Source organism: Armatimonadota bacterium, assembly GCA_018268395.1.
In the GTDB taxonomy this organism is placed as follows: domain Bacteria; phylum Armatimonadota; class Fimbriimonadia; order Fimbriimonadales; family Fimbriimonadaceae; genus JAEURO01.
In genome coordinates, this window is the sequence record JAFDWQ010000010.1 from 1 (window position 1) to 230686 (window position 230686).

General features: G+C 63.3%; 214 protein-coding genes, 1 tRNA gene, 2 rRNA genes and 1 pseudogene (1 of these 218 cut by a window edge). 111 read left to right on the forward strand and 107 right to left on the reverse strand.

All coding sequences use genetic code 11. From position 1 onward, the window contains the following. Together JST30_15445 and rrf are read left to right on the forward strand one after the other, a co-directional pair. Positions 1-933 (forward strand): 23S ribosomal RNA (locus JST30_15445); the annotation flags it as partial. Between the two features lie 101 nt (positions 934-1034). Further along, positions 1035-1151 (forward strand): 5S ribosomal RNA (gene rrf, locus JST30_15450). Between the two features lie 50 nt (positions 1152-1201). Here rrf and JST30_15455 read toward each other — a convergent pair. The 6 genes from JST30_15455 to JST30_15480 all read right to left on the reverse strand — a co-directional run bounded on the left by JST30_15455 (position 1202) and on the right by JST30_15480 (position 9508). Continuing rightward, entirely contained in the window at positions 1202-1981 is a 780-nt protein-coding gene (locus tag JST30_15455; protein ID MBS1715722.1) for a class I SAM-dependent methyltransferase, read from the reverse strand. 590 nt (positions 1982-2571) lie between these two features. Next, on the reverse strand, positions 2572-3567 hold the full coding sequence (locus JST30_15460; GenBank protein MBS1715723.1) for an ROK family protein: 996 nt from the start codon (positions 3565-3567) through the stop codon (positions 2572-2574). Beyond that, positions 3564-4736, reverse strand: a complete 1173-nt coding sequence (locus JST30_15465; protein ID MBS1715724.1) for a YcaQ family DNA glycosylase — start codon at positions 4734-4736, stop codon at positions 3564-3566. The genes JST30_15460 and JST30_15465 overlap by 4 nt, the downstream gene beginning before the upstream one ends. A 42-nt stretch (positions 4737-4778) precedes the next feature. After that, on the reverse strand, positions 4779-6068 hold the full coding sequence (locus JST30_15470) for a DUF1501 domain-containing protein (protein ID MBS1715725.1): 1290 nt from the start codon (positions 6066-6068) through the stop codon (positions 4779-4781). Positions 6069-6078: 10 nt separating this feature from the next. Then, entirely contained in the window at positions 6079-7599 is a 1521-nt protein-coding gene (locus JST30_15475) for a DUF1800 domain-containing protein (protein ID MBS1715726.1), read from the reverse strand. Positions 7600-7738: 139 nt separating this feature from the next. After that, complete coding sequence (locus JST30_15480) at positions 7739-9508, reverse strand: hypothetical protein (protein ID MBS1715727.1); 1770 nt, start codon at positions 9506-9508, stop codon at positions 7739-7741. Positions 9509-9557: 49 nt separating this feature from the next. On the opposite strand from JST30_15480, the gene JST30_15485 reads away from it, so the two are divergent. Continuing rightward, the gene (locus JST30_15485) at positions 9558-10844 is read left to right on the forward strand and encodes a ThuA domain-containing protein (protein MBS1715728.1); all 1287 of its coding nucleotides are present in this window, start codon (positions 9558-9560) and stop codon (positions 10842-10844) included. Next, complete coding sequence (locus JST30_15490; GenBank protein ID MBS1715729.1) at positions 10841-11935, forward strand: exo-alpha-sialidase; 1095 nt, start codon at positions 10841-10843, stop codon at positions 11933-11935. Before JST30_15485 ends, JST30_15490 begins: the two co-directional genes overlap by 4 nt. A 9-nt stretch (positions 11936-11944) precedes the next feature. On the opposite strand, the gene JST30_15495 is transcribed toward JST30_15490, so the two are convergent. The 3 genes from JST30_15495 to JST30_15505 all read right to left on the reverse strand — a co-directional run bounded on the left by JST30_15495 (position 11945) and on the right by JST30_15505 (position 14244). After that, positions 11945-12322, reverse strand: coding sequence for a hypothetical protein (locus JST30_15495; protein MBS1715730.1), 378 nt, complete (start codon positions 12320-12322; stop codon positions 11945-11947). Between the two features lie 84 nt (positions 12323-12406). Further along, positions 12407-13024 carry a hypothetical protein gene (locus JST30_15500; protein MBS1715731.1) on the reverse strand — a complete coding sequence of 206 codons (618 nt, stop codon included), beginning with the start codon at positions 13022-13024 and terminating at the stop codon, positions 12407-12409. Positions 13025-13083: 59 nt separating this feature from the next. Further along, complete coding sequence (locus JST30_15505) at positions 13084-14244, reverse strand: hypothetical protein (GenBank protein MBS1715732.1); 1161 nt, start codon at positions 14242-14244, stop codon at positions 13084-13086. A gap of 124 nt (positions 14245-14368) precedes the next feature. On the opposite strand from JST30_15505, the gene JST30_15510 reads away from it, so the two are divergent. Continuing rightward, a complete protein-coding gene (locus JST30_15510; protein MBS1715733.1) occupies positions 14369-15340 on the forward strand; it encodes a Gfo/Idh/MocA family oxidoreductase in 972 nt (323 codons plus the stop codon). 169 nt (positions 15341-15509) lie between these two features. Here the strand turns inward: JST30_15510 and JST30_15515 are convergent, their stop codons facing one another. Beyond that, the gene (locus JST30_15515; GenBank protein ID MBS1715734.1) at positions 15510-16766 is read right to left on the reverse strand and encodes a hypothetical protein; all 1257 of its coding nucleotides are present in this window, start codon (positions 16764-16766) and stop codon (positions 15510-15512) included. A gap of 107 nt (positions 16767-16873) precedes the next feature. Between JST30_15515 and JST30_15520 the strand changes: the two genes are divergently transcribed. Then, positions 16874-17617, forward strand: a complete 744-nt coding sequence (locus tag JST30_15520; protein ID MBS1715735.1) for a TIM barrel protein — start codon at positions 16874-16876, stop codon at positions 17615-17617. Positions 17618-17669: 52 nt separating this feature from the next. Then, positions 17670-18482 carry a hypothetical protein gene (locus JST30_15525; GenBank protein ID MBS1715736.1) on the forward strand — a complete coding sequence of 271 codons (813 nt, stop codon included), beginning with the start codon at positions 17670-17672 and terminating at the stop codon, positions 18480-18482. Here JST30_15525 and JST30_15530 read toward each other — a convergent pair. Both JST30_15530 and JST30_15535 read right to left on the reverse strand, forming a co-directional pair. Beyond that, positions 18479-19054: a protoporphyrinogen oxidase gene (locus tag JST30_15530; GenBank protein ID MBS1715737.1), complete on the reverse strand. Its 576-nt coding sequence runs from the start codon at positions 19052-19054 to the stop codon at positions 18479-18481. The two genes, JST30_15525 and JST30_15530, sit on opposite strands and share 4 nt — an antisense overlap. A gap of 67 nt (positions 19055-19121) precedes the next feature. Further along, on the reverse strand, positions 19122-19658 hold the full coding sequence (locus tag JST30_15535) for a GAF domain-containing protein (protein MBS1715738.1): 537 nt from the start codon (positions 19656-19658) through the stop codon (positions 19122-19124). Positions 19659-19978: 320 nt separating this feature from the next. Here JST30_15535 and JST30_15540 point away from each other — a divergent pair, with 320 nt between their 5' ends. The 3 genes from JST30_15540 to JST30_15550 are packed head-to-tail and all read left to right on the forward strand — an operon-like array spanning position 19979 to position 22581. Continuing rightward, positions 19979-21412, forward strand: a complete 1434-nt coding sequence (locus JST30_15540; GenBank protein MBS1715739.1) for an amidohydrolase family protein — start codon at positions 19979-19981, stop codon at positions 21410-21412. After that, a complete protein-coding gene (locus JST30_15545) occupies positions 21409-21987 on the forward strand; it encodes a GNAT family N-acetyltransferase (GenBank protein MBS1715740.1) in 579 nt (192 codons plus the stop codon). The genes JST30_15540 and JST30_15545 overlap by 4 nt, the downstream gene beginning before the upstream one ends. Positions 21988-21990: 3 nt before the next feature. Next, on the forward strand, positions 21991-22581 hold the full coding sequence (locus JST30_15550) for a GNAT family N-acetyltransferase (GenBank protein MBS1715741.1): 591 nt from the start codon (positions 21991-21993) through the stop codon (positions 22579-22581). Here JST30_15550 and JST30_15555 read toward each other — a convergent pair. Then, positions 22568-24028: a PQQ-dependent sugar dehydrogenase gene (locus JST30_15555; GenBank protein ID MBS1715742.1), complete on the reverse strand. Its 1461-nt coding sequence runs from the start codon at positions 24026-24028 to the stop codon at positions 22568-22570. The two genes, JST30_15550 and JST30_15555, sit on opposite strands and share 14 nt — an antisense overlap. Positions 24029-24100: 72 nt before the next feature. On the opposite strand from JST30_15555, the gene JST30_15560 reads away from it, so the two are divergent. Further along, complete coding sequence (locus JST30_15560; GenBank protein MBS1715743.1) at positions 24101-24328, forward strand: hypothetical protein; 228 nt, start codon at positions 24101-24103, stop codon at positions 24326-24328. Positions 24329-24370: 42 nt separating this feature from the next. Beyond that, on the forward strand, positions 24371-24874 hold the full coding sequence (locus JST30_15565; GenBank protein MBS1715744.1) for a hypothetical protein: 504 nt from the start codon (positions 24371-24373) through the stop codon (positions 24872-24874). Between the two features lie 6 nt (positions 24875-24880). Here the strand turns inward: JST30_15565 and JST30_15570 are convergent, their stop codons facing one another. Beyond that, positions 24881-25627, reverse strand: coding sequence for a carbonic anhydrase (locus tag JST30_15570; protein ID MBS1715745.1), 747 nt, complete (start codon positions 25625-25627; stop codon positions 24881-24883). Positions 25628-25765: 138 nt separating this feature from the next. Here JST30_15570 and JST30_15575 point away from each other — a divergent pair, with 138 nt between their 5' ends. Then, a complete protein-coding gene (locus tag JST30_15575) occupies positions 25766-26860 on the forward strand; it encodes a hypothetical protein (GenBank protein MBS1715746.1) in 1095 nt (364 codons plus the stop codon). A gap of 25 nt (positions 26861-26885) precedes the next feature. Then, on the forward strand, positions 26886-27311 hold the full coding sequence (locus JST30_15580; GenBank protein MBS1715747.1) for an OsmC family protein: 426 nt from the start codon (positions 26886-26888) through the stop codon (positions 27309-27311). Here the strand turns inward: JST30_15580 and JST30_15585 are convergent. Together JST30_15585 and JST30_15590 are read right to left on the reverse strand one after the other, a co-directional pair. Continuing rightward, on the reverse strand, positions 27308-27736 hold the full coding sequence (locus tag JST30_15585; GenBank protein MBS1715748.1) for a DUF2784 family protein: 429 nt from the start codon (positions 27734-27736) through the stop codon (positions 27308-27310). The genes JST30_15580 and JST30_15585 overlap by 4 nt on opposite strands. 64 nt (positions 27737-27800) lie before the next feature. Then, positions 27801-28217, reverse strand: coding sequence for a hypothetical protein (locus JST30_15590; GenBank protein MBS1715749.1), 417 nt, complete (start codon positions 28215-28217; stop codon positions 27801-27803). A gap of 163 nt (positions 28218-28380) precedes the next feature. Between JST30_15590 and JST30_15595 the strand changes: the two genes are divergently transcribed. Next, positions 28381-28734: a hypothetical protein gene (locus JST30_15595; GenBank protein ID MBS1715750.1), complete on the forward strand. Its 354-nt coding sequence runs from the start codon at positions 28381-28383 to the stop codon at positions 28732-28734. Between the two features lie 4 nt (positions 28735-28738). On the opposite strand, the gene JST30_15600 is transcribed toward JST30_15595, so the two are convergent. Together JST30_15600 and JST30_15605 are read right to left on the reverse strand one after the other, a co-directional pair. Then, positions 28739-29446: a LamG domain-containing protein gene (locus tag JST30_15600; GenBank protein ID MBS1715751.1), complete on the reverse strand. Its 708-nt coding sequence runs from the start codon at positions 29444-29446 to the stop codon at positions 28739-28741. Between the two features lie 54 nt (positions 29447-29500). Next, positions 29501-30559, reverse strand: a complete 1059-nt coding sequence (locus JST30_15605; protein ID MBS1715752.1) for a hypothetical protein — start codon at positions 30557-30559, stop codon at positions 29501-29503. Positions 30560-30887: 328 nt separating this feature from the next. On the opposite strand from JST30_15605, the gene JST30_15610 reads away from it, so the two are divergent. Next, positions 30888-32180 carry a hypothetical protein gene (locus JST30_15610; protein MBS1715753.1) on the forward strand — a complete coding sequence of 431 codons (1293 nt, stop codon included), beginning with the start codon at positions 30888-30890 and terminating at the stop codon, positions 32178-32180. Between the two features lie 66 nt (positions 32181-32246). Then, a complete protein-coding gene (locus JST30_15615; GenBank protein ID MBS1715754.1) occupies positions 32247-33851 on the forward strand; it encodes a hypothetical protein in 1605 nt (534 codons plus the stop codon). Here JST30_15615 and JST30_15620 read toward each other — a convergent pair. The 5 genes from JST30_15620 to JST30_15640 form a co-directional block, all read right to left on the reverse strand. Beyond that, positions 33848-34348, reverse strand: coding sequence for a hypothetical protein (locus JST30_15620; protein ID MBS1715755.1), 501 nt, complete (start codon positions 34346-34348; stop codon positions 33848-33850). The genes JST30_15615 and JST30_15620 overlap by 4 nt on opposite strands. Before the next feature lie 44 nt (positions 34349-34392). Continuing rightward, a complete protein-coding gene (locus JST30_15625) occupies positions 34393-34863 on the reverse strand; it encodes a hypothetical protein (protein ID MBS1715756.1) in 471 nt (156 codons plus the stop codon). Between the two features lie 59 nt (positions 34864-34922). Beyond that, a complete protein-coding gene (locus tag JST30_15630; GenBank protein ID MBS1715757.1) occupies positions 34923-35618 on the reverse strand; it encodes a type II secretion system protein in 696 nt (231 codons plus the stop codon). 61 nt (positions 35619-35679) lie between these two features. After that, entirely contained in the window at positions 35680-37974 is a 2295-nt protein-coding gene (locus JST30_15635; protein ID MBS1715758.1) for a methyl-accepting chemotaxis protein, read from the reverse strand. A gap of 82 nt (positions 37975-38056) precedes the next feature. Then, positions 38057-38641 carry a DUF1003 domain-containing protein gene (locus JST30_15640; GenBank protein MBS1715759.1) on the reverse strand — a complete coding sequence of 195 codons (585 nt, stop codon included), beginning with the start codon at positions 38639-38641 and terminating at the stop codon, positions 38057-38059. Positions 38642-38746: 105 nt separating this feature from the next. Between JST30_15640 and JST30_15645 the strand changes: the two genes are divergently transcribed. Then, positions 38747-38983, forward strand: coding sequence for an RNA-binding S4 domain-containing protein (locus JST30_15645; GenBank protein MBS1715760.1), 237 nt, complete (start codon positions 38747-38749; stop codon positions 38981-38983). A 70-nt stretch (positions 38984-39053) separates the two neighbouring features. On the opposite strand, the gene JST30_15650 is transcribed toward JST30_15645, so the two are convergent. Next, entirely contained in the window at positions 39054-41696 is a 2643-nt protein-coding gene (locus JST30_15650; protein MBS1715761.1) for a PQQ-like beta-propeller repeat protein, read from the reverse strand. Positions 41697-41790: 94 nt separating this feature from the next. On the opposite strand from JST30_15650, the gene JST30_15655 reads away from it, so the two are divergent. Next, entirely contained in the window at positions 41791-43146 is a 1356-nt protein-coding gene (locus tag JST30_15655; GenBank protein ID MBS1715762.1) for an FHA domain-containing protein, read from the forward strand. Between the two features lie 189 nt (positions 43147-43335). On the opposite strand, the gene JST30_15660 is transcribed toward JST30_15655, so the two are convergent. Next, positions 43336-46440 carry a CHAT domain-containing protein gene (locus JST30_15660; protein ID MBS1715763.1) on the reverse strand — a complete coding sequence of 1035 codons (3105 nt, stop codon included), beginning with the start codon at positions 46438-46440 and terminating at the stop codon, positions 43336-43338. Between the two features lie 34 nt (positions 46441-46474). Next, a complete protein-coding gene (locus JST30_15665) occupies positions 46475-49174 on the reverse strand; it encodes a tetratricopeptide repeat protein (GenBank protein ID MBS1715764.1) in 2700 nt (899 codons plus the stop codon). A 169-nt stretch (positions 49175-49343) separates the two neighbouring features. Between JST30_15665 and JST30_15670 the strand changes: the two genes are divergently transcribed. The 3 genes from JST30_15670 (at position 49344) to JST30_15680 (ending at position 52796) form a co-directional block, all read left to right on the forward strand. Next, entirely contained in the window at positions 49344-51296 is a 1953-nt protein-coding gene (locus JST30_15670) for a hypothetical protein (GenBank protein ID MBS1715765.1), read from the forward strand. A gap of 116 nt (positions 51297-51412) precedes the next feature. Next, positions 51413-51850: a VOC family protein gene (locus JST30_15675; GenBank protein ID MBS1715766.1), complete on the forward strand. Its 438-nt coding sequence runs from the start codon at positions 51413-51415 to the stop codon at positions 51848-51850. A 280-nt stretch (positions 51851-52130) separates the two neighbouring features. After that, positions 52131-52796 carry a hypothetical protein gene (locus JST30_15680; GenBank protein ID MBS1715767.1) on the forward strand — a complete coding sequence of 222 codons (666 nt, stop codon included), beginning with the start codon at positions 52131-52133 and terminating at the stop codon, positions 52794-52796. Here JST30_15680 and JST30_15685 read toward each other — a convergent pair. Continuing rightward, complete coding sequence (locus tag JST30_15685) at positions 52773-54089, reverse strand: PQQ-binding-like beta-propeller repeat protein (GenBank protein MBS1715768.1); 1317 nt, start codon at positions 54087-54089, stop codon at positions 52773-52775. The genes JST30_15680 and JST30_15685 overlap by 24 nt on opposite strands. A 160-nt stretch (positions 54090-54249) precedes the next feature. Here JST30_15685 and JST30_15690 point away from each other — a divergent pair, with 160 nt between their 5' ends. From JST30_15690 to JST30_15715, 6 genes are all read left to right on the forward strand, one after another. After that, positions 54250-54783 carry a hypothetical protein gene (locus JST30_15690; GenBank protein MBS1715769.1) on the forward strand — a complete coding sequence of 178 codons (534 nt, stop codon included), beginning with the start codon at positions 54250-54252 and terminating at the stop codon, positions 54781-54783. Between the two features lie 70 nt (positions 54784-54853). Beyond that, on the forward strand, positions 54854-56584 hold the full coding sequence (locus JST30_15695; protein ID MBS1715770.1) for a hypothetical protein: 1731 nt from the start codon (positions 54854-54856) through the stop codon (positions 56582-56584). 138 nt (positions 56585-56722) lie between these two features. Then, positions 56723-57901: a hypothetical protein gene (locus JST30_15700; protein ID MBS1715771.1), complete on the forward strand. Its 1179-nt coding sequence runs from the start codon at positions 56723-56725 to the stop codon at positions 57899-57901. Between the two features lie 95 nt (positions 57902-57996). Further along, positions 57997-58617, forward strand: a complete 621-nt coding sequence (locus JST30_15705) for a hypothetical protein (GenBank protein ID MBS1715772.1) — start codon at positions 57997-57999, stop codon at positions 58615-58617. Between the two features lie 22 nt (positions 58618-58639). After that, the gene (locus JST30_15710) at positions 58640-59107 is read left to right on the forward strand and encodes a hypothetical protein (protein MBS1715773.1); all 468 of its coding nucleotides are present in this window, start codon (positions 58640-58642) and stop codon (positions 59105-59107) included. A gap of 87 nt (positions 59108-59194) precedes the next feature. Next, positions 59195-60625, forward strand: a complete 1431-nt coding sequence (locus tag JST30_15715; GenBank protein ID MBS1715774.1) for a hypothetical protein — start codon at positions 59195-59197, stop codon at positions 60623-60625. A gap of 110 nt (positions 60626-60735) precedes the next feature. On the opposite strand, the gene JST30_15720 is transcribed toward JST30_15715, so the two are convergent. Further along, positions 60736-61476 carry a hypothetical protein gene (locus JST30_15720; protein ID MBS1715775.1) on the reverse strand — a complete coding sequence of 247 codons (741 nt, stop codon included), beginning with the start codon at positions 61474-61476 and terminating at the stop codon, positions 60736-60738. 299 nt (positions 61477-61775) lie between these two features. On the opposite strand from JST30_15720, the gene JST30_15725 reads away from it, so the two are divergent. After that, a complete protein-coding gene (locus tag JST30_15725) occupies positions 61776-62528 on the forward strand; it encodes a hypothetical protein (GenBank protein ID MBS1715776.1) in 753 nt (250 codons plus the stop codon). A 66-nt stretch (positions 62529-62594) separates the two neighbouring features. Here JST30_15725 and JST30_15730 read toward each other — a convergent pair whose 3' ends face one another. The 3 genes from JST30_15730 to JST30_15740 are packed head-to-tail and all read right to left on the reverse strand — an operon-like array spanning position 62595 to position 64821. Further along, on the reverse strand, positions 62595-63344 hold the full coding sequence (locus tag JST30_15730) for a GNAT family N-acetyltransferase (GenBank protein ID MBS1715777.1): 750 nt from the start codon (positions 63342-63344) through the stop codon (positions 62595-62597). Positions 63345-63403: 59 nt separating this feature from the next. Continuing rightward, on the reverse strand, positions 63404-63973 hold the full coding sequence (locus tag JST30_15735; protein ID MBS1715778.1) for a DUF1080 domain-containing protein: 570 nt from the start codon (positions 63971-63973) through the stop codon (positions 63404-63406). Between the two features lie 41 nt (positions 63974-64014). After that, a complete protein-coding gene (locus JST30_15740) occupies positions 64015-64821 on the reverse strand; it encodes a tetratricopeptide repeat protein (protein MBS1715779.1) in 807 nt (268 codons plus the stop codon). Between the two features lie 161 nt (positions 64822-64982). On the opposite strand from JST30_15740, the gene JST30_15745 reads away from it, so the two are divergent. Beyond that, the gene (locus JST30_15745) at positions 64983-66929 is read left to right on the forward strand and encodes a hypothetical protein (protein ID MBS1715780.1); all 1947 of its coding nucleotides are present in this window, start codon (positions 64983-64985) and stop codon (positions 66927-66929) included. Positions 66930-66960: 31 nt separating this feature from the next. Further along, entirely contained in the window at positions 66961-67704 is a 744-nt protein-coding gene (locus JST30_15750) for a methyltransferase domain-containing protein (GenBank protein MBS1715781.1), read from the forward strand. Here JST30_15750 and JST30_15755 read toward each other — a convergent pair. The 3 genes from JST30_15755 to JST30_15765 are packed head-to-tail and all read right to left on the reverse strand — an operon-like array spanning position 67701 to position 70157. Beyond that, positions 67701-69221 (reverse strand): hypothetical protein, encoded by a 1521-nt coding sequence (locus tag JST30_15755; protein ID MBS1715782.1) that lies wholly within the window; start codon positions 69219-69221, stop codon positions 67701-67703. The two genes, JST30_15750 and JST30_15755, sit on opposite strands and share 4 nt — an antisense overlap. A gap of 1 nt (position 69222) precedes the next feature. Then, complete coding sequence (locus JST30_15760; protein MBS1715783.1) at positions 69223-69747, reverse strand: prepilin-type N-terminal cleavage/methylation domain-containing protein; 525 nt, start codon at positions 69745-69747, stop codon at positions 69223-69225. Between the two features lie 2 nt (positions 69748-69749). Beyond that, the gene (locus JST30_15765) at positions 69750-70157 is read right to left on the reverse strand and encodes a hypothetical protein (GenBank protein MBS1715784.1); all 408 of its coding nucleotides are present in this window, start codon (positions 70155-70157) and stop codon (positions 69750-69752) included. A gap of 267 nt (positions 70158-70424) precedes the next feature. On the opposite strand from JST30_15765, the gene JST30_15770 reads away from it, so the two are divergent. The 3 genes from JST30_15770 (at position 70425) to JST30_15780 (ending at position 72046) form a co-directional block, all read left to right on the forward strand. Further along, positions 70425-71165, forward strand: coding sequence for a G-D-S-L family lipolytic protein (locus tag JST30_15770; protein MBS1715785.1), 741 nt, complete (start codon positions 70425-70427; stop codon positions 71163-71165). Positions 71166-71240: 75 nt separating this feature from the next. After that, positions 71241-71573, forward strand: a complete 333-nt coding sequence (locus JST30_15775; protein ID MBS1715786.1) for a winged helix-turn-helix transcriptional regulator — start codon at positions 71241-71243, stop codon at positions 71571-71573. After that, positions 71570-72046: an SRPBCC domain-containing protein gene (locus tag JST30_15780; GenBank protein MBS1715787.1), complete on the forward strand. Its 477-nt coding sequence runs from the start codon at positions 71570-71572 to the stop codon at positions 72044-72046. The genes JST30_15775 and JST30_15780 overlap by 4 nt, the downstream gene beginning before the upstream one ends. Positions 72047-72083: 37 nt before the next feature. Here JST30_15780 and JST30_15785 read toward each other — a convergent pair whose 3' ends face one another. Next, on the reverse strand, positions 72084-72641 hold the full coding sequence (locus tag JST30_15785) for a DinB family protein (protein ID MBS1715788.1): 558 nt from the start codon (positions 72639-72641) through the stop codon (positions 72084-72086). Positions 72642-72672: 31 nt separating this feature from the next. Continuing rightward, positions 72673-72966 carry a DUF1905 domain-containing protein gene (locus tag JST30_15790; GenBank protein MBS1715789.1) on the reverse strand — a complete coding sequence of 98 codons (294 nt, stop codon included), beginning with the start codon at positions 72964-72966 and terminating at the stop codon, positions 72673-72675. Between the two features lie 72 nt (positions 72967-73038). On the opposite strand from JST30_15790, the gene JST30_15795 reads away from it, so the two are divergent. Both JST30_15795 and JST30_15800 read left to right on the forward strand, forming a co-directional pair. Continuing rightward, on the forward strand, positions 73039-73518 hold the full coding sequence (locus tag JST30_15795; protein ID MBS1715790.1) for a DUF2721 domain-containing protein: 480 nt from the start codon (positions 73039-73041) through the stop codon (positions 73516-73518). A 59-nt stretch (positions 73519-73577) separates the two neighbouring features. Continuing rightward, positions 73578-74303 carry an META domain-containing protein gene (locus tag JST30_15800; GenBank protein ID MBS1715791.1) on the forward strand — a complete coding sequence of 242 codons (726 nt, stop codon included), beginning with the start codon at positions 73578-73580 and terminating at the stop codon, positions 74301-74303. Between the two features lie 18 nt (positions 74304-74321). Here JST30_15800 and JST30_15805 read toward each other — a convergent pair whose 3' ends face one another. Then, positions 74322-75104: a hypothetical protein gene (locus JST30_15805; protein ID MBS1715792.1), complete on the reverse strand. Its 783-nt coding sequence runs from the start codon at positions 75102-75104 to the stop codon at positions 74322-74324. Between the two features lie 121 nt (positions 75105-75225). Between JST30_15805 and JST30_15810 the strand changes: the two genes are divergently transcribed. Further along, positions 75226-75726, forward strand: coding sequence for a DinB family protein (locus JST30_15810; protein ID MBS1715793.1), 501 nt, complete (start codon positions 75226-75228; stop codon positions 75724-75726). On the opposite strand, the gene JST30_15815 is transcribed toward JST30_15810, so the two are convergent. Both JST30_15815 and JST30_15820 read right to left on the reverse strand, forming a co-directional pair. After that, positions 75723-76241: a DinB family protein gene (locus tag JST30_15815; GenBank protein ID MBS1715794.1), complete on the reverse strand. Its 519-nt coding sequence runs from the start codon at positions 76239-76241 to the stop codon at positions 75723-75725. The genes JST30_15810 and JST30_15815 overlap by 4 nt on opposite strands. A gap of 31 nt (positions 76242-76272) precedes the next feature. After that, positions 76273-76830, reverse strand: coding sequence for a type 1 glutamine amidotransferase (locus JST30_15820; GenBank protein ID MBS1715795.1), 558 nt, complete (start codon positions 76828-76830; stop codon positions 76273-76275). 372 nt (positions 76831-77202) lie between these two features. On the opposite strand from JST30_15820, the gene JST30_15825 reads away from it, so the two are divergent. Then, positions 77203-77922 carry a TetR/AcrR family transcriptional regulator gene (locus JST30_15825; GenBank protein MBS1715796.1) on the forward strand — a complete coding sequence of 240 codons (720 nt, stop codon included), beginning with the start codon at positions 77203-77205 and terminating at the stop codon, positions 77920-77922. Then, positions 77909-78439, forward strand: a complete 531-nt coding sequence (locus JST30_15830) for a DUF1772 domain-containing protein (protein ID MBS1715797.1) — start codon at positions 77909-77911, stop codon at positions 78437-78439. The genes JST30_15825 and JST30_15830 overlap by 14 nt, the downstream gene beginning before the upstream one ends. Before the next feature lie 49 nt (positions 78440-78488). On the opposite strand, the gene JST30_15835 is transcribed toward JST30_15830, so the two are convergent. From JST30_15835 to JST30_15845, 3 genes are all read right to left on the reverse strand, one after another. Continuing rightward, entirely contained in the window at positions 78489-79577 is a 1089-nt protein-coding gene (locus JST30_15835; GenBank protein MBS1715798.1) for a VCBS repeat-containing protein, read from the reverse strand. An 81-nt stretch (positions 79578-79658) separates the two neighbouring features. Next, complete coding sequence (locus JST30_15840; GenBank protein MBS1715799.1) at positions 79659-81272, reverse strand: OFA family MFS transporter; 1614 nt, start codon at positions 81270-81272, stop codon at positions 79659-79661. Between the two features lie 166 nt (positions 81273-81438). Continuing rightward, positions 81439-81990, reverse strand: a complete 552-nt coding sequence (locus tag JST30_15845; protein ID MBS1715800.1) for a GNAT family N-acetyltransferase — start codon at positions 81988-81990, stop codon at positions 81439-81441. 53 nt (positions 81991-82043) lie between these two features. Between JST30_15845 and JST30_15850 the strand changes: the two genes are divergently transcribed. Then, a complete protein-coding gene (locus JST30_15850) occupies positions 82044-83282 on the forward strand; it encodes an aminopeptidase (GenBank protein ID MBS1715801.1) in 1239 nt (412 codons plus the stop codon). A gap of 23 nt (positions 83283-83305) precedes the next feature. Beyond that, positions 83306-83968, forward strand: a complete 663-nt coding sequence (locus JST30_15855; GenBank protein MBS1715802.1) for a DNA alkylation repair protein — start codon at positions 83306-83308, stop codon at positions 83966-83968. Between the two features lie 57 nt (positions 83969-84025). Here the strand turns inward: JST30_15855 and JST30_15860 are convergent, their stop codons facing one another. Next, positions 84026-85081: a hypothetical protein gene (locus tag JST30_15860; GenBank protein ID MBS1715803.1), complete on the reverse strand. Its 1056-nt coding sequence runs from the start codon at positions 85079-85081 to the stop codon at positions 84026-84028. A 144-nt stretch (positions 85082-85225) separates the two neighbouring features. Between JST30_15860 and JST30_15865 the strand changes: the two genes are divergently transcribed. Beyond that, positions 85226-86068, forward strand: a complete 843-nt coding sequence (locus JST30_15865; GenBank protein ID MBS1715804.1) for a hypothetical protein — start codon at positions 85226-85228, stop codon at positions 86066-86068. Between the two features lie 6 nt (positions 86069-86074). On the opposite strand, the gene JST30_15870 is transcribed toward JST30_15865, so the two are convergent. The 5 genes from JST30_15870 to JST30_15890 all read right to left on the reverse strand — a co-directional run bounded on the left by JST30_15870 (position 86075) and on the right by JST30_15890 (position 88753). Next, on the reverse strand, positions 86075-86347 hold the full coding sequence (locus tag JST30_15870; protein MBS1715805.1) for a hypothetical protein: 273 nt from the start codon (positions 86345-86347) through the stop codon (positions 86075-86077). Positions 86348-86535: 188 nt separating this feature from the next. Then, positions 86536-86940 (reverse strand): DUF1801 domain-containing protein, encoded by a 405-nt coding sequence (locus JST30_15875; protein MBS1715806.1) that lies wholly within the window; start codon positions 86938-86940, stop codon positions 86536-86538. A 4-nt stretch (positions 86941-86944) separates the two neighbouring features. Further along, on the reverse strand, positions 86945-87559 hold the full coding sequence (locus JST30_15880) for a copper amine oxidase N-terminal domain-containing protein (GenBank protein MBS1715807.1): 615 nt from the start codon (positions 87557-87559) through the stop codon (positions 86945-86947). 40 nt (positions 87560-87599) lie between these two features. Beyond that, positions 87600-88472 (reverse strand): hypothetical protein, encoded by an 873-nt coding sequence (locus tag JST30_15885; GenBank protein ID MBS1715808.1) that lies wholly within the window; start codon positions 88470-88472, stop codon positions 87600-87602. Next, positions 88469-88753, reverse strand: a complete 285-nt coding sequence (locus tag JST30_15890) for a hypothetical protein (GenBank protein ID MBS1715809.1) — start codon at positions 88751-88753, stop codon at positions 88469-88471. The genes JST30_15885 and JST30_15890 overlap by 4 nt, the downstream gene beginning before the upstream one ends. On the opposite strand from JST30_15890, the gene JST30_15895 reads away from it, so the two are divergent. Further along, a complete protein-coding gene (locus JST30_15895) occupies positions 88752-89024 on the forward strand; it encodes a hypothetical protein (GenBank protein MBS1715810.1) in 273 nt (90 codons plus the stop codon). The two genes, JST30_15890 and JST30_15895, sit on opposite strands and share 2 nt — an antisense overlap. A gap of 11 nt (positions 89025-89035) precedes the next feature. On the opposite strand, the gene JST30_15900 is transcribed toward JST30_15895, so the two are convergent. The 3 genes from JST30_15900 to JST30_15910 all read right to left on the reverse strand — a co-directional run bounded on the left by JST30_15900 (position 89036) and on the right by JST30_15910 (position 92035). Then, positions 89036-91024 (reverse strand): hypothetical protein, encoded by a 1989-nt coding sequence (locus tag JST30_15900; GenBank protein MBS1715811.1) that lies wholly within the window; start codon positions 91022-91024, stop codon positions 89036-89038. Between the two features lie 165 nt (positions 91025-91189). Continuing rightward, entirely contained in the window at positions 91190-91633 is a 444-nt protein-coding gene (locus tag JST30_15905) for an SRPBCC family protein (GenBank protein MBS1715812.1), read from the reverse strand. A gap of 108 nt (positions 91634-91741) precedes the next feature. Then, positions 91742-92035 (reverse strand): antibiotic biosynthesis monooxygenase, encoded by a 294-nt coding sequence (locus JST30_15910; GenBank protein ID MBS1715813.1) that lies wholly within the window; start codon positions 92033-92035, stop codon positions 91742-91744. 79 nt (positions 92036-92114) lie between these two features. Here JST30_15910 and JST30_15915 point away from each other — a divergent pair, with 79 nt between their 5' ends. The 5 genes and pseudogenes from JST30_15915 (at position 92115) to JST30_15935 (ending at position 97264) form a co-directional block, all read left to right on the forward strand. Further along, positions 92115-92594, forward strand: coding sequence for a DUF4148 domain-containing protein (locus JST30_15915; GenBank protein MBS1715814.1), 480 nt, complete (start codon positions 92115-92117; stop codon positions 92592-92594). 45 nt (positions 92595-92639) lie between these two features. Beyond that, complete coding sequence (locus JST30_15920) at positions 92640-95159, forward strand: adenylate/guanylate cyclase domain-containing protein (protein MBS1715815.1); 2520 nt, start codon at positions 92640-92642, stop codon at positions 95157-95159. A 47-nt stretch (positions 95160-95206) separates the two neighbouring features. Next, entirely contained in the window at positions 95207-96448 is a 1242-nt protein-coding gene (locus tag JST30_15925) for a hypothetical protein (protein ID MBS1715816.1), read from the forward strand. Positions 96449-96499: 51 nt separating this feature from the next. Next, entirely contained in the window at positions 96500-97159 is a 660-nt protein-coding gene (locus JST30_15930; protein MBS1715817.1) for a Crp/Fnr family transcriptional regulator, read from the forward strand. A gap of 27 nt (positions 97160-97186) precedes the next feature. Then, positions 97187-97264 (forward strand): annotated as a pseudogene (locus tag JST30_15935) (PEP-CTERM sorting domain-containing protein). Between the two features lie 60 nt (positions 97265-97324). Here the strand turns inward: JST30_15935 and JST30_15940 are convergent. Continuing rightward, on the reverse strand, positions 97325-97822 hold the full coding sequence (locus JST30_15940; protein MBS1715818.1) for a hypothetical protein: 498 nt from the start codon (positions 97820-97822) through the stop codon (positions 97325-97327). Positions 97823-97864: 42 nt separating this feature from the next. Then, positions 97865-99007: a di-heme enzyme gene (locus tag JST30_15945; GenBank protein MBS1715819.1), complete on the reverse strand. Its 1143-nt coding sequence runs from the start codon at positions 99005-99007 to the stop codon at positions 97865-97867. 112 nt (positions 99008-99119) lie between these two features. On the opposite strand from JST30_15945, the gene JST30_15950 reads away from it, so the two are divergent. Then, positions 99120-99509, forward strand: coding sequence for a hypothetical protein (locus JST30_15950; protein ID MBS1715820.1), 390 nt, complete (start codon positions 99120-99122; stop codon positions 99507-99509). Between the two features lie 78 nt (positions 99510-99587). Here the strand turns inward: JST30_15950 and JST30_15955 are convergent, their stop codons facing one another. Then, the gene (locus tag JST30_15955; protein MBS1715821.1) at positions 99588-101030 is read right to left on the reverse strand and encodes a nitronate monooxygenase; all 1443 of its coding nucleotides are present in this window, start codon (positions 101028-101030) and stop codon (positions 99588-99590) included. Positions 101031-101235: 205 nt separating this feature from the next. On the opposite strand from JST30_15955, the gene JST30_15960 reads away from it, so the two are divergent. Continuing rightward, a complete protein-coding gene (locus JST30_15960; protein ID MBS1715822.1) occupies positions 101236-101571 on the forward strand; it encodes a hypothetical protein in 336 nt (111 codons plus the stop codon). 62 nt (positions 101572-101633) lie between these two features. Here JST30_15960 and JST30_15965 read toward each other — a convergent pair whose 3' ends face one another. Beyond that, positions 101634-102338 carry a DNA alkylation repair protein gene (locus JST30_15965; protein ID MBS1715823.1) on the reverse strand — a complete coding sequence of 235 codons (705 nt, stop codon included), beginning with the start codon at positions 102336-102338 and terminating at the stop codon, positions 101634-101636. Positions 102339-102400: 62 nt separating this feature from the next. Here JST30_15965 and JST30_15970 point away from each other — a divergent pair, with 62 nt between their 5' ends. Then, complete coding sequence (locus tag JST30_15970; GenBank protein ID MBS1715824.1) at positions 102401-102874, forward strand: DinB family protein; 474 nt, start codon at positions 102401-102403, stop codon at positions 102872-102874. 101 nt (positions 102875-102975) lie between these two features. Here JST30_15970 and JST30_15975 read toward each other — a convergent pair whose 3' ends face one another. Next, positions 102976-104112, reverse strand: a complete 1137-nt coding sequence (locus JST30_15975) for a hypothetical protein (GenBank protein MBS1715825.1) — start codon at positions 104110-104112, stop codon at positions 102976-102978. Positions 104113-104570: 458 nt separating this feature from the next. Then, positions 104571-105485, reverse strand: a complete 915-nt coding sequence (locus JST30_15980; GenBank protein MBS1715826.1) for a CHRD domain-containing protein — start codon at positions 105483-105485, stop codon at positions 104571-104573. 599 nt (positions 105486-106084) lie between these two features. On the opposite strand from JST30_15980, the gene JST30_15985 reads away from it, so the two are divergent. Further along, positions 106085-106735: a fibronectin type III domain-containing protein gene (locus tag JST30_15985; protein MBS1715827.1), complete on the forward strand. Its 651-nt coding sequence runs from the start codon at positions 106085-106087 to the stop codon at positions 106733-106735. A 247-nt stretch (positions 106736-106982) separates the two neighbouring features. Here the strand turns inward: JST30_15985 and JST30_15990 are convergent, their stop codons facing one another. Beyond that, complete coding sequence (locus JST30_15990) at positions 106983-108191, reverse strand: hypothetical protein (GenBank protein MBS1715828.1); 1209 nt, start codon at positions 108189-108191, stop codon at positions 106983-106985. Between the two features lie 470 nt (positions 108192-108661). On the opposite strand from JST30_15990, the gene JST30_15995 reads away from it, so the two are divergent. The 6 genes from JST30_15995 to JST30_16020 all read left to right on the forward strand — a co-directional run bounded on the left by JST30_15995 (position 108662) and on the right by JST30_16020 (position 114762). After that, positions 108662-109825, forward strand: coding sequence for a hypothetical protein (locus JST30_15995; protein MBS1715829.1), 1164 nt, complete (start codon positions 108662-108664; stop codon positions 109823-109825). 315 nt (positions 109826-110140) lie between these two features. Then, positions 110141-112018, forward strand: a complete 1878-nt coding sequence (locus JST30_16000; protein ID MBS1715830.1) for a hypothetical protein — start codon at positions 110141-110143, stop codon at positions 112016-112018. Between the two features lie 29 nt (positions 112019-112047). Continuing rightward, the gene (locus JST30_16005) at positions 112048-112527 is read left to right on the forward strand and encodes a hypothetical protein (GenBank protein ID MBS1715831.1); all 480 of its coding nucleotides are present in this window, start codon (positions 112048-112050) and stop codon (positions 112525-112527) included. Positions 112528-112704: 177 nt separating this feature from the next. After that, positions 112705-113757 carry a hypothetical protein gene (locus JST30_16010; GenBank protein MBS1715832.1) on the forward strand — a complete coding sequence of 351 codons (1053 nt, stop codon included), beginning with the start codon at positions 112705-112707 and terminating at the stop codon, positions 113755-113757. 72 nt (positions 113758-113829) lie between these two features. Next, positions 113830-114105: a hypothetical protein gene (locus JST30_16015; GenBank protein MBS1715833.1), complete on the forward strand. Its 276-nt coding sequence runs from the start codon at positions 113830-113832 to the stop codon at positions 114103-114105. A 12-nt stretch (positions 114106-114117) separates the two neighbouring features. Further along, entirely contained in the window at positions 114118-114762 is a 645-nt protein-coding gene (locus JST30_16020) for a fibronectin type III domain-containing protein (GenBank protein MBS1715834.1), read from the forward strand. A 219-nt stretch (positions 114763-114981) separates the two neighbouring features. On the opposite strand, the gene groL is transcribed toward JST30_16020, so the two are convergent. From groL to groES, 3 genes are all read right to left on the reverse strand, one after another. Then, positions 114982-116610, reverse strand: a complete 1629-nt coding sequence (gene groL, locus JST30_16025; GenBank protein ID MBS1715835.1) for a chaperonin GroEL — start codon at positions 116608-116610, stop codon at positions 114982-114984. A 74-nt stretch (positions 116611-116684) separates the two neighbouring features. Next, a complete protein-coding gene (locus tag JST30_16030; protein MBS1715836.1) occupies positions 116685-117074 on the reverse strand; it encodes a four helix bundle protein in 390 nt (129 codons plus the stop codon). A 56-nt stretch (positions 117075-117130) separates the two neighbouring features. Further along, entirely contained in the window at positions 117131-117421 is a 291-nt protein-coding gene (groES, locus tag JST30_16035; GenBank protein MBS1715837.1) for a co-chaperone GroES, read from the reverse strand. Positions 117422-117650: 229 nt separating this feature from the next. Here groES and JST30_16040 point away from each other — a divergent pair, with 229 nt between their 5' ends. The 3 genes from JST30_16040 to JST30_16050 all read left to right on the forward strand — a co-directional run bounded on the left by JST30_16040 (position 117651) and on the right by JST30_16050 (position 122345). Beyond that, positions 117651-119018, forward strand: a complete 1368-nt coding sequence (locus JST30_16040) for a hypothetical protein (protein MBS1715838.1) — start codon at positions 117651-117653, stop codon at positions 119016-119018. 243 nt (positions 119019-119261) lie between these two features. After that, positions 119262-120425, forward strand: coding sequence for a P-loop NTPase (locus JST30_16045; GenBank protein MBS1715839.1), 1164 nt, complete (start codon positions 119262-119264; stop codon positions 120423-120425). A gap of 258 nt (positions 120426-120683) precedes the next feature. Then, positions 120684-122345: a WD40 repeat domain-containing protein gene (locus tag JST30_16050; protein ID MBS1715840.1), complete on the forward strand. Its 1662-nt coding sequence runs from the start codon at positions 120684-120686 to the stop codon at positions 122343-122345. Here JST30_16050 and JST30_16055 read toward each other — a convergent pair. From JST30_16055 to JST30_16065, 3 genes are read right to left on the reverse strand one after another with little or no spacing between them, the layout of a single operon-like run. Next, positions 122342-122962 (reverse strand): class II aldolase/adducin family protein, encoded by a 621-nt coding sequence (locus JST30_16055; GenBank protein MBS1715841.1) that lies wholly within the window; start codon positions 122960-122962, stop codon positions 122342-122344. The genes JST30_16050 and JST30_16055 overlap by 4 nt on opposite strands. Positions 122963-122988: 26 nt before the next feature. Further along, positions 122989-124665 carry a ribulokinase gene (locus JST30_16060; protein ID MBS1715842.1) on the reverse strand — a complete coding sequence of 559 codons (1677 nt, stop codon included), beginning with the start codon at positions 124663-124665 and terminating at the stop codon, positions 122989-122991. Next, the gene (locus tag JST30_16065) at positions 124658-126076 is read right to left on the reverse strand and encodes an L-fucose/L-arabinose isomerase family protein (protein MBS1715843.1); all 1419 of its coding nucleotides are present in this window, start codon (positions 126074-126076) and stop codon (positions 124658-124660) included. Before JST30_16065 ends, JST30_16060 begins: the two co-directional genes overlap by 8 nt. Positions 126077-126126: 50 nt before the next feature. On the opposite strand from JST30_16065, the gene JST30_16070 reads away from it, so the two are divergent. Genes JST30_16070 through yjfF form a run of 4 tightly spaced genes read left to right on the forward strand, consistent with a single transcriptional unit; the run spans position 126127 to position 132012 of the window. Further along, positions 126127-128562, forward strand: a complete 2436-nt coding sequence (locus JST30_16070) for an alpha-L-arabinofuranosidase (GenBank protein ID MBS1715844.1) — start codon at positions 126127-126129, stop codon at positions 128560-128562. Continuing rightward, positions 128559-130049 (forward strand): sugar ABC transporter ATP-binding protein, encoded by a 1491-nt coding sequence (locus JST30_16075; protein MBS1715845.1) that lies wholly within the window; start codon positions 128559-128561, stop codon positions 130047-130049. Before JST30_16070 ends, JST30_16075 begins: the two co-directional genes overlap by 4 nt. Next, a complete protein-coding gene (locus JST30_16080) occupies positions 130046-131047 on the forward strand; it encodes an ABC transporter permease (protein MBS1715846.1) in 1002 nt (333 codons plus the stop codon). Before JST30_16075 ends, JST30_16080 begins: the two co-directional genes overlap by 4 nt. Positions 131048-131079: 32 nt before the next feature. Then, positions 131080-132012 (forward strand): sugar ABC transporter permease YjfF, encoded by a 933-nt coding sequence (gene yjfF, locus JST30_16085; GenBank protein ID MBS1715847.1) that lies wholly within the window; start codon positions 131080-131082, stop codon positions 132010-132012. Here yjfF and JST30_16090 read toward each other — a convergent pair. Further along, a complete protein-coding gene (locus JST30_16090; protein MBS1715848.1) occupies positions 132009-132632 on the reverse strand; it encodes an ankyrin repeat domain-containing protein in 624 nt (207 codons plus the stop codon). The two genes, yjfF and JST30_16090, sit on opposite strands and share 4 nt — an antisense overlap. A gap of 45 nt (positions 132633-132677) precedes the next feature. Between JST30_16090 and JST30_16095 the strand changes: the two genes are divergently transcribed. From JST30_16095 to JST30_16115, 5 genes are all read left to right on the forward strand, one after another. Then, a complete protein-coding gene (locus JST30_16095; protein MBS1715849.1) occupies positions 132678-133586 on the forward strand; it encodes an RluA family pseudouridine synthase in 909 nt (302 codons plus the stop codon). Continuing rightward, positions 133577-134263 carry a DNA repair protein RadC gene (radC, locus tag JST30_16100; protein ID MBS1715850.1) on the forward strand — a complete coding sequence of 229 codons (687 nt, stop codon included), beginning with the start codon at positions 133577-133579 and terminating at the stop codon, positions 134261-134263. The genes JST30_16095 and radC overlap by 10 nt, the downstream gene beginning before the upstream one ends. A gap of 36 nt (positions 134264-134299) precedes the next feature. Next, a complete protein-coding gene (locus tag JST30_16105) occupies positions 134300-134932 on the forward strand; it encodes a haloacid dehalogenase (protein ID MBS1715851.1) in 633 nt (210 codons plus the stop codon). A gap of 84 nt (positions 134933-135016) precedes the next feature. Next, positions 135017-135424, forward strand: coding sequence for a response regulator (locus tag JST30_16110; GenBank protein ID MBS1715852.1), 408 nt, complete (start codon positions 135017-135019; stop codon positions 135422-135424). A 47-nt stretch (positions 135425-135471) separates the two neighbouring features. Continuing rightward, entirely contained in the window at positions 135472-135849 is a 378-nt protein-coding gene (locus JST30_16115; GenBank protein MBS1715853.1) for a hypothetical protein, read from the forward strand. Position 135850: 1 nt separating this feature from the next. On the opposite strand, the gene JST30_16120 is transcribed toward JST30_16115, so the two are convergent. Continuing rightward, positions 135851-137113, reverse strand: coding sequence for an aminoacetone oxidase family FAD-binding enzyme (locus tag JST30_16120; GenBank protein ID MBS1715854.1), 1263 nt, complete (start codon positions 137111-137113; stop codon positions 135851-135853). 48 nt (positions 137114-137161) lie between these two features. On the opposite strand from JST30_16120, the gene JST30_16125 reads away from it, so the two are divergent. The 4 genes from JST30_16125 to JST30_16140 all read left to right on the forward strand — a co-directional run bounded on the left by JST30_16125 (position 137162) and on the right by JST30_16140 (position 141507). Then, positions 137162-137758, forward strand: coding sequence for a hypothetical protein (locus JST30_16125; protein MBS1715855.1), 597 nt, complete (start codon positions 137162-137164; stop codon positions 137756-137758). A 14-nt stretch (positions 137759-137772) separates the two neighbouring features. Beyond that, entirely contained in the window at positions 137773-138369 is a 597-nt protein-coding gene (locus tag JST30_16130) for a GNAT family N-acetyltransferase (protein ID MBS1715856.1), read from the forward strand. A 189-nt stretch (positions 138370-138558) separates the two neighbouring features. Beyond that, entirely contained in the window at positions 138559-139992 is a 1434-nt protein-coding gene (gene dnaB / locus JST30_16135; protein ID MBS1715857.1) for a replicative DNA helicase, read from the forward strand. 39 nt (positions 139993-140031) lie between these two features. Then, positions 140032-141507: a DASS family sodium-coupled anion symporter gene (locus JST30_16140; protein ID MBS1715858.1), complete on the forward strand. Its 1476-nt coding sequence runs from the start codon at positions 140032-140034 to the stop codon at positions 141505-141507. Here the strand turns inward: JST30_16140 and JST30_16145 are convergent. Then, a complete protein-coding gene (locus JST30_16145; GenBank protein MBS1715859.1) occupies positions 141504-141986 on the reverse strand; it encodes a DinB family protein in 483 nt (160 codons plus the stop codon). The genes JST30_16140 and JST30_16145 overlap by 4 nt on opposite strands. Positions 141987-142054: 68 nt before the next feature. Between JST30_16145 and JST30_16150 the strand changes: the two genes are divergently transcribed. After that, the gene (locus JST30_16150; protein ID MBS1715860.1) at positions 142055-143506 is read left to right on the forward strand and encodes a proteasome accessory factor PafA2 family protein; all 1452 of its coding nucleotides are present in this window, start codon (positions 142055-142057) and stop codon (positions 143504-143506) included. A gap of 58 nt (positions 143507-143564) precedes the next feature. On the opposite strand, the gene JST30_16155 is transcribed toward JST30_16150, so the two are convergent. The 3 genes from JST30_16155 to folB all read right to left on the reverse strand — a co-directional run bounded on the left by JST30_16155 (position 143565) and on the right by folB (position 146930). Beyond that, entirely contained in the window at positions 143565-145475 is a 1911-nt protein-coding gene (locus tag JST30_16155; protein MBS1715861.1) for a hypothetical protein, read from the reverse strand. Positions 145476-145621: 146 nt separating this feature from the next. Further along, positions 145622-146575, reverse strand: a complete 954-nt coding sequence (gene ispH / locus JST30_16160) for a 4-hydroxy-3-methylbut-2-enyl diphosphate reductase (protein MBS1715862.1) — start codon at positions 146573-146575, stop codon at positions 145622-145624. After that, entirely contained in the window at positions 146565-146930 is a 366-nt protein-coding gene (gene folB / locus JST30_16165; GenBank protein MBS1715863.1) for a dihydroneopterin aldolase, read from the reverse strand. Before folB ends, ispH begins: the two co-directional genes overlap by 11 nt. A 177-nt stretch (positions 146931-147107) precedes the next feature. On the opposite strand from folB, the gene nusA reads away from it, so the two are divergent. Beyond that, positions 147108-148199, forward strand: a complete 1092-nt coding sequence (gene nusA / locus JST30_16170; protein MBS1715864.1) for a transcription termination/antitermination protein NusA — start codon at positions 147108-147110, stop codon at positions 148197-148199. Positions 148200-148218: 19 nt separating this feature from the next. Next, positions 148219-148443 carry a YlxR family protein gene (locus tag JST30_16175; GenBank protein ID MBS1715865.1) on the forward strand — a complete coding sequence of 75 codons (225 nt, stop codon included), beginning with the start codon at positions 148219-148221 and terminating at the stop codon, positions 148441-148443. Positions 148444-148465: 22 nt separating this feature from the next. Here JST30_16175 and JST30_16180 read toward each other — a convergent pair whose 3' ends face one another. Together JST30_16180 and JST30_16185 are read right to left on the reverse strand one after the other, a co-directional pair. Further along, on the reverse strand, positions 148466-150283 hold the full coding sequence (locus JST30_16180; protein ID MBS1715866.1) for a hypothetical protein: 1818 nt from the start codon (positions 150281-150283) through the stop codon (positions 148466-148468). A gap of 66 nt (positions 150284-150349) precedes the next feature. Further along, positions 150350-150832: a hypothetical protein gene (locus JST30_16185; GenBank protein MBS1715867.1), complete on the reverse strand. Its 483-nt coding sequence runs from the start codon at positions 150830-150832 to the stop codon at positions 150350-150352. Positions 150833-151130: 298 nt separating this feature from the next. Here JST30_16185 and JST30_16190 point away from each other — a divergent pair, with 298 nt between their 5' ends. After that, complete coding sequence (locus JST30_16190; GenBank protein ID MBS1715868.1) at positions 151131-153017, forward strand: DUF4365 domain-containing protein; 1887 nt, start codon at positions 151131-151133, stop codon at positions 153015-153017. A 12-nt stretch (positions 153018-153029) separates the two neighbouring features. Here JST30_16190 and JST30_16195 read toward each other — a convergent pair whose 3' ends face one another. The 4 genes from JST30_16195 to JST30_16210 form a co-directional block, all read right to left on the reverse strand. Continuing rightward, entirely contained in the window at positions 153030-154223 is a 1194-nt protein-coding gene (locus tag JST30_16195) for a hypothetical protein (GenBank protein ID MBS1715869.1), read from the reverse strand. A 909-nt stretch (positions 154224-155132) separates the two neighbouring features. Beyond that, a complete protein-coding gene (locus JST30_16200) occupies positions 155133-156416 on the reverse strand; it encodes a tetratricopeptide repeat protein (protein MBS1715870.1) in 1284 nt (427 codons plus the stop codon). A gap of 5 nt (positions 156417-156421) precedes the next feature. Beyond that, entirely contained in the window at positions 156422-157318 is an 897-nt protein-coding gene (locus tag JST30_16205; GenBank protein MBS1715871.1) for a prepilin-type N-terminal cleavage/methylation domain-containing protein, read from the reverse strand. Positions 157319-157372: 54 nt separating this feature from the next. After that, positions 157373-158794: a DUF4331 domain-containing protein gene (locus JST30_16210; GenBank protein ID MBS1715872.1), complete on the reverse strand. Its 1422-nt coding sequence runs from the start codon at positions 158792-158794 to the stop codon at positions 157373-157375. Positions 158795-159076: 282 nt separating this feature from the next. Between JST30_16210 and JST30_16215 the strand changes: the two genes are divergently transcribed. Both JST30_16215 and JST30_16220 read left to right on the forward strand, forming a co-directional pair. Next, a complete protein-coding gene (locus tag JST30_16215) occupies positions 159077-159832 on the forward strand; it encodes a hypothetical protein (GenBank protein MBS1715873.1) in 756 nt (251 codons plus the stop codon). Between the two features lie 29 nt (positions 159833-159861). Then, the gene (locus JST30_16220) at positions 159862-160299 is read left to right on the forward strand and encodes a hypothetical protein (protein MBS1715874.1); all 438 of its coding nucleotides are present in this window, start codon (positions 159862-159864) and stop codon (positions 160297-160299) included. Here JST30_16220 and JST30_16225 read toward each other — a convergent pair whose 3' ends face one another. The 3 genes from JST30_16225 to JST30_16235 all read right to left on the reverse strand — a co-directional run bounded on the left by JST30_16225 (position 160300) and on the right by JST30_16235 (position 162709). Then, positions 160300-160686 (reverse strand): hypothetical protein, encoded by a 387-nt coding sequence (locus JST30_16225; protein ID MBS1715875.1) that lies wholly within the window; start codon positions 160684-160686, stop codon positions 160300-160302. 809 nt (positions 160687-161495) lie between these two features. Next, the gene (locus JST30_16230; protein MBS1715876.1) at positions 161496-161744 is read right to left on the reverse strand and encodes a hypothetical protein; all 249 of its coding nucleotides are present in this window, start codon (positions 161742-161744) and stop codon (positions 161496-161498) included. Continuing rightward, entirely contained in the window at positions 161744-162709 is a 966-nt protein-coding gene (locus JST30_16235) for a hypothetical protein (protein MBS1715877.1), read from the reverse strand. Before JST30_16235 ends, JST30_16230 begins: the two co-directional genes overlap by 1 nt. Before the next feature lie 524 nt (positions 162710-163233). Here JST30_16235 and JST30_16240 point away from each other — a divergent pair. Beyond that, positions 163234-163425 (forward strand): hypothetical protein, encoded by a 192-nt coding sequence (locus tag JST30_16240; GenBank protein ID MBS1715878.1) that lies wholly within the window; start codon positions 163234-163236, stop codon positions 163423-163425. Between the two features lie 71 nt (positions 163426-163496). Beyond that, positions 163497-163655, forward strand: a complete 159-nt coding sequence (locus JST30_16245; GenBank protein ID MBS1715879.1) for a hypothetical protein — start codon at positions 163497-163499, stop codon at positions 163653-163655. Between the two features lie 18 nt (positions 163656-163673). Here JST30_16245 and JST30_16250 read toward each other — a convergent pair whose 3' ends face one another. Next, the gene (locus tag JST30_16250) at positions 163674-164828 is read right to left on the reverse strand and encodes an HlyD family efflux transporter periplasmic adaptor subunit (protein ID MBS1715880.1); all 1155 of its coding nucleotides are present in this window, start codon (positions 164826-164828) and stop codon (positions 163674-163676) included. A gap of 185 nt (positions 164829-165013) precedes the next feature. On the opposite strand from JST30_16250, the gene JST30_16255 reads away from it, so the two are divergent. Further along, positions 165014-165769 carry a helix-turn-helix transcriptional regulator gene (locus tag JST30_16255; protein MBS1715881.1) on the forward strand — a complete coding sequence of 252 codons (756 nt, stop codon included), beginning with the start codon at positions 165014-165016 and terminating at the stop codon, positions 165767-165769. A gap of 9 nt (positions 165770-165778) precedes the next feature. Here JST30_16255 and JST30_16260 read toward each other — a convergent pair whose 3' ends face one another. Then, positions 165779-166495 (reverse strand): endonuclease/exonuclease/phosphatase family protein, encoded by a 717-nt coding sequence (locus tag JST30_16260; protein ID MBS1715882.1) that lies wholly within the window; start codon positions 166493-166495, stop codon positions 165779-165781. A 497-nt stretch (positions 166496-166992) separates the two neighbouring features. On the opposite strand from JST30_16260, the gene JST30_16265 reads away from it, so the two are divergent. Continuing rightward, a complete protein-coding gene (locus JST30_16265; protein ID MBS1715883.1) occupies positions 166993-168297 on the forward strand; it encodes an NHL repeat-containing protein in 1305 nt (434 codons plus the stop codon). A gap of 95 nt (positions 168298-168392) precedes the next feature. Here JST30_16265 and JST30_16270 read toward each other — a convergent pair whose 3' ends face one another. After that, entirely contained in the window at positions 168393-169547 is a 1155-nt protein-coding gene (locus tag JST30_16270; GenBank protein ID MBS1715884.1) for a PQQ-binding-like beta-propeller repeat protein, read from the reverse strand. Between the two features lie 7 nt (positions 169548-169554). Then, complete coding sequence (locus JST30_16275; protein MBS1715885.1) at positions 169555-170739, reverse strand: PQQ-like beta-propeller repeat protein; 1185 nt, start codon at positions 170737-170739, stop codon at positions 169555-169557. Positions 170740-170882: 143 nt separating this feature from the next. On the opposite strand from JST30_16275, the gene glpX reads away from it, so the two are divergent. The 8 genes from glpX to JST30_16315 all read left to right on the forward strand — a co-directional run bounded on the left by glpX (position 170883) and on the right by JST30_16315 (position 179160). Beyond that, positions 170883-171869: a class II fructose-bisphosphatase gene (gene glpX, locus JST30_16280; GenBank protein MBS1715886.1), complete on the forward strand. Its 987-nt coding sequence runs from the start codon at positions 170883-170885 to the stop codon at positions 171867-171869. Between the two features lie 66 nt (positions 171870-171935). Continuing rightward, complete coding sequence (gene rpoZ, locus JST30_16285) at positions 171936-172436, forward strand: DNA-directed RNA polymerase subunit omega (protein MBS1715887.1); 501 nt, start codon at positions 171936-171938, stop codon at positions 172434-172436. A gap of 5 nt (positions 172437-172441) precedes the next feature. Next, on the forward strand, positions 172442-173572 hold the full coding sequence (gene dnaJ / locus JST30_16290) for a molecular chaperone DnaJ (protein MBS1715888.1): 1131 nt from the start codon (positions 172442-172444) through the stop codon (positions 173570-173572). Then, positions 173569-174399, forward strand: a complete 831-nt coding sequence (locus JST30_16295; GenBank protein MBS1715889.1) for a 50S ribosomal protein L11 methyltransferase — start codon at positions 173569-173571, stop codon at positions 174397-174399. Before dnaJ ends, JST30_16295 begins: the two co-directional genes overlap by 4 nt. Further along, positions 174372-175100 carry a 16S rRNA (uracil(1498)-N(3))-methyltransferase gene (locus tag JST30_16300; protein MBS1715890.1) on the forward strand — a complete coding sequence of 243 codons (729 nt, stop codon included), beginning with the start codon at positions 174372-174374 and terminating at the stop codon, positions 175098-175100. Before JST30_16295 ends, JST30_16300 begins: the two co-directional genes overlap by 28 nt. A 94-nt stretch (positions 175101-175194) precedes the next feature. Next, on the forward strand, positions 175195-177453 hold the full coding sequence (locus tag JST30_16305) for a glycosyltransferase family 4 protein (protein ID MBS1715891.1): 2259 nt from the start codon (positions 175195-175197) through the stop codon (positions 177451-177453). Beyond that, positions 177450-178442: a glycosidase gene (locus JST30_16310; GenBank protein MBS1715892.1), complete on the forward strand. Its 993-nt coding sequence runs from the start codon at positions 177450-177452 to the stop codon at positions 178440-178442. Before JST30_16305 ends, JST30_16310 begins: the two co-directional genes overlap by 4 nt. Before the next feature lie 61 nt (positions 178443-178503). Next, positions 178504-179160 (forward strand): hypothetical protein, encoded by a 657-nt coding sequence (locus JST30_16315; protein MBS1715893.1) that lies wholly within the window; start codon positions 178504-178506, stop codon positions 179158-179160. Positions 179161-179185: 25 nt separating this feature from the next. Here JST30_16315 and JST30_16320 read toward each other — a convergent pair whose 3' ends face one another. After that, the gene (locus JST30_16320) at positions 179186-183274 is read right to left on the reverse strand and encodes an amidohydrolase family protein (GenBank protein ID MBS1715894.1); all 4089 of its coding nucleotides are present in this window, start codon (positions 183272-183274) and stop codon (positions 179186-179188) included. A 127-nt stretch (positions 183275-183401) separates the two neighbouring features. On the opposite strand from JST30_16320, the gene JST30_16325 reads away from it, so the two are divergent. Continuing rightward, positions 183402-183803, forward strand: coding sequence for a hypothetical protein (locus JST30_16325; GenBank protein MBS1715895.1), 402 nt, complete (start codon positions 183402-183404; stop codon positions 183801-183803). A gap of 39 nt (positions 183804-183842) precedes the next feature. On the opposite strand, the gene JST30_16330 is transcribed toward JST30_16325, so the two are convergent. Genes JST30_16330 through JST30_16340 form a run of 3 tightly spaced genes read right to left on the reverse strand, consistent with a single transcriptional unit; the run spans position 183843 to position 187698 of the window. Beyond that, positions 183843-185504, reverse strand: coding sequence for a hypothetical protein (locus JST30_16330; protein MBS1715896.1), 1662 nt, complete (start codon positions 185502-185504; stop codon positions 183843-183845). A gap of 45 nt (positions 185505-185549) precedes the next feature. Continuing rightward, on the reverse strand, positions 185550-186635 hold the full coding sequence (locus JST30_16335) for a DUF2961 domain-containing protein (GenBank protein ID MBS1715897.1): 1086 nt from the start codon (positions 186633-186635) through the stop codon (positions 185550-185552). 43 nt (positions 186636-186678) lie between these two features. Further along, positions 186679-187698, reverse strand: coding sequence for a hypothetical protein (locus tag JST30_16340; protein ID MBS1715898.1), 1020 nt, complete (start codon positions 187696-187698; stop codon positions 186679-186681). Between the two features lie 208 nt (positions 187699-187906). Here JST30_16340 and JST30_16345 point away from each other — a divergent pair, with 208 nt between their 5' ends. Further along, the gene (locus JST30_16345) at positions 187907-189100 is read left to right on the forward strand and encodes a PQQ-dependent sugar dehydrogenase (protein ID MBS1715899.1); all 1194 of its coding nucleotides are present in this window, start codon (positions 187907-187909) and stop codon (positions 189098-189100) included. A gap of 20 nt (positions 189101-189120) precedes the next feature. Here the strand turns inward: JST30_16345 and JST30_16350 are convergent, their stop codons facing one another. Genes JST30_16350 through JST30_16365 form a run of 4 tightly spaced genes read right to left on the reverse strand, consistent with a single transcriptional unit; the run spans position 189121 to position 192065 of the window. After that, positions 189121-189501: a VOC family protein gene (locus tag JST30_16350; GenBank protein MBS1715900.1), complete on the reverse strand. Its 381-nt coding sequence runs from the start codon at positions 189499-189501 to the stop codon at positions 189121-189123. A gap of 10 nt (positions 189502-189511) precedes the next feature. Further along, on the reverse strand, positions 189512-190480 hold the full coding sequence (gene murB / locus JST30_16355) for a UDP-N-acetylmuramate dehydrogenase (protein MBS1715901.1): 969 nt from the start codon (positions 190478-190480) through the stop codon (positions 189512-189514). Then, a complete protein-coding gene (gene tsaB / locus JST30_16360) occupies positions 190471-191046 on the reverse strand; it encodes a tRNA (adenosine(37)-N6)-threonylcarbamoyltransferase complex dimerization subunit type 1 TsaB (GenBank protein MBS1715902.1) in 576 nt (191 codons plus the stop codon). The genes murB and tsaB overlap by 10 nt, the downstream gene beginning before the upstream one ends. Beyond that, positions 191043-192065, reverse strand: coding sequence for a hypothetical protein (locus JST30_16365; protein MBS1715903.1), 1023 nt, complete (start codon positions 192063-192065; stop codon positions 191043-191045). Before JST30_16365 ends, tsaB begins: the two co-directional genes overlap by 4 nt. Positions 192066-192145: 80 nt before the next feature. Here JST30_16365 and JST30_16370 point away from each other — a divergent pair, with 80 nt between their 5' ends. Both JST30_16370 and JST30_16375 read left to right on the forward strand, forming a co-directional pair. Further along, entirely contained in the window at positions 192146-193093 is a 948-nt protein-coding gene (locus JST30_16370) for an SIS domain-containing protein (GenBank protein ID MBS1715904.1), read from the forward strand. A 61-nt stretch (positions 193094-193154) separates the two neighbouring features. Further along, positions 193155-195767 carry a hypothetical protein gene (locus JST30_16375; GenBank protein ID MBS1715905.1) on the forward strand — a complete coding sequence of 871 codons (2613 nt, stop codon included), beginning with the start codon at positions 193155-193157 and terminating at the stop codon, positions 195765-195767. Positions 195768-195919: 152 nt separating this feature from the next. Here the strand turns inward: JST30_16375 and JST30_16380 are convergent, their stop codons facing one another. The 4 genes from JST30_16380 to JST30_16395 all read right to left on the reverse strand — a co-directional run bounded on the left by JST30_16380 (position 195920) and on the right by JST30_16395 (position 198287). After that, positions 195920-196147, reverse strand: coding sequence for a hypothetical protein (locus JST30_16380; protein ID MBS1715906.1), 228 nt, complete (start codon positions 196145-196147; stop codon positions 195920-195922). A gap of 164 nt (positions 196148-196311) precedes the next feature. Continuing rightward, a complete protein-coding gene (locus JST30_16385) occupies positions 196312-196581 on the reverse strand; it encodes a 50S ribosomal protein L28 (GenBank protein MBS1715907.1) in 270 nt (89 codons plus the stop codon). 87 nt (positions 196582-196668) lie between these two features. After that, positions 196669-197811 carry a GNAT family N-acetyltransferase gene (locus JST30_16390; GenBank protein ID MBS1715908.1) on the reverse strand — a complete coding sequence of 381 codons (1143 nt, stop codon included), beginning with the start codon at positions 197809-197811 and terminating at the stop codon, positions 196669-196671. Then, positions 197808-198287: an Lrp/AsnC family transcriptional regulator gene (locus JST30_16395; GenBank protein ID MBS1715909.1), complete on the reverse strand. Its 480-nt coding sequence runs from the start codon at positions 198285-198287 to the stop codon at positions 197808-197810. Before JST30_16395 ends, JST30_16390 begins: the two co-directional genes overlap by 4 nt. Before the next feature lie 80 nt (positions 198288-198367). Here JST30_16395 and JST30_16400 point away from each other — a divergent pair, with 80 nt between their 5' ends. After that, the gene (locus JST30_16400; GenBank protein MBS1715910.1) at positions 198368-200209 is read left to right on the forward strand and encodes a M3 family oligoendopeptidase; all 1842 of its coding nucleotides are present in this window, start codon (positions 198368-198370) and stop codon (positions 200207-200209) included. Here JST30_16400 and JST30_16405 read toward each other — a convergent pair. Genes JST30_16405 through JST30_16420 form a run of 4 tightly spaced genes read right to left on the reverse strand, consistent with a single transcriptional unit; the run spans position 200206 to position 205644 of the window. After that, positions 200206-201096, reverse strand: a complete 891-nt coding sequence (locus JST30_16405) for a hypothetical protein (GenBank protein MBS1715911.1) — start codon at positions 201094-201096, stop codon at positions 200206-200208. The genes JST30_16400 and JST30_16405 overlap by 4 nt on opposite strands. Before the next feature lie 44 nt (positions 201097-201140). Continuing rightward, a complete protein-coding gene (locus JST30_16410; protein ID MBS1715912.1) occupies positions 201141-203849 on the reverse strand; it encodes a hypothetical protein in 2709 nt (902 codons plus the stop codon). 8 nt (positions 203850-203857) lie between these two features. Continuing rightward, positions 203858-204958 carry a hypothetical protein gene (locus JST30_16415; protein ID MBS1715913.1) on the reverse strand — a complete coding sequence of 367 codons (1101 nt, stop codon included), beginning with the start codon at positions 204956-204958 and terminating at the stop codon, positions 203858-203860. Further along, positions 204955-205644 carry a VanZ family protein gene (locus tag JST30_16420; protein ID MBS1715914.1) on the reverse strand — a complete coding sequence of 230 codons (690 nt, stop codon included), beginning with the start codon at positions 205642-205644 and terminating at the stop codon, positions 204955-204957. The genes JST30_16415 and JST30_16420 overlap by 4 nt, the downstream gene beginning before the upstream one ends. A 64-nt stretch (positions 205645-205708) precedes the next feature. Here JST30_16420 and JST30_16425 point away from each other — a divergent pair, with 64 nt between their 5' ends. Next, a complete protein-coding gene (locus JST30_16425; protein ID MBS1715915.1) occupies positions 205709-206665 on the forward strand; it encodes a threo-3-hydroxy-L-aspartate ammonia-lyase in 957 nt (318 codons plus the stop codon). Positions 206666-206722: 57 nt separating this feature from the next. Here JST30_16425 and JST30_16430 read toward each other — a convergent pair. Together JST30_16430 and JST30_16435 are read right to left on the reverse strand one after the other, a co-directional pair. Continuing rightward, a tRNA-Met gene (locus JST30_16430) sits at positions 206723-206799 on the reverse strand. Between the two features lie 56 nt (positions 206800-206855). Then, positions 206856-207689 carry a hypothetical protein gene (locus JST30_16435; protein MBS1715916.1) on the reverse strand — a complete coding sequence of 278 codons (834 nt, stop codon included), beginning with the start codon at positions 207687-207689 and terminating at the stop codon, positions 206856-206858. 91 nt (positions 207690-207780) lie between these two features. Between JST30_16435 and JST30_16440 the strand changes: the two genes are divergently transcribed. From JST30_16440 to JST30_16460, 5 genes are all read left to right on the forward strand, one after another. Next, entirely contained in the window at positions 207781-209385 is a 1605-nt protein-coding gene (locus tag JST30_16440) for a calcineurin-like phosphoesterase family protein (GenBank protein ID MBS1715917.1), read from the forward strand. Positions 209386-209447: 62 nt separating this feature from the next. Further along, positions 209448-210860 carry a PQQ-binding-like beta-propeller repeat protein gene (locus tag JST30_16445; GenBank protein ID MBS1715918.1) on the forward strand — a complete coding sequence of 471 codons (1413 nt, stop codon included), beginning with the start codon at positions 209448-209450 and terminating at the stop codon, positions 210858-210860. Between the two features lie 36 nt (positions 210861-210896). Continuing rightward, positions 210897-211622 carry an alpha/beta fold hydrolase gene (locus tag JST30_16450; protein MBS1715919.1) on the forward strand — a complete coding sequence of 242 codons (726 nt, stop codon included), beginning with the start codon at positions 210897-210899 and terminating at the stop codon, positions 211620-211622. A 108-nt stretch (positions 211623-211730) separates the two neighbouring features. Beyond that, positions 211731-214490 carry an EAL domain-containing protein gene (locus JST30_16455; protein MBS1715920.1) on the forward strand — a complete coding sequence of 920 codons (2760 nt, stop codon included), beginning with the start codon at positions 211731-211733 and terminating at the stop codon, positions 214488-214490. Between the two features lie 43 nt (positions 214491-214533). Next, a complete protein-coding gene (locus tag JST30_16460) occupies positions 214534-215211 on the forward strand; it encodes a phosphatase PAP2 family protein (GenBank protein ID MBS1715921.1) in 678 nt (225 codons plus the stop codon). Here JST30_16460 and JST30_16465 read toward each other — a convergent pair. Continuing rightward, a complete protein-coding gene (locus JST30_16465) occupies positions 215208-215792 on the reverse strand; it encodes a hypothetical protein (protein MBS1715922.1) in 585 nt (194 codons plus the stop codon). The genes JST30_16460 and JST30_16465 overlap by 4 nt on opposite strands. 104 nt (positions 215793-215896) lie before the next feature. Beyond that, on the reverse strand, positions 215897-217738 hold the full coding sequence (locus tag JST30_16470) for a glutamate mutase L (protein ID MBS1715923.1): 1842 nt from the start codon (positions 217736-217738) through the stop codon (positions 215897-215899). Positions 217739-217818: 80 nt separating this feature from the next. On the opposite strand from JST30_16470, the gene JST30_16475 reads away from it, so the two are divergent. After that, on the forward strand, positions 217819-218955 hold the full coding sequence (locus JST30_16475; protein ID MBS1715924.1) for an ABC transporter ATP-binding protein: 1137 nt from the start codon (positions 217819-217821) through the stop codon (positions 218953-218955). A 1-nt stretch (position 218956) separates the two neighbouring features. Here JST30_16475 and JST30_16480 read toward each other — a convergent pair whose 3' ends face one another. After that, positions 218957-220378, reverse strand: coding sequence for an aldehyde dehydrogenase family protein (locus JST30_16480; GenBank protein ID MBS1715925.1), 1422 nt, complete (start codon positions 220376-220378; stop codon positions 218957-218959). 183 nt (positions 220379-220561) lie between these two features. On the opposite strand from JST30_16480, the gene pyrF reads away from it, so the two are divergent. The 4 genes from pyrF to JST30_16500 are packed head-to-tail and all read left to right on the forward strand — an operon-like array spanning position 220562 to position 224430. After that, positions 220562-221272 (forward strand): orotidine-5'-phosphate decarboxylase, encoded by a 711-nt coding sequence (gene pyrF, locus JST30_16485; protein ID MBS1715926.1) that lies wholly within the window; start codon positions 220562-220564, stop codon positions 221270-221272. Next, positions 221269-222318 carry an A/G-specific adenine glycosylase gene (locus JST30_16490; protein MBS1715927.1) on the forward strand — a complete coding sequence of 350 codons (1050 nt, stop codon included), beginning with the start codon at positions 221269-221271 and terminating at the stop codon, positions 222316-222318. The genes pyrF and JST30_16490 overlap by 4 nt, the downstream gene beginning before the upstream one ends. After that, positions 222315-223865 (forward strand): N-acetylmuramoyl-L-alanine amidase, encoded by a 1551-nt coding sequence (locus JST30_16495; GenBank protein ID MBS1715928.1) that lies wholly within the window; start codon positions 222315-222317, stop codon positions 223863-223865. The genes JST30_16490 and JST30_16495 overlap by 4 nt, the downstream gene beginning before the upstream one ends. Next, positions 223846-224430, forward strand: coding sequence for a GerMN domain-containing protein (locus tag JST30_16500; GenBank protein MBS1715929.1), 585 nt, complete (start codon positions 223846-223848; stop codon positions 224428-224430). Before JST30_16495 ends, JST30_16500 begins: the two co-directional genes overlap by 20 nt. Here JST30_16500 and JST30_16505 read toward each other — a convergent pair. Then, the gene (locus JST30_16505) at positions 224345-224929 is read right to left on the reverse strand and encodes a phosphatase PAP2 family protein (GenBank protein MBS1715930.1); all 585 of its coding nucleotides are present in this window, start codon (positions 224927-224929) and stop codon (positions 224345-224347) included. The two genes, JST30_16500 and JST30_16505, sit on opposite strands and share 86 nt — an antisense overlap. Positions 224930-224959: 30 nt before the next feature. Here JST30_16505 and JST30_16510 point away from each other — a divergent pair, with 30 nt between their 5' ends. From JST30_16510 to glgP, 3 genes are read left to right on the forward strand one after another with little or no spacing between them, the layout of a single operon-like run. Beyond that, complete coding sequence (locus JST30_16510) at positions 224960-226720, forward strand: ADP-ribosylglycohydrolase family protein (protein MBS1715931.1); 1761 nt, start codon at positions 224960-224962, stop codon at positions 226718-226720. Then, on the forward strand, positions 226717-227013 hold the full coding sequence (locus JST30_16515) for a hypothetical protein (GenBank protein MBS1715932.1): 297 nt from the start codon (positions 226717-226719) through the stop codon (positions 227011-227013). Before JST30_16510 ends, JST30_16515 begins: the two co-directional genes overlap by 4 nt. A gap of 60 nt (positions 227014-227073) precedes the next feature. Continuing rightward, the gene (glgP, locus tag JST30_16520; protein ID MBS1715933.1) at positions 227074-229650 is read left to right on the forward strand and encodes an alpha-glucan family phosphorylase; all 2577 of its coding nucleotides are present in this window, start codon (positions 227074-227076) and stop codon (positions 229648-229650) included. Positions 229651-229710: 60 nt separating this feature from the next. Here glgP and JST30_16525 read toward each other — a convergent pair whose 3' ends face one another. Both JST30_16525 and JST30_16530 read right to left on the reverse strand, forming a co-directional pair. Next, on the reverse strand, positions 229711-229887 hold the full coding sequence (locus JST30_16525; GenBank protein MBS1715934.1) for a hypothetical protein: 177 nt from the start codon (positions 229885-229887) through the stop codon (positions 229711-229713). A 96-nt stretch (positions 229888-229983) separates the two neighbouring features. Then, positions 229984-230686, reverse strand: partial view of a ribose-phosphate pyrophosphokinase gene (locus JST30_16530; GenBank protein ID MBS1715935.1) — the 3' portion only. It continues 242 nt past the right edge of the window; 703 of the gene's 945 nt are visible here — the last part of the coding sequence; the start codon falls outside the window, past its right edge; its stop codon occupies positions 229984-229986.

The window sequence follows — 230686 nt, forward strand, 5'->3', positions numbered from 1 at the left end:
CGAAATTCCTTGTCGGCTAAATACCGACCCGCATGAAAGGCGTAACGACTTGGGAACTGTCTCAACGAGAAGCTCGGTGAAACTGTAGTGCCCGTGAAGATGCGGGCTACGCGCAATAGGACGGAAAGACCCCGTGGAGCTTTACTACACCTTCGGATTGTCGTTTGGGTGTGGATGTAGAGCGTAGGTGGGAGCTTCGGCACCAATGGAACACCACCCTTCTACATCTGGACGACTAACCTGACCCGTGATCCGGGTTGGGGACACTCCGTGGCGGGTAGTTTGACTGGGGCGGTCGCCTCCTAAAGAGTAACGGAGGCGTACAAAGTCACACTCAGCCTGGTCGGAAATCAGGCGTCGAGCATATAGGTATACAGTGTGATTGACTGTGAGACAAACAAGTCGAGCAGGTGCGAAAGCAGGTCTAAGTGACCCTCTGGTGGTGCGTGGGCACGCCAGGGTTCAACGGATAAAAGCTACCCCGGGGATAACAGGCTGATCTTGCCCGAGCGCTCACAGCGACGGCATGGTTTGGCACCTCGATGTCGGCTCGTCACATCCTGGGGCTGTACAGGGTCCCAAGGGTTCCGGAGTTCACGGATTAAAGTGGCACGCGAGCTGGGTTCAGAACGGCGTGAGCCAGTTCGGTCCCTATCCATTGCGCGCGCAGGAGGTTTGAGAAGAGTCGCCCTTAGTACGAGAGGACCGGGGTGAACAGACCTATGGTGTACCAGTTGTCCCGCCAGGGGCATACGCTGGGTAGCCAAGTCTGGAAGGGATAAGCGCTGAAAGCATCTAAGCGCCAAGCCCACTTCAAGATGAGACCTCCCACTTATAGGTAAGGCCCCATGAAGACTACATGGTGATAGGCCGCAGGTGTAAAGGCAGTAATGTCAAAGCTGAGCGGTACTAATTGGCCGAGGGCTTAAAATCAAGCTCTCACTCGGTGACCTTTAACGAGCGCTCCACGTCGACCGAAGTACGGTTGTCAAAGCGTTTTCACGCCTAGGCGAGAAACCGCATAAAGTTTCTATTCGCGTGACCATGGCGAGAGGGAAACACCCGTTCCCATCCCGAACACGGAAGTTAAGACTCTCAGCGGCGGAAGTAGTTGGAGGGCGACCTCCCGCAAGATATGCACGTCGCGCGGATAGATAAAAATTGAAGAAGCCCCTTTCGAGGGGCTTTCTTCGTTTTGAGGCTAGCAACGGACCCATCGGAACCAGTTGGGCATCTTGTAACCGCCGTCCTTCTGACGGAAGGCCGCGCACCCTTCGATGATCGCGCCGTCGAGCGCTTCTTGCCCTACCAGCCTCGACAGCATCACGACGACGCCTGCACTGTTCAACCCCCTCAGCAGGCTCGACTCGTCGGCAAACTCGAAGACGCACTCGACTTCGCCCTCGTCCTTCGGACTTGCCCCGTTGCTCTGGAGCAGGCGGAAGAGGTTGTCGCGGTCCGAGAGGGTAGGAGGCGGCTCTGGAGACCCAGGTGCAGGTTGCGGTAACAGTGGCTTGACCGCCCTCATGACGGAGCTGAGTCCGCACCGGTCTGGCTCGCACCACATTCCGACGATAAACCGACCGCCAGAACGTCTGACTCGCATCGCCTCACGGACGGCGCGCCCCTGGTCTCCGGCATATTGAAGGCTATTGGCGGCAAAGACGACGTCGAACGATCCGTTTCCGAAAGCGAGTGCTTCCAGATCCGCCTCGTGGAACTGTCCTTCAGGCACACGGTCCTGGGCGATGGCTAGGAGGTTCTGGGAAGCGTCGATACCCGTGACGGCAGCCCCTCGTGACGCAGCCAGGACGGAGGCTCCGCCCGCACCGCAACCGAGATCAAGAAACGTGTCGTCTGGCCCTACTTGTACGGCTTCTAACATCGACCGCCACAGTGGCGCCGTCGTCGACTCGCCAAAGTCGGCCCAGTCCTTCGCCTTTGCCCCCCAAAGTTCGCCTTCTACCTTCGCCGTTCCCATGTCCTTGCTTGAATGATGTAAGGCGCAGGTCGGAGTCGAAGTTCCCTGTCTTGCTCGTCGATGACGTGAGCCTTTCCTTTGTCAACGAAATCTAATGGACGGAATCCTAAACGACGAGAGAAAAGGTAAGGACATGTCGACCGGCAAACGATGGCGGTTTGCGTCGTGTTGCTCTGACCACCCGTGGCGCCCGCTCTCTCGCCGGACGGGGTCCAAGAGTACGAGCTCGGCGGTTGGAGCGGCGTCACCTCTTCTTAGGCGGCAGGAAAAGACGGTGTGGTCGTCCACTCCACGGGCCAGGATCCGGCCATCGTCAGCGTCGCAACGTCCCTGATCACAAGCTACGACGACAAACTATGTCTTCTTTGATTCCAACCATGAGTGTATCGTCCAGCATGGCTCCAAGGATGTTACGGTCGTCGCGACGGTTCGCCGAAGGGCTCGCACACTCTGTCTTTCGATGAAGACGCCTGGGCGTTCCGTGCTTCGGCCGATCGCAAGGGACGGGTCTATCTTCTCGGCATGATCGGTCGGCGAGGCGGCATCGTCGCCCGATATCCGGCACAAACCAGGCCCGTGCCCGTCCATCGTTAGTCGGACTCCCGGATGTCTCCGAGTGCCGAAGAACGGGTCGAAAGCGCTGCACCGAACACGCCGGCGCTGTCGCCCAGTTCGGGGCTTAGCAGCGGCGTCACGAAGTCGGGGCCGAAGACGTTCGAGGCAAGCCGGTCCCGCCCTAATGTTCTCAGTTGCGAGACCTGGCCCGCGCCGCCCCCGAGCACGATCGCGTCCGGATCCAAAACGTTGACGACGGTCGATAACGCCTTCCCAAAGTCTTCGCATAGCCGCTCGATGGTCTCTTGGCATTCCCGGGCTCGTGCGCTCGAGGGTTCCGAGCACTCGGCGGTCGCCGCGATATCGGCCAGCTTCATCCGTTCGCCGGTCCTTTCGAAGTGACTTCGTTCGACCGCAGGGCCGCAAAGGTATTGCTCGACGCAGCCCCGTCGACCGCAATAGCACTCGCGACCATCGGGCACAAGGGTCGAGTGCCCCCATTCACCCGTCAGTCCGTTAGGGCCACTGACCAGTGCTCCGTCGACGACGATCCCGCCTCCGACTCCCGTGCCCATGATGACGCCGAAGACAGTCCCGTAGCCCCGACCCGCTCCGAGCAGCGCCTCAGCCAGCGCGAAGCAATCGGCGTCGTTTTTGACGATGGCCGTCGCTCCGAGGGCCGTCGAAAGGTCTTCGGGTAAGCGGGAACCGTTGAGGCACGTCGTGTTGCAGTTCTTCATCGTGCCGTCGGGCCGGACGCTGCCTGGCGTGCCGACACCGATCTTTGCCGGACGGGTCAACTCCGTTTCCTGCTCCAGAAGGGCGACCATTTCAGCGGTCCGCTCCAAGATGTGGTCGTATCCCTGTTCGGCCTCGGTCGGTAGCCTGAGCCTCGCGAGAACGGTCCCAACAAGGGCCTCGCTCGGACCAATGGTTCCGAAACTCGCTGTGGAGGTATGGGGTGACTCTATGACAAGTCCCTCGATCTTCGTGCCACCGAGGTCGATGCCCCAGAGTGTCTCCGTCCTCATCGGAGCCGCGTCACCGCATCACGTACGGAAGGGTCGGTGGACTTGTCCACGCTGATCGAAGTGGCTGACGAATAGGACATGAAGCGTGTCAGCGCCGCTTCGAAGGCTGGCCAGAAGTCTGCCGTCGGATGCCCGTCCTGCCAGTGCCAGCCTTTGATCTCCAGTAGCCCGTTGCGGCACCAGAACTCGACACGCCCGGCCAAGCGGTCGCCGTGCAGTACGGGCAGGACGTAGTAGCCCCACTTTCTCTTCGGTTCGGGCACATAGATCTCCCAGACGTAGTCGAAGCCGAAGATGTGGGCGACGGCCTTTCGGTCCCACATGAACTGGTCCAAGGGGGCAATGAAGCGGACGGCGTTCTCGACAGGACCGTCCAGACAACTTACGAACTCCGGGGACGCGAAAAAGGCCATACCTTCGACATCGACAGGCACGAGATCCCCCGATGAGGCGAAGCGTTCGTACGCCGCTTTCTTGACCGGGCTGACTTTATTGAACGACCAGACCTCCTGCGGGGCCGTTGGCCGCAAGAGCCCGACCGCCTTGTGACGCTCTAAGACAAGGCCGTGAACGGACTCATCGATCGGCGCCTTGGGAGTCCGGAAGACGTCCGGAGGCACGATGCGCTCGGTCAGGTCGTAGACGTGGTGCTGCCCCTTACGCCCGGCCGTCATGACAAGTCCCGAGTGCCAGAGCGCGCGAAGGGTCTGTTTGGTCACGTTCGGGCCGAACCACGAACCCGCCCATTCATCCTTACGCTCTTGGAACTCGAACTCTTTAGGAAGCAAGGGACCGCGTTCTTCGAGCTCTGCGAGGACGGCCTCGATGGCGTGTGCGTGTTCTCGGAAGATCCGGCCGAAGTTGGGCCGGTGCCAATCGTGGAAAGCGCGCCGCAAAGGCCAACCTTGCATCGGTACGAGGCTGGCCTGCTTGTCCCACCCGTCGTAAACGAGCCTTTCTTGATAGGCCACCTTTTGCCAATCGCCGATCCTGTAGTCCGCGACCCGGCTCTGTAGGACGAGATCATGGTTGCAGCCGACAGGGGCGATAGGGTCGAACTGGACGCTGCGGAGCCTTTCGAAGGCGCCAGGCACGTCGGTCTGCCGAAAGTGGAACGCGACCATGCCCCTCGCGGCGTCCGCTTTGCTGAGCTTCAGGGTGGTCGGCACTTGAGCAAGGTACCGCAGTGCCGACCGTTTTCTAGGACGCGGTCACGCGTGGCAGACGCCAAGGAAGTTCGGCGAGAAGTCAGGGAAGACCGCCCCCAGGTTCGGGTTCTGCAACCTCTTCTCGACGACTTCGGCCAGGACGCTCCGGTAATCGGTCGTCATCTGAAGGTCATAGCCGTCCAGAAGCTGCCCCGTTCCGCAACCTGGCCAAGTCCCGAAGACCTGACCTCCGTTGACGGCGCCGCCCATGACAAGCATGCAGTTTCCGGCTCCATGGTCCGTTCCTTCCGATCCGTTCTCCAGCACGTTCCGGCCGAACTCGCTGACGAGCACAAGGGTGAAGCCGGTTTTCCCGACGGCCGTCAGGTCGGTGTAAAAAGCGGCCAACGACTTCCCAAGGGTGTCCATCAAACCCGCCATATAGCCTCCGATCGGACCTTGCTGGGCATGCGTGTCCCATCCGTCCATGTCGATATGGGCGGCTTCCAGACCCATGTCGGCACGGTACATCGCCGCTACCGACTTCAGGGCACGCCCGAAACCGTCTTCGGGATAGACCGCCCCGCCTCCCGCCTGATAGCCTTCGAAGTCGATCGCGTCCAAGGCCGCAATGGTCGCGTTCGTATCTTGGACCGCTTGACGTTGGGCGTCGTGTAAGCGGCGATAGCGGTCCTCGATCGTTCCGAGGATCTCCGAGAGGTTCGGGTACCAAGCTTGGTAGCCGAAGCTGGCCGGGTCGGCGATCGGGAGCGATTTCGGGCCGCCGTTCATGATCCGGACCATCCCGTAGTTGAACGCGATCCCTCTCAGCGGGCTCCCTGGCAGCGCCTCGCCCGTGGTGGCCAAGTGGCGTCCGATCCAGCCCGTCGTGTTCGAGGGGTGCCCGCGGTCACTGAGTTCCATCCAAGCCTGGGCGTCGAAATGCGACCGTGACCAGTTCTGCGACCCCACGGCGTGGACGATCGCCAAGTGGCCGTTCTGATAAGCAGGCAACAGCGGCGTGAGTTCTGTCGGCAGTCCAAAGAAGCCGTTCAGGTCGGTGGCGCGGCCGCTTTGCCCGCTGTCCGGACGCGGGATCGCGATGGTCGGACGGGCCAGGTAGTAGCCGGGATCTCCATAGGGGACGCAAAGGGTGCAGCCATCGGCCCCGCCTCGGAGGAACACCGAGACGAGCAGATCGCGTTGGGACGCGGATTCGGCGAAGGCGACGCGCGGCAGCCAGGCATAACCGAGGCCGGCGGCCATCGTCGCCATCGTGGCGCCGCCTAAGAAAGACCGGCGCGAGACAGACCTGTATTCCGGACAGGCGAACCGTTCTATGTCGTTCGTCATCGTGCTCTCCTCAGTACCATTGGAAACTCGGACAGGCCATCGCGACCGCGACGGCGCCTTGAAGCCTGCTGTCGGTGATGGGCCCGTTCTTCAAGTAGGCCAAGAGGGCGGACGTGTCGTCCGGCGACCCTTCGCCGCCGAAGAACGCCTTCGTGATCGCGTTCAGACACCCGTTCGGAGTGCGGTCGGCGCCGAACGTCGTGGCGACGTCGATCGTCACGCCGGGCAAGAAGTTCCCGGCGAGCCAAAGGCCCATGTTCGCCCGATGGATCTGTCCGCCGACCCAGTATTCGAAGCGGTCCGGATAACCGTCCGGGAACGACCAGTTCCAAGGGACCATTCCTGCCTCCACGAGGGCGTACACGGGGAACGTGAAGTCCGTCACCGCCGCCCGACCGGATCGGAGCATCGAGACCAGGAGATGGTACGGCCGTTTGTAACGCGGTTTTGACAAGGCAAGGTTCTGTGGCGTCAGGATCACCCGGAGGATCTCACGGATGTCGCCGCCCGTCGCCAAGTAGGCCGCTTTCGCCGCGTCGCAGACGGCTTGTGGGGCGGGTTCGCCAAGGAACCACTTGACCATCTTCTTGGTCACGAACTCGGCGGTCTTGGCGTGTCCCGCGAGGAAGTTCAGCATCTGCTCTCCCTCGAGCTGACCGTTCTCCTGGTACACCTGGCCCATGACGACCTTGGTACCGCCGGCATGGTAATACGGCCTGAACAGGAACTTGCCGCGGTTCGGATCGTTCGTTTCCCACGTCCAAGACCACCCCGAAAGCACGAGTGCGGCCTGACGGAGGTCCTCACCGTTATAGCCGCCTTGTGCGCCGACGGTGTGAAGTTCGTGCAGTTCGCGCGAATAGTTGATGTTGGGGGCGTAAGCGGTGTTCGCGTCGTTGTCCAAGAAGTTCAACATCGCGGCCGAGTGCGCGGTGGCCTTGAGCAAGTCAGGGAACGTTCCCATCGCGTTCGGGCGGATCACCTTTTGCACGAACGGCACTAAGGTCTGCGGTGCCAACTTGACGATGCTGACGTTAAAGTGGTCGGTCCAAAACTCGACCATGCGCTCGTACAGGAGCCGCTGGGAGAACGTACTCCGGTGAAGCGTCGCGAACAAGAGCTCGAGCCACAGTTGGTACGAGTCGGACACATCGTACAGCTGCGCCTCGTTCCAGTTCATTCGGGGCCAGTTCGCTGCCACCGTCGCTTCGACCGCGCTGTCGTCGATCCCTTCAGGGTTCAACTGTCGGTTCACATAAGCGTCGAACCCCATAAGCGCGGCTTTGCTCGCCTCGGTGGCTTCTATCCCGTAAGACAGGCGTCGCACGAGCCGGTTCGTCGGGCTCTTCCAGTTGCCGGCGGCTTCTGAGCCGGGCGGTATCCGGACGGCCTGGGCTTCGGCCCGCCCTGCGACGAGCGAAAGTGCGGCCGTGCCTGTCAAGGCGAAGAGTGCGCGCCGCGTCGACGCCTCGGGCACGCCGTCAAAAGCATCGGCGACTGCGGTGGCCGCACGGCCGAGCCGTTCCATCATGACTATCCTCCAAGAGCATCTCCCACCGGACAGAGCCCGTTCCAACGAACGGGACGTCCTGGTGTGAACACTTTACGGGCCCTGCGCCGAAACGAGGCGCGCGAACCTGTATGTCCCGTAAAACTACGGGCGTCGGTCCTTACGGCGCCAGTGCCGTCCAGTTGCACTTGTCGAGCATGACGCGCGGGGTCAGCGAGCCTGACGGAGGGCGAAAGTCAAAGGTCAACCGGGTCTTCATCTTGCCGCCGCTTCCGACGAACCTGGCGTAGGGCCCTGGGAACGGCCAGACCGCAGACTCTGTCTGGGCCGTAAGAGCGGTCGCGGACTTTACAGTGATCCAACGGGACTTCGTCCAGTCCCACTGCTCGACGGTCATGGCGGCCGTACCTGTGGTCGACAGCCTGCCTGCCACGTTGACCGAAACTGGGGTTCTCTCGAAGAGGGATTGGACGCCGTCGACCTCGACCTGTGTCCGGAAGGAACCTGCACCCGACCCGATCGGTGAAACGACCATGGCGGATCCGTCCCTGGATTTAAGGGCGCTCAATCCTCCTTGGTCGACCTTGCCGACGAGGACCTTGAATGCCGTCGGAGGGAGCGTTCCCGTTCCGACCAGGACGTACTTCGCCAGCCATCTCCGGTCAGGTTCGCCGGATTTCGACGCCGTGCCGGCGACGATGACCGCGTCGTCCGGGTCGACCACGACTTCAGGCGCGAGCGACTCGAAGCCGTACGTTCCCGGAGTGAACGGTTTGAGCCAGACGTGTTCTCCGTTTCCTGACACGAATTCGATCGCAGAGCTCGAGTTGGCCGAACCGTCGTTCCCGCCGTAGGCGACCGTAGCGCACTCGGCCGGACCGGGTTCGACGGAACTGACGCTCGACCGGATCTCTCGGAAGAACTCACCGAACCACGCCCAGTCCCCGTTCGGTTTGAACGAATAGACGTGCCCTGTCGACTCTTGCTTCACTCCTCCCCAATCAAGAAAGGCTCGGACGTAGATCCTCCCGTTGGGCCCTTCCGACAGCGACTGCGCGATCAGGCCGTGAGACGAGTCCCTGTAGTAATTGACGAGCCATTCGACGCGGCCAAGCCGGTCGATCTTGACGAGGTCTTGCGAGGTGTCGCCGAACTCCCACTTCATGGCCACAGCGATACCGCCGTCCTGGCAGGCCCGAGTCTGAGTGACGACGTTGGAACCGAACGACAGCGTCCAGTTCACGGCCTGCAAGTCAGGCGAGAGGGAAGCGACGAAGGACGTGCCGCTGCCGTACGTCCCGGATATGAAGGAGTCTCCTGAGGGGGACTCCTGAACGGACGTGACGGTCTGAAGGAAGGGTATGAGGCCCGACAACGAGTTGGAAGCCGATACGAGTCCGGTCGGCCCGAGGCGGTCTAAACGGTACAGACGGGGAAAGCCTGAGCGGCCCGCCCACAGGATGAGAGCCCCGGGAGTGGATCCTGACCACCGGACCGGGTCGAAGGCTGCAAGGTCCAGCGTCGCCGATTGTACGGCCCACTTCCGGTCTCCCCAACGGTCCCACCGTTCGAGCACACAGCTTTCCGAGCCGCCGGACGTCACGACCGATCGGACCGTCGGCTCTCCCTGAGCATTAGCCATCGGTCGGCCCGCCACGACGTCCGAAGCCGTAGAGTCGCCGACGGGGCGCTCCCATTCGATCTTGCCCTCAGGGCCGACCTTCGACAGCCTCGCCGTCCTGGCCGTCCCAGGCCCGGTCCGTGAGTGGACGACGAACGCGTTCCCATCCCGATGGACCAGTCCGACCGTCCGCTCTTGGATTCCTTGCTCCGGGGCGACGAAGACGTTCCAATCCGTGACCGGAGGGGCTTGGGCCGAAACAGACGAAAGAAGAACGACCGCGGCCGAAAAAGAGGCCAAGCACTTCACACCGGCAAGTATACGGCGCACAAGGGAACCTACGGGCTAGAATCGTGCCATGGTCGGGCTCTTGGCCGCGTTCCTTTCGACGTGCTCTTCCGCGGATGTCCCGAGGACGGCCCTGGCCGTCGAGCACCCTCGGGTCCTCGCGTTCTCCAAGACCGCGGCCTTCCGTCACGACTCGATCCCGGACGGCCATGCGGCGCTCCAACGGCTCGCCAAGGAGTTCGCGTTCACCGTGTCCTCGACCGAAGACGCTTCCGTGTTCACGGACGACGGGTTGGGAAAATACGACGTGGTCCTGTTCCTGAGCACCACGGGAGACGTTCTGAACGAGGCCCAACAGGCCGCTATGGAACGGTTCATCCGGAAGGGAAAAGGGTATGTCGGCATCCATGCGGCGTCCGATACGGAATACGACTGGCCGTGGTACGGCCGTCTCGTCGGCGCGTACTTTAAAACGCACGGGCCTCAGCGCGACGAACAGATGAAGATCTTCGACCGGGCCCATCCGACCACCAGTTTCCTCCCGTCGGATTGGAAGCGGTTCGACGAGTGGTACGAGTTCCGGCAGCTGCCGGCCGACGACGTCACCGTCTTGTTCGCCTGGGACGAGGGCGCGAAGACCGGCTTCCACCCGGTGTCCTGGTACCACGAGTTCGACGGGGGCCGCGCGTTCTACAACGCGATGGGCCACACCAAGGAGAGCTTTGTCGACCCCCTCTTCCCGAGGAACGTGTCGGAAGGCATCTTTTGGGCGGCCAACGCCCGTCCGCCCCAAGGTGCCGCGCCGCCCGCCTGGAAAGCCGGTTCGGGTTGGCGGACCGAAGGCGGGGCTTTGACGCAACCGTCCAAAGGCAAAGACCTTTCGACCAAGGCGGCTTACGGCGACCTATGGGTTCACGCCGAATACAAGATTCCGGCAAAAGGAAACTCCGGCGTCTATCTGCAGGGCCGATATGAAGTGCAGATCGCCGACTCGCACGGTTCGACCCAGGCGCTTGACTTCCCGGACGCCGGCGGACTTATGTACGGCGAGACGAAGGGCCACGCCTTCGCGGGGCAACCGCCGCTCAGCGAAGCCTCCAAGGCCGCCGGACAGTGGAACACGTTGGACGTCTTGTTCCGGGCGCCACGGTTCGATCCCAAGGGCCGTAAGACCATGGACGCGCGGTTCGTCGAAGTCCGGTTGAACGGCGTCGTCGTGCAGAAAGACGCCGTCGTCTCCGGTCCGAGCAAAGGCGCCGGGAACACGCGGGAATCTGCGACGGGCCCGCTCGTCCTCCAAGGATCGTACGGGCCGGTGGACTTTCGTAACGTCCTTGTCAAGCCGGTAAGACTGTGACACCCGCGTTTGCCGTGCTCGCCCTTTCGTCCGTGTTCCTCGACCTGGACGCCGACTCGGCCCGTCAGACCGTCGTCGACCGCGAACCGGGCCAATATCTCGGACATCCCACGACGGTCCTGCTCGAAGACGGGCGCACGATGATCTGCGTTTATCCGAAGGGTCACGGCAAAGGGCCGATCCAGATGAAACGGTCGAACGACGGCGGTCGGACCTGGAGCGAGCGGCTCCCGACGCCGGTCAGCTGGGCGACGAGCATGGAAACTCCGACCATCCATCGGACGCTCGACCCGAAGTCCGGAACGAAGAGACTGGTCCTTTGGTCAGGGCTCTACCCGGCCCGACTGTCGCACAGCGATGACGATGGTCGGACATGGACCGAACTGGAACCGGCCGGGGAATGGGGCGGGATCGTGGTCATGTCGTCGGTCGAACGCTTGAAAGACGGCCGATACCTCGCCCTCTTTCATGATGACGGTCGCCTCTTTGCTTCAGGCGGGAAGGCGACGGGCACTTTCACGGTGTACAAAACGTTCAGCGACGACGGAGGTCCGTCCTGGACGGCTCCTGCGGTCGTCTTGACGTCAAGACCTCTGCAGTTCTGCGAGCCGGGCCTCGTCCGATCGCCGGACGGTAAGGAGCTCGCGGTTTTGTTGAGAGAGAACAGCCGGCGGGGATACTCCCACGTCGCGTTCTCACGAGACGAAGGCGCGAACTGGAGCACGCCCCAACCTCTTGGGCCGGCGTTGACGGGCGACCGCCACACCGCACGTTACGGCCCGGACGGCAGGCTCGTGGTCAGTTTCCGGTGCATGGCGCAAGGAAGCCCGTATTGGGGCGACTGGGTAGCGTGGGTCGGCCGATACGAGGACCTACACAAGTCAGGAGGAGGACAGTTCGTCGTTCGGCTCAAACACGACACAAAGGGAGGCGACTGTGCCTATCCGGGCGTCGAAGTCCTCAAGGACGGCACGTTCGTTTGCACGACCTATGGCCATTGGGCGCTAGGCGAGCAACCTTACGTGCTTTCCGTACGGTTCAAGCTCGCCGAGTTGGACCGGATGTCGAGTTCTCGGCGCGAGCGCCGCTGAGTCGCCGCATCAAGACGTCCGGACACGGGCCAGGCGCTGCTCTTTGCCGACAGTCGACTGAACGATCGTCAAGGCGAAAGAACTCGTCCAGACCGCGGCTTCAAGGGGGAAGCCACCGACTTCGAAGGGGACGACACCCTCACCGAAGGTTCGGACTATGACCTCGATTCCGAACAAGCCGCTACCTATGGCTATGAAGGTCGCCGCCGCGATCCCGAACAGCGTCGTGGGACGGGTCTTGGTGAGCACCGAAACGGCCAAACAGGCTCCGCAAAGGACCGTAAGGCCTGCGACGCCCGTCGCCCAAGACGTCCTGACGACGTCCATGAGGACCATGGACGCGGAAGCGAACCCGAGTCCGGACCAAAGCAACCTGTCGGCTTTCATTCCTCATAGTGTACACGGCCCGACGGTCCATCCGCCATTAGGCATCGGCCGACTGCACGAGAATCAACGAAATCTTCCGTGAATCTAACTTTCGGTCGGTTCCACGTCCGCTCCCGCTTCTTCGTCCTCTGCGGCTCCGCCGACAGCCGACGATTCGGCGCGGACCGGATGGACAGAGAAGACGGGGACGTCGCCGGCCGTGACGAGGTCGAGTCCTTCCGGCAATCGAAGGTCGGACGCGTGGATGCTGTGTCCGTAAGCGACCGCCGAGACGTCCACGTCGATTTGGGCCGGAATCTGGTCAAGGCGGCCCTTCACTTTGATGGTCGGAGTGGCGTGGACTAAGACGCCGGCGCCCGACGCGACGTCACCCGCCGTCCCGACCGCGTGGACAGGGACGTCGACGACGGCCTCGTCGTCTTTCGCGACGGCAGCAAGGGTCATGCTCAGGATCAAGGGGCTGTGGGGAAGGCGGTCGACATGTTTCACGAGGACGGTCCGCGACCTGGCTTCACCGTCGACGCGCAGTTCTAAGAGACCGATTCCGGACGCCCGGCCGATGGACGTCCGAACGTCGTCAGCGGGCGCCTGTAACTTCCTGGTCGGTTTGCCCTTCTCGATCAGTCCGATGGGGACGATCCCGTCGCGGCGCAATTGGTGCGGCTTCTCGTCGCCGCGTTCGGAGACGATCAGAACGCTCATGGTTCGAATGGACGCCGGTGCAAACCGGAGGTGACGGGACCCTCCGGGCATAGCCCTTTCTATCGAGACCTGTCGAAGGCCTTCTCGACGTCGCCCAAGCCGACGCCGAAACAATGGCGGCAAACGGGATCGAGGGCGGTGGCCGGCCCGACGAAGTGATACGTCGCGTGCATGTGCGTGTACGAACCGCCGGGTTTCAGGAAAAGCGCCGGCGAGGACGATTCCAGTTCGTAGAACGGTCCGAGCGGTGCCGCGCCGGGCGTTGGTGGCCCGTCGTTGTAACTGTTCGCGACGTCACCGGCAAAGGGTTCGTCCTGATGCTCCCACATCGAGTTCACATACTCTTTGAACCCCGGGTTGTAGGTGTAGGTCACGACCGTGAGCAACGATCGGTCGGGATCGTACGAGCCCATGGCCGAGCCGGCCCGGAACTGGCGTACCCGCTTGGGCGCGACTCCGATTTTGCTCCGGTGCTTGCCGTCGGCTTTGAAATAGACGACGCGGTCAGCGGTCTTCAGGCGGTCGTCCGGTACTTTTCCAAAGTACGAGTCGTTGACGACCGGGCCGCTTCCCATCTTCTCGTAAGGCATAAGCACGGTCGTGCGGTCACCCGGCTTGAACATGCCCAGGATCCAGACCGACAAAGCGCCACCGCCGTGTGTCCATTCTTGTTCCCCGACGTTCTTGAGGACGTTGATCGTCCGAAAGGACACGCACCGGACACCTTCCAGCGAGGGCAGACCGAGGTCGAGCCGCGCCTGGTCAGCCGAAAGGATCTGGACTTTGCGGTCGACGCGGAGGTCGAACCGCGTCCCGGACGCGTTCGTCACGCTGAATCCGGCTTCGAAGCGGGCCTCTTCGTCGGTCGTCGACTTCAGGTCGTACGCCATCGTGTCGATCGGGGCCGGCGTCTGCCAGTGCTCGAGGTCGTACGGGTCTCCGGACTTGAAGAAAATGCTGAACTGGCCACCTTCCGGACCGAGCCAGAATCGGTCTTCGCCACCGTACACGTTGATGTGGGGGCCGGTCTTGCCGCTCTCGATGAGGCTGTGATTGATCCAGCCAAGCCCTTCGCCGTTCTCGGCGTCGACCGTGCTCGTCATGACCCGCGCTTGGAAACCGCCCACGACGGCCACGGCTGAAGAGCCCTCTTTGAGAAGGGCAAAACCGGGTTGCTTTTGAAGCAGGCCGACGTCTTCGGCAAAGCTCCTTTCAGCCACGCCCGACCCCGAGAGAACCGCACCGACCACTGCCCACCATAGCGCCATCCGACGTCACCGTCGGTCGGTTGTATACCCTTGGGCCGCCTTCCGACGCCGGGGGAAGGTGAGTATGCTCAGGGTCATGAGGGTCGGAATCGTCGGTTGCGGCGGAATGGGAGGCGTCCATGCGAACAAGTACGCCCAGATGCACGGGGTCGAGGTCGCCGTTTTCGACACCGACTCCGAAAAGCTGGCCGCCTTCGTCGCTTCGCGGGGCCTCCGCGCGGCCGACTCGTTCGAGGCCCTTCTTCGAGATTCCGACGCCATGGACGTCTGCCTTCCGACGCCCGTCCATGCCGACGTGGCCGTCGCGTGCCTGTCCGCGAGCAAGCCGACGCTCGTCGAAAAGCCGTTCGCGCGGACGGTCGCGGAATGCGAGCGCATGATCACGGCCGCTCGGGACAGTGGGGCCCTCCTGGTGCCGGCCCACGTCGCCCGGTTCTTTCCGGAGCACCGGACGGCCCATGAGGCTATCGCCCGCGGCGATATCGGCGTTCCGGCCTCCGTCCGCATGCGCCGTGGGGGCGGACCGCCTAAGGCGGACTGGTTCCTGGACGCCGACGCGTCAGGAGGCATCTTGCTCGATCTTGCCGTCCACGAGTTCGATTGGTTGCTGTGGACGCTCGGCCCCGCCGAAACGGTCACGTCTCGCTCCGTCCGGCTCGGAAAAACCGTCGAAGGGGCCGAATTCCGCGGAGACTACGCCCTCTCCACCGTTACTTTCAAGAACGGCTGTGTCGCCCATGTCGAATCGACCTGGATGGATCCCAGCGGGTTCAGGGTGACGATCGAAGCCTGTGGCCCCAAAGGCGTCGTCGAATTCGACTCCAGGGACAACCCGTCGCTGCGCACGCACACGGGCACGACCGTGAACGAGAACAACTACGCCCCCGAAGACGACCCTTACTTCCGGCAGTTGACGGCCTTCCTCGAAGCCGCCTCCGGCCAAGCGGCTCCGTCCGTCAAGGCCGAAGAAGGAACCGAAGCGGTGCGGCTCGCGACGGCCGCGATCCAAAGCGCAAAGACCGGCGAGCCGGTCCGCGTGAGCGGTTGAACGGCTGCCCCTTGGCCCGACAGGCTTTAGCGCTTCTTCTTGACGGGTTTCTTTGCCGCCTTCTTCACGGACTTCTTGGCCGCCGTTTTCTTCGACTTGGCGAGTGGCTTGGCCGTCTTTTTCGTCAGGACCGTCGTCTTACCGGCCGACCCGTTCGAGGCGGCCGCCTTTAGAAAGGGGGCAGTTTCGACCCTAGGCTCGCGAACAGTTCGGCGAGACCGTTCTCGTACCAACTCTTGTCCTTTCGCGGCGCGGGCTTATAGACCGGCCCTTGGTAGACCTTCATGACCGACTCGGGCAACGGGAACGACTTCGAGATCTCCCCGTACGCCTTGGCGATGTCCGCGTCGCCCAGGAAGCTCCACCAACCGATAAGGAACGTGCCCGACAACTCGTACGGGCCGTAGCCCTTGTCCGGCCCGACGTCGCTCGCGCTGCCATAGCGGTAGACGCCGTTCATGCCGTTCATGAAGTTCGTCAAACGGTATCCCGGGAATCCGCTGTCCGGCTTTCGTAGGACGACCTTGTTCATCTGTTTCGCAAGGCCTGACCGGATCTTGTCGTAGAACTTGTAGTCGTCCGAATCCGGCGGATACGCGTTCCGGAGGGAGACGACGAAGAGGGCGAACCGATGAAAGTGCGACGTGTCCATCGTGATGTCGTTCACTTTCATGGGGATCATCCCGGGGGTGATCTGAGGGTTGCCCGCGAAGACGAGGTCGGGATGGTCCGTCCACATGCCGACGTCGAACAGCCACCCGCCGTCCCGGGTAAAGGTGCCCCGGTCTTCGAAGACCCGCCGCGCCGTGGACAGGACGTCCTTGATCGTGGACTCGTGGGGCAGGGGCGTCTTCGTCGCTTTCGAGTAGGTGACGAGGTCCGCGGCTTCGGCGAAGACGAAAGCCTCTTCGTCCGTGATCGCGGCGTAATACGACTTCGCCGGGTTGAAGAGGGCGAGCTTGTGGACCACGCGCTCTCGGACGCCGTGAAAATGGGCGATGTCGAAGCCGATCGCGTCCTGGCTCTCCCAACGGTCGGCGATTTCGTCGGCCGTGTAACGGAACAGCCGCTCGTTGACCTCGGATTTCCGGCCGGACTTGGCGCTCAGGGCCAAGAACCGTGTCGCCGTGTACAGATATTGCATCCGCGACAGCGGGTTCTTGCAGAGGTCGGTCCGCGGAACGTTGACGAGTCGGGAGTAATGGGCGTCGAACTGGGATTGCCAGTCCTTTTGGTCGAGCAGGAACGCGGCATGAAGGGGCACCATGTAGAAGTGCCCGTGCAAGTACGCGAGGTCGTCGTTCCACGAGTTCCTCGTCAGGTAGAGACCGATGTTCTTCTTGAACAGGTCGTTCTCGTGCTCCGTCACTTCGGGCGGAGTTCCGAAGGGAAGGGCCAACGCTAAGGCGACCGCCGCGATCTGCATGTCCAGAGTATTGACGGACCAGGCCTCCGGGCGGAAGGGACCAGGAGCCGCTCTGGTCCTACGCGTTCCCGACGTCATGGGGCGAGGAACGGCGTCTAGGGCAGTTGATGAAGGTGGCGATCCAACTGGGACGATTGAACGCGAAGATCCGGAAAGAGGGGCCGGGAGCCCTGCAGCGGATCGCAGACGCCGGTTTCCGGTACGTCGAGACCGACGGCGTGGTCGAAGGCTCGGACGCATCCGGGCGGAAGGAACTCGATGAAGCCGGCCTCCGATCGGTCGCAGTAACGTTCAACCTTCACGACTTCCATAGTCGGTTCGACGGTGCCGTCGCGACGGCCAAAGAACAGGGTGCTGAATACGTGGTGATCGAACACCTTCGACTGGACGATTTCGGCGACGGTTGGCGGCTCATGGGAGAGCGCATCCGGCGCTGGGTCGACGCCTTCGGGGCAGAAGGGTTCAAGACCGCGTATCACAACCACCGCATGGAGTTCGCTCCGGACGAGGGTCGAACGGGGCTTGAGAGCCTTCTGGAAGGCGCCGGGCCCGATCTCTTCGTGGAGTTCGACGTGGCTTGGGCTCGGAAAGGCGGCCAGGATCCCGTGCCATGGTTCACGAAGCTCGACGGAAGGATCGCGCTCGTCCATTTGGACAGCACGTGCCTTGCCGACAACGACCTTTGCGAGGCTTTGGTCCGAGCGGGTCATGACGGCAAGATCGCCTATGCCGTCGTCGTTCCCGACCCTCGTTCGGCAGATCCGGTTCCCGAGGCCGAAGTCCAGTTCCGGAACTTGATCCGGCTCGGGGCCGACGATGGCCCGCTCTTGGCACCGCGCGGGAACTCTTGAGGGACCTCCTGCATTCCGCCAGCAGGCGCCCCGTCGGCGCTCGGAGGACACCATGCGTTACGGGACCGCTCTTGCTGCTTTGGCCTTGCTTGCCGTTTCCGTCACCGCTCGCGCCGCGACGGTGACGGTCCACATTTTCAACTTCGATTTTGGGGCGGCACCGCCCGTCCACAGCGACCCTGTCATCGAAGTCGGCGATACCGTCCAATGGGTGTGGGACTCTGGGGTCCACAGCACGACCAGCGCCGCCGGTCAGGCAGAGTCTTGGAACTCAGGCTTGAAGAACTCCGGAACGTTCGACAAGACCTTCACGGTGCCGGGCGCTTACGGTTACTACTGCAGCCTGCACGGTCTCGACCTTGGCGGCGGCATGGTCAGCGGGATGGCGGGGAAGGTCTTCGTCGCCAACACGTTCTTCCCGACGACCGCCCAACTCTTGCGCGGGTTGCTGGTCTCGGGGAGCGTGGCCGATGTCGCCGTCAGCGACGACACTTATCTCACGGTGAAACGGGGCCCGACCGCTAACGGGTCGGAAGCACCCATCCAAGTCGTGTTCACGACCACGTCGAGCGTCCTGTCGCCGCAGATTCTAGGGATCTCGCTAGAAGACGGCGTGAACACGCCGGGCCTGTCCCGAAAGACCGAGTTCTTCAACTATCAGACAGGGCTCTACGAGATCATCGACCAGAGCAGCGCGCAGACCGGGGACAAGGTCAACCTGTTCCTCGTCTCGGGTACTGCCTCCCGTTTCGTGGAGCAACAGACCGGCCAGGTCAAAGTCAAGACTTCGTACTTCGCGACGGGCCCCGTCACGACGGCGTCTTATCGGGCCAGGTTCGACCGTGTGGCCGTTCTCGGACTCTAGACCGTTGCGCCGGACGTCGTCCGGTCGTTGGTGGAGAAGGCCGAGGACCGGTCTCCGGCCGCAACGGCGCGTGCGAACGCATCGACTTGCTCCCAATCGGTCAATTCGTGGTCGCGGCCCGTGTCTTGGGGCCCGCCCGAGAGCCGGGCGATCCGTTTCATGAGCATCCGCTTGAGATAAGGGTACTTCGTGTAGTCGAGGGACCCTGCTAGAGAGGCGATGAAGTCCGGCTCCAATCGAGAGGCGCTGAGGGCCTCTTCGACGATCCGGGCGTCTTCGAGCCGGGCCACGTCCCTCTTGTCGGAAGCGCTCATGCTGACCGTGAAGAACGCGACAGTCCGTGAAGCAAGGGCCTCTTGACGCTCTTTGGCCCATTGGCAAAGCTCTGGCGAGGCTGAACCGATGTACACGGGCCCTCCGAGGACTACCGTCGTCGAATCCTCCCTGACCTCCCCGCCGAACTCGGACACTGTGACGTCGTGGCCCTCGCTCCGCAAAACTTCGGCGATCCGCTCAGCGATCTTGCGCGTTTGGCCGTGGGTGGTCGCGTAGACGACGTCGGACTTGGGCACACCCCCAGTTTGCCCTAACGTGCGAACGGGACCAGGGCACGCGACCAGGCTCAGGGCTGCCGCTTTCTTAGGCTGCCTTGTTCCGCACCGCGTCGAGCGCGGTATTGAGGCATTCCAGTTCGTCTTGTAGGATCCGGATCTGGAGGTCGGACTGGAGCATCGACGCGGCGATTTGGGACAGGAGCATCAAGGCCGACGATTCGTCCGGCGTCATCGTGTGTGAACGCCGGTCCAGGACGCACAGCGAGCCGACGTTCTGACCATCGACGCGGACGGGCGCCCCGGCATAAAACTTAAACTTCAGCTCGCTCACGAGCGGAATGTCGGCAAAACGCTCGTCGTCCGAAGCGTTCTCGACGCAAAAGACCTCGTTCTGCCGGACGGTGTGGTCGCAGAACGACTGAGAGCGGGGCGTTCCGTCGAACGGAAGCCCGATGTTGGACTTGAACCATTGGCGGTCCTCCGAAACGAGGCTCAATGCGGCCACCGGGACGCTCAAGATGTGGCAGGCGAGGGCCGTAATCGAGTCGAAGCGCCATTCCGACTGCGTGTCGAGCACGTCCAGTGCCGCAAGGACCTTGATCCGGGCTTGTTCCGTCGTCATCTTCTTGTCTCCCTGGACGGACGAACCGTCATGAATCAATAATCGGTTGTCAGTTGTTCACGCTCTATCCGTACTGACCCCTTTTGCACGCGCTTCTTCGCTCCGTTTGACCTTGAGGACCGTCGAGCCTCATTTCATAAGGCGTACCGCAGGCCACGGAAGGGGCTGCACCGAATACAAAGACGCCCTCAGCGCTTCCTGTCCCCAGGTATGTACAAAAGAATCGTTCTTTCTGTCGAAGTCCCGTCCAGGCCCTTGGGACGACGGCCGTAACTCGACCGGACGGGGCGTACCGAGAGGTCTCCGGTGTAACCTGGGCCATGACCCGACGCCGATTCCTGGGACAGGCCGCGTCCTTCGCCCCGACCTTGGCCCTTTTGGGCGCCGATTCCGGCGGTTTCGCCGCCGAGACCGCGTTGATCGGGGGCCGTGTCCTCGACCCGGAGTCAAAGACCGACAAGCGGCTGAACGTGGGGATGACAGGCGGCCGGATCGTGGCCTTGACTTCCGAGAGGTTGAACGCGAAGCGGACGGTCGACGTCAGCGGACTCGTCGTCTGCCCCGGGTTCATCGATCCGATCTCCCACGGCCAGGACATGGAGAACGACCGCGTGCAAGTCCTCGACGGAGTCACGACGAAGCTCCAACTCGAGTCAGGGGCCCCAGACGTCGACGTTTGGTACGACGGTCAAAAGGGGCGACGACTCTGCCACTACGGGACGGCCACCGGTCATGGTTGGGCAAGGACGTCCGTCCTCGGGGACGACACCGAAGCGTCCAAACGCGCGGCAGACGAGAAGGAGACCGCTCAAATCGCGGACTTCGTCGACCGCGCCCTCAAGCGCGGAGCTTTGGCCGTCGGCTTCGGACTGGAATACAGGCCGCAGTCGGGTCGCAAGGAGGTTCTGGACGTGTTCGCCGTCGCCGCCCGGCACGGTGTGGCGTGTCACTGCCACGTCCGGTACGGGACCGTTGCGGACGACCAGAGCGCCGTCGTGGGGATCCAGGAGGTTTTGGCCGATGCCGTAGCGACCGGGGCCGGACTCCACGTCGTCCACGTCCCAAGCATGGGGCTGAGCCGGACTGAGGAGGCGCTCCGTCTCATCGAGAGGGCCCAAGCCCGAGGCTTGGACGTGACGTGCGACTTCTATCCCTATACGGCCTTTGGCACGGAGATCGGATCCGAAGTGTTCGCCGAAGGGTGGCAGCAGAGGTTCGGGATCGACTATGGCGACGTCGAATGGGGCAAGACCCACGAGCGGTTGACCCGCGAGACGTTCGAAAAGTACCGGGCTGAGGGTGGGTTCGTCGCAGCCCATGCGATCCCCGAGCGGGCCGTCGTCGCGGCCCTGGTAAGCCCTGCGTCCATGATCGGCACCGACGGCGGGTTGGAGAACGGCGTCGGACATCCCCGGAGCGCGGGCACGTACGCCCGGATCCTGGGCCGCTACGTCAGACAGCAGAAGGCCGTCTCCCTGATGACAGCGGTCGAGAAGGCCACCCTGCGGCCCGCGAAACGGATGGAAAAGGTGTGTCCGGATTTCAAGCGGAAGGGCCGGGTCAAAGTCGGGTGCGACGCCGACCTCTGCGTCTTCGACCCTGAGACGGTCATCGACCAAGCGACCTTCGACGGTCCGGCACGACCGTCCGTCGGGTTCCGCCACGTTTTCGTGGGCGGCGTCCAGGTGGTCGACGAGGGGCAGTTGGTGGAGGACGTGCGGCCGGGGCGGCCGTTGCGCGGCAAAATCCGATGAACGCTCGCTCTTCGGGTCTCGATTTGAAGCCGATCGTCGACGGACCGATCGTGACCGCCCGGACCCAGATCCGGCGCCTGAGCCATGCCGACGCCCCCGACCTTTACGACGTCTTCTCCGATCCGGCGGTGATGCGCTATTGGTCGTCGCCGCCGTACGAGAGGACGGACCAGGTCACCAGGCTTATCGACGCGGTCGAGGCGGGCTACGACGACGGCTCCTTCTTTCAGTTCGGGATCGTGGACGCGTCGGAGTCCAAGGTCGTCGGGACTTGCACCCTTCATCAGATCGACAGACAGAACCGTCGGGCCGAGGTGGGTTACGTCTTAGGCCGTCGTTCTTGGGGCCGAGGCTTGATGTCCGAGGCATTGACCGCCCTCCTGACGGTCTGCTTCAGGGACGTCGGATTTCACCGTATCGAGGCCGACACCGATCCGAGGAACGCGGCGTCCGTCCGGTTACTCGAGCGGCTCGGGTTCCAAAGGGAAGGACTCCTCCGGCAACGTTGGATCGTCGCGGGCGAAGTGTCGGACACCGCGTTTTACGGCCTCTTAGCCGACGAATGGAGCCCCTGAGCCGTGGCCGACGTCATGTTCCGGTGGGAGGGGCCAGGTGCTTTCGAGGAGCACGGGCTTATCCCGATCTCTTTCATGGTCCAAGCCACGGTCGATCTGGACGTGTTGCTTCGGACGGAGGGCCGGACCGTCGTCGCCGTCCCACGTCCTTCTTACGAGAAGGACTATGACGCGGTACCGACCGAACGGCCCGCTTCCTATTCGAGAAACGGGGACACGGGCCGGTGGCTGGTGCTCGGTGCGTTCGCCGATGGGCGCCGGGTCGGGGGCGTCGTCCTGGCCCCACGGGCCAACGGGTTCGCCTTTGCCGAGGACCGGCACCGTGCGGCGGTGATCGTCGACCTGCGCGTCTCGCCAGACTTTCGAGGCATCGGGATCGGCCGACGACTGATCGAGGAGTCTTGCTCCCACGTCGCGGGTCTGGGAACGGAGACCTTGGTCGTCGAGACACAAGACACGAACGTCCCGGCCTGCAGGCTCTACTCGTCCTGCGGTTTCTCCGTCTTTACGGTCGATCGCCTCGCCTATGGCGAAGACACTGACGAGGCGCTGATCGGGTGGGAACGGAGCCTCGAGGCCGTCAGGATCCGGTAGGCACGAGCCGTACGATCCGGTCCGGTCCGTTGACGGCGATATAGACCGTCCCGTCCGGGGCTACGTTGATGTCACGGATCCGACCGATGCCGGACACGACTTCTTCTCTTTCGATCAGCTTGCCGTCCTTGACCCTCATCCGCCAAACCGTGTTCCCGGCGAGTCCGCCCGCCAAGAGGTCGCCCTTCCAACCGGGGAACGCGTCACCTTTGACGAGGGTCAGACCGCTCGCTGCGATCGAGGGCAGCCAGCGGTAGACGGGCTGGACAAAGTCCTGACCTTGGGCCGGCCATGGTGTCACGAACGGCGTGTCGTTGTAGTTGATCGAGAACGCCACCACGGGCCAACCGTAGTTGCCGCCCTTCTGGATGAGGTTGAACTCGTCGCCACCTCTCGGGCCGTGTTCGGTGTCCCATAGCCGGCCTTCTGCGTCGAAAGCGAGGCCTTGAGGGTTCCGGTGGCCGTAGCTCCACATCGGGTTGCCGTCGACCGGGTTGTCCTTCGGGACGCTCCCGTCCTCGTTGAGGCGCATGATCTTGCCATAAGGCGTCGTCTGGCTCTGCGCACCCATGTTGGTCCCGCGTTCACCGACGGAGAAGTAGACGTGCCCCTTCCCATCGAAGGCGATCTTCGCGCCGAAATGGATGCCCGCGCCGCTATACGTTTCCTGCGGTGCCTGATAGACCGTCTCTTCGGACGTCCACGACGCGTCGTCACCGGTCCACGACAGCTTGCCGCGGACGACCTTGGTCATGGCCCCCCGTCCGCTTTCGGCGGGATCGGCCAGGGCCAGGTAGACCCATCCGTTCTTCGCGTAGTCCGGATGGACGCGGACGTCGGACATCCCGCCTTGTCCTTGTTCGACCGACTTCGGGAGGTTTGCGACGGTGCCGACTTTTTGGCCGTCCTTGACGATCCAGAGGCTTCCGTTCCGGTTGGTCATCAGCATGCGACCGTCCGGGAGCCAGTCGACCGACCACGGGGTCGACATGCCCCCTTCTAGGACTTTTTCGATGCGGAACGACGCGCGGTCGGTCTTCCAGACGCCGTCTTCGGACCGTGGCCCCCAACCTGAAGCCCTCAGCCCTTTGAACTGGAGCTCCCGAAGGTGGACGACCAGTGCCCAGATCTGTCGGTCGTTCAGTGATCCGCCGTACGCTTCCATGCCCATGTCCTTGACCCCGTCCTTGATCGCGTCGAAGAACGGTTTGTCGAGGCTTTGCTCGAATTTCTCGGCCGTAAGCAATGTCTTCGTCCCGGCTCCTCCCCCTTCGCCCCGAGCGCCGTGGCATTTGGCGCACGTGTCGTTGTACAGCGCGGTGACGTTGTTCGCGTCTTGAACGCCTGTCGGTCCGGGCGCGACGCCCTTGTCTTCCGGCCGGGCAAGGCATGCGGCAGTCGCCGCGGTTCCGGCGGTCAAAAGGGCGAGCTTCGAAGCGAGCGTCATCGCACCAGAGGATACTCGCCCGGATCAGGGCCCTGTTCCGTCGCGGCTTGGGCCGGAGGTATGGTCCACGGCATGAAAGGGTTCACCCAAGAACAGCTCGAAGCCGCACGGCCGAACCGGGCTTTGACGGACTGCGTCGCGTATTGCCTGGACGCCTTGTTCGCCGACCAGACCCGCGATCCGTCGGAGTCCGTCGTCGACGGCCTGACGTTCGAGGCCCTGATCGGAACCCTGCTCTTGGCCCGTGACTATGCGGCTCCGATGGACGGCTTCTTCGACGACGGCCCCGAAGACTGTTAAGGGGTCCCGGTACCCGTGAGCGTCAGCGGCGTGTAAGTCTCCATGCTCGTTACCGCAGCACTCACGATGACGGCCATGAGCATGACCAAGGGACAGGATCCTTCGAGCGCTCCTCCCATCAAGGGCATGCCGTACCTTTCCATCCAACGCGTCGAACAGATCGACAACCTCGACAAGGGTGACGCTCTCGGCAAGAACCGCGCCGACTTCTACGCGATCGTCACCGTGAACGGAGTCCGCACCCAGACGCAGGTCTTGGCGACCGACGACGGCCGACCGGACTGGAACATTCCCTTGGACTACTCCAAGCGGGTTTCCAGGATCACGGTGCGGCTCATGGACGACGACGGAGGCTTAGAAGCCAAAGACGACCACGCCGATATCTGCCCGAAAGCGCACCGGAAAGACCTGACGTTCACGTATGACAGGGGGACCGGCCGCTTGTCCGGCGACGTACGCGGTCGCTTGAACCGTTCCGTCGTTTCCGAGGGACTGGGGGACGACGACCGCGCAAGGATCACGTTCGTCGTCCGCAAGACTCGGTGAGACGGATCAGTCGCGATGGACTTTGACGAAGGCCTTGCCGTCCTTAGGACGACTGGCCGAAACCGTTCGGACCAAGCCCGTCGAGACGTCGTACACGGCCCCGATCACGGTCAAGCGGCCCGACGCGACCAGTTCTGCCAACGGGGCGCCCGCGACCGTCTTCGAGACCGTCCGGGCCACGTTGGCTTCGACGGCGTTCTTGAAAAAGTCTCCCGGCTTCGACTTGGCCGCTGCGACGGCGGGAAGGATTTCCGCGACAAGGTCGAAAATGTGACCTTCATGCTTGGCCGAGCCGTGCGCCGCCGTCGGCTTGTGGCCGTCCTTCGTGCCGTGCCCGTGGCCGGCCTTTGGCGCCGCAGAGGCGTCCATCGCGGCTTTCACGGCGCCGCACTTCTCGTGTCCGAGGATCACGACAAGTCCGGATCCCAAATGCTCGACGGCGTATTCGACGCTTGCGAGGACGTAGGGATCGGCCACGTTGCCCGCAACCCGGACGACGAAAAGGTCGCCAAGGCCTTGGTCGAAGATGATTTCGGGCGAGAGCCTCGAATCTGCGCACGTTAGGACCACCGCATAGGGGTGTTGGCCCTTCGCGACCTCGACCATCCGGTCCCGGCCCTGGTTCGGGTGGATCGGACGGCCGTCGATGAACCGCCGGTTACCGGCTTTGAGCCTGTCGATCGGGAGGAGCGCGTCGTCCGTCGATGCGGGAAGGCCGGCGAACGCGGCAGCAAGGAGTCCGGTGATGACCATGTTGTTAAGAGGATTCTTGGGGAGCGGCGGGCCGATCCCCACGGCTTCCGGACACAATCCCGCAGTTCCACGGGCACGGCTTTCTTGATCTCGGCACTTTGGTAATCCGGCCGGCCTCGTATAGAATGGGAGACGATCATGAGGACGTCCCTCTGCTTGCTCGTCGCCTTCGCCGCTTGCCAGGCCCTTCCCAGCGGACTCGTCTGGTCGAACGTCGTCAACATGCCGGGCGACCTTCAATCGACGGGGGACGGTTGGAGCGCGACGCGGGCCGAAGACATCGGCTCGTACCGTTGCGCCGCGGACGACGTCTCGTTTTCCCGACCGACGCGGATCGATTCGTTCGTGTACTACAGCATCCAAGTCGGGACGCCGGACATTCTCGGCGGCGACCTCTATGTCTACACGGTGGACAACGGACACCCTGGAACGCTCGTCGCGGCGCGCCCCGACCTCCCGAACGCCCATGTCGACACCGGGCTCTTCAACAACGTCTTCAACGCGACCGTTTACAGCAACACCCTTGCCGTGCCTGGCCTCGAACTCCCGGCAGGGCAGTACTTTCTCGCCTTCCGTACGGTCGAGAACCGGATCAACGGTCAAAAGAACGGCGCTTTGACCACTCGCGTCGCCATCGGTGGCGCCCGGGCCCAATGGAACTTCTCCGTCTCCCGGGACGGGGACGTCGGCGAAGGTTGGATGACGATGGACGCGTTCAACCTTGTCCAAGACCAGGAATGGGCGTTCCACGTCATTGGGAGCACCGTGGTCGAACCCGTGTCCTACACCGTCAAACTCGGAAAAGCCTCGTCGGGCGACGTTTCGAGCCTTCGGTCAGCGGACGGCGACGCTTTGCGCGTGTGCAAGTTCGTCGTGCCGAACGCGCAGGCCGCCCCGGTCAACGTCGAAGTCGAGGCGACCTCCCCTTACGCGGTCCCGACGTCGCTTTCGTTCGCCGTGAGGTCCAAAATGGCTTCGGCGGGCCAGTTCGCCCAGACTTTGGACCTTTACGACTGGAACGCCGGCGCTTTTGACCCGGTCGACACCCGGACCGATGCCCTGACGACGTCCTACTCGGTCAACGAACTGGCCGCATCGGGGGCCTTGACGCGATACGTCCGAGCCGGAGACGGAGCGGTCCGGGCCCGCTACCGGGTGCGTGTGACCGGCGTGTCGTCGGTAGCCCTGTGGTGCCACGACGCCGACCGCGCCGTGTGGTACGTTGCCCCCTGAGCGGACGAAGCTCGAAGGAACAGTCATGATCAGAACAGCGACCGCCGTTTGGAACGGCTCGGCATTGGAAGGGAGCGGCACGTTCAGCGTCGGGAGCGGCGTCCTTGGCTCGATTCCGTTCTCTTTCGCCCAGCGGTTCGGAGACGAGCCGGGCACGAACCCTGAGGAGCTGATCGCCGCGGCGCACGCTTCGTGCTTCTCGATGGCCCTGAGCTTCGGGCTAGGGAACGCCGGCCATCCTCCGGAGCGTGTCTCGACGGACGCGAAGCTGACGATGGAGAAGCAACCGGACGGTTGGGCCGTGACGGCCGTCCACCTGACCGTCCGCGCCAAGGTTCCCGGTCTGTCCCCGGAGGCGTTTCAAGACGCGGCCCGCTCGGCCAAAGAAGGATGCCCGGTCTCGAAACTGCTGAAAGCCGAGATCACCATGGACGCGACGCTCGAAGCTTAAGCCTGCACAGAAGCGGCTGTACCGTCTTCAGCCGACGACAGACGGCGATGGATCCGGGCGTCCCGGACGTTGAGGACGGTGCTCGCCGTCAGGGAAAACAGGAACGCCCAAAACGCGACCGAACTCACGAGGGACGCGGGCGGGTCCCATCCTGTCAAGGTGCGGACAAGCAGGACAAGGTAGTTGTCGGCGGTCTCGTGGATGCCTAGCGCGGCGCGGACCTTCCAATGCCAGTCGGTCAGGACGCAGTAGCCCCTTCCGTACCAGATCCCCATCAGCGTCCAACTCGCTAACGTCAAGAGCAAGGTCGCAAGGTTCCATCGGCGCAACTTTCGCGGGATCCAACCGAGCACGTTGAAGACCACGAGCCCCGCATGGACGGCGAACAGCAGGACGTTGGCGACGACGAGCAGGAAATGGGTCATCTCGGGCAGCCTCCGAGGGACTTAACCGTGCTGCGGAAGACCCGGTTCCAAAGCCGACACGGGATCACGGCCAGTTCGTCCCGTCGAAGCGGAACTCGTTCCTCTTGCCGTTCTCTTGAAAGATGAAGCGCAGCGACGATTTCAGCTTAGGATAAAAGAAGCCGCCGGTCACGATCGGCTTGAACGAAAACCTGCCTTTGTCCTTGACCTCGCCGTCAAACTCGATCGTCACCGTGTTCCCGACGGCCGAGGCTAGGACTTCGTGCTTTTCGCCGTCCGACTCGAACTCGAAAAAGACCCACGGTTCGGGCGGAACGGCCGTAGCTCCGGTCTTGTGCTCGATGACGTCTCCGTTCAGTTCGCCGTTGATCGAGACCTCGTCCCATCGGTTTTCCGGTAGGGGTTTAAGCGTTTTGAAGAGTTCTTCGATCGAAAGTTTCTTCAGGTCGTTGAGGCCTTTGATGATGTCCGTGAACGGCATGGCGTGTCCTAGGGAACGGGCCTCTGACGGGCAGCCCGCTCCATCTTGACGATCTTATCAGGTCTTTCCGCCGTTTCCCGTTAAGGCCCGGCCGAGTCCTTCAAAACGGCGACGGCGCGAACCTCCCGGGCCGGACGATAATAGGGACGAGGGTCGAAAGGCCATGAACGCCGACCGACTGTCCGCCCAGAATCACGTGTTGACCCACGACGACTCCGATCCGGTTGTCAAGGGACCGCAAGGTCAGGACGTCCACGTCTGCCCAGAGTGCGGCCACCCGATCCATGCGGACGATGTCCGTTGCCCGTCGTGCAAGGCGACGCGCGAAGTCTTCAACGGACACGACGGCCTTGGCGGGCTCTTCATCATCCTCGGCCTCCTGTTAGGCGCGTGCGGCGTCGCCTGCCTGACCCAGGAACGCCTCCGGGTCTTGGGCGCGATCGCCCTCACCGTCGCCCTTGTTTCCGCGCTCTTCGGCCGAAAGCTCGTTTTGAAGTGGCGGATCTACCGCTGGTGACGCCCTAACGGCGTGCCGACCGGCGAAGGACGGGTACCGCCGTCACGTCGTCCCATGTCGCCGGACCGTTCCACAGACGGACGTCCCGGATCGATCCGTGGAACGGCTGGTTGTGGCAACCGCCCAATGGGTTCTGGACGTTCCCGATCGAAAAACCAGGCGACCATTGAGAGTCGAGGACGACGAACGGAGAGACCGGATCGCTCGATTGGGCCGCTAAGAAGCCGTCCACGTACAGCCTGGCGGTATGCGTCCCAGCGTCGAACGTGGCGAGAAGGGTCTGCCAGGTTCTCAACCGCGCCTGCGCACGGACAAGTGCGCGACCGCCGTCCGAACCGTCGACGTAGAACGTGAAGTAGCCGTCCTCTCCGACGTTGAGCGAGTAGTTGTCCAGTGCCGACCTGTCGTCGCCACGGAAGACGATCTGGCCCCTGGGGCTCGTGCCGCCTTGAGGCCAGGCCGCCGGATAAACCTTTGCGCTCAGGGAGAACGAACCCGGTAACGAGAACTGGGAACTGTCTTTGAAGAACAAGGCACCGTTCTTGCCACCGAGCTTTAATCCGTCGCGGACTCCGAACGAAGCGTCTCCGACCAGCGTGCCCTTCGTCCCCAAGAGAGCTTCGTTGGAATTCACCTCAAGGGGAAACCAAGCGACGAGCGAGGCGTGGGCCGACGTCGCCGCGCATGCGGCCAAAAGTGCGAAGCTCTTCATGTCCTGTCCGCACAGACGGGCGACGCCGTACGTGGTTTCACGCGTGGGCGGTCGTCAGCCCGAGACCTTCATGACGGCGAGGTCGACGTCGACGCACGGCTTGGCCGTCGCCGACGGACCAGAACGGAAGACCTCGATCCGGCCCTGGAGTTTGCCGTCCGCTCCGACATACGCCGACGGCAGGTCGGTCGGACGCCCGATACCGAACTGCCAGGACTCGCCGATGCGCGTCGGGCGCAAGACCTCGTCGAAGCCGCCCCATCCGAAGTTGAACATCAGAAGGCGGATACTGTACATGCCCGAGTTCGCCATCCTTGAGACCGTAAAGAACTCGATCCGTTCGGGAGCTGTCTTGGTCGTCGTGTAGTCCAGGGTCAGTCGGACGAAAGGACTCGTCATGCTCGGGACGAGATACTTGCAGAGCGTCTCGGCTTTGCCGTCCTGGACGGCGAGCCTGGACATCGAACCTCCGTCGACCTGTCCGAGCTGGACGGTCTGCTTCGTCGCGGCAAGCGTCTCCGTCGTCGCTCCACCGACTTTCGATACGGCCATCTGGTCGGCCAGGAAGATGACGCCGTAGTCTCCTCCGGTCGCCGGTGGCGCGTCGTAGTGCACGACCACGCGGTTGAACGGAGTCGAGGACGAGAACGACAATTGACCCGTCGGCCAAGTCCCCGCCCCAGGAGCCGTCGTCACGGACGTACCGACGGTCGTCGCATCGAAGTAAGCGGTGACCCTCATGGTCGCAGAACTTGAACAGGCCAGCTCTTGAGGCGAGTACAGCAGCGAGAATTCGGTCAATGGCTCTGAGAACGCGATGTACAGGTCGTCGCGGAAGACGGTGTTCGGGTAGATGCAGTTCCCTTGGAATCCGAGCGGGGTGAATCCCATCGTGTCCGCTCGCTGGACCGAATAGCCGTAGAACTGGTACGACAGGTGGGCCGTGATGCCTCCTGCGGTGACATCGATCGGGAGCGGCGTATGGGCAGGGACATCGTCGAAACCGAACGCCACGGACTGGGCCGGTACAGGGAGCGTCAAGAAGACTGCCGAAAGTAAGAAGAGCGACTTCGTCGATCGCAACGCCGACAGGGGCCGGAAACGGAGGTCCATATGTCCATGCTACGCCACGACCGGACGGAGGAACGCTGTTCACGACGATGGGCCTATGGTATAAACGGATACACAAAAGTCATACTTTACGGGTCGCAGACGGTGATCGGTCGCTTGGCGAATGGCGCACACTCTGATAAGTCATAAGAACTTATGACATCTGATATGACGACGGGCCAATGGGTCTGCAACGTGAGGGCTGTCCGTTTGGCGGGTGTAGAAAGGTCATGGAGCCGGGCCTGATGAGGCCCGGGAGTCTATGGCCCTTTCTTTCTCACTCCGTTCTCTGACATCCGTCGTCCTTCTCGCCGTACTCTCAGGACCTTCGTTGGCCACGACGTTCCGGCTCGTGCCTCTCGACCTGGGGTCGGGATGGACGATGACCGGGACCGTCGAAACCGACGGCACGGTCGGGCCGCTGAGCGCCTCGAACATCGTGTCCTGGTCGATCGACGTCACAAGCGCGACCGGTTACAGTTGGGACGCCACGAACACGTCAGACTTCTCTCAGTCCGTCCTCTCCGACGGGCAGAAGCTTTACGTTCCGACGTCACCGGACGGCTTCAGTGACGGTGGAGTCCTGGGCTTTTACGGCAGCGTCTACGACCAAGTCCGGGTCGCGGACTTCTCAGGTGCGTACGCTGCCGGCGGCGTCGCCCTCTACATCAAAGGGTCAGCCTTCGATTTCCTCGATCTGGGCCAACCGAACGGCTTCCTGTACGAGGCTGCGGACGTCGATCCCTTCGACAACGGCCTGTTCGTCCTTCGCCCCGTGACCTTCTTGGACGGGACGACCCTCAAGGGCACGGTCAGGACGGACGGATCGCTCGGGGTCACGACGTTCGTCGATTGGCACGTCCGCGTCGAACAGACGAGCACCTTTACGTTCTCGCCCTCGAACAGCACCGTCAAGATCGCGACCGGCCTTTCGACCGACGGTCGTCGCTTGGCCGTCACACCGACGGACGAATACGGGAACGGGAACGCGTTCGAAATCGGCTTTGGCACCTTCGATCCGACCCTTGCCGTCCTTGCCGACTTTACGTGGCTGCCTGAGGGACAGGCGGGCTACATTTCTCCCTTTGGCATGTTCACCGTGTCCCCGCTTCCTTTGAACACTGACGGCGACTACATCGTCGCACATGTCACCGGGACGTTCGAAACGGTCCCTTCTGCGGAGCGGATCCTCTTGGGAAAGGGCACTCTTGGGAACGTGGCGAGTTGGTCGTCTCCGGACGGTGACGCGCGCAGGGTCTGCAAGTTCTTCGTACCCTCGATGACGGCGCCTGCCGTCCGTATCGACTTGGACTTTCCGACGGACCGACCCGTTCCTGTCGCCGTCTCGCTGGACCTGACGGTGCGCGCCGTCCAAGCCGGGTCGTACGTCCTTCGTTCGAGCCTCTTCGACCAGACGCAAGGATCGTTCGTCACGATCATTCCCGATACTCACGTGACGACGTCTTACTCGACCTTGACCGGTGCTGCGGGCGGGAACCTTGCCGACTACTTCGCAATCGATGGGACCGCCTCCGTAAGGCTCGAAGTCCGTCAAACAGGCCCTGGCGCAGCGATGTTGCCGTGCTTCGAGTTCGACGCGGCCCGCCTCGTGATCACGGAGTGACAGGGGTCGGACCGGGCGGTCGCTCAACGGCCGCCCGGTCGCACCTGCGCTAAGATACAGGACAGGATGCTCCTGTTCGCTTTGGCCTTGAAAGCCGTCGGAGTCTCCACGGCTGTCGAAGACGGCAACGTGCGGCTTTACGACGGCCTCGGACGTTATCACCGGTCCGTCAAGACGGCTGTACCCTTGGCTTCGAAGTATCTCGATCAGGGGTTCGCCTTCCTGTACGGTTTCCAATATTCGGTCGCCGAAGAAGCGTTCCGAGAGGCGGCGCGGCTCGACCCGGACATGGCCATGGCTTACTGGGGCATCGCCGCGTCGAACGCGAACTACATCAACAAGTCCGGAGTGTCGGCCGACGAGAGCCGCGAAGCGCTGGACGCCCTCGCCAAAGCGACCGCCCTTCGTTCCAAGGCGACAGCGGTCGAGAACGACCTCGTCGAAGCGGCGCTGAAGCGGTTCGACGTTCGGGGCCCTTCCGACCGGACCGCGCTCGATCGGGCCTATTCGGACGCCATGCGGGCTGTCTGGCGGAAACACCCGAAGGACGCCGACGTCGGTGCCCTCTTCGCCGAATCGCTGATGAACCTTCGCCCTTGGGACCAGTGGAAGAAGGACGGCTCGCCGCAACCTGGGACACAGGAGGTCTTGTCCACGCTCCGGTCCGTGTTGAAGATCGACCCCGTCCATCCGGAGGCGTTGCACCTTTGGATCCATGCCGTAGAGGCCTCTCCAGACCCAGGGCAAGGGTCGAGCGAGGCCGACCGGCTCATGGACCTCCAGCCTGGCCTGTTGCACATGCAACACATGCCTGCCCACATCTACAACCGGACAGGGCAGTGGAAGAAGGCGGTCGAGGCGAACGTGAAGTCGGCCGCCGTGTTCAAGAGGCTCTTCAAAGGCGAAGGCAAGTCGTTGGACTACGGCCATGGCCGGCATTTGCTCGCCTATGCGGCAGCGATGCGGGGCCAGAGCGAGCTCGCGCTGCAACAGGCCACCCAGATCTTTGACGGGATGAGCCAAGAAGAGCTCGTCGCGACCCAGGGTGGGGCGGACTACTACGTCGCAATGAAGTCCATGTTCTTGGTCCGGTTCGGAAAGTGGGACGACGTTCTCGCCCTTCCTCGACCAGGTGCGTCCCAGCCCTTCGCCCTGGCCATGTGGCACGAGGCCCGAGGCGTGGCCTTTGCGGCCAAAAAGGACGTCGCGAAGGCCGAGGTCGAACTCGCCGCATTCAACGAAGCCAGGTCAACAACGAAAGGGCACGGGTACGAACTAGGGGTGGCCGGCTTCGTCCTCGCAGGAGAAATCCAGCAGGCGAAGGGATGGACCGATCAAGCCGTGACGAGCCTCCGGGCGGCCGTCAAAGCCGAGGACGACGGGGAGTACCGCGAACCGCCGACGTGGATCTTGCCGACGCGGCACACCCTGGGCGCCGTGTTGCTCGATGCCGGACGTTGGTCGGAAGCGGCGACCGTTTTCGAGGAAGACCTGCGGATCCATCCGGACAACGGGTGGGCTCTCTATGGGCTCGTCAGGGCGTACAAGGGCCTTGGAAAGGACAAAGATTCCGAGCGGGCCTTGACCGCGTTCAAAGTCGCGTGGGCCGACGCGGACATCGAGATCAGTTCGTCCTGTATGTGCTTGCCCGCCAGGAAGGGCGGCGGCTAGGAACCCGACTCCGGAGCCCGGTGGTACTTCAAGTGCCACTCCAGGGTCCACGACTTGCCGTCGCTCGATTTTTCCCAGAACCAGTCGAATCCTTCACGCTTGATGTTGGCGAACCGCATACGGGCGTGACCTTTCTTCGCGTTCGTCTGGACAAGGACGAACTCTTTGCCTTTCATCCCTCCTTCGAACAGCAGGTAGGCGCCGGAATCGTCGACCCAAGTCTGCCGCCATTTCTTGGTCGGGGCGTCGTAGCTCGACCAACTGGCACCGGTGAACCCTGCCGTCGAAAACGACTCGTGGACGACCTTGCCGCCGAATTCCTTGGTCACGGCGTTCGTGCACAATTTGGCCTGCCAAGCGCCTTTGGTCGCAGGATCGGTCGGCTGGCTCGAGTCCATCTCCCATTTGCCCGTCCAAAAGTCGAGGTCGTCCGGGCCAGAGGGCCGTTCCATCGGAACGGTGCACAAGAAGGCCAACGTAAGCGCGGTTCCCAGCATGGAAACCAAGACGGTCCGGATCCGCGTCAGGTTCGATTATCGTGTCATTCGGGATCGATCACGATGTCACCACGGACCATGGATCCGTGTCGCACGATCGTCTCGCCCGTCGCATCGACCGTGAAATGGAGGAAGAAGCGGTCAGACTCGCCGCCGTCGATCAGGTCGAGGTCGTCCATCATGACGACACAGTAACCGCCGACACGTTCGAACGTCCCGTTGCGGACGATGTTCGCCGTCGCTTTGCCGCTGAGCGCGCCCGTGAAGAAATTGGCGAAGAAGTCTTCGAACCCGTCCATCCAGACCTTGCGGAGTCCGCCGCTCGAAAAATTCACGCTGAGGCGCCCCCGACCGCCGTCTCCGCTTTCGACGGCGTTCGCCAGGACATAGGCCGAACCTCCTTCTTCCACGTCCATGGAGCCGATCGCCGTGATCTTGGCGCCGTTCTGGGCCCATGCGACCGTCGGGCAAAGGACGGGCAGGAACGCTAGCATCGTCACGGTCCGAGTCTTCATGATGGTCACCGACGCGCCCCGGAACGCGTCCGGCCGTCGAATGGTTCCCGCTTGAGAGGTTAGGACCGGATGTCTTTCTTGACCCACTTGACGTGCCCGTCGAAGAGCAGCTGGTTCCGTCCGCCGTTGTGAGCGCTCCAGCCGGAAGGCGGCGGTTCGTCGCCCTCGACGGCCCAAAGGCCATGCGCGTAAGCCCACCATCCCGCCTCGAAGAACGGCGACATCAGCCATTCTTGGCCGGCCACGTCGGTGTTCTTGGCCGTACAGACGCTCAACGGGGTCCGGCCTCTCGTGAACCGAGGCGAAGCCGGGTCCGTTTCGGCAAGGAGGTCGCTGATGTAATGGGACTTACCCTTGGCGGCGTCGACCCTGCCTTCTTCGCTCCAGACGCCGACAAAGTGGCTCTTCCAGCCAGACTCGTCCTGCTTTGTCAGCAAGCTGGACCGGAAGACGTCCGTGTTCTTACTGTACGGATGCCACAACGGCAAGAAGGGTCCGCCTGCGGCATACCGCTTCCCGCCCGGGTTGACGGGCGGCGTCGTCTGCAGCCACTCGTCCGGCACCCAGGGCATCCGGTCGTCCGAATCGTTCAGGTACAGGTCGTTCGCGAGCCCTGTCTGACGGAGGTTGCTGAGGCAGGCGGTCCTTTTGGCCGCGGCCTTCGCTTGCGCGAAGACCGGGAACAGGACGGCGGCCAGGATCGCAACGATCGCGACGACGACCAACAGTTCGATGAGCGTAAACCCCCGCCTCATGACGGAGGACTCTACCGCTAACGCGTTAAGGACGCCCCAAAGAGACGGCCCGCCGTGAGGGTCAGGCCGCCTTTCGGTGCTCTTGCCCGGATCGCGTACCGTGCCTGGGCGACTGTGGTAGCCGGAACGATGCCACGGTCCGGGTCAACTCGTCGGACATCTCCGTGAGGTTCTCCGATGTCGCCCCGATCGATTCGTTGGCCCGGACTTGGTGCGAGATTTCGCCTGCGACCACGTCTGCCGCAGCCGACACTTCGGTCGCGGTCGCGGACAGTTCTTCGGCTCCGGCGGCGGCGTGCTCGGCGGACCGGACGACCGAGTCGACCAAGGCCTGAAGGCTGTCGGCACGCTCGATCATCGAGTCGGCGGTCGTGGCCAGGGTCTGAGTCTCGGCCACGATCTGCTGTGACTGCTCGATCATGTTCTCAAGGGCCGCTCGGGCCGCCGTGCTCGTTCCCGTGCTCTTGGCGACTTCCTCGGTACTGGCCTTCATGGCTTTGAGGGACGCGGCCACGCCGAGCCGGACTTCTTCGATCAGTCCGGCGATCTCGCCGCTCGACTCGGCGGAACGCTCGGCCAGTTTGCGCACTTCTTCGGCGACGACGGCAAAGCCCCGGCCTTGTTCGCCGGCCCGAGCCGCTTCGATCGCGGCGTTCAAGGCCAAGAGGTTCGTCTGCTCCGCGATCTGGGTGATCGTGTCGACGATGCTCCCGATCTGTTCGCTCCGTTGTCCTAAGTCGGAGATCGTCGCACTGGACGCTTGGACCTGACCATCGATGCGGGCGATCCCGGCGATCACTTCGCGAAAGGCCGCTTCGCCGTTCCTGACCTGCTCGTTCGCGGCGAGGACGGTCTCGTGCTGGCGCTCGACGGCGCGTTGCATCGTGCCGATCGCGTCACGGACCTGCCCGACGTGGTCGGTCGCTTGCATCGCGGCGTGAGTCTGCGCCTCGGACAGGTTCGCGATCTCTTGGCTCGCGTCGCGAAGCTGGTTGCAGGACTCGGACAAGTCCTTGACGGCCGAGTCGATCTCCTGGACGGCGGCCGTCGAGGCCTCCACCGTCGAGACCAGTTCCTCGCCCGTGTCCTGGAGCTTCTTCGAACTCGTGCCGAGGTTTCCGACCACGGAGCGGAGGCTCACGACCATCTGGTCCATGGCTTGACCGAGTTGGTCACGCTCCGACTTCGTCGGGACGGTCACGTCAAGGTCGCCTTCTGCGATCTGTTGCGCGACGCGGGACATGACTTGGAGGCTGGCCACCATCGCCTTGAACGTCACGATGAGGTCGGCGACTTCGTCTTGGGTCGTCGCTGAAATGTCGGCGGAGTAATCGCCTTCGGTGATGTCCTTAGCAGCCCGAGAGAGATCGCCGAGGCCCTTCTGGGTCGAGACGTAGAATCCGGCGAAGGCGTATCCGGCGAGAGCAAGGAAGAACGCGCACGCGACGAAGAACACGGTCCTTTCATTGACGGACGACGCATGGCGCACTTGGGTCAATCGATAGGCCTCGGCTTCCGAAGCCTCTTGGACCGCGGCCGCCGCTTGGAAGGCCGTGTCGGCAAGTCTCTTCAGCTTTCCGTACTGCGCCTGGCTCAACCGACCTTCTTTCGCCGGTCTCTCCATCGCCGCGACGAGGGCCGAGAGGGACGATTCGAGTTCGGCCGATTTCGGTGCCAGACTTTGACCCAACGACGCGTCCGCTTTGACGGCTTGGGCCACGTCGTTGGCCACGTTCGCTCCGTCCGCCCCTAACGACGTCCAAAGCGACGTCCAGGCCGTCGTGTCGAACTCATCGGCGCTAAAGTCGTAACGCGCCTGGTGGACATGGTTCAAGACTTTCTGAGCGTTGTTGTAGGCTGCGTCGAACGTGTAGTAAGTCGGTGCGGCCGGGTCGAGGACGATCCCTGACGTGACGACGACTTTGCCGATGAGGGCGTTTGCAGCCGAAACGGCGGCATCGACCGCCTGAGGATCCTTACCGCCGGACGTCCGGACGGTGTCCCAGGACTGGACGAATGCCTTGTGCTCTTCGGAGCAGTCGAACTGACGGCCCGTCTTTTGGTACAGGTCTTCAAGCTGACGCACGTCGCCGTCGAGCTTCGCCAGAGCCGCGTCTGCGTCCAGGCCCGGGCGTTCGAGCCCAAGCAGCCCGGTCAGCGCCCGCGACGCCGGCGCGAGGTACGCCGAACCGTCGATTTCGGCCTGTGCGAACCGCACGTTCTCATTGACGACTCGAATAAAGGAGACGGTCGCCAGCGTCATCGGTACGAGGAAGAGCACGGCGATCACCGTGAACTTCGTGAAGTACCTGACCCGGCCCATCAGCCTTGCGGCAGGAGCGAACAAAGAAACCATGGCCCTCAAAGTTTCCGACCTCTTAATGATCGGTCGAGGCCACCCCGGCCCTTAGGCAGGGGACGGAGGTCCGCCATGGGGGTCAGGAGCTCTTCTGGCCGTGCCGCCGTTCGATCTGGTGGAGAAGGACGTCCGGCGAAACGGGCATGCAAAGCTGGTCGATCTCCTCGTCGTAAGCGTCTTCGATCCCCATCTGGGCCGCGATCTTGTCGACGAGCCTCAACATCCGCGTGATCTCGTATTCCGCCAAGATGTTGATCTGAAGGTCGAGGTCGTCCTGCTGCTCCGAAAGTCGAGCTGCCCGGTTTTGGGAGATCAGGACGAACGTCGAGAGGAAGATGGCTTCCAGCGAGACGACCATGGTCAAGAGCCCGAACGGGAAGGGGTCGAACGGTCTGACGCCTGGGATCCATCCAAGATTGAGGGCGATCCACACCCCGAACCACACGACATGGACGTAGAAGAACGCCATGCTGCCCGACCAGTTCGTCATCGCGTCGGCGAACTTGTCCTGAGGCGCCCGAGACATTTCCGACTTCTTTCTGAGGAGGTCGATCAAGTCGATGTTGCGCTCGATCACGTCCGCGAGCCGGTCGTTCCTCTCGCTTTTCAGCCGTTCGTGGAGCTCGTGGGCCCGCTGGGTCGTCATCTTCGTTCTCCGGCTCATGCAGGGACGTTACCGTCATCCTTGTGAGAAGGGAAGCTTTGAGCCTGGATTCTTGGCGGGCTCCTGTTCCAGTGAGGCAAGGTCCCCTTCCGATAGACTGGGCGCATGGGTAGCAGCCGCACGGTGACGATCACGACGGACCACATCACGTTGGGCCAGCTCCTCAAGCTGGCGGACGTCGTGGGCAGCGGCGGCGAGGGCAAGCTTCTTCTCGAAGAGGGCGCGGTCCTGCTGAACGGGAGCGTCGAGACACAGCGCGGCAGGAAGGTCCGGAACGGCGACCGCGTGACGCTTCCGGACGGATCCTGCATCGACGTCCGGGACGACCTTCGCCCGGTTTAGGTTGTTCGGCGCGGAGAAGCGCCGGGAGGGGCACGGCCCTTGAGCGGCCGTGCCCGTCTGGCGTACCGGCTTACGGGTTGTACTGGATCAGCGTCTGCTGCGTCATGCTGGTTGGCGTCACGATCGACCCGAGCAGGTGCATTCGGTTCGCAGCGTTGACCCCGACGGCCATTCGAGCGATACCGACTTCTGCCGCGCCGGCCGAAAGCGCCTGCCACGTCTGGGCCCCGGTCGCGGCGGCGAGTTTTTGGCCGAACAGTTGCACGTTCGTACCGTTCACGGCCAGCCCACCGACGTAAATGTTGTTGGCGCCGTCACGGGCCAAAGCGAAGGGCCTCTGTGACCCGGCCGGCGTCGTCAAGAGCCTTGTCCAAGACCGCGCACCGGTCGAATTCAAGACTTTGACCGTCCAGCCGTTGTAGGCCGTTCCGGATACGGTCGAGCCTGTCAGGACGACGTTCGTCGACGAGTCCATGATCATCGCCGTCGCACTCTGGTCGACGTTGCCCAGGTCGTGCCGGGTCGTCCAACTGACGGCACCGTTCGACGTGGCGAGCCTGGACGTGAAAAAGTCGGTCTTCGTCGCCCCGCCGAAGGACGAACCGCCGACGATGATGTACGAGTTCGGCCCGACGGCAAGGCCACAGGCGTCGTTGTAGCCAGGAACGGGCGGAGTCAACGTCGTCAACCAGAGTTTCGCGCCGGTCGTGGGATTGAACCGCTCGACGAACACACGGTCACTGTTCGTGTTCGGGCATTCGGCCAAATCGGTCGTGACGCCGGCGACGAACGGGTTCCCGGCGGTGTCGGTCGCGGCGTACAAGGCCACGTCGTACGCGCCCGGCCCGTCGACGGTCGCCGTCCACAGGACGCTTCCGTCCAGGCCCTTCACTTTGACCAGTGTCGAGGGGAACTGCAACGGAACGTAGACGTCGCCTCCCGACGTCACAGCCATGTTCCGGCCCGGACTCGAGAAGCCGAAAAGACCGGGCATGACCGTCGCCCAGGCACGAACGCCCGTCACCGAGTTGATCTTCTGCAGGACAGTCGAGTTTTTGTGCGTTCCAAGGACATAGATGTTCCCGGCACCGTCGCGGCCGATGAAGCGGCCTCCCGCCAAGATCGACGACTCTTTGTCAAGGGCCGCATTCTCGTAGACGTTCTGCCAGACCAACGCGCCTGCGGAACTGACCTTTTCGGTCACGATCCGTCCAGCCGATCCGCCGACGGTGTACACGTTCGAGCTGGCGTCGAAGACCAGGTTGGCGCCGAATTCTGGCGTCGGTACGACGGCGTTACCGGGCAGGTGGTTGAACACGACGTTCCCGGCCGCCGCCGAGCGGCACAGGGCCCCGCCCTGGACGGCCCCAAGGGCCGTCGAAGGTTCGACGCTGATCGCGACGGCCGTGTCGTTGTTGGTCGTGACGCAAAGTCCGCGAGGCACGGTGTCAGAACCGGCCGCCCCGCTGTACGTCTTTTCCCACACCGTCGCCCCCGTCGTCAGATTGAGCCGCGACACGACCGTCGCCTTAGTCGAAATCTTCTGATAGGCGCAGGTCAAAGCGCTCGTTCCCACTGCGGCCATGCTGACCGGGTTCGTCACGTTGAGGTCGTCGTCGGCCGAGTTCTTCCAGTCGAGGATCATCCGCCGGAACGAGGTGGTCCCACCGGAGTCGAGCCGGAAGAAGCAGACACCGTCTTGAAAGGTCGTGTTCACGGCTTCGCCCGAGAACGATGTCCCGTTGGCCCCGTCGATAGCCAGGTCTTTGAGGTCGCCCAGGCTCAGGTCGACCGGATCTTGGACTCGGTTCAAGAGGGCGCCGCCGCTCGTCGAACTCCGTTTCGTCATGACCCAGACGCGCCGCGGAGAGCGTTCCGCTGTGGCCGCGACGATGACGTTGTTCAGACTGTCCGTAGCGACGTGCGGCCCGCGGTACTTGTCCGACGCGTTCGCCGAGAACGTCGTCGCCCATAGGGTCGCTCCCGTGGCCCCGTTCAGCCTTGCAGCGACCAGAGAGTTCGTCGGATCAAGGATGCAATAGTTGCTCGTTCGGGCGATCCCGGCCACCGCGACGTTGTTGGCGGCGTCCACCGCCAGGTCGTAGAACGTGTCCGAAACTCCCACCGCCGTCCGCGACACGGTCTTGGTCCACAAGAGCGTGCCGTTGCCAGCGGCGAACTTGCACACGGCGATGCGCGCGTCGGCCCCCTGGACGCCTTGGCCCCCGAAAAAGACGTTCCCGCCGGCATCGGTGCCGATATCGGTCATCGCAAAGAAGTTGACCGGAACGGCCGTCTGCGTCCAAAGCGTGGCCCCGGTCATTCCGCTGAGCCGGGAGACCGTCCACATCGGCGACTGGGAGACGTCCTGTTCGCCCGTGACGACGACGACGTTGCCGATCGCGTCGCTGACGAAGTGCTGCAGGTTGGCCATGCCGCGCCCGCGACCGTAGAAGTTGGCCGTCCAGACGACCGCGCCCGTCGCCGACAGTTTGTTGACTTCCACGTAGCCGAACGGTTCGCACGGGCGAAAGCTCTTCAGCTTGGCCACGAAGACCGTTCCGAGCGGGCCACGGGCCACGAACTGGCCGTAGGTGTCGCCCGCCACGGTGAGGCCCAGATTACGGGTCCAAGCCTTGGCCGGCTGCGCGAGGGCCGAAGCGGCCAAAAGGGACGCGCCGCAAAGGACGGTAGCGGTCCGGAACGTGTGCATGGAGCCGGGAAGTATACAGCCGGACAACTTGATCCCGACGAACCGATCGGCCGTCCCAAAGCACCGCGCGGGCGTCCGGCGATACACTTTCGGCGTGCCGCGATGGAGCCTCTACCTGTCGCTCCCCGTCGCCGGGGCTGTCGCGGCGCTTTTGGCTTTCTTCGCCGCGTCGCCTTTCATACCCACGTTGGACAAACCTGGAGTACCGGCTTCTGACCCCGGCGCTTCCTACTCCACGGGCACCACATGGGACGTGGTCGTCCACGTCGTGTTCGGAGCGCTGTTGCTCGGATCGTTCGCGTTCCTCGTACGCGCGACAGAGCGCGGTGTTCGTCGGTCCGTACCGGTCGGCGTCCTGGCCGCGGTCGTGGGTGCGGTGCTCGTCCCTCTCGCGAACTCGGGATCGGACGCGATAGGGATCGCCTCGGACCGGGCCAACGGTTTTGGCGGGTTCGCGGGGGCCGTGGCGTGGTGCGCCGCCGTTCCTTCGGTCCTTGCCTATAGCCTCGCCTTCGTGCTCGGGATGACGCCACAGCGCTCGGCGAGGGCGTTCTCGGCATCCATCGTCGGCTTCTTCGCAGGCCTCATCGTCCAGTTCCTCGTCGGCCCGGCCCTGGCCGTGGCCACGGCGTTGTCGTCTCCAGGCGGGATCGGTGCCTTGACCCAAGGGCCTCCGTCGTTGCGTTCCGGGATCCCGCAATGGCAGACCATGGACGTCGTGATCGGCGTGACCCTCGGGTTGCTGTCCGCGTACTCTCAAGACCGTTTCCGGTCGGCCTGGCTCCGTCTCGTCGCGGGGCGGAACGAGTTCCGGGACTGGAACCTTGACTTCCTCGTCAACCGGATCGGCGCCCAGGAAGGGCTCGAAGTCTCGGTCCGCGGGTTGCCAGGACTGGCTCCGGTCCATGCCGAAATCGTACGTCGACAAGGAGGCTTCGTGTTCCGTGACTTGATCGGCGGCGCGACCGTGAACGGTGTTCCGGTCCAACAGGCCTGGCTCCGTGACGGCGACCAGGTCGCCGTGGGCGGCGCACTGTTCGTGTTCGGGAGTCGGGGCGGTGCCCCGCGCCGCGCGTCGGCGACGCCCCTAGCACCCGTCGGCAACGCTCCCGCCGGACCAGAGGTCGCTCCCGTCTTGAAGCCTGTCGATGCGCCGCTGCCCAGGATCGGGCATCGTCTCGCGGACGGGTTCGGACAGGTCTACGGACTTCCCCCTGGAAAGCTGACGATCGGTCGCGACGCGGCGAACGGCATCGCCCTGGCGTGGGACGCGGGCGTCTCCCGGAGCCATGGCGAGTTTCAGACCGATGACTCCGGCGTGACGTACCGTGACCTTGGCAGCAGCAACGGAAGCCGGGTCAACGGTCGGCCCGTGACCGAAGCCAGACTGTCCCCCGGCGACGTCATCGAGCTCGGTTCGACGAGCCTTCGCTACGATGCGGGAATCTAGAACCGTCATGAAATCCGAGGACGGTTAAGGAGCGACTTGCAGACGTCCGTGGGCCGTGCGAGACTGTACACGGATGCCCGCATGAAGGGGGAAAGGCGACACTGAAGGGGCATCCGCAAGGGGACAAGGGGACTGGAGAGCGGCAGGGCGCCGACGTCGGCGCCCGCCCTCTTTTTTTCCGCCCTGGCGTTACTTCCAGTCGCCGACGAGGACGAACGGGGCCCAGTAGTACGGGTGCTCGCGGCCGGTTTGCCGCCGTACGTGCAGCGTCGCGTCCCTGAGGGCCTTTCCTTTCGCCTCCTTTCCCGCGATCAATGACCGGTAGAAGGCGACCATGAGATCGGCGGTGCTCGCATCGTCCACCGCCCACTGCGAAACGACCTGGCTCGGACATCCCGCCACGAAGAGGGCCCACGTCAACCCGATCATCCCTTCGCCCGAACGGACCTCGCCCCTCGCCGTGTTGCACGCCGACATGACGACCAGTTCCGCGTTCAAAGAAAGGCCGTACAGCTCGCGCGCGGTCAGGAAGCCGTCGTCCTTCGTGCCGTCGTCGGGCTGGGCGAGGATGATGTTGCTCAACAGCGGGGACGCATCGTTGACGAACCCGTGGGTCGCGAAGTGGAGGTAGCGGTACGAGCCGGCGACGGACTTGACCTTTGACTCTTGGGCTTGCCGGCCCGTCAGGACGGTCGCGCCCGGCACGAGCTTGGCGAGCTCGTCGGCTTCGCGTTGCGTACCTGGCAACGGCTTGATCGCTCCGCCTGGCGCAGCGTTCTCTCGGGACAGGGAATCGATCGCACGCGACACGGAGTCGATCGCACGCGATGGCTGGTCGATCGGCCGCGATGGTTGGTCGATCGGCCGCGACGGTTGGTCGATCGGTCGCGATGGTTGGTCGATCGGTCGCGATGGTTGGTCGATCGGTCGCGACGGCGTGTCGATCGGTCGCACGTCCGGACGGACCGCCAGGTCATGGAAGCGTGTCGCTTGACCAAAGTCCGGGTTCGCGCACACGAGGAGCTCGGACGTCGCCTTGCCGGTCGACGCCCCGCCCTTCAAGGCCGACATCGCCGTCGTCGCCGAGTACGCGTAGTCGATCTCGAACGAGTCGATCAAGAACGCGCCTTCTTTCGGCATGAGGACGCTGAACGGCAAGTCCCACAACCGCGTGTCCGGACAGACGATCAACCGCTTCTTGCCTTCGATGTCCTTCGCCAACGGACCGATCAGCACTTGGTAGAGGTCGATCGACAGGTCTTTGAAATCGGCCTTAGGGTCGGAGCAGGCCTTGCGCAGGGCCGAGCACTTCTTCTGCAGGTCCTCGACGTCGATCGCACGCGAGTGGCCGTTGATCGTCACGACCCCGCCGACCTTGCGGACGACTAACGACACGACTCCGTAGTCGCTGACGGCGTATTCCACGAGGGCCGTGTCGTCCGGAAGGAGCGTCCCGATGATCGCGGCGTCCGCCGTCTCGACCGCGCGCTTGGTCTTCAGGGACGGCAAGCGGGAGTACAGCGAGGTCGAAAAGTCGGTGAGCTGCCGTTCGGTCTCCCGCAATTCGGCCGAGAGCGCCGCATACCGCGCCTTCGCCCCGACCTCGTTCTGGACGCCTTCTTGGAGCATCCTTGCGTTCAGCTCTTCCGCCCGCTTTTTCAAGCGGCCCTCTTGGGCCCGGTCTTCCGTCGACATCCCTGCGTCGGCGGAGAGACCTTCCGAGGCCATCAGGTCGAGCAGGCCACGGGCCTTCATCCGTTGGACGACGGCGAAGGACTCGTCCGGCTTTCCGAGCAGGGTCAAGACATTGGCGTACTGCCGGTAGACGTGGACGCGCTTGGCCAGATAGTCGCTCTTGGCGTCGGTCAGTTCGCCGAGACCCGCCCTCACGACCTCGAACCTCGACACCGCTTGGCGGTAGCACTCCTGGGCCGCTTCGAGCTTGCGGTCGAGGAAGAGCGCCTCGGCCTTGTTCCCGTAGGCGGTCGCGGCGAACGAGTCCGCGCGGAGGGCGTCGTAGGCTTTGACGGCCTCGTCGAAGCACGTCAGCGCCGCTGCGTAGTCGTTGTCCGCGATGTGGACCCCTCCCAGCGAGTTCAGGGCCGTGGCCTCGTTCAGGCGGTCGCCTTTCGCCCGGAAGATTTTCGCCGCCTCGAGCAAGTGGGCTTTGGCTTCTGCCGTCTCGCGCGCGTCGCTCTCGATGTTGCCCAACGTCCCGAGGCACGCCGCTTGCCCGAGCTCGTTCAGGAGCCGCTTCTGGATCGCGAGCGCTTCGGACACGACTTTCTTGGCCTCCGCGTCCTGACCGTCGCCGTGAAGGGCCGTCCCCAGACCAAGCAGGGCGGAAGCGTACGCCGGGCCGGCGTCCGTGCCGCGCAACAGGTCGCACGCCTTCCGGTAGTGCGTCTGGGCCGCGCCGTGTTGGCCGATCTGCCCGTAGACGGCGCCCAGGCTCATGTGTCGCCCAGGCACGTTGGCTTTGTCGTCGGCGTCCTCCGCCGTCTTCAAGGCCCCGCCGTACCAACCGATCGCGGCAGAATACTGTCCGACAGACTCGAACTCGGCCCCGAGTTTGGCCAAGGCTTCCCCCGTCAGGAACGGAAGGCCGGACGCGCGTCCTTCTTGGGCCGCTTCGACCAACGTCTTGACCGCCTCTTCATGGCGTCCCAGGTTGCCTTGCAGTTCTCCGAGCACGATGAGAGAGAACGGCGTCAACACGGGGTGCTTCGACTTGCGGTACACGGCGGCAGACTCTTGAGCCACATCGATCGACCGCTTCGGCTCCAGGTCGCCGAGAACGATCGCGAGGCTGATCCCGGTCTGGGCTCGCCCCAGAGCGTCCTCGTACCTGGCTTGGAGGTCCCGCGCCGATTCGAAGGCCTTCGTCGCGTCTTCCCGCCGCTCCAGGGTCATATTGAGCTCGGCCGCCAAGACCCATGCGGCCACTTCCTGGGCGGCGTCTCCGGTCTTCGCGAACAACGACCGTGCCGCTGTGGCTTCGGCCAAGGCTTCGACGGTCTGTCCCTTGACCTTCAGCTCCTCAGCGGTCAGGAGCCGTGCAAGGGCCTCTCCCTCTGCGTCTCCTGAAGCCTGGGCCAGCTTGGCCGCCGCCCGATAGGCGGACAGTGCTTCGTCGCGTTTGTCCTCGGAAACCAGTTGTCCCGCGGCCGTGAGTGCCGCTTGCACGTCGATCTTCGGTTTCGGCGCCTTGGGATAGCTCTGAGCCAGGGCGCTGCCCGCCGACAGGAGGACGAATGCTAGTGCGCAAGCAGAGCGGATCTTCGGTGACACCATGGAAACTGCCCTCTGACCGGACCGGTCGTGAGGGTCATTTTAGCACTGGCCCGTCAAGATTCGGGTTCGGGTCTGCGGCGACCGCCTCGTCGAGACCGTCGTCCAGCGTCCGTTCGGTGACCGAAGCCCGGGCCGCCTCGACGACCGCCTGAGGCTCCTGCTCTGCAAGTTCGAGGAACATCGACCGGACAGCCCCGGCCAGTGGGGACTGGACGTCGTCGAGCACCCTCTCCGAAAGTGCGGTCAATCGGAGCGCCAACGGCATGTCGCCCAGAACGCCGGCGACCTCGCCCATGTTGGCCAGCGTCGTCCCCATGCCTGTCGTCCGCCGCAAGGCCCTTTCGATCGCCAATGCGGCCCGGTAGTGCGTCCAGGCTCCGGCATAGTCTTCCAGTTCGTAGGCGACGACGCCGAGGTTGTTGAGCGTTTCCGCCTCGCCTAAGGCGTCGCCGGTCTGCTTGCGGACGGCGAGGGCCTTTTCAAGGTGCGCACGGGCCGTTGCCAGACCGGTCCGCGACCCTTCGTCGTCTTGTGGCCGCCCACGGCGCGCGAGGACACCGAGGTTGTTGTGGACGATGGAGGCGCCGATCCGGTCGTCGGCGGCCTCGAAACGGGCCAACGAGGCTTCGAACAGACTGCGGGCTTCATCGAACCGGCGCCGGCTCATCGCGACCTGGCCGATAAGGTTTTCGGCTTTGGCCGCACCGATGTCGTCCCCGTGGTCGATGAAAGCGGCCAAGGCCTCGGCGGCAAGGGCCTGGGCGTCGTCCGATTCACCGAAGTCTTGATGAAGCCCTGCCCGTTCGTACAGCAGCCGCGCCCTCGTGACACCGGTCCCTTCGACACCCTGGGCCGCCGCTTGAAGGCCCGCGTCCAGATTCCGGACCGCTTCGTTCAAGAAGCCTCGGTGCTGGTGAAGCAGCCCCAACGTCCAGGACAAGGGCGCGGACCTCGGGTCGCCCGGTCGGGCCAGAGCCGTTTCGAACGCCTTCGCCAAGTTGTCCTGCTCGCGCTCCAACCTGTCGAGCCACTGGGCTTGTTGGGGGCCTCGCTGCCACGCGCCCGCCTCCTCCGCGAGCCCGGCGTACCAGGCCAAGTGCCGCTCGGCTGTGGCTTCCGCCTCCCCGACCTCGGCCAGCTTCTCTTGTCCGTACCTGCGGACCGTCTCGAGAAGCCTGTAGCGGTCGCCTGCCGTCGGTTCGAACGAAACAAGGCTCTTGTCGACCAGGGACGTGGTCAGATCGAGGACCTCCCAGTCTTCGACCTGGTCGCCTTCGGCCACCGACTCGGCGGCCTCGAGCGTCCACCCTCCTGCGAACACCGACAGTCGCCGCAGCAACGCCCGTTCCGGCTCTGTCAGGAGGTCGTAGCTCCAATCGACGAGCGCGCGCAACGTCTGCTGGCGCGGCATGGCGGTGCGCGTGCCTCCGGTCAGCAGCCGGAACCGGTCGTCCAGGCGTCCCGCGATCTGGTCGGGCGTCAGCGACCGGACACGGGCCGCCGCAAGTTCGATCGCCAGGGGGATGCCGTCGAGGTGCCTGCAGATCCCGGCGAGGGCCCTCGCATTGTCCGGGCTGACGGTGAAGTCCGCCGAGACGGCCCGCGCACGGTCGACGAACAGAGCCACCGACTCGAACTTCTGGAGCGAAGCGGGGTCCACCGGGCCGCGCGCGTCGGGCAACGCCAGAGACGGGACGCGGTACGACGATTCCCCCGCGATGTTGAGCGGCTCGCGGCTCGTCGCCAACATCCGGACGCCCGGGCAAGACCGGACGAGGGCTTCGGCCAGCCGCGCGCACGCCAACAGCAGGTGCTCGCACGTGTCCAGGACGATCAAAGCCGACTTCCGCGCCAGGTATGCGGCGAGCGTCCGCTCCAACGGATGTCCGGGCTCCTCGCGCACGCCGAGAAGTCCGGCCACGCTCTCGGCCACTAGCTTCGGGTCGCTCACAGGCGCGAGGTCGACGAACCACACCCCGTCTGGAAACGTGTCGGAAATGTCCGCCGCCACTTGCAGCGCGAGCCGCGTCTTGCCGCACCCGCCGCTCCCGGTCAAGGTGACGATGCGCGACCCGTCCACCATCTTCGCGACGGTTTCGAGTTCGGACTTGCGCCCGACGAACGACGTCAACTGCAACGGCAGGTTGTTGGGCAGGACCGACGATTCGAGCGACCGCAGGGGAGGGAAGTCGGCCCGAAGCGACGGATGGACGACTTGGTAGACGTGCTCGGCCTGGACCAAGTCCTTGAGCCGGTGCACCCCGAGGTCGAGGAACCTCACTCCGGAGCCGGCACTTCCAGCGGCCCGGTCGTAGACGGGTTGGGACAGGACGGTCTGTCCGCCGTGTGCGGCCGCCAAGAGGCGCGCGACACGGTTGACCGTCGGTCCGAAAAAGTCGTCGTCGCGCGACTCCGCGGGCCCGCAATGCACGGCCATCCTCACTCGGATGGGCGTCTCGGGCGGCCAGTCTTCCGTCGCCATGGCCCGCTGGGCGGCCGTCGCCGCGAGCAACGCGTCGCCTGCGTCAGGAAAGGTCGCGCAGAACGCGTCCCCGATGGTCTTGAAGACCGATCCCTTGTGCGCTCCGATCGCCTCGCGCATCAATGCGTCGTGGCGGGCCAACGTCGTCCGCATGAGGGTGGGATGGTTCTCCCAAAGGTTCGTACTGCCCTCGATGTCGGTGAAAAGGAACGTCACCGTGCCGCTCGACGCAAGGGTAGAGGGCAGTGACATGGGTTCCCCGACGTGCCCATAAGGCACGGGCCCATGATACCGTCCGTCGGTTCCGGCCCGGTGCAGATCGTTCGGTGCGGGCCAGGGGTGCCGTGCGTCCTGGCACCGGTCGTAAGGTCGTCCGAGGACTTTGACGGTGTTGTGACGCACGGCCCCCTACACTCGGTCCATGCGGTCCCTCCTCGTCCTCGGACTCGGGCTCTTGGCCCTCGCCAGTCCGGCCCAGACCAACGTCCAAGCCGTCTGCGAGGACGGACAGACCTTCGTGACGTTCGACGAGGGGGCGAACCCGCCCCAGTACTACGAGGTCTACGCGTCGACGGCCCCGATCAGTCTGACGTCGCAGGGTGTCCGCGTCGGACTGCCCTTCCGTGACGAGTGGCGGGGCAAGCTCCTGAAGGACGGCTCGCAGGACCTGATCGGTGTCGACCTGCCTTGGCGCATCCCGGACGGAAACGGCGGCACCCGACTGCTTGGGGCGGCCGAAGGGCTCTTCGTCGACACCGTGCGGGCCACGCGGCTGCGCTACTTCTCGATCGTTCCACCCGGATCGGCGGTGATCCTGCCGTCCCAACAGACCGCCGTCCCGGTCCTCGAGGTCTACGATCCGATCGGCGGCACCGTCAAGCCTCACTTTCAGTTCAGCGTGACGGTCAACGGGTTCCAGAACGCGGTCTTTGCGACGTGGCGCATGGGTGACGACGACCCGGAGCATCACAGGCCAGACTTCCCGGTCACGGCGAACGCGGCGAAGAACGGCATGCCGTACGTGTTCATCCTCGCTCAACCCGTGGGAGGCCCTGGCCCCGGACCCTATCCGCTGTCGGTCGCGCTCCACGGCGGGCAAGGTCATTGGTGGCAGTTCCGGCCCGGTTTCTATCCGAACATCGGAAACCGCATTACGAGCGGGCTGATGCTCGGTCCGGCCGACGACGTCACGCACTTGAAGTCGGGTGTCCAGAGCCATTCGATGTCGAAGTGGTTCGGCTTCGCCGAGAACTTCGACCCTGTGGCCATCGTCTTCGGGCAGAACCCGCCGGCAGGCACGGTCGTCCGCAACTACACCCAGCGGATGATCGACTGGAACATCGCTTACTTGATGAGACCGTCAACGGGCCTGGAGATCGATCCCGAACGCGTGTCCGTCTGGGGCCATAGCGCCGGCGGTCGGGGCGCCAGTACCTATTCCCGTTACCGGGCCGGGGCTGTCTCGGCGTGTTATATGTACACCCCGGCCTATGAAGTCGCAGGGGAAGACCAGCCGAACCTCTTGTTCGGCGACAGGGCCGCGGGGCTCGATTCGAACTTGACCGTCGGCGGCGCGCCCGTCAAATTCTTCGACTGCTTCGATTGGGACCAGCGCTTGAACGACGCGGAACGCGACTTTCCCTTCACGAAAGTGTGGTCGGGCAAGATGGAGTTCGATAGCGGCATCGGTGGCAACAACCATTGGACGCCGTCCCGGATCGCCCTCTTCCATGCCGTCAACGACGCCAAACTCGGCTTTCACATCTTCTGGGACAGCCGCGACCATGCCGTCCCGGATTGGTCGACCGACGACCCCCTGACCGCTTGGAACGACATCGGCGAGTGGATCGGTCCGCTGCCCACCGATCACAGCCTCCGAGACGACATCCAGGACGAGGAGCGCTTCCGGCTCCACCAGTCCTATCCCGCGTTCTATGACTCCGACGAGGATCCTTCGACAGTGGGCCGTCAACCGGATCCGGGCAACGGAGACCCGTTCGACGGTGCACCTTGGGGCACGTGGTCGGGCTACATCGACTGGGACACGGGTTCGATCCTGGACACCGTCAAGACATGGGCGTGCACGGTCTGGCTCGTCGGCCAGTCGCCCGTCGCGGTCGACGACTACCCTGGAACGGCGCTGACCGCGTCCGTGGCCGTCCGGCGGCCGCAGAACTTCAAACCGACCCCAGGGTCACTCGTGCAATGGACGCTGAGAGACCTCGCGACCGGGAACGTCGTCCAGACGGGCGTGTCGGTCGTCGACGCGGAGGGCCTGGTCAAGGCGACGGGCCTGACCTTGACCAAAGACCCCGCCCGACGACGGATCGAAATGCGGACGCTTCCTCGACCCAAGGCGCCCAAAGTCGGCTGAGACCTGGCGCAGGACAAGACTCGGGCTCCTGGCACGCGAAGAACACCGGGAGTCCTTCCCAGCGTCGGCCCTTCGCCGCGCCAGAAGACACGGGCGGCGGTCACAATCTGGAACAGATGATCAAGAAACTGGACCACGCCAGTATCGTCGTCGAGGACCTGGACGCAGCGACCGACTTCTTCGGCGCCTTGGGGATGACGGTCGTAGGCAAAGCGGCCATCGAAGGCCCGTGGGTCGACCGGATCAACGGTTTGGAGGGCGTCCAGGTCGACATCGCGATGATGGAAGTTCCGGGCGGGGACGGGCGTCTGGAACTGACCAAGTTCCACCGTCCCGCGCTGGTCCCGCTCGAACCGGCCGTCGCCCCGCCGAACGCGCTTGGACTGCGGAGCATCATGTTCGAGGTCGACGACCTGGACCGGTGCGTCGCGACGCTTCGAGAGAAGGGCGGCGAACTTGTCGGCACGGTCGAAACCTACGAGGAATACTACAAACTCTGCTACATGCGCGGGCCCGCAGGCGTCATCGTGGCCCTTGCCGAAGCCTTGTCCTAAGGTCGCACGGTCGACATTGCAGCCGTTCGTCCGGGCCGTTGGAGCCCGACGGTCGGGTGCTTCGGCCCGTGTGCTGTGAAGCCGCAAGAGCGGACGGAAGCCGTCCGGGAGTCCGGTGCGTCTCGCGATCCCCGTCTCCACACGGCGGTAACCCGCTGCTTCCGGCCACTTCTCGGCCTCCGCGCGTCCTCCGACCGTATCTCTCGTGATACGGACAGGTCTCGGACGGGTCTCGGTCGTGATACGGAAGTGCGCCGTTTCACCCGATGATCCAGGGTGTATGGCGAAAGCGGTCCCCAGCGTCCTCGGGTCAGGTTATAGCGGTTCCAGTGGGTCGGTCACGTTCGTCAGGCGGCGGAGCGGAGGGACGCTCCTGCGCGTCCACACATCGGGATCGGATCCGGCGACCGAGAGGCAGCGGACGGTGCGCGACGCGATGGCCCGGGCCAACGCCTTGTTCCGGACGCTCGACCGCGACGAGCTGCTCGCTTGGAAGCGCTATGCGTCGAGGTTACGCGACTTTCAGTGGTCCGAAGGGCGACCTCAGACCGCCACGGGCGTCAATGCGTTCCGGGCTCTGGCCTGCAAAGCCCTGCTGGTGGATCCTCAAGCCGATCCTCCTCGGACGCCGCCTTCCGTGCCGTTCCTGGGAGACGCGGTCGCCGTAAGCGCCACGGGCGGGAGCGGCGAAGTCGTCTTCCGAGGGCAATCGGGCAACGCGGAAGGCGTGTTGACAGAGCTCTTGCTGCAAAAGCTCTCTACGGCGGCCACGGACCCTGTCCGTGAAAAGTACCGCCACAACGGTTTCATCCCGTTCCCCTCGGGCGGTGCGAGCGTGTCCGTGCCCGTGGTCAAAGGCTGGTACGCCATTGCCTATCGGTTCGTGCTTGCTTCGACAGGGCAAATGTCCGCCCTTGCAGAACTAGAGCCGGTACAGGTGGGTTAACCCCGGATCAGCCTCATCAGACTTGGCGTCGGTGGACTCTTCTACCCGCAATGCGGGCTTACGCCTGGCCTTCCGCACGAGCGGAACAAGCGCCAAAGCCAACATGGTCGCCGAAGGCTCCGGAACGGCGTACACGGTCAGTCCTTCCTTGCCGAAACCCGAGCCGTATTGGCTATAGGTGCAGAAGGTTTCGCCGCTGACGGCGAACATGTTCATTTCGCATTCGAAGCCCGCTTGGGGCTTGCTTGGCAGGGTCGCGACCAGACCCAGGGAACCCGTGTCGAACGCCTGGGCACCCTGTGGAGTCCCGACCCATACCAAGCCGTTCGAAAGGACCGGTGCCTGGTCAAAGGCCGACAGCGCCGCCGATTCCGCCTCGATCGCCCCTGTCGCACCGTCGAACCGTACGAGTCGGTTCCGGTCGACGACGAAGACGTCTCCGTCCGCGCTGATGGCGGGTGCGCCGAAATCTTGAGCCACATCGAAGTCCCATAGCTTCGAATATGAGCCTTGAGTCGTCATCTTGAACGCTGAAAGGACTCCTCGTTTCTCAAGGCTCTGGATACCTCGGATGAAGACCCTGGAGTTGACCTCGTCGAAAGCGGCCATAGTTCCACCGCCTCCGCTCACGTTGCCCTCATGGAACATATTCTTGATGCCGGTTTGCAGGTTGACGGAGTAGTAGTGTCCCACGCCTGCGAACAAGGCATAACCACCGGCCAACGTCGGGGTCGTATCGCCTCCTAACGACATGGAAGTCTGCCAGTCAGCGGACAGTGACGTACCATTGAACTTGAACTTGCGGCCACCGCTCGACGTGGCTAGGATCAGGTCGAAGTTCTGACCGCCCTTTGGCAGGGCCATGACGCTTCCGTTCATGGCGTCTAAGCCTCCGAACGTCGCGATCGTCTGGCCCGTCGCCAGCGAAGCGACCGTGAGGACCGCCGAACCTTGTGCCCCGTCCGTATAGGCGACATAGTCACCGAAGACTTCGGGAGGATCGGATAGATACGACGTCGGAACGGACCATTGGACGTTTCCAGTCGAGGCATCGAAGCACTGGATGCGCGTGCCGTCGTTCCCTCGGTACCTGGCAACGATCCGGTCTCCGACGATCCGGGCCGCGCTGACGTCGTTCCCAGTACTCCAGACCTTCGTCAGGTTCTGGGGATCGACCTGTACGCGAGAGTCGCCGGTCCTTGCATGATCGCCCCTCGCCGTCTCCCATGTGTCTTGCGCAGAGGCCATAGGAGCCGTCAAAGCCGCAATGGTAACGACGAGGAAGTCGCGCATGGGTCCAATTTTACTGGGACGCAGACCGACTGTGGCACGCATTTCGACCGGTCTTGTCCGATCCTCGGTTTCGAAGCGCTTACGCTTACAGATGACACTTTGACGAAGCCTTATTGAACATCGCCTGAACGGCAAGCCTCTCGGTGGTAGCGTGTCCGAGATGGGGCACGTCTTCCGACTGGGTTACCGCTGGGAGCTGGAGGGATCGATGGACGACGCCTTCCACTATCTGAGCCACATTGCGACGTGGCCGGACTGGTGGCCGCAGATCGTTGCGGTCGTGACCGACGACCCGGACAAACCCGATGTGGTCGTCGGGGATACGGCGACGATGCGGGCGAAGTCGTTCTTGCCCTATGGGCTCGACTGGGAGACGACGGTCGTGCGGATCGAGAGGCCCAAGTTGATCGAGGTCGAAAGCCGGGTCCGGCTCGGACGCTCGTTCGGGATGCGGGGCACGGTCGCCTTCGACCTCGCAGAGGCGGACGGAAAGGTCGTCGTGCTCAACCGGCAAGAGATGGTGCCGGACCGGCCTGTCCCTGGGTGGCTCGTCCCGTTGGCGGACAGGGTCTTCAACTTCAACCACGACTTTGCGATGAAGCGCGGGCAGCCCGGTCTGCAGCGTGTGCTCAAGGCCGCGGCCCTCGATCCTGGTCCATCGACCGACCGACTCCCAGGATCCATGACGTTGTGACGGTTTTGTGACGCGCCACATCCTAACATGACTCCAGTTCGGGGGCCGTGTCCCTGACCGAGGTGCAGTCATGACGACTTCGATCCGTAACCTTTGCCTTGCGGCCCTGGCCGCGATGGTGCCCGCTCTTGCTTCCGCCAACGCCGTCACGTTGTGGACGAACACGACGGGCGATCAGACGTACGGCGTTCCAGGGTGGCAAAACGTTCTCGGCATGCCAGGCAGCAACATCGTGTCCTGCACGACCTTGGACGACGGGGCAGGGCAATGCCGGGCCGTGGTCCGGAGTTGGGGCAAGGACGGAGGCGTCCGGTGGACGTACGAGTATCCCGATCCCGGAGCGCCGGACTTTGAAAGGTTCTACAAGGTCTGCCTCATGCCGGACGACACGATCGTCGTCGCCGGAAACAGGTCGGCGGGCAACTTCGACGAACTGATCCTCGCCCGGCTCGACCTTCACGGCAACGAGATCGACCGTGCCTCGATCGCGTTGTCCATGATGCCGGGCTTCAATGGGATCAACGATCTGGTGGTCGACGGTTCTGGAGACCTCTACCTCGTCGCCTCACAATCCTCGTCGACGAACAATCGCCTGGTCAAGGTCGACGGATCGCTGAACCTCGTTTGGGACGCTCCGGTCAACGCGGTCCACGATATCGAAGTCACCGCGACGGGCAAGGTCGCGGTCTGCGGGTACGACCTGGCAGGCGGCGGTAACTATGACGCCGAAGTCGCCCTGTTCGACTTGAACGGCGCCTTCTTGGGCAGCCACGTCCTTTACACCGACCCATTCGGGGACGCGAACGAGTTGGACTCGGACAGTGCCGGCTTCCTTTATGTCGCGGGCGGGAACGGACACCTCTACAAGTTCGGCCCGAACGGGACGCTCCTCTGGGACCGGGCATCGATGTCGAGCTATCACACGCTGGTGCGTTACGACGAACGGAGCGACACCGTGTACTTCGTGGGCTCGAACTACTTCCGTGACCTCGAACTGGTCGGCTTTGCGCCGGACGGCACGGAGAAGTGGCATACGACCCGCGGTGCGGTGATCATGGGCGACGACATCCACATCGAGCTCGATCCCTGGGGGAACGTCGTCGTGGCGGCAACGGTGGACAGTTCGGGCACGAATTCGAACATGAAGGCGTTTTGCTACTCCTCCAAGGGCGAGTTCCAGTGGGGGAACGAGACGGAAGGGACCGGACAGACCGACGAAGCGGCCAGGGCGCTGGCGATCGATCCCAAGGGACGCTTGACCATCGTCGGAGGATTGACCGACGCGAACGGCGACCGTTTCGGCCACGCGTGGCGCACGTCTCAGTTCTTCCACGATACGCCGGACAGTGCGACCGTCCGGATCGGCAGAAGGGCTTCCGGTAACGCGGCTTCCCTGACAGAGGACGACGGGAACGAATACGTGGTCTGCAAGTTCGTCGTACCCAACCAGTCGACCCGTCCGATCGTCGTCGAGTTCGACACGGACTTTCCGGTCGGGGACGGCGTCTCCGACGAGACCGACCTGCGCGTCCGGGTACGGGCCCGTGCCAACACGATCGGCCTCGCCCAGTGGATCCAGCTTTACGACTGGCAGACCGGGACGTGGACGGCGTCGGCGAACTATGGGCTCACTTTGACCGAACAGCAGTACGACGTGTCGTTCCCGCTCGCGGCCCCCTACTTCGAACCCGGTACGACCCACGTCAAGGCCAGGATCGCGGTCGGAGTGACGGGGCCGGTTTCGGTCAGCCTGTTCTGCGTCGCCATAGACCAGTTCGAGCTCCGTGCGGATTCCCAGTAAGACGGGCAGGAGAGGAAACGGGGCCCGGGCCTAACGAGCCTGAGGCCCCTGCCCGCACATGTGCCGGTTCGAACGATCAAAAGGGCCTGCACAGCTTTAAACCGAAGCATAATCTTCTCCGGAGACGGAGAGGAAGACATGAAATTCGTTCGCTTTTCGGCCGCGACAGTCGCGGCTTTGTCGATGGTCGCGCCGTGTCTTGCGGCGAAGGTCTATGTGCTGTCGAGCAGCTATACCGTGCAGGACGCCGCGATCAGCGCTTCTTTGACCTCTGCGGGCCATACCGCGGTCATCGGTCTGCCGTTCAACTTGTTCGACGGTTCGGTCTCGCTCGCGGGATACGACGCGGTGTTCTTCCAGTCGAACTACAACTGGACGGCAGGCGACATGCCTGCTGCGGGCCAACAGCAACTGTTGAGCTTCGTCAACAACGGCGGGGGACTCATCACTTCGGAATGGACGTTGTGGCTTGTCGCTAGCGGGAGGTTCCAGGACTTGAAGAACGCCTTTCCGTCCGTCGAGACGACGTCCTATAACGGCGACACGATGCACCACTTCCAGAAGGTCACGCCCGAGACCACGATCAATTCGGGAATGCCGGACGATTTCCAACTTGCCGGTGACAACGTGGCCGGCGGCGAGACGAACGTCAGCGGCGTCTATCCTGGGAGCGTCGTGTTCTACGCCACGGTCAACTATGGCAACTTTGTAGGCTTGTCGGGAAGGGACTTCGGTCAAGGCCGCGTGGCGCAGTTCTCTCAGACCGTCGGCGAGCAGTTCTTGAGCGACCCCCTCGGCTTCCGCTTGACGGGCAACGTCGTCGAATGGGTGTCTCACGGTGCCGCGAGCCAGCAGGTGAACCCGGTGTCCGTTTCGGTGAAGTTCGGCAAGATTTCCGGCGGCGGGCTCGGCGACATCTCCGACATCGACGGCAAGATGTTCCGGGTCTGCAAGTTCATCGTGCCGAACCAGAGCGTGGCTCCGATCACGGTCGAGGTCGAGGGCAACAGTCCTCTCGCGTCGCCGTCGCACATCAACTTCCGGACGTACGGCAAGATGTCGATCAGCGGACTCTTCTCCGAAACGGTCGACCTCTATGACTGGACGCAATCGGCGTTCAGCACGACCGCTGTGAACACCGTGGCCGTCAACCAGAACCTGAAGGCCGTGGGAGTCAACGCCGACGCACCTCAAGCGCGCTTCGTCAGCGGGACGGGCCGGCTGAGGGCCCGGTACCGCATCCGTCAGACGGGTCCGGCGGCAGCCATCGGATGGTGTTACGACCTGGACCAGGCCGTCTGGTTCGTCCGGCAATAAGCCGTCGAGCGACGGGCGCCGGGACGACGTCCTGGCGCCCGTCTTCGTGCCGGACGGTCGAGGGTCCCGCACGGCGCCATGGGCCAGACTGGGGCATGAGCCCTTTTTCGCTCTCCGTCCTTTTGGGTTTGGGCCTGACGGTCGCCGGACCTCCGGCTCCAGACACGGTCAAGGAGGCGCGGCGGCTCGCGACGGAGGCCGAGCGGTACGCCGCTCGGAGACCGATGGACAAACGCATGTTCAAGGAGGTCGGAACGTCCCGTTGGCTCGAGATGTCGAAGGAAGACGGGCATCTGACTCCGGACGGGATGTGGGACGAGAAGGTGTCCAACGTGGCTTACGTCTGGATCCGGGAAGGAAGGACGCTCCTTGTGTCGCTCACGGCCGGTTCGCCGTCCGGCGACTGGACGTCCACCGGGGTCTCAGTCTTTCGTCGTGACGGGACGCTGGCCCGACACGAGTCGACATACGCCGCTTTCAGCCCCGTGCCAGGGCGGGTCGTGAGGGAGACCGTCTGGTCGTCCACCGGACGGCTCTTGGCCTCGAAGACCGGGTGCACCACCTTGGAGGGCGGCAAGAAACTCCATGGGACAGACGCCACGACGTTGCTGGGGACGGTCTTGGAAACGACCGTCTGGAAACGGGTGCGCGACCTTCCGTTCGGCGGGATGCTCGGAAAGCGTCCGGCAAGCGGGGTAGAAGGGAAGGTTCGCTAGCGGTCTGGCGTCTTCCGACCATATGGCACCCGTCTGGGCCGCATGGGCCGTTAACGTGTCGACTTCGGTCTTGTGGACGACGGTCTTGTCCACGATCGGCCTCATGACCCTGGGAGCGGTCGAAGCGCGGTCTGCTTTTCAGCCCGTCAATGCGATCAGCCACATGCTGTTCGGCGACGGGCCGATCGTGTCCAAGGGGCCGGTGCCCCGGTTCTTCGTGTCCGGCTTCCTGCTGAACGTGGCCGCGCTCGCCGCTTGGGCCCTGGTCGCGGAAGGCCTGTACCGGCTCTTGGGAGACCGACCTGGGGAACCGTTCCAGGCGACGGTGGTCTCGGTCGCGGTGACGCTCTTGGCGATGGTCGTCGATTTCCACGTCGTACCGAAGCGACTGACGCCCGGGTTCGAGCGTGTCCTCAGTCGCCGTTCGCTGACGACGGTCTACGTCCTCCTCGCGTGTGGCTTCTTTCTTGCCGGACTTCAACGGGTGTGACGTAGGTCCACCGACGAGGGGGCCCTTTGAACCAATGGGCATCGTTCGTGCGGTCTTGAGCGTAGATCAGACAAGAGAACCCTTGACATGAGGATCGGGACGGTGTTCGTATGGACTGGGATCGGGGCTGCGACGGCCGCGGTCCTCGCGTTCGTACCGATGCCTGCCCGAAAGGCGTCGGCCAAGCCGACGGCCCTCCCCGTCGTCGCTACGGTCAGGGCGACCACGGTCACGGTGGACGGACGGTTGGAACTCAGCGGGGTCTTCGTCCTTCCTCAGGACGGAGCGGTAACCGTGGGAGCGGCGGGCTCGGGGACACGGATGAAGCCGATCGTCAAGGTCGGGGATAAGGTCAAGAAGGGGCAAGTCCTTGCTTCGGTGGATCTTGGGGCCCCGTTACGCCGCGTGGCTCCATCACGTGTGGACGGCGTCGCGGAATCCAAGCATGCCGAGCAGTTGTCCGACGCCCTCGGGGCCGCGCTTTCGAACTACGAGACGGCGCTGGCCGAGGCGAAGAAGCGCGTGGCGCTGGCCGAGAAGGACCGTGACGAACGGACGGCCGAAGCCAAGGCCCGGCTGGACCAGGCACTCGCCGCAGGGGCCACAGACCGTGCGAAGGACGCCCGGGCCGCTGCCGAAGCCGCCCGACAGGTCTCCTTGAAAGCGCGGGAACGGGCCGACAAGGACAACCACGCTTTTGAGGAAGGCTGGATCTCCCGGAACCAAGCGACGGCCTCGGCGAAGGTCGCCGAAGCGGCAGAGACGGTTTACCGCGAAGCACAGGAACGGGCCGACCGGCTCTCGAAGGAGCCGTCACCGGAGGAGGCGGCTGCGGCCAAGGCTGCATATGCCAAGGCGCGAAGGGAAGAAGACGTCAAAGTCGAGTCGGCCAAAGCCGAGCTCGCCGCGATCGAGAGCGCCGGCCTAGGAATGGCCGGCCCCACATCGCCGCCGATCGTCCTTCCGAGCGAGGCGGCGCTCGCGGGCAAGATCGCTTCGCGAGCCGTCTTGCGCGCGCCGGTGGACGGCACTGTCGCGCAGACCGAAGGACAGATCGTCCTGCTCAAGGAAGGGGCCGGCTGGGAGATGGTCGCGTCCGTCCCCGCCGTCGAGGCGCTGCGCCTGAGCCCGGGACAAGCGGTCTCGTACGCTTGGGGCGGCGTCGGATCCGTGGGTGCGATCGGCGCGACCGACCTTAAGGCCGGCACGACGAAGGTCCGATTGGTCTGTCCGTCGCGGCCCCCAAAGGGCGCACCCGGAAAAGCCGTCGTGACGGTCCCAGGTCGGGACCGGACGATCCTTTTGCCCGCAGAAGCCGTCCTGTACGGCCCGGCCGGGTCTGCGGTCTTCGTCGTCGAAGACGGCACGGCCCGGAGAAGGCCCGTGACGGTCAAGACCGGTGCGGACGGTCGACTCGAGGTGACGACGGGGATCGAGGCAGGGAACGAGGTCGTCGTCGAAGGCGCCTCGTTCTTAAAGGACGGGGCCAAGGTCGTCCGCTCGAACGACCGGGCCTAAACCGCGGCGCTTCGTCCGGGACAGCGTCGCCATGGCTCCTCTTGCGACTAAGGGCCGGGCGGCGTCCTGCTCCTCTCCATAACAGGAGCCGCCCGTATCGGCGCCCAGGGTCAGCGGCTGCGCCGACGAAGCGCGCCCAGAGTCAGCAAGAGCCCGAGTGCTAGGGCGGGCTCGGGAACGACGGCAAGCCCGCGGACGTCGGAGTAGCCTCCGCCACCGATCACGCTGAACCCTCCGGTGACCAGGTCGACCTTGAGCAATCGGTCGCGTCCGCCGATCAGCGTACCGTCGGACAGAAAGTCCATGCCTTGGATCTCGTCCGTCCCGGGCCACGTCCCGACGTCGGCCGCGAGGCCCGTCGAAGCGTCGACCGTCACAAGTCCGAGGTTGATGTCCCAGGCATAGAGGACGCCGTTCCAGGACGCGAGCGCCTGTACGGCGTTGTACGGCGTTCCGAGTTTCCCGATCTGGACGACCGTGCCCGATCGGGGATCGATCGTCAGAAGGATGTCGCTGTCGTCCGCCCCAATACCGTTCTTGATGCCGTAAAGGACGCCGTTCGCGGACGCGAGCCCACGGACGTCGTTCGTACCGAGGTTCGTGGCGAGCGTCCCCACTCCGGTCACGGGATCGATCGACAGGAGCCGGTCGTCTTGACCGGCTGCATAGAACGTCCCTTGGTGGTAGGCCAAGGCGTTCAAGCTGCCCAGCCCGCCTGGGCCGAACGTGGAGCCGACGCCCGTGTCCGAATCGATGGTCGTGGTCTTACCGTCGTAACCGACGGCCAGGACGGGTTCGGCTTGGGCCACCGCAGTTGCGAGGGCCAGAACGACGAGACAGACGTTCCTCACTTCGCGCCTCCTTTGTCCGGCCGGCTCTGCGGCCGGGTGCTGACTTCAGGTTACGGTCCTTTTGCGCCGTCAAATCTAGACAGAATCTTGAGGAAGCGGAACCTCGTGAAAGGTCCCGGGCACGGTACGGAAACCGAAGGATTCGGGACGGCGTAGGCGCGCTTCGTCGCAGACTCTGACAGGCGGTAATCCAGACGGAAGTGTGCGTCCCCTGACAAAATCACTGGTTCTCTTCGACGACTTGCTTAAACGGTTCAGCAACCTGCAAAATGGACGGTGCACCTATACGGGAGCGGACAATGAAGTTGACTTTTCGAACATTGAGTCTTGGAGTGGTGCTGGCACCTTTCTGCACAGCGCACGCGAACCTCTTGGTCAATGGCGACCTGGACGTGACGTACCAGCAGGAGATCGTCTCGGGGTTCTTCCTGCCGAAGCCTTACAACTGGGAAAACGTAGGGAACCGTTCGATCGGCGGGCCGTACGAAGACGAGATGTCCTCCGAACCTTGGGCCGGGCCTTCTCCGACGCCTGTGACGGCCAACGGCTTCGACGTGACGAAGAACGAGTTCAACGGTCAGGACTGGGGCGTGTTCTTCAAGCCCTTTACCGGAAGTGACAACGACGGTCTCGCGACGGGCCACTTGTACCAGGACGTCGCCGCGTCGGCGGGCCTGTCGTACACGATGACCGGTTGGGCCGGAGCCGAGGCCAACGCCCTGATGCGGGACGCGGTCTTTGCCCTGGAGTTCTTGGACGCGGGCAAGTCTGTCATCGGGTCCAACGTCTTGTCCTTGATGCCGACGCTCTACGTCGACAACGGCCTGGCTTTCGACTACAAGCAGTACTCCGTCAGCGGAGTCGCACCGGCCGGAACGGCTTGGGCAAGGGTCCGAGCCTCGATGATCGACGCCAGGTCGAATCCGCTCGGCGGGGGTCAAGCCTATGTCGTCGACGACTTCGAACTCAACGTGGTTCCCGAGCCCGTTTCGATGATCGTTCTGGCGGGCGGTATCGCCGCCCTGCTGCGGAAGAAGCGGTCGGCGCGGTAGCCGACCGGTTCCTGTCGCATGTTCCGGGCCGTCGGCGTCATGCCGGCGGCCCGGTCTCTTGAAGCGTCAGTGACCTTCGGCGCCTTCAGGAACCCGGACGTACAGCTGGACCGCCCCGTCGTCCTCGAAGCCGAGCCCGCGATAGACGCTGTAACCCGCTTCCGAGGATTGGAGCACGCCTGTCGTCAACCCGAGGTCCCTCGCGACGGCCAAGGGCCCGGCCGTGAGCACGGCTCCGAGTCCCTTGCGCCTGTGGTCGGGCATCGTCCCGACGCAGTAGATGCCGGCCAGTCCGTCGATCATGGCCAGGAGCGAGACACCGACCGTCTCGTCGCCGGACCGGATCCGGAAGAACTGGAGCGGAGCGTCCGCAGCGTCGTCCGTCCGGACGTGGACCGGGCTCATCGAACGGGCCGCCAAGGGTGCGACCGGGTAGCTCTCGGACAACGTCTTGGCCCAGTCCTCGCCGTCGTCGGCCGACGACAGCCGCTCGAAGGTGTAGGCATCCGGCAGCTTTGGGGAGGGCATTCCATCGAGAGCGACCTTCATGGCCGGGATTTCGCCACCGTGGACGAAGCCGAACGGCGCCAAGTCCGACTCGAGTCCTGGATCCAGCGGTCCAGGCACGATGATCATGGCCAGACCTTCAGCAAGCGTCCTCGACGCGGCTTCGACCGCGCCGTCCCGTGACAGGCCGATCCCAAAGTTTCCGAAGAAGTCGGCCTCACCCGACCGGAGGACGATGCCGCCACTTTCGGGTCGGTGCACGAAGGGGCACGTGTTGTCGGAGTAGACGGCCTCGAGGGCAAGTCGCATATGGTCGGCTGAAGGAGCGGGCCGGGTCACAGGTGGAACGATACCGTCTGACCGGACCGCTACCGGACGTGCTTTAAGCGGATCTTTCGGAACTCGACGGTCATATCGACCCCGCCATGAAGTTGCAGGGCGACACACCCTTCCCGACGCCCTTGAACGTCCTCGATATCGGTCACGGTCTGACCGTTCAGGACGACCGTGTAGTGCGGGCCCACGGCCTTGACGTCCATCTTTGACCACTCTCCTGGACGGAACTTCGTTTTTGCGTGGGTCTCCGGCGTCGGTTTGAAAACCCAACCCCGTCCGGCCGTTTCCCAGATGCCGGCGACGTCATCGATCGCGTCGACTTCGGCCTGGAAGCCCTTGACCAGTGGCTGTTCCAAGATCCTTTCGGCCCGGAAGTAGAAGCCGCTGTTGCCTTTCGAAATCCGGAACTCGAAGCTGGCCGTGAAGTCCTTGACCGGTTCCTTGTAGACGAGGACGCCCTGTTCATCGGCTTGCGCACAGACCCCTTTGAGGACTCCACCTGCTTCGACCGTCCACGTGCCGCCACCGACCTTCTCCCATCCGTTCAGGGTCCGGCCGTCGAAGATGGCGTCTGATGCGAGGGCTGTGAGCAGTGCGAGCATGGCCGATTGTGACGGGTTTGCGAAGTCGTTGTCGCGGCACCTTAAGACGGAGGCAAGAGCGAACGGTAGTGGTCGGCCTTGGAGCCGTCGCCTTTCGCCCGATAGAGGGCTTCCAGCTCTTCGAACACGTAGCGGTCCGGCTCGCCTGCGGCCTCACACTCGGCTTCGAGGGCGGTTTGGATCTCGAGCGCCCGGTCAAGGTCGCCTTTCTCTCGCAAGCTGCGCGCGATCATCCACTTCGCGATACGCACTCCCACCGCTTTTCCCGCTTTCTGGCGTTCTTCGAGGGACTTCTCGTATTCGGCGATCGCGTCGTCGTACCGCCCTGCCAAGTGGTACGCGTACCCCAGGTTGTTCCGTAAAGACCCTTCCCACTTCTTCGCTTCTTCCTGGTCCGATCGGGCCAGGTAGTCAAGGGCCTTCAAGTTCCAATTGATCTGATCCTCGGGGGCATCGTCGACCATCGTCATCATATGGAGCGCGTCGATGGCGATGTAGTCGAGTCTCGCAGACCGTGCCGTCTCGTACGCCGAGGTGTAGTGTTCCCGCGCAGCGTTGCGGTCGCCTTCAGTGACGGCACTGGGATCGTGGGCGGGCGAGCACAGGGTCCGGCCCGACTCCAAGTGGTACCGGGCTTCCACCTCCGGCGCCCCTGCGAGGTGGGGAAGGACACCGGCGAGCACCTCCCTGGCCCCGCTCCAGTCGCCCCGAAGCCCTTTCGTCCGTGCGATCTGCGTCAACAGGACGAACCGGTCGTGTTCGGAGGCTCCTGTCATCGCGTTCCGGAACCGGTCCTCGCTTTCGGAAGGGTCCTGAAAGTTCCAAAGGGACAAGACGTCGACGGCCATGTCGACATTGTGCGCCAACGAGGTCCCCGGCCGCCCTGTGGCCGACCGCAGGTAGAAAGACGGGACATCGGCCTTGTCGGTGGATTCGACCTCACGCCGAAAGCAGGTACGGGCCGTACAATGAAGTCGGCCTGGTCGTGTCCAGGTCAAGGAACCGTCTTGTGACCTCGTACCGGAACCGCTCGAATCGGAGAGTCAGTTGGGCCCTGCTCGCATTGACCGTTAGCCTGGCTCAGGGCCAAGGTCTGGACACGGGCCGTTTGCACCCGTGTGGCGAGTCTAAGGCCCGGGCGTTGGCCGGACTGTTCAACGGTGGCCAAAACATCGCCGCCGCTGATTTGGACACCGACCTGAAGTACGAAAAGCTCGATATCGAGCTCTTGCCGAACCAGACGAGGATCCAAGGCACCGTCACGTTCACGTTCGAGGCCAAGGTCGACGCTTTGACGACGGCCCGGCTGTACCTCGACACGAACGGCACGGCCATGGGCGCGTCCGCCGTCGGCGGGGCCGCGACCGGATTTTCCCAGAGCGCCGACGTCCTGACACTGACTCTCGACCGCGCGTACGCCGCAGGGGAGCTGTTCCAAGTCACCGTCACGTACGGAGGGACACCAAGGAACACGGGTTACGGATCGTTCTTGTGGGAGCACCACGGAAGCGGCCTGAACTACAACTGGGCGATCTCGAGCCTGTCCGAGCCGTTTTTCGCGCGCACGTGGTGGCCGTGCAAGGACGTCTTAGGGGACAAAGCCGACACGGCGGACGTGTGGATCACCGTCCCGAACGACTTGACCGCGGTTTCGAACGGCACTCTCCAAGGCGTCGACTCGCTATCGGGGAACCGTCTCCGATATCGCTGGTCCGAAAGTTATCCGATCATCACGTACCTGGTCTCGATCGCGGTCAGCAATTACGGCCAGTACTCCTTGACCTACGACCATCTCGGCCGGACGATGCCGATGTCGTACTACTTGTTCCCGGAGAACAACGGTACGAACAGCACGTCCCGCCAATATTGCGACCTGAACCGGACACAAGTCGAAAAGCTGTCCGACGTCTTTGGGCAGTACCCGTTCATCGACGAGAAGTACGGAATGGCCGAGGTCATGGGTTCGGGCGCGTTCATGGAGCACCAGACGTGTTCGAGCATGCTCGGCGTGACCTATGAGTCGATCAACGCCCACGAACTGGCGCACCAGTGGTGGGGAGACATGGTCACATGCGGCTCTTGGGCGGACATCTGGCTCAACGAGGGGTTCGCCACGTACGCTGAGGCGATCTGGGAGGAACAGCAGAACAACGGGAGCTTCACCGCGTACCGGAACGAGATGTTGGCGAACTACCCGTCCAGCGTCGACGCGAAAGTGCTCCGGACGAACCTCAACGACGTCAACCACATCTTTTCCGGGACGGTCTACTACAAAGGGGCCTGGGTGCTCCACATGCTTCGGGGCGTCATCGGCTATGAGAACCTTAAGGCGACCCTGGCCCAATATCGGGCCCACAAGCTGTGGCAGAGCGCCGTCACCGAAGACTTTGCAACGGAAGCGAGCGCCGTCTGGGGCCGTGACTTGACCTTCTTTTTCGACGAGTGGATCATGAACGGCGGAGCGCCCGATTACCAGTACAACTGGCGGGACGACACGGTCAACGGACAGCACCGCCTGCGTCTCGGCCTTTGGCAGAACCAGAGCACGAGGGGCTACGGACTGATCACGATGCCGGTCCGCTTCCGCGTCGCGACGACGAACGGGACGGTCGATTTCTCGCTCTGGAACAACGACTGGACGGACGTCTACGACCTGGCCCTGCCGGGTGCCGTCACGAGCGTCACGTTCGATCCGGAAACCTGGCTCCTGATCAATTCGAAGTCGAAAGTGACGAAAGCCGTCCCGGCGTTGCCGCTCCTGGGCGACATGAACGCCGACGGGCGCGTGAACCTGCGCGACGTCCCTCTCTTCCGTTCGGCGAAGAACGGACAAGTGACGGACCACACGGTCCTCGACCGCGGCGACTTCGACTACAACGGGACCGTGGACGCGGCCGACGAAGCCGTGTTCATGCCCTTGGCCCTGGGGAACAGCGTGACAGGCCCGAAGCGCTGAGACTCCGGTTCGGCCCGGTCACAATCGGGCCGTGAGTTTCAACGTCTACGACGACGCCGAGCGGGCGGCGTCCTATGCCAGACTGGAGTTTCCGGGAACGTATTATCTGGCGTTCCGGGACATCCCGGGAGTTATCGGCCGCAGGGCCGGAAGGACGGCCTTGGACTTTGGATGTGGGGCGGGCCGCTCGACGCGGTTCCTGAAGGGGCTCGGCCTGGACGCGGTGGGCATCGACATCTCACCCAGCATGGTCGCGGCGGCTCGAGCCGCCGACCTCGATGGCGAATATCTGACCGTTCCCGATGGAGACTATTCGGCTCTCGGCGACCGCCGGTTCGACGTCGTGTTCTCGGCGTTCGCCTTCGACAACATTCCTGACCGCGCCCATCGCGGTCACATCGTCGGTGCACTGGCCGGGCGCCTGAGCGCCGGCGGCGCGCTCGTCATCTTAGGGTCGGCGCCCGAGATCTATGTCCACGAGTGGGCGTCCTTCACGACCTCCGCCTTTCCAAGCAACCGGTCGGCAAAGTCAGGAGACGAAGTCTGGACCGTGATGAAGGACGTGACGGACGGCCGACCGGTCCGAGACGTGCTTTGGACGCACGAGGACTATGTCGGTCTCATCGAAGGTGCGGGACTCGTGGTCGAATCCGTACACCGACCGCTCGGCAGGCCGGAGGACGGCGTCGAGTGGGTGACGGAGACGACCGTCGCACCCTGGGTGATCTACGTCGCGGTCCGGCCCGACGATCCGGCTAGAACGGACGAAACCTAGCCAGGCGGACGGCGCCACGACACCCGGTCGTATCCGCCCGTCGTCGGGAAGTGGGGCGGAGGGTCGTCGGCCATACGGGCGTCGTACCAATAGTCTTTGGCATAGCCGGTCTTGATCGACTTACCACTGAACGTGCCGACCGCTCCCCGTGCCTTTTGGATGATGCCGCCCATGATCTTAAGGGTTCCGGTCGGCTTCTTTTCGTCGTAATTCTCGACCCCGAAGCTCCCGTCCTTGGTCGAGTCGCTGCCGGCCAGCATGATCGCATCGATCTCCATATCGGTCGGCGCCTTCTCCGATATGGTGATGTTGCTCGCAAAGAGTCCGAGGGAGCCGGACGAGAGGTTCGCCGGATCGCTGGGGCCAAGGGCCGGATCGTACGGCGTCCGGTGTTTGATCGGAGCCGTCACCTTGATGTCTTTTCCGGAGTTGACGTCGGTCACGATCGTATAGGCGTTGCGGAACGCGACTACGGGAGGATCCCCGGCGACGATGTTGTCGGCGACCGTTCCGGCCAAGCTGGTCACGTCGCCTTGGCAGTACAACACGCCGTTCACCGTCCCTTCGATGTAGGTCGTCTCACCGGAGCCGACCTGCCGGCCGATGCGTTTGTTCGCCAAGTCGATCGTCAACGTCGTGACGGTCTTTCCTTGAGTGAACTTGAACTGTTGGTTGCCGCTGCCGTCGACTTGAAGGGCGATGGCGGCGTCTCCTTGCACGAATATGCCGCCGTCCGTGTGCACATAAACGCCCGTCGTCGACGGGTAGGGGTCGTCGCTGCCCCAAGCGAGGGCCTTTTGTTCGAGGCTCGAGGCAGGCAGCGGGATCGTGTCGACACCGAGCTGGTAGCCCTTGGATCCTGCTGAAAAGACCTGTTTGAACTGGTCCTCGTTTTTCGGATCTTTGGGAGCGAAGTCGATTTCTTCTCCGGCGGCCGTCACCATCGCTTCAAAGATCGGGCCGTCGCCTCCCCAATTGATCTGGAACGAACTGTCGGACTTGTTGTTGCTGTGGGCCGGGCCACGGATCTTATCGCCACTGAAGAACCAGATCCGACCGTCCGAGGAGGCTGACGTCTCGCGGTCTGTGAAGTAGGCGTACTTGCCGAAAGACGATTGTCTGAGGACGATCTCGACCTCTTCGCTCTCTTTGCCGTAGAAGCCGCTCACCCTGACCCGGTACTTCTTCAGGGTCGCGCCCCCATTGTCGTCGTACGGGAACACGGTCACGACGTACGAGCCGCCGTTCAGCTTCTGGACGCCGCCGAAAGGATCGAACTCGTCCTTGATGCTCGGTGGCGACCCGAGTTTCTTGAACCACCTGACCGTACGGTCCACGCCAGACTCCGCGAGGTTGAACGCTACCGTCTGGTTCTTGATTTTGGCGGTCATGTGAACGCCCTGGACGGTCAAGGAAAGGACCGCCATGCCGATCACGACGATGAACATCATCGTGATCATCGACGTGACGAGGACGCTGCCGCGCCTCATCGTCCAACGACCTTTGCGTGTGCTCACTTTAGTTGTTCCTCAGGTAGATCGTGCGTTTGGTCATGGCCCCTTTCCGCTTCGAGTCCATCGTGTTCCGCTCGGTCGCGATCGAGACTTCGATGCTCGCCGGGCCGCTCGAAGAAAACGAAACCGAGCTGACGTCTCGGCAGACGACCCGTGGTGGTTCGAGGGACGGTTTGCGGACAAGGCACGCGCCTTTCGGGTTTTCCCGTCCGTCCAAGTCGCCCCGGTAGTAATCGACCGCCGTGTTCTCGGCGACGACGTTTCGGTCGTAGGCGCCCTTCTCGTCGACGACGGGATAGAACACGCGGATCTCTGTTTCGGACAGCACTTTGACCTCTTTCGCCTCCTGGACGTCCCTGTTCAAGTACTGCATCGCCGTGCTGACGCCGACGTCGACATAGTATTGGTTCGACGTCGTGTTGAAGCTCGCGATCGAGGTCGCCAGGATGCTGACGACGCCCATCATCAGCATCGTCATGATCACGGTGACGAACGTCGCTTCGACCAGAGTGAACCCGCGTTTCTTCATGGTCATCCTTTCGCGATCAGAGCCGTGACCGTCAGGTTGCCTTCGCTCGGTTTGGCGACGCCACCGGTCCATTTCAAGGTCACGGTCACTTGCTTGACGTCCGAGGAGTACGGGTCCACGGATATCGTCGCGGTCGTACCGACGTAGTGGTCGTCGATCTTGTCGGCCTTCTGGAACGAATAGGGCGCCGTCTTCGGCGATTCGTCGATGATCCCCGCGGCCAGCAGTTGGTCGTACGTCAGGCGTCCGTATCCGACCGACCGGAGCTGATCGATCTTGTGCTGGACGATGCTCGAGGCTTGCTGGTACTGGCCGACCATGTGGCCGGTGTTCATAGCGGTCGGAAGGTAGGCGGCGAAAACGGTGGCTGCCGTTCCTAAAGCCAAGATCGCGATCAGGACCTCGAGCATGGAAAACGCGCGTCGTGTTCGGACAATCGGTCGGATCGGCACCTTCGGAATCTCCTTTCGGGCCGGACCAGGCTCCTATTCTTACCGGGTGGGGCTCAGCCGACAGATCGGCCGCACTCCCGGGGTCCAGGGCTCTCTTTCCCGATCCCCTCTTCCGATGAACCGGTACTTCACCCTGTTCTCGACAAATTCCGGACAGAAGTGGTCGGCGCGGCCGGAGTTGACCCTTGTGGGAGATGTGGACCGGCCGTGCCAAAATCGATCGTCATGGGACCCATCACGGCGCTGCTTGCGCTGACCGTCCTGGTCTCACCGAGCCGTGTCCAGGACAGGCCTTACGACCGGGACATCGCAGAGTTCCGAAAGCTCGACGCAGCCCGTCGACCGGAAAAGGGTCAGATCCTCTTCATCGGCAGTTCGTCGTTCACGCGATGGGCCCGCCTTCAGGACGCCTTCCCGGGACGACGCGTCTTAAACCGGGCTTTCGGCGGTTCGACCCTCCTCGATGTCCGCGCTCGGTTGGAAGACGTCGTCTTTCCTTACCAACCCGGACAGATCGTGCTGTACTGCGGCGAAAACGACTTCGCCGCCGACAATGGTTTGGCTCCGGACGCGGTCGTCGGGCGCCTGATCGACCTGTTCCGGACGGTGCGCGCCCGCCTTGGTGCCGTGCCGTTCGTTTACGTCTCGATGAAGCCGAGCCCGAGCCGTTGGCACCTCGCCCCGAAGTTCCGGTCGGCGAACGACGGGATCCGCGCCTTCCTAGGCAAGCAGTCGAAGACGGTTTACGTGGACGTCTGGCCCGTGATGCTAGGGAAGGACGGCCGGCCGCGCGAGGAGTTGTTCGTCGACGACAAGCTTCACATGAACGATAAGGGGTACGCGCTCTGGACGCCGCTGCTGGACAAAGTCCTCGTACGACCGGTACGGGCGACGGACCGGTCGAAGAGGGACGGTCCCGGAGAGGTGCCCTGGTGGACGGGAGGTCGTCCCACCGCACGGAGCTAAAGCTGCCCGGTCCTATAGCCTTGACATTATATAACGAATATGTTATATAATGATGCCGCTATAATCGGACGAACGATGGTCGACCTGAACACCGCCTTTGCCGCCTTAGCCGATCCGACGAGAAGGGCGATCCTCGCCCGGCTCGTCCAGGGAGAGGCGACCGTGATGGACCTGGCCCAGCCCTTCGACATGAGTCAACCGGCCGTATCGCGGCACCTCAAAGTGCTGGAAGGGGCGGGACTGATCGCCCGCCGGGTGAAGGGCACGACCCGCCCGTGCCGGATCGTGCCTCAGGCGTTGAGCGACATCGACGGTTGGCTGCACGATCTCAGGCAAGGGCTGGAAGCCAACTACGGACGGCTCGACCGCGTCCTGTCCGACTTAAGCGCGAAGGAAAACGCACCATGAGCAAACTTGAGCTGAAACTCGAAGGCGACACCGACGTCGTCGTGACCCGACGCTTCGCGGCACCTCCGGCACTGCTGTACAGGGCCCACACCGATTGCGAACTGATCCAAAAGTGGCTGCTCGGTCCGGACGGATGGAGCATGCCGGAGTGTCGGAGCGATGCCAGGCCGGGCGGTCAAATCCGGTACGAATGGCGGAACGCCGAGGGCCACGGTTTTCACCTGACCGGAGAGTTCATCGAACTCGAGGCACCGCGCCGGATCGTACACGTGGAACGGATGTTCTTACCGGATCCGACTCCGGACAACCGTGTCGAAACCGTCTTCGAAGCCGACGGAGAAGGGACGGTCATGACGATGCGCATGTCGCTGCCGAGCGCCGAAGTCCGAGAAGCCATGTTATCGACAGGCATGGAACACGGAATGGAAGCCAGCTACGTCCGGCTCGAGGAGTCGGACTGGAGAGGCTGGTAAGACGCGTCCCAGGCCGTCCAGACCCGTCTGGGCGGCCCTAGACCCAATCGACGTCGATGCCTCGTAGCATCAGCAGTTCCGAAAGCTGCCCGACATGTCCTTGAAGGTGGCGCAAGTTCAGCAATTGGTGCGACGCCTTAGACTCCTTCGGATACCAGGAGAAGCCGCTCGAAGGGCGGTCGAGATCGAGCGCGTCGACCGTCGCGTCGACGAGACCGTCCACGAACACCAAGTAGGCGATGACGTCTGCAGGACGGCACGGTCCGGTCCCGGTCGCGAGTTCGTAAGGTTCGAGGTCCCAGGGTGCGCGCCACATCCGCTCGAACTCGGGCCGGCGGGAAACGGCCAGTTCCGACGGTGGTGGCTTGAACGCTTCTTCGTCTTGTCCGAGATAGAGGTGGGTGAAGTAGACGGTATGGAAGGCGATGCGCCAGAAAGGTCGCTCGACGCCGTTCCATTCGGACCCCGTGTCCTGTGACGGTCCGGCCGGCGGGTTCGGAGCCGTCCAGAGCTCCACGGGGCAGCGTTCGACGGCCTGCAAGAGCATCGCCAGGCCCGAGTGGTAATTCTCTTTCAACGCCCTCTTGAACACCATGTTCCGAGCATACCGAGCCAACGTTCCGGGTTCAGGAACGGGTTTCGACGACGACGGTCAGGCTGACTTCGTCGCCCTCCTGGAGGGACTCGGCCCTTCGGACTTTGTCCTTGATCGGAACCAGATAGAGACCGTCCTTGGGGAACAGGGACGTCGTCCATTCGGTCGCTCTGCATCGGACTCGAACCGGAATCACGCCCCAACCATAGGTCACCTTGGAAGACACCTCTTTGATCCCTTGCGACTCTTCGGCAGGGACGGTGACGAAGTGGAAGGGGGCGGGGCCGCGCCAGTACCAGATGCTCCCGGTCACTTCGATCGTCATGGGGCGAGTATAGCGGAGCCCAGTAGAGAAGTCCGGTGCGACGGGAGCGCGTGACCGGCCGTCCTGGGAGTCATGGGTTCCGAAGGAAGTCCGTTCGCGGCGCTGACGCTCATCGTCGCTCCTGCGATCCTTACGAACGCGTGTTCGGTCTTGATCCTGAGTACCAGTAACCGACTGGCAAGGACCGTCGACCGTGCGCGCGTCTTGGTCGGGCAGATCGAAGCGGCGGCTCCGGGGACGGTGTCACACCTTCTCGAAGCCCAGAGGTCGGCCGAATCGCGGGCGATCATGTTAGCCAAGGCGCTCCGGCTCACCTACAGCTCGCTCGGTGGCTTCGCCGGTGCGGCGTTGGCATCGGTTTTCGGAGCCGTCTCCACGACCGGGCCGGCCTGGCTCGAAACGCTGCTCCAAGGGCTGGCGCTGCTCTTGGGCTTGGCCGCCGTCAGCGGTTTGACGGCCGCGGCCGTGATCCTCGTCCAGGAGTCTCGGGCCACGGTGGCGCAGCTTCAGCGCGAGAGCGAGCAGATGGAACGGCGCCGTTCGTCGTATTGAGCGGTAAAGGGCCCGATCATGGGGCACTGACCGTCCGTGCTTCGTCTGAGTCAGTAGACATGTCGATCGTCCTGCCTTTGATCGCGACGGCCGTCTTCCTTCAATCCCCGATGGAAGGCTCGTTCTCCGGAACGGTCACGTACCGGAGCCGGATGGCCTTGCCGACCGGATCCGTCCTCGTCGTCGCCCTCGACCGGTTCGCCGGTCCGGACCATTCGAACGTGACGGAAGTCCGGATGAACTTGGGTGGAAAGCAGGTCCCTGTCGCGTTCGCGTTGCCCTACACCGGTCTCAAGACGCAAGGAACGCGGTACGGCGTGAGGGCCGAAATCCGTCATGAAGGCCGAGTCCTCTTCTCTTCGCCGTCGACGCGTTCCGTACAACCGGGTCAGAAGTCGAAAATCGGACTTGTCCTCGTCCCTGCGGCTCAGGCCGACACTCCGAAGATCGTCGACACCCATTGGGAACTCATGGCCTTGGACGGGAAGCCCATCGGGTCTCCTGAGCGTCCGCCGACCCTCGCCCTTTCCCGCGACGGGAAACTCCAAGGGTTCGGCGGCGTCAACCGCTTTGGCGGCAGCTATGTGCTTGGCGAAAGGTCGGCTCAATTCGATCCCGGACCGATGACTTTGATGGCCGGGCCGCCCGAACTGATGGATACCGAGTCCGCGTTCGTACGGATCCTGCCGTTGGCCAATCGGGCCGAAGTGTTCGAAGGCGAGCTCGTCCTCCTTCGAGGGGAAAGAGAGCTCGCCCGGTTCCGCAAGTCAAAGGGCGCAGGTTAGACCGTCGATCAGGCGTCCTCACGATTTTCGCCGACGGGCGAAAAGTAGCGTCCAGGGCGCCAGAAGGAGCCATGCCGGCGGCTCCGGAACGATGGTCTGATAGAAGTGGCCGTGGGAGGCCGTGGCCCCGCTTTCGGTTTCGTCGCCGGCGCTGACGGAGGCCGAAGCCTTGTCGTCCGCGACAGCGAACATGTACCAGACGTACTTCTGTTCCTTTGTCGGGTCCGGCTCGGTCTGAACCCGGGTGTCGATAAGGCTTTTCCTGCCTTTAGACTTACCGTCCTTGTCAAAGACCTCGAACGTTCCTTCACTGACGACGCTGGACTGTTGTTGCTTGACTTTCGCCTTTCCTTTGGCCGTTCCTAGCGGGTTCATTTCCGAGTCGGACCAAACACCTTCAATGTCCATTTCCTTCTCGTCAGCCCTGTTGAGCCAGGAAACCGTTCCGGTGGCGACGTAGTCGAGTTCACCTGCACGGATCATGGAGGTCCAAGCCCAGACCGGGCCGGCCGTGCGGACCGCCGTCGTCGACGAGCGGAACTCCAGGCCGCCTAAGGTCTGTCCCGGAAGGGTGCGGGTCGAAAAGACTCCGGCGCCCCAATCCAGGTCGCTGACGTACAGGACGGTGTCGTCGACCGTCCACGGGACGAACGCGCTGAGGAAAGCGCTGTCGATGGACTGGGCGTGCATGAACGACTCCGACGCCAAGTCCCATTCGTTGAACTGACCGCTCGCGACGACCGCCAATCCTGCGGACAGCAGGCTGAGGGAAGCGCGTTTGAGGACACGCACGTGTGCCATAGTTGTCTCCCTTGTCGGGGGCTGCAGCCCTTCCTTTCTACGCCGAAGCGCGTGCGGACCGGCTGTCTCGTCCCAAAGGCCCGTGCCCCCGTGCCCTCTAGAGCAGAGTAACATCCCGGCCGTGACGCCGACCGAAGCCCTGCTCGACTCCTGGAACCGTCAATGCCGGATCGTGGACAACATGGCCCGGATCGTGACCCCGGACCTTCTGGACGCCAAACCGTCCGAGGACGGCTGGACGGTGGCGTTCCACTTGGCCCACATCCATGGGACGCGGCGTTACTGGCACATGAACGCGGCCGGACTCGACGCGCCCGTCGGGCCGAGCCTGTACACGTTCACCGAGGGCCAAGACCCGGTTCCTTCACGCGATATCGAGGAGATCAGGGCGCGCTTGGCAGAAAGCGCCAAGCTCGTCCACGATTGGGTGGCCGAACAGGTCGGATCGGGTGCACAAAAAGTCGGCAACTATGACCACCCCGTCTACTACCTGCAGCACATGGTGTGGCACGAAGGGTGGCACGTCGCCCTTCTCATGTTGGCCTTCCGTCTGGCCGGGCAAGAGCCGGACGAAGAGTGGGAGTGCGCCAATGTTTGGGACCTCTGGCGCTTGCCCGACTAATTGAAGTTCGGCAGGTTCAAGAACGCCTGCCACGGGCCGATCTCGTCCTTCCATAACGCAGCGAACGACTTGTAAATCTGCCCAAGGTGGTAGTGGTCGTGGGCTACCCAGCAGGCCAGAACGCTTCGCACCGTGAACGGGCCGATCTCCTCGTCGTCGTACGAACGCTCCAGGTCGTCCTCCGAGAGCCCGAGTCCCCGAAGACGGTCGATGGCCATGAGCCGCCTTTCCTCGAACTCGTCCAAGGTCTGGTCGAGCGACAGCGTCCGGATCCGGGCAAGTTCCGCTACTTCGTCCATGGGAGACACCGACTGCGGGTCAAGGACGAACTTCACCCGTTCGATCCATCCTTCGCACTCGCACAGCAACAGGTGTCCGACCGCCTGCCTCGGGCTCACGACGTCGGCGGCGTGACGGCTGGCGAGCTCCTCGTCCGTGCGGCCCTGGACGATCGTCCGCAACTCGCGGGGCGTCCGGGACAGGGGGGAAGTGTAGCGCGAAACGTCGATCGGCACGCGCCGAATCTACCTCCTCGTCCCCGTCCGGTCAGCCCGTCATCGAGGCGTGACGGCCCTCGCGGATCTCTTCGATCATCTTCCGGTTGAAGGCCGGCAGATCGTCCGGCTTCCGGCTTGTGACCAGGCCTTGGTCCACGACGACCTCTTCGTCGACCCATTCCGCTCCTGCGTTGGTCAGATCGCTCTGCAATGACGGCCACGATGTCATCCGTTTTCCGTTCACGGCTCCGGCCTCGATGAGTGTCCACGGCCCGTGGCAGATCGCGGCGATCGGTTTGCCCGCTTCCGCGAAACCGTGGACGAATCCGACCGCTTCCGGCATCGTCCGGAGCTTGTCGGGGTTCATCACGCCGCCAGGAAGGACCAGAGCGTCGTAGTCTTCGCAATCGGCGTCGCCGAGAGTACGGTCCACCGATACCGATCGACCCCAGTCGGCGTGCTTCCAACCCTTGATCTCACCTGGCTCCGGTGCGACGACTTCGGTCGCGGCGCCCGCTTCCTCTAAGGCTCGCTTCGGTTCGAGCAACTCTGATTCCTCGAACCCGTGAGTGGCAAGGATGGCGACGCGTTTTCCGTTCAAGTTCATGGTTGTCCTTTCGACCGCTCTGTGGCCGGCCGTGCCCATTAGGACTCCGCCGTTACGGGCGACTGAGAACGGGCGGGCCTAAAGCGGGACGTCGTTAGAGAAAGCACTTACACAGGAAATCGATCGTTCTCGACCATGCAAGGTCGTCTTCGGCGAAGGGGCCCATGACATACGCATTCGGCCGACCGAGATCGGTCTGCCCCGTTCCTGAGTCGAAGAATGACGGCGCAGACGTCGTCCGGACGATCGCTCGACTCACGGAGCGCCCAATGGGCTCCGTACACCTGGAAGGAGTGGGAGGTCTCGAGGATGGTGCAGGACCTTGGATTCATAAGTAAGTGAACACTCACTAATATATGGTACAACGGACGAGTGGAAGGCAAGAAGAGGATCCCGGCCGATGCCCGTAAACGACAGATCGCGTCGTCGGCCCTTCTGGTGTTCGCCAAAGAGGGGTTCGATGGTGCGACGACCCGGAAACTGGCGGAAGCGGCTGGCGTGTCCGAGGCCTTGCTGTACCGCCATTTTCCGACGAAGGAGGCCCTTTACGGCGGACTAGTCTCCGTGTTCTCGGAGCGTGCCGGTGACATCCCGGCACTCTTGACCCGTTCCAAGCCGGGGACCGGACCGCTGGTCGAAACCGTGTACTCCCTGACGCGCCTGATCCTCTTAGGCGCACCGGGCCGGCCGAAGGACGACACCGTCGACCGGTTGGTCGGACAAAGCCTTCTCGGCGACGGCACCTTTGCGGCGGGCTTCCTGTCGAGTCTCTTCGAGCCTCTCGTGCCGTATCTCAGCGCGTGTCTCAGGGCGGCGTGGGCCGAAGGAGACCTTCAGGCTCTCGAAGGGCCGCCCGAGTTGCCGTGTTACTTGATGCACCACCTTGCGGGGGCCGTCGCCCTCTTCAGGCTTCCGGGCCGACCATTGTTGCCGACCGACGACCCGGAGACTCTGTTCCGGCAGACGGTCCTCTTCTCCTGCCGCGGCCTCGGATTGACGAGTGCCGCCCTCGACCGGCACCTCGACTTCGATCGGCTCGACCGCTCGTTCGTCACGACCCTGACTCCCCCGACACCCCATGAAGACTCTTGATCTCCTCCGGTTCCTGTTGCTGAACCTGTCCGTCGTCTTTTCGGCAGGACTCCTCTTCGTGAACGTTTACAATTCCGTCGTCGACGCGGCCAATTGGGGCAGCCATCTGCCGAACTCCGTTGAAGCGGCCCGTGCCTATTTCAAGGCCGCTGATCCCGGAACGTTCTTCCGGATCGCTTCGCCGCTCAGCCAAGTGATCGCTTTAGGCGCCTTGATCGCCTGTTGGAACTGCGGTCCGACGATGCGCGCCCTCTGCGGGCTCGCTCTCACCGCCGCCGTCGCGAGCGACGTGATGACGTTCGCATATTTTTATCCGCGCAACGACGTCCTGTTCCATCGACCGTTGCAGGGCAGCATGGACGCCGTGAGGTCGGCGGTCACGCAGTGGTCGGCGATGAACTGGGTCAGAAGCGCGACTGTCGCGGTCGGGGTGCTCATGGCCCTGGCTTCACTGACCACCTTCGCCCGCACGATCGGGGTCGACGTTCGTCATGTGGCCCGTCAGGCGACAGCCTGAACGCGGTCTGACGCTGACTTGGCCCCTATGTCTTCGTGGCGTCGGGGCCTCACCTTTGTTGGAACAGGAAGACCCCGTTCTTGTTCGACGTGACGATGTCGGCCTTCTTGTCGCCGTTCACGTCTTGGACCACGAACTGTGTCCCGACGCCGGAATCCCCGTCGATGAGGGTCCGCGTCCATGCTCCGTCCCGCAGTTCGTACCGCACGAGCCAAGCCGGTTCCTCCGAGCCGACGTCGACTCCGGGGGCGTGGGCCCACTTCCTCTTCCCGGTGACGAGGTTCCATCGGCCGCCGAACCGGACGAGCACGGCCGCGTGCGTGACGGACAGGGTGTCGTCGATGACGGTCTTCGTGAACGTTCCCGACGGATCCCGACGGTGCCACCAGACGCCTCGGGCATGGGCCGACGTCGTCAAAACTCCTTGTCCGTCTGGCAAGACCGTCATGTGGGCGCAGTCCGGCCCGAGGTCTGAGGGCCGAAAAGTCCAAGGACCATCGACCTTCGTGGCGGGCGGCGCGTACGTGCCTCGAATCGTCAAGACGTCGTTCTTGCCGTCGCCATCGACGTCGCCGACACCAAGGCCATGGTCGTAGCGATGGGACCCCGCCCCGTCCTGAGCGCTGATCCCGTGGACCTCCCAAGGGGAATACGGATCCTTTGCAGGAGTCGCCCAAGACAGTCGCTTATCGTCCGTTCCCATGACCAGCACCCTCTTCCCGTTCCGGAAGAGGTCGACAAAGAGCGGACTCTCGTTGCAGGCACTGGGTGCGACCGGGTGGACTTTCCATGGCCCGGGCTGTCCCTTTGGGTTTTGGCGCCAGGTCGCTCGCTCCCCCGGCATTCCGACCACGATCTGGTCCGTCCACCCGTCGCGGTCGAGGTCCTCGCACCAGGTGTGGAAACAGTCGCTGTAGCCCTTAGCCGGATCGATGGTCGCGAGGGGCCCGATTTCGTGCGGACGCCAGTCCGGGGCCTCGTACCACACGTTGCCGGCGACGACGTCCTGCTTGCCGTCGCGGTCGATGTCGGCGACGGCGACGCCTTCGGACACGAACCGCTTGTCAAGGACGCTCTTCGAGAACGTCACCTCGGGCTGTGGAAAGGACAGGGCGAGGAGGAGGAGCGCGGCCGTCATCGTTGCGGCCGAGGATACCGGTCCGTGAACGCTTAGGGCCCGGAGGCGGTCGAGACGACCTCTCCGGGCCGGGGCGGACGCTTAACCGAACAAGGCCGCTGCTTTGACGACGGTTTGCCACACGCCCCAACCCAGCGGCAGACCGATCAGCGTCCACGCAAGGGCGACCGTGACCCAGGACGAACGTGTCGGTCGCCAGCTCCGGACCTCGTTCGGTCCTTTGCGCGTGGACGCGACGCCCCGTTCCTTTGCCAATTCGTCCTCGGTCATGAAGTGCTTCGGGTCGACCGGTCGGACGAGGAGGTTCGCGAGGAAACCAAGAAGAAGGAGGCCGGCCAGGATCAGCATCGTCACGTTGTACGCAGCGTCGTTCGGGACGCCACGCCGTAATTGGAACTCGCGGATGTAGTTGACGAGGACAGGGCCTAAGATCCCCGCGGTCGACCATGCGGTCAGCAACCGGCCGTGGATGGCTCCGACGTGTTGCGTGCCGAAGAGGTCGGCCAAGTACGCCGGAATCGTGGCGAACCCGCCCCCGTACATCGTCAAGATCACGCAGAACAAGGCGACGAAGACTGCGACGTTCTTGGTGCCGGCCGCCGCCGGTGCGAGGGCGTAGAGCAACGTGCCGAGGGCGAAGAAGACGAAGTACGTCCGCTTGCGTCCCAAGGTGTCGGACAGTGACGCCCAGCCGATTCGCCCGAGGATGTTGAAAAGGCTTAGAAGTCCGGCGAAAGCAGCCCCGACGGTCGCTGTCCGCAAGGTCTCAGCTTCGCTCAAGGCGGACAGCGGCCCGTCGACGCCGATGAGTCGGCCGCCGAACACCTCCTGTAGCATCGGGGACGCCATTCCGATGACGCCGATCCCGGCGCTGACGTTGAGGCACAGGACGGCCCACAGCAGCCAGAACTGCGGCGTCCTGTGGGCTTGATCGACATGGACGTGGCCACGGGTGATCATCGTCGTCACGTCCGGTTCGGGCGGCGCCCATCCTTCCGGAGTCCAGTCGGGCGGCGGGACGCGGTAAAGGAACGCGCCCGACATCATCGCTACGAAATAGACCGTGCCGAGGGTCAAGAAGGTCTCGAAGACTCCAACCGACGTCGGTGATGCGAAGTGTTTGATCAAGACGTCGGCCAATGGCGCTCCGATCATCGCTCCGCCTCCGAAACCCATGATCGCCATACCGGTCGCCATTCCCCGTTTGTCCGGGAACCACTTGATCAAAGTCGAGACGGGGGAGATGTATCCGAGACCGAGACCGCATCCCCCGATGACGCCGGAGCCGATCCAAAGAAGGAAGATCTGGTGAAGGTGTATCCCCATGGCGGAGACGAAGAAGCCTCCGCCCCAACAGACCGCGGCGGCCACACCGGCCTTTCGAGGACCGTTCCGTTCGAGCCACCGTCCGAACACGGCCGCCGACGATCCGAGGAACACGAAGAACAGGGTGAACATCCACCCTAGGCTGCTGACGGACCAGTCGCCCGGAACGGGGGCCGTGATGCCGACGGCCTTGCTCAGGGGTAGCCAGAAGACGCTGAATCCATAGGCCATTCCGATCGAGAGATGGATGGCCAGGGCCGCAGGCGGCACCAGCCACCTGTTGAAACCAGGTCTAGCGACCGTTCTTTCCTTGTCCAAGAGCCCTGTGGCCCGTTGCCTTTCGACGGTGTGCGGAGCGACGTCAGGCATTGCGACCCTTCCGTTGGTGGACGTCCTGACCCTGGCCGCCTTGTCCTGCTCGAGCAGGTTTTTCATTGTCTCGCCTCCCTTAGTCCTTTCTACGAAGGGTGCGGGCGACGGTCTTGTGGTCGTTTCGGAGTCCTTGACCGAGCCGGAAGGGCCTCCGATTGCGGGCCTAGGCCCGGTCGTCCGCGCCCTCGGTCGTCAACCAATAGAGGCGGACCGGTTTCCCGCTTCGCGGCGAGACACCCGAAGACCAGTCGGTACCGCCGTTCGACCGGATGACGCCGATCGAACCGACGTTATCGTCGTCGCACGTGACCAGGACGCGGTCGATCCCCCTCGCTTGAGCCAGACTCCGCCCCCGACGCAACAACTCCGTGCCGACGCCTTGTCTGCGATGACTGGGCCGGACGAAGTAGCCGATGTGCCCCCCTTCTTGGAGGAGCCTGTCGTTCAGGCCGTGTCGCAAGCGCAATTCGCCGCAGATCCGTCCGTCAGGGTCCCGCATCCAATACGTCGACTGCGGGACGGTGCCGTTGTCCAGGGCTTCGCCGCGCTCGTCGGACGCTCTCTTCTCGAGATAGGCCTTGAACCCTAGTCGGCGGAAGAGGGCGACGGAAGGAGCGTCACCGGCTCGTTCGACGTCTTCGGCGAAACTGACGTACTCGGCCTCAAGACGGGCGTCTGGCGCGACCAGCGTGTACCGTGTCCAGTCCGAAGGCATACAGGATTCTGACAGACCCGGCGCGTCCCGAGGCTTGGGTTAGACTCGCCGCCATGAGATCCTTCGAAGACAACCTGTCCCTGTTCGCCACCCTTGCCGTCAAGGAAGGCGTCGCTTTGGCGCCGGGCCAGGAGCTCCTGGTCTTCGCAGAACACGTCGCCGCCCCCCTGGTGCACCTGGTCGCAAGAGAGGCGTATCGGGCCGGAGCGAAGAACGTCGAGGTGATCTGGGCCGATCCGGAACTGGCATTGATCCGTTACGCGGAAGGGTCGGACGAAGCGGTCTCGTACGCCCCGCGATGGCTCATCGACGGCGTCGCCACGGCCCATCGGCAGAACGCGGCCCGTCTCGGGATCTTAAGCGGCGACCCGGCGCTCCTCGCGGGAGTCGCCCCGGACAAGGTCGCGGCTCAAAGCCGCGCTCAAGGCGAAGCGAGGAAGGTCCTCAGCGAAATCATCGCCGGTTCGGAGATCAACTGGTGCCTGATCGGCGCCGCGTCGCCCGCGTGGGCGGCGAGGGTCTTTCCCGACCTGCCCTCCGAAGTGGCGACCGCCAAGCTCTGGGACGCTATCTTTCTCTCGTCCCGTGTGTTGGAGGACGATCCGATGGCGGCTTGGAGGGAACACAGCGCGTCTCTCGAAGCCAGGGTGCGGATCTTGGACGAACTGAGGTTGGACGCGGTCCGTTTCACCGGTCCCGGAACCGACCTGCGCGTCGGGCTCGTCGAGGGCCATTTGTGGGCGGGCGGCCGAGGTCGGGCCAACAACGGCGTCTTGTGTTCACCGAACGTTCCGACCGAAGAGGTGTTCTGCATGCCCCACCGCGAACGCGTCGAAGGGACGGTGTCCAGCACGATGCCCCTCAGTCTTCGTGGACAGATCGTCGATGGGATCCAAGTGGAGTTTCAGGCCGGGAAAGCCGTCAAGGTGTCCGCGTCCAAGGGTGAGGACGCGTTCCGAAAGCTCGTCGCGACGGACGATAGCGCCGACCGACTGGGCGAGGTCGCCCTCGTCCCTCATTCGAGCAAGGTCGCTCAGACGGGCGTGCTGTTCCTGAACACCCTTTACGACGAGAACGCGGCTTCGCACATCGCGTTCGGGGCGTCATATGGCGAGAACCTCGACGGGTATGCGGGCATGACTCCCGACGAGCGGACCGCACGGGGTGCGAACGACAGTATCGTGCACGTCGACTGGATGATCGGTTCGGACAAAGTGGACGTGGACGGCGTCCGTCAAGACGGCTCGTCCGTTCCTCTGATGCGCGCCGGCGAATGGGTCCTGCAGGACTGACGCGTCGCCCATAATGGCAGTCCATGACGTGCGACGACATCCTGCGCCGACTCGAAGCGGCGTGCGATCCGAAATGGAAAGCCATGAACGCGAAGAACGGTGCGCCCGAGAACCAGTTCGGCGTCAAGATGGGCGACGTCCGGGCCATTGCGAAGGAAGCGAAAACCGACCACGACCGCGCGCTACAGCTCTGGAAGACAGGGAACCTCGAGGCCCGGCTCGTCGCCACGCTGACCATAAAGCCGAAACAACTGTCCGAGACCGAACTCGAAGACATGGTCCGGGACGTGACGTTCGGCCAGCTCGCCGACTGGACGATGACGAACGTCGTCAAACAACATCCGGCGAAAGAAAGGCTCCGGACCAAGTGGATCGGTTCCAGTCATCCGTCGCTCGCCCGGGCCGCATGGAGCCTGACGTGCGAGCGCATCACGAAGGCCCCTGACGGGCTTGATCTCACGTCCCTGCTGGACACCATCGAGAAGGACATGGCCACGGCTCCTTCGCTCGCACAATGGACGATGAATTTCGCTCTGATCGATATCGGCGTCGAGCACCCGGAACTCCGTGACCGCGCGATCGCGATCGGCGAATCGCTGGGCCTCTATCGCGACTATCCCACCTCGAAGGGCTGTACCTCGCCTTTTGCCCCGATCGCTATCCGTGAACTCGCCGGCCGACGTTGAGGTGGACTGAGGGGTTCCGCCACGTTCGTGGTGAAGCCCCTCGTGACGCCGTGCCGCTTACGGCAAGCGGATCCCATGGTCGACGGGTACGACATAACCGTCCTGCTTGGTCGATCGCTCCTCATGTCGCCGGGCTGCTGCGCGCCGACGCTCGTTGTCCGCGTCGTGCTTCTCATCGGAGCCGGGCTTGTCGCGAACCGCGCCCGGCATCGTGCCGACGCCTGTGGCCTTGAAGATGACGAAATGGAAGTTGCTGTCGACGGCGGCTCCGTTCTGGTCATGGACGCCGACGTCCCATGTCCCGTTCGCTCCCGAGCTCACGCCACAGGTTTCGGTCGAGCCGATGCCCACCGAAGTCGCCAGGATCACCGACGTCGACTGTCCCAGGGTCGTTCCTGCTATCGCGACGTTGTATTGGCCGACGCCAAGCTTGGAGGACGTCCAGTTTCCGCTGCCCGCTTGAGCGACCGTCCCGTCGGAGAACACGACCCCATAGGCGATCGGCACCATCGTTGCAGTCGTGTTACCGTAGTCGTGGCGAGGCAACGGGCCCGAAGTTTGTATCGAATCCGTCCCGGTGCCCGCGACAAAGCCACTCTCGGCACCGCTGTTGATCGCGGCCAGCGCTGTCCCGCCGCCGCTCAGGGTTTCGGCGAAGACGCCTGTGGCCGCACCGTTTCCGATAGCCCGGCCCCATACGGCGACCCCGGCACCGTTGGAGTAGTTGTAGAACAGGCCGCCCACAGGGTTTCCCGTGGTGCTCAACGCCTCGCCGACGATGCCTCGGCCGCCGACAGAACTGCTCGTGAAGTAGCCTCCGGCACCGAGACCGGTCGCGGCCGTGCTCTTTCCGAACAAGGCGACCCCGCTCCCGGTCTCCGACCGCACGCCCTGGGCACCGCCCGTTTCTTTGACTTGGATCCTGGCCAACGTCGGTGAAACGCCCGCTCCGAAACGACCTGCGAGGGAATATCCGGAAATGTTTGAGTGTCCGGTTTGCACTGCGCCCGGTGTCGTGTCCTGTAAGTTCACGACCCCTGCAGCGGCGATGCCGCCGGCGACGGCGCCCGCGCTTGCAGACACCAAAGCGACAGTGAGTACGTTCGTGTTCATGTTCATCACCCTTTGGTGCGGAGGAGTCCGCACCCCGTGAGCCCAGTCTGACACGGGGCCTGACCGTTATCATCGTGCGGCAGGCCTGCAGCGCCATCGCGCCCCGACCCGTCGGTGCGGCCCTATCGGGTATCAAGCGGGCGCGTGGCTCAAGCGTTCGAAGGCGATCAAGGCGAAGGAAAGGGAAGTCCGGTCAGACGGGCCTTGCGTCGTCTCAAGCTCCCTCAAAACCTCGGATCATTGCTCGACGTCCTCGTGTTCCTTCTCAATCTTTGGCTGATGCCGAAGCTTGCAGAGTCGTTCCTGAAGGCGATCGTGAGAGCGGACAAGGACGCCGATGCGCAAGCCCTCCTGTTCACAGTGGCGACAGCGCTCATGGTGCTTGCGCCGACGGGGGCGGTCCTTAAGAGGTGGCACCGGTACAAGCGAGGGCGTCCAGAGTCCGGTACAGAGCAGCGGGATCCGACCGACGGTTGCCTTTTCAATCCGATCGTCTACTTCTGCACGACGGCTCTGATCTTTGCGACCGCCAACGCGTTCCTGCTGCAAAAGCTCTATGGGAAGAGCGAGCCGGACGGAGGCGTGTTCGTGGGGTCGGTTTTCTTGGGGATCGGTCTGATGGTGACGCACACGGTCCTTGTCTACCGCTACTTCTCGGTGCCCAAGTCCGAGCCTCGGTCCGAGTTTCTCAAAGGCCGCGCGTCGGCCGTGATCGGCGACGCCTGTCTCTTCGCGAACATGTTCGTGTTCCAATTGGTCTGGAACCTCTTAGCTTTGGTGGACGTTCCGCCGACCACGGGCCCGGTCGACTTCGTCTTCCGGCTCTTCGTCTTGTGCTTCCTGGCCCTCCTCTTCTACTTTCCTCCGCGAATGTTCTATCTCGCTGACGACATCGGCAAGTTGCGGACTTGGGTGACGATCTTGCAGGCGAACTTGCCCGTCCTGATCCGCGTCATGATCGGGACGACGGCCGGCCCCAACGTCTAGGTGCCTTCAGCCACTGTCTTTCAGATCATCGAGATGACGCGCCTCGTGCCGGACCAGTTTCTCGGTCAGAGAGACGGCCGTGTGGATCCTTGTCGGAGTCTTGATCTCTGCATTCAGGTCGATGGTGCCGAGGATCCCGCTCCATTCTTGGCGGTCCGAAAGAAACCTTTTGGTCAGCAAGTCCCATGGCTTCAGAGCAAATCCGTCGCGGTCATAGAGCCGTAAGGGGTGGACTTCGACGCGTCCACGGACGGCGCCGTCACGGATCTTACGCAGCAAGGGAAGCCAAGCGGTCTGGCATGCAACGAGGTGACCCAGCGTGCGGTGTCGCGACTGCCTGCAAAACTCCGCATCCGGCATCGGTCCTGCCGGCGGTAGCGACCGGACGCGCCGCTCGTTTTCTCGGAAGATCGCGAGGACTTCAGGCCATGGTGGCGCGTGCCGCACGTCGACGACCTTACCGCGACCTAAAGACCTGTTCCTTCGCCTAACCGCAAGAGCACGCCCTTCCGCTTGACGATGTTCTTGTAGTCCCACTGGATGTCCCGGCTCTTAGCAAGCCACCGTCGCACGGCGTCCACGTCGACGTCGGATTCGGCACCGTAACGCGCTTCTGCCGCTTGAAAGGTCCCTTCGGGCTTGAGGTCGGGCTCGTCGAACGACCTTCCGCTCCAAAAGAGGAGCCGGACACAACCTTTCAGCTTGCTGTAGCCGGCCACCGGGTTACCGTCGAGGAACCACACCGGATGCCCGTGCCAAACCTTGTTCTCGGATTCGGGCAAGGCGGCGTCGATCTCTCGGGCCAAGAGGTCGCAGACCGATCGGTCGGACTCCTCTAGCGCATCGTTGTAACGGCGGACGTGCTCGTTCATAGGATCAGGGTTTGGCGGTCCGCAGATACCGACGCCCGACCGTCGGGGTGATCACCCTTCCGCTCGGTTCCTTGAACTCGATCTTATAGCTGTCCTCGGAATCTTGATGATCGGTCACGTGCAAGACTTTCGCAGGGTGCCAGGAGCGTCGATAGAGGTAGAGGACGGCGTCTCCTGCCTTGAACGGTGCCTTCTCATTGAAGAAGTTCATAGCGACCGTGTCGATATAGGCAGAGTTGGACGAACCGACGTACTTGACCTCGGCACCCAGCGCCTCGCTCAGGAACCGCAACGGTACGTACGTCGTTCGGCCTTCGATGATCGGAGGCTGGTCCATTGTCAGGGTCTTCCCGTCGATCGTTGCTTGGGCGCGACCGATTTGGATCTGCACCGTCCTTTCAGCGCGCCAGGCCGTGATCTCTTTGGTGGAAGAATCGTAGTAGACGACGGCACCGAGCCGATCGAACGTCTCCCGCAGACCGAGCAACGTCCGACCGTTCCGGAGGATCGCCGGCTCTCGAAGGTCTTCCTCTTTACCGTCGAAGAACACGTGGATCATCTGTGCGTTCGCGCACACCGAAGACACCAAGAACGTCCCGATCGCCGTTGCCCTTAGCATCTTCTCATTCTACACAATGGCAAACGGACCGTCCCATGGGTTACGACCGACCGTCGCCCGCCCATTTGTCCAGGACACGACGTGCCGTTTCGCGGACTTTCTCGTCGGTCGTCCAGCCGTTTGTCGGACCGCCGCCAGGACTTCGGTAGCCGTCGGCGATCCGGGAGACGAGAGCCTTCGTTTCCGGATCGGGAAACTCGCTCAGGACACGGACCGCCTCAGCGACCAGCCGGTTACGGTCTTCGGCCCAATCGCGCGGTCGGTACCTCGCGAGGAGCCTCTCCGGCTCCTCGACGATCCGCCGAAGGGTGACGCCGGTCTCGGCGGTTTTGGGGAGAGCGACGATACCGAAGGCATTGTGGTACCCGACCAGATCGAAGTACCCGTCAGGGAGCCCAAGCTCGACCGTTCCGACGGTCTCCGGGTGCTTGCGCTGATACTCTCGCGCCCGCTTAAGGATGTCCTTCCGGCTCCGGACAACGCTGAGGTCGGCTCCGAACATCCTCCCCTGATCAGAGGCGACGTCGAAGTCCGCTGCCGGATGATCGGGGGACTTCGCCTCCTTGATCGGTGCGAGAGAGTGCAGGTACCCGTACGTTCCGAATGCGGAAGGGGCCGGATCCACCGGGACGTACCGCTTTTCGGGATCCCATCCGCGATGGCCCTGGCCGATGGCGTAGAGCAGCTCGACCTTGAGGTCACGAAGGGCATCCAGGTCCGAGTGGTGCGAGCGGTTCAGGAAGACGGTCTCACGGATCTTTGGACCGCGGATCGTCTCCGACACTGCGAACACGATCCTCGAGGTGCGGTCGTAAACGGGCTTGGACTCCTCTCCGGCCGGCGTTTCGATCCGGACGATACGTCCCACGTAGACGGCATCGGACGATCCGACCATCGCTTCGACGGACGTCACCGCCCGACCCCGTTGTGCCGACACCGCCAGCGGAAGAACGAAAAGGACGAACACAAGTCCGCGCCGAACGCCCACGCCCTTTGGACGCGGTCGTCGAAGCTCGGGTTACTTTCGATCGCGGGGATCGAAACCGTCCCGGTACGGTTCACGCCGTCCGACGCCGCGGGCAGGTCTCCGGGTCGCAGACGGGCCGCCCGCCCCGGCCCTTTCGCGACCATCTGGGTGGGTTCGACCCGGTTCATCGACGCGTCCGTTCGCCACGCCTCGGTATCGTAGGGCATGCGATGGACGGTCGTCCTCCTCTGGGCCCTCGTTGCTGCCGCTCCGATGGGTTGCAGCCCGGGCGGGCCCAAATCCGATCTGGAGTCGGTCCGCAACAAGGTCAAACCTGGGATGACCGAACTGGAGGTCACGCGTGATGCAGGGGCGCCCTCGCACATCGACGTCCAAGGCGACGTCCGCAAGCTCCGCTACGACAACACGGAGGGCCACGGTTCGGTGACCGTGACCCTCAAGCAGAACATTGTGACGGACGTCGTCAGTACGGACTGACGCCCGGCATGTCAGGGCCGGCCTGCCGAACGGCGGCCCGGACGGGAAAGGGCCTCCTGAAGGCCTTTCTCACGGGGCGCTCCGTAAAGTTCGGGCCTTTGATAGGTACCGATTTCGCGTTCTGGTTTCACGGTGACGGCCTGCGGGCGGTGCTGCCGGGTGTACAGGTCGTTGCGGTCCGCCTCGACGCGCCAAGACACTTTTGCGCGGGGGGCGCTCGTACGGATCTGAAACCGGTTGCCCTGGATCTCCCGACTGACCATGGCTTGAACGAAGTCTTGGCCTCCGTGCACGACCGTCAACTGGTACTTGAAGTTCGTGTTGACCTCGCCAAAGTAGTCCGGCAGGTCGACCCACGCGGTACCGTCTGCACCGGTGACGACGTTCCCGGAATACGAGTTCTGCGGGGTCGGGCTTTCCGTACAGTAGTGGTAGAGGTACTTGTTGGCCGGATCGAACGGATGGTCGATGCGGAACGCCTTGTTGCCGGAGCACACGAGATCGCCATCGGCGTACAACGCCGCCAGGTTGCCTGCGGTCGTGATCCCGTAGGACGCCGTGCCGTTCGAGATCGAACGCAGGCCCTCACCGTCGTTGGAAAGGGCGATCACCGCCGTGCCGCTATGGGATTCGGCCCAGAGTCCGACGCCGTACGATTCGGCCTTACCGATCAGTGCACGGGCGTTGAAGCCTTTCGCCGTCCCCATGACCCCGTAGCCTCCGTCGACGTTACTGTTCGTACCCAGCACGCCGCTTCCGAACTGACTCTTGGAATCGCCACGGACGCCCGATCCGAATCCGGTGAGAGCACTGGTGTAGCCGTAGACCCCGACACCTTCCTGAGAGGCGACGTCGCCACGCACCCCGAACGGAGAACCGGTCGCGCTGCTGGCATAACCGTAGACACCGGCGCCCCCAGGACCCGCACTGTCGCCGCGGACGCCGAACCCGTTGCCGGCCGCGTTTCCGGCTACGCCGTAGACGCCCAGACCGTTCGCGCTGGCGGTCTGACCTCGGACGCCGATCGTGCTGCCCGTCGCGGAGCTGGCGTAGCCGTAGACGCCTGTCCCCGACGCGCTTTGGTTCAAGAAGTACCCCGTGAAGCTCGTGCCGGTGGTGGCGGTGGCGCTCCCCCTGACGGCGACCCCTGTAGGGCTGTTCACTTCGAAGTAACCGCCAGTGGTGTTCCCGCCCGTCGCCGACACCCGGGCGTAAACCCCAGTTCCGGAGGAACTGCTGGACTGGAAGCTGCCGCCGAAGTTCGGGCCGGACGTGCTCAAAGCGAAAGCCCGGACGCCGACCCCGGTCGAACTGGCCGTCGAGAACCAGCCTCCAGAACTGCCTCCCGCCGCCTTTGTAGCGATGCCGGTGACGCCCGCACCGTTCGGAGCGTCGGACTGGAACGCCCCGCCAGCCGCGCTTCCCAATGTCGCTAACGCCGTTCCTCGTACGGCTGCGCCCGTTTGGGTGTTGTTCGTGAGATAGGCGCCATAAGTCGTTCCCGATGCCGACGTCGCGTGACCTTGAACGGCGATGCCGGAGCTCCCGCTGGACAGAAAGTAACCGCCGGCCCCTTGGCCCGAGGCGTTCGACGACGAGCCGTACACCCCGACGCCGGCCGTTCCGACCGCCTCGCCCTTCACTCCGTATCCACCGACGGCCAACGTGTTCTTTCCGCCAAGGACGCTCCCGCTGGTGGAGGCGACACCGTTGAACGGCACGGGGAACTGCGGGACTTGCCACGTTCCGATGCCTGCCGCATTGGCCGTCAAAACGCTTCCCGCCGGGGCCGACGTGCCGAGTTGGAACGTTCCCGTCTGGACTTTGCCGGATTTTAAGGTCCCCGTGACGTTGGCGTGACCTGATTCCGCTGTCCCTGGAGTCGTCGCTTGGAGTTGGACGAACCCTGCGAACGGCGCCGCCCCCGTCGATGCGGCCCGCAGAGTGGTCAGGCCGATGAGCCCCAGGATCCCGGTGCTGATATAGACCGCGTTCTTCACACTCAGGGAGTGTATCGATGAAACGCTAGCAGACCGCTAGTCGTATGTCGGTCCGAGGACGGGGGCCGGCTTACGCCCTGGTCTGCAACAGGTTCAAGCCCCAAATCCGTTCTCGGACAACGGTCCGGCTCCCTGGCAGCGACCATGACCAGGATCGGACCCGGATCACATCTCGATCACGGGTTCGACGACCTTGGCGAGGTTTTCAAGGGAGTCTTGCCAGCCGAGCACGCACGCTTCGGGAGGGATCTGATCCGGGATGTTCTCTTGGACGACTTCCATTTCGGTTCCGACCGAGACGGCTCGAAAGGAGACCGTGACCCTCATTTCGTCCGGCATCGAAGGGTCGTCGAACCGGTCCGTATAGACGAGCCGCTCTCCAGGGCGCATGTCTTCGAACGTGCCTCCGAACGAATGGGACCCCCCTGTCGTGAAGTTCCGGAAGGACATGCGGAACTGTCCGCCGACCGAAGGCTCGAAGGAGTGGACGGTACAGAGGAACCCATCGGGCGGAAGCCATTTGGCGAGAGCGTCAGGTTCGACAAACGCGCGGTAAACCTTTTCAGGCGGAGCCGAGAGGACGCGGTGGAAACGGACGGTCCCGGGCATCAGGAGCCCTCCCGATCGACGATTCTTGAAAGAACGGTCATGGTCGCACTGTTATACGCCAAGACGGTCCGTCATGTTCTTGGCCGAAGTCTCGAGTGCCATGGGCCGCTAGTCCGTCAGTGTCGCTTCGAAAATCCGGATCTCGGGTGCTGCGGCCAAGCAGCTCTCGACCGTCGCCATGAACTCTGCGAAATGGGGGGTCGCGAAATGGGCCTGCAGATGGGCCAGGCTCGACCACTCTTCGACGAACACGTACATGAGGGGTTCGTCGTCGCTCACGTAATAGTCGAACCGCTCGCAACCGGCTTCCAATCGTGCGGCGGTTTTGTTCTTGTGGCTGGCTGACCGAAAGGATTCGAGTCGGTCGGGGAGCACTTGGCAATAGGCCGATAGGACGGTCATGACGGCGAATCATACCGTCCGCGACCGAACGTCGCCCTGGATCGCGGACGGTTCCGTTCCGATCATACTGATTAGGCACATGAAACGCTTTGGAATCCCGGCTTCGCTCCTTCTGATCGTCGGAGCCGGTACGGTCGTCGGCTTCAAGTCTCAGCAGGACGCACCGTTGACGCGCGCTCAACTCAGGGAAACGCTCGTACAGCTCGGCTGGGAAGTCACGGACATCGTCAAGGACGAAGGAAAGGAGAAGTACTCCGTCAAGTTCTCCAAGTACGAACTCGACATTCCCGTCGGCTTCGAAATCAGCCCGAGCAATTCGTACATTTGGCTGACCGTCAACCTCGGGGACGCCCCGAAAGAGGGAGGAGCCAAGACGCTGAACCTGCTCAAGCAGAATTCGAAGATCCAACCGACGTTCTTCTACATCACGGACGGCGGCCGGCTGATGGCAGCGCTCGCCGTCGAGAACCGCGCCGTGACGAACGCCCTTCTCAGAGCAAGGGCCGAAGCCGTCAGTGACAACGTCGGGAAGACCAAGGAGTACTGGCAGGCACAGTAAGCCGAAGTCGCAGGCGGGCCAAAGTATCGGCTAGACTCGCGGCCAGTGGCAGGTCCAGCGCAGGTCGCGACTTTCCTGTTCACGGACATTGCGGGGAGTTCGTCGACGTGGGAACGGGATCCGGACGCGGCCTTGGCTGCGGTCACGGCCCATAACGCGTGCGTCCGTCGGCACGTCGAGGCGAACGGCGGTCACGTCTTTAAGAGCTTGGGCGACGGACTGGCGGCCGTCTTCGAGTCACCGATGTCGGCCGTTCAGGCGGCCGTCGCCGTCCAAGCCGACGTGACCGCCTCGCTCGGTCCGGTCGTACGGATCGGGGCCCACTCTGGGCCTGCCGTCGCCCACGAGGGCGACTATCAAGGTGCAGCGGTCAATCGGGCGGCCCGTATCGCGGCTGTGGCCTATCCGGGGCAGACCCTCGTTTCGGCGACGACCTTCGGTCTGGCGGCCGATCTCTTGGGCCGGGCCGTCGAGTGGCGACGGATCGGCGAAGTCCGGTTGCGCGGTCATCTTCGGGGCGAAGACCTTTGGCAACCCGACCTCGCCGGACGGGGCACCGGATTTCCGGCACCCGTCGGTACGGAGCCCGAGCACAATCTCGTCGCGCTGGAACGGGAGATGGTCGGCCGTACACGCGAGCATCGAGCCCTGAGCAGCCTGTTGACCGAACGCCGCCGTCGCTTGGTCACCGTGCTCGGTTTCGGCGGCACGGGCAAGACGACCTTGGCGAACCGGACGGCATGGTCTTGCCTGGACGATTTCGACGAAGTGTGGTGGACGGGTCTGGAGATCTGTCGAACCGAAGCCCATGCCCGGGCAGCGATCGTCGCCTCAGTCAGTGACGGGGCCGGTTCGGGGCAAGCACTTTCCGAGTCGTTCGGGAAGGGCGAGACGCTGCTCGTCCTGGACTGCTGCGACATGCTTGCCGGACGATTGGACGCCGTCGGGGAGCTGCTGCGGTCGTTTCCGAAGCTCTCGATCTTGGCGACGAGCCGAAACGTCCTTGGACTCCCCTACGAGCACGTCTTCGAACTCGGAGGGCTGGACCTCAAGCCTGGCGCAGGTGGACTGTCCGACGCATCGCGCCTGTTCGTCGAGGCCGCAGAAGCTTCGGTAGGGTTGCAGCCTACGCGAGCTGACCGAGCCTTGGTCGGAGGGATCGTCGAACGTCTTGAAGGGAACCCCTTGGCCATTTTGTTGGCGGCGGGCCGATTGCGAGCCATGTCGCTCGAGGAGTTGGCCGCGCGCGTTCTCGAAAGCCCACTGGGCATCGTTCGGTCGACCCGGCCCGGCGGACGTCATGAAAGTCTCAGGCACGTCGTCGAGACGTCGATGTCGATCCTCGACGACGTCGACCGCGAATGGACGGTCCGGCTCTCCGTCTTCGAGGGCCCCTTTCAAGGCCAGGACGCGGCCGCTCTGTTCGGTGCGGACTCAGCGACGGAAGACGCGCTCTTGCGACTTCGGGACAGCTCTCTCTTGACGACCGGCGGTGGTGCAGGCACCCTCACGTTCCGTCAACCGGATCCGGTGCGAGAGTTCGCCCGAGAGAGTGTCGGGGAACCGGAGACGGCACGGTGGAGGGAAGCCCATGCGCGACACTTCGCGGGAATCGCGCGTGACGAGGCAGCCCGGTTTGAGAGAGGCGAAACGGAACAGGCTACGGCGACGATCCTGGCGCGGCTTGGAGATCTCAGGGCCGGGTTCGCGGCTTCTGTCACGGATCAGAAGCCCGATCAGGTCGTTCCCTTCGTACGCTGCCTAGCGCGGTTCGCGGCCGAAACGGGTGAGAACGACGATTTCGAAGCCCTCGCCGAAGCCGGCTTTACGGCCGCACGAGAGACCGGCGACTCGACCCTCGAACTCGAGCTTCTTGGTCTTCGCGGCATCGTCGCTCGTCGGTCCGGCCGGATCACGGACGCGCGCGATGCGTGGTCAGCCCGCGTCCGAGCCGCTGAGTCCGTCGGAAACGCGACCGCCGAGTGCGACGCACTCGGCGACTTGGCCGACCTGGCTTTGTCCGAAGGAGACTTGGCGCAGGCCCGTTCGTACCTCCGGGAGGCACGGGAGAAGTCCGACCGGTCCGAAGCGACGGACGTCCAAGTCTGGTTGACGGTCCTCGAAGGGCGCACCGCCCTCGCCGAAAGGGACACGGAAATGGCGCGGCTGTGCCTGAAGGCGATCAGCCAGGCCAAAGTGGCTCCCGATCAGGACTTCTTTCGGCTCCGAGCGGTCTCGGAACTCGCCCGAGGGGTAGGCGAGTCCGCGTTGGCCGAGGCGGCGGCCATCGAAATGGTGCGCTCGGCCATGGTTCTTCGTCACGCGGCCCGAGCCGCGCAGGGTCTCTGGTCGGCCCTCGCCGTTTTCGATACCGATAGCCGGACCTCGGCGTCGGATGACGTGGTCCAAGCACTCTTGCGGCTGCCTCGACGGGTGGATCCAGCCAGTTGGAAACGATCGCGGGACGTGGCGAGGGAACGCTCGTCCGAAGTTCCGGCGTCCGCGTCCCTTACAGCGTTTTGGGCGTCTGCCCGTGCGGTCGTCGACCGTTTCGATGGGTTGTGACCGAGATCACACTCTTCGAGAAGGCCTTACGCGATAATCGCACCGAGATGCATCCACACGGCCAAGATTGGAACATTCGACATGACGATGAAGCAACGCCGATTTCGCCGGCCTGGGTCCCTGGCGCCGGAGCCTTCGTCCTCCTCGACTATCGGACGGGGCACAATCCCACGCACTTAGAGCACTCGGTCGTCTTCCTTCCAGAAAGTTGGGAGTCGCTCTCGGAATTGATCGCCGCCCCCCAAGTCTTTGCGAACAGGGTCCTGAAGTCGTATCGCGAGGTCAACGGTTATAACGTCGCCACGTCGAGGGCCGACCTCAAGATCAACGACTGGCCCTTGGCCGGTCCGGTGACGGTCCATATCGAACCCCTGACGTCGCCCAGCTTCCAGAACCTGGCGGTCCTGGAGGCCTTGTCGCCGCTCTATCCGGGATTCGCGGACCTGCTGTCCATGCCGTCCGAAGAAACGCTCGGATCGACGATAGCGAAATTCAGGAATCGTGTCATCGCGGCGTCGACGATGAACGCCGACCCGACTCAGGTCGCTGCCGCCGGCACCGCGTATGACAAAGAGATCGCGAAGCTTATCGTTAGGGACAAGCCACGCGAAGACAGGAAACAAGATGGGTTCAAAACAGGCGGAGGCAGTGGCCCGTTCGGACGGGGCCCGCGTGGAGGCGGCAGCTTGTTCGAACCCCCGGCGCCCCAGCCTTCGACGTTCGACCTCCAATACATCGTCGAATTCGCGTTGGACACCCGGCTCATCACCGTCCGGTACGTTCCGAGAGCGACCGATTATGCGACCGTCGACGTCGCACCACAGCGATATCTTCGACCGGTCACTCCGGTGACGCGAAACCCCGTAAAGTCCACGAGACTCCACTTCCTGCACTTCGACCTGGACATGTCGGATACGGACGATTATCACGTCGACATGGCCGACCGTAGGGCCGCGTTCGCCATGGACTACCTCGAAAACCCTCTACGGCTCAACGAGATTCTGAAGAACGTGGACATCGGTCCGCAGCCTGAAGCCTACATGGTGATGACCGATGTCCTGACCAACACGGGAAACGTCCTGAATCAGAAGTACGGCGGCCGTACGGTCCGGCCTGTCCTGCAATGGCCTGCGCACAGGGATCCCGTCCTGATCCTGGAGTCCATCCTTCCGGATCCGTCGGCGCCGCAGACGGTTTCGTCGTCACCTACGAACAATCCGACGCCGTGCGTCATCGTCGTCATCGTGAACGGCGAACCTGTCTATATCATCGTCAAGAACTACACCTGATGCCGGCCGACCACCGGTTCCGAACATTGCCTGTGCCAGGATACGACTGACGTGCCGACCAACTCAGAGATCCTGGCGCGGGTGCCACTGTTCCGCAACGTCGGTCCGGAAGGGCTTGAACATCTGGGAGCCGTTTGTTCGCGGAAGACCCTGGCCAAAGGCGAAATCCTGTTCCTCGAGGGCGTCCCTGCCGACTGCCTTTATGTCGTCGTCTCGGGCCGCTTGAGGATCGAGCGTACAGGTGCCGAGGGGCAGACGCAAGTCCTTGGGTTCCGTGCGGCAGGCGAGGTCGTGGGGGAGATGGGCCTGCTCGACTCCCAACCACGGTCCGCCCAAGCTACGGCCTCTTCGGCGTGTCGCTTGCTGTCTGTCCATGGAAGGGATTTCGAGAGAGTCGTGCTCGCACAGCCCGGTGTCGCCCTTGGAATCATGAGGACGCTCGCCTCCCGACTCCGCGAAGCCGGCCAACAAGCGATCGACCGCCGCAGCAAAGATGTGGGGGAAAGACTGCTCGACCTGTTAACGGCGGAGGCCGACGAATCGGGCCGGACGCGGTCGGGCACCAGCCAGTCGACCTGGGCCGACGTCCTCGGCTGCACGCGCGAGACCGTCAACCGCGCTCTTGCGAAATTGGAGTTCGAAGGCAAGCTCCAACGGTCAGGTCGGAGCGTGGTCGTTTCCCTTGGCCGCTCCGACCGGAGACGGACTTAACAGGCGCCGGAAGCGGCTTCGGCTGCAGTTCCGGAACCGACGACGGTCCTCGCTCTGGAAGCCGGGATCGCCGCCCTGGCTGCGCGGAGGAAGCGCTCTCGATAGACCCGACCCTGGGTCGGCGGGCGCCACTGTCTCTGGACCAGGGACAGCGGCGTTTCGACGTCAACCCGTGTGGGACGGGCGGCGTGTGTGCCATTTCTGGTCGACGCCCGCTTCCAACAGTCGGTCGCGGAGCTGACCGGCGTGTTCGGAAACGTGTCGGACGTTGAGCAGGACATGGTCTAACTTCGGGACCGAGTACCAAGGAAACCCCGAATCCTGAGTCTTCAGATCCAGTTTGTCGAACTGCCCGTCGGCCCAGGCGTCGATCCAGTCCCAATACTCCAAGAGTTCAGTGCGCGAGTAGGGGCGGGCATCGTCGCGCTCGTGTTCCTCATCGCTTTCGACCTCGTCCCGATGGTGTTCCCAGCGGACGAAGTCTTCGACCCGTTGCTCAAGGTAGAGGTGCGCATAGAACAGCGTGTGGTACGCGATCCGCCAGAACGACCGTGGCGGCCGGCCCCCGAGCCACACGTCGTCCGGGCACGCATCGATCGCTCCCTTGAGCATGTCCATCGCGGCATGGAACTGGCCCCGAAGGGCTTCGCGCGTCGCGTCCATGGACAGGGTTGTACCTTTGGATCCAAACTTATGAGACAGCGCTCAATGCCGCCCGGGTGTCCAAGGGTCGCTGAAAGCGGGGTTCGTCGCGATCGTCGGATCCGTCAGCGATTCGAGGAAAGCGATCAACGCCTCTTTATCCGACGGGAACAGGCGGAACCCCTTGAGTTCTGGGTCTTTGTTGGGATTGTCGCGCCCGACGCCGGCGTGAGGACCGTCTTTGATCGTCCGTCCACCCGCCGCATAGTGGTCGACGACACCCTCGAGGGTCGCGATGCTCCCGTCGTGCATATACGGCGCTGTGAGCGCGATGTTGCGCAGGCTCGGAGCCTTGAACTTTCCCATGTCTTCGGGCCGCTTCGTATGCTCGGCGACACCGATGCTCGGTTGAGGATAGGACGTCGGCCCCTGCACGTTGTAGAGGCCGTTGTTATGGAATTTGACCACTTTCGCGGGGTCGACGGTCGAAACGGTCGTATCGGTGAACAGTTCCTCTCCGTGGCACCGGGCGCAGTCGAGCCTTGGGCCGACGAACACGAACTCGCCCCGTTTTGCCGCTTCTGAAATCGCACCGATCTCTCCGCGACGGTATCGGTCGTAGGGCGATCCTGCCGAGATCAGGCTGCGCTGGAAGCAGGCCAGGGCCTTGGACACTTGATCGATCGTGTAAGGTCCGTCGTGCCCGGGAAACGCGGCCGCGAAGAGGGGCCCGTACCTGCTTTCCGACTCCAGGGACTTGAGGACGGCGTCCTTTTCGGCACCGAGCTCGACGGGGTGCGTTCCGAACAAGGGCACCGACACTTGCGCTTCGAGCGTCCGGTGTCCGGGATTGCTCCAGGTCAACACCCCTGCGTAGGCGACGTTGACGAGGCTCATCGGGTTCCGAACGCCGGGCTCGCCCGTCGACCCCTGAGTGACCGGACGGTCGTCGGCGAACGCCCGATCGGGCCGATGGCAGGACGCACAGCTCTGGGTGCCGTTTCCGGAGAGTCTCTTGTCGAAGAACAGATGGCGACCGAGTTCGACCTTGGCCGCGGTCATGGGATTGTCGGCGGGGACGATCGGAGTCGGGAAGCCGACGGGCAGTTTCCAATCGTAGGGTCCGTCGACCGGACGGCTTCCACCGAGGGCAAGTCCGAGGGTCAACGGTGCCAGGAACCAGAACACCTTCACCGATCGCTTCATCGCTGCTCTATACCTCTAAGCGAGGGACCGAAAATTCCGACACGTCGTCGGCGTACCGGCCGCTGGACCGACGTCCCGTCCTTTGTACGATTCTTCGCCACCCTCTTGTCACATGTCGGCATTCGCGGCCATGATGCAAGTTCCCATGAAGTTTCTTTGCCTCGGATACTTGGATACTGACTCTTTCGATGCCGCGCCCGACGTGGTCCGCGAGGATATCTTAACAAGGTGTATGGCCCAGTGCGTCCCGTTCCGGGCCACCGGAAAGGTCGTCGCCGAGGAAGGCGTCCAACACTATCGGACGGCGAAAACGATCCGGCCTCAGAACGGCCGACCGACGGTTTCGGACGGGCCGCTCTTCCACAAAAAGGAGCAATTGGGGAGCTTCTTCGTCATCGAGGCGGCCGATATCGAGGAAGCCGTCTCGGTAGCGTCCCTCCATCCGGCAGCGATGTTCGGTGAATACTACGGGTTCGTGATCGAAGTCCGTCCTCTTCAATAGCGGGCGCCGATCAGGGCGCGGCGGTCTGGGAATCGAACGGGCCGGGCCGGTCGTCAGACCGTGCGCCGGTCTGGGCGCTCATGCCGGTCGGACGTCGCCGTTCCGGAACTTCAGCAGGTAAGCAAGGACGTCGTCGACGGTGTAGCTGTCGGCACCCGGAGGCAGGAACCGTCCGATATTGACGAGTTCGTCACCCGCCGTGATGATCGGTGGTTCAACGCTTCCGTCTTTACGGTGCTGAGAGAGCCCGATCGTCGACACGAGACCGTTGCAGATGCACTTGCGGCCGACCGTCTGTTCCAATTCGCCGCCCTTGGCGACGAAATCGTCGACGGGTTCGCTCGCGCACCTGTAGCCGACCGTGCCGTCGTCCTTTCGATAGGGCGTGCGCAGATAGCCCAGATCGCAGATGCGGTCCCGTTTTTCGTAAACGTCGTCGGCGCTCAAGGTGCCTTCCATCTGGACGACCTTGAAGGGGAAGCCTGTCGGGCTCGCGAAGGCGTCGGTCTTGACCGAAATGTTCCCCTTGAGGACCTGCTCGATGACCTGTCGCTTGATACCGGGTTCGATGCCGGACTCCTCGCAGAACGCGAACGCCGTGCCCACTTGGACTCCTTGAGCGCCGGCCTCAAGGGCGGCTTCGAGCATGCACGGTTCGCCGTAGGCGCCCGCCATCCAGAACGGAGCCCCGAGATCGCGGATCACGGCCAAGTCGGGGACGTCTTTCGGGCCGTAGACCGGTTCGTTCTTTGCGTCCAGGACGAGAGGGCCGCGGGGCGGGGCGTTGTGGCCTCCGGCCAAGGGGCCTTCGACGACGAACCCGTCGACGGGAGGCGTGCACTTTTTGATCAGGGTCTGGGCGAGGACCGTACTGCTGATGATCGCGAGGAACTTGGGCCGTGGCAGTTCCGTCATCGGCCAATCGGCGAGGTCCTTCGGGTCGATCCGGTTGTAATACGTTTCGCCGGGAAGGGCACCCGCCACGTCGACCGCATACCCGGTCTCTTCCATCCGGGAGAGCGAGTCCAAAACGCCAGGGATCTGCCGCGGGATTCCTGCGCCCATCAAGACATAGTCGACTCCGGCGAGCATCGCTCCGAAGAGGCAGGAGAGGTGCGTGAGCTGGATCTTCTCGAGCAGGTTGATCCCGACAGGTCCGTTGTGACCTTGCTTGGCCAACCAGACTTCGACGAAGCTGGCGACGACCGAGAGTTCGGTGCCGGCCCGTCCTGTTTGAAGGTTCGGCACCGGCTTGGCTTTGTAAGGCGCAGACTCGGCTTTCCCTTCGGGCACGAAGTACCGGTCCCACACCCGCCGGGCCATTTCCGGAACGGGGAAGGCGTCGAAGGCGCGTTTCAAGACACCGCCCGCGTCTCCGTGCTGCAACCTTCGACTGACCACGGCGTCGATCCCTGTACCCGAGACGACCCCCATATGGCCTCGGGAAGCGACCGCCCGGGCGAGCCTCCAATTGGACACCGCGACGCCCATGCCGCCCTGGATGATCATGGGAAGAGCCATTGACCCGCCAGGTTACTCGGAACGGGCCGGCGGAGGTCGGTCTTGGCAGCCCATCGGCATAAAACCGCCACAAGGAGGCACCTTTCGTCGTCGCACTCGAGAAAATTCCTGAGAAAACCCGACAAACCTGTCGAAAACCCGTAGCCTCGGACGACGACGTTCTGCCGGACCGTTCAGGTCCGTGCACACTGATCGGAAAGAAACCATGACGTTCCTCGTCGCCATCCACCATCCCGACACCTTTGATCCTTCGTCCGTCGACGAAGCGACCCGACTCGACATCGACGCCTTGAACGACGACATGACGGCCGCAGGAGTCAGGATCCTCGCCAAAGGCTTACGGCCTGCCCACGAAGCCAAGTCCCTTCGGGCCCGATCGGACGGTGGCGTCACCGTGACGGACGGCCCTTACCTGGAGACGAAGGAGCACATCGGCGGATTTTGGATCTTGGAGTGTCAGAGCATGGACGAAGCCGTCGAGTGGGGGCGGAAAGCCGTCGGCGCGTGCCGCACGCCCGTCGAAGTGCGCGAGTTCTATTGACAAGGAAGAGTCGGCTCATGACGGCGGGGCGTTCTGGACGGCCCCGTCCGTCGCCCGCTCCGTCAGCACTTCGCCGATTTACGCTTTCGACCGACCGCGCCACGAGCCGTGAACTTGGCGATCTGGTCGGGGGCGTACGGAACCTTGCAGTTGCCGTTCTTGGCGATCGAAATCGGCCCGATCCTCGTCGCAGTCAGGACGGCCAGGTCATGGAGCGGCGCCACGTAGCACCCGACGAACGAGACGAACTGGTTCATGGCCGATTTGACCCGGTCGGGCCGGTCGTGGACGGTGGCTTCGACCTGTTCGAGCAACGCCGTGACCTCCTTCAGGTCGAGCTTCTCGTCAGGCGTGATGGACAGATAGGAGCTGTACGTGCTCCAACCCGCTGCGACGGCGTCCTCTCCGGCGGCTCCGATCCATTTGACCGCGGTGTCCCGAGCATGAGGGCTGCTCCCGGCGACCCAGGGCACGGTGAAATCCGCGACCCAGCCGGGAGCCGCGTTCTGAAGCCACTTCTCAAGATCGGTTTCGCTCATCTTCGAGTCGTCGACGAGCAAACCGGCCAAGTACATCGCGTCGGCGATGCCCGTATCGTACAGTTCGAGCGCGAGGCCATGGTCTCCCTTGACGCGCTTGAGGATCTTCTTCATGTCCTCGACCTTGACTCCGAAGCAAGGCTCTTGCGCGCCGTAGTTCATCCAGATCTTCTTGATCTGTGGGGTTCCGAGCGACTCGAGTTCGGCGACCACCTCTTGGCAGGTCATGGCGGAAGTCTACCGTCGCGGTGTGCGCGCACTTGCCCCCTAGAGGTTTAATCGACCCGTCCATGGACATGATCGAGAACTGCAAAAAGCGGGCGGAGCTGGCGCTGTACCAGTTCCTTCGGAACTTCGGCCACGTTCCCGACGACAAGCTCCATTGGAAACCGGTGCCGTCCGCAAAGAGCGCTCTCCAGATCGCGGCCCACTGCGCGGGTTATAGCGGGGGGTTCGCCGGCATCATCAAAGCCGGAAAGTTCCCGGACTCCGTCGAGGAGTTCCTCGGCCCCATCAATGCCAGGATCCAAAGCGTCACGACCCGTGAGGAAGCCGTCGCCGTCCTCGAACAGGGCATCGCGGACACGCTCGAGGCCCTGGACCACGTCACTCCGGAGCAGACCGCGTCGACGATCGAGACACCGATCGGGCCGACGCCGTTCTTGTTCTTCATGACGATCCCCTCGAACCACCTCGTCAACCACACGGGACAGATCGACTATCTCCAGACCTGTTGGGACGACCAGCAAGTGTATTTCGAGTAACCGTCGGGGACCTCAAGGCGGGCTCGAAGGACACCTGCAACGCGATGGCCGAAGGCGGCACGGTGTGAACTTTCGTTCCACTCGTGCCGCCTAGGTGCGCATCAGCGGCCCACGTAGGTGCGGATAGGAAGACGGAGCCTCGCGTTCACGTCGCTATGAGCGTCGTGCGTCGCCCGTAGGACGAACTCGTCCACCGTCTCGCCCGCTCCCGAGCCGATCCTGCTCACCGTGACGGTGACAGAAACCGGATCGCCGTTGGAGTTCACCGGCGCGTTGGGCGGGTTGAAAGTCGCCGTGTACTGGGACGCGTTCAGCCCGTCTTGCGAGAACGTATAAAGCCCGGCCTTGCCCGTCGGGACGGGATCGAACGTCACGTCGTAGGTGGTCGTCTTGTCCGGATCGGCCGTACTCACCCCCATCAGCCAATCGAGCGAGTCGACTGTGTAGTAAACGGCCGTCGGTGGTTTGGCGGCGACCTGCGTGGCGTACTTGTGCTCCTTCCCGTTCTGGAACTGGTTGTAGAAGTAGTTCTCGAAGCTGAAGGTCTTGGCGATCGAGTTCGTGCGCGGCAAGACCTTACACTTCATCGTATCGATGTCGCCGGGGTCGACGCTGAATCCGCCTGAGTTCGGACTGAACCAGACCAGCGCGTCCACGTCGGCCGTGAAGTTCAAGGGCCTGAATTCGACCATGGTCGTGATCGGGAAAGCTTCTCCGTTCGAAATCTCGAGGGAAGACTCGAACGTTCCTTCGCCGTTGCTCACGAACGGGGCGGTTTCGCGGATCGACGTTGTGGCTGCGGCGCCTACGACGACCTGAAGGTTCACGACATAGTCTGCCGTCGTGCTGTCATCGTCCGAAATCAGCATCGGAATGGAGCGGGAGCCCGTCGGCGCGTTGGCAGGGACACGGACCGTGACTTCGAGGGCGATCCGGTTGTCAAAGGGCCTGTCAAGATACTTACTGGAGCCTGTGACCGTCCATCCGGTCGGCGGGTCCCCGTCGGTCTTGATCGTCAGTTGCCAACCCTGGTCGACCGCTTGGTTTCGGACGGTGACGAGGGCCGAGCCGACGCCCCCCGGTGCCAGGTTCAGTCGGTCCTGGCCGATGACGGCCCAAGGTAGGGAGTCGTCGCTGCCGTCGTTGTTCCCACCGCACCCGTATCTGCCGCCGCACCCCGCAGCGACGAGCGCTAAGAGCAGGGAACACAACGCCGAGAACCTGGGTCGATGGGACATCGAGCGAGACCATACCTAAGTCCGTTCCGCCTCGATCGAGGCGGAAAAAGGGCAAAATTCGTCGCTGAAACCAGGGGCCTCCGTTTTAATAAGGAAACTGTAATCTCATAGTTCGAACCGACAAGCCCCGGCGTCGCGGTCACGAACTTCAGGTCCGGACAGAAAACGACACAAGGCACGCCGACACCGGAGCGACCGGAGCGGGACGTGAGTCGGCTCGAGGTCAGGGTGGTCGGACCGGGTGGCCCGGTTCTGCCCGGCCGGACCCGCGGCACACGGGTCCGGGCCCGGAGAGGGAAGGGCGGGGGACCGAGGGAGGTCGGCGAGGCTTCAACCCTCGTTCCGGACCGGTGTCCGTCCGTTTCTGTTCCCGTCCCGAACGGTCCGGAGGCGTCTGAGCGGACCGCCCATACGACCTCCAGACCTGTCCGAACCTCTTGCGGTCGGGTCGTCGACGGTCAGGGGCGAGGAAGCGCCGACGTGACGACCGTCCGCAACTGACCACGGACTTCACCGAGGGGATGGTTCTGCGTCATGACGGTGACATAGACCAACCCCTTTCGGACGAGCCCGAGCAGCAGCGGCTGCGTCGAAAGGTCGTCCAATTGGAGGCAGGTCGACTGGGACTGCATGTCGGTCCAGTCTCCTGGCCGTCCAAGCTCGCCGATCGGCGGACCGTTCTGACCCGGAGGACCGATGTTGAGCGTGGCCCCCGTGATCTGATGGTACGCCAGGCCCGTGACCGCGATGCTGACGCCGAACCGGCCCGTCGCGTTGTCGTAAGTCAACAGGCAATTGCCTACGGTCGGGCTGGCGTTCGGAGGCACGACTTTGCTGGACACGAGGGTCGTGTCCAAGCCGACCTCGCCATAGATCGTGTCAGTGTGCGCGCCCACGAACACAAAGGAGTAGTTCGTGATCTGGTCCACGCCGAACGTCGACTCGATGTCGAAGGTCGCACGGGCCAGGAACTTGTCGAAGTGCCCACCGTGCCCGATGACGTGCGAACGGGTGACGGAATAGCCTTTGCCTTGCGCATAGTCGTCGGCGTCGACTCGAATCTCGTCCAGGTAGCCGAGCGCGTTCGGGCCCTCGCCGTGGGGCGGGATCAGGTGTCTGGCGAGCCAACCGATCAGCAGCTCGTCGTTGACCTGGTCGGTCTCGGTGACGTTGGTGTTCACCTCCCAATTGGCCGAATCGCTATAGGCGTCGAAATCGTCGTCTGCGACGCCGGTCGGGTCGGTGATGGCCTGCCTGAAGGCGGCGGTCGTGTCTCGGTAGGCGTGCTGGTTCGCGACGCCAGGGCTAGCCAACGCGCCCGACAGCATAAGGGCCAGAGCGGTTTCGCCCCAGCGACGTGACGTTCGTCTCATCGTCCTGCTCCATGTGTTCCTTGTGTCCGGCGGACCGCGCCAAAGCGGCACGCCTATCCCGCTTGGACTCGGCCACGGGCTCCTGGTTCCAGGAAAATCTGCGGTCCTGGCGGAACGCGGATCCAGACGTGGGCGACCGGCCGGGTTTGGACGGGTCGACGCCTTGATCGGGTCTGCCCTCGGACGGACAGGCGGACGGGGCCAAGAGCGGCCGGTGACCTGCGGTCAAGGAGCCGGACAGGTGGCCCGGTCCCGCCCGTGGGCGAGGCTTCAACCCTCGTTCCGGACCGGTGTCCGTCCGTTTCTTTTCCCGTCCCGAACGGTCCGGAACCGTTTTCCAAGAGAGTTTTTTTGTTCCAGAAGAGACTTTTGCCGTTCCCGAACGGTCCGGGACCGTGTTCCAAGATTCTTCTCTTGTTCGAGAAGAGACTTTTGTCGTTCCCGAACGGTCCGGTGCCGTTTTTCAAGGGTGTTTTCTTCTTTGGAAACGTCGGTGACCCTTGGGCGACGGGCCCCGACCGGGCGGCGGGCGTCCGAAACTTGACACGATTCGGTACGAGGGCCTAAGGAATTTCGTCCAGGGCTCCGATGACTGCTGTATGCCGACTTATTATCATACGAAGAAGTCCAATTTCGCGGCCTGGATGGCGAACTTCCAGTCCGTCGCAGCCGCCAACGCCTTAGCTTTACAGCTCGATGTGAGCGAACTTTCCGAAATCGCCGCGGCCAACACGCAGTTCGCCGCTTCCTTCAGCGCCCAAGAGACGGCCCGTGCGGCGGCGAAAGGCGCGACCGCCCTCTGCGACCAAGAATGGTCCGAGGCGCTCGCGGTCGTCGCGAAGTACAACGCCCAGTTCCAGGCGATCCCCAACATCAACCCGGCCCTGCTCGGACAGCTCGGTCTGAACGTCCCCGGCGGGGGCGGCACCGTGCCCGTCTTCGCCCCGAGCGACCTCAGCGCGACGGGCAGCAGCAACGGTGTCAACGCGCTCCGCTGGAACAGGAACGGCAACGAGAGCGGCACCACCTATGTCATCGAGGCCAGCTACGGCGAGTCCGGCGCGTGGCAGATCGTGGACAACTCTTCTCGCACGAAGTTCGACCACGACGGCCAGACCCCGGGTCAGTTCGTCCGTTACCGCGTCTACGCCCAGTGCGGCGCGACGAAAAGCGCACCTTCGGGCACGGCCTCGGTCTACGACCCGGGCGCGGGGCTGAGCCTGGTCGATGGCGGCCAACAGGCGGCCTGACGCCGGCCGTCCCCGCTTCGTCGTCTTTCGTGACCTTGCCATGGCCCCTCGCTCGTCGGGGGGCCTTTTCGTGTCCGCTTAGTCGTGGGTGCGACCGGGGCACCCACGGGCGGCCCGGACCTGCGCCCCTGTCCCTTGCTACGGGCCGTTCTTCGCGGGGAACCTCTTCGGGACGGGCGTAACACCAAGGGGCTGTTCGGCGACATTGGCCGTGCCCCTTTCGGATCCGAACCCGGCACCAGGAGGCTCAACGAGGATTGGTCGGTGCAAAAAGATCGTCGAACGGACACCCACGAGGCCAAAGGGGAGTCTTGGTGCCTCCGCTGGAGCGAGACTTGCCTTCATCGGGGTTCACGATCGCGTTGTCGCCCAATCGAGCAATGTCCCCGATCGGCCTGTTCGTCCCCTCCTTCGGAGGCAAGACGGAAGAACTCCTGCCCGGCCTGGCGGTGGGCCGCAAGAACATCCATACGAAGTTTTGGCCCGTGTGCTGCCACATCCGCGCGATCTCGGCGAACAGGTCGGCGTGCGAACCCCCTTCATCGGGATTGGAGTCGCTGCCCTTGGGCTCGTTCGGGTCTCGTTGTTGAGGCTTGTTGATCACCTCGGACATGGCGAACCTTCGAACGACGTTGCCATCGGAAGCGACGACTTCATAGACGGTCTCGACCACGAAAGCCCCCCCCTCATAGAGTGTTTGACGTGTCTCCTTTCGGACGACATCTCCATCGGCAAGGGCAAAGTCTTCTCCCTTAAAGCCACCACCACTCGCTTGACCTCTTGCTGCAACGTACATCGATGTTAGCGCGTCTTCGGCGTCGCGTCCATAAGAGAAGTCCCGAGTGACCCTTGAATCGCTGTACCCAGACCCAGTTTGGGTTCCAGAGCGTGAGTCGCCCACAGTCGTGATCGATCGCGGTCTTTCACCGTTCGGCCCGCGAGAGATCCATCCATCGACCGGGCGCATGCTTGGCCCGCCTGCGCGGCCTCTCCCGCGGCCTTGCGCGTCCCGGCCGTCGCCTTTCAGCACGCTAGAGGGATTGGAACCCGCTTTGGGTCTCCCTGGGCCGCCGATGCCGGGGAGAGGATCCTTGAGGCGGTTGGCTCCTTGTTGGCGACGCCAGAGTTCACGACCGGCCGCAAACGGGCCGCCGTTGTTGAAGAGCGCATCAAGATGCTTGAGTGTGCGCGGATCGACGCGTCCACCTTCGAACACCTTCATAAGGCCAGGCGGCACAAGGCACTTGCCCAGGCCCAGGGGGCGTGTCTGGTTGACGATGTAGCCAGCCAGTTGAGGGCCTTCCTGCGTCACTCGGACGAGGACCGTCGCGAACGAGTGCTCAGACTTCCGCTCATTGCTCGTCAGTTGCTCGAGTACGGACGCCTCGCCAGAGTCGGACACTTTGACGACGAAGTGCCTCGAGACCAAGGCCGTCGCCTTTTCACTCCAGTTCACTGTTGTCGCGCCTTTTGTTCGGGCGATTTTGAAGGCCGCCTGTTCCTGTGCTGAAGACACCGCGGCGAGTCCGATGAACGAAATCGCGGCAACGCCGACAGCAACCCGCCGAGTCAGTAAGAAAACAGCCATTTCTAACTCCGATCCGCGCTGGAGGTGTCGCTACAGCGCGGTTACCTTGAAGGAGCACCGTACCAGTCATTTAAAGTCGTTGTCAAGTTTGCGACCCGGGCCTTGACCGGGCACTTGTCGCTTAACGCACGAGGTACGCGGCGCCCTGGGTGGGCTGTTCCTGGGGATTGGATCTTGACCCTTGTCGGAATTTCCGGGAGGCGACAGTGTCCGCCCAGCCATGGGTGCGGTGTGGCCGACCTTCGTCGGGGTCCACGAAGGGTCCGGCCTGACCAAAGTCAGGTGCGGCCGGGTGGGAGCGTGCCGGACAATGGGCTGTCGGGAGATTGAAAATGGTTTTGAAGAACGCGCTTGTATTAGCCCTCGTTTCGGTCGCTTCGGCCTCACAGGCCCAAGACAACGCCGTCGGCATCACGTTCACAGGACAGACGTACAAGGTCGACGTCAATAACGGGGTCGGTGCACCGTGGGTCGCGACCGGACTGACCGGTACGAACTGCCTTGCGTTCTACAGCAGCGGTTGGTACACCGTCGACATCGCGGGACAACTGTGGCGGATCCAAAGCAACGGGAGCTTGAACCTGGTCTACCAGCTTCAGTTGGGCGGGGCGACCGACGTGAGGGCCCTTGCCTTCGACGCCGGAGGAAAGATGTTCGCCGTGGTCAACAAGACCGCCTCGGACGAACTGTGGGCGATCGACCCGGTGAGCGGGGTCGGCACCCTCGCCGGGCCGATGGGCAGCACGACGGTCCAAGGCCTGGCGGTTTCGACGACGGGCCGGATGTACGCCTACGACGTTTCGACCGCACTCACCGGCGGGTTGCTTCTGGTCGACCGGGCGACGGGTGCGACGACGGACCTCGACCATGCCTCGCCAGGTCAATCGGGCATCCAAGACCTCTTTCCGAGCGCCGGCACGATCGGCGGCGGCCGCGACAGCCTTTTCGTCCTCGACCCGAATTCAGGTTCGGAGTTCCTCTTGGGTTCGGGAGGTTATTCCGACGTGCGAGGTTGGGCCCGGAGGCAGACGGTCTCGGAGATCGATGCGACGGTCGTCAAGCTCGGCAAGCTCGTCCAAGGAGGCGCTTCTTCGCTCTTGCACAGGGACGGGAACATGATCCGGGTCGACAAGTTCTTCGTTCCGAACGCGACCGTCCCGCCCGTGAACGTCGAAGTCGAGTTCGATAACGGTTTGGATCCGAGCACCGTCCTGAGCACCGGGTTCCATTGGACGGGCAACGTGACCACCAGCGGCAGTTTCAGGCTGACGCTCGAGGTCTTCAACCGTCAGACGAGCCTTTGGGAAACGCTGGTCGCGACGACGGTGCGCCAGACGGAGACGGACCGGAACGCTTCGATGGCCGGGAGCATGTCGGCCTATGCGGACGCGAACGGCCGTGTGCTGACGCGGTACACGGTGAAACCGACCGGCCCCATCGGCAGCCTGGGTTGGGGGGTCTTGTGCGACATGTTCCGTATGGAGCAGATCGCACCGTTCTAGGGTCGTGCGCCGAGGATGGGGGCCCGTTGTGGCGGCCCGTTAACGGACGGGCCGTGGCCCTTCCTAGCCTCCACACTTTTGGCCGGGCGTACGGCGGAGTCGAGGCGAGGGCGGAGTGTTGAGGCAGCCACGGCTCGCAAGAAGCGATGGCGAGCGTGTCATCAACTCTGCGAGGTCACTCAGTCGAGAATCTCTGACAGTCCAGAGCACGCAACGCCGGAGAGTCGCCAACGAGCGGTCAGAGGGCGGAACTTCGCATAGTCTGCTGCTCGATCAAGGCCCGAAAGCGAGACCGGCTGCGGGGTGGAAAGAGGATTGTCCTGGTTCAAGGTCGAGGGGTACCTTGTCGGCATGTTCGCCTCTTTGGTCATCGCCGGATTACTCGCGGATCCACCCCAGCAAAGTACGCGACGGTATGACCGGGACGCCCAACCCCTCTTGATCCGGCCTCTCACGACCGGCATCGCAGGCGGGCTCTCAGCATCTGCGAACACTAAAGTATCGCTGACCGGCCTGACACAAAGCCAATGGAAGGCGTTGACGGACGGATCCGTCCGGAACCGCGCCATCGTCGAACCGGGAAAGTCGGTGAAGGCGACCGTGGATTACAAGCAGCCTGTTTCCGCTAAAGGCATCGAGTTTTTCTTGGCCGGAGGGGCTCTGAACTACTCGTTGACACTTCGGGCGGCGGACGGGACGACGAAGGTCATCACGCGAAGCGCGAATCCTGCCGACAAATTGCACCTCTTTCCCGCGATGGTGGTGCAGCACCTCGAACTGACACTCTCAGTCCCGCGAGGCTCGTCTCAGGTGCGAATCCAGGACATTCAACTCCAAAAGACGCTCAAGCCCGTCTCGCTCGAATTGAAGTTTGACGCGAACGGTAGTCAGAGCGACAGTACTCCAGGCATGATGCACCGAAGCTCGGTCAACGCGACATTCACGGTTGCCGACTTCACGTATTCCGAGCGGGTCGATCCGACCGCGTGCACGATGCGGGTGTTGGAGGGCCCGGGCCGGGTCGACCGATGGAACAACGTCGTTGCGACGGGAGCTGGCAAGATCACGGTCGAAGCCGAGTTCGCCGAGGCGACCGTACGAAAGACCATCCAGGTGCGGACTCCGGTCTTAGAAGACGAGACTTTTGTCGACCCCGTCCTGGCAAAGCCAATGGCGGGATGTAAATGGGAGATCCCTGTCGTCGCTGTGCTGGTCATTCCGACAAGCGACGGAAAAACCGTCAGGGCAGGCAAGTCGGCGATGGAAGACCTCAAAGGGCTTCCTTCGATCGAAAACGCCAAGCAACTGGGCCTTCGACAGCTTCGTACAGCCAAGTACATGATGGAGGAGGCGTCGCGGTTCCGTGGATACAAGAACCCGGGTGCCCCGCCCTCCCTTGGATTCAAGTGTCTCGAAGTCCGAGTGGTCTACGAGGACCTGCCCACCATTCGGAACCCGTTCCTGTCAGAAGACCTCCGTGACGTCCCTTATTACGACTATGGAAGGATGGTCTCGCGTGTCGATGGAGTCGCCCAGGTCGAAGAACGAGGGGCTAAGCAGTTCTGGTTCTTCAGCCCCTTTGTCGATGGGGTCACTCTCTCGGAAAGTAGGGCCTATAGCCCCACGACATACCCGATCGAAGTTTCGAACGGGTTCGACGTGATGTGGGAGATCTTGCCCCTCAAGAAGCACTACATTGTCTATCACTTCAATTTGGGGCAATACATGAGCCTCCATACCGTGGGGCACCAGTACGAATCCATGTTCGACTATTTCGCAAAAAGGCAGGAGGGAGTCCATGACATGTTCGTCAAGCAGTTCGTCGGACCGGACGGTAGGAACAGGGTCGGGAGCTGCCACTGGCCGCCGAACGCAGCCAAAGAATACGATTACTACAACGCGACGCCGCGAATGAGCGACATCGAGGACTGGAGGCCGGAAGGTGGGCCGCAGAAACCGATCTCCTGCAAAACGTGGGAGAGCATCCCCTATCGGACTCCGGAAGGTGAATCCCTCAAGACCCCACAATCGGTCTGGCAATCGGACGGCAACTACTACGTTTACTGGATGCAGAACATGCCCGGGCTCGACAACGGCATCCCTTATAAGGGAGGAACGATGTCGAACTGGTGGTACATCGTGGCCGACTTCGAGGCAGCCCTGAAATCAGGGTACGGGCTTACTGTTCCCTAAAGTGCAGGGGAACCGGTAGACTCCCCGCCGTGACGCCAATCTTGTCACTCGCCGTACTCATGGCTCAGGACCGACAGACGACCCGGCACGACGACCTTTTGTCCCACTTTATCGGCAAGTGGCGCATCACACGCGAGTTCAAGAAACGCACGGCGGTGAACACCGCCACCGTCTCTTGGGAGCTGGACGGACACTGGTTGCGCATCGACATGAAGGACGTCGCCAAACCAAGCCAATATGCGGCGCACGTCTATCTCACGCGCATGCTCGACGGGACGTACTCGTGCCACTGGCTCGACACGTTCGGGGGCACGTTGCCGGAGTCCTTGGGCGTCGGCAAGAGGGTCGGCGACTCGATCGTGATCGACTTCAAGGACAAGGACGGCGAACTTCGGAACACGTTCACCTGGCATCCGGATTCGAAGACGTGGACGTCGCACATCGAGCAGACCGACGCGAAAGGGGTCTGGACGGTCTTCTGCACGGACACCTACAAGAAGCGTTCCTGACCTGGTCCGTCGAAAGTCGTTGGGGGTGCATCGCCTGATCCGTCGAGCCTACGAAGCTGGGCGCCAAATTCCGACGTTGTGTGTCTCGCGACGGAAGTCTAAGATAGCCCTCTCACATCTCCCGCCGTGCTGTCGTCGACAGCTTGACATGGGTTCGGCCTAGCGTACAATGCGATCATGTCCTCCGCCGTCATCATTCCTCGCCTTGTGGCGACGAACGTGCTCGCGTCAGCGTTGATCTCGCTCGCGCCATGTGCCCCGCCGCGATATTTGTTGGAGCCGATCGAACCCACGTCCCCTGGAAGGATGAGTCTTAGCGGCTTGGACGATCAGAACACGGTCTACGGAAGCCTCTACGACCCGGTCACGCGGACCTTTAAGCCGTTTTCGAAAGGCTCCAACGGTGAGTCGATCCTCGATTCCGGGCCCTACGGCCAGGGCGTGATCAGCGCCGTGACGGGACCCATCGGCTTCGGGAGGTGTTTTGACGCAGTGTCGACCCGGGCCGCCTTCTGGCAAAACGGCACGCTCCATCTGATCGGGCCTACCGACGGCTTCGAAATGGCCGAGGCCTACGGCGGCGCTCCGGACACCGCGATCTACGGCTACGCCCGGTCGGGCACGGAAGAGGGCGAAGTCATGTTGCGAAACGGCACCATGACGCCTTTACCGTTCCCTCACCACCAGTTCGAGCAGGGCCGAGGGGTCGCCGCCGCGAACGCAAAAGGGAAGGCGGTCGGCTTTGACTCCTTCGTTCCGACCATCATCTCCAACCCCCTGAGTTGGGACTTCGGCGTGCTGACCGTCCACCCGGCCTTTGAAGACTACGCCTACGCCGTCGACGTGAACGACAACGGCGAGTTCGTCGTCAACAGCAGCGACAACGGCGGGTACCACTATTCACGGGTCTTTTCGAACGGCGTCTGGACGCGACTGCCGGGGTTACAGTTCGGAGGAAACGGCGTCCTAGGCGGCGCGATCAACGATCGCGGGACCGTCGTGGGCAGAGTGGACAGGGTCGTCGGCACCGACCGAGGAATGTCGGTCTGGACGAAGGACGGCACCTACTCCCGGTACCCGTTCCTCGACCTCGTTCTGTTCAACCCGGGGTGGGAGATCACCGAACTGACCGACATCAACAACAAGGGCGTCATTCTCGGACGCTATAAGTCCGGCTCACTGTCCAAGTACTTTCTCGCCAAGCCGTTGTCCCGGAGTGCCGGATCCTGACCGAGAGCCCGGTCTGTCTCGTGACGCAGGAGTGGAACAGGACCGAGGGATAAGAAGAACATTCCCCCGGGATTGAAGAAAAAATCCCCGGAAAGAAAGAACATTCCCCTGGGTTTAAAGAAAAAAACCGGGGGAAGGAAGAAAATTTCCCCGGTTTTAAAGAAAAGAGCCGAGGGAAAGAGAAAAATCTCCGGGGGAACAAAGAGGGCTTCCCGGGAAAAGAAGAAACTTTCCGCGGATTCTTTTCTCTTTTCCCGGGGAAACGGGAGAGAAAAGTCGGTGATCGCCCTAAAGACACACGGAAACGGGCCGATGAAGAATGCTAGGCGTGTGCCGGTGGCAGCCTAGGGATCGACAGTCATGTCCTACATTACCGAACTATCGTCTGACGGGAGTCTCAATACCGCACTGGCCAACTTCAATGCCCTGTGTGTTCAATTTACGGCCCAACTTTCCCTGCAGCCGGCTGATCTGATCGCGATCGCCGCTGCAGCGAGCCAGTTCAACACGGCGCTCAACGCAGCGACTGCCGCGAAGCAGACATCGAAGGGAAGCGTGGAGGCGAAAGACGTGCAGAAGGCTGCGAGCAAAGCCGTTATCGCCAAGTATGCGAAGATCTTCCGCGCCAATCCGGCGGTCTCCGACCAGCTCCTGGAGCAGCTCATGCTGCCCCACCACAAGACCCCGGGCGCAAAGACCCCGCCGACCCAACCGCTCGACCTGGTCGGCAGCGCCGACGGGCAGGGGCTCGTCACGCTCAAGTGGAAGCGCAGCGGCAATATCGAGGGGACGAACTTCCTCGTGGAGGCGCGCACCGCGCCTACAGGGGAATGGACGATCATGGGGAGCACGACCCGCGTCAAAACGACCTTCCAAGGCACGCCGGGCGACTACCTCGCCTTCCGCGTGACGGCCGTACGGAACAAGCAGTCCTCTCCGCCGAGCGTGCCGTTCGTGCTGTGGGACGGTTCGACGGGCGAAGGCTTCGAACTGAAAGTGGCCTGACACAGCCGCTGCGCGAAGGGAGATGGGGCGAGGGGAGGAGGGCACCGTCTTGCGGCCATTGAGACACGCCCTCACCCCGCCCCCTCTCCTCCTTACCCTGTCAACCGGGGGGTTGGTCTGACAAAGAAAGAGGTGGGTCCTGCCGGATCTCCACCCCCTAGCCCCCTCCTCATGTGACCGGACAAGACACCCAGCCACACGAGGAGGGGGGAGCGGACTTTAGAAGTCCATGTCGCCCATTCCGCCACCCGGCATGGCCGGGGCAGCCTTCTTGGGCTCAGGCTTCTCGACGACCAGCGCTTCCGTCGTCAGGACGAGGCCCGCGATGGAGGCGGCGTTCTGGACGGTCGAGCGGGTGACCTTGGCGGGGTCGACGATGCCGGCCTTGCTCAGGTCGACGATCTCGCCCGTAGCGGCGTTGAGGCCGAAGCCGTTCTTGGCTTCGCGCACCTTCTCGACGATCACGCTGCCTTCCCAGCCGCCGTTCTCGGCGATGGTGCGGAGCGGGGCTTCGAGGGCGCGGCGGACGATCATGATGCCGGTGAGCTCGTCGCCCTCGGCCTTGATCTTGTCCAGCGCGGACTGGGCGCCGAGCAGGGTGACGCCGCCACCCGTGACGATGCCTTCTTCCACTGCGGCGCGCGTGGCGGAGAGGGCGTCCTCGTAGCGGTGCTTCTTCTCTTTGAGCTCGGTCTCGGTGCTCGCGCCGACCTTGATAACGGCGACGCCGCCGGAGAGCTTGGCCAGGCGCTCCTGGAGCTTCTCACGGTCGTAGTTGCTGTCAGTGTTGTCGATCTGGGACTTGATCTGGTTGATGCGGCCCATGACCGACTGCTTCGTGCCCGCGCCTTCGATGATGGTCGTGTCTTCCTTGGTGATCACGACCTTCTTGGCGGTGCCGAGCATGTCGAGGGTGACGTTCTCGAGCTTCGTACCGAGGTCTTCGCTGATGAACTGGCCCTTGGTGAGGACGGCGATGTCCTCGAGCATGGCCTTGCGGCGGTCGCCGAAGCCGGGGGCTTTGACGGCCGCGATCTGCAGCACGCCGCGGATCTTGTTCAGGACGACGGTGGCGAGAGCTTCGGCCTCGACGTCCTCGGCGATGATGAGGACCGGCTTTCGGGCCTGGGCGGCCTTCTCAAGGAAGGGAAGGAGGTCCTGCGCGCTGCCGACCTTCTTCTCGTGGATGAGGATCAGCGGGTTCTCGAGGACGGCTTCCATCCGCTCGGGGTCGGTGACGAAGTACGGCGAGATGTAGCCGCGGTCGAACTGCATGCCTTCGACGATCTCGACGTTGGTCTCGCGGCCCTTCGACTCTTCGACGGTGATGACACCGTCCTTGCCGACCTTGTCCATCGCGTCGCTGACCTGGACGCCGATCTCGGCGTCGTTGCCGGCGATCGTGGCGACGAACTGGACCTGCTCCTTGTCTTTGACCGTCTTGGCTTCCTTCTTGATGTATTCGACGACGGCCTCGACGGCCTTGTCGATGCCGCGCTTGACGGCGATCGGGTTGCCGCCGGCGGCGACGTAGCGGAGGCCTTCGGTCACGATCGCCTGGGCGAGGACGGTGGCGGTGGTGGTGCCGTCTCCCGCGACGTCGTTGGTCTTGGAGGCGACCTCTTTGCAGAGCTGCGCGCCCATGTTCTCGTAGGGGTCTTCGAGCTCGATCTCCTTGGCGACGGTGACGCCGTCCTTGGTGATCGTGGGCGAACCCCACTTTTTGTCGAGGACGACGTTGCGTCCTTTGGGGCCGAGCGTGACCTTCACGGCATCGGCGACTTTGTTGACGCCCCGCTCGAGGGCTCTGCGGGCGGTTTCATCGTAGAGAAGTTGTTTGGCTGGCATGGTTTTTTTGTTCGGGTTGGTTCGGGTGGTTCGGGTGGTTCGGGTGGTTCGGGTTGGTTCGGGTTGGTTCGGGCTTATTCGGTGGTGGAGTATTCGGCGATTTCTTCTCGGAGGGTCCCCTGGGAGACCTTTTCGATCAGGTTCGTCAGCTTGGTGCCCACGATAGGTACCAGGCTCTCGATCTCTTGTGGTGTTTCGGCGATTCCTAGATCGGCGGCAATCTGAAGCAAAGTCTCGACCTCGTTCAGAGATCCCTTGGCGATCCTGAGGAACCTGCAGTACTCACCGCTCGATCGTCGGCCGTAGCCTTCAGCGATGTTGCAGGGAACTGAGACCGCAGCTCGCTGCAGTTGGCCAATGAGGCCGAAACGTTCTTCTTCCGGAAAGCTCCTGCAGTGCCCGTAAACAAGCACTGCCCGTTCGCGACCGAGTTTCCAAACGTCGAGATCTTTGTAACCTGCCATTCCGTTCAGCCGGACTTCCGAACCACCGAACCACCGAACTCCCGAGCGCTCCGTCCTTACTTCACGATCGCGTAGATCTGGTCTTCGTCGAGGATCGTGAAATCCTTGCCGTCGAGGGTGACTTCGTTCCCGCCGTACTTGCTGAAAAGCACGCGGTCGCCCGCCTTGACGCTGAGTTTGTTACGGTTGCCGTTATCGAGGGTGCGGCCTTCTCCGACGGCGACGACTTTGCCTTCAGTGGGCTTTTTCTTCGCGCTGTCGGGGAGGATGATGCCGCCGGAGGTCTTTTCTTCGGCCTCCAGCACCTCGACGACCACCTTGTCTCCTAGGGGTTTGATGTTCGCCATGTTGTCTTGTTCTCCTGCCGGAGCGGCCCTTGAGGGCTTGGCTTCCGACGCGGCGGGTTGGCACTCGCCGCTTGACAGTGCCAATTATGGCCGGGAAATCAACCGGCGTTGGCAGAGTCGGGACCAGAGTGCTAACAAGGCTCGGTGTCCGGGGACAAAGGTGATCCAGTGAGGGAGTGAATGCAGGGAACGAGTGAACGAGGGGACGTTGTCCGGTCAGAATGCCGGTATGGGTACGGTGCACACCATTCTCGTCTCTGCGGTCGCGGGTGCGGCTTCGTCGGCTCTCGTGATGTACGCAGGCTCCGTGTCGTTACAGGATGTGACGCCAGGCGTCACGGAAACCGGTCACACGAACATTTCGGGCTATGCGCTCGCAGGCCGGTTCGGCGCCGGAGTGAGTCCGACGTTGGCCAGGGTGCAGGTACAGGCGACAGGCTCGCTTCAGGGCGTGCGCAGCCTCTCGGACACAGGGGTCGCGGTCTACGGCCAGAGCAACGCGACGAGCGGACTCGGGGCGGGCGGCTATTTCACGAGCAAGAGCGTGGGCGGTCGAGCGGCCGTGGTCGACCAGTTGAGTCCGACGGGGACGACGATCGGGTTGTTCGCGAACGCGGTCAGTTCGGAAGGGACGGGCGTGTTCGGCCGGGGACGGGCCGCTGGAGTCTACGGCGAGACGGCGGGGAACACGGGTGCGGGGATCTACGGGAAAACGACGAGCTCTTCGCAACAGTCGTCGGGCGGTCTTTTCGAAGCTCCGGGTAATGCGAGGGGCCTCGTATCGAAGACCATGAACGGCTTTAACTCGGGCGAAGCAGGCCTGTTCGAAAGCGACGCGGGTAACTACGTCGTCAAAGTCCGTGGATTCGGGTCCGGTGCCGGCATCGGGATCTCGACGGCCGCAGGAGGTTCAGGGGTCTCGGCCTATGTCGGCAACCCGAACACGTCGGTGGGGAGCAGCAACACGGGCGGCGTGTTCCGGAGCGACATCGACAACGCTTATGGCCTGGTCGGTTACGGTGGAGGCGTCGGAGGCCGGGGCGTGCGGGCGACCACACCGTCCGGAACAGGCTACGGTCTGCTCGCCGAGAACACGGGCGGCGGCTCGAAAGTCGCGATCCGGGCCGTCGGCAACACCGAAGCGACGGGCACGAAGTCGTTCGTGATCGACCATCCGCTCGATCCGGCGAACAAGCTGTTACGGCACTATTCGGCGGAGGGCCCGGAGCCCTATCTGATCTACCGGGGAACGGTGAAGCTGGGGGCGGACGGCAAGGCCTGGGCGGTCCTGCCGCTCTACTTCGCGCAGATCGCCGAACAGCCGCACTATCAATTGACGGCGGTCGGGGCGCCCTCCGAGGTCTACGTCGCGACCGAGGTCCAGGGGAACCGCTTCCAGATCGGGGGCGGCAAGCCCGGGCTCAAGGTGTGCTGGACGGTCACGGCTTTGCGCAACGACAAGTATGTCCAGAAGTACCCGCTGGAGAAGGAGCCGATGAAGGCGGACGGCGAGCGCGGCAAGTTCCTCCACCCCGAACTCTACGGTGCGAAGCCGGAAGCGGCGCTTCATCCAGACTCGGCGGTCCTCAAGAGGTAAGGCTCCGATGAGATGGCGACCGGGGCTGGACCGACTCGGCCCCGGTGTCCCCCCACGCATGCCGTGACACCTTTCCGGCACGGAACGTGCATGTTTTCGCTTCGGAACGCGGCCAAAACCGGCGAATCGACCCGGGACGAGGCGTCTCGACACGGGAACAATCGCCCGTGGCGGACGTCAAAAGGGGAAGAGTCCCTGTCGATCGTGGTCTGAACCGCGGAAGACCGTTCGAGAAGGTGTGCTATGGAGAAAGCGAGCGAAGCCGTCGTGGCCGAAACGACGGTGCACGACACGTTGTTCGACCCGAAACTGCTGGACCTGGTTCCGGCCAAAGTGGCCGTCGCCAACCGGGTGTTGCCGATCGGTCTGAGCAGCGACGTCCTCGTCTGCATGGCAGAGGAGCCGGACGATCCGTACCTGATGTCCCGGTTGAGGTTCCAACTTCAGCGGGACGTTCGCTTGATCCCGGCTCGGCCCGGGTTCGACCGCGCGCTTGAAGAGGCGTACGGCGGCGACCCGTGCCCGGAGACGGAAGACCTCGTTTCGGCCGTGACGGCCCCGCTCGAAGGCGTCGTCCGCCAGCGCAAAGGCGTCAGCCACCGGCCCTGGAACGCGGCTCCGAAAGTCATCGCGGTGACGAGTGGTAAGGGCGGCGTCGGCAAGACCACGATGACGGCCAACTTGGGCATCGCCCTAGCCCGCCTTGGGCTGACCGTCGGCGTCATCGACTGCGATTTCGGCCTGTCGAACCTCCATGTGATGCTCGGCATGAGGCCCGTGCACAAGTTGCCCGACGTCCTTTCCGGCCGGGTCCCCCTGCACGACGGTTTCGAGCCCGGCCCGGAAGGACTGAGGGTCCTTGCCGGCGCGACGGGTTCTCCGGAACTAGCGGAGCTGACTTATGCGCGGCTGTCGCGGGGCGGCGTCTCGACGGAAAACCTGAAGCGGATCTTCGACATCGTGTTCCTGGATACGGGTGCAGGAATCGCCCGCGGTGCGCTGTCGATGCTGACGAACGCGGACGAAGCGTTGTTGGTCGTGACTCCGGACCCTTCGTCGGTCCAGGACGCTTATGTGACGCTGCGCGTCTTGACGGAGCGCAAGCCGATGATGCGGGTCGGGTTCGTCGTCAACGACGTGAAGGACTCGTCGCAGGCGTCGGACGTCGCGGCAAAGTTCCAGACGTTTTCGGCCCTTCACCTCGGATGCCAGTTGCGTTATCTGGGTAGCGTCTCACACGACCATGCGGTCGAAAAGGCCACTCGGAGTCGGTCTCCCGTGGTCCAGTCGGCTCCAAAGAGCCGGGCGGCCCGGGACATCGAGGCGTTGGCCTACCGGTTCAGCGGCATTCCGAACGAGCGCTTGAACCTGTTCCAGCGGATCGTCGAAAAGCTCGACTTCGCTTAGGCGCGCAGAAAGCTTCGCCAACGAAAAGGTTACTCTCCTGCAGATATGCGGGAGACTCGGATTCCACGGCCTAACCTGTAGCCCCTGATGCCATAATCGGACGTTATGCGCAGTGCACTGTGCGTTCTGGTCGCATGTGTCGTTACACTGGCCCGACCCGATGCGACGCCGAGTTGGCTGATCGGCGGGCCCATGTCCGGAAATTCTATAGTGGGATGCGTCTCCAATGGATCGAAGGTCGTGACGACGGGAGGAACCATGGCGCACGCCCTCTGGTCGACGGTTACTGCTAAACTCGAGAATTCCTACCTCGAAACCTACTTAGCCATTGGCGTCGCGCCTACAAAGGGGCTTGTGGCCTATTTCGCAAACGGCTATCTACGAGTCCGAAATTTGCAGGGAAACATCCTCGGCACCTGGAAAGCCCATGACACCTTCGGCACGATCTCAATTGCGTTTTCTTCGGACGAGGAGTACATCTACAGCAACGGTTCAGACGGCTTGCTCAAAAAGTGGCGGCTATCTGACCGTTCGCTCATCTGGAGCATTCCGAGTCCGGGGTCGACCATGGCCGTTTCCCCTCAAGACGATCTGGTCGCCGTAACCGGTGCGGTCACGACGTTAATCGACTCTGCAACGGGGGCCATCCAGGACACTATCGTTCATAGCGGCGGCACTGGAAAGGGAATAGCTTTTTCGCCAGGAGCGGACTGGCTGTGCGTTACGACTCAAGGCGGGATGCTGACGGTGTACAACCTTGTACTGGGTACGATCGTCTATCAGCAATCGTTTGGAACTAGCACCCTCAGCATTCCGAGTTTTTCTGGCGACGGAGGTCGGTTAGTTTTCACCGACTGGAACAGTGGTGTCAGGGCCAGGGTCTTCGACACGTTGACCTGGACACAGCTTTTTGCAACGCCTTATGACTCGGCCAACAGCCAGGGTCAGGCCGTTTTTGCACAAGACTCTGATCATATCCTGTGCGCCGGAAGCATCGAAAACCTGTCGCAATTGACGGAGTGGGACTTACAAAGTGGCTTGCCCATTGCGTCTTTCGTGAAGCAACATTCAGAACCGTACGGAATGGACGTCAGTAGAGACGGCACTAAGCTCTATGTCCAGGATAAGCCGTCCAACGTCAACGTGTTCGATGCGTCAAGCGGAGCGCTGATCGAAAGGTGGGGCCCATTTCCTGGCTCGAAAGGCGCACTGGCTGCCAATCCTGCAAGTGATACGATCGCATTCGGATCGAACCCCGTGATGGTGTGCAGGTCGACGGACGGCACTGAACTAGGCAGGATCACAAAGTCTGCGCTGTCGATGAACTTTTCCCCAGACGGGCAGTACTTGGCACTCGGAGTTTCGGACCACATCGACATTCATCGGACGTCTGATCTTAGCTTTGTCAAAACTATAAGTGCAGGTTTCGACCAAGTCAACGCTTTTGCGTTTTCAGCCGACGGCTCCAAGATCGTTCTTGGTTACTACAAGAATGTTTATTGCGTCGATGTCGCTACCGGGGCCACCCTGTGGACGTCCCAGCCTAGCGGCAACTATTTTTTCTATTCATTCGCATTCTCCAACAACGGGTCTTATGTGTGCGCGGGAGCGGGGGACCGCGCTTCCGTACTTCGAGTCAGCGACGGTGCACTCGTCAAGAGCTTCACGACTGGAGGTTGGACGCATGTGCTGTTTTCTCCTGAAAGCAAATTTCTGTACGTATCCAGCAGTTATAACCTGCGCACATTCAGGATGCCCGACGGAAAACTCCTGCACCTTCAAGACGATGAGGCGCCAGAAGCCGCCAGGATGAGAGCCTCACGGGATGGGACACGTCTCTTCCTTGGCCGAAGGGACGGTGTGATCGTGTGCTGGCCGAGGCTCGGGCCGTTGGCGAGCCATGGCTTCGCCGCCCCTTAGCCTTGCCCGTATCGGTTCTGGTACCTGTCCCACCATTTCTCGACCTCGTCGGCAGGTAGTGGCTTGGGCTCTCCGATCTGTCGAGCGAGCCAGACCGTCTTCGCCGTGTCTTCGACCATGACGGCGGCCTTGAGGGCCGTTGCAGGGGTCGGGCCCCATGTGAAGACCCCATGATGGGCGAGGAGGATGCCGGGGGCGCGGTCGTTCTTGTGCATGAGGACCGCCTGACCGATGTTGTCCCCTTCATTGTCGACATAAGGCGCACAAGGGATCTCTCCTCCGAACTCGTCGGCGATGGCGGTGAGGACCGGCGGGATCGCAAGGCCGTTGGCGGCGAAGGCGGTGGCGTAGTTGCTGTGGGTGTGGACGACGGCGCCGATCTCAGGCATGTTCCGGTAGAGGAAGAGGTGGTGAGGGAGATCGACGCTCGGCTTGGCTCCCCCCCGGTGTGCTCCTGTAGCGAGGTCGACGACGGCGAGGTCCAACTCGGACATCGTCGCGTAATCCATGCCGCTGGGTTTGACGTAGACGGTGCCGGACATACGGTCGAGGCCGCTGACGTTGCCGGAATGGGCCGTGACAAGTCCGTATGTCGGAAGGCAGCGGTTGGCGGCCAGGACGTCTGCGGCGAGACCGTCCGACTTCACTTTCGAGCCTCGCTACGGATCCGGATCAACTCTTTCATCAGGTCGCCTAACGGTCGGTGGGTTCCGGACGTGCCGAAGGCGTCGTGGAGGTCGAGGTAGAGGCCGTAGAGCCTGTCGTAGGTTTCGACCGCGTTCGGAGTGGGGCGGTAAAGGGTGTCCTTGACCCCCGTCATCGCTTCGATCGCTTCGGGCACCGAACGGTGCGCACCCCCGACGACCGACCCTGCTATCGCGGCGCCGAGCGCGCAGGTCTGGGCCGAACGCGAGAGCATGATGGGGCGGTTGCAGACATCCGCATAGATCTGCATCGTCAAGGCGCTCTTCTCGGCGATCCCGCCGCACACGACGATCTCCTCGATCGGGACTCCGGCGGTTTCGATCTGCTCGATGATCCTTCGGGCTCCGAACGCTGTCGCTTCGATGAGGGCCCGATAGACCTCGCCGAGTGTCGTGTGGAGCGATTGACCGACGAGAAGTCCCGACAGGAGCGGATCGACCAAGACCGTACGGTTCCCGTTGTTCCAATCCAGGGCCAGGAGGCCGCTTTCGCCGGGACGGAGCGCCGAGGCCTGCCCGTTCAACAGCGAATGCGCGTCGAGGGTCGCTTCCTTGCCCCCGAGGAGCGCTTGGGGCAAACGGGTCGCACACCATTCGAAGAGGTCGCCGACGGCGCTTTGGCCCGCCTCGATCCCGATGAGCCCAGGGATCACGCTTCCAGGAACGATCCCGCAGACGCCTTGGATGTCAGGCGTGGACGCGTCGCCGACCATGATGTCGCAGGTGCTGGTCCCCATGATCTTGACGAGGCGTCCCGGTTTGACCCCGCTTCCGACCGCACCGAGGTGGGCGTCCATCGCGCCGACCGAGACGGGCGTACCCGTTCGGAGTCCGGACTTTTCCGCAATCTCAGTATCGAGACCCCCGGCAGGCTCGCCGATGACCTGGGTGGTGTCGTAGAGCCCTTTCCGCAGGTCACCCAGTCCAGGGTGCAGCGCGTTCAAGAAGTCTTCTGACGGTAGTCCGCCCCAATCGTCGCTGAACATCGCCTTATGACCCGCGGCACAGACGCCGCGCTTGATCGAGGCGGCGTCCGACGCACCTGTGAGCCAGGCAGGGACCATGTCTTGGCATTCGCACCAACTGGAGGCAGCGGCGTAAACGTCGGGAGCGGTGCGGGCGCAATGAAGGATCTTCGACCAGAACCACTCGCTGGAATAGGTGCCGCCGCACTTGGCGAGATAAGGCTCGCCACGATTCTTGGCGAGTTCCGTGATCTCTTGGGCCTCGGCATAAGACGTGTGGTCCTTCCAGAGCCAAGCCATGGCGTCCCGGTTTCCCGCGAACAGAGGATCGAGGGCGAGGGGCACGCCGCTTTCCGAGATCGGGATCGGAGTGGAGCCGGTCGTGTCGACGCCGATCCCGACGATCTCCTCGTACGAGAAGTCTCCCTGATGGAGAACGTCGCCGACACAGTGGTAGAAGCCTTGAGAGTAGTCCCGCGGGTTTTGCCGGGCGAGGTTCGGATCTTTCGGGTCGAGAAAGACCCCCGCTTCGCCGCCTTCGTAGTCTGCGACGGCGGTCGCAAGCTCCTCCCCCGTCGCACAGTCGACGACGAGGGCGCGGACGCTGTTGGTCCCGAAGTCGATCCCGAGGGCGAGCTTACGGTCACTCATGGCGGTAGGTGTCCCAGCCGAGATACTTGTCCAACGCTTCCTCCACAGCCCGCGAAGACTGGGAGATGTTCGCGGCGACGTGGTGTTCGAATCCCGTCTCGCAGACGAACTGGAGCAGCGACTGAAGGTTCGGCACCCGTACGACCCCGAACCCGCCGAAGGTGTTGAGCACGTCGTTCGTCAACTCGCCTTCGCCCGTATAGGCGACGATGCGTCCGTTCAGGTCGTCCGTCGACACGCGCAGGTAGGTGAAAGCGCCCGTTTTCATTCGACCGACGATCGTGCCGAACGTGTTCTCCTTGCCGACCGAGCCTGCGATGATCTCTTGATAGTCCATTTTCTGCTCGGCGAAGACCGATTTGGGAAGATTGGAACAGTGGAAGACGACGGCTTTGTCGGGGTCGTCGCCGTAGTTGTTGTTCCAGTCCAGGAGGGCGCTCGGCGTTCCGGACGCGCAAGCAAGGGCGTACATGCTGACGGTGCCCGCGACGTCGGTCTCGCACGCGCTGGACATGAGCGTCTCCGACATCATCGACATCAGCGTGCAGGGGACGACCCCGTAGAACTCTTCGAGGCTCGTCCAGCACTGAACGGCGGTCGCGTCGAGGGCGTTGTCCGCCACCCATTTATCGATCGCGGCGCCAAGCCTCGCCATCTTGTCGAGGCTCTCTTCGGGCACGTCTTTCGTCTCCGTGTACGAGCGGATCTGGTCGGTCTTTGCTCGAACCGCGGCGTCCGAAGACGTCATCGCGTTCGCCCAACCGAGCACTTCAGAGAGGTCGAGCGTCTCGACGGTGATGCCGGAAGCTTCGAGGAGCTTCTCGCTATAGCGGACGGTGTTGAAGGCTCCCGGACGGGCTCCGATGGCCCCGATGCGCAGTCCGCGGAGGCCCTGGACAATGCGGCAGGTCTGGTCGAACCGCTTGAGGTCGTTGCGGAAAGAAGGAGCGACGGGATCGACGGTGTGCAAGTCGGTCAGGCAGTACTTGATGCCGTATTGCCGGAGGTTGTTGCAGACCGACATCTTGCCGCAGAAGCTGTCGCGGCGGTCGGCGATCGTCATGCGCTTGTTGTCGTCTCCGAAGGCGTGGACGAGCACGGGGACGTCAAGGCCGGAAAAGCGGATGGTATTGGCGACGGCGCGTTCGTCGCCGAAATTGGGAAGGGTGACGAGAATGCCGTCGATGTCGTCGCGGTGTTGCTTGAAGAGGTCGCCGCACTTGCGGGCGTCGTTCAGCGACTCGACGGAACCCGCCGGGCTGTCGTCTTCACTGAGAACGACCGTTTCGAACCCTTCTTCCTCGAGGACGCGGAGGATCGTCTTGCGTCCTTCGGTACAGAGGTGGGTAGGGAAGAACCCCCTGTTCCCGATGATGACGCCGAGTTTGGTCTTTCCCTTCTTCCTTGGCATGTCCGGTTCCTGAGACGGCATAATTCTAGCCCCACGGGTGGTGGACAAGCATGGTGGCGGCTTTAGTGTGGGCGTTGGCGATCGTGGTCGGAGACGGAGGCTCCAATGGCCCGGGTTCCGGGTCAGAGATTCGTGTTCCAGAACGGTCCGGACTGAAGTCCGGGATCCAGCGGACTGAAGTCCGCGCTCCGACAGAGGCCACCATCGTCGTCCATTGCGACCGGCCGACGGTGGACGTGAGCCCGCGGCTTTACGGGATCTTCTTCGAAGAGATCAATCATGCGGGCGACGGAGGACTGTACGCGGAGATGGTCCGGAACAGGTCGTTCGCCGAAGGTGAAGGTGCGGCGTTTTGGAGAGCAGACAGAGGTGGCAAGATCGAGACTTCGACCTCATCGGAAAGACATGCCGGAGAGACGTTCCTTTCATTGGTCGGACCTGTCGGTGCAGGTCTCGTCAACGACGGCTATTGGGGAATGTCGCTGCAACGCGGTACGCGATACAGGCTGCGCTACAAGGGCTTTAGCTCTGGTTCGACGATCGTGTTCAACCTGGAAAATCAGGCCGGCGAGGTCTTGGCGACGCACAAAGTCGAGTTTGGCGACGCGATCAAGTCCGAAGAGGTGACGCTAGTGCCTCTGAGGTCAACCGGGACAGGTCGTCTAGTCGTCCGCATAGCCAAGGGTCCGCACTTCGTGCTCGACCTGGTTTCGCTAACGCCAGAATCTGGCTGGAAAGGACGGGCCCATGGCCTCCGCAACGACCTCGCCCGAATGCTCGACGGCTTGAAACCGGCTTTCGTCCGCTTTCCAGGAGGCTGTTGGGTCGAAGGGGACACGATGGCGACGGCCATGCGCTGGAAGGAGACGATCGGGAGCATCTGGGAACGACGGTCGCTCCCGAACCTTTGGGGCTACACGTCGACCAACGGCCTCGGCTTCCACGAATACCTCCAGATGTGCGAAGACCTCGGCGCCGAGCCGTTGTTCGTGATCAACTGCGGGATGTCGCACAAGGAGAACGTGCCGCTGGAGAAAATGGGCGAGTTCGTCCAAGACGCCCTGGATGCGATCGAGTACGCGAACGGCCCGGTGACGAGCACCTGGGGCGCCAAGCGGGCTGCAGCCGGCCATCCGAAGCCGTTCCACTTGCGGCTCATGGAGATCGGGAACGAGAACGGCGGCAAGGCCTATGCCGAGCGATACCCGCTGTTCGTGAAGGCGATCAAGGCGAAGCACCCTGAGGTGCAGTTGATCGCGAACGTCTGGGGCGGATATCCAAAGGACGCCCCGGTCGACATCATCGACGAGCACTACTACAACAATCCGGCCTTCTTTTTCGAGAACGCGGACCGGTACGACAGTTATGACCGGAAAGGACCGAAGGTGTACGTCGGCGAGTACGCCGTCACCCAAGGTTGCGGGCAAGGGAACTTGATCGCCGCCGTCGCCGAGGCCGCGTTCATGACGGGGATGGAGCGCAATTCGGACCACGTGGTCATGTCCTCGTACGCGCCGCTCTTCGCCAATGTGAACGCGAAGGCGTGGAACCCCGACCTCATCAATTTCGATTCGGGCCGTGCGTATGGGACCCCGTCTTTTTACGTGCAAAAGCTGTTCGCGTCGAACCGGCCCGATCACGTGTTGAAGGCGGACGTCCCGGAGGTGGTCTCCGAGGCCAAGGCTTTTCCCCCGGGAGGGTTCGGGGTCGGGACGTGGGCCACTCAAGCGGAGTTCAAAGATATCAAGGTCGTCCAAGACGGATCGGACGTCTTCGAAAGCCGCGACGGTGAAGGGCTGACCGACGAGTCAGGGACATGGGCGGTCCGTGACGGGCTCCTCAAGCAGACATCGGGAGTGGACGGAGCGCGCAGGTTCGCGGGCCACGCCGATGCCAAAACGACGGCCGTCACTTTGAAGGCGAGGAAGACCGGAGGAGCCGAGGGGTTTTTGATCACCGTCGGCCGACAAGGCGACAAGGACTACCTGTGGTGGAACATCGGCGGCTGGGGCAACACGCAGCACGCGATCGAGCATTCCGTGGGCGGAGCGAAGGCGTTGGTGGGTCGACCTGTCTCAGGCTCGGTCGAGACGGGCAGGTGGTACGACATCAAGGTCGAATACGGGCCCGAAAGGATCCGGTGCTGGCTCGACGGTCGGTTGGTGCACGACGAGAAGCCGGTGCAGACGAAGGTGTTGTTCGCGACGGCCGGCCGGAAGGACAGTGACGGCACGGTGATCGTCAAGGCCGTGAACGGGGGTTCCAAAGCGCTCGATACGGACGTCGTGTTCGAGGGGGTCGGAGCGGTGGTGTCGTGCGAGGGCGAGGTCTTGACTTCGCGTCGTCCGATAGACGAGAACACGTTGGAGCGGCCGAACCTCGTCTCACCGAAGAAGGTCAAGGCGACCGTAGCGGGCGGACGATTGAGCGTGACGCTGCCGGCCTGCTCGGTGACGGTGTTGCGGTGTCGCGTGAAGGCCCGATGACTTACGTCCTCGACATGCAGGGGATCGTCAAGCAGTTCCCGGGCGTCCGGGCGCTCGACGACGTCTCGTTTTCGGTCATGCCGGGCGAAGTGCACGCCCTCATGGGTGAAAACGGGGCGGGGAAGAGCACGTTGATCAAGGTCATGACGGGCGTCGAACGCACGGACGCCGGGCGGATCGTCCTGGACGGCCGCGAGGTGTCGTTCCGCACGCCGCTCGAAGCGGTCGAAGCCGGAATCAGCACCGTCTACCAGGAGGTGAACCTGGCAACGAACCTGTCGGTGATGGAGAACGTCGTGCTCGGTCGAGAGGCCAGGGGAGCGTTCGGGATCAAGTGGGGCGACGCCCGTCGACGCGCAGAGCATGCCCTGGGCAGACTAGGACTGGACTTGGACGTCCGGCAGAACCTGGGCGGCTGTTCGATCGCGGTCCGTCAGCTCGTCCTCATCGCTAGGGCGTTGGACGTTCGCTGCAAAGTCCTCGTGTTGGACGAACCGACGTCCAGCCTGGACAAGGACGAAGTGTCCCAACTCTTCGGAGTCTTGCGGCGGCTCAAGGACGAAGGATTGGGCATCGTCTTCGTCACCCACTTTCTCGATCAGGTCTATCAACTCGCCGACCGGACGACGGTGTTGAGGAACGGTAAGGTCGCGGGCACGGGCACGGTCGAAGAGATCGACCGTCGGCGGCTCGTGACTATGATGATCGGCCGCGACATTCCGGCCGAGGCGCGTCGGCCTAGCGGTGTCGCAGAGAAGGGGGGACCGCTCCTCAGTGCGAAGGGCCTTGGCAAGAAGCGTGCGGTCACCGGAGTCGACATCGACGTCGCGGCCGGAGAGGTGGTCGGCCTAGCGGGTCTGCTCGGATCGGGCCGTACCGAGACGCTGAACCTGTTGTTCGGTGCGGACCGGTCCGATTCCGGTTCCGTCCGGATCCGGGGAAGGGCGGCGAAGCCAGGCGTGCGGAGATCGGTCCGAGCCGGGATCGGACTGTGTCCCGAGGACCGGAAAGACCAGGCGGTGTTCGCAGGACTGTCGGTCCGTGAGAACATGTTGGTCGTGCTCCAAGGGCGGCGTGGTTGGTGGCGGAAGATCGGCGCACGGGAAGGCCGCGCGGCGGTCGACCGCTACTTCCGCGACCTCGACGTCAGTGCGCCGAACCCCGACGTCCGGATCGAAAACTTGAGCGGAGGCAACCAGCAGAAGGTCGTCCTGTCGCGTTGGTTGGCTTCCGATCCCGCCGTCCTCTTGCTTGACGAACCGACCCGGGGCATCGACGTCGGAACGAAATTCGAGATTGCGGGACTCGTCGAACGGTTGCGCGGCCATGGAATGGGGTTCGTGTTCGTCTCGTCCGAACTCGAAGAAGTCCTTCGGTCCTGTACGAAGGTCTGTGTCTTCCGGGACCGGGCGATGGTGGGCGAGCTTTCGGGCGCGTCGTTGAACGAGCAGTCCGTGCAGAGCATGATTGCCGAGGCCCCGCGTTGAAGCGGCCTGCTTTCATCTGGCCGTTAGGGGCTCTCGTCTTAGTGCTTCTCTTCAATCTGGTCTTGACGCCTGGGTTCTTCGCGCTGAAGGTACAGGACGGCCGACTGTTCGGAAGCACCATCGACGTCTTGAACCGATCCGTCCCTGTCGGACTATTGGCGCTCGGGATGACGCTGGTCATCGCGACGGCGGGGGTCGACCTATCGGTGGGCGCGGTCATGGCGATCACCGGATCCGTCGTGGCGAGCCTCGTGGCCCGGCCGGACGGGAGCCTGCTCAACGGCGTGCCGACGGGCGGCCATGTCCCGGCGGTCTTGCTCACCGGTTTGGCGGCGGCGGTCGTCTGCGGCCTCTTCAACGGGCTGCTCGTGGCCGTGTTCCGGCTTCAGCCGATCGTCGCGACCTTGCTTTTGATGGTCGCTGGGCGCGGCGTCGCGCAGTTGATCACGAACGGACAGATCGTGACCTTTGAAAACCAGGCCGTACAATCGCTCGGTAGCGGGGCCTGGCTCGGACTGCCCGTGCCGTTGTGGATCTTCCTAGCGGCGTTCGGGGTCTTCGCGGTCCTCAGCCGGGGGACCGCGCTCGGGCTGTTCATCGAAGCCGTAGGGAGCAACCCCGTGGCGGCCCGGTTGTCCGGACTGTCGGTGAGCGGAATCCGGACGACGGTCTACGCGCTGAGCGGGCTCTGCGCCGGCGTCGCGGGACTGATCACGACGGCGGACGTCAAAGCGGCCGACGCGAACAACGCCGGCTTGTACCTCGAACTGGACGCGATCCTTGCCGTCGCGATCGGTGGTACGGCCATGGCGGGGGGACGCTTTTCCCTGATCGGGACCGTGATCGGCGTCGTCCTGATGCAGGCCGTCTCGACGACGGTGTTCACAAGGGGCGTGCCCCCGGAGGCGACCCTCGTTCTGAAGGCCGTCATCGTCGTCGCCGTTTGCCTCCTCCAGTCGGAGGCGTTTCGCCAGAAGTCCGTCCGGAGGACGGCTTGAGGCGCTGGTTCAGCCAAGACCGGTTGCCGGTGATGGCGACGACGGTCGTCCTCTTGGTCCTTTACTTCGGGGCGCGACAGCTTTACCCCGGCTTCGGCACTCCGCGCGTTTTCGGCAACTTCATCGCGGACAACGCGTTCCTCGGCGTCATCGCCGTCGGGCTGACGTTCGTGATCCTGACCGGCGGCATCGACCTCTCGGTCGGCTCGTTGTTGGGGTTCACCAGCATCCTGGTCGCGACGATGGTGCAAAAGGGGCACGTCCATCCGGTCGTGGCCGTGTCGGCGGCCCTGGCCCTTGGGACGGCGGTCGGCTGCGCCCACGGGATCCTTGTTCAAAAGTTCAAGATGGCGCCGTTCCTCGTGACGCTCGCCGGGCTGTTCGTCTGCCGTGGGTTAGGGTTGTGGACGAGCAAGGAGTCGATCCAGATCAAGCATCCCGCGTTCGAAGCGGTTTCAGACTGGTCGCTCAAGCTCGGAGAGGCCAAGATGCCGGTCGGCTCGATCGTCTTCCTCGCTGTCGTTGCGATCGGGATTTTCGTCGCGAAGCAGACCCGGTTCGGACGGACGGTCATGGCGACCGGCGGCGGCGAGCAGTCGGCGGTCTTGATGGGGCTTCCCGTCGCCCAGGCGAAAGTCGGGGTGTACGCGGTCAGCGGGTTCTGTTCGGCGTTGGGAGGCGTCCTGTTCACGGTCTATACAGGTAGCGGGAACGCGGTGTCCGGTACCGGTCTCGAGCTGGACGCGATCGCTGCCGTCGTCATTGGCGGCACCCTGTTGAGCGGAGGGTACGGTTCCGTGTTCGGATCGTTTCTCGGCGTCTTGATCTTGGCCGTCATCCAGACGGCGATCACCTTCCAGGGCACGTTGAGTTCTTGGTGGACGAAGATCGTCATCGGCGTCCTGCTCATGTTCTTCCTTCTGATGCAGAAGGCCATCGAAAGAGGCGTCAAAGGGCGCGCTTAGAGCGCCGACAGGTCGAGGCCCGCTTCCAGTGCGAAGTCGGCGGCCGACCTGCCTTCGTCGTTCTTCAACCGACTGTCAGCTCCGTACCGGAGCAACAACGCCACGCAGTCAGAGTCTCCGTTCTGAGCGGCGGCCATCAGCGCCGTATAGCCTCCTTGTTGTCGAGCGTCGGCCGTCGCCCCAGCCTCTAGGAGAGCCTCGACCGCCCCGGAGTTCCTTCCGAAGACCGCAGCGTGCAAGGGTGCGACCCCGCCGAGGCTGACGGACCGGGCCTCAGGGTCGGCACCCCAAGCGAGCAAAGTCCGAACGGTCTCGGGAGGCGCAAAAGCCGAAGCCAAGCAAAGGGCCGTGAACCCGTCGGACGAGGGTTCGTCAATACACGAGGAGTCCGGCCGGAACCGATCGTCGAGCGTGCCCGCCGCAGCAGCGGAATAGACGTCGCACACCCCGCCGTTGGAGACGAGCCAAGCGGCCAACTCCCGTCGACCGTGGTAGACCGCCACTTGAAGAGCGGTCGCGCCTTGCTCGTCGCGGGCCGTCACCAGCTCGGGACGTTCCGCAGCGAGGGACGCCACTTGACCGACGTCGCCCGAACGGACCGCGTCCCAGAAGGCCAGCATGCCTCAGGATTATGGGCCGTGCGCCGCGGTGGTACAACCATCGATGTGAAACTCGTGGCCGAGGGGCCGGAACGCCTGGACAAGTTCCTGGCCAGGTCATTGCCCGGTCACACTCGCTCCCGGCTTCAGCGTCTTATCTCTGAGGGCCTTGTGACCGTGCAAGGGGAGACGGCTTCGAAGGCGGGCCTCGAACTGCGGGAGGGCTGGACGGTAGAGTTGGGCGACGTCCCGGAAACGCCGCCGCACGACCTTGAACCCGTCGCGATGCCGCTCGATGTCGTCTATGAGGACGACGACCTTTTGATCCTGAACAAGCCACGGGGCCTGATGACGCACCCTGCCCCGTCGTCGAAGTCTCCGTCCCTTGTGAACGCCCTCTTGGCCCGGTCGCACTCGCTCAGCCAAGGATCGGCGCCGTATCGACCAGGGATCGTCCACAGGCTCGATAAAGACACGACGGGCCTGATGGTCGTCGCCAAAACGGACGCGGCCCATGCGGGACTGGCCCGGCAGATCGCGGACCGGACGGCCGTACGGGTCTATCTTGCCGTCGTCCGGGGCGATCCGTTGGAGGACCGGTTCACGATCGAGGCGAACCTCGGCCGGCATCCGACGAGACCGTTGCTCATGGCCGTCCGGACACAAGGGAAGCGAGCGGTGACCCATGTCCGCGTCCTCAAACGGACGGGCGAATCGTCGTTGGTGGCGTGCAAGTTGGACACGGGCCGGACGCACCAGATCCGGGTGCACCTGGCCAGTTGCCACATGCCGGTCTTCGGCGACGCCCTGTACTCGTCGAAGGACATGCCGACCGGTCCTTTGCAGTTGCACGCCGTCCTTCTTTCGGTGACGCAGCCTACGACCGGGAAGCGGATCACGGTGACGTGCGCGCCGCCGGCCGAGTTCATGATCCCGGCCGAGTTCAACGAGGAGGTGCTTTTGAATTGGACCTAGAGCGGACGACGGCTTGGGAACGCGTCCAGTACGCCGGGTTCGGCGGGGCGACCGTCACCGATCTCCTGACGTTGATGGTGACGCGCGAAGAGAGGGACCTGGAACGGAACGAACCGGTCGTGCTCCAGTACTTCAGGTACCACACGATGCCTCGTCTGAAAGACCTGAGCCACGAAGAACTGTCTTCGGCGGGAGGACTCGAGCCTTTCGAGTCGGCCCGGATTTTGGCCGCCATCGAACTCGGGCGCCGGTCGGCGGCGGCGGGTATGGGCGAGAGACGGTCGGCCGTCACCCGGCACGAAGAGGCGTACCGTCTGTTCGCGCACTTGAGCGGACAGGAAAAGGAGCATTTTTGTGCGGCCTTTTTCGATTCGAAAGGGAAGCCGATCGGACAAAAGGTCATCCACATCGGGACGTTGAACATGAGCGTGGTCGGGGCGAGGGAAGTGTTCCGGGAGGCGGTCCGGCACAACGCTTCGAGCGTGATCGTGGCCCACAACCACCCGAGCGGAGACCCGGAGCCGAGTCCAGAGGACGTACGCGTCACCAAGGCGCTCAAAGAGGCGGGCGCCCTTCTCGACATTCCCCTCCACGACCATCTCGTCATCGGATATCCGACCGAAGAGGGCGACCCGGCGGAGCGATATGTCTCGTTGAGCGACCGAGGACTGCTTTAGGACAGGTATCGTTCGGTCGATGGGCAAGGGGGAACTTTGACCCGGATCGACGGTGAGGACCGTGGACTCGCGTCCGTCCGGCAACGGATGGACGGCATGCACCAAGTGCGCGAGCAGGCGCTCAGGCACTGCCGCTCGATGATCCAGACATCGGCGAAGTGCATCCGGCACGTCCACAGGCGCCAGTTCGCCGAAGCCGCCGACCTTTTGGCCGAGGCCCGGTTGACGTCGGCGGCGGCGCGTTCCGAAATGGAGGATTTTCCCGAACTGATGTACGCGGGCTACCTCCAGGACGCCGAAAAGGAGCTCGTCGAGGCGACCGTCCTGCTGGCATGGGTCGGGCCCGATCCGACCGTGGACGATGGACTTGCCTCGTCGGTCGGCCCGACGTCGTACTTGAACGGCTTGGGGGAGGCGGCGTCAGAGTGCCGCCGCTACGTCCTGGACGAAACGAGGAAAGGCGATCAGGCCGAGGCGGAGCGCCTTCTGGGTCGGATGGAGGCCGTTTACGACGGACTGATCACGTTCGACTATCCGGACGCGTTGACAGGCGGATTGAGGCGGACGTGCGACGCGTTGCGGGCCGTCGTGGAGCGGACCCGTTCGGACCTCACGATGACGAGCGTCCAGCGGGAGCTGATGGAAGAGCTCCGGCACGGCCGGCCGTGACCGGGCGACCATGGTCGGGCACGACCCCCAGGCCTTGTGGTAGCATCCTTGCCGACCTGAACGGTCCCACCAGGTGAAATCTGCATGCCGTCCTTGAAGATCCTCGTTTGTGACGACGAACGCCATATCGTGCGACTGATCCAGGTCAACCTTGAGAAACAGGGATGGCAGGTCGTGACCGCCTACGACGGCAAAGAAGGACTGGAGAAGATCCGGTCGGAGAAGCCCGACCTGTGCGTCCTTGACGTCATGATGCCGTACATGGACGGGTTCGAGGTCCTGAAGTCGTTGCGGCGGGAACCGGAAACGGAAGGCTTGCCCGTCATTATGCTGACGGCCAAGGCCCAAGACAAGGACGTGTTCGAGGGCTATCACTACGGCGCGGACATGTACTTGACCAAGCCGTTCAACCCGGCCGAACTGGTCGCGTTCGTGAAGCGCATCGCCCAGGGCGGGACGAAGTCGGACGGGCCCACCCGCTACGACCTTTAACGCGCCGTGAGCGGATTGGCACACGTCTTGAACGTACGAGCGGCAACATGTTCGGGCTGACCCTCCTTACCGACCTCCTCGGAGAGTTCAACCGAGGAAAGTTCGAGACGGACGAACTGATCCTGACGGCACTGATCCCTTCGATCATCGCGGTCATCGTGTTCTATGCCGGGATGAAGCTCCAGCACCTGGGCAAACCGAAGTTCATCAAGTGGACGGCGGTGGTCGCGTTGCTCGTCGGCGTGTTCCTCGGAATGGAGCCGTTCCGAATGATGTTCTTCGACACCACGTACCAGCAAATGTATCCGGGCGGTGGCAAAACGAAGCTGATGCACGCCGGCGGCGTGATCATGCCGGTCCTGACGCTGATCGGCCTCGCCTTCTGGAGCTGGTGGAACAACCGTCAGCGGTTCGAAGAGCTTTGAGCTAACGGCTTCCGGCGGCCGTCGCGGCCGCAGATTCTCCGGCCACGAAACCCGTCGCAAACGCTGCCTGCAGGTTATAACCTCCCACGGGGCCGACGATGTCGAGGACTTCGCCTGCCAGAAAAAGGCAGGGATGTTTCGTCGACCGCATCGTCTTCGGGTCGACTTCGTCGAGAGCGACGCCACCTGCGACGGCTTCGCCCTTGTCGAGCACGGCGTCCGTCACCCGGCCGATCGTCCAGCCCTTGAGCGTCTCGACCACGCGGTTCAGCTCTTTCTTCGACGCCGATTGGAGCGTGCGGTCGGGATCGACGCCCGCCGTGGCGAAAAGGAGCTGCCGCAGACTCTCGGGGACGCCAGGAGGGCACAGCGAAGCCGTTCGTGCCTGAGGGTTATCGGCGGCCTGCTTCCGTAGTCTCTCGCTGAGGGCTTCAAAGGTCGAGTCAGGGAGCAGGTCGATCTCGAGGGTCACGGGACCCGTCTCCAGCCGCTCGGCGACGTCGCGGCTGATGCCGAGGGCACAAGGCCCGGAGACCCCGTGGTGGGTGAAGAGCACGTCGTCCCGCCATCTGGCGGACTCTTTCGTGCCGCATCGCGCCTTGAGGACGACGTCGCGCAGGGCGACGCCGGGCGGAAAGGGCCAGCCGCCGCCGAGCCGGTCGGCTTCAAGGTCCATCGGGGCCAAAGCGGCCCGGACCGTTACGACGGTGTGACCGAGTGCTCCGGCCCATGCCCAGCCGTCGCCCGTCGTACCGCTTTTGGGATAGCTGCTGCCGCCGGTCGTGACGACGACGGCTTTGGCATGGAAAGGGCCGCCTTCCGCGTCGACCGTCAATCCGGCGCCGTCAGCGCGGACGCCCGTCACCGAAGTCTGGAGGCGGAGGTCGACCGAGCGCTCGGACACGTACGATGCCAGGATGCGGACGACGTCCTTGGCGGTTTGGTCGACGGGGAAGATCCGGCCGTCCGGGCGCGTCATGACACGGAGGCCCCGGTCCGTGAGCATGCGGACGATCTCGGTGTTGGGCAGTCGGTAGCAGGACGGTCGAAGGAACCGCGCTTCCGCGGCCCGGAACGCCTTAAGGACGTCCTCAAGGGGCCCGTCATGGGTGATGTTGCACTTTCCCCCACCAGACATCAGGATCTTCGTGCCGACTCGGACGGTCTTCTCGAGAAGGAGCACGTCGGCACCGTGGCGGGCCGCGTTCCAGGCAGCCATGATGCCGGCTGCGCCCGCTCCGATGACGACGACGTCCCTCTGCACGGAACCAGTATGATAAGGCGTCCGCCGGGAGGACGGGAAAGGTAGAAGATGATGCTGAGTACGTTGGCGCTGACGTCCATGGTCCTCGTACAGAAGAGTCCGGAGCCCGTGACCTACATGGTTTCGACCACGGTCTACGCCCTGAAGGTCGGCCCCAAGATCGCTGGGCTCTACGAGGTGCCGGCCGGAAAGTCGGGCACGTTCAGCATCCACGGGGCCACGGCGACCCAAGTCCAGCGGCTCGAACGGTACGTGAAGGCGAAAACGGGGCGCGTCACGGCTCAGCACTCGATGCGGACGTTGAGCGGGTACGAAGGTGTCATCTCGAAGTCGGTTAGTGGGGGAGATCCGGACCGGCTGACGATCCTTGTCAAGTTGTCACCGGACAAGGACCGGACGGCGATCGATCTGACGGCCTCGGACGGCGTGCCCGAATGGGACGGACCTGAGGGTCTCAGTCCGAAGGCGAGACGTGTGAAGGTCGTCGGCAGCAGTTGGACCGACCGGACGAACGGATTCCTCGAGCCAGGCCAGTCCGTCATCGTCGGCCACTACCGGGAGGAAGCCGGGTGGCAGGTCGCGGTCGTTTCGGTCAAAATCGAACCGTCGCGGTTGCGCTTGTCGGACCGGAAGGACGGCTCCTAGGCGGCAAGCCTGTCATGGCGTGGATCGATCACAGGGCTTTGGAAGGACGTCACGTCCGCCTCGAACCTCTGACTCTGGGGCACGCCGAGGGCCTGTTCCGTGCTGCGGGAGGACCGGACACGTTCCGGTACATGTTGTGGACCCCTGACCCGTGGGGCCCGGCGGGGTTCGAAGAATGGATCCGTAGGCGGCAAGGCGACACGTTTCCGTTTGCGGTCGTGTGGAGAGAATCGGGCGAAACGGTGGGGGCGACGACGTTTCTGGAAGTCGACGAGACCAACAAGGCGCTGGAAGTCGGATACACCTGGTACGGTCCGGCTTGGAGGGGCACGGTCGTCAATCCCGAGGCGAAGTTCTTGCTGCTGAGCGAAGCCTTCGAGAACCTTGGGGCCGTTCGCGTGCAGCTCAAGTGCGACGACAGGAACGAGCGGAGCAAAGCCGGGATCTTGAAACTCGGTGCGAGACCGGAGGGCGTTCTGCGCAACCACCGGATCTTGCCGGACGGACACCGGCGCGCCACCGCCTATTTCAGCGTCCTCCCCGAAGAGTGGCCGGACGTCCGTGGGAAGTTGGTGGAAAGAATCGGCTCATTCGGCCCGGCCGGTCCTTGAGCCTCAATGCCGTGGCAACGTAGACGCATGTCTGTCTGGTAACCTGTGGAGAGTCTGTGAACAGGTCGCCGGACGTCGCCTCCGCGAGCCTGTGTGGAGGGTCGAGACGGCCTTGAGAGGCGTCAGGCCCAAGAGACACGTCTGTACTAGCGCCGCCCACAGGGCCGGCGATTAACATCTTCTGACCCCATGGCCGTATCCCGATTCGCGAGCAACCGTCCGAGCACGATCGAGGAACGCGTCCCGCCCCACAGTGTGGAGGCGGAGATGTGCGCCCTCGGCACGATGGTGCTGAGCGAGCGGGGGGCGGAAGAAGTCCAGGCGATCGTCACGGAAGACGACTTCTACCGGCCGTCTCACAAAGAGATCTTCCGGGCGATGCGACAGTTGTTGCTCTCGGGCAAGGTCATCGACCTGTTGACGCTGTCGCACGAGCTTACGAGTCGGGGCAAGTTGGAAGAGACGGGCGGACTGGAGTACCTCATCCAGATCCAGGAGGCGGTCCCTAGCGCCCACAACGCGGCATATTACGCGCAGATCGTCCAAGACTTGGCGACGTTGAGGAGGTTGGAAGAAGCGGGACGGGAGATCGTCGGGCTGGTCCACGACCCGGACAAAGAACCGGACGACAAGGTCGACGAGGCGGAGGACATGGTCTTCCAGGTCGGTCGGAAGCGGCTCGGGAAGTACTTCTCGCCCGTCAGGAGCCTCGCGAAAGAGTTCTTTAAAGACGTCGACCACTTGCTTGAAACCGGCGAGCCGATCCTGGGGACGCAGTGCGGTTACACGGACCTCGACAATCTGACGACCGGGTTTTACGGGGGCGACTTCGTGATCCTTGCCGCCCGTCCGGCCATGGGCAAGACGTCGCTCGTCATGAACATGGCGATCAACGTCTCCCGGTTGGGGGCGGGCAACGTCGCGGTCTTCAACCTGGAAATGAGCGGGCAGCAGCTCGTCCGAAGAATGATCTCGACGATGGCGAAGGTGCCGATGGGGACGCTGAAGAAGTCGAACCTGTCGACCCACGACTATCAGCGGCTGACGGACGCGTGCGAAGAGCTCTATGAGCTTCCGATCTTCATCGACGACTCTTCGGACGTGTCGCCGATGGAGATGCGAGGGAAGTGTCGCAGGTTGAAAGCCGACGGCGGTCTCGCGCTCGTGATCGTCGACTACCTACAGTTGATGCGAGGTTCGAAGAAGACCGAGAACCGGACCCAAGAAATCAGTGACATCGCCCGGTCGTTGAAGGCGATGGCAAAGGACCTCGACGTCCCGATCATCGCCTTGTCCCAGCTCAACAGAGGCGTCGAATCACGTCCGGACAAGCGGCCGATGCTCAGCGACATCCGGGAATCGGGCTCGATCGAAGCCGAAGCGGACATGGTCATGTTCATCTATCGCGAGGAGTATTACCGCCGCAAGGAGGCCGGGGTCGAGCAGGAATGGAACCCCGACGCGACGGAAGCGACGGAGCTCATCATCGGTAAGCACCGGAACGGCCCCACAGGCACCGTGTTGCTCGGCTTCCAGCCGTCGTACACGAAGTTCACGTTGTTGGACGAAGGGTCGAAGAGCGAGTACTTCCGGATGCTGAAGTCCCGGGGTTCCGACGATTGACGCGGTCTTCGCGCGTCGACCCGGGGACATAATCCGCGGATGAGCCGGCACGACGACGGGCCTCAACACGCGCCCCGGTTCTGGACATTCGGGCTTTCGTGCCTGATCGGGGTCGTCGTCTGGGCGCTGTTGGGAGGATTGGACCCTCGACAGCGGACGGTCGCAGCGGTGTTCGCGTTCACGGTCGCCCTATGGATGACTGAAGCGGTGCCGCTCGCTGTAGCGGCCCTGACGAGCACAATGCTCCTGGTTTTGACAGGCGCGATGTCGGGAAAGGACGCCTTCGGTGCCTATGGCGATCCGATCGTTCTGCTCTTCGTCGGAAGCTTCATTCTGGCGAAGAGCATGGAGGACAGCGGCCTCGACCGTCGGGTGAGCTTTTGGATCCTGAGCCGTGGATGGGCTTCGAAGAACGCCTCCTCGATGCTGCTGACCCTCGGCGGCACAGCCTGCCTGATCAGTCTCTTCGTCAGCAACACGGCAACGACCGCGATGTTGCTTCCGATCGGGATCAACGTCCTCAAGGCGATGAAGCGGGACGAGCGGGGCGACCCCGTCGCGACTTCGGTGCTGTTGATGCTGACATGGGGTTCGAGCATCGCGGTGGGGACGATCATCGGAACCCCTCCGAACGTGATCGGGGTCGGATTGATCAGGGAGGCGACGGGGACGAGCATCAACTTTCTTCAGTGGGCTGTCTTCGGCATGCCGGTCACGGTCGTGATGCTGGCCGTCGCCTGGCTCCAACTCCGAAGGTGGCGGCCGACCGACGTCCCGACCACGGACACCGCCCGGACCGAGGCCCGATCGCATTTCGCCGCCCTCGGACCGATGAGCGGGGCCGAGAAAGTGACTTTGGCCGGGTTCTTGGTGGCCGTCCTCCTTTGGACGGTTCCCGGAATCGTGGAGTATGCGACGGGAATCGGTTCTCCGGTCGCGAAGCTCTGGGCGGCCCGGGTACCAGAAGCGGTTGCGGCCCTGGCGGGCGCCGTCCTTTTGTTCGTCGTGCCGTGTCCGGGGAACAAGCGTCAACGCGCGATGGACTGGCACCGGGCGACGCGCATCGAGTGGGGAACGGTCTTACTCTTCGCGGGCGGATTGGCCCTCGGAAAGGCTGCCTTCGATTCGGGACTGGCGAAGGTCGTGGGCGAGAGTCTGGCCACGACATTGCGGGTCCATGACGTCTGGAGCATCACGGCGTTGACGACGGCTCTCGGAATCGTCGTCAGCGAGCTTGCGAGCAACACCGCGGCGGCGTCGACGGTCGTGCCCGTCGCGATCGCGCTCGCGCAAGGGGCCGGAGTCAGTCCGGTGCCCGCCGCGCTCGGAGCGACGATCGGCTCGAACCTCGGGTTCATGCTGCCGGTCAGCACTCCGCCCAACGCGATCGTCTATAGCTCGGGACTTGTCCCGTCCCGTTCGATGCTCCGTGCGGGCTTGTTGTTCGACGTCATCGGATACGTCGTCACGATGTTGTGCCTTCGAACAATCCTGCCTCCGATGGGTCTCGCTTAAACCCTCTGTAGGAATTCTGCGGACTGACGAAGGTGGTACATATCGTGCCCAAGGACGATCGATGCGAGATGGACGGCATCGACGTCTCCGATGAACTCCCTGTGCGCCGTGCGTCCCCAGGCGTCGGCCGGGAAATCGCGGAGGGCTTGGACGAGCCGGCCGCGCCCCGTACGGTGCCGTTCGAGGTTGGCGACCGGGTCTTGGCCGGAATAGCCCCTTTCCGAGCACAGCACGGCCTCGTCGATGCTCTCCAGCAGCGGGCCGTCTTCTTCCAAGATGCGTTCGAACCGGCGTAGGAACACGTCGTCCCAATCGGCGACGTGCGCGATCATTTCCCTCAAAGTGAACCGTGACGGGTCTGGCCGTGCGTCCCATCGGGGATCGAGCCGATCGAGGCCCCCGAGCAGGCCCGTAAAGACGACGGGGGTGGCGGCGATGCCATTGACAAGATAATCGAGCATTCCGGGGGCGGGCCGCATGGGGACGAGGTTACCGTGGGGCGTCCTGCGCGAACGGGAGGCACCGTTTCATCCGTCAGAATGAGAACATGTCCCATCGCGACGGTGAGAGGATCTTCGGGATCGAGACCGAGTTCGGCACACTCGTCGAGACGGACTGGGGCGATCCGGAGGCGGCGGTCGAGGCCGTCAAAGACCACGTCTTTTACGAACTGAAGCTCGGAGCGATCGACCGTCACGCTCGGGACGAAGTGTTCGAGCCTGCAGAGTCCGGAGGGTTCCTCATGAACGGAGGAAGGCTTTACATCGACGCGGTCGGTTCACACCTCGAGTACGCCACTGCCGAGTGCCGAAAGGTCAGGGACCTGGTGGCCAACGACCGGGCCGGACAGCGGACGATCGTCCGAGCGTTGAGGGAAACGGGACTGTCCGACGTCGTTTCCGTCTACAACAATAGTGTCGACCATTTCGGTGGTCACACGTTCGGGTGCCACGAGAACTATCTCGTCCGGATGGGCGAGGACTTTTTCAGCCACAGGGCGCAACTCCTTTACGCGTTCTTGGTCACGCGCCAGATCTATGCGGGCGTCGGCCGCGTCGGCGGACACTTCTTGGCCGCAGGCGGTCGTCCCCACGCATCGGAGGTGGCGCAAAACCCCATCGACTTCATTTGGGTCTCTCAGGTCTATAACGTCTATCCCGATCCAGACGTCCGGTTCCAGTTGAGCCAGCGGGCCGACCATATCCTCAAGACCATCGCGAGCCGCGTCCGGTTCAACCGGGCGATCATCAACCCCAAGTGGGAGCACTTCTACGCCCATGAAGGGATGCACCGGTTACACGTGTTGTTCGGCGAGTCGAACCAGTGCGAATACGCGTTCGCGTTGAAGGTCGGGGCGACGAGCCTCGTGCTGCGTCTGATCGAAGACGCGGCGGTGCCCGAAGACCTTCAACTGGCCGAGCCATTGATCGCTCTCCGAGACGTGAGCCGCGATCCCGATTACAAGTGGACCGTAACGATGGCGGACGGGAGCCTTTCGACCGCGGTCGAGGTCCAGCGGAGGTATCTGGAACTCGCCGAGCGGTACCGCGACTTCGACTCGGACACGGACTGGACTCTGGACAACTGGGCTCGAACGTTGGACAGCTTGGCGAGCGATCCCTTGTCGCTGGCCGACCGTCTCGACTGGGTCAACAAGCTGAAGGTCGTCGAAGCGTACAGGGAGGACGCGGGTCTGGCGTGGGACGACGACTCGCTCCACAGCGTGGACCTTGAGTACCACAACATCGACCCCTCTCGCGGCTTGTTCTATGCGACGGACACCGTGAAGGTCGTTTCGGAGCCGGACATCGTCGAGGCCCAGACCGAGCCGCCGCAGGACACACGGGCCAAAGGCAGGTCGGAGCGCCTTAAAGAAGTGTTGCGGCGCGCGAACGCGCGGCCTTACGTCTTCGACTGGAGCGGCGTCGCTCTCGACCGAAACGCCTACATCGAAATGCCGGATCCGTTCGAAACGTACTCTTCTGCCGATCAAAAATGACGCGGCGCCCCTGTCCGAAGGACAGGGGCGCCGTAGTCGACCGTGTGACGAGCGCGGGTCAGCGGACCAGGAAGTGGACCTGGTCGAACCGTGCCTGCCATGCGGCGATCGCGACCGGGCCTGTTTTGTTGAACGAGATCTTGGCCGTAATGTTGCCGTTGGCATCGACGTAGTCGGACGCGTTCGTCGTGACCGTATCGAGCGACGTGGAGTCGGTCTGGGTCGCAGCGCCGTTTCCGATCAGGTCGTACTGCCCCGTGTTCTTATTGAGCAGATAGACGTAGCGTCCGAGGTTCGCCGAGTTGACGGCGGTCTCCGCGCTGACGCTGATCGCGGTCGGGTTGGAGACCGTCGACGCGGCGACGAACTTGACTTGGATCGGCGCCTCGCTGGCGTTGGCGACGACGCCCTTTTGGACGCGCAGGTAGCTGTCGTCGGAGAAGTGGACGTCGCTCAGGACGCCGCTGATCAGCGAGCCGCGGATGATGTTGAACGCGGCGATCCGAAGGGAGTCGTTGACCCCGATCTTGACAGGCAAGGACGGGATCCCGACGGCGACGGCTTCGAGCTCGTAGGCGCCCGTCGCGGTCGCATTGTTCAGGATGAAGTTCGTCGAAACGGGCGTCGCACCGGTTTGCACTCCCATCGTGCTGTGGTCGAACGTGCGTGCGTACCAGACCCGTCCGTCGTTGGCGTTCTTGACGCGCACGAGAGGATAGTTCTGGGCCGGATAGGCTTCGTCACCGTAGCTCGCACCGTTGGACACGCCGTTGAGCTGCGTCCCGTTCAGGACGTAGTTGACGCCGCGCTCGAGTTCGGTCGGGACCGACGTGATGGTGGGTCGCCATGCGTTCTGGAACGTGGAGCCGTTCGTGTACAGGTACATGCCCGGGATGCCCTGGCACCAGGCGAGCTCGCCCGTCGGAACGACCAAGAGGTGCCCCTTATACGGAACCGTGCCGCTCGAGTTCGGGGCCGACGTCACCTGGGTGGTCGTGTTGTTGGCCATGCTGTACTCGAAGAAGTACGTGGGCGTTTCGAACGTGCCGCCTCCTGAAGTGACCGGACCCGTGACGTACAGGACGTCGCCGTTCGGAAGCATGGCGGCAGGGGCGTCTTCGGCCCCGATCGTCCGACCGCCGATGTTTGGATTGGTCGGTCCCGCCGTCCACGTTCCGGCGCTTCCGTCGTTGGCGCCCTGGGTGTACAGGTTGGTCTTGTTCGTCCCACCGACGCAGAAGGTCTTGCCGTTCGGCATCAGGATGGCCGGCCCGGTTTCGAACGAACTCGGAAGGACCATGTCGCCAGGCGTGTTGCCCGTGTTGATCCATGTGTTGCTCGACGGGCGGTATTTAGCCGAGCCGGGGTGCCCGACGCAGTGCCACTTGAGGACGGTGCCTTCGGGCAGGGTGATCCAGGTCTCCTCGGTGAGCTGGGCGTTGGGGGCGTTGGCCGTCGGCGTCCAGGTCATGCTCGCCGGATTCAAGACGGCGGTGCGATTGTCAAAGATGTTGGCAAGGAAGAACTTACCGTCCGGGAGCATCGAACAAGGGGCGTCACCGATGTTGCTCCAACCTGCGGGCGGCGCGATCTCCGTCCAGACGTTGGTCATCGGGTTGTAGTACTCGGTCTTGTTCGTCCAGTTGCCGGCGTTGCTGTACTCGCCTCCGGAGACGATGACCCGGCCGTCGGCTAAAACGGCGCAAGCGTAGTAGAGGCGCGTCCAGTGCATGTTGGCGACCTGCGTGAACGTGCCGTTCTTGAAGCTACCGAACTGGTCTGGTTTCCAGAGGTACCAGCCGGTCGTGAACTCGTTGTGGACCAGGATGTTGCCGTCGAGCAACTGGAACATGGTGCTGGGGTTGAACGTCGGCGGGTTCGTCACCGGCGTCCACGTTCCGGCCTGGGCAAAGGCGGTCGTGGCGAGTGCTACGGCCAAAAGGGATTTCAAGCGCTTCTTGGAACTCATGGGGCTACTCCACTCCTGCAGCCGCACAATACGGCTTCGGAACATTCTATACGAAGGCCTCAGGCTCTTAAGCCGGTAATCGTACGAACGAAGTCCGTTCGCCTAGAGTCTTGGCAAAATCTAATGTCTTGAGTCGTCGGGGGAGTTCAAGGCGCGCTCATTGCGAGTCGGACAAGGTCACGTGACGGTCGGAACTCGACCTTTTCTTTGACGGTTTCGACGATTTCGACCTGAGCCTCGGGGCTGGCTTCCAATAGCGCTCCGAGGATCTCTTCGACCAGGGTCTCCGGAGTCGAAGCGCCACTCGTCACGCCGATCGTCCGGTGCTCGAGGGCCCAAGAAGGGTCCAATTCGTCCGGCGACATGATCAGGACGGCCGGCGTCCCGCACGATTCCGCGACTTCGCGGAGCCGGTTGGAGTTCGAGGACGTCGGCGAACCGACGACGACGACCCGGTCGGCGCGTTGGGCCAGCTCTTGGACGGCGGCCTGGCGGTTGGTCGTCGCGTAACAGATGTCTTCCTTGGCGGGCTTCTCGATATGGGGGAACCGTCTGTGGAGCACATCGAGGATGGCCTGGACTTCGGAAACGCTGAGCGTCGTCTGGGTGACGACGGCCAGTCGGTCGTGCGCAGGTAAGACGAGGGCTTCGGCCTCTTGGGGCGTCTGGACCAGGATCATCCGGTCGGGGGCCTCGCCCATCGTGCCTTCGGCCTCGACGTGTCCGGCATGTCCGATGTAGACCATGAGGTAGCCCTTTTCTCCATAGCGGCGGGCTTCGTTGTGGACTTTCGTGACGAGGGGGCAGGTCGCGTCGATGACTTGGAGCCCCTTGACCTGGGCTTGTCGCCTCACTTCGGGGGACACGCCATGGGCGGAGAAGACGACGACCGAGCCGTCGGGGATTTCGGCGACGTCTTCGACGAAGACGACCCCGCGGCGCTCCAGGCTCTTGACGACCCACTCGTTGTGGACGATGGCGTGGCGGACGTAAAGCGGCGTGCCGTGCGCCTTCAGGGCGAGTTCGACCACTTCGATCGCGTAGGCGACCCCGGCGCAAAACCCGCGGGGGGCGGCGAGAAGGATGGTTTCAAGGGGCATGGCGCTCGACGGTCATTGTGACGCCGACCGAGTCGACGACGACGGGCGCGGGGGGCAAAGGCTTCATCGTTCGGACTTCGACCTTCCGGACCAATGGAAAGTCCGCGAGGACGCGGTCGGCGATGGCCCGGGACAGGGCTTCCAGGGTCCGGTACTTCCTTTCCGAGGACGCGTCGAGGGCGGTCTGCGCGAGGCGGATGTAATCGACGGTATCGCGGACGTGGTCGGTCGTCGGGGCCTCGCCTTCGGCCCAGACCGTGAGGTCGAGGGTCAGTCTGTGCCCCAACTCCTGTTCGTTCTCGGAAACGCCGTGATATCCGTAGGCGTGAAGGCCTCTGACGACCACTTCGTACACTGTGCGATTATGGCCCCCGAAGGCCCGCCGTTCGAGGCTGCGTTAGGCCGGAACCGATCCTAGGAACCTTCGCAGGCTGTGATATAATCGGGACAACAACTGGCCACCTTTCGAGAAACCGAGGCGTGCCGCACGGCAGCCTCGGTTTCTTGCCAAAAAGGGGTCACGGAGGAAGCGATGGACATTCTGAACGAACTGAAACAGATCGCGACGGAGCGAGAGATCCCACTCGAAGAGCTCAAGGTCGAACTGGAGCAGGCACTGGCCGTCGCCTATAAGAAGTTCAAAGCGAGCAGCGGCGACGCGATCGTGCGTCTGGACGCGACGAAGAAGAGCGGGGCGGTCGTCGAGAAAGAGGTCGTGGGAGAGGTCCTCGATTTTGCGACGCAGATCGGCGTGGACGCGGCGAGACGGAACAATCCGGACGCCCAGGTCGGCGATTTCGTCGCGATCGAGATCGATCCGAACACGTTCGGCCGTATCGCAGCCCAGACGTTCAAGCAGGTCCTCCAACAGAAGTTGCGCGAGGTCGAACTGCGCCGGGTCCACGAGCAGTTCAGCGACCAGATCGGCGAGGTCGTGAGCGGTCTTGTGGCCCGACGAGAGGAGTCGAACGTGATGATCCAAGTGAACCGTCACGAAGTCGAACTGCCGAAAAGGGAGCAAGTCCCGACGGACGACTATCGTCCGAACGAGCGCATCAAAGTCTATGTCCTGAAGATCGACGAAGGCTTCCGCGGGTTCAAGATCATCGTGAGCCGGTCCCATCCGAACCTGCTCCGTAAACTTGTCGAGCTCGAGGTTCCCGAGGTTTCAGAGGGCATCGTCGAGATCATGAGCGTCGCCCGAGAACCGGGTCAACGGTCAAAGGTCGCGGTGCTGAGCCACGACGAGCGCATCGACGCGGTCGGCGCCTGTGTCGGGCAGCGGGGCGCGCGCATCCAGGCGATCATGGACGAACTGCGGCCCGAAAAGGTCGACGTCGTGCCGTTCAGTGCGGACGCGAAGACGTTCATCATGAACGCACTCAGTCCTGCGAAAGTGAATTCGATCAGGATGGACATGGAGAACCGGAGCGCCTATGTGATCGTTCCGGACACCCAGCTCTCGCTTGCGATCGGCCGTGGGGGCCAAAACGTCCGCCTGGCTGCCCGGTTGACGGAATGGAAGATCGACATCCGATCTGAGGCCCAGGCGGCCGACGAAGCCCGAGAGGCGCGGCAGGCGAAACCCGAAGCCGCCGTCCCCGTCGATGCGAAGCCAGAGTGAGCCGGTACGGACCTGCATCGTGTGCCGGGCGCGACGTCCGGCCGCGGGACTGACGCGCGTCAAGTTTGAGGTCGGTTGGGTGGTGGACGGCCCTGCGAAGGGTCGGGGCGCTTACTGTTGTCCCGCACCCGCGTGTCTTGAAGGCGTGACGAAGAAGGGACGGTTGGCGCGGGCCTTGAAGCGGAACTTCAGTGACGCGGAACTCGCCACCTTGGCCGAGGCCCTCGGCTCCGGACCGGAGTGACCGGTCCGGAGCGGGCCCGGGTTCACTTCTTGATGAACTTCTTCTTCGTCTTGTCGAAGCCCTGTTCGACCTTCTTGTGGTCGTAGTGCCACACGGGCGAACCGGAGCGCTGGTAGAAACACACGTAGCTGGACAGTAGCGAAGCGAGCATCCTTCGCGACGTCCGCCGGACGACGTTCACTTCCCACAGGATCGTGAGGAAGTCGGCGCCCTTCGGCCAGTGCGTCATGACTTCGCGCAGGACGTCGAACGTCGACATTTCCTCGGCGCGTCCCGCGATCTCACGGAGCTCTTCCATTCGCTGGCTGCTGACGTAGACGACCGGGTCGGTCTGATCGAGCCATGTGAACTCGAAGACGTTCGGTTTGCCTGTTTTGGTCAGGCTGAAAACGGCCCCTGACTCGACGGGCTGGTCGAGCCACCAGTCGAAGAAGCCGAACATGAGCCGGATCTCGTTGTTGACCCACACCTGGAGCTCACGCCCCTCACGGTCGATGAACAGGACTTCCTGGATGCGCGGGTCCGGATCGAACCAGCCGCTCGGGAACTGGGAGAGCGGGAACGTGCCGAGTTCGCGGTGCACGGGCTTGAGGACGAGCCGGACGGTGTCCATTTCGACCTTCGGCGCGGGAAGGACGTCCTCGTCGTTGACGTCCATCGCGAGCGGGTGCACGATGAGTTTCCGCAGCGAACTCGAGAGGCCTTCGTCGGTGAGTTCGACGTCGACGGGGTCTCCGTCCTCTTGAAGGAACTGCGTCTGTTCGAACAGGAACGGTTCGGGCAACGCTTCGATGAAGTCCGGGGCGCTTTTCGGCTGCCGGAACCGGTCGCCGCCGACCCACCACACGCGAGGGTCGACCTTGAGCGCGGACATCATGTTGCGCAAGTCGTCGGGGAACGTCTTGACGGTCGGCGTGACCTCGAACATCGATTCCAGCAGCGAGATCGCGGTCGACGTCCCGTCGAACCCGGCGATCTTTTCGACGACGCCTTCGATGTCGGACTTCTTGAGTTCGAGCGGGGCGGCGTCTTCGACTTCGATGGTCGGGCTGACCTTATCGGACAGCTTGACGGCGGCGCTGACCCACTTCTTGGCTTCGCTCTCCGGATGAAGCGTGCCGTCCGAAGCATAGATGAAGCCGGGGATGCTAAGAAGTTCGGAGTTAAAAGCGCGCCAATCGTACAGCAGGTGCGAGCGCGGGTCTTGCGGGTTCAAAGCGCGCCAAGCGGCGGCACCGAGGGCCTTGGCCCCGACAGGCGCGGCCTTCTCCAGGGCCAGCAAGATCGCGTCGTTCTGCGTCCAATCGAAGTCGCCCAGTTTCTTTTCGGCGGCTTCGACCTCTTCGAGGGTGATCTTGTTCAGTCGGAGCGCCCGATCGACGTCTTCGTCATAGGCGGCGAAGACCATGCCCGCCAAGGCGACACGGTCGTCGAGGATCTGGAAGACGTCCTGCTCGGACTGGACGATGCGGCGGACAGCGGTCTCAACGTCGTCGACGGGCTTAGACTTAGAGCGCGAGAGCTCGCGGACGAGAAGTTCGAACGGGATCGGACCCCCGAAGCGGTCGACGACGACCTTCAGGGCTTCGTGGAGGGAACGGCCCTCGCCCTCGAGACGTGCAGCCGGGATCCAGCGGCGCTCGACGTAGGCGAACATGACCGGGTTCGACGCAAGGAGCGAGCGGACGGCGGAAAGTCCGAGACCGTCTTGCTGGAGGAGGTCGGCCAGTTCGCTCGGCTTCACGACCTCGTACAATTCTGTGAGCTTCTGGAGGATCAGGCGGTCGGCGTATCCGCGCGCGACGCTTTCTTCGGGTTTGAGTTCGTATGCTTTTGCCAAGGCAAAATCCCTCCCCGTATGGGATTCGGGGCGAACGTTCAGTCTAGCATACGCGGCCGGGGGTCGCTAGACCTTGTTTTTCGGCCGAACGTCTCCAACGATCTGGCGGACGCGACGATAGAACCGCACCCAGCTCAAAAGGGTCTCGTCATCGATGGAAGGTGCTTCGATCGTCGACAGTGAGCGATGGGCCGTCCACTGTGCCTGGTCGGCGAAGGGCCAAAACGGCTGCGGGATCTGCCGATGGAAAAGTCTGAAGAACACCGGAACCCTCCACTTCGGCGCTTCGTCCAGTCCTGACCTGAGGAAGGCGGCATACCTTCTTAAAAGTGCGTTCGTGCCAGGAGTCGGAGGATGGCTCTTGAAGTCATCGTAACAGCACCAGACAGCATTCGCGACCTCGAATGTTTCGTCCGACCCGAAGTGCTCCCAGACCGTGTCGTCCAATTCTAAGTTGTCGATCTCCCCTCTCGACCATGCCTCGATCCTGTCGGCCAAGTGTTCCCGCGACTGGGTCGACGTAGCCTTCTCGGACGCGCCCCCGCACATGGTTGACAGTATGCAGCCTGAGGCAACGCGCCTGTACCGAGCGTCGTCCCTTCAGTGTGCGTCCGGATGTGTGGCCGGGGTGATGTCTCGTGCACCCCGGTCGGTACGACAAACTTAACGCGGCGTCAGTTGGAAGACACGTGGTCCCAGAACGAGCCTGCCGTCGAAGACCAGTGTCCGTTCCGGACCGGGGTGCACAAATCATCTCCTCGGCCAGGCGCCCGGACCATGCCACGGCCCCCAGACGGCCCCGGAGGACCGGTCATGACGATAAGCCAAAATCATTATTGGCGACCAAATGCCAATTCGCACGCGAGAGCACGAGCTCGAAGACGAGAGCCGCAAGGCTTTCTCTGCCGTCCTACCGTCGGGGTGGACGTTCAGCCGCGTCGACAACGACTATGGCCTTGACGGAGTCGTCGAGCTGTTTGACAAGGGTCAAACCACTGGTCATCTCTTCTGGGTTCAGCTGAAGGCAACGGACGAAGTCAATCAAAACAAGGCGCTCAAACTGAGGGTCTCGCTAGAGCATTGCCACTACTACAGATCGCTTGAGATGCCCGTCCTTATTGTTCGTTACTTGGCATCCTCATGTCGGCTCTTTGTCAAGTGGTTCTGCAAAGTGAGTTTTCGACACGCTCGGGCCAGCGCCAAAACGGTCGGACTATCGCTTGCTGCAGCCGACGAGTGGACGGCGAGAACCCTCGAAGAGATTCGGGTTGATCTCGAGCTACTGCGCGTGCTCAAGGAAGGCATGCCACGGGCGTTTAAGCTTTCTCTCGCGGCTCCCGATCTGGATCCCCAAGCCCGGTACGGAGCCCTGAATTCCATCCGTCGACGAACGTCCCAAAGCAACTTGACACCGACTCTGGTTGACGGGGACGCGAGCGACGCACTAGTGAGGATATTTATTGGGGATGGCTCTATCACCGTCTGGGTCACGATTCGACGTAGCTTCCGCATACCGATCCGTCAGAGCCACCTCGATCCAACGACCGGTGGCGAAGCGATCGCGGCCGATGTGTTGACCATGGCGGGGCTTCTCATTGGATTCTGGCACCGCCTACCAGGGGGTGAGCTCATCGCCAGTAACGTGCTGGATTCGTCCTTTGTCTCGCCTAGTCTGATGTGCAGCAACCTTGCGATTTCGCTTGCCTCTGTTGGGCGGTCGGACGACGCCGTGAAGCTACTCACACGTTTGGTGGAGCTGCATTGTGTTGAGGCTTCGTATTGGGTTATCACAGCGTTTCTTATCGCCGGTCTCGACGGGCCCGAGGCAATGGAGCCCGCACTCGCGCTTGTGCGAAGCATCGGAGCCCGCATAGAACACAGCCTGGGCAGCAAATTCGCCTCAACCCTAGAGTACAGCGTAGGGAACCGAATCCGGGCTGAGCACCCGGAGCTGGCCTTGGAGTGCTATCTTCTTGCCGCCCAGCTCGATCCAAGCTATAAGGAGCGCGCATATTGGCACTCTGAACTGGGCGGGATACTCTTTCTCCTAGGTGAGTTCGTTGCGGCGGCGAGGGCGTACTTGCAGGCCCAAGTCATCCAGGAGGAACCAGCCGACTTCGGCAAATGCGCCGACGCGTTGTTGTTTGCGGGCTTCTATGACGATGCGAAGGGATTCTTCCTAAGGGCCGGGCCAATTCCCGAATGGCGTCTTAAAGTACTCCTGTTGGACATGATTGCTGCCGAGGGGTTTCCAAGTACGCAGCGGCGGCACTTAGACGCCGAGTACCGTTGGCCGGCCTTGAAGGGGGATGAGCAAGCAAGAGTAGGGATCATCCGTAAATGCATGGCCCAAGACGCCCTATCGCCACGCGCCTGGGTATGGCTCAGTGAGCACACAGCTGGTCGTCCGCCTAACCACCAAGCCGACTGCCTGACCGCGGCCGCGGTCAGTTCAATGTATGACCCTGTGCTTTGGTGCAGGGCCCTCGTTGTTACGATCGACGCTCTTGGTTTAGACAGCGAGAGAACCGCCGATTTGATTGCCTGCGCATGTTTCCTAAATCGAAGTGCAATGTTGGACACTGCGTTGGCCATGAAGCGCGATGGCGTCCCGATGGATGACGAGGTTCTCCGACGCCTCAGTGAAGAGCTCGCAGGCTTGGACGGCCCTGACGAGGCTCCAATTCTCATTAGGCAGGTGCACGAAGATGGTACCTACACCGAAATGGGGTAATAGCCGGCACGATCACCCGCCTTCATCCGTCGTCGGGGTATCTGTTGCGGTGTGAGAAAGCTCTCTTTGGATCTCTGCCTTGCGCTTCTCGATCGACTTCGTCATGACCGGCATGACGTTTTCCAAGTGCCACTGAATCTCGGTTTCGAGGGGAGGAGCTAGTTCCATCAACCGATCGGTCAGTAGGGCAAGCACCCCGAGCAAGACGGCCGTGTTTTGGGCTTGCTGCTCGGCGAGCACGGAGAAGATTTTCTGGAATGGTGCGTCCTCGGCCCTAATGTCCACGTAATTGTGAGGCTGCAGATCTGCAATTCCACGCTTGTGGAGGATTCCGCTACGGTATTTGTTGAGGTCGTCAATGTTCTCGGACTTTATCATCTCAAGAACGAATGCCCCGTAATGGGTTTCACGCGCCGTATCCGGGATGGCTGCTTCGAGTGCTCTGACCCTGGATGCATGATTTTTTCTGTCTTCGAGATCCTTAACACCGAAAACTAGCCCAAGGATGGCCATGGACTTTTCGACAGTAGCCTTTAGATAGGTGAAGATCAGGTCGGCCTGCATTATCGCGTCGACCTCGGCATTGATCATCGCAGCGGCCCTTTTGTTGTCGGCGGTGTAAGTGGCCAGCCGCAGGTATTCCTGCATTGCGATTGAAGTCTTCTGTTGTAAGAACAGGATTTCGTACAGGAAGGCAACGAGAGCGTCTGCCTGCGGATGCCCGGATGCCCTAATACTATGTACTGACCTGTTGAAGTCAACATCGATGAACCATTTTAAGGAAACGACAGGAATCTTGATCTCCATCGGAAAGACAAGGCTAGCGAGCATGAAGGATCGGGAGCCAATGCCAAGGTTCAGCGGCGGCCAACTCTCTGTCACCTGGCCCAACCTCAGATACGTCGTCATGGTGAAAACTTTCAGGGCGTCGCATCTCCTTGAGTCGGAGTCTGTAAGCACGACCCCTTCCCGGTCGCGGCTGAACCGCACATACATCAGCTCCATAAGCTCAGGCCCGAAGTCTTCTTCCTCGCCGAAGACTTCTTGGGCAAGTATTGTCTTTGCGGACGCCTGCGGCGCACCGTCCAAAGGTATCCAGCGACGCGTTAAGATGCTCCTGAACTTCCTGGCAAATGGTTCGGCACGCCAAAGAGGCCCTGGCGAAACTGCGGCGAACATTGAGCCAGCCTGGACCACTTCACCCAAGCTTACGGGAAAGTCCTCAGGGGCCCTGACCCACCAGAGGCAAATCCGTAGCATCAATTTGCTGAGTTGTTTCACAATGAGATTTCCCAGTGGACTCATTTTGGCGTCCGGATTGGGCAACGGCCAGTACCGTTTTCGTCGGCGGTGGCAAGGACATAACGCTCCGTCTGAATATTGACTGGGAACCGGTTGGCGAGTGTTTCGGTCCTTGTCCGAAGGACTTCTGCAGTTCGCGCACGGGGAGCCGTGGCAAGGATTGCCAGCCCGGACTTCGTTGCTCCCAGTATTCCCCCGTCCGGCTACAGACCATGAACCGGTCCGCCCTTCTTCCCGGCCCGACGTCCGGTCTTGAGCGACGGAAGCCGCGTCAGGGGCCACTCAGACCTCTTCAGTCGCGACGGCAAAGAAAAAAGTGGCCCGAGGAAGACAAAAAGTCGCCCGAGACGCCCCAAGAGTGAACATTGACCGGGCGAAAGTGGCCATTGTAGGAAAGAAAGTCGCCCAAGAAACTCAATAAGGGGCCCGGATATTGATGGAACAAGGTGTAGGCCAGGTTCACAGGAGCCCCTTCTCCTTGCGCGAGGGTTCGTGCGCGGAGGGAGATGGGCCGGGGATGAGGGTTCCGTCCAGGACCTCGTGAGAATGCACCCTCACCCTCATCCCCCTCTCCCCCGGAGAGGAGAAGGGGTTCCAGAACGGTCGAGAGGTCGAAGGGAATCCCTCAAGGCTTAGCGCGAGGCGACCTTCGTCGTCGGCGCTTCGACGAGCGACGCGAGGTAGGGGCTGAGGTTCTCGGCGGCGGCACGGGGCTGAGACTGACGGCCTGACCCCTCACCCCCATCCCCCTCTCCCCCGGAGAGGAGAGGGGGTTCCGGAGCGGTCGAGAGGTCGAAGGGAAGCCCTCGAGATTCAGCGCGAGGCGACTTTTGTCGCCGGCGATTCGACGAGCGAGGCGAGATACGGACTAAGGTTCTCGGCGGCGGCGAGGCGGGTGCGGCCTTCGTCGACCTGGCCCGCGGCTTCTGCGATCCGACCGGCGCGGGCCCACAGCACGGGTTCCTGTACTCCGCTCGCAAGGCCCTTCCTGATCGTCGCGGCGGCGTCAGACGATCGGCCGTTGGCGAGCTGGGCCCAGGCAAGGGCGCTATAGGTCTGCCAGTTGGTGTGCTCCTTCGCTTCCGACGTCATCAGCTCAAGGGCTTCCTTGAGCTTAATGCCTTGGGCGAGCCAGTTCTCCGCCTGGACGACCTCGTCGCCATGGATGCCGTAGGACAAGTGCTCCTTGATGATGTCGTCGACCATCTGATGCTGCTTGGCGGCTTCGTCACGGCGGCCGGCTTTGGCGAGGAGCGAGGCGTATTCGATCCTGTAGAGTGCAGGGCACTTCTGATCGAGAGCCTTGGCGAAGAAGTCCATGCCTTCGTCGTCCTTCCTTTGCGAGAAGCGCACCCGTCCCATACCGAAGAGCGCGTGCCGGTACTGAGGATCGCGATCGAGAGCGCGCTGATAGGCGCGACCCGCCGCCGCGACGTTGCCGGTCTTGAAGGCTAGGTCGCCCACCTGGGTCATGCACCAGAGCGTGTTCTCGCCGAAGGGGGCGCCGGCATCCGCCGCCTTTTCCATGAGCAGGACCGCGCCTTTGGCGTCGCCCAATGACCACCGGTACTGCGCAGCACGACTGTAGCTGGCCAGGTCCGGTCGGAGGTCGAGCATTTTCTGCGCCGAGGCTCCGGCTTCCTTATAGCGGCCGAGTTCCATTTCGCTGTCGAACTTCACGCCGTAGGCGAAGGGATCGATCGGGTTCTGGGCGAGGGCCTTGTCCGCAAGGTCGCGAGCTTTGTCGAAACTGTGGAACATCGTCCAGCACCATGCGAGGTTGTGGAGCGACACGGGGTCTTTCGGTTCGAGTGCGACCGCGTTTTCGAACGCGGCCAATGCACCTGCATAGTCGTCGAGCGCCGAGTGTTCACGGGCGCGCTGCATCAGGGCCTGACCAAGGTCGTTGTATCCCTTCGCCTTGTCCGGATGACGTGCGACGAACTTCTGGGCAGCGGCGATCATGCGGTCGGCACGGCTGTCGCCTTGGGCTTGGACGCGCTTGAGATCGAGTCGGCGGGCTTCGGTCGGACCTTGGGGGGCGCAACCGGCGATGGTCAGCGAAACAAGGGCAAGGATGACGGTGGAGGTCTTCATGGCGATCAGCGGGGAGGGTCGTTGAGGGGATAGCGGACCTTGTGGTCTGGGAACTGGTCGAGACGGGCCCGGCCCCACCGGAGCCATTTGGAATGTCCGTCGGCATAGATGTAGTTGGCCCCGCCGTTGTGACGGTCGAACTTGATCCAGCCTTCGCGAGGCCGGCTGCCCGCGCCCCATTGGACGAGAGCGGCTTCGCCGGCCCAGGCGTCGTAGTCGTCTTGGGCGATGGCGTGGAAACCGCTGTCCGGATCGGCGAAGCCTTCGGAGTTCCTTTCAGAGAACAGGATGAGGTTCGGATCGGCCAATCCGGCGAGGGCGGAATCGGTCGCAAAGCCGGAAATGACCCCTTCCAAGGCATAGCGGCAGGACTTATGGGTGAACACGCTGTTGAGGAGGTAGCTCCACATCGTCAGGTTGTTCCGTTCGGCCTGGCAGTGTTCGCCCTTCGGAGCGATGTCGCACTCCGTGCCGATCGTCTCGATGCCGCCGTTATAGTCTTCGATCGAGGTCGCCGGCTCTCGGCTCTTGGCGGTGGGGTCGTGTGGGCAGTAGGCGACGGCGCGTGACTTGGCGTAGGGTTGGAAAATCACGGCCCAAGGCTTTTCGGCCTGGCTGTTGCCGAAACCGCCGCCTTGACACTGGTCAGCGGTCGCAGGAAGGTCGACCGTCAGCGTACCGTCGTCGAGCACCCAGTCTTCGTGGTGGCGGAAAAGGGCGCCTTCGTTATCGTCCATGTAGAGACGGGCGGCCACGGACAGTTGCTTCGTGTTCGACAGGCACATGGTCTTGCCTGCGGCCTGTTTCGCCTGGGTAAAGACAGGGAAGAGGATCGCAGCGAGGATCGCGATGATCGCGATGACGACGAGAAGTTCGATCAGAGTAAAGGCGCGGTGTTTCATGGGGTTTCTCAGGTCTTGGAACCGGGGGCGGTCGTCCGCCCCCGGTCGAGGACGTCAGTCGTGGAGCGTCGTCCCCGGGCCGCCCCAAGGCGTGCCGCCATAGGGGAAGACCCTGTCGTAGACCGTGTCGTTGGCGTTCATGTTGTCGCCGACGGGTGTGATCGTCTGATAGCTCGGGCCGCTTGCGATGGCCGTCAGGGCGATGTCGACGACGTCGTCGCCGAAACGCCGTCCGTTCGGCCAACCCGAGGCGACGGGTTGCCCGGAGAAGCCGCTCGTGACGGTGTCGCCGCCGAAGACGCTCAATCGGCTGTAGCCCGCGTCACCCGGGAGCGGGACGGACGGGGTCGAGAGATCGACCTTGAGCACGTCCGGGATGAAGAACCCGACCAGGTCGGTGCGGTTGTTCACCTGGAAGTTCGTGCCAAGGACGGCATTGAGGAGAAAGGCCAGTTCGCAGTTCTCCGCGTACTTCTTGAACCGGGCGACATCGGTCGTCGGAGGGTTCTGGTTGTAGCGGTCTTTGTCAGCGAGGGCGACGAGGGTCTCGTTGAACAGAGGGTTACCCATGCGCGAGACTTGCACCCATCCGCCGAACCGCGTGTTCTGCTCGGAGTTCTCGGCGATTTTGAAGCTCTGGCGGAAGGTGTTCCCGAAGACGCCGATGACGGGGTATTCGCCTTCACCGATGATCTGCGAGATGGGGATCTGCAGGTCGATCGAGTGGACGTTGGTCCCCGAGAAACCGTCCTTCCCCGTTTGGCGCACGCCAAGGAAGTCGAAAATCGCGGGAGTATCGGCGTAGAACCCGTCTTCCCGCTGACCTGCGAACACCTTCGTGCCGTCGTTCAACGTGAAGACGGTCTCTTGGACGTATTGGGGAAGGTCGTTGAAGGTCGACGCGCCTTGGAGGCGGTTGCCGCCGTTGTCGTAGTACTTCGGCGTCGTGCGCGGGCCGACGTTGACGGGCGGGCACTTGAGGACCTGACCGTCTCCGAGATTGATCGTCTGGCCGCCCCTCGTCAGGATGCAGGTGTACGTCTGCGTCGCGTTCTGACGGGGATCGTCGGTGCTGAGGATCGGGCCTGCCTCTGTGCCGAGACCAAAGCTGAGGATCGTGTTCTTGTTCTTGTAAGTCGTGCGGAACTTGAACGTATAGGTGATCGAGGGAGTGCCCTCGAAGACGTAGTCGTTGCCTTGCTTGACGGGCTTGGCGATATTGATCTGGTAGATGACGTCTTCGGCGAACTTGTCGAAGATGACGCCGTTGCCCGGGTCTTCGAGCGGGTTGACGTTCATCGCAAGGTTCAGGACCTTGACGCCTTGGGCGTTGTTCCTGACGAAGGCGTAGACGTCGGTGATGTTGGCGGCAGGGTCGAGCACCATCATCGGAGCGTCGCTGTGGCTTGCGGCCATTGCGTTCGTCCCGACGAGGGCCGCGAGCGCCGCTCCGGTCCATCGGATCAAGGGTTTCATGTGTTGCTCCGGGGCCCTGTCGGGCACCCTGCATCAGTGTCGTCGGCCTGCGTGACGGTCGGATGTGCCCCGGCTGAACGAAGGATGAATGCGGGGAGAGGGAACGAGGAACGGACGGAAAGGGGACGGATAGGTCGAAATCCCGGGCGAGCGTAGCGAGGGACCGACCGAGCCGAACCAAGTCGATAGTGACGGAACGGTCGGACACACCCTTGACGGACGTTGGGTTCTGTCCACCGCATGGTTGACGCGGGCGTCGGCCGCCGACGAGGAAACAGCGTCATGAAGGCGAACACCAGTCCACCCCCACTCGATCCGGCGTACACCTGGATCGACCGCCGGGCCAAGCTCTTCGAAGCCGGCGACTATCCTGACAAAGGTCTGACCGTCGACGAGGACGACCTCCTCAAACTCCAAGACACGTTCGGCGCCCCGGTGCCCGTGCTGATCGAGCACGCCGACTCGCCCCTCCAACTCGGTTTCCTGACCGGAGTCGAAGCCCAAGGCCACGAGCTCTTCGGGATGGTCGCGCTGACTAAGGAAGCGAACGACCTGATCGAGGCATCGGGGGCGCACTCGCTCTCGCTCGGTCTCGATGCCGCGCTCTCGAAGATCCAAGAAGTCAGCCTCGTGTCACGGCCTCGCGTACCTTCGGCCCGCCTGTTCCATGGAGAGGTCCTGAGCCTCGAACCGGACTGGCAGACCCGTTTCCGGCGTCTCGAATCGGACGTTGCGCGCCAGTCTGCCGAAACCCAGGTCGCGCGGCTCCTGAAGGAAGGGAAGCTGGTCCCGGCCCAAGCGGAAGCGGCCCTCGCCCTGCTCGAGGGGTCGCAGACGGTCACGTTCGACGGCGGCCCTGCTCCAGTGTCCTCCGTCGTCTTGCGGTTGCTGGAATCCGCCCGCGCCCACACCCTCTTCGCTCCGACGGCGCCGGAAAGTGCTCCACCGACCGGGATCCCGGACGACGAACGCGCGTTCTACGAGCGCTACTTTGGCGGTTTGAGCCTCGAGGAAATCGCAAAGCACCGCGGAGCGTAAGCCCGCCGTTCCGAACCTGAACCACACCTATGTCCTTATCCAAAGCATTCGAAACCTATGAACGCCCCGGCCTCGTCGTCAGCTACAAGACCGCGGCCGTGAAGGTCTACAAAGGCGCCGCCGTCGGCGTCAACGCCCTCGGCTACCTGGTCCCCATGTCCCACTCGACCGCGAGCTTGAAGTTCGTGGGCACGGCTAACGAGACCGTCGACAACACGGGAGGCGCTTCCGGCGATAAGTCCGTGAACGTGACCAAGTCCGGTTCCTTCGTCTTCAAGGCCGCGAGCGGGTTCACCCCCGTGGTCGCCGATGTCGGCAAGGAACTCTATGCGGCGAGCGACTGGGAGGTCCAGACGACCAACGCGGGCCTGACGAACAGCTACAAGGTCGGCACCGTCGTCGGCCCTGAGACGACCTCGACGGGCCAACCCGGCTACCGGGTGAGGATCGACAACTACACCGTTTAATTAGGAATCAGAAAATGGATCGAACTCATCGGGCTTCACAAGATTTTCGACTCGAACTTGGAGTGTCTCCTCGAGTTCCGATGCCATGAGGTCTAGCACTTCCTGAAGTCCTAGCGCATTTCTACGCGCTGCCTCGTGTAGATCTTTATAGGCGCGGTAGTAGTCCCCGCTCCAAAATATTGATTCTTCCATCGGAGTCTCGTTTGAGTCTAGAACAGCAAAGCGGTAACCCTCATCGATTCCATCGAAAACATGTTCAATGCCGATGCGGCCGTCGCCAATTTCTGCGATATATAAGTCGCTTGCCTGGCTACTCCTACGCCAGTCAAGTTTATTCCTTCTGGTGGCTAAATCTGCGAGTACAAACAAATCTGCAATCGTTTTCATGTGGTCGGTTTTTGATCGTATGGTAATCGGGCCCGTACACTTTCTAAGATTGGAATGGACGGGGCAATGAACTGTGAAACCTTTTCTGCTGAGAATGTGTTTTTGGTTTTGCTTTGAAGATGCAATTCAAGTTGGGTAGCCAGGTGCCTCCCAGCTTTCAATACGGTGTCAAGCACGTCAAGTTCTTCAGGGCTGAATAGCGTGGGAGTCTGTCGAAGACGGGTGAGTGCATCGCAAAAATCCTGTAACCTTACATAGCCAGCGTCGAACTGCTTCGTCCTTATGTAAAGTACGGCCTCCTGAGCCAGTCTTCGACAGTGGACGATTTCATCTGCTGAGATAAACCGCCGCAGTCCAGTCTCTGTCCTCCTCACCGTGGTCTCAATGAGCTCCGCCCGTCGTGTCAATGTTCCCAGTTGAATAAAACTGAACGTCAGTGCAAGGCAACCTACGAAAGTCCCGATCGTCGTGATCCAGTCATATCGGGTCGCGCTGGGATCTTGCGTGAGCCACAGGACAATCACTACAAGTCCAAGAACCGTTGCGATTAACCAGCCCGCCAGCCTTGAGAAGATCGAGGAGGAATTCAATTCTTTTGATATGCTACCAAGTCACAATCCACTCTGTCCACTGAAGTCGCCCGGGGCGGGGTAGACGGCCCGCCCGGGCTGGGAGCTGGTCCGCCTACTTTCCCAAGCGGTCCATAGCCTTAGGCGACCGGAGGCGCGAAAGTCAACGTCACCGAAAGAAAAATCCGGCCCGGACGAGGTCCGTCCGGCCGGATTCCGACTGCCATAACAAGCTCGAGGTTACCTTTTCGAGGATGATTCACGTGCGTCTTCGAGGCGATTGTACGGATCCTTGACGTCCCAAGGATCCCTCCGTGCGGCTTCTTCCCGTGCCAGGCGGTCCCGTTGCTCCTTCGCTTCCCAAATGTAGCCACAGACAAGTAGAACGATGCCCGCGATCGGCAAGACGATCTGCTGGGTGGCGATCCCATACGCGGCGGCACCGATCGCGAGGCCCCATCCCGTGGAAACAACCTTGTTTCTCCCCATCAAGGCCTCGTCACGTTGACCGTCTTCGAGCCCTTCTCGTTGCCCGTGTTCACGATGACGTAGACCTTATAGAACACCTTCGAACCCGGAGCGACGAGACCGTCGTTGGTGACGAACTCGAGCACGCCCGGAGGGTTGCTCCCGATGACCTGCTCCTCGTCGGTCTTGTACTTCGCCCCGAAGCAAGCCCGCAGCTCGTATTCTTGGAGATCCGGATCCGACGAAGCGTTGTAGTTGATCCTGGCTTTGTCGACCACCTCGTCCCAGATCGCAGAAACGTTCACGGCGGCGGGCGTGTGTCCCTTGGCCGGCGTCAGCCTCGGCAGAGATTGTACGAGCTGGTGGCTTGCGGGAAAGGCGCCGGCCACGGCTTGGCGGTACTGCTTGAGCCGTTGGAAGACCGGAGCGAAGACCTGGTCCCGGGCCTCCCGTGAGAGTTGGGCCACCTGCTCCGCGTTCGCCAATGTCGTGAAGGCCGCCTTCATGGCGGTCACGTCCTGGATGAAGACGAGCACCACGTATCCGCCGGCAAGTTTGAGCGGAGGGGTGAATCCGATCACAGGCGGGTTGTTCGTGTTGATCGTCGTCCACAGGTTCGACATGTCGTCCATCGCGTCCCGCCATTTGCCGGGAGCGTCGCCGTATTGTGGCGTTCGGGGCAGGGCAGGAATGTATTTCGTGCCCGGAAGTTGACCGTTGACGGCGGCTCTGAACTGCAGGAACCGGGGCCTGACACCGGCTCGCTTGACGTCACGGTCCCCGCGAGCGATCTGCGTCGTGTTGTCCTTTTGCTGGACGTCCGTCACGGCCGATTCGACCAGAGCCCGGTCGGCTACAAGGCTCGCGCGGTTGTAAGTGCCTAGGAGCGTCAGTTCTCCCGGCGAAAGGGCCGCGTTGACGTCCGTCCAGTGCTGCAAGAATTCGTCGATCGTGGGGAGCCAGCTTCCAATGGAGGTGATCGGCATGTGTTTCTCTCCGAACCGGACGGAAAGATACACGGTCCGCGAAAGAAATGTCCAGATTCTGGAACTATCTGTCTAAGATCAGTATTTCGGCCCCTCAGAGCTGTCAGAGAGGACTTCATAGCGGTCGGAACGGTATTGAGAGCAGCCAGGAAGACATTCACAGCAAGCAGGAGGACATTCAGAGCCGCCGATGTGACATTCAGAGCGGCCGGAAAGACATGAAGAGCGGTTTGGCAGCGCTTAAGAGCGGTGGGGAAGGCATTCATAGCAACTGGTTAGACATCAAGAGTGGTCGGATACTCATCCAGAGTGGCGGTGGACCCTTTCAGAGCTGGATCGCCGGCTTTCAGACCGATGTCGTGACCCGTAGGGAGAGAGGGTGCCGCCGAGGAGACGATCAAAGTCCGACTTCATCACGTCCGTCTCGGGGCTGGTCGCCTCACTTAAGAACGTGGACTGATGTCTCGGCCGAAGGCCGAGCCCAGGCTCTGGTCGACGTCTTAGGATTCAGGTGAAGGAAGGAGATGGCCCCAGAAGACAAGGATCAGCCCTCATGGGACGCCGTTTTGAAGGCGTATCAGGACGTCGTCTCGGTCTGGAAGGAGCCGACGGAAGACGAAGTCGGGCCCGGCGGACTCTTCGAGGGCGAGAACGAGCAGGCCGGACCGCCGGACCTTGCGGAAGACGCCGACAGCGCCGAGACGCAGGGGTCGTAAGGAGCAGCACGGCCCTTGTGCGCCGACGTACCCTTCGATCGTCTGGTTCTGGCCCTGAGTAAAACAGGGGTGTGGAACACCGGAAGACGTACGCCGAGGCGCTCCAAGACGCCTCCTTGAACAGCCTGTTCGACGTCGACGAAGCGCTCGAGGAGTCGGCCCGTCGCGCTCAGGAACCGGAATCCACAGACGGTGACGGCCAAGCCGAACGGCCTGGCCCGTCTTCTTAGAGGTCGAACGGCGCGGCCTCAGGCCCGCGTCGCCGGTGCGGGCGGGCTCTCGACCTTGACCTGCTCTCCGTCTTTCAGGCCGGAGACGATCTGGACGAGGGCGCCGTCGGTGATGCCGAGCGTCACCCGTCTCTTGCTCCACGTGCTGTCTTCCTTGACTTCGACCCAGAGGTCGGTGCCTTCACCGTGGACGGCGGTCGCCGGGACGACGAGGGCGTCTTCGACATAGCCGGACTTCACGCCGACCCGCTTCACCGTCGCACCCGGCTGGACGAGCGCGCCGGGGTTCTTGAAGGCGATGACGGCGAGGTAGACGCCGCTCGCCTGGCCTTCTTTCGGTGGGGCGACGGAGACGTCCAGGACTTCGCCGTCGACCGGGTCGGAACTGACGCCGTTGAACGCGACGAGGACGTCGGTGCCTTTCTTGACCTTGTCTTTGAGCTCGGCGGGGAGGAAGCCTTGCACGCGGACTTGGCGGAAGTCGACGACGGTCGCCAGGGCCTGGTTGGAGGTCGCCGACATGCCCGGTTTGGCTTCGAGCGAGACGACGGTGCCGGAGATCGGCGCGAGGATCAGGCCCTTGCGCTCGGCTTCTCGGACGGCGGCGAGGGTCGATCGGGCGCTGGCGACGGAGTCCTTGGCCGGTCGGAGCTGTTCGTCCCGTTCCCGCTGGGCTTCGGCGAGCGTGCGTTCGGCGTCCATGCGGGCTTGGACGGCGGCGTCGATGTCGGCTTCGCCCCCTCCGGCCACGACGTCGCGGGCCGTCTTTTCGACGGCGCGGGCCTCGTCCAGCGCTTTCTTGGCGTCCCGCACAGGGCCGGACTTGTCGGCGAGCTCGGCCGAATAGGCGGCGCCTGCGGACTGGGTCTGGGCTTTGGCCGCGGCCTTGGCCGAATCGGTCCCGGGGATGTCCAGCTTGGCGATGGCCTGTCCCTTTTCGACTTCCTTGCCTGCGACGGTGTAGACCTCGACGACCTGGGTGCTATAGGGCGAGGTGGTGACGGCCGACGCCGAGGCAGGGACGACGAGCTTGCCGTCGAAGAAGGTGTAGCCTGTCAGGGCCTGGCGTCTCACGGTGGCGACGGACGTTTCGCGACCGCCTTTGTCGGCGGCCATCGGTGAGCACCCGGCGATCACGAGGGCCAGGAGGGAGAGGGGTGCAGTGCGTGTCATCTCTGGGTCCTTGACGCCTTCGCCAAGTGCCGGACGGGGCGTCAGCATCTTTAACGCACGCCTTTGGAAAAAATTCTGAGGGGGTCCGCTTTCTTAGGGCCTGCGCCGAGGGCGGCGGTCCGGTTCTGCGGCGCCGGTGCATGCCCGTGCACAGGGACCGGCGTGGCACAATCCGAGGACGGTCGATGAGATATTGGCGCGCGTTCCTGGGCGAGCCGCCGCAACGCATGTTCTTGCAGTGGGGCGACCTGCCGCTCGGTCTGAAAGAGTGGGTCCAGCCCTCTGACACCTGGCGGGTCATCCTCTACGACCACGACGGGCTGGCGCGGATCAACGGCCGTTCGTACCCTTACACGAAGGGCCAAGGCTTGATCTTCCCGCCGTTCGCGAGCTGCGCCCACGCCCACGTCGGCCCGCCGTCCTTGGTGGCGTCCGCACATTTCGATTTTCCGCCGACTCAGGAAAAGCCTGTCGCCCTGCCTGCGCAGTTTTCGTTCAGCCGGGAATGGTACGACCTCTTGTGGAACGCGGGGGAGCACGGCATGGGCGGTGCCGAACGGGGCAAAGCTCTCGTGTGGCACGTCCTCTGGACCGTTTCGGAACCGACGTCCGTTCTCCGGACGCAGACCGCGATCTATGACGCCGAGGACATGATCCGCTCCGAACTCGACCAGCCGCTGCGGGTCTCAGAGCTGGCGACACGGCTCGGGATCTCGCAGGGCACGTTGCTGCTCTGGTTCCAGTCCGAACACGGCACGACGATCCGTGGCTTCATCCGGCAAGCCCGGGCGAGGGAAGCGTGCCGCCTGCTGATTTCGACCGACCTCAAGGTCAAGCAGATCGCGGCCCAAGTCGGCGTCCCCGACCTGCACCAGTTCAACAAGCTCGTCCGTTCTCACACCGGCCTCTCGCCTCGGGACTACCGCAACAAGGCGGGCTGACCGCTTCTGTCAGCGGAACTCGACGGTGAGGAGCGAATGGTCGGAGATCCGTTCGGTCCGGACGTCGTGACGGAACCGGCACGTGGTGACGTCGTGGGCCAAGGCCGGGGAGACGTAGCAGTGGTCGAGCCGGAACCCGTTCTGTCTGTGGCTGAACCAAGAGTATTCCGAGGTCTCGGGGTTGCAGGCTCGCCACGCGTCGGTCCAGCCCGTCGCGATCAAGTGCTTGAGGAAGACCGCTTCGCGGATGGGGTCGCCTTGGCAGTCCTCGTCCAAGGCGGTGTTCAGGTCGCCGACGATGAGCGCGCGGTCGTCGGCGCGGGCCTCGGCGAAGGACAGGACGCAATCCCAGAACTCGCGTTTGTTCCAGACTTCCGTCTGGTTCGGCACATGGACGGCGAGCAGCGTCATGTCCGCGTCGCAGTGTTCGACCGCCACCCATCTGTGCGAACTGGTAGGCGTGGCCGGGACCGCGACCGGACGGAGCTCCCCGGCGGACAGGACGCAGACACAGTTCAGTCCGGTCGTCCGGACCCCTTCGGCCACGGCCCCGCAGGCGTCCTTGTGGTGTCCGAGGGGCGCGAGGAGCGTCCTCAACTCCCGCCCTGGCGCGGCCCTGTATTCGGTCAGGACGATGACGTCGGGTGCTTCTTCGATGAGGACCCGAGCGATCTCGGCGCTGCGGCGGCCCCCGCCCGCCCGGATGTTCCACGCCGCCAGTTTCATCCCGGTCCAGTTTGAACGAAGGCCCGACCCGTCTGCGGTCGCTCTGCCGGCGCTTGACTGGGCTGCCCTGCAGGGGCTCTAACGGCCCTCGAAGCATGTCCCCGCGACGTGCGACACGGCCAACAAACCCCGTATCGCCGACCGCGTTCTGAGCCCTTTCCGTAATCCGTCCGTATCACGACCGTAATCCGTCCGTATCACTCGAGATACGCAAGGACGTCGGTCGGCAAGCGGAACAGGGAAGGAACCGCCTGACATTGTGGGGGGTCGGACGCCGCACCGCCGATGACGTGCCGTGGAAGGAAGTGGTCAAAAGTCCGGTTCTGGTCGAAATCAAGACACCTTTCTTGACTACGAAACGGCACAAGAGTCCTTCAGCCACTTCGTCCGTTCCCCCACCAGAGGTTGAATTCGTCCAACGGTAGCGAGAAACGACCACTTGTAGTGACGGAACCGCCGGCACAATGTCCGAGACGGCTCCTTTTGGAGAGGACGACATGCACTTGACAGTCTCGAACCCGCTCATCCGGCTCGCGTGGCCGGTCCTGGCCTTGACCCTGGCCGCGCCGGCCCGCGCCGACTACTACACGACCTACAACGACACGACGAACCTGATCGGCGGGATCTCTCGCTGCGACGACGCCGGGACCGTCATCGGGACGTTCGGAGAGAACGTCCTCTACTATCCCATTTCGGTCGCCTTCGACAAGTTCGGCGTGCTCTATGTCGGCGACTATGGGAACGGCAAGGTCCAGAGGTTCCTGCCCGACGGCACGTGGGTCGGCGAGTTCGCCGACGTCGGGGACCAGATCAGCTCGATCGCGTTCCATCCGGACGGCAGCTTGCTCGTTTCGCGTTACGTCGGCGGGGCGGTCTGGCGCTTCGCTGCGGACGGGACGCCTCTTGGAGAGTTCGTCGCCGACACCGGGTTCCAGCGGAACGGCCAAATGGCGTTCGACGCGGCGGGCAACTTCTATATCCCGTCTTGGACGGAGTCGACGATCAATCAGTACGACACCGACGGGAACTACCTCGGCGTGTTCTCCGACACGGACAAGTCGGGCATCTACGGCCCGACCGGGATCGCGTTCGACGCGTTCGGTCAGATGGTCGTCACCGAGTACACGACCTACGGACTGAAACTGTTGGACGGAGGCGGGTTCCTCGCCGCCGATCTGGGAGCCACGTTCGGCGAACCCGAATATGTCACCGTCGAGGCCGACGGTACGTACCTGATCCCCTACTTTTATCTGAACACGGTCCATCGCTTCGCAGCAGACGGCACCGACCTAGGCGAGTTCACGACGGCGCCCGGGCCCTACCAGACCGTGAAGGGTGCGTACTACACGGTGCCGGACGGTTATACGCGGTTGCGCGGCAAGGTCGACAGCGGCGGCGTCGAGAGCCTCTGGTCGGTCGATGCCGACGTGTTGCGCGTTTGCAGGTTCGTGGTGGCGAACTCGGTCGAACCGCCCGTCCAGGTCAAGGTCCACGGGACGCTTCCAGTGAGCGAGGCGTCGACGCTTTCAGTCTGGATGACCTCGAGGATGGCGTCCAACGGGTTCTTCAAGCAGGAACTGATCATGATCGACGAGAACGGGGTCGAAAGCCCGACGATGCGACGGACGGACACGGTGAACACGGGAGGTGCCATCGTCTCGCTCCAGACCGACGACGCCGCGTCGTTCATCGGTGACGACGGATCGGTCTCGGTCCGGTACAACGTCCGCCCTTCGGGCCCGGTCTCGGTCCAATTGTGGTGCCATGAGGCCGACCAGATCCTTTGGACGGCCGCTCCCTAGTCACGTCGGGATTTGGAAGCGGCACGGCACGGACGCCCGGGCGCACCGGCACCCCTATGCCAGGGGTGCCGGTGCCTGTATGGGGCGACGTCTCCTCAAGGGCCGAACGCGTAGAGCTTTCCGTCCAGACACCCGGCGTAAAGCGTGCCGTCGTCCCCGATCGCCGGGTTGGACGTGAAGAGGGCCTCGGGCAAGGGGGTCTGACGGACGATGGAAAGCCCCGAATTGAAGACAGTCAGATTCTTCTCGAACGGGATCGCCCATCTCTTTCCGGTCGCCATCCCCCAGAACAATCTGCCGGACCCGTCGATCAGCGGGGACGACCATGTCGAGCCGAGAAAGTTGGAGTTCGGATCCTCTAAGTACTTCTGGACGAGGACGTTGCCGTTCGGCGAGAGCTTATAGAGGTTGTAGTCAAACCCGTAGTACACGTTGCCTTGAGCGTCGACGGACGGAGAGGCGTACGTGCCGTAAGCGAAGATCGGAGCGCTCCATTTGACGCTGCCCGAGGAGGAGTCGAGCGCGGTCACGGTCTGCCCGCCGACGAGGACGTCCCCGTTCGGAGAGACCGCGATGGGAGCCGCCGTGCCGGAGACGGGGGTCGTCCAGACCAAGGCGCCTTGAGCGTTCAAGCAGACGACACCGGTGTCTCCAACGGCGAGGATCTTGCCGTCCAACGTCTCGCTCGGCCCGCCTTCAAGGTTCGTCCCCAGCGTGTACTCCCACCGTTTCGTCCCTGCGGGGCTGAACGACGTCAGCTTGCCGTCGAGGTTGACGTAGACGTTGCCGTCGCTTCCGACCATGACGTGTGACCGGACGGGTTCAGAGGCTTGGTACCGCCACAGTTCGGAACCGTCCGGGCCAAGAGCGACGAACGTTCCATCGGCAGTGCCGGCGTAGACCCGGCCGTCCGCTGCCACGGCAGGCGTCGAGATCGTTTGGTCTTCGAACCAAGGAAGGGTGAACCGCCACTTCAACGTGCCGTCGGGCTTGACGGCGGTGATCGTACGCGTCGGGCGGAGCGTTTCGTGCCACGTCGTCCCGACGATGACGGAGCCGTCCGGAGCGACGACCGGCGAGCAGATCACCGGGCCGCCGACGTCGAACGACCATTTCACCTTGGGTTGTGCCGGAGCCGTCACCGGAGTCAGTCCGTTCCGTTGGTTGTTGCCGTGAAAGGTCGACCAAGCCGGACAGGCTTCGGGCACAGCGACGGACAAGAGCGAGAGAAGACAGACGAGTCGTTTCATTTGGAGTTCACTTGATGCGGAAGACGTAGTTGAGCTGGTAGTTGAAGAACCCGGAAACGAAGGCCGAGCCGTCGGTCGAGAGGGCGGGTTGGGTGACGAGTTGGTCGGCGACCTTGAGGCTCCAGGCCAAGGTGCCGTCGGGCTTGAGGCAAGCGACCACACCGTCGCTCGACGAAACGTAGATCCTGCTCCTGACGTCGATCGAGAGTCCTTCGACGATGTTGCCGACGAACGGCAGAGTGGCCGTCCAGACCAGGGTGCCGTCGTCTTTGTCGTAAGCGAAGACCCGGTTGCCTTGTGGGACGAGCGCTCGGCCAAGCCCATCGAGGCAGACGCCCCAGCCTCCGTTCGTGGCGTTCCACTTCACCGTCCCGTCTGCGCGGTATGCGGTGGTCCCACCGACCGTCGTGTAGAGGGTGCCGTCCGGACCGAAGCAGACTTGAGTCCGCGTGCCTTTCGTGGACGTCTTCTGCCAACGCAGCGATCCATTGGAGTCGTAGTACGATACGTCGGTCGAGCCGTGGGGCTCGTTCGTCCTGACGCCGCCTATGGCGACGTCCCCGTTCTTCGCGACGGCCGGATCGGTCTGACTGAACGCCGACGCCGTCCAGACCACGGACCCGTCGGGACGGATCCTGCGCAGGCTGGACTGAAGGTGAACGATGTCCCCGTTCGGCAAGACGGCCGGTGCGCGGTCGTTCGTCATGTTGGCGTTGCCTGAAATCGTTGCGATGAGGGATCCGGTGGCGTCGAACCCGACGAGTTGCCCGTTTCCGGAGTTCATCACCACGCGGTCGCCGCTCATGAGGGCGGGCATGGAGCGGACGCCCTGTGACGCGCCCCACGCATAAGGTTCGACCTTGCGTCTCCAGTCCACCTCGCCGTCGGGTTTAAGGACTTGGACGTAGAGTTCGTTGGACCAAGAGGCGTCGAAGAAGGTCGCTCCTAGCACGGCCCGTCCGGAACGGTCGGCGGCGATGCCGGGAACGGATCCTCCCGTCCGTTGCTTCCAGTCGATCAGTCCGAGATCCGGCCCCGGGTAGAGCGAGCGGCCCGTACGGGCAGGGTCCGCATGGTCCATCGCCCAAGGCGCGCGGACGGAACCCGCCGCAGATCCCGTGCCGATGTGGACTTGAGCTTGTGACGAAACGGCGAGGAGCGAAAGGACGCCCAGACTCAAGAGGGGTTTCATCGTTAGACGTTAGGAGGCGACGTCCGATCTGTCTGATACGTTTCACGGCTCGAAAGGTCCCGGACCAAACTGTCAGAGGGGCCGGTCGATCCCCGTTCGGCGGTACGCGCCGCCCGGCCAGGGTCGCGAGTAAGATGGACGGCATGGCAAAGGACAACGGGCAGCGTGGCCCGAGGACCGTCGAGGACAGGTACCGGCACATCGACTATCTCCGGGTGACCGAGGAAGCCGCCCTCGCCGCGAGCAAATGGGTCGGGAAGGGCAAGAAGGACGAGGCTGACGACGCGGCCTGTACCGCCATGCGTGCAACGTTGAACGCCATGGACTTGAGGGCCAAGATCGTGATCGGCGAAGGAGAGCGCGACGAAGCGCCCATGCTTTACATCGGGGAGGAACTCGGAACCGGCAACGGTCCGGAAGTCCAGATCGCGGTCGACCCGCTCGAAGGGACCAACCTGTGCGCCAACGGGACGCCCAACGCGATCAGTGTCCTTGCCGCCGCCGTCGAAGGCGAGGGCTTCTTGATGCACGCTCCCGACACGTATATGGAGAAGCTCGTCGTGAGCAAGGAGTGCCGGGGTGTCGTGGACATCACGCTCCCTCCCAGGGTCAACGTCCGTCTGATGGCCAAGGCGCTCGGCAAAGAGGTCGAGGAGATCACGATCGGCATCCTCGACCGACCGCGCCACGAATCCTTGATCTGGGAACTGAGGGACGCCGGTTGTCGCGTCCACCTGGTTCCGGACGGAGACCTTTCTGTCGCCATTGCCGCCCTCGACACGGACGCGGGTGTCGACGCGCTTATGGGGACCGGTGGAGCCCCTGAAGGCGTCTTGACGGCCGTCGCCGTCCTGTGCACCGACGGCGAGATGCAGGCGAGGCTCAGGTTCCGTAACGACGAAGAACGGAAGCGGGCCGAAACCATGATGGACGGGGACATCGACCGCGTCCTTCATCAGAACGATTTGGCGAAGGGGAACGTCGTTTTTTGCGCGACGGGCATCACGAGCGGCGACCTCTTGAAAGGCGTCCGGTACCGACGCGATTCGGTCTTGACAGAATCGATCCTTATGAGGTCTTCGACCCGCCAGATCCGGAGGATCGAAACCGTGCACCAAGACCCGGTGTGAGCCCCTGCTTCCGGCCCACTCCGGCCGGGAGCGGCCCGGCAACGTGGGTAGAATAGGCGGTTCCCCATGGCCGCCGGCGAAAAGATCCTGCCCAACCCTGACAAACTGAACGACCTCGAGTACGGGCCGTTCGTTTTGGCGAATCTGGCCGCCAAGCGCGCCAAGCAGATCAAGGAAGGGGCGCCGCCCCTGGTCCGCATCGACAGCGGCCACCCTTTGAGCATCGCCCTTGCCGAAATCGCGGCAGGGAAGATCAAGCCGATCATGGCGGCCGAGGGCGCCGAAGCGGTCGAGGCGGGCGATTACAGCGCGCTCGAGTCGCTCGACATCGGTGAAGTCGGGCTGTTGCTGCCGGCCATCGAGGAAGATCTGGAACTGGGAGTCGTCGGGCTCGACGAAGAGGAGTCTCACGACGACTCGGAAGAGGAGCCTGTGGGCGAGTTGTCAGAGCTTCTGGAGGAAGAGGAGATTCCGGCCGCCTCCGACGACGGCGACATCAGCCTTGACGATCTGGCAGAGCAAGAAGAGGGCGGGGACGAAGACGAATCGTCCGCCCCTGAAGCCTGAGCGAGATGTCCCAAGACCCTTACAGCGTGCTCGGGGTTTCCCGCGACGCGTCGGCCGACGAGATCAAGTCGGCCTATAGGAAGCTGGCGCGTCAGTACCACCCCGACGTCAACCCGGACAATCCCGACGCCGAAGAAAAGTTCAAAGAAGTCTCGGCGGCTTACGCCGTGCTGTCCGACCCTGAAAAACGGTCACGGTTCGACCAGACCGGTCTGACCGACGACGCACCGTCCGGCCCAGGCGACTTCTATGGAGCCGGCGGGGCCGGGTTCGGCGACCTCTTCGGCATGATGGAAGAGGCCTTTTTCGGCGGCCAAGGGCGGGGCCGTCGCTCGACGGGCCGCGACGGGGACGACCATCGCGTCGACGTCACGTTGAACTTAGAAGAGGTCTTGAGCGGGACCGACAAACTGGTCAGCTTCCGGAGGTTGGCCTCCTGTGGGACCTGCGGCGGAAACGGTGCCGCTCCAGGGACGTCGCCGGAGACCTGCCGGACGTGCCAAGGCTCGGGCGTCGTCACCCGGATGCAACAGACGATCTTAGGTTCGATCCGGACGACGGTGACGTGCGGAACGTGCAACGGGGCGGGGAAGTCGATCGCGACGCCGTGCACCAACTGTCACGGCCGGGGACTCGAGACCGTGACGGAGAAGCTGACCGTGACGGTGCCGGCCGGTATCGAGGACGGCCAGACCCTCAGGCTCGGTGGGCAGGGTTCGGACGGGACGCAGGGCGGAGCGAAGGGCGACCTCTACGTGGTCGTCCATGTTCCGGAGGATCCGCGCTTCGACCGGCAGGGCCGGACCTTGACGACCCGGTACCCCCTGACCTTCGCTCAAGCCGTCATCGGTGACCACGTCACGGTCCAGGGTTTGACCGGAGACCTGAAGGTGGACGTCGAACCAGGGACGCAACCCGGAGCGCACGTGCGGATCAAGGGCGAAGGTCTGCCGAAACTCCACGGCGGGTCGCGCGGAGACCTGTACGTCCAGTTCGAAGTGAAGGTGCCGAAAAAGGTCAGTGACAAGGAGTCCGACCTCTTGCGGCAGTTCGCGGAGCTTCGTGGAGAGCCGATCCCGTCAGGGCCCGAAAAGGCCGGTTTCATGGGCGGGTTGTTCGGCAAGAAGAAGAAATGAGCGTCTGGACGAAGGTGACGGCCGTGTTGACCGAGGAGCCGGAGGACTGGTCGGTTTACGCCGAGGTCTTCGAACGTCACGGGATGCCGGGGACAGTCCAGACGGACGAACCACCGACGATCAGCGCCTACCTTGCCCCAGGGACGGAGGACGGTTTCGGACCGCTCCGGACGGAGCTCCTGGAACGCGGCGCGGTCCGGGTCGACAAAGAGTCGGTCATGGAAGAGGACTGGGCCGAGTCGTGGAAGCAGTTCTTCAAACCGCGTCGGATCGGTCCGTTCCTTGTCCGGCCGACTTGGGAGGAACCCGATCCGTCTTTGGGAGGACGCGAAATCGTCCTCGATCCAGGTCAAGCGTTCGGGACGGGAGACCACCCCACGACGCGGATGTGCCTGGAACTCATGGGCGGTCTGGAGGGGAAGGACGTGGCCGATATCGGTTGCGGGAGCGGCATCCTTTCGGTCGCGGCCGTCCTCTCGGGCGCTCGGTCGGTCGACAGCGTGGACACGGACCCCGTCTCGGTCACGGCGACCCAGGAGAACGCGGCCCGAAACGGCGTCTCGGTCAGGGCGCACGTCGGAAAGGGCTTTGATCCGCTTAGCGCGTCGTCCCAGTACGACACGGTGTTGAGCAACATCATCAGCGCGGCCCTGATCTCGCTGGCACCGGAGGCAGGACGGCGCGTCCGGCCCGGGGGCGTGTGGATCGTGTCAGGGATCATCGAAGCGAACTGGGAGGACGTTCAAGCGGCGGCCGTCCGGTCAGGATTCTCGCTAGAGTCGGAGAAAAAGGAAGGCGAATGGGTAGCGGCAGTCTTCCGTCGCTAAGGTCGCTTCCTCGGGCGTTCGTCGAAGGGATGCCCGACCCGGCGCCAGAGTCGTTCGAACTCCCGCGCGAGGAATTCGACAAGTTCCACAAGGTCTTAAGGCTCGGAAGCGGCGACCAAGTCGCCCTTTTGCCCGGCGACGGTCGGGTCGTCCGGTGCGTCCTGCAGGGCCGGGAGGCGGAGCCGCTCGAGACGGTCCGTCCTGAAACGGAGCCGAAAACCCGATTGACGTTGGCGCTTGGACTGCCCAAGCCTGAGAAGCTCGAGGAGTCGGTCCGAATGGCGACGGAGATCGGTGCGGCCGGTTTCGTCCTGTTCTCAGCCGAGCGTTCGGTGGTGCGGTGGTCGGAAGACAAGGTCGCCCAGAAGACGGATCGACTGAGACGCATCGCTCGCGAAGCGTCGGAAGTCTGTTTTCGGACAAGACTGCCGTCCTTCGCGTGGGAACCGTCCCTGGGATCAGTACTCGAACGCTATCCGGACGCTCTGGTGCTCAGTGAAGGGGAAGGCGTCCGTCGGAAGCTCGAGGCGGCAGGGTCGCTACCGGAGCGGCCCGTACTCGTGATCGGTCCGGAAGGCGGATGGGCGCCCCAGGACGTCAAGGCCATCGGCGACCGCGCCGTGACGCTGGGGCCGCGGGTGCTACGGGTGGACACGGCCGTGGCCGCCGCTTGCACGTTAGTCCTCTTGGACCGTTCCTAAGCTCTGGGCCGGCTGTCATGCCGGCACAAAACCGGGCGTCTCTATTGGCAAGAGGACCCCATTGACTTCGAACAGGCAGCCCTTTCGTATCGCCATGGTCGGAACCCACGTGCCGCGCCGCTGCGGCATCGCGACGTTCACGGCCGACCTTTCCCGCGCTCTGATGGGCCAAGGCGCCCATGTCGACGTGATCGCCGTCGACGACGACGACGAGCGCGAATACGGGAGACCCGTGACGTTCCGCATCCGGGAAGACTGCATCGGAGACTATCGGGACGCCGCACGGTGGGTCAATGAGGGTGGGTTCGACGCCGTATGCCTGCAGCACGAATTCGGAATTTTCGGGGGAACGGACGGACGATACGTCCTCGAATTCTTGCGCATGCTCGAATGTCCCGTCGTCACGACGCTTCATACGGTCCTTGAGCATCCGACGAGCGGGCAAAGGGAGGTCTTCGAAGAGCTCGGACGGCTTTCGGACAAGCTCGTGACCATGAGCCGGCGAGGGATGCGGATCCTGAGGTCGACTTATGACGTTCCGCTGGGTAAGGGCGTTCGGATCCCGCACGGCACTCCGACGACGGCAGGTAAAGACGACGGCTCGGCCAAGCACCGGCTGGGACTCGACGGCAAGAAGGTCCTCTTGACGTTCGGACTGCTTTCTCCCGACAAGGGGATCGAAGACGCGATCGAGGCGATGCCCGACGTGGTGCGCGAACATCCCGAGGCGGTCTACATCGTTGCCGGGGCCACGCACCCGCACGTCAAGGCCCGGCACGGCGAGTCCTACCGTCAGTCCCTCCTGGCCCGGATCGATGAACTGCAGTTGACCGAAAACGTGCGCCTCGAAGACACGTACCTGTCCCAGGACGACCTCATCGAACGGCTTCAGGCGGCCGACGTCGTGATCCTCCCTTACCGGAAGAAGGAACAGATCACGAGCGGCGTCCTTTCGGTCGCGTTCGCCAGCGGCAACGCCATCGTGTCGACATCGTTCTGGCACGCCGAAGAGTTGCTTGACGACGGCCGAGGCGAACTCGTGGGCTTTAAGGATCCCCAAGCGATCGGGCGGGCCGTCGTCGGCCTTCTCGACGATGCCGCCCGCCGTAAAGCTCTGCAGACGGTGGCGAGGTCGGAAGGGGCCAAGACCCGATGGTCGAACGTCGCGGCCACATACCTGTCCGCGATCCGGGATAGGGACGAGCAGACCCGCGATCTGGTCCGCGTGCGGACCGTGACGGACGGCCTTGGCGTACCTTCGTCGCGGTCGGACGTGCCTGGCCTGAAGCGTTTGCTCGCGATGACGGACGACGTCGGGTTGCTCCAACACGCGAAGTACACGGTGCCTCTCCGTCAGGAAGGCTATTGCGTCGACGACAATGCGCGGGCGCTCTGGCTCCTTGGCCGGCTCGGGGCCGTCAACGGACTTGACGAACGGGCCGAAGCCGCGCGCGGTGCCGCGTTCGCGTTCGTGGTCCATGCGTTCGACGGAGAAACGAAGCGGTTCCGGAACTTTATGTCCTATGGCCGGGAGTGGACATCGGCTCCCTTTTCGGAGGACGCGGACGGCCGGAGCGTGGCAGCACTGGCTTCTGTGATGTCGTCCTATGGCAGCGAGGCCGAGAAAGGCTTGGCTGAGGAGCTTCTCCGGTGTGCTTTGAGCAACCCTTCGATCGTCCCAAAGATGAGGGGCGCGGCCCAGGCCGTGATCGGCCTCAGCACGCTCTTAGAGGACGACGTTCTCCTCGACCTGAAGGGACACGTGTCCCGACGGACGATCGGACTTCATACCGTGTGGCGGTCTCATGCGACGTCGGCCTGGCCCTGGTTCGAAGACGCCGTCACGTACGAGGGCGCGAGACTGTGTCAGGCACTGATCGACGGCGGCCGCGCGATCGGCCGGCGCGACATCGTGGACGACGGCCTGACGGCGCTGCACTGGCTCGTCGGCCTCCAGCAGGACGAGGAAGGTCGCTTCTCCCCGATCGGGTCCGAAGGTTTCTATCCTCGGGGCGGAAGGAAGGCCGTCTATGATCAGCAACCCGTCGAAGCGTGGGCGACCGTGGACGCCGCCGTCGCTGCCCACCGTGCGACGGGGGACGAACTCTGGCGGCGAGTCGGTGGGAACGCTTTGGCCTGGTTCTGGGGCGCGAACGCTCAAGGAGTCCAGATGGTCGATCCGACGACGGGCGGAGCTTACGACGGTCTAAGGCCGGACGGCCCGAACCAGAACCAAGGGGCCGAATCGACGCTCAGTCTGCTCGGGAGCCACCTCGCGTCCTTGTCCCTTTCGCGGTCGGTTTCAGCCCTCGACGCGCGGATGCCCACGCCAGAAAACGTAGGAGTCGCTTGAAGTTCTTCGAGCGTTCTGTCAGCAACCCGATCCTGACGGCGGCCGATTGGCCCTATCCGGTCAACAGCGTCTTCAATCCCGGAGCGGTCCGCATCGCGGGCGGCTCGACACTGTTGTTGTGCAGGTGCGAGGACTTTCGGGGGATCTCGCACTTCACGACGGCCGTTTCGAAGAACGGGTTCGACGATTGGACCATCGCTGGACGACCGGTCATGACCCCGGAACCCGACCGCTATCCGGACGAGCTATGGGGGATCGAGGATCCCCGGATCACGTACGTCGACGAGTTCGGACAATACGTGATCGCCTACACGGCGTTCGGGGAAGGCGGCCCGGGGGTCGCGCTGGCGATGACCAAGGACTTCAAGTCGTTCAAACGTCGAGGCTTGGTCATGCAGCCGGACGACAAGGACGCCGCCCTGTTTCCGCGCCGTTTTAAGGAAGGGTTCGCCTTGATCCATCGTCCGGTATCGGCCGAACGGGCGGACATTTGGCTGTCGTACTCGCCCGACCTGAAGAACTGGGGCCGTCCGCAACACGTCCTGAAAGCCCGCCGGGGCGCATGGTGGGACGCTTACAAGATCGGGCTCTCGCCGCCACCGATCGAGACGCAAGAAGGGTGGCTGATCCTCTACCACGGTGTACGGCGCCACGCATCGGGAAGCCTCTACCGGGTCGGAGCGGCGCTGCTCGACCTGGAAGACCCGAGCAAGGTCATCCGGCGCGGGCAGGAATGGATCTTCGCGCCTGAGGCGCCTTACGAACGGGTCGGAGACGTACCGAACGTCGTCTTTCCGGGCGGCTGGACGATCGCGGAAGATCAAGACACGCTCCGCCTTTACTACGGTTGCGCGGATACCGGGATCGCCGTCGCGACCGGCAGCCTGTCCCGGATCATCGAATGGCTGTACGGCGAGAACCAGGTCGACCCCTACGCCGAAGAAGAGGCGCGGATCCCTGCGCACCCGAAAGACCCGATCGAATCCTGAGGGACTCCTGCAACGCTCCTGACGAGGGAGGCGTAACCTGGACACTCCCGAGGAGAAAAACATGCTTGCCACATTGACCCTGTCCACAGTCCTCTTCGCCGGCCAATCGGCCGACAAAGTCAACTTCGCCCACCGCTATGCCAAAGGTGAAACGCTCGAGTACACCTTTCAGGTGAAGGGCGACGCCGACAACGGCCCGATGGAGATCAATTCCGCGTTCACCGTCAAGGTCGGCGAGAAGGCCGAGAAGGGTACGGACGTCACGGTCGTTCCGAAGATGCTGAAGATGAGCATGGACGGGAACGAGATGGACCAGGGATCGTCGTTGGGCGAGACCAAGTACACGCTCGACGCCTTCGGATTGCCGGACAACGTCTCGATGGAGGGCGCCTCGGGAATCCTGATGATCCCCTTCGTCATCAGTTACCTCCCGAACAAAGAGTTAGCGAGCGGCGAGACGTTCGACGTCAAGTGGGACAAAGAGGGGGCCTTCGTCAAAGGAAGCGGCAAGTACGACGGGGAAGGGAAGGTCGGCGAGAAGACCTACCCGAAGCTTTCGATGAAGACCACGTTCAAACCGACCGGCGGCAACGATCCTCACGAAGCTCAGATGACGTACGACGTCTATTTCGACAAAGAGTCCGGCCACGTCTCTATGGTCAAGGGCAAAGTCGACGTTGAAGCCCAGCACTTCGACTTCACCCTGACCCGGAAGTGATCCCGACCCGTGGCTCCGGTCCGGCCTACTTGGCCGACCGGGGCCGCTTTCGGTACTTGTCGTAGAGTCGCGTCTGACGGTTTTCAAGGTCGACTTCACGGCTCTGGATCCAGGCGCGCAGCACCTTCGTCTTCGTTTCGATGATCTCCCCGTCGGTCAAGATGACGGTGCCGTCCATGCCGGCCTTGATCGACCCGAGTCGGTCTTGGATACCAAGGACTTCGGCTGTGCGCAGCGTGATCAGCCGCGCTGCTTCTTCCCGGTCGACGCCGTACGCCGCGGCCCAACCCGCTTGGTCGCGGATCTGGCGGACGTCCTTGTCGTTGTTCGTCGTCAGGCAGAACTTGACGCCGGCCTTCGCAAGTTTCGCCGGCAAGGTGTAGAACGCGTCGACGGGTTGCTCCGCCGTCGGGAGCTGATAGACGGCAGCGAGGCAGATCGGCACTTGCCTTTCAGCCAGCCAATCCGCGATCGAACCCGCTCCCGAACAACCGTAGAGGACGACCTGAACCGATTCCTTCTCGGCCCAGGCGACCGCAGCCTTAATCTCGGCCGCCGAGTTGACGCTCAGGATGACGGGCATCTTCCCGAGAGCGACTTCGGCCATCGCTTCTTGCTGCTGGTCGCGTGCGACGGGCTGCTCCGGCGTGGCGTGGTCACGGTCGTACAAGTACGCACGGGCCTGCTTGATCCGGTTCGAGAGGTCGCTGAGCGTCGATGCCGGCGCCGTGCCGCCGCCGCCGCGACGGTTCTGGCCCGCGGTCATGTCGTCGTCCTCGTCGTGTCCGTGCCCGAAGTGTTCGTCGCCGTCGTCTCCGAAGTCAAAGCCGCCGCCACCGGACGAGAACGTCAACGCTGCTCCGCCTTTGACCGTGAGGTCTTCCCACGTAAAGCCTTCCGTGTTGATCAAAGCGGCCTGGCCCGATATTCCGGAGCCGGACGGTTTGACGAGAACGGTCAGGACGCCTTGTTGCCGGGCGACGCCGAGCGTCTCCCATTCGGGATTGATCGTGCGTTCGACGCGGTAGTCCGGGTGGAAATTGCCGCGCTCGGAGGAGTCGTCACTGGCGGGCACTTGGCCGATCTCGTTCAGACCGATGCCGGTCGCCGGATCGATGAGCCCGGGATAGACGTGTTTGCCGCGCCCGTTCACCGTTTCGGCACCGTCAGCCCTGAGGCTCCTTCCTACGCCCTGGACCTTGCCGTCCGAGCCTAGGAGGACGTCGCCGACGAACGGCGCTCCGTCCATCGGGTGAACGGTCGCTCCCGAGATCAAGACCGGTCTCCGCGGGTACCGCATCGTCGCGGGCTCAGACTTGACAGGGCCGATGCCGAACCTCGCGGTGGACTTGCCGCCCGATCCGCCGTCCGAGGCGAGGGCCGGAGATCCCGAACCGCTGTCGAACGGGTTGGACCCGCCGCTCGCGGACTTCGGCGCTTCGACCAGCAGGGCTTTGGCGGCGGTCAGTTCTTTATCCCTTTCGGCCCGTTGACGGGCGTCGTCGGCCCGGTCGAACCGTTTGACTCCATCGACGTACGTTTCGAGGCAGACGGCGAACACGCTTGTCGGTTCGGTCGTCCAGAGCGCGAGGTCCGCGTCCTTTCCTGGTTCGATCGAACCTGTATGCGACGCGATCCCCATCTGTCGGGCGGGTTCGATGGTGACGAAGCTGAGGGCCTTCTCGGCGGAGACGCCGCCATACCTCATCGACTTGGCCGCTTCTTGGTTCAGTCGACGGGCGTGGTTGTCGCTGTCGCTGTTGACACTGACGGAGACGCCCCTGTCGGCCATGAGGGCCGCGTTGTAGGGGATCGCATCATAGGCTTCGAGCTTGTATCCCCACCAGTCAGCAAAGGTCGAACCTCCGATACCTTCGGCCGCCATTTCATCGGCGATCTTGTAGCCTTCCAGGACGTGCTGCAAGGTTGCGATCTTGCCGCCGAACTCCTTGACGACTCGGACGAGCATCAGGAGTTCGTCCGAGCGGTATCCGTGGCTGTGGACGAGTCGTCGACCGGAAACGACTTCGCCGAGCCCTTCGAGCTGCAGGTCGCGGCGCGGCTCGAACTTGGTCTTCCCGTCGCGATAGGCGGCCCATTCGTCGTTGTACTCCTTGCCTTGCTGCAGCCCCTTGCGGATCGCTTCTTCGACGCCCATGCGCGTCCTGGGCCGGAACGTCAGGAGGGTCGTTCCGACCGGCGGCTGCTGACCGCCCGTCGCGTCTTCGCGGATCGGGTTCTGTCCTAAAGCGAACTTGACTCCGCTCGGGGCGTCGGCGATCGGGAACTCGGTCGGCCGCAGACCCCAACGCCACTTGACGGGACTCGACTGGCCGCCGATCGCGTTGGCCGATCCATGGAGTTGCTGGGCACCGACCGTCCCGCCCGAAAGCTGTTGGTAGATGTTGGGCGCCTGATGGTTGATCACGTCGGCGATCCGACACTCGATCGTGATCATGTTCGTGCCCTCGTTGACCCCGCCGTTGATGCCGGTATGGCTGTGGCAGTCCCAAATGCCGGGTGAGAGGTGACGACCTGTCGCGTCGACGACCTCACAGCCTGCCGGCGCTTTAAGGCCACGTCCGACCGAGACGATCTTGCCGTCCTTGATCAGAACGTCCCCACCCTTGATCACGCCTTCAGGGCCCTGCGTCCATACGGTCGCGTTCTTGTAGAGACGGAACGCGGGCGTGCTCTCGGCCGGTTTAGGGAAGAGGCCATGGTTCGGCGGCATGACCGGCAACGGCCCGTCCGGAGCTAGATCCTCGGGCTTCTTCTTGTCCGGCATTTTGAAGTCGACCTTATGTCCGCCGACGAAAACGGCCATGACCTGCGACTTTGAGTCGAAGAGGTCGCCCTGGGTGAGCACGACGCTGCCGTCCTTTCCGGCTTCGATCGTGCCGGCTTTATCTGAGACTCCCAGGAGGGCCGCGGGCCGGGTCGTCATCGACGCCAAGGCGGCATCGCGGCTGAGTCCGCCCCGCACGTAGGTCCGGATCCCATCGAGCGGATCGGCCGTGCTCGACGGCGAATAACAGAACTCGATGCCGGCCTTCTCCATTTCTGCGCCGGCTTGGACTTCGTTGAAGTAGGTCCGGACGCCAGAGAGCGACGCCGTCGCGAGGTCCGTGCCGATACTGGGCTTCGTCGGCACGTTGCCCTTGAGCATCACGGCCGTCGAGGCGTCGCGGAGAAGGTCCTTAACGGATCCTGCGTCTTCACGGAATCCGCAAAGCGTCTTCAGTCCGAACTCCTTTGCGACCTTCCGGGACTGGAAATAGGTGATTTCGGTCAAGTCGTCGAAGACGGCGTACGAACTACCGGCGACGATCGGCCCCAAGGCGTCCAGAGCCGGATCGGTCTTCGAGGCGTCCAGGTCTTTCATGATCCGGCCGTAGCGACCGGCGTCATAGAGGGTCTGCCGGATAAAGGCGACGGCGCCCATAGCCGAACTCGGATAGGAGCCGAAGCCTCGAGAGGACGTGGAGAACGGGACGAATCCCGGCCGGGCCTTGACCGAGTCGGGACCGATCTCGCCAGACCCTAATCCGTACACGGCCGACGTCGGGCCGACGAGTCCGCCGGTCGCGCACACTTGGGCCAGGACGTAGCCGCTCTTCCGCAAGGTGACGAACGCGGAGACGTCCTTTTGCTTGAGGTCGCCTGTCGCCGTCTTGGTCAAGAGGTTCGTTTCCCGTCCGAACGGGTCGGCGTCCCGCTTGGCTTGGGCCGCGGCCTGCTCGGCCGCCGTCTGGGTCGGACGACCTCCTCCGCCTCCGCCGCCAGGGCCGCCCCCCGTCGCCGGCGCGGCCGGAGACGTTCCCGTGATGCTGACGCGCATGAACGGTTGGATCAGCCCGGCATAGGCGGTCAGGCCCGTACAATCGATGGCAGCCGTACCCTCGGGTACGTTCAGGCCGGGGCCGACGTCCACGATGGAGCCGTCCTTGATGTAGACGTCCGTGTTCTCTCGGACCACGCCCGGTCGGACGACGACCCTTGCGCCCTTCAGCACCCAAGTCGCGTTTTGAGGGTGGGACGCGACCTTCGGGGCGTCTTGCGACGGACCGACAGGTGCAAACGCCAGCGCGGCGATGAGGGCGAATCCGGACATCCGGCCAATTTACCTTCGAAGGTGTGCGATCCCGTCTTGACGGAATCGTTCTGCGTACAAAACCGCCCGGCGCAAGGGACGGCGTTTCAGAGTCCGGCCTACGAGGGGCGACGGTAAGATCGCGAACATGGACTTCGAGGCCTGGCGGAAGGCCGTCGACAATGAGCTCGTGGCGAACAAGTCGGCCTTGACGATCGACGATATCGACGAGGATCGATCGCTGAGCGCGTTCCAGTCCGGCGTCGCACCGGCGGAGTTCGCCCGGTCGGCTTTGCCTGCGGTCAGGCCCGGCGTCGGTCGGCGGTCGGACCGGAAGACGGCGATCGCGATGGCGGTGACCTTCGACGTGTTCGGGATCGTGTCGTGGCTCGGAGCCATCATCAGCACGATCGTGGTGGCGGGCCGGGCCGGAAACACGGTCGGGGCGCTGGTCGCGGTCTCACAGTGGTTCTACGGCGGAGCGGTCATGTTCTTCCTGGGGATCGTCGTGAGGCTTCTCGTTTCGATCGAAGAGAACACGTCGCATTGAAGCGCGGAGGCCTGACGGCCCCCGCGCCTCGAACGGCCCCTAATCGTGCGGCGTCGCGTTCGGGACGTCGCGTTCCTGGCTCGCTCCTGGTCCCACGATGCGTGCTTCGTCGGGGCTCAGGTTCATCGACTGCGGTTTCTTGTAGAGCTCGGGGTGTAAGTATCGTCCGCGCTCTTCCGCCGACTTGGCACGCTCGGCTTTGTAACCATACTTCTGAACGTACAGGTCGTTGCGGACGGCGGTCACCATCCAACTCACCTTGGCGTTCGGCGCGCCGCCGACCTGGAAGCGGTTGCCCTTGACCTCGACCGCCACAAACGGTTGGAACGCAGAGCCGATCGGGGTCAAGTGAACCGTCGCGTCCCGGTTGATCGAGGCGAAGTAGTCGGGAAGTTCGACCCAGGCTTTGCCACTTGAACCGAGCGTGACCGTGCCGCGATAGATGAGATATGGCTCCGGCCCTTCGCTGGAGTAGTGGAGCAGGAAGCTGTTCGAAGGATCGAGCGGATGGTCGATGATGAACGACTTCGTGCCCGTCGCTTCCGTGTTGCCGACGGCGTGGAGCGCGACCTTGGCGCCGCCGCCCGTGTGCTCGGCGAAGACGCCGTAGGCCGTCGAAAAGCTCGTCGTCGCACGGATCCCGGAACCACCGGCGCCCGTACCGTTGCCGTAAATGCAGGGCTTCCCGGCGATGATGGTCTTGAAGGGAGCCGCGCAACCGTCGTAGTAGAAGGACGTGTTTGACCCTCCAACATAACCTGCGATCGCCGTTCCCGCGTTTCCGTCGACGCTGACGTTGATGCCTCGGCCCCCCGATGTGCTCGTGCTCGAGACGCTGATCACGGAGCTACTGGACGTGTTACGGGCTTGGATCGCGTTCGCGCCGGTGGCCGTCGCCCTCAAAGCGGAAGCAAGGCCCGTCGTGCTCTCGAACCACCCACCGTAGGTCTGTTGAGAGTTCGCGTTCGTCACGCCCTTGACGCCATAGCCGTTCCACGTGGCGGTCTCTCCGAACACCCCGATCGACGTCCCGCTGTTCGTCGCGGTCGGCCGGCCCCAAACGGCGATCCCGTCGTGTGAGCTGTTATAGAACAGGGCCGAAACGGTCGCTCCGGTCGCACTGGTGTTCTCTCCGACGATGGCCCGTCCTCCGGGGCTCGCGCTCGTGAAGTATCCGCCTGCGCCGAGCCCCGACGTGGCCTTGGACTGTCCATAGACGGCCACACCGCTCTGCGTGATCGAACGGACGCCTTGAAGCGAGCCGGGCTCATCGATCTGCAGTCGGGCGAGCGTCGGGCTAGCGCCGAGGCCGACCCTGCCTGCAAGGACATATCCCGACAAGTTCATGTGCCCGGTTTGCTGCGTGCCCGGCGACCCGGCTTGGAGCTCGACATAGTTGACGAACGGGGCCGAACCGGCGGCCGTGGCCTTCAGGGCATAAAGGCCGGCCCGTTCCAGTGACGGGACCTCGGCAAAAAACCGTCCCTTTTCGAACCGGGCCTCGCCGCGCCGCGAAGCGAGGACCGCACCGGTCCTAGGGTCTGAGAACTCGAAGTCCATCGTGACCGTCCCGTCCGCTGACTTCGGAGCCTCGCCGAAGAGGGCGAGTGTCGTGGCGCCGGCCGCAGTGGGCCGCAGGGCGAATCCGGCCATGACCCCGCCAAGGGCCGAGGCGAAGGCGACGAGAGCGATCGGTTTCATCGTTGGAATTCGAGACGATGAAGACCCGGCTAGGGGAGCGGAGCTTCAGCACACTTCGAGAGCGTCTTTGTCCGGCAGGGCAGGGAAGGGCGCGGTCGGGAGGGTCTGGTACCAGAACGCGACGCTGGCGATGTCGTCCTGGAGGGGCAGGTACCGGCCGCCGCTGCGCCATCCGAGCGCCTGTATCGTCACCTTAAGATCGGACTTGAAACGTACGGGGTCCATGACGTGCCAACGGTAGAGGCCGAACCGGGTGTTGGCGCGATAAAGCCCGTCGGGACGCAAGACCTGAGGCATGCCGGAATAAGGTGTCGTGAACTCCCGATAACCGCCGCTCTCCTTGCCGACGTCGAAGTTGTACGACCCGCAGAAGTAGTCTTCGGTGCCTGTCCCGCAAAGCGTCGGGAACGGCCCGTCACCGTCGAGGTAGAACTTGATCTCTCCCTCGCCCCACCAACCGTCGGAACGGACGCCCCAGGCCATATAGGTGCCGACGAATTGGCCCTGACCTTGGACCCCGTCGAGGATCGTGTAGACCTCCTTGTACGGCAACGGGTTCGTCCGACGGAACTGCGCATGGAAATAGGCGCAGTCGTCCGGGACTTCGGTCAACGTATAGTTGACCTGGTAGTAGAGCACCATCTCCTCGTCCGCTAAATTGGTCACCGTCATGCGGCAGCGCTTCCGGAACGGCATTTCCCAATAGCAGTTGAAGGCGCTGCCAGGATTGACGCAGACAGCAAGCGAGGAGACCTGGGCGTAATGCCCCCACCCGCACGCGAAGAAGTCGCCGACCGGGCATTCGACCGACGGTTGCTCCTGACCGTCCCAATAGATCCGGAGCACCGCGAACCTCCAGTGACCGGTCGGTGTCATCCAGATCTGTTGGACCGCGCCTGGCCCTTCGATGTCGGCGACGACGTGCTCGTCACCGGCCGCGATCCGGACGAAAGGCGAAACCTTCCAGCCCTGTCCCAAGTCTCGCGCAGCGTGCGACGCCGGCCCTTCGACGGACCTTCCCCCTTGTCCTTTGGCTCCCGTCGGGTTTTCAGGACTGATCGACCGGGACTGGGCTTCCGACAGCCGGGACAGGTTGCCCAGATGAAGACCGAGACCGTTAAAGGGAAGCATCGGCTGAGTTTGGCACGGCCCTGGTCCGACCGTCCTGAGCCTGTCAGGCGGCTTGGCAACTGCTGAAGAGGTTGTGCTTCGTGTCGAGGATCATCTCTTCAAACCTGTCGTCGTGACCGCCAGCGGTCGTTTTCGCGAGAACCTCATAGAACGGTCGTGGGCTGGAGCCGTTCGCGATCCGTGTTGCGAGGCGGCAGAAGGCGTCGCGTTGCGCAGGCCGATCGAGGCGGTGCATCGCCCAAGCCATGTCCAGGCACCTCCAAACGCTGTCGTGCCGGAGTCGTGGGACCGTCCACTCGTCTTCGTGCGACCAGATCGCCTCCAGGCGGGCCGACGACCGTTCTTCGCCCTTAAGGTTCTTTGCGGCGACGATGCTCAGGGCTTTGCAGAGCCGAGGGTGGATCCTTGCGTGCAAGAACAGGCGCCAAGCGTCCGAGAACCGGTCGGAAGCCAGTGTCACGGCGCATTCGTCGTCCTTTGCCGGAGACACGTCGACGTCTTGAAGCAGGTGGTACGGGCCGATCGGAACGTCCGATAGACGCTCGGCCCATTCATCGGAGAGCCGGTTTCCCGGGTTATGGGGCAAGTGTCGGTGCACGAAAGCCAGTTTGCTCAAGCAATACTCGTAGGGAGCCTCCACGAGATAGCGCGCCGACTGCGGCTTATGGAGCATTTGGAACCGCACGTCTCCCGCCCGTTCGCGAGGAAGGACGTGGTCGCGCAGGATGACGCACGATGCCGCGTAGTGGACGTCAGCCATCACCCAATAGAGCTTCCCCTTTTCGACGAAACACACGCCGACTTCGCTGAATCCTTGCTCGTCGGTCGTCCCGATCAGTCCGTACCGGAGCGGAGTCGGATCCGGGAATCCAGAGTCGAAGCTGTCCGGACGCGAAGGCGTGAATCCGGCTTCGCGAAGGAAGTACAAGATGCGCTTCGCCTTTCGTACGTCGCTCTTGTCGTCCAGTCCGTTCGCCAGTTCATTGACCGTGTCGCAGAGCTGCTGGTTCGGTCCTTGTCGCGCTACTGCTTCTAAAGCGCCCCAATCCCGTTCTCTGACCATGTCCCTCCACTGCCAACGCATCGTAACCGTCCGCTCCCTTTTGCTTTCGGAATCTTCACTGATTTCTCCAGCGTCGGCCCAGGACGACGAAAGGGGCCCGCCTATGTCTTGGAAACCGCTGACGGGCGACGTCCATGCCCGAGAATCCTTTGGGCCCTGGTGCGGTGCCAAGACGCGCACTTGGCGTTCTTGGAACCAGGACCTACGCATGACGACGACATTGGCCGCGCTCACCATCGCCGCTCTGACTCCGGGCCTACAGCAAGGGCGCTCCGTGCGCGAGCTGCCTTCGGTCGTGCAGACCCAAGCCGGCCCGTTAAGCGTGGCCGTCTTAGCCCGCCTGAACGAACCGTGGGGCATGGACTTCCTTCCGGACGGACGACTCCTGATCACCGAAAAACCCGGACGGTTACGGATCTACGCTGACGGGCGACTCAGCGGACCCGTCCCCGGAGTGCCGACGGTCGCCTACGGCGGGCAAGGCGGACTTTTGGACGTTGCGGTCGATCCTGACTTTGTCCAGAACGCGATGGTCTACCTGTCGTATGCCGAGGCGGCAAGCGAGCAACCTGCGGGGGAGAAAGACGAATGGGACCCTCGGCTCGGGGAGCAGCCCAAACCTGTCGACAACGTCGTCAAAGGCGGAGCCGTCGCACGGGCCCTGTTGACCGACGGACGGCTCACCAGCGTCAAAGTGATCTGGCGACAGTTTCCCAAGACCGTCGGGCGAGGGCACTATGGAGGGCGCATCGTCTTTAAGGGTGACGGGACGATCTTCGTCACGTCCGGTGAGCGCCAAAGGTTCACACCCGCCCAAGACATGGCTTCGAACCTTGGCAAAGTGGTCCGGATCCATCGGGACGGTTCGATTCCAAAGGACAACCCTTTTGTCGGCCGTAAGGGCGCGCGGGCCGACGTGTGGTCGTCCGGCCACCGGAACCCTCTTGGTGCGGCGCTTCGGCCGGGGACGGGCAAACTCTGGATCCACGAAATGGGTCCGCGCCACGGCGACGAAATGAACGTTCCGGCGGCAGGGAAGAACTACGGCTGGCCGATCGTCAGCAACGGCGACCACTACAACGGTGGACACATCCCTGACCACGCAACGGCCCCTCAGTACGCCGCGCCGGCGTTCTATTGGTATCCGGCGATTTCGCCGTCTGGCCTGATGTTCTACACGGGCGACCTGTTCCCCGACTGGAAAGGGAACGCTTTCCTCGGCAGCCTGTCGACAGAAGTCCTCGTACGCGAAAAACTCGAAGGCGATGCCTTCGTGCAGGAGGAACGGATCGATCTCCGTCGCCGGATCCGAGACGTGATCCAGGCTCCGGACGGGTCGATCTATGTCCTCACGGACTATAAGGAAGGGGGACTGCTCCGGCTCTCTCCGGCCGTCCGATGACCCCGAACGGCCGGTCGTCGTTATTCGAAGTCCGACATCCGGCTGCCTGGCTGGACGACCTGGATCGGGTTCCCGTCGGGGTCGACGAACGTGGCGACCACGCCGCCCGGCGTCTCGTGATATCCGCCGACGACGCCTCCCTCTGACTCTTCGACTTGGGACCGGAGAGACCGGAGGTCGTCGGTCTCGAAGCCAAGGTACCAGCCTTTCCCCTCGATGCCCAACGGGTCCGGCGACGACGCTAAGCGCGGGTGCAGGCCGATCTTGACAGGACCGACCTGGAAGTCCGACCAATAGGGGCTCAGGTGTCCCGGCGTCAGTCCGAGGACGTCGCGGTAGAAGACGACCGAACGATCCATGTCGCTGACCTGGCACCAGGTCGTGTGGGGGCCCTTGACCATGGCGGGGATTCTATCCCCAGACTTCTTGGTAGCCGCTCCAATCGCCCAGATAGAGCACTTCTTCTTCGAGCATGACCCCGAACCGTTCGAAGACCCTTCGCTTGACGAGTCCGGCGAGCTGTCGGATCTCCGTGGCGGTGGCCGATCGGACGTTGACGATGAAGTTAGCGTGCCTGCGGGCGATCATCGCCCCGCCGTGCCTGACGCCGCGCAAGCCCGCCTGTTCGATGAGGAACCCTGCCGGGACGACGCCTGCGGCTTTCAGCTTCTCGCCCAATTGAGGGAGAGACTCTGCGAACCCACGGTCCTCCACGTTCTTGAAGAAACTACCGGCGCTCGCGGGAGGAGGTTGCTTCGAGATCCGTTGGCGCTGGTAGTCGGTGGCCTCCTTGTAGATCGCCCACGCGTCACCCTTCGGAAGTCGCAAACGGATTTGGACCAACGTACACGGAGGCGGCGAGGGCCTTCGGAGCAGCGAATCGCGGTAGGAGAACTGGAGGAACGCCGGTTCGACCCATCGCCGACGACCTTCGAAAACGACTTCGATGTCCGTCAGGAATTCGGAGATGTTGCTCCTGTACGCGCCTGCGTTGCTGACCAAAGCGCCGCCGACGGATCCGGGAATGCCGACAGCGAACTCGAGCCCTGCCAGGGACGCTTGCGCCGTTTTCAAGAACAGCTCTTGAAAACTGCATCCCGTGTCGGCAGTGACAAGGCCGTCGGCCTCGACGGTCAAAGACGTCGTCCGGTTGACGACGACGAGCCCAGGCACGCCGCGGTCGGACGGAAGGACGTTGCTTCCCGCGCCGATCACGGTCGTAGGCCAGTCATGGGTCTGGGCGTATTCGGCGGTCTCGGCGAGTTCGTCGGCCGTTCGGGCGACGAACAATGATTCCGCCGTACCGCCCGCCTTGAGCGTCGTCAAGGGCCGCATGCTGCGGTTGCGCTGGACTTGTCCCGGGTCGAACGTCACGGGCATCCCGACGAGCCTCCGAGGATGCGGACGTCCTTCGGGCGGGAGATCGACGGCTCGGCGTGATAAGCCGGGAGGGCCGTGACCGGATCGACGGTCTTCACTGGAGCGAGAAACGCGTTGCGGGCGTCGGGCATGGACGGATCCACCACGTCGCGCCCGTATCCCTTTCCTGGCGGAGACGCGGCCGAGGTGACTTGGGTGACGGTCGAACCGGCTTGTCGGAGAAGCCACTCCCCCTTCTTCATCGGTACGAAAGCGTCGCCCTGCGGAGCGATCAGGTCGAAGGCCGAGACCAGTGCAAGGTCGGTACCGAGCGCCCAAGCCAGCCCTTTGGCGAACGCGACCCCGACCCGGACGCCGGTAAATCCGCCCGGTCCTTCGTCCGCGACGACCCTCGTCACGTCTAGCAGGCCGACGCCCGCTTCTTCAATGCAGGCTTGCGTGAGGCTCCCGAGAGCCCCGCCCGCGGCCCATGGGGCTTCAAGGGAGCGCCAAGCGAGCATGCGACCGGCTCCGTCGGCGAGGGCGACGCTGACGACGGGGCTGGACGTGCTCAGGGCGAGAGTCAAGCGCGCTCCGCGTACAAGAGGCGGACGAGCGCGTCGAGGGCGCTCCGGTCTTTGCGGTAGTCCTGCTGGCTGGTTCCACGGTAGCGGACCGTCCAGTACACGCCTTCGCAGACGCCGACGACCCGGCCTACCGCGAGGAACCCGCCGTCCGTCCGTCCCGAGCGGAAGACTTTCCCCACGAGGGCGCCGGATCCGACTGGACCCGGGGCGGGGTCTTCACGGAGGTCGACGCTCTTGAACTGGTCGAGATCGGCTCGCGCGCCTTCGAAGAGGGCGGAGGAGGCGTCTTGAGCGACGCCCATTTTGATCTCAAAAGTCACTTCGCCCTTGACGGACTTGTCGACGAGTTTGCTTCCGTCAAGGGCCCAGCCCTCCGGAACATAGACTTTGTAGGCGACACCGGCACTGTCGGTGACCGATCGGATTTGCTTTCCGCGGACCGGCGGCTTATCGGAGACTTCGGGTTTCCACACCGTCGTCGGTTTCTCGGGAACGGGCTTCTCGACCGGACGGTTCGGGTCTTCCGGGTTGGGAAGTTCGCCCGTGATCGTCCGGAGGCTGAGCAGGACGTCGTGCCATTGGTTCTCGGCCGACTCGGCCACCTCCGCGGGTGCTTCGAGGCGGAAGTTCATCTTCATTTCGAACGCGGTGTACAGCAGTCCGGTGATCGCGACGGTGTCGACCTTCTTCGTGGTGTACCGGACCTTCGTCAGCAACATCGGCACGCCGAGGAACTCCTCTTGCCATTGTCGTTCGACAGGGCGGCCCATGGCCCGGTTGACCTCGCTTTGGATCAGTTGCCACTGCTCGGCCGTGTCTTTGAACTTACCGCCGAAGAGCTGGACGGTCGCCGTTTTCTTCTCTTCGAACGGGATTTCGATCGTGGTGACCCCTCGTCCAGAGCGGGCCTTCCACGTCTTGGGATACTCGAACTGGAGTCCGAACTTCGGGTCGCGGAACGTAGCCTTGTCTTGGGGGGCCGCCAAGAGCGTCGCCAGGAGCAGGGAAGTGATCGCCATGTGGGTGTCTGTGCTATGGACGGCCGGCCCGGCGCACGGGATTCACGGTACCAGACCCTCGGCGCAGGTAGGATGGGCCCGTGACGCTGGGCGAGTGGATGGAGGCCGAGATCCGTCAACAGCCCCAGGTCTTGGCGGCGAACGCAGACCGGTACCTCGACGAGCTTCGTACGGCCTTCTCTGGTTCGCGGTACGAGATGGTCCTTCTGGCCGCCCGAGGGTCCTCGGACAACGCCGCCCTTTACGTCCGCTATCTGATCGAAGTCGAACTCGGAATCCCGGTTTCGCTGGCAGCGCCTTCCGTTCTGACCCGTTACGGGTCCAAAGTCAAGTATCCGAAGTGTCTCGCCGTCGGGATCAGCCAGAGCGGGGAAGCCCCGGACGTCTCCGAGGTCGTGGCGCAGGCCAGGGAACAAGGGCACGACACCTTGGCAGTGACCAATACGCCAGGCTCACGGTTGACGAACGTCGCGGAACGGACGCTCTTGCTGGACGTCGGGGAAGAGCGCTCGGTCGCAGCGACGAAGACGTATACGGCCACGCTCGTCGCCCTCGCCCAACTCGTCACGGCATTGGGAGGCCGGTCGGCCCTGGGCAGGGAAGACCTGCCCGACGAAACGTGGACGGACCATTGCGAAGAGGCAGCGTCGGCAGCTTCCGGGCCGGTCGTCCGGTCGTCGATGTGGTTCGCCCTGGGACGGGGGTTCGGGTTCTCGTCGGCCCACGAATGCGCCTTGAAGCTGATGGAGTGCGCGCTGTTGCCGTGCAAGCCGTATTCGACGGCAGACTTCGAGCACGGTCCGAAAGCCTTGGCCGGCCACGGATCGACGGCCGTCGTCTTCGGTGAGGCGCCGGTCTCATTGGAAGCTACCGGGTGCACCGTCATCAAAGCACCCGGCGTCGAGGGCACTTATTCGCCCGTCAAGGAGATCGTCTTCGGGCAGTTCTTGGCCCTTCATGCGGCCCGTGCCCGAGGGCTTGATCCCGATCGTCCCGAAGGGCTTCAAAAGGTCACGCGCACGGTCTGAGGGCTCTCATCGTCGCCTGGGAACGGACCTGGACCCGTTCGCGGTAAAGTTGCGCGGAACGATGAAACTGCGCGTCTCCTTCGTCGTGGCGGCGGTGGCCGCCTTTTCAATGGCCCGTGCCCAAGACCTGGCCCAAATGCTCGGGGCCCTTGAACCTCGGGAGATCGGCCCGACGACGATGGGAGGTCGCGTCAGCGACGTTGCGGTCTTCGAAAAAGAACCGCGGATCTTCTACGTCGGAACGGCGAGCGGCGGGGTCTGGAAAACGGAGAACGGTGGGACGAACATGGTCCCTGTGTTCGACAAACAGCCCGTGCTTTCGATCGGCGCCGTCGCGGTCAATCCTCAGGATCCGGAAGACGTTTGGGTCGGGACGGGCGAACCGAGCAGCCGCAACTCGACCTGCTATGGCGACGGTCTTTACCATTCGACCGACGGAGGGAAGACGTGGACGCTCGTCGGGTTCCAGGAGGCCCGGCATTTCTCGAAGATCGTCGTATCGCCGGACGATCCGAAGACCGTGTACGTCGCTGCGCTCGGCAACCTTTGGGGGCCGAATCCGGAGCGTGGCCTCTACAAAACGAAAGACGGAGGGAAGACCTGGAAAAAGGTGATCGACATGGGTCCGAAGACGGGCGTGATCGACCTCGTCGTCAATTACAAGAACCCGAAAGTCTTGCTTGCCGCGACCTGGGAGCGCGTCCGACTTCCGTACAATTTTTACAGCCGGAGCGCCGGCAACGCGATCTATCGGAGCACGGACGGGGGCGAACGGTGGACGAAGGTGACCAAGGGGATGCCTGCGGGCGACTTGGGCCGGATCGGCTTAAGCATGATGCGGTCGAACCCGAAGATCTGCGTTGCGACGATCGACGCCAAAGAGGGAGGCGGTTTCTTCAGGAGCGAAGACGAAGGACAAAGTTGGAAGAGGATGGGAGGGAACAACGACCGCCCGTTCTACTTCAGCCGTCCGCAACAGGACCCCACCGACGAAAAGCGTTGCTACACGGGCGCGACCAGCCTTCGGTACAGTGACGACAAGGGCGCGACGTTCCGGGACTTCAACAGCCAGATCCACCCGGACCATCACGCGATCTGGATCAACCCGTCGGACAACCAGCACATGATCGTCGGGAACGACGGCGGGGTCGTCCAGACCAGGGACAGAGGGAAGACGTGGCAGTTCCTCGGAACGATGAGGATCGGTCAGTTCTACGCGGTCGACGTCGACATGCGAAAGCCGTACTGGATCTATGGCGGCGCACAGGACAACGGTTGCTGGGGTGGCCCCTCCCAGACCCGGAGCGGCGGCGTTTCGTTCTACCACTGGACGACCATCGGCGGGGGCGACGGATTCTACGTCGAAGCGGATCCCGAAGACTATCGCACGGTCTACAGCGAAAGCCAGGGCGGCGGCATCCAGCGGGTGAACATGGAGACAGGGGAAGGCCGGGGAATCCGCCCGAGCCCGAACCGGCTCGGTGAACCGACAGGCACGCGTTACCGGTTCAACTGGAACTCGCCGATCCTGATCTCGCCCCATAACCACACCACGCTGTACTTCGGCGGCAACAAGCTGTTCAAGAGCGTCGACCGGGGCGACAACTGGAAGGCGGTCTCGCCCGATCTGACCACGAACGACGCTGAGAAGCTGAAGCCGGTCGTGGGCGACTCGATCAACTCGGGTGCGGAAACGCACTGCACGATCATCACGGTCAGCGAATCGCCCGTCAAGCAAGGCGTCCTTTGGGTCGGGACGGACGACGGCTTGGTCCAGACGAGCAAAGACGACGGGGTGACGTGGACGGACGTCACGGCGAACATTCCGGGCGTGCCCAAAGGCACGTGGGTCAGCAGGGTCAATGCGAGCCGGTTCAAGGACGGCCGCTGCTACGTGACGTTCGACGGCCACCGAGGAAACGACTACGCGGCCTACGTCTTCGTGACGGAAGACTTCGGTGCGACGTGGACGCGGATCGCGGGTATTCCGGACGGGGCGTCCTGTTACGCCTTTACCGAAGGCGTCCGTAACGAGGACCTGTTGTTCGTCGGCACCGAATACGGGGTCTTTGCCTCGATCGACCGGGGTGTCTCGTGGACGAAGTACACGACGGGCGCGTTCCCGAACGTGAGGACGGACGATTTCGTCATCCATCCGCGGGAACTTGACCTCGTCATTGCGACCCATGGCCGTTCGTTCTGGACGGTGCCTGTCGGCCCGCTCGAACAACTGACCAAGGCGAACCGCGAGAAAGACGTCTATCTGTGCGAACCGCAGGCCGTCTATGGACTCGGACGCCAGATCGAAGGCGGCTATACGCCCTTCGGGGAGTTCACGTCTCCGAACACGCAGCCAGGCACGACGGTCTACTACTGGCTGAAGGCGGAAACGAAAGAGAAGGTCAAGGTCGTCATCCAGGACGCGGGCGGACGCGACCTCGCCAGTCTCGACGGCCAGGGCGCCGCTGGACTGAATTCGGTCCGGTGGCGTCCGCGAGGGCGCGGATTGACGAACCGGACGGGCGACGTAAGCGCCGTCCTCAGGATCGGTGACAAAGACGTGGCGAAAGTCGCCGTCCACCTGGAAAGCCTGGTCCCCGACGGCGGCCCGAACACGGGCTCCGAGGAGTGGGAGTCCACGCGGGACGAGGACGAAGAGGGCGGCGGACGCTAAAGGGCGGTTGCGGCCAGAGATGAAAGGCGTTCCTCGGAAGGGGAGCGCCTTTCGCTTGCCTCAAGAGGCAAAAACTCTCATAATAATGATTATCAGAAAGATATGGAGCTAAGGACGGCCCTTCCCTGGAAGCGGCTTCGTGGAGGAGGGTCTCAGGCGCTGACGCGTTCGCCCAGCAGGCGGGATTCGAGGTCGCCCGCGACCTTATCGGCGGCGTCGATCAGATCGTCGATCGAAAACGCGCGGCCCGTACTGCGCCGGTGTTGAGAGATCACGAAGGCGGCGGCCGCAGCGATGCCGACGAGCGCGGCGATGCCGAACACGCCCCAGCCTTTGCCGGAGCGATGACACTCTGCCGTCGGTTCGTTCTGCTCGTTCATCGATGAAGTCCTTTCCTATGAGACGCTGTTTTCCTTATCGGGGTTTCCGGGACCAATGTGAAGAGGACTGTCAGCGTTTTGTGCCAGAAGGGCCCAAAAACGCATGAAAACGGGGCGCCGACCTCGTGGTCGTCGCCCCGTGTGCGGACATCAGCCGTCTATCGTCAGATGCCGTAATCGGCCTTTTTCAGCCAAGCTTTGGGGACGGGCTTCAAGCCGCAAAGGACGGCCGCGAAATCCGGGCTCTTCAAAACGTCGGTGGAGACCGTGATCCGGATCTTGCCGTTGGGGGTGTTGATGGTGGCGCGCTGCAGATTGGCGGCCTGCGTCCGGTTCTTCTTCGGAGCCCGGAACTTCCACTGTCCGGAGTGCCTGTGCCGGATGTGCTTCGCGTTGTTCGCCTTCTTACCGCTGACTTGACAGACTTTTGCCATTGACGCCCCCATGGGCCAGTGGCCCAGACGAACGTTCAGGATACCTCGGCGGACAGCCCTCTTGGGCCCCAGGGCTCGGGTTCCTGGTCAAAAGAAGTCCATGCACACGACCGGGCGCGGCCGGAAAAAGACCGCGGCCGCTTCGAAAGCCGACCCGTTCAAGACCTCCGTCCCACCGGTCATGACGGTCGAGCGAAGGTCCGGGGCGCCTAAAAGCGCCTGGACAAGGGGCCCTGGACGGGTCCGAAAGTCGGGCGAACCTCCGCGTTCGACCCGCGTACCGTCCCGGCCGTAACGCACCGTCCAGACGCCGTGGTTCCAAGGACAATCGGCGTCCTCGAGGTCGAACGAAAACTCCCCTTCGACGTCGCTCGAAACGCACGAGAGGGCGCCCTGAGCGTCCACGAGCCGGAACATCGACGGTCGATGGAGCGTGCACGACGCCCCTTGGTCCAGATGTCCGGCGACGAAAGGTGAGTCCGGTGGTTCGTTCCATAACGCGACGTCCTGGTTCGAACATAGCGACGAAACGACCTCTAGGCAACCGTGATAGCCGGCGGGCGTCGACCAGGCGAGTTCGCCGATGTCGACGTCCCCCCAGAACCCCTCGAAATTGGCCCAAAGGTAGCCCTCGAACGGGTCGCCCACGGCATAAACGGAGGGTTTCCGCTTCCCCATCCGATCGGCCCAGTCCGCCTTGGACCGTAGGAACGAGCCGGATCGGACCCGGACGAACGAGCGGTAGACCGGGTCCAGCGTGTGGACTTCGGAGACATCGATCTGGCGCACCGGAAGCTCGGACCGCACGCGCGGTAACCGCTCCCGAGGGCACTTGACCTGCCAACGCCAACCGCAGCTTTCGTATCCGAACCGGCGGTAGTACGACTCTCGGAACGCATAAAGGGCGGAAAGGCACTGGCCCTCTTCGCGCATCGAGGCGAGGACGTGCCTCATCAAGGCGTCGGCGACGCCGGAACGACGGTGTTGGACCAAAGTGGCCACTCCCGCAACGCCTCCGCACCTCAGATCGTCGCGGCCTTTCGCGACGGTGGCGTCCAGGACGCTGCACGCTCCGGCCGGCCCGTCGTCTGACGTCACGAGGAAGCGGCGTTCGCCCTCCCGGATTCCGCTGGGCGGACCTTGGGGGGCTTCCCTCTCGTAGACCCAAGACACGACGGCCCGCCAGCTTTCAAGGTCTGGCGGGCCGACTTCGTGGACTTTGAGGTTCATAGAGGCAGAGCCGTCGTGTCCTTGGTGACACCAAGGACAAAACTGCTCTGTATCTTACCGACGCCCGAGATCGTACTGAGCCGCTCGCGGACCAACTTTTCGTAGTGGGCCATGTCGCGGACGATGATCTGGAGGAGGAAGTCGAAGTCGCCGCTGACGTGCAGGCACTCCAAGACCTCAGGAACGTCCATGACCGCTTTGCGGAACCCTTCGATCGGCTGCTCCTGATGGAGCGAGAGGCTGACCATGGCCACGACCCGGAGCTGATAGCCGAGCGCTTCCGGATCAAGGATCGCGGTGTAACGGCTGATCAGTCCCGACTCTTCGAGCCGGCGGACGCGCTGCAACACGGAAGGCGGCGAAAGGCCGACCTTACGCGACAAATCAGCGTTCGTGATCCTGCCTTGGGCCTGAAGAAGGCTGAGCAACTTGAGATCGACGTCGTCAAGCCGCTCTCTCGATTTATGCGACTGCACTTTCATACTTGAAACCAAGAAAAAACGCCTGTTACGGCGTGCCGCGAAATCCCTCAATCCCGCTTTGATGAGTATTCTGCGTGATCGGGCCGCGAGAAGTCCAGTCGGACGAGGTGCGGCCGCTTTCACCGATGTCCGCCACCCCTGCCACCGCCCTTCCCCGCTGGGACACCGCTCAGTACTTTCCTGGGGTGTCGTCACCGGAATTCAACCGATCGTTAAGCGACCTGGCCACTGCGCTTCTTTCGGCAGAAGCCTCGTTCGACGATATGCGCGTCGGTGAGTCCGACGCATCGCCGACTGACGAACGGTCCGCAGAGTTCGCGACTAGGACTTTAATCCTATTGAACGGCCTCATGGGCCGGGCCCGGCTCCTGCGCGGATACGCGTCGTGCACCGTGTCTGCCGATTCGAAAGACCTGGCCGCCGCGGCGAAGCAGAGCGAACTGGCCGGACCCCTTTCGAGCCTTACGCGTTTGCACGCACGCTTTGCTGCTTGGATTGCGACCCGGAACATCGGGACACTACTGGAACACTCTAGTGTCTGCCGTGAACATGCCTATTTTCTTCAAAGATTGAAGGACAACGCTTCCAAGCTCCTTCCAAAGGGTGAAGAAGAACTCCTGGCGGACCTTTACGACAGTACGTGCGGAGCTTGGGGGCGCCTCTATGGCCGGTTCACCAGCCGTCTGCCCGTGCCCTATGAAGGACGGACGATGACGATGAGCCAGGTCCGTGCCCTGGCGTACGACGCCGATCCGGAGGTCCGCCGCACCGCTTTCGAGGCGGAGACAAAAGCATGGTCCGCGCACAGCCTTCCCGTTGCAGCGAGCATTAACAGCGTCAAGGCCATGACCTCGGTGGTCGCGAAGCGCCGGGGGTGGGAGAGCCTGCTCGACGAAGCCGTCGAAGGAGCGTCGATCCGTCGTAGCACGTTGGACGCGATGACGGCCGCCGTCGACGAGAGCCTCCCTTCCCTTCGTCGGTACTTCAAGGCGAAAGCGAGGGCGTTGGGACACTCTGGAGGACTTCCTTGGCCCGACCTTTTCGCGCCATGGGGCGAGGGAGAGGCCTGGTCGTACCAGAGGGCCGTCTCGTTCGTCTGCGAAAAGTTCTCCGGTTTCAGCCCCCGGCTAGAGGACCTGGCCCGAAGGGCCGACGCGGAGTCGTGGGTCGACGCCGAACCACGGGACGGAAAAGTGGACGGCGCGTTCTGTTCCGGGATCCGGGGCGGCGAGTCGTTGATCTTGATGAACTTTAAGGCGTCCTTCGGATCCGTGGCGACGCTCGCCCACGAATTGGGCCATGCCTATCACAACGTGTGCCTCGACGGGAAGACCGAGATCCAAAGGATCCTGCCGATGACGCTGGCGGAGACGGCGAGCATCTTCTGTGAGACGATCGTGAAACGCGCGGCCCTCGCCGAAGCGGCCGTCGAAGACCGAGCGTCCGTCCTGGAGGCTTCCCTTCAAGGCCAGCTCCAGATCGTCGTGGACATCGCTTCCCGGTTCCGGTTCGAAAAGGAAGTGGTCGAAAAGCGGGCCGGGGCGGAACTCAGTGCAGACGATCTGTGCGACGCGATGGCCCGTGCTCAGGCCGAGACCTACGGCGACGGCCTCGCAGAGGGCGGCGGACATCCGTTCATGTGGGCGGCCAAACCGCATTACTACTCGGGACGGGCGTTCTACAACTTCCCCTACACGTTCGGTCTGCTGTTCGCACTGGGCCTCTACCAGAAGTACGAGCGCGAACCGGCCGGATTTGCAGAACGGTTCGAAGGTCTCCTGGCGTCATCGGGCTCCGCTTCGGCCGAAGACCTGGCGGCAGGCTTCGGGATCGACATCAGCGATGTCGGCTTCTGGCGCGGCTCCCTGGCCCAGATCGTCCGGGACGTCGACGAGTTCGAAGCGGCCGTCGCTTAGACCTTCCGGGCCTTGGGTTTGACCTTAACGGATTCGGCGAGAAAGGCCTTCAGTCTCAGGCCTGTCCGCGCATGGATGTTGCTGCCTTTGAAGATGCCGCGAAGGGACTTGTCGATCCCGGAGCCGAGCTCGAGGATCTCGCCCGCCGCCTTGGCGCCGAGCAACACTTCGGACGCGCTCAGGCCCTTCAGGTCGCCCTTCTGGATCGATCCGATCAGTCCGGACAAGTCGTGTGACGCGTCCTCGGACTTCTGGGCCTCCATGTACGCGCGCGTCTCTTTGAGCCCGTACTTCCCCGCCAGATCGCGCCATTGACCGTCGGTCCGTCTCGCTTCATCGTCCGAAAGCTTCTTGCCTTGGGCCATATTGACCGCCGATTGCACGACCAGGTCGCGGGCTTGCGGGTCCGACGCGATGTCGACCACGTTGACTGGCTCGTCCATTCGGGTGTTGGAAGCGTCGAACTTGAGGAGAGGCCCTTCCGGTGTGGCATTGAGCCTGACCGTCCGACCGTCTTCCAACGTTACGCTCCCGAACTCGGCTTCGAGCCGTGCCGGCGTGTTCGTCAACGTTCCGGCCAGCGTCCCCGAACGGGACTTCGTGACCTTGGCGGTGGCGATCGAGCCTTGAGGGACGACCGTGACCCCGTCCTTGACGACGTCCTCCGAGACGACGAACTTGACGGTTCGGCCCACTTCGGAACCGCCCGAGTCCAGCGGGGTCAGCAAGATGAGCGGCACTTCGGTGCCCGCCGAAGCCTCGACCGGTTTCCCGGGCAGGGCTCCGCCGAGGCCGAGGTCCGTGCCCTCCTTTTTCATGACCACGAAGACCACATAGAGGAAACCACCGATGACGGCCAGCCCGAGAAGCGCTTTCAGCCACTTCATTGCACTTTAGAAACGAGACAAGGGCACGATACGCTTCGACGGTCCTAATCCGGTCGGCAGTTTCGGGCATACGCACGGACGACGGGTTCGGCGTCGTCTGCGAGCGTCTTGAATGCCGCGACGTATTCCTGAGGACAGCGGCCGTTCAATTGCCTGAGGGCTTCGAGCCGGATGCCGGCCCTAGGGTCCAAAAGCATCGCACCGATCGCATTCAGATCCTCTGGGCGGCCTCGGCGGCCCATGAGTAAGACCCCCGTCCTGGAGTTACGTTCATCGCTGTCCGCCACGAGCATCGCGACGGTGTCGGCGGATTGGGCCGGAAGCGCGGCGAGGAGGTCGACGGCTGCCTGGCGCGTAGGAAGGTCGGTCGACCGCAGCATGGCCTGGGCCGTCGAGACCGTCGTAGGGTCGGCGATGACGGCGAGGGAGACCATCGCGGCCCGGGCCAAGAGACGGTCGGGGTCGAGGCAGAGCCTCATCAGGTTCCCGACGGTGCCCGTCGCCTTCAACGGGCCGGCCGCTTTGGCCGCCGCCATCTGTAGGGCCGGATCTTCCAACATCTTGCCGAGGAGCGATCCAAAGTCCACGACTCCCGCGTCGACCGCGATGCCGATCAAGTTCCGCCTTTCGGCCACGGAGCCCTTGAACGATTTCCGCGCCATGGCGGCGGCTCCGTCGACTCCAAGCGTCTTGACCACCTCCGCGAACGCGCGTTGTTGAAGGCGGTCGGCTTCGGCCAGGCGCTTGTCGAGCATCCATTCGAAAGCCGGCACGCCCATAGCGACGAGCGCGTCGATGTTGTCTTCGACCTCTTGCCTTGCGCTGCCCACGCCCCACTGCGTGGCTTTCGCATAGATCGCGCCGAGTTCCGCCTCGGAAGCGAGCGGACGCGTGCCGGGTCTGGGCCGCTGGTGCTGAGGAGACGCTCCGCCTGCGGTGGCCGACGGGTCTTGGACGTCGTAACCGGCTCCCCAGAGCGACGAGGCCGTCGCCGTCCCGTCCGCGAGCCCGGCACGATACTTGTCCGGGCCGCCGAGATCGGCGAACACCCCGAGAGATCCGGTGCTCCGGGCCGCGTTGCCTTGACCGGGGGGGCCGTCGTACCTGTCCGTTCCGTTGCCGTCCAAGAAGAGTCCGAGGCCGTTGGCGATTCCGACGCCGGGACTGCTGTCCCGAGCGACGAACAGATCGTCACCCGCCCGGTCGAGCAGGACTGCGACACCATAGTCGTGTCCGATCGCTAGGCTCGCCCCGTACTTGGTCGTGTACGAATCGTCACCCTGGAGGTCGAAAAGATAGGCGCCGCAGCAGTGCATAGCGCTCGCCTGGGCGTAGTGGTACGCCGAATACGTGTCGTTGCCGGAGGCGTCATAAAGGCTCGCTAAGGCGAACCAGTACGAAGCGCCTTGCAGGTACGTCTCGCCCCAATACGCGTCCGAGCCGCCGAGATCGGTCAAGAGCGCGATGCCACCGCTGACGCCGCCCGTGTCCTCACGGTAGCCGGCCGCATACCCTTGCGCGTTCGAATAGCTCACGCCCGTGAACAGCGGCGAGTTCATCGAGAGGCCGCCCGCGGAATAGGTGTCGCTTCCCTTCTGGTCGACCAGCCATCCCAAGCCCTGTGTCCTGGCCGCACCTTGGCCGAAGAGCTTGAGGCGGTACGCGTCGTCCCCTCCGGTGTCGAGCAGCAGCCCGATTCCGACCTCGCCGAAACCTTGGGACAGCGCTACCGAGTCGTAAGTGTCGTCGCCACCGTGTTTGACGAAGACGCCCACCCCGCACAGTCCGGCGCCGAACGCTAGGGACGCCCCGCGGAACGAATCGTCGCCGCCTAAGTCGAGAGCGACGCCGATCCCTAGTTCGGCCGCACCGACGCTGAGGTCTTTGACGGCATAACGGTCGTTTCCAGAAACGTCGATCAAGACAGAGCAGTAGCCCACGCCGGCGCCGTGCCGACCACGGTACAGGTCGTCACCGCCGAGATCGACGGTGATCCGGGCGTCGGTTTCGTCGTGGACGTCGTCGCCTTGGCCGGCGATGAGGACAGGTAATCCGTTCAAGGACACGCGCTGAACGCCCGCGAACGCGACCGGACGGGCCTTAAGGGTCTCGGCGACGGACTCGGCCGTCGACGTGACCCAAACGGAGGCCGCTCGGATCCGGGCCACGTCGACCTTGTCCAACAGGGCGAGGATCCGGCTTTGCGGCGAGGCTTTGGAACGGACGAACCCAAAGGTCACCTTCGGTTCCTCGACCGCCCATTGCGGCAAGCTCTCGATCAGTTCCCGTTGCTCGGCGGGCGTCAAGGGGGCCAGAGCCGACTTGATTTCGGCGTCCGCAGCCTGGACGGCGACGACGAGCGGGGCCAGGGCCGCTGTAAGGTCCTGAGGGACGCCTGGGGCGGACAGGGGAGCGACGGGGACGGTCAAGCTCGGCTGTGTCAACGGTCGTGCGAGGAAGGCGTTCTTCTGGCCCGCCGCCAGCAGGGCCGACGCTTTAGCCTGCGCGGCCGAGGCGTGCCAGGCCATTAAGACGTCGCCGGCCCCGAGCGGATCGTCAAGGGAAAGGTCGACGACCGGCATACGGTACTTGTCGCGAAACGGCTTCCGCTCGAACTTCAAGTCGGAAAGAGAGAAACCAGCGACCTTCAGGGCGTCTTCAAAACCCCTGACTTCGCGCTGTTCGAGTTGGGCGAAGACGGACGAGGCGACAAGGGCGAAACTCAAAGCCGCGCACGCACGGGCACCGGACATGCCCAGGATTATGCGCGGAGCACGGCTTCGACGGACTTCCACAAAGGCCTGTCGACGATGCCCTTCTCTTCCGTCGCGCGTTCGTCGAAGGGTACGCGACCGATCCTTTCATGGTCAGCTCCGCCGTACAAGAGGGTCAGGCCGCTCGTCCGTTCATCGAGGGCCGTGACCGAGACGACGGCCTCTCTTTCTGTGGCCAAGGGGATGAGGAGACCTTCGGCCAAAGCTTGGAGGTGTTCTTCGGCAAGGTCGAGACGTTCGTGCCGGACCGCTTCGCCGATGTGGTCCAAGACCACGACCGTGACCGTCGACGCCATCGCCCTTTCAAGGACGGCGTCGAGCCGGGGCGCGAGCCGCCGCCCGAACCGGACTCTCGGACCGTGCGAGTAGCCGAAGAGTCTCGCCAGTCCCTCGATGCGAAGGTCAAGACTGACGAACTCGACGGGAACTCCCCGGCGCAGGACGAGGTTGGGACATCGTTCCCACCGTCCCTGGCCCCAGGGCCAGAGAACGTTGAGCGGAGGTCGGCCCTCGTCGACCCTCCTCTTGTTCGAGTCGCTTTCGTGGAGAAGGTTGACGCTATCGTCGACGAAGCGGCGTAGGAGGCCGTCGCCGTCGCCTTCGGGAAGCCGCCGCGTCCAGTCGGTGCCAAGGACTTCGGCAAAGTCCGTGGTGCTGTTGTCCGTGGAGCCGCCTTCCCAGACGAGGGCGTGGTCGAGCGACTCGCCCCAAATCGGCGTCATCGTCGCAGTCCGAAGGCGCTCCATCGCCAGCTTCAGGTTCGCGGCATCGTCCTCGTCCAGGCGTCCGCCGGCCGCGCTCATGAGGTTTTCACCGTCGGTCGAACCCACGGAGAGATGGAACGCGATGCTGCCTAAGGGCGGGTCGGCCTTGAGGGCCGAGACCATGATCGGACCTGGACGGACGTCGAACCGGCGCGGGTCTAGGGCCAGGTAAGCGAGTTCAGGAACCCCAGATTCGGGCAGAGCCGGATTTCTGACGATCTCCCCTTCGCCTGCGAGCCGTTGTATGGGCTCGAAGTTCTTGAGCAGGCTGTCAGATCCTGGGTCGCGGAGCAGCCCTGGAAGGACAATGGCCGTACGTCTCATCCCTTCCCTGCCCGCGAGGCGTTGTTACGCACGGCGTCCAGGATCATGAGGGCGACCGCTGCACCGGACGTATCGAGGAGGACGTCCGAGAACGCACCCGTCCGTACGGACGTCGTCGACTGGTGGGCCTCGTCGAGCGAAGCGTGGACGACGACCCATGCGAGCCCTGCGGCCCACGTCCACCGCCGGTCGGCACCCTGACGCACGGCGACGGTCCCTGCCGACCAGCCAAGGAGTCCATAAACGGTCAGGTGCGTGCCTTTCCGGACCAGAAAATTGACCGTTTGGGCGGCTTCCGGACTCAAGTGGAGGACGTCGAGAAGGAAGTGCATGAGCCGACCCGGGCCACCTTGAGGTCCGGACAAGAAGGCGGTCAACACGCCGACCCCCACCATCGCCGTCGGCGCCGCCCAACGGCTGAAGACGACCGGGTGTGGCGACAGGCCCACAAGGGTCGCCACGACCGCAGCCGTGGCCAGGCCGCCGATCGCCAGGAGGATTTCGGGCGGCGGGCCCGACTCTTGGCCGGGCATCGCCGATGCGGCGTAGGCGGCGGCGGCATAGGCGGCCAGATACCCGGCGACGGCCACGGCCATGACCTTCACTCGGCGCAAGCCGGGAAACGTCCAGGCCACAAGGGGCGACAGGATCAGCGCAGTCAAGGGCACGGCTTGGGCGACGGTCACGACGGGTGACGAGGATTAAACCTCTGTCCCGCATTCTGCTTGTCCTCCTTGCCCAGAATGGAGCGTGCCCGTCACCCTCGACGACGTCCGGTCTGCCGCCTCGGTCTTGGCCGGCCAAGCCCATCGGACCCCTGTCCACACGAGCCGTACTCTCGACGACCTTTGCGGAGCGCAGGTCTTCCTGAAGTGTGAGAACTTCCAACGGTCCGGCGCGTTCAAGTTCCGTGGAGCCTTCCACGCCCTTTCCAGGCTCGACGAAGACCGTCGGCGGCGTGGCGTTCTGACCTTTTCGAGCGGGAACCATGCCCAAGCCCTCGCCCTGGCTGGACGGATTTTGGACGTGCCCGTGACGATCGTGATGCCGACCGACGCGCCAGAGGTCAAACGACGTGCGACCGAGGGCTATGGCGGCGAGGTCGTGCTCTACGACCGTGACGAAACCACACGCGAAGCCTTGGGGGCACGGATCGCCGAGGAAAGGGGACTCGCAGTGGTCCCACCGTACGACCACCCGGACATTGTCGCGGGGCAAGGGACCGTCGCCCTCGAGCTGTTCGAGGACGGTTTGGACCTCGATGCCCTTGTCGTGCCATGCGGCGGCGGCGGCCTTCTCAGCGGGTGCGCCGTGGCGACAAAAGGGCTCTCTCCAGGGACTCAGGTCGTCGGAGCCGAGCCGGCCCAAGCGGACGATGCGGCCCGGACTTTTGCGACCGGCGTCCTGCAAAGGGCGGACAACCCCGAAACGATCGCCGACGGGGCCAGGACGCCCTCCCTTGGAACGGTCACGTTCGAACTGGTCTTGCGCCACGTCGACGCCTTTGTGACCGTCTCCGAAGAGGAGATCCTCCGTGCGACGAAGCTTCTGTGGGAACGTTGCAAGCTTGTCGTCGAACCGACCGGCGCGCTCGCTTTGGCCGCGGTTCTTCAAGGCGGGTTTGCCGGACGACGGATCGGCGTCGTGCTCAGCGGCGGAAACGCGGACGTGGCGGTGCTGGGCCGACTTAGGGCGTCGGTCGATTGAAAGAAAAACGCGGTCAAAGCGCGAGGCTTCGACCGCGGTGCGGGAGAGTCCGACTTTTGGGTGCGGGGGGTGGATTTGAACCACCGACCTCCGGGTTATGAGCCCGACGAGCTACCGGACTGCTCCACCCCGCGTCCGAAAGTATGACACGTCGCCGACGTCGGCACAGGTCCGGACTCGGGCCCGTGGGTCATACGGCTCGCTCGAGCGCTTCGACGAAGCGTCCGGCCGTTCCCTCAGCCTTGAAGAAGAACAACGACGGTTCGATCAGTTCGAGCTCGCTCACGAGCCAACGTCCGTCGCTCTCCATGAGGTCGAGCCGAGCGTAGAACACGTCGTCCAGCCCGTCCAGGCACGCTTCGAGCAGTGACCGTTCCTCATCGGTCGCACTCCCGCCGAAACGGACGGACTCGTCGTCCCCGTCGAACCTGGGCTTTTTAACGACCACGTGGCTCGTTTCACCTCCGAACCAGACGACCGACCGCTCACCGACCGTTCGGACCGATGGGAGGAACGGTTGCACCATGGCATCACCGTCGGCGAGGATTCCGGCTAAGAACGGAACGGCGTCGGGATCGGCAGGGTCATCGAAAACGCGCGTCCGGTACGAGCCGGCCGAGACCGCCGGCTTGACGACCAGGCCCGATCCTGGGAAGCTCCCAAGAGCGACTTCAAGGCCGGATTCTGTGCCCTGCTCGACGAACGTCGTGGGGACGACGGAAAGGCCTCGAGCTTCAAGGTCTTTCAGATAGCCCTTGTGGGCGTTCCAGGCGACGACCGGAGCCGGGTTCAGCATTGGAACCTTGGACGCGGCTTGCGCGGTCCAAGCAAGGAACGCATTGGGCTGTTCGTAGTAGTTCCAGCAAGACCGGACGAGGAGCAGGTCGAGTCCGTCCAGATCGGCGGGGGCGTCCCATGGTACGGGAACGGCTTCGTGTCCGGCCCGGGCGAGGGCAGCTTCCAACAACGGTTGGTCGTGGTCGGGCTCTGGCAGGGTGGCGCAAGTGACGGTTCCGATCCGCACCGGAGAATCTTGGACCATCGAGGTCGAACATGTCGGGCCCGAGCGCCGCTCTTGACCGTCTCCCGATCGGCCAGGGGTATTTTCCAGGGAGATGAACCGTCGCCAGTTCTTGTTCCGGGCCGGGTCGGCCGCAGCCGGGCTCTCGCTCTCGTCCTTTGTCAGGCCGCGCGCCCTCGATTGGACGCGCCTACCCGTCGACGGTCAGGGCCGTCGGTACGCAGAGGGCGTCGTGTTCAACGACAAGAACGGGAACGGTCGGCGCGACGGCTCCGAGCCGGGCATTCCCGGTGTCTGCGTGTCGAACGGCCGCGACGTCGTCAAGACGGACGCATCCGGAAAGTGGCGGTTGCCCGTCGACGGCGATTGCGTCCTCTTCGTCATCAAACCTTCGGGATGGAAAGTCCCTCTCGGGGACTCGTCGCTTCCACGCTTCTATCACGTCCATCGTCCGGACGGGTCGCCGGACACCAAGTACGACGGTCTGCTTCCGACCGGGGCTTTACCTGCGTCCGTGGACTTCGGCTTGACGCCCCAGAGGGAAGGACGCAAGTTCAAGATGGTCTTGTTCGGCGACCCTCAACCGAGGAACCAGACCGAAATCGATTACATGACGCACGACGTGATCGAACAGGTCGCGCTCGACGTCGTACGGTCCGGAGCGAGCTTCGGCCTGAGCCTTGGCGACGAGATGTTCGACGACTTGTCGCTGTACGACAGCTTGAACCGGGTGATCGGTTCGGTCGGGATCCCTTGGTACAACACGGTCGGCAACCACGACTTGAACTACGATTCAGCCGACAATGTCAAGTCGACGGAGACGTTCACGCGGGTGTACGGGCCGACGCACTACGCGTTCAACCACGGCCCGGTCCACTTCATCGTGCTTAACGACGTCGTTTGGCACGGCGCAAAGGTGGGCGGCTATCACGGAGAGTTGACCGTCGAGCAACTCGAGTTCGTCAAGAACGACCTGGCACACGTCGCCAAAGAACGCCTCGTCGTGGTCGCCATGCACATTCCCTTGACGGAGGTCCGCAACCGGCGCGACCTGTACCGTCTTCTGGAAGACCGGCCGAACACGTTGTCGTTCTCCGCCCATACCCATGTCCAGCGGCACGACTTCATAGGCAAAGAAGACGGTTGGAACGGCAAGGCGCCGCACCACCATTTGAACCATGCGACGGTCTGCGGATCGTGGTGGGAAGGGGCCTTCGACGAACGAGGGATCCCTCACGCGACGATGAGCGACGGCGCCCCGAACGGCTATTCCTTGGTCGAGTTCGACGACCGCTCCTACAAAGTCACGTTCCGTCCGGCCAGCCGTCCCGAGACGGAGCAAATGGCGGTTTGGATCCCTGACCGGATCGAGCAAGCGAAGCTCTCAGAGGCCGGAGTCGTCGTGAACGTTTTCGCCGGTTCAGAACGGTCCAAGGTCGAGTGCCGGGTGGGCGACGGGCCTTGGAAGGACATGACGAACTTCACAGGCAAGTGTCCGTTCTTCCTCAAGCTCAAAGAGTCGGAAGCAGGCCCGAAGCCCCCGAACGGGCTTAAACTGCCAGGCGCTTCGGACACTCCGCACCTTTGGAAGACGGGCTTGCCCGCCGGCTTGGCCAAGGGTGCGCACCGTTTCGAAGTCCGGACGACGGACATGTTCGGGCAGACGTACACGGACTACCGGATCCTGACGGTCCTTTAGGGCCCGTCGGCCTTGGCGTATCAGGGACAGGGGTGAACGCCTCTTATCGTTTGGAAACGGTGATGAAACGGCTCTGGATGCTTCTTACCCTGTGCGCGCTGCCGCACCTGACGTCGGCTCAGTACAGTCTGGCTTGGATCCGACAGTTCGACGGGCCGGACAAGCTCGTCGACCGTCCTGCCGAAGCCATAGTCGACGCGTACGGCAACGTGTACGTGGGCGGGACCGTCGACGAAGCGTCGCCATCGGGCTCGAACGACTTCGCCGTGCTCAAATACTCCCCTTCCGGGCGCTTGCTGTGGTCGACGTTGTACGACGGGCCCTCCCACGGCCAAGACGACTGCTTCGACCTGGCCTTGTCACCCGACGGATCGCTCTACGCCGTCGGACGGACGGCGACCCTCACGTCGTCGACGGACTACGTGACGTTGAAGCTCGACGCGGCGACGGGTGCGATCGTCTGGACCCGACTTTTCGACGGCCCGGCCGGCTCGATCGATCAAGCCATGGCCGTGGCGACGGACGCCCAGGGCAACGTGTTCGTCACCGGCGAGGTCTGGGCCGACCACGTCCCTTTCAGCAACGGCGACTATTGCACGCTCAAGTATCTGCCTGACGGAACGCTGGCCTGGAGCCGGACGTACAACGGGCCGGCCAACTTCATCGCGATCAGCGACCAACCCCGCGCGATCGTGGTCGACTCCCACGGTGACGTCGTCGTGACCGGAGACTCGCCTTTTAGCGACAACGCTGACGACATGTTGACCGTGAAATACAGGTCGTCCGACGGTGCCGAGCTGTGGACCGCACGGTACAGCGCCCTTCCTTCCAGCGAGAACGCGGTTTCGCTCGCGATCGGTCCGGACGACGACGTTCTCGTGGGCGGCAACACTCAGACGAACGGGCTCAGGGTCACCCTGATGCGTCTGAAGTCCACGACGGGTGCGACCCTTTGGCAGGTCGACGACGCTTTTCCCCATGGCGGGCGGCTTGCGAACCGTTCGAGCATGGCCGTTTCACCGACGGGCGATCTGGCGATATCGGTCACATACGACCCGGACCTGGACAACAGCAACTTGAACTACAACATCCAGACGTCCAAGTACCGCTATGCGGACGGCTTCCGCGAATGGAGCGTCAGTACGGGCACGTCGGCGACCTTCGACGGACAAGCCGCGACGAGCGTGGCCTTCGACCGTGAAGGCGACGTATGGGTCGGTGGCGGCGAGCTCGTCGTTCCCAAGAACCTCGCGTCAGCATGGCGTTTCTCGGGCCTGAACGGAGAACTGCTGTGGCAAGGTGTCGCCGACGGCCCCCGCCAGCCGGACAAAGTCATCCGACTTCGGACGACCCGCCAAGGGGACGTGATCTTAGTGGGGACGACAGGCGTCGACGTGGGGACCGGAGATTCGGACGTTCAAACGCTCAAGTTTTCGCGAAAGCTCCCTCGCCCCGTGAGTCCGTCCGGACGCTGAAGGACGCGGACCTTCGGCGTCCGGTAGTCTCAGACCGTGCTTTGGTCGATGGTCTTCCTCGTCGTGGCTCCCAAAGGAACGGTCGTCATGGTCCATGGGGCCGGCGGCGGCGGATGGGAGTACCGTCATTGGAAGCCGGTCTTTGAAAGAGCGGGCTGGAAAGTCGTGGCCCGTGACCTTGTTCCTGCAAAGGCCGGGCTCGCCAAGACCACGTTCGACGACTACGCGGCCCAGGTCGTGTCTTGGGGCAAAGGTGCGAAGAAACCGCTCGTGCTGATCGGGGCGAGCATGGGCGGGCCCCTGGCGCTCAGGGCCGCCGAGACGCTGAAGCCGTCCGCGATCGTCCTCGTCAACTCCGTCGCGCCTTCAGGGCTCGCCGTCGAACGGAAGGCAGCGGACTTCCCCGCCGTCGTGAAGTGGGCCGGTGGCCCGCTCGAGGAGACCCGGCAGGCCATGCCGGACAGTGACGAATCCCAGATCCGGTACGCCTGGAAGCGGTGGCGCGACGAAAGCGGCCTCGTCATGCGACGATTAGCCGAAGGTGTCGACGTCCGGCCGCCCCAAGCGCCGGTCCTGGTCGTGTTGGGGGAAATGGACACGGACGTGCCCCTGGCCACGGGTCGGGCGATCGCGGAGTCGTACCGTGCCGACGTCCAACTCTATGCCGGGACGAGCCATGTCGGCCCCCTGCTGGGCAGGCGGGCGTCGGAAGTCGCAAAGGCGGTCGAACTGTGGTCGACCGCCCGGACGGTCCGGCGATAGCACGGAGCCTCGTCGGACGGTCAGGAACCTGCGGCGGAGCCGTGTCGGACGGCTTCGCGCCGACCGACAATCTTCTTGGGGAACGCCGATTTGAGCCTGTCCAAGCCCATGAGCCTGAACCGACGGGTGGTCGGCCGCCTTGTCACGCTTTTCCTCGTCTTGTGTTCGGGGTTGCTCTTGGTGCTTCAAGTCCTCGTCCTCCAGGGTTTCGCCCGGGTCGAGGCGGACGCGGCGAGGCAGAACTGGCACCGCGCACAAGACGCCTTCGAACAGATGGAGCGCGGAGTCGTCCAACGGGCCTCGGACTGGGCGGCCTGGAAGGACAGTTACGCCTTCATGGCGGAGCAGGACCGGAGCTTTGTCCGGAACCAATTGAGCGATGCGGCCCTCAAGAGGACCGGAATCGACATCGTCCAGTTCGTGGACCCTGGTGGAAAGACGGTCGCCAGTGCCGTCGCACCCGAGTGGAGGGGAAAGGGAAAGACCGACCTGGAACGGTTGAAGCGGTCGCTTGGACTCGCAGCGAAGAAGCCTAAGGGCCTTTCATGGGAACCATACGGGTTGATCGAGCAGGGCGGGCTTCCGCTTTTGGTCGTCGTCAGGGCGGTCCGTGACCCGCTCGGCGTCAAGCCACCGCGGGGCTGGGTCGTCTGGGGCAAGTTCTTGGACTCACACGAGCTTCGGGCGCTGTCCGAAGCCATCAGCCTCGATATCGGGCTCAAACCGGTCGCGAGGCTGAACTCCCGCCTTCCTGGCGAAAACTTCGTCGTGAGTTCGGTCTCGGACGACCAGTTGTACGTCAAAGGCAACATCCCCGCGGTGGGAGGAATGGGAGGGTTCCAACTCTCGGTCCGGTCGCCGCGGGTCATTTACGGTCAAGCCCAGCAGACGGTCTTGTCGCTACGGATCGGGCTCCTCGTCGTGATGGTGGCCTTCGGCTGGTACATCCTCTACGTCCTGAACGACCTCGTCCTCAAGCGGATCAGCAACCTTCAAAGCCAGATCCGTCAGATCGACACGAGCACGGGCATGGGTTCGGTGAACCTGCCGGGCGACGACGAACTGTCGAGTCTGGCCGTCACCATGGACCACATGTTGAACACGATCACGGGCAACAGTTTCGAGATCGAACAGCAGCGCGCCAGCCTTCAAGAGATCAACGACCGGCTCGAGCACTTGGTCTTCGAGCGGACAAGGCAGTTGACCCACATCAACAACGTCCTGCAACACGCTCTGGAGGGGATCGCCCTGATCACGCCGAACGGCAACATCTCAGACGCGAACAGCGAGACCCACCGTATGTTCGGTCTGAGCAACCTGAAGGGCGTCAACGTCAGCGTCGTCCTGGAGAAGGTCTCGTTGATGTACGTCCGGCACGCCCTCGTCCGCCTGCGGTACGAAGACCGTCTCGAGCTCGAACTGACGGGCAAGCGGCCGGACGGTGAACCCGTCTTCGTCGAAGCCGTCATGATCCCAGAGCGGGACCGCGACGGCGGACTCTCGATGGTCCATGCGTTCCTGAAGGACGTCACCGAGCGCAACATCATGCAGATGGAGATCGAGCGCCAGGCGTACGTGGACGCGGTCACGGGCCTGGCCAACCGGTCGAGGTTCCAAGGGCGCCTGGAGGAGGCATTAAAGTCGGACGACGGACCCGTCGCCGTCCTTTTCGTCGATCTTGACAACTTCAAACTGATCAACGATTCATTGGGGCACGAGGTGGGTGACGAAGTGCTGTTCCAATGCGCCCACAGGCTCCAGGACGCGGTGGAACGGAGCGACCTCGTGGCCAGGATGGGCGGCGACGAGTTCAGCATCCTGCTTCATTCAGGAAGCGACCGGGCACGGGCCATCGCTGCGGCCGAAGCGGTGGTGGAAGCCATGAACGGCGTGATGGTCGCCGACGGAAAAGAGCTGTATTTGACGGGGTCGGTCGGCCTTGCGACCTCCGACGGTTCGGCGATCTCTCCCGCAGAACTCATGAGGAACGCCGATACGGCGATGTACGAGGCGAAGTCGCGCGGAAAGTCGGGGTACGCCGTGTTCGACGAGACGATGAACGAACGGGTCGTCGAACGCCTGAAAATCGAGAGCGGACTTCGGATGGCCCTGGAACGTCAGGAACTGACCTTGGTCTATCAGCCGATCGTGGACGTGCGCGACCATTCGATCGTCGGGGCCGAGACGCTCGTCCGGTGGCACCATCCGGAGATGGGGAGCGTCCCACCGAGCAAATTCATCCCCATTGCAGAGGAGTCTGGTCAGATCCTCGAAATCGGCGCTTGGATCCTGGAGGAAGCCTGCGAGCGTGCCGTCAACTGGGTCCAGACGTACGGTGCCGACTTCACGATCAACGTGAACCTTTCGCAGAAGCAACTCATCTCTCCTGGCTTCGTGGACGTCGTCCGGGACTGCCTGGCCCGCCATGAACTGCCGCCGCGCAACTTGAACCTGGAGGTCACGGAGACGATGGCCGTGCGCGACTTCGAGGTCGCGGTCAAAGCGTTGAACGCGCTCAAGGGCCTGGGCGTCCAGTTGTCCATCGACGACTTTGGAACGGGTTACTCGTCGCTGACGCACCTTCAAAAGCTCCCGGTCGATTGCGTGAAGATCGACCAAGAGTTCGTGCGCATGCTCGGAAAGGAACAGGCGCCGACCGCGATCATCTTGGCGATCTTGACGCTCTGCCGCGCCATGGGCTTGAAGGTCGTCGGCGAAGGCGTCGAATCGGCAGAACAATTGCTCCAACTCCAGAACCTGGGGTGCAACCTCGTGCAGGGGTTCCTGTTCGAAAAGCCGCTCAGCGTCCGGGCGTTCGAAGCGATGATGGCGAACTGGGCGACGGTCCAGCGCCAAAGGGCGGCCTGAGCCGTTCCAGACGTCTTTCGGCCGGGCGGGCGATAATCTCGGGATGCCGCCGCTGTGGCAGGTCGATGCGGACGTCTTTCGAGCCGTCCATCTCGGGATGCACCGGGACTGGTTGGATCCGCTGCTCGTGACCGTCACGTTCTCGGGTTTGGGCTACCTCCAGGCCATCCCCCTTCTCAGCCGTTTGTTCGCCCACCGGGCAAAGGCCGTCATGGTCGTCGCGTTCCTGTGCACGACGGTCCTCGCGTTCGCCGTCGAACGTCACGTCTTAGCGGCGGTCGCAGCCGCAGCGCTGTTCGGCTTGTTCTCGGGACTGGACAGGGCCGTCGCCGGGAGGGCGCTCGTATCGCTCGCCGTCGCAGGCCTGCTTCGGCTGGGAATCGTCCAGTTTCTGCCCCGCGCCCGGCCGAGCAACCTGGAGTTCTCGATGCCGCTCGAGGACCTCCACGGGTCGACCAGTTTCCCCAGCGGACACGCGACCACGTCGTTCGCGGTCGCAGCCGTCGTGTGCTGGTGCTACGGAAAGGGGGCCAAGGGGACTTGGGCCGCCTGGATCCTGGTGTGGGCCGTCCTGGTCGGTCTCTCCCGTGTCTATGTCGGGGTCCATTTTCCGAGCGACGTGATCGCGGCCGCCCTCCTGGGACTCGCCTCGGGAAGCCTCGTGTTCTGGTTTTGGCCCGTCGCCGAGACAGGGCCAAAACCAGAGGCAGAGGAAAGTTAGCCTCCGCCTGCCCGTCGGACCGGGAGCGAGGGCTGCGCGACCATCGAGTCGCGGAGGCCACCGTACCGCCAGACCCATCGCTTGACCGTCGGCTTGAGATAGCCCTTGACGACGGCCGGGTCGTCGGCGACGATCTTTCCGGCATGGGCGTCACTGTCCGTCTGAAGGATCAAGAGCAACCCGGTGCCGTCTTCGAAAGGGCCCTCCATGACCAGCGTCCCGTCCTGCATCAGGTACTTCATGTACTGAGCGTGTTCGACTTCTCCTCGTTTGCCGGCATCGACAGGCGCGTTAGCCGCTTTCTCGTACCAGACGGCATAGAGGCGCTTGTTCGGATCGATGCCCGAAGCGAAGCCCGAGGCGCCGCCCCGCTGGGATCCCGATTGGGAGGAACCCCCGCGCGACGAGGCCGAAGCCGACGCGCTTCCTGAGGCGGTCGCCGTTCCCCCGCCCGATTGCGAGGTCTGGCGGTTCGTCTCCTGGTGCGTCTGGTCCTGTCGGGCCAAGACCACGGCCGATGCGGCCACGGTCGCCGCCACGGACATGACGATCGAAGCCCTGATGAATCCACGGTTGTGCATGAAGTCCTCTCGAGGTGCGTACCCTCAGGGACTGAGACGCACGACGGCCGAATCGGGTTCTCCTACCGTCTGTCCGTCCGTGCTGCGTTTTGATCCGCGGGCTCTTAGGGAAGCGGCAGCGACATGGCCGTCAACCACTCTCTGAGCTTCATGATGCGGGCACCGTCGTCGGACGGAAGCGCGAGCGGACGGCCCCTGGCGTCGATGATGACGCCGACCGTCCCGCCTTCGAGCTTGAACGGCCGTGGCTTCCCTTTCCCGGCCCCGACGTCCATGTTGCGGTGCGGGGTGATCGTGACTTCGGCGAACTGGTCGCGTCCGAGCGGGACGACCTTGATGGTGCCCGCTTGAACGGACTCGTTGATGCCCGGACCCGTCACCGTGACCGCGACCTCGCCTGACTTGCAGTTCCCCGTCGGCGCGATGCAGTGTCCGCACTTGACGATGCAGTCGTGCTCGAAGACCTGGCGCGCCGCCTCGAAGAAGTGCTCCGAAAGGACGCCCAGGTGCGGCATCATGAAGATGGAGTCGACCGTGATCATGGTCACGCCCTCCGGTTCGTAAGCGTCCAGCATCATCAGGGCGGACTGGGCCCGGTGCGGTGCGTGGGACAGGACGCCGCCCGATCCGATGATCATGTCCAGGTTCATCATTTTGATGAGGGTCTCGCCCGTTCCGGACTGCTCGAAGATCTGTCCGACGTCGCGTTGCTGCTGAGTCCCTTTGAGCGACCTTGCGAGCGACTTGTGGTGCTCGAACGCGAGGCGGAGGGCTTCCCTCGACACGGCCTGCTCGATGAGCAGGTCTTCGTACGTCTGCGGGATCGTCGTCGGGCGGATCATCTTGTTGCGAAGCCGGTTGCGCACTTCGAACTGGTCGATCTGGATCGGGATCCAGCGCGCGATGTTGGCCGTACCCGTCTCCTTGAGGACGTTACAGATCGAGTACGACATCCCGAGGTTGGCGCTGACCGTCCGGTTGTAAGTGCCCTGGAAGACCGAGAACACGTCGGTCGTCGCCCCGCCGATGTCGACGCCAAGAATGTTGATGTCCTCTTGCAGAGCGTAGGCTTCCATCAGCTTGCCGACCGCGTTCGGCGTCGCCATGACCTCTTCGCTCGCCCATTCTAGGAGCTTGGAGTAACCGGGCGCCTGTTGCATGACGTGTTCGAGGAAGAGCTCGTGGATCTCGTCGCGCGCCGGGTCCAGGTTTTCCCGTTCCAGCGTCGGTCGGATGTTCGCGACGACCTTGGTCGCGATGCCCTGGCCGAGGACCGTTCCGACTTCCGCGCTCGCTTCGGTGTTACCGGCGAAGATGACGGGCAGCTTCATATCGCCGAAGCGCGGTTTAGGATCGGCGCGGTGGATGACTTCGGCCATTTCGACGAGGTGCGACTTCGTGCCGCCGTCCGTGCCTCCGGACATGAGGATGATGTCGGGACGGAGCTGTCGCAGCCTCTCGACCTTTTGAAAATCCTTTCGCCCGTCGTCGACGGCGAGCGTGTCCATGAGGATCGCGCCTGCACCGAGCGCTGCGCGCTCGGCTGATTCTGCCGACATCGCTTTCACGACCCCTGCGACCATCATCTGCAGCCCGCCGCCTGCCGAGGACGTCGACACGTACAGGTCGGAACCGTCCAGTTCTCCCCCGCGCTGTTCGAGCTCCTTGCCCTCCTTGCGAAGGCGCCAGACCTGCCCGTCCTTCAGGAGTCTGCGCCGACCGGGCTTGAAGCCCTCGGCGGGTTCGCTCTCCGTCAGCTCTTCGAGTTCGGTGATCGAGTTCGTGACGCCGACGGTGACGTCTTCGAACGGCTTCTCGACGGTCGTCGGTGCTTCGCCACGGGCGACCAGTCGGTACTCGCCCTTATCGTTCCGCTCGATGAGGATCGCCTTCGTGGTCGTGGACCCACAGTCGGTAGCGACGATCCGCAGGATGTTCTCGGACATGGATGGCGTGGATTATAGCCCTGCGGCCAGGACGGCGCACAGGCGGCCGGACGGAGGGAGTGGTATATACTCGCCCCGGTTTGGCTGGAGTCTCGTTCAAGCACGTTACGAAGGTGTTCGGAAAGGACGTCAAGGCCGTCGACGACCTTTCCCTCGACATCCAAGACGGGGAGTTCATGGTCTTGGTCGGCCCATCCGGTTGCGGAAAGACGACCGCGCTCCGGATGATCGCGGGCCTGGAGGAAGCGACGTCCGGAGACCTCGTGATCGGCCCCGACCGGGTCAACGACGTGCCGCCGAAAGACCGCGACATCGCGATGGTCTTTCAAAACTACGCTCTGTACCCCCACATGACGGTGTACGAGAACATCGCGTTCGGTCTCAAGATCCGCGAGCTCAAAGGCGTCTTCTGGCAGTTGTCGCACATGTCGGAAGCGAAGGGCAAGCGGTCGAAGATCGATGCCAGGGTCCAAGAAGTCGCCAAGATGCTCGCGATCGACCACCTGCTCCAAAGGCGGCCGAAAGAACTGTCCGGCGGGCAACGCCAACGCGTGGCTCTCGGACGCGCCATCGCCCGCGAACCGCGGGTGTTCCTCATGGACGAACCGTTGAGCAACCTGGACGCGAAGCTGAGGATCCAGACGCGGGCCGAGCTCATCCGACTTCACAGGCGGCTCGGGGTCACGACGATCTACGTCACTCACGACCAGACCGAAGCCATGACGATGGGCCAGCGCATCGCCGTCATGTCCGACGGCGTGCTCCAGCAGTGCGACGATCCTGAAACGGTCTACAACAAGCCTGCGAACAAGTTCGTCGCAGGCTTTATCGGCGCCCCGCCCATGAACTTCCTCGACGGGACGGTCACGAACGGACACGTCGACTTAGGCGCCTTCAAACTGGCCCTCCCTGTCGGCCATCCGGTCCGAGGAGACGTCGGCAAGTCGGTCACCATCGGGATCCGGCCGGAAGACATCCACGACACGACGGTCTCCAGCCCGGTGCCCGTGACGGAGGACAACCGCTTCGAAGCCAAGGTCGACGTCCTCGAGAAACTGGGTTCGGAAGACACGGTCTACTTGGTCGCCGGCGGACTGAACATGACGGCGAGCCTCGATCCTGCAGCGCGCATCCACGCGGGACAGTCGGCGACGTTCGCCGTCGACGTCGACAAGCTCCACGTCTTTGATTCAGCGAGCGGACAAGCGGTCCGATAAGCTAGACGAGGCGCGTCAAGAGCACTTTAGGAACGGTCATCGACTCGTAGCCCGAGCGGACGCCTTCGCGTCCGAACCCGCTCTTCTTCACGCCGCCGTACGGCATATTGTCGAACCGTAGCGTCGGATAGTCCCCGACGACGACCCCGCCCGTGTCGACCTCTTGATAGAAGCGCTCGGCGACGGTGAGATCCTTCGTAAAGACGCCGCAATGGATCCCGTAGGAGGATCCGTCGACCTGGGCGACCGCCTCGTCGACCGACTCGAACGGTGTCAGAGTCAGAACGGGCCCGAACACTTCCTTGCAGGCCAGCTCGGTTCCGGGAGGGACGTCGCTGACGAGCGTCGGTTTCAGGACGTTGCCTTCGCGTCGTCCTCCGGCCAACACGGTAGCCCCGCCCCCTCGGGCTGAATCGACCCAGGCTTCGACACGGTCGGCCGCTTCTCCGTCGATCATGGGCCCGCAAACCGTCTCGTCCAGGGCCGGATCGCCTGCCGGGCAGGCTCGGGTGCCGGACGTCAGGCGGTCGCGTACCTCGTCGTACACCTCACGGTGGACACGGACGTGTTGGATCGAGATGCAGATCTGTCCGGCATAGCCGAAGCCTCCGGCGACGAGGCGACCGAGCGTCCAATCGAGGTCCGCGTCGGGGAAGACGACGGCGGAGGCGTCGCCCCCCAGTTCGAGCGTGACGGGTTTCTCGCTCGCAAGCTTCTTGAGGCGCCAACCGACGACGTCCGATCCGGTGAAGCTGACGCAACGGACCCGGGGGTCTTGGACGGCCTTTTCCGCCGTTTCCGGGTCGCACGGCACCAGGTTGAGGACACCAGGGGGACAACCTGCGTCATGGATGGCGCGTACGAGCGCCCGGCTGCTGAGAAGGGCCGCCTTCGAAGGCTTCAGAAGGACCGTGTTCCCGGCGGCCAGGGCCGGCGCGATCTTGTGTGCGGCCAAGTTGTACGGCCAGTTGTACGGCGTGATGGCGAGTACGGGCCCGACCGGGAACCGCTCGACCGTGCAACGGTGACCGTCGCCTCGAGGATCGAAGTCCGTCGGGAGGACCTCGCCGGACGGGGCCGTCAATAGGTCGGCGGCGAGGTCGAAAGTCAGGGCCGTCCTCGCGACTTCCCCTCTCGACCACGTCACGGGCTTTCCGACTTCGTGCGTCAGCACGAACGCAAGGTCTTCGGCTTGGTCACGGACGCCTTGGGCCACGCGGCGGAGAAGGGTGGCCCGATCGCGGCGGGCCGTCCGCTTCCAGTCGGAGTAAGCCCGGACGGACGAACCAATGGCCCGGTCCATGTCCGCCCAAGCCCCGAGCCAGGCTTCGCCGAGGACACGACCGTCGTACGGCGCGCGCGCAGCGGCCTTGACCGACCCTTCGACTTCTTCTCCGTGGACGATCAAGCCGTACACCGTCATGGCCGGGATTACACCCCCGATGCCGCTCGGCGGGTCCGCGCGTCAGAAAGACGGGCCGGTACCTAGGCCCTTTTCCGCCGCTCAGGCCAAGCCGGCACTACGCCCGCCTGGTTCCCGTACCAACTGACGAGGCCGAGGATGCAGACACTTGTCGATAAGTCCGAGCTAAACTTAAAACCCGGTATGCGCCGAAAGATCATATGCGCCATCGACACGGGAGACATCGGGCGCGCGGGTTCGATCGTCAAACGCCTCGCCCCGTACGTCGGGGCCTTCAAGATCGGGCACGCGTTGACATTGCCCTACGGGCTGGACGTGATCGACAGGCTGAAGGAAGCCGGTGCCGAGCGGATCTTCCTCGACCTCAAGTTCCATGACATTCCGAACTCGGTCGCCCTCGGAGTCCGAGAAGCGGCCAAGCGCGGTGTCTGGATGACGACGCTGCACCTGTCGGGGGGACCGGCCATGATCACCGCCGCGGTCGAAGAAGCCAAGGAATATGCGGACGAACAAGCGCCGCTCCTGATCGGCGTCTCGGTCTTGACGTCCCTTGACGAACGGACCCTCCATACCGATCTAGGAGTCTCGCGAGGACTCGTCGACCACATGCTCGCCCTTTCCAAAATGGGAGTGGACTGCGGGTTGGACGGCGTCGTGTGCTCCGTTCACGAGGTCGCCGCGATGAGGAAAGCGGTCGGGCACTCCGTCATCGTGACGCCTGGCATCCGGCCCCACAATGCCGACACCCATGACCAGCAGCGCGTGGGCGACGCGAGGTCGGCCCTGGGCGACGGCTCCGACTACCTCGTGATCGGCCGATATCTGACCGATGCCCACGACCCCCTCGCCGCGTTGGCCGAACTCGGACTCCTCGACGAGACCGTTGCCCCTTGACGGACGTCCAGCGACGGTTGTTGGACTGGTACGAAGCGTCGCGGCGCGATCTGCCGTGGAGACGGACTGCGGACCCGTACGCGGTCTGGGTCAGTGAAGCGATGCTACAACAGACCACGGTCAAAGCCGTCGTGCCGTACTTCGAACGGTGGATGAAGCGCTTCCCTACCGTCGAAGACCTGGCCCGTGCCGAGGCCGACGAATGTGCTTCGTACTGGGCGGGCCTCGGATACTACGCCCGCTGTCGGAGGCTTCAGGACGGGGCAAAATGGATCGTCGAACATGGGTTTCCTTCGTCGGCCGACGCCTGGCTCGACGTTCCCGGTGTCGGCCCCTATACCGCCGGCGCGATCGCGTCGATCGCCTTGGGCGAGCCGGCGGCCTTGGTCGACGGGAACGTCGAACGGGTCTACTCCCGGCTCAACGACGACGCCGCTTCCGGTCCTGCGCTCCATCGTGCGGCCTGGGCCTGGGCGAAGGGCCAAGTCTGCCAAGAACGCCCTTCCGACTGGAACCAAGCCCTCATGGAGCTCGGGGCGACGGTCTGCAAACCTCGAAGCCCTTCTTGTACGGCCTGCCCTTTACACGGCCTGTGCCGGGCTGTGGCCTCAGGAACAGTCGATTTCCGGCCCGTAAGGCCACCTCGCAAGGCGCCCGTCGAGCTGGACCATCACGTCTGGGTGCCCCGGTACAAGGGCCGGCTCGGGATCGTGCAGACACCGCCAGGCGAGTGGTGGGCCGGATTGTGGGGCTTTCCGCGTTCGGCTTCGACCGAGGCGCTGGACGTGTTGGTCGGCCCATCGCGACGCCGCCCGATCGGCCACTTCCGGCACACCGTGACAGGCCACCGGATCGACGTCGAAGTGAGCGTCGCGGACTGCGAACGTCCGTCGTCTTCGTTAACGTGGTGCGAGCCGGCCGACGTCCGTCGGTACGCCCTTCCTGCGCCCCAAGAGCGGGCGCTCTCGATTTGGGAACGGGCGGTCGAGGACGGTTCGGGAACCGACGTGCGGGCGACTCAGGTATCCTTGCCTACTAACGCATGACGCGCATGCTTGCCTGTCTGACGCTATGGATGGCGATGACGGCGGCCTGGGCCCAGAACGGGCTGACCGTCGACTACACCTACCGAGGAGCGTTCTCCGACCAGGGCGCCCGGTACGAGGGTGCCTGCTACGTGACGCCGGCGTTCATGCGCCGTGTCGGGTGGCAGGTCGACGTCACCGACGGCGTCGCCTCCGTCAGCGCCGAAGGGCACACCTTTCAATTAGAATCGTCGATCATCGGCGGTAAACGGCTGTACTGCCTGGACGAGGCCGTCCGCTATCTGGGCGGAACGGTCGAGTGGGACGAAGCCCAGGGCCGGGCGACGGTCCTCGGTCGGCTGCGGAACATCGAGAAGACTCCCGCAGGCCTGAGGGTCGACTGTACGATGAACGTGAAGCCTCGGGCGTTCCGCGCCTCGGGTCCGCCCCGGATGGTCCTCGACCTTGCGGGTGCGGTCTTGGACGAGAAGGCTCTGGCCCCCTTACCCTCGGGATGGCGGGCGTCGCAGTTCACGTCGAACACGGTCCGGGTCGTGATCGAGTCCCCGACGATGTCGAACGTGACCGTCCCCGCGCTCTTAGAAGGGCGTACGGTCGAACTGGCCCTCGCTTCGAACGTCCCCGCCGCACCCAAGACAGCGGCCACCGTCAGCCTTGGCAAGCCCGCTGTCGGGTCGGAAGTCAACGGCACCCAACCGGTCGTCCTTCCGTGGACCAGTCGACCGTCGCAAAGTCCGACCGCCCTTTACCTTGATCCGACGACGATCCAAGTGACGGTTCCTGGAAGCGCCGCCGAGAAACCCGGCGAGAACCTGGTCGAACGGAGCCCGTTCATCAGGAGCATCGACGTCGTCGACGACGGAAACGGCACCTGCACCGTCACTTTGAACCTCAAGTCAGCGCTTGCGTTCGAACTGAACACGCAGAGTCTGGGGGCTACGGTCTCGCTGTCCCGGCCCAAGTCCCGGGGCGGATTGGCCGGAAAGATCATCGTCGTCGACGCCGGGCACGGTGGTAAGGACAACGGGGCCGTCCATGCCGGCGTCCAAGAAAAGAACCAGACTCTGGCGATGGCGAAGACGGTCGCCAAGGCCCTCAAGGAAGCAGGCGCCTCCGTGATCATGACCCGCTCGGACGACACGTTCGTGTCCCTCGGGGAGCGGTCGAACATCGCGAACCGAAGCAAGGCTGACCTGTTCGTCAGTTGCCATTTCAATTCGAACAGCGTCGACAACAGCCGTAGCGGGACGATCGTGTTCTATCACAATGCGATCCCGTTGCACATGTTATTGGCCGAGTGCATCCGGAGCGAGATCGCCAAGTTCAAGGATCTGCCCGATATGGGCACTTGGAGCGATACGCGGATCTACAATTCGGGATTCGCCGTCTTGAGAGGGGCGCAGATGCCCGCCGTCCTCCTGGAACTTGGGTTCTTGAACCACGCGACCGACCGTTCGAAGATCCAAGACCAGAACTTCCGTGACCATGTCGCGGACGCGATCGTGAAGGGTGCTAAGGTGTTTTTCGGTGAAGAGTCCAAGAAGTAGCCGCCGCAATCCGGCCCCTCTGATCGTGGGGCTCTGCTCGATCGCCCTTCTCGGAGGAGTGGGGTATTACGTGGCGACGCTTCCCAAGGAGCTTCCGGCTTCAAAGAAGGCCGTCGTCGACGAACCTTCCCGGCGCGAAGACGTCAAGGTCTATCGGCCCCGGTATGAGAAGGGCGAACTGAAGCTCGACCCGGGCACGGTCAAACCACCGGAGAAGACCGATCCGAAGGTGTTCGCGGTCAACTCTTATCTGAAGAACCTCGGTTTCATCCCAAAAGGGGCCGCACTGAAAACGTGCACGGTCAAGGACGGCTTGGCGACGTTGGACTTCAACGCCGAATTCGAGACGACTTACGGGACAGAAGACGAGCAGACCGTCGTGAAGGGCCTCATGACGACGATGGCCCAGTTCTCGGACGTCCACGCCGTGAAGATGACGGTCGAGGGCAAGCCCCTCGAGACCCTTGGCAACATCGACCTCACTCAGCCGCTTCCGGTCCCTGTTCCGGAGAAGTCCGGCGGCGGGCCAGAAGGCGTGCCGCCTCCTGATGGCACTTCACGATGATCGTGCCGCACACCGCGCCGCACAGCCATCCGAGCACCACTTCGCTCGGCCAGTGGACGCCCACGTAGATCCGGGACAGACCGGTCAGGACGGCGACGCCGCACCAAAGGGCTCCCATCGGCCGGTGAAGCCAGAGGAACACGGTCGCGACGGCCATCATGTTCGCGGAATGGGCCGAAGCCGTCCCGAAACTCGTCAACGGTTCCACCCGTACCTGGATCCATGGGTTCGCGGCCATGACGTCCGGCCAACTGGGACGGTTCCACTGGAAGGCGTCCTTCAGTACGTCCGTCGTCAGGTTGGCCAGAGGCCATGCCAAGAGGGCGAGGACCGTTCCCAGTCGGGTCGGTTTCCAGACGAGGGACAAGACCACCAGGGATCCGATCAGGACGAGGCCGCCTGTGGTCTTGGTCGCATTGGACAAGAACACCCAGAAAGGCGCCGTGCTTTCGGGCCAGCCGTTCACGGCCCGGAAGACAGCCGTGTCCAGCGAGTTCACGGCAAGATCGTACCCAGGTAAAAACCGAACGTGAACGACCGGGTCAAGCATGCCGTATGGGCGTCCGTCGCCGGGCACACCCTTGGGGCCGTTCGGGCCGGTACGCGAGGGTTCAAGCGGTTGGCTTTCTATGAGCCTGGACCGCTTCGGATGCCGCCGTGCCCGGCCTTCGACGCTTGGCTGGCGTTCGACCGTTTCCTCGGCACGGGCGAGGGTCCTGAAGACCTTTGGCGCGACGTTTCTGAACGATGGACGACAGTGACGCCGGCTTCGGCCGTAGCCAGGGCCAACCTGTCACGCGGCGTGCCTGTCCCGATGACCGGCTGCCGCGGCAATCCTTTCGCGGAGGACGCTGGGGCCCTCGGTCGTGCGGTCTTCTGGGGGCTGGCGTTCCAGGGCCGTTCCGAGGCCGCCGCAGACTGGGCGTTATGGGACGCGTCGTTCGATCACTCCGGCGAAGGCGTTTGGACGGCTGTTGCGTCTGCCGCCGCGGTGGCCTCGGCCGTGGAAGGCGCCGCCCTCAGCGACGTGCTTCGAGCGGCGACCGCAGCACTGGACCGACGTTCCAAGGGGGCCGGACTCGTGTCCGCCGTCCTTCAATCGATGGGGGAATCCGACCCGCTTCCGACATTGAAGGCCCGCTGGGACGGAGAGCTCGGAGAACCGGCTTCGGGCAAGGCCTTGTCGGCGTTCGGAGCTGCGGTCGCGGGGGTCGCCCTCGCCAAAGACACGGCGTCGGCCGTCACAGGTGCCGCTGGATTCGGGGGGGCCGCAGATCAGGCCGGACTCTTGGCCGGCGCCCTAGGTTCCCTCCTTTACGGTCCGATCGCCCCCGAGTGGACCGCACCGCTCGGGGACTCCTACGTTTGCAGCTACGGCCTCAAAGACGTCGTCGTCCCGGAAACCCTCACCCGGTTCGCGGAGCGGATCGCAGAGTGCGGCGAGAGAGCGGACGGCGCCCTGGCTTGGAGGCCCTCCGAGGACGCTGAGGCAGCCGTCTGTTCCCGAGGCGTTCGTATCGAGGCGCGCTTTCCGAACGGGATGATCGAGAGAGGATCCGAGGGCTGGCAGGTGGCACTCACGTTGGTCAATGGGACGGACACCCCGGAGACGCTGGACTGCCAAGTGGTCGCACCGGTCGGTGCGGAAACGGCGACCCGACTGGGTCAAGAGTCTCTCGAACCTGGCGGCCGTGTCACGAAAGGGCTGATCGTCCGCAGGACCGACGTTTCCGCAGACAGCCCGTTGACCGTCCACGCCGGACCGGCGACGTTGCGCCTGCCTGTTCTCGCCCCCGAGAGCTGGTTCGTCGCGGGACCGTTCGAGAACGAGAGCCAAGACGCCTACGAAGCGACGCTGCCTGCAGAGAGGAGGCAGATCCGGTCGGACCGGTTCAACGGCAGGAGCGGTCTGCCGGCTCAATGGACCGAATGGTTGCAGGAGGGGCGGGTGTACGACGTCGAACCCCTTTTTCAGTTCGGGCCAGGGGCCGTCGTCCTCTACGGTCGGTTCCGACTGCCTTCCGAGGGGCCGATCGACATGGTCGCGGCGGGTGCCCCGGGCGTTTCGGTGACCGTCGACGGGCAACGGGCGGTCCGTTACAACGACTACCACGTTCCGGAGCCTGAAAGAAGGCCGCCTTACGTCTTCCGTTGGACCCCTGGCGACGAGACGACATTGGTCGTCAAGCTGGTCCGGGACCGGCGGCCGGCCCATCCATTCGTCCTCCTGTTCACGGACGGTGACGGCCGGGTCGTCGAACCTGTGGACTGGTCGCCCATGGATCCATGATCACGGTCGCGACCCAGATCGCCCGGAACGTCTGGGCCGCGATGCTGTGGTTCATGCGGCGCCCATGGGTGCGAAGGCTCCAGAGGAACTGGGTCAAGCTCTTTCCGGAAGGGCCGCGTCGCGATCAAGCTTGGGCGGGGTTCCGGCGTCAAGAGCGGTTCGCCAGGAAGTACGGCCTGAGAATCTTGACATGGGTCGTGACGCTCTGCCTGACGAGTCTCGCCCTGCTCTTCGCGTACAACGTCGTGACCTGGATGATCGAGGCAAGGATCATTCCGACACGGGACGAATGAGCCCTGGACGCCGTCTACCCGCAATATCGCGGGCAAATCGCCAATAATCTCTTCTGACGCATGCGCAGTTTGAAGTACGCCCACTCGTTCGAGGTGGTCAGACACCTGCCGGAACCGCTCCAGCCTCTGACGCGGCTGGCGTACAACTATTGGTGGACCTGGAACCATGAGACACGGTCGATGTTCCGGGACATCGGCAAAGACTTGTGGGACGAGGTCGAACACAATCCGGTCGAGCTCATCAACCGGCTCAGCGAGGACGACGTCAACCGACTGTCCAGGGACGAGGTCTTCCAGACCAAGCTTTCCCTCTGCACCAAGGAGCTCGATCACTACCTTTCCGCGAAAACGTGGTTTGACCGGAAGTATCCGGGTCGGCGAGACGACACGCTGATCGCTTACTTCTCGGCCGAGTTCGGGCTCACCGAGGCTTTGCCTATCTACTCGGGCGGTTTGGGGGTTTTGGCGGGCGACCATCTTAAGGCGGCGAGCGACCTTGGCATCCCTCTCGTCGGGATCGGGCTCCTTTATTCCAAAGGGTATTTCCGGCAGTCCTTGAGCCCGGACGGTTGGCAACAGGAGCGCTACCCCCAGTACGACTTTTACCGGTTGCCCCTGACTTTGTGCCGAGGAGAGGACGACCGTCCGCTCCGGATCCGCGTCGAGTTTCCGGACAGCGAAGTACTGATCCAGGTCTGGAAAGCGCAGGTCGGCCGGATCGAGCTCTACTTGCTGGACTCGAACGTCTTGGAGAACTCACCGGACGAGCAGTCGATCACCGACACGCTTTATGGCGGCGACGAAGACATGCGGATCCGCCAGGAAATCATCCTGGGGATGGGAGGCTACCGTGCGCTGGTCGCGCTCGGAAAGACCCCGACGGTCTGCCACATGAACGAGGGCCACGCGGCGTTCCTGGCACTGGAGCGGATCAAGCAGTTCATGACCGACCACGGGTGCGACTTCCGTACCGCCCGTCAGTGCTGCGTCTCAGGAAACGTCTTCACGACCCACACGCCCGTCCCGGCGGGGTTCGACCTCTTCCCTTCGGCCCTGCTCGAGAAGTACCTGAACAAGTCGGTCGGCGGACTTGGCCTGACATTGGACAAGCTTCTGGAACTCGGACGTTTCGATCCCCAGGACAAGGACGAGCGGTTCAATATGGCCGTCCTCGCGATGGAGAACTCCAACCACGTGAACGCGGTCTCGAAGCTCCACGCGAACGTCAGCCGAAGGATCTTCGGCCAGCGATGGTCGGATTATCCCGTCGAGGAAGTCCCGATCGATGCCGTCACGAACGGGGTCCATACGATGACCTGGATGGGCCGCCGGATGACGGAACTGCTCGACGAGTTCGCGGGCCCGACTTGGCGGGAGGATCCGAGCGCGCGTGACGTCTGGCGTTGCCTCGACAGCGTGCCCGACTCCCGGCTTTGGGAGATCCGGGAGAACGAACGGGGCGACTTGGTGCGCTATTGCCGCCGCCGCCTGCGGATGCAGCTCAAACGTGCCAGCTCCGGGCCGGTCGATATGGCCGCCGTCAACGACGTCCTCGATCCGCGAATCCTGACGATCGGCTTCGCACGTCGGTTCGCAACGTACAAGCGCGCGACCTTGTTGCTGCAGGACAAAGAGCGTCTGAAGAACCTGTTGTTCCATCCGGACCGGCCCGTCCAGTTCGTTTTCGCCGGCAAGTCCCACCCTCGGGACGACGGCGGCAAAAAACTGATCCAGGACATCGTCAATTTCATCAACAACGAAGGGGCGCGGAGCCGGATCGTCTTTTTGGAAGACTACGACATGTCGGTGGCCCGCCGGATGATCCAGGGCGTGGACGTCTGGCTGAACAACCCGAGGCGTCCTATGGAGGCGAGCGGGACCAGCGGCATGAAGGTCGTGCCGAACGGCGGTCTCAATTGCTCCGTCTTGGACGGCTGGTGGGCGGAAGCCTACGAGCGCGGCGTCGGTTGGGCCATCGGGGACGGCAGCGAGTTTTCCGACGAAGGCTATCAGGACTGGATCGACAGCCGGGCCTTGCACCACCTCATCGAAAGCGAGATCGCTCCTGTCTTCTATTACCGGACAGAAGGCGGTGTACCGACCGCATGGGTCGAGATGATGCGGCGCAGCATGAAGGAGCTCGCCCCCGTGTTCTCGACCCTACGGATGGTGCGCGAATATGCGAGCCGCTTCTATATGCCGTCGGCAGACGCCTTCCAGCACCTGTCCCAGAACGGACTCTCGAACGCCAAGTCGGTTTTGTACTGGCGCGACAGGATCCGGACCGCCTGGAAGGACGTCAGAGTGTTGCAGGTCTCGGACGATGCCAAGACGAAATACGTCATCGGCCAGGAGTTCAACGTGAAGGCCGTCGTCGACCTCGGGGCCCTGTCGCCGGACGACGTCCATGTCCAGACCTTGTCCGGCCAGGTCGCACAGAACAGGGAGTTGAGCCAACTGGAGCTTTCGAACATGACCCTTCAGAGTTCGGACGGGTCGAAACACGTGTTCACCGGAACGATCGGGTGTAGCCGCCCAGGGCACCGTGGCTACGTCGTCCGGGTCGTCCCGAACCACGAGGACGTCGTCGTGGCGGCCGAGCTTCCGATCGTCACGTACGAGCCTGAGCAGGTCTGACGCAAAAAAAAGCGGGCCGTCGGCAAAGACGGCCCGGACAGGAACGGAGTCGAACAGGAGTCAGGCTTGGACGTCGAGAAGGAGGCCCTTGCCCAGCCATTCGGCCAGAGTCTTCGAGTCGGCAGGCCTTGACCTGCGATCGAACTGAGGCCGAGGCTTGCGCCGGACCGTGATCGTTCGGAACTCTTGCCGATAGATCCGGACCAGTTGCTCGGGGGCGGGCTTCGAAACGTCCATGTGACCCTGATGAGGAAGCGGTCGAACGATAGACGATGAGAGCACGGACGGTGCCGGTCGTCCGTGCTCTCGATCAGATCCGGTAACGTGACCGGCCTAGCGGTAGTTCTCGAAGAGCGTACTGATGGACTCGTTCGTATGGATCCGCCGGATGGCTTCGCCGATGAGAGGCGCCGATGGCAAGATCGTCAGCTTCGGGAACTGCTTGACGCTCGGGATAGGCACCGTGTCCAGGCTGACGACTCTTGAAACGACCGAGTCTTGGAGCTTCTGAGAGGCGTTGCCGCTGAAGACGGCGTGCGTGCATGCGGCGATGACGTCCTCGGCCCCGCGCTTCAAGAGCGCTTCGGCTCCCTGGATGATCGAGCCGCCGGTATCGATCATGTCGTCGATCATCACGCACTTCTTCCCTTCGACGTCGCCGATGATCTCGACGATGTCGACCTTGTTCGGTTCAGGGCGACGTTTGGCGATGATCGCGAGCGGGCATTTCAGCATCTCCGCCAGGGCCCGCGCTCGGGTCACGCCCGCGACGTCAGGACTGACGATGACGACGTTCTCGAGTTCGGAATAGCCTTGCTCGATAAAGTGGCGGCCCAAGATCGGTCCGGCGTAGAGGTGGTCGACGGGGATGTCGAAGAACCCCTGGATCTGCTCGGCGTGCAGGTCGATGCACACGACGCGGTGCGCGCCCGCTTCTTCGATGAGGTCGGCGATCAACCGGGCCGTGACAGGTTCGCGGGGCTTTAGCTTCTTGTCCTGGCGCGCATAGCCGTAGTACGGCATCACGACCGTGATC

Excerpts from the sequence above, each read along its gene's own strand:
- JST30_15455 (MBS1715722.1), bottom strand. The coding sequence starts at position 1,981 with ATGGGAACGGCGAAGGTAGAAGGCGAACTTTGGGGGGCAAAGGCGAAG.
- JST30_15460 (MBS1715723.1), bottom strand. The coding sequence starts at position 3,567 with ATGAGGACGGAGACACTCTGGGGCATCGACCTCGGTGGCACGAAGATC.
- JST30_15470 (MBS1715725.1), bottom strand. The coding sequence starts at position 6,068 with ATGACGAACGACATAGAACGGTTCGCCTGTCCGGAATACAGGTCTGTC.
- JST30_15475 (MBS1715726.1), bottom strand. The coding sequence starts at position 7,599 with ATGATGGAACGGCTCGGCCGTGCGGCCACCGCAGTCGCCGATGCTTTT.
- JST30_15485 (MBS1715728.1), top strand. The coding sequence starts at position 9,558 with ATGGTCGGGCTCTTGGCCGCGTTCCTTTCGACGTGCTCTTCCGCGGAT.
- JST30_15495 (MBS1715730.1), bottom strand. The coding sequence starts at position 12,322 with ATGAAAGCCGACAGGTTGCTTTGGTCCGGACTCGGGTTCGCTTCCGCG.
- JST30_15500 (MBS1715731.1), bottom strand. The coding sequence starts at position 13,024 with ATGAGCGTTCTGATCGTCTCCGAACGCGGCGACGAGAAGCCGCACCAA.
- JST30_15510 (MBS1715733.1), top strand. The coding sequence starts at position 14,369 with ATGAGGGTCGGAATCGTCGGTTGCGGCGGAATGGGAGGCGTCCATGCG.
- JST30_15515 (MBS1715734.1), bottom strand. The coding sequence starts at position 16,766 with ATGCAGATCGCGGCGGTCGCCTTAGCGTTGGCCCTTCCCTTCGGAACT.
- JST30_15520 (MBS1715735.1), top strand. The coding sequence starts at position 16,874 with ATGAAGGTGGCGATCCAACTGGGACGATTGAACGCGAAGATCCGGAAA.
- JST30_15525 (MBS1715736.1), top strand. The coding sequence starts at position 17,670 with ATGCGTTACGGGACCGCTCTTGCTGCTTTGGCCTTGCTTGCCGTTTCC.
- JST30_15535 (MBS1715738.1), bottom strand. The coding sequence starts at position 19,658 with ATGACGACGGAACAAGCCCGGATCAAGGTCCTTGCGGCACTGGACGTG.
- JST30_15540 (MBS1715739.1), top strand. The coding sequence starts at position 19,979 with ATGACCCGACGCCGATTCCTGGGACAGGCCGCGTCCTTCGCCCCGACC.
- JST30_15545 (MBS1715740.1), top strand. The coding sequence starts at position 21,409 with ATGAACGCTCGCTCTTCGGGTCTCGATTTGAAGCCGATCGTCGACGGA.
- JST30_15555 (MBS1715742.1), bottom strand. The coding sequence starts at position 24,028 with ATGACGCTCGCTTCGAAGCTCGCCCTTTTGACCGCCGGAACCGCGGCG.
- JST30_15560 (MBS1715743.1), top strand. The coding sequence starts at position 24,101 with ATGAAAGGGTTCACCCAAGAACAGCTCGAAGCCGCACGGCCGAACCGG.
- JST30_15565 (MBS1715744.1), top strand. The coding sequence starts at position 24,371 with ATGCTCGTTACCGCAGCACTCACGATGACGGCCATGAGCATGACCAAG.
- JST30_15570 (MBS1715745.1), bottom strand. The coding sequence starts at position 25,627 with ATGGTCATCACCGGACTCCTTGCTGCCGCGTTCGCCGGCCTTCCCGCA.
- JST30_15575 (MBS1715746.1), top strand. The coding sequence starts at position 25,766 with ATGAGGACGTCCCTCTGCTTGCTCGTCGCCTTCGCCGCTTGCCAGGCC.
- JST30_15580 (MBS1715747.1), top strand. The coding sequence starts at position 26,886 with ATGATCAGAACAGCGACCGCCGTTTGGAACGGCTCGGCATTGGAAGGG.
- JST30_15585 (MBS1715748.1), bottom strand. The coding sequence starts at position 27,736 with ATGACCCATTTCCTGCTCGTCGTCGCCAACGTCCTGCTGTTCGCCGTC.
- JST30_15590 (MBS1715749.1), bottom strand. The coding sequence starts at position 28,217 with ATGCCGTTCACGGACATCATCAAAGGCCTCAACGACCTGAAGAAACTT.
- JST30_15595 (MBS1715750.1), top strand. The coding sequence starts at position 28,381 with ATGAACGCCGACCGACTGTCCGCCCAGAATCACGTGTTGACCCACGAC.
- JST30_15600 (MBS1715751.1), bottom strand. The coding sequence starts at position 29,446 with ATGAAGAGCTTCGCACTTTTGGCCGCATGCGCGGCGACGTCGGCCCAC.
- JST30_15605 (MBS1715752.1), bottom strand. The coding sequence starts at position 30,559 with ATGGACCTCCGTTTCCGGCCCCTGTCGGCGTTGCGATCGACGAAGTCG.
- JST30_15615 (MBS1715754.1), top strand. The coding sequence starts at position 32,247 with ATGCTCCTGTTCGCTTTGGCCTTGAAAGCCGTCGGAGTCTCCACGGCT.
- JST30_15620 (MBS1715755.1), bottom strand. The coding sequence starts at position 34,348 with ATGCTGGGAACCGCGCTTACGTTGGCCTTCTTGTGCACCGTTCCGATG.
- JST30_15625 (MBS1715756.1), bottom strand. The coding sequence starts at position 34,863 with ATGAAGACTCGGACCGTGACGATGCTAGCGTTCCTGCCCGTCCTTTGC.
- JST30_15630 (MBS1715757.1), bottom strand. The coding sequence starts at position 35,618 with ATGAGGCGGGGGTTTACGCTCATCGAACTGTTGGTCGTCGTCGCGATC.
- JST30_15635 (MBS1715758.1), bottom strand. The coding sequence starts at position 37,974 with ATGGTTTCTTTGTTCGCTCCTGCCGCAAGGCTGATGGGCCGGGTCAGG.
- JST30_15640 (MBS1715759.1), bottom strand. The coding sequence starts at position 38,641 with ATGAGCCGGAGAACGAAGATGACGACCCAGCGGGCCCACGAGCTCCAC.
- JST30_15645 (MBS1715760.1), top strand. The coding sequence starts at position 38,747 with ATGGGTAGCAGCCGCACGGTGACGATCACGACGGACCACATCACGTTG.
- JST30_15650 (MBS1715761.1), bottom strand. The coding sequence starts at position 41,696 with ATGCACACGTTCCGGACCGCTACCGTCCTTTGCGGCGCGTCCCTTTTG.
- JST30_15660 (MBS1715763.1), bottom strand. The coding sequence starts at position 46,440 with ATGGTGTCACCGAAGATCCGCTCTGCTTGCGCACTAGCATTCGTCCTC.
- JST30_15665 (MBS1715764.1), bottom strand. The coding sequence starts at position 49,174 with ATGTCACTGCCCTCTACCCTTGCGTCGAGCGGCACGGTGACGTTCCTT.
- JST30_15670 (MBS1715765.1), top strand. The coding sequence starts at position 49,344 with ATGCGGTCCCTCCTCGTCCTCGGACTCGGGCTCTTGGCCCTCGCCAGT.
- JST30_15675 (MBS1715766.1), top strand. The coding sequence starts at position 51,413 with ATGATCAAGAAACTGGACCACGCCAGTATCGTCGTCGAGGACCTGGAC.
- JST30_15680 (MBS1715767.1), top strand. The coding sequence starts at position 52,131 with ATGGCGAAAGCGGTCCCCAGCGTCCTCGGGTCAGGTTATAGCGGTTCC.
- JST30_15685 (MBS1715768.1), bottom strand. The coding sequence starts at position 54,089 with ATGCGCGACTTCCTCGTCGTTACCATTGCGGCTTTGACGGCTCCTATG.
- JST30_15690 (MBS1715769.1), top strand. The coding sequence starts at position 54,250 with ATGGGGCACGTCTTCCGACTGGGTTACCGCTGGGAGCTGGAGGGATCG.
- JST30_15695 (MBS1715770.1), top strand. The coding sequence starts at position 54,854 with ATGACGACTTCGATCCGTAACCTTTGCCTTGCGGCCCTGGCCGCGATG.
- JST30_15700 (MBS1715771.1), top strand. The coding sequence starts at position 56,723 with ATGAAATTCGTTCGCTTTTCGGCCGCGACAGTCGCGGCTTTGTCGATG.
- JST30_15705 (MBS1715772.1), top strand. The coding sequence starts at position 57,997 with ATGAGCCCTTTTTCGCTCTCCGTCCTTTTGGGTTTGGGCCTGACGGTC.
- JST30_15710 (MBS1715773.1), top strand. The coding sequence starts at position 58,640 with ATGGCACCCGTCTGGGCCGCATGGGCCGTTAACGTGTCGACTTCGGTC.
- JST30_15715 (MBS1715774.1), top strand. The coding sequence starts at position 59,195 with ATGAGGATCGGGACGGTGTTCGTATGGACTGGGATCGGGGCTGCGACG.
- JST30_15725 (MBS1715776.1), top strand. The coding sequence starts at position 61,776 with ATGAAGTTGACTTTTCGAACATTGAGTCTTGGAGTGGTGCTGGCACCT.
- JST30_15730 (MBS1715777.1), bottom strand. The coding sequence starts at position 63,344 with ATGCGACTTGCCCTCGAGGCCGTCTACTCCGACAACACGTGCCCCTTC.
- JST30_15735 (MBS1715778.1), bottom strand. The coding sequence starts at position 63,973 with ATGCTCGCACTGCTCACAGCCCTCGCATCAGACGCCATCTTCGACGGC.
- JST30_15740 (MBS1715779.1), bottom strand. The coding sequence starts at position 64,821 with ATGGCCGTCGACGTCTTGTCCCTTTGGAACTTTCAGGACCCTTCCGAA.
- JST30_15760 (MBS1715783.1), bottom strand. The coding sequence starts at position 69,747 with ATGAAGAAACGCGGGTTCACTCTGGTCGAAGCGACGTTCGTCACCGTG.
- JST30_15765 (MBS1715784.1), bottom strand. The coding sequence starts at position 70,157 with ATGCTCGAGGTCCTGATCGCGATCTTGGCTTTAGGAACGGCAGCCACC.
- JST30_15770 (MBS1715785.1), top strand. The coding sequence starts at position 70,425 with ATGGGACCCATCACGGCGCTGCTTGCGCTGACCGTCCTGGTCTCACCG.
- JST30_15775 (MBS1715786.1), top strand. The coding sequence starts at position 71,241 with ATGGTCGACCTGAACACCGCCTTTGCCGCCTTAGCCGATCCGACGAGA.
- JST30_15780 (MBS1715787.1), top strand. The coding sequence starts at position 71,570 with ATGAGCAAACTTGAGCTGAAACTCGAAGGCGACACCGACGTCGTCGTG.
- JST30_15785 (MBS1715788.1), bottom strand. The coding sequence starts at position 72,641 with ATGGTGTTCAAGAGGGCGTTGAAAGAGAATTACCACTCGGGCCTGGCG.
- JST30_15790 (MBS1715789.1), bottom strand. The coding sequence starts at position 72,966 with ATGACGATCGAAGTGACCGGGAGCATCTGGTACTGGCGCGGCCCCGCC.
- JST30_15795 (MBS1715790.1), top strand. The coding sequence starts at position 73,039 with ATGGGTTCCGAAGGAAGTCCGTTCGCGGCGCTGACGCTCATCGTCGCT.
- JST30_15800 (MBS1715791.1), top strand. The coding sequence starts at position 73,578 with ATGTCGATCGTCCTGCCTTTGATCGCGACGGCCGTCTTCCTTCAATCC.
- JST30_15805 (MBS1715792.1), bottom strand. The coding sequence starts at position 75,104 with ATGGCACACGTGCGTGTCCTCAAACGCGCTTCCCTCAGCCTGCTGTCC.
- JST30_15820 (MBS1715795.1), bottom strand. The coding sequence starts at position 76,830 with ATGAACTTGAACGGAAAACGCGTCGCCATCCTTGCCACTCACGGGTTC.
- JST30_15830 (MBS1715797.1), top strand. The coding sequence starts at position 77,909 with ATGAAGACTCTTGATCTCCTCCGGTTCCTGTTGCTGAACCTGTCCGTC.
- JST30_15835 (MBS1715798.1), bottom strand. The coding sequence starts at position 79,577 with ATGACGGCCGCGCTCCTCCTCCTCGCCCTGTCCTTTCCACAGCCCGAG.
- JST30_15840 (MBS1715799.1), bottom strand. The coding sequence starts at position 81,272 with ATGCCTGACGTCGCTCCGCACACCGTCGAAAGGCAACGGGCCACAGGG.
- JST30_15845 (MBS1715800.1), bottom strand. The coding sequence starts at position 81,990 with ATGCCTTCGGACTGGACACGGTACACGCTGGTCGCGCCAGACGCCCGT.
- JST30_15850 (MBS1715801.1), top strand. The coding sequence starts at position 82,044 with ATGAGATCCTTCGAAGACAACCTGTCCCTGTTCGCCACCCTTGCCGTC.
- JST30_15855 (MBS1715802.1), top strand. The coding sequence starts at position 83,306 with ATGACGTGCGACGACATCCTGCGCCGACTCGAAGCGGCGTGCGATCCG.
- JST30_15860 (MBS1715803.1), bottom strand. The coding sequence starts at position 85,081 with ATGAACACGAACGTACTCACTGTCGCTTTGGTGTCTGCAAGCGCGGGC.
- JST30_15875 (MBS1715806.1), bottom strand. The coding sequence starts at position 86,940 with ATGAACGAGCACGTCCGCCGTTACAACGATGCGCTAGAGGAGTCCGAC.
- JST30_15880 (MBS1715807.1), bottom strand. The coding sequence starts at position 87,559 with ATGCTAAGGGCAACGGCGATCGGGACGTTCTTGGTGTCTTCGGTGTGC.
- JST30_15895 (MBS1715810.1), top strand. The coding sequence starts at position 88,752 with ATGCGATGGACGGTCGTCCTCCTCTGGGCCCTCGTTGCTGCCGCTCCG.
- JST30_15890 (MBS1715809.1), bottom strand. The coding sequence starts at position 88,753 with ATGCCCTACGATACCGAGGCGTGGCGAACGGACGCGTCGATGAACCGG.
- JST30_15905 (MBS1715812.1), bottom strand. The coding sequence starts at position 91,633 with ATGCCCGGGACCGTCCGTTTCCACCGCGTCCTCTCGGCTCCGCCTGAA.
- JST30_15910 (MBS1715813.1), bottom strand. The coding sequence starts at position 92,035 with ATGACCGTCCTATCGGCCTATTGCCAAGTGCTCCCCGACCGACTCGAA.
- JST30_15915 (MBS1715814.1), top strand. The coding sequence starts at position 92,115 with ATGAAACGCTTTGGAATCCCGGCTTCGCTCCTTCTGATCGTCGGAGCC.
- JST30_15925 (MBS1715816.1), top strand. The coding sequence starts at position 95,207 with ATGCATCCACACGGCCAAGATTGGAACATTCGACATGACGATGAAGCA.
- JST30_15940 (MBS1715818.1), bottom strand. The coding sequence starts at position 97,822 with ATGGACGCGACGCGCGAAGCCCTTCGGGGCCAGTTCCATGCCGCGATG.
- JST30_15945 (MBS1715819.1), bottom strand. The coding sequence starts at position 99,007 with ATGAAGCGATCGGTGAAGGTGTTCTGGTTCCTGGCACCGTTGACCCTC.
- JST30_15950 (MBS1715820.1), top strand. The coding sequence starts at position 99,120 with ATGTCGGCATTCGCGGCCATGATGCAAGTTCCCATGAAGTTTCTTTGC.
- JST30_15955 (MBS1715821.1), bottom strand. The coding sequence starts at position 101,030 with ATGGCTCTTCCCATGATCATCCAGGGCGGCATGGGCGTCGCGGTGTCC.
- JST30_15960 (MBS1715822.1), top strand. The coding sequence starts at position 101,236 with ATGACGTTCCTCGTCGCCATCCACCATCCCGACACCTTTGATCCTTCG.
- JST30_15965 (MBS1715823.1), bottom strand. The coding sequence starts at position 102,338 with ATGACCTGCCAAGAGGTGGTCGCCGAACTCGAGTCGCTCGGAACCCCA.
- JST30_15970 (MBS1715824.1), top strand. The coding sequence starts at position 102,401 with ATGGACATGATCGAGAACTGCAAAAAGCGGGCGGAGCTGGCGCTGTAC.
- JST30_15975 (MBS1715825.1), bottom strand. The coding sequence starts at position 104,112 with ATGTCCCATCGACCCAGGTTCTCGGCGTTGTGTTCCCTGCTCTTAGCG.
- JST30_15980 (MBS1715826.1), bottom strand. The coding sequence starts at position 105,485 with ATGAGACGAACGTCACGTCGCTGGGGCGAAACCGCTCTGGCCCTTATG.
- JST30_15985 (MBS1715827.1), top strand. The coding sequence starts at position 106,085 with ATGCCGACTTATTATCATACGAAGAAGTCCAATTTCGCGGCCTGGATG.
- JST30_16010 (MBS1715832.1), top strand. The coding sequence starts at position 112,705 with ATGTCCTCCGCCGTCATCATTCCTCGCCTTGTGGCGACGAACGTGCTC.
- JST30_16020 (MBS1715834.1), top strand. The coding sequence starts at position 114,118 with ATGTCCTACATTACCGAACTATCGTCTGACGGGAGTCTCAATACCGCA.
- groL (MBS1715835.1), bottom strand. The coding sequence starts at position 116,610 with ATGCCAGCCAAACAACTTCTCTACGATGAAACCGCCCGCAGAGCCCTC.
- JST30_16030 (MBS1715836.1), bottom strand. The coding sequence starts at position 117,074 with ATGGCAGGTTACAAAGATCTCGACGTTTGGAAACTCGGTCGCGAACGG.
- groES (MBS1715837.1), bottom strand. The coding sequence starts at position 117,421 with ATGGCGAACATCAAACCCCTAGGAGACAAGGTGGTCGTCGAGGTGCTG.
- JST30_16040 (MBS1715838.1), top strand. The coding sequence starts at position 117,651 with ATGGGTACGGTGCACACCATTCTCGTCTCTGCGGTCGCGGGTGCGGCT.
- JST30_16045 (MBS1715839.1), top strand. The coding sequence starts at position 119,262 with ATGGAGAAAGCGAGCGAAGCCGTCGTGGCCGAAACGACGGTGCACGAC.
- JST30_16050 (MBS1715840.1), top strand. The coding sequence starts at position 120,684 with ATGGCGCACGCCCTCTGGTCGACGGTTACTGCTAAACTCGAGAATTCC.
- JST30_16060 (MBS1715842.1), bottom strand. The coding sequence starts at position 124,665 with ATGAGTGACCGTAAGCTCGCCCTCGGGATCGACTTCGGGACCAACAGC.
- JST30_16065 (MBS1715843.1), bottom strand. The coding sequence starts at position 126,076 with ATGCCAAGGAAGAAGGGAAAGACCAAACTCGGCGTCATCATCGGGAAC.
- JST30_16070 (MBS1715844.1), top strand. The coding sequence starts at position 126,127 with ATGGTGGCGGCTTTAGTGTGGGCGTTGGCGATCGTGGTCGGAGACGGA.
- JST30_16075 (MBS1715845.1), top strand. The coding sequence starts at position 128,559 with ATGACTTACGTCCTCGACATGCAGGGGATCGTCAAGCAGTTCCCGGGC.
- yjfF (MBS1715847.1), top strand. The coding sequence starts at position 131,080 with ATGGCGACGACGGTCGTCCTCTTGGTCCTTTACTTCGGGGCGCGACAG.
- JST30_16090 (MBS1715848.1), bottom strand. The coding sequence starts at position 132,632 with ATGCTGGCCTTCTGGGACGCGGTCCGTTCGGGCGACGTCGGTCAAGTG.
- JST30_16110 (MBS1715852.1), top strand. The coding sequence starts at position 135,017 with ATGCCGTCCTTGAAGATCCTCGTTTGTGACGACGAACGCCATATCGTG.
- JST30_16115 (MBS1715853.1), top strand. The coding sequence starts at position 135,472 with ATGTTCGGGCTGACCCTCCTTACCGACCTCCTCGGAGAGTTCAACCGA.
- JST30_16125 (MBS1715855.1), top strand. The coding sequence starts at position 137,162 with ATGATGCTGAGTACGTTGGCGCTGACGTCCATGGTCCTCGTACAGAAG.
- JST30_16130 (MBS1715856.1), top strand. The coding sequence starts at position 137,773 with ATGGCGTGGATCGATCACAGGGCTTTGGAAGGACGTCACGTCCGCCTC.
- dnaB (MBS1715857.1), top strand. The coding sequence starts at position 138,559 with ATGGCCGTATCCCGATTCGCGAGCAACCGTCCGAGCACGATCGAGGAA.
- JST30_16140 (MBS1715858.1), top strand. The coding sequence starts at position 140,032 with ATGAGCCGGCACGACGACGGGCCTCAACACGCGCCCCGGTTCTGGACA.
- JST30_16145 (MBS1715859.1), bottom strand. The coding sequence starts at position 141,986 with ATGCGGCCCGCCCCCGGAATGCTCGATTATCTTGTCAATGGCATCGCC.
- JST30_16150 (MBS1715860.1), top strand. The coding sequence starts at position 142,055 with ATGTCCCATCGCGACGGTGAGAGGATCTTCGGGATCGAGACCGAGTTC.
- JST30_16155 (MBS1715861.1), bottom strand. The coding sequence starts at position 145,475 with ATGAGTTCCAAGAAGCGCTTGAAATCCCTTTTGGCCGTAGCACTCGCC.
- ispH (MBS1715862.1), bottom strand. The coding sequence starts at position 146,575 with ATGCCCCTTGAAACCATCCTTCTCGCCGCCCCCCGCGGGTTTTGCGCC.
- nusA (MBS1715864.1), top strand. The coding sequence starts at position 147,108 with ATGGACATTCTGAACGAACTGAAACAGATCGCGACGGAGCGAGAGATC.
- JST30_16185 (MBS1715867.1), bottom strand. The coding sequence starts at position 150,832 with ATGTGCGGGGGCGCGTCCGAGAAGGCTACGTCGACCCAGTCGCGGGAA.
- JST30_16190 (MBS1715868.1), top strand. The coding sequence starts at position 151,131 with ATGCCAATTCGCACGCGAGAGCACGAGCTCGAAGACGAGAGCCGCAAG.
- JST30_16200 (MBS1715870.1), bottom strand. The coding sequence starts at position 156,416 with ATGAAGACCTCCACCGTCATCCTTGCCCTTGTTTCGCTGACCATCGCC.
- JST30_16205 (MBS1715871.1), bottom strand. The coding sequence starts at position 157,318 with ATGAAACACCGCGCCTTTACTCTGATCGAACTTCTCGTCGTCATCGCG.
- JST30_16210 (MBS1715872.1), bottom strand. The coding sequence starts at position 158,794 with ATGAAACCCTTGATCCGATGGACCGGAGCGGCGCTCGCGGCCCTCGTC.
- JST30_16215 (MBS1715873.1), top strand. The coding sequence starts at position 159,077 with ATGAAGGCGAACACCAGTCCACCCCCACTCGATCCGGCGTACACCTGG.
- JST30_16220 (MBS1715874.1), top strand. The coding sequence starts at position 159,862 with ATGTCCTTATCCAAAGCATTCGAAACCTATGAACGCCCCGGCCTCGTC.
- JST30_16225 (MBS1715875.1), bottom strand. The coding sequence starts at position 160,686 with ATGAAAACGATTGCAGATTTGTTTGTACTCGCAGATTTAGCCACCAGA.
- JST30_16230 (MBS1715876.1), bottom strand. The coding sequence starts at position 161,744 with ATGGGGAGAAACAAGGTTGTTTCCACGGGATGGGGCCTCGCGATCGGT.
- JST30_16235 (MBS1715877.1), bottom strand. The coding sequence starts at position 162,709 with ATGCCGATCACCTCCATTGGAAGCTGGCTCCCCACGATCGACGAATTC.
- JST30_16240 (MBS1715878.1), top strand. The coding sequence starts at position 163,234 with ATGGCCCCAGAAGACAAGGATCAGCCCTCATGGGACGCCGTTTTGAAG.
- JST30_16250 (MBS1715880.1), bottom strand. The coding sequence starts at position 164,828 with ATGACACGCACTGCACCCCTCTCCCTCCTGGCCCTCGTGATCGCCGGG.
- JST30_16255 (MBS1715881.1), top strand. The coding sequence starts at position 165,014 with ATGAGATATTGGCGCGCGTTCCTGGGCGAGCCGCCGCAACGCATGTTC.
- JST30_16260 (MBS1715882.1), bottom strand. The coding sequence starts at position 166,495 with ATGAAACTGGCGGCGTGGAACATCCGGGCGGGCGGGGGCCGCCGCAGC.
- JST30_16265 (MBS1715883.1), top strand. The coding sequence starts at position 166,993 with ATGCACTTGACAGTCTCGAACCCGCTCATCCGGCTCGCGTGGCCGGTC.
- JST30_16270 (MBS1715884.1), bottom strand. The coding sequence starts at position 169,547 with ATGAAACGACTCGTCTGTCTTCTCTCGCTCTTGTCCGTCGCTGTGCCC.
- JST30_16275 (MBS1715885.1), bottom strand. The coding sequence starts at position 170,739 with ATGAAACCCCTCTTGAGTCTGGGCGTCCTTTCGCTCCTCGCCGTTTCG.
- glpX (MBS1715886.1), top strand. The coding sequence starts at position 170,883 with ATGGCAAAGGACAACGGGCAGCGTGGCCCGAGGACCGTCGAGGACAGG.
- rpoZ (MBS1715887.1), top strand. The coding sequence starts at position 171,936 with ATGGCCGCCGGCGAAAAGATCCTGCCCAACCCTGACAAACTGAACGAC.
- dnaJ (MBS1715888.1), top strand. The coding sequence starts at position 172,442 with ATGTCCCAAGACCCTTACAGCGTGCTCGGGGTTTCCCGCGACGCGTCG.
- JST30_16295 (MBS1715889.1), top strand. The coding sequence starts at position 173,569 with ATGAGCGTCTGGACGAAGGTGACGGCCGTGTTGACCGAGGAGCCGGAG.
- JST30_16300 (MBS1715890.1), top strand. The coding sequence starts at position 174,372 with ATGGGTAGCGGCAGTCTTCCGTCGCTAAGGTCGCTTCCTCGGGCGTTC.
- JST30_16305 (MBS1715891.1), top strand. The coding sequence starts at position 175,195 with ATGGTCGGAACCCACGTGCCGCGCCGCTGCGGCATCGCGACGTTCACG.
- JST30_16315 (MBS1715893.1), top strand. The coding sequence starts at position 178,504 with ATGCTTGCCACATTGACCCTGTCCACAGTCCTCTTCGCCGGCCAATCG.
- JST30_16320 (MBS1715894.1), bottom strand. The coding sequence starts at position 183,274 with ATGTCCGGATTCGCCCTCATCGCCGCGCTGGCGTTTGCACCTGTCGGT.
- JST30_16325 (MBS1715895.1), top strand. The coding sequence starts at position 183,402 with ATGGACTTCGAGGCCTGGCGGAAGGCCGTCGACAATGAGCTCGTGGCG.
- JST30_16330 (MBS1715896.1), bottom strand. The coding sequence starts at position 185,504 with ATGAAACCGATCGCTCTCGTCGCCTTCGCCTCGGCCCTTGGCGGGGTC.
- JST30_16335 (MBS1715897.1), bottom strand. The coding sequence starts at position 186,635 with ATGCTTCCCTTTAACGGTCTCGGTCTTCATCTGGGCAACCTGTCCCGG.
- JST30_16340 (MBS1715898.1), bottom strand. The coding sequence starts at position 187,698 with ATGGTCAGAGAACGGGATTGGGGCGCTTTAGAAGCAGTAGCGCGACAA.
- JST30_16345 (MBS1715899.1), top strand. The coding sequence starts at position 187,907 with ATGACGACGACATTGGCCGCGCTCACCATCGCCGCTCTGACTCCGGGC.
- JST30_16350 (MBS1715900.1), bottom strand. The coding sequence starts at position 189,501 with ATGGTCAAGGGCCCCCACACGACCTGGTGCCAGGTCAGCGACATGGAT.
- murB (MBS1715901.1), bottom strand. The coding sequence starts at position 190,480 with ATGCCCGTGACGTTCGACCCGGGACAAGTCCAGCGCAACCGCAGCATG.
- JST30_16365 (MBS1715903.1), bottom strand. The coding sequence starts at position 192,065 with ATGGCGATCACTTCCCTGCTCCTGGCGACGCTCTTGGCGGCCCCCCAA.
- JST30_16375 (MBS1715905.1), top strand. The coding sequence starts at position 193,155 with ATGAAACTGCGCGTCTCCTTCGTCGTGGCGGCGGTGGCCGCCTTTTCA.
- JST30_16380 (MBS1715906.1), bottom strand. The coding sequence starts at position 196,147 with ATGAACGAGCAGAACGAACCGACGGCAGAGTGTCATCGCTCCGGCAAA.
- JST30_16385 (MBS1715907.1), bottom strand. The coding sequence starts at position 196,581 with ATGGCAAAAGTCTGTCAAGTCAGCGGTAAGAAGGCGAACAACGCGAAG.
- JST30_16390 (MBS1715908.1), bottom strand. The coding sequence starts at position 197,811 with ATGAACCTCAAAGTCCACGAAGTCGGCCCGCCAGACCTTGAAAGCTGG.
- JST30_16405 (MBS1715911.1), bottom strand. The coding sequence starts at position 201,096 with ATGAAGTGGCTGAAAGCGCTTCTCGGGCTGGCCGTCATCGGTGGTTTC.
- JST30_16410 (MBS1715912.1), bottom strand. The coding sequence starts at position 203,849 with ATGTCCGGTGCCCGTGCGTGCGCGGCTTTGAGTTTCGCCCTTGTCGCC.
- JST30_16415 (MBS1715913.1), bottom strand. The coding sequence starts at position 204,958 with ATGAGACGTACGGCCATTGTCCTTCCAGGGCTGCTCCGCGACCCAGGA.
- JST30_16440 (MBS1715917.1), top strand. The coding sequence starts at position 207,781 with ATGAACCGTCGCCAGTTCTTGTTCCGGGCCGGGTCGGCCGCAGCCGGG.
- JST30_16445 (MBS1715918.1), top strand. The coding sequence starts at position 209,448 with ATGAAACGGCTCTGGATGCTTCTTACCCTGTGCGCGCTGCCGCACCTG.
- JST30_16455 (MBS1715920.1), top strand. The coding sequence starts at position 211,731 with ATGAGCCTGAACCGACGGGTGGTCGGCCGCCTTGTCACGCTTTTCCTC.
- JST30_16460 (MBS1715921.1), top strand. The coding sequence starts at position 214,534 with ATGCCGCCGCTGTGGCAGGTCGATGCGGACGTCTTTCGAGCCGTCCAT.
- JST30_16465 (MBS1715922.1), bottom strand. The coding sequence starts at position 215,792 with ATGCACAACCGTGGATTCATCAGGGCTTCGATCGTCATGTCCGTGGCG.
- JST30_16470 (MBS1715923.1), bottom strand. The coding sequence starts at position 217,738 with ATGTCCGAGAACATCCTGCGGATCGTCGCTACCGACTGTGGGTCCACG.
- JST30_16480 (MBS1715925.1), bottom strand. The coding sequence starts at position 220,378 with ATGACGGTGTACGGCTTGATCGTCCACGGAGAAGAAGTCGAAGGGTCG.
- pyrF (MBS1715926.1), top strand. The coding sequence starts at position 220,562 with ATGCGCCGAAAGATCATATGCGCCATCGACACGGGAGACATCGGGCGC.
- JST30_16495 (MBS1715928.1), top strand. The coding sequence starts at position 222,315 with ATGACGCGCATGCTTGCCTGTCTGACGCTATGGATGGCGATGACGGCG.
- JST30_16515 (MBS1715932.1), top strand. The coding sequence starts at position 226,717 with ATGATCACGGTCGCGACCCAGATCGCCCGGAACGTCTGGGCCGCGATG.
- glgP (MBS1715933.1), top strand. The coding sequence starts at position 227,074 with ATGCGCAGTTTGAAGTACGCCCACTCGTTCGAGGTGGTCAGACACCTG.
- JST30_16525 (MBS1715934.1), bottom strand. The coding sequence starts at position 229,887 with ATGGACGTTTCGAAGCCCGCCCCCGAGCAACTGGTCCGGATCTATCGG.